Source organism: Roseixanthobacter glucoisosaccharinicivorans (assembly GCF_043195095.2).
GTDB lineage: Bacteria > Pseudomonadota > Alphaproteobacteria > Rhizobiales > Xanthobacteraceae > NCEH01.
The window spans coordinates 167,501-397,273 of record NZ_CM195538.1; the positions used below are offsets into that span (position 1 = coordinate 167,501).

The 229,773-nt window shown below is 66.8% G+C and carries 200 protein-coding genes, 1 tRNA gene and 1 other RNA gene (2 of these 202 only partly in view); 106 read left to right on the forward strand and 96 right to left on the reverse strand.

The window, feature by feature from the left end; translation table 11 throughout:
• The 6 genes from V5F78_RS00700 to denD all read left to right on the forward strand — a co-directional run.
• Positions 1-1,304, forward strand: the 3' portion of a protein-coding gene (locus V5F78_RS00700) for a TonB-dependent receptor (protein ID WP_394068533.1). Its footprint begins 958 nt before the window's first position; only the last 1,304 of its 2,262 coding nucleotides appear in the window; its start codon lies beyond the left edge, outside the window; it ends in the stop codon at positions 1,302-1,304.
• A gap of 88 nt (positions 1,305-1,392) precedes the next feature.
• Positions 1,393-2,073: a Fe2+-dependent dioxygenase gene (locus tag V5F78_RS00705; protein WP_394068535.1), complete on the forward strand. Its 681-nt coding sequence runs from the start codon at positions 1,393-1,395 to the stop codon at positions 2,071-2,073.
• 158 nt (positions 2,074-2,231) lie between these two features.
• Entirely contained in the window at positions 2,232-4,058 is a 1,827-nt protein-coding gene (locus V5F78_RS00710) for an IlvD/Edd family dehydratase (protein WP_394068537.1), read from the forward strand.
• 63 nt (positions 4,059-4,121) lie between these two features.
• Positions 4,122-4,832 (forward strand): GNAT family N-acetyltransferase, encoded by a 711-nt coding sequence (locus tag V5F78_RS00715; RefSeq protein WP_394068539.1) that lies wholly within the window; start codon positions 4,122-4,124, stop codon positions 4,830-4,832.
• A gap of 73 nt (positions 4,833-4,905) precedes the next feature.
• Complete coding sequence (locus V5F78_RS00720) at positions 4,906-5,649, forward strand: SDR family oxidoreductase (RefSeq protein WP_394068541.1); 744 nt, start codon at positions 4,906-4,908, stop codon at positions 5,647-5,649.
• A 46-nt stretch (positions 5,650-5,695) separates the two neighbouring features.
• Positions 5,696-6,673 carry a D-erythronate dehydrogenase gene (gene denD, locus V5F78_RS00725; protein WP_394068542.1) on the forward strand — a complete coding sequence of 326 codons (978 nt, stop codon included), beginning with the start codon at positions 5,696-5,698 and terminating at the stop codon, positions 6,671-6,673.
• 66 nt (positions 6,674-6,739) lie between these two features.
• On the opposite strand, the gene V5F78_RS00730 is transcribed toward denD, so the two are convergent.
• Positions 6,740-7,195, reverse strand: coding sequence for an arsenate-mycothiol transferase ArsC (locus V5F78_RS00730; protein ID WP_394068543.1), 456 nt, complete (start codon positions 7,193-7,195; stop codon positions 6,740-6,742).
• Positions 7,196-7,445: 250 nt separating this feature from the next.
• Between V5F78_RS00730 and V5F78_RS00735 the strand changes: the two genes are divergently transcribed.
• Positions 7,446-8,723 (forward strand): hypothetical protein, encoded by a 1,278-nt coding sequence (locus tag V5F78_RS00735; RefSeq protein WP_394068545.1) that lies wholly within the window; start codon positions 7,446-7,448, stop codon positions 8,721-8,723.
• Between the two features lie 285 nt (positions 8,724-9,008).
• Here the strand turns inward: V5F78_RS00735 and V5F78_RS00740 are convergent, their stop codons facing one another.
• The 5 genes from V5F78_RS00740 to V5F78_RS00760 all read right to left on the reverse strand — a co-directional run bounded on the left by V5F78_RS00740 (position 9,009) and on the right by V5F78_RS00760 (position 13,623).
• Positions 9,009-9,794, reverse strand: a complete 786-nt coding sequence (locus V5F78_RS00740; protein WP_394041763.1) for a succinate dehydrogenase iron-sulfur subunit — start codon at positions 9,792-9,794, stop codon at positions 9,009-9,011.
• Positions 9,795-9,865: 71 nt separating this feature from the next.
• Positions 9,866-11,704, reverse strand: coding sequence for a succinate dehydrogenase flavoprotein subunit (gene sdhA, locus V5F78_RS00745; RefSeq protein WP_394068546.1), 1,839 nt, complete (start codon positions 11,702-11,704; stop codon positions 9,866-9,868).
• A 1-nt stretch (position 11,705) separates the two neighbouring features.
• Positions 11,706-12,107, reverse strand: coding sequence for a succinate dehydrogenase, hydrophobic membrane anchor protein (gene sdhD / locus V5F78_RS00750; RefSeq protein WP_394068548.1), 402 nt, complete (start codon positions 12,105-12,107; stop codon positions 11,706-11,708).
• 12 nt (positions 12,108-12,119) lie between these two features.
• Positions 12,120-12,521: a succinate dehydrogenase, cytochrome b556 subunit gene (gene sdhC / locus V5F78_RS00755; RefSeq protein ID WP_394068550.1), complete on the reverse strand. Its 402-nt coding sequence runs from the start codon at positions 12,519-12,521 to the stop codon at positions 12,120-12,122.
• 418 nt (positions 12,522-12,939) lie between these two features.
• Positions 12,940-13,623: an OmpW/AlkL family protein gene (locus V5F78_RS00760; RefSeq protein ID WP_394068552.1), complete on the reverse strand. Its 684-nt coding sequence runs from the start codon at positions 13,621-13,623 to the stop codon at positions 12,940-12,942.
• A 431-nt stretch (positions 13,624-14,054) separates the two neighbouring features.
• Here V5F78_RS00760 and V5F78_RS00765 point away from each other — a divergent pair, with 431 nt between their 5' ends.
• Positions 14,055-15,125 carry a CE1 family esterase gene (locus V5F78_RS00765; protein WP_394068554.1) on the forward strand — a complete coding sequence of 357 codons (1,071 nt, stop codon included), beginning with the start codon at positions 14,055-14,057 and terminating at the stop codon, positions 15,123-15,125.
• A gap of 130 nt (positions 15,126-15,255) precedes the next feature.
• Here V5F78_RS00765 and oxlT read toward each other — a convergent pair whose 3' ends face one another.
• The gene (gene oxlT / locus V5F78_RS00770) at positions 15,256-16,563 is read right to left on the reverse strand and encodes an oxalate/formate MFS antiporter (RefSeq protein WP_394068556.1); all 1,308 of its coding nucleotides are present in this window, start codon (positions 16,561-16,563) and stop codon (positions 15,256-15,258) included.
• Between the two features lie 899 nt (positions 16,564-17,462).
• The gene (locus tag V5F78_RS00775) at positions 17,463-18,512 is read right to left on the reverse strand and encodes a MaoC family dehydratase (protein WP_394068557.1); all 1,050 of its coding nucleotides are present in this window, start codon (positions 18,510-18,512) and stop codon (positions 17,463-17,465) included.
• A gap of 196 nt (positions 18,513-18,708) precedes the next feature.
• On the opposite strand from V5F78_RS00775, the gene V5F78_RS00780 reads away from it, so the two are divergent.
• Entirely contained in the window at positions 18,709-19,629 is a 921-nt protein-coding gene (locus V5F78_RS00780; protein ID WP_394068559.1) for a cation diffusion facilitator family transporter, read from the forward strand.
• Positions 19,630-19,812: 183 nt separating this feature from the next.
• On the opposite strand, the gene V5F78_RS00785 is transcribed toward V5F78_RS00780, so the two are convergent.
• From V5F78_RS00785 to V5F78_RS00810, 6 genes are all read right to left on the reverse strand, one after another.
• Positions 19,813-20,385, reverse strand: a complete 573-nt coding sequence (locus V5F78_RS00785; protein WP_394068561.1) for a UbiX family flavin prenyltransferase — start codon at positions 20,383-20,385, stop codon at positions 19,813-19,815.
• Positions 20,385-20,951 carry a TIGR02444 family protein gene (locus tag V5F78_RS00790; protein ID WP_394068563.1) on the reverse strand — a complete coding sequence of 189 codons (567 nt, stop codon included), beginning with the start codon at positions 20,949-20,951 and terminating at the stop codon, positions 20,385-20,387. The genes V5F78_RS00785 and V5F78_RS00790 overlap by 1 nt, the downstream gene beginning before the upstream one ends.
• A 10-nt stretch (positions 20,952-20,961) precedes the next feature.
• Positions 20,962-21,744 carry an ABC transporter permease gene (locus V5F78_RS00795; protein ID WP_394068565.1) on the reverse strand — a complete coding sequence of 261 codons (783 nt, stop codon included), beginning with the start codon at positions 21,742-21,744 and terminating at the stop codon, positions 20,962-20,964.
• Complete coding sequence (locus tag V5F78_RS00800; RefSeq protein WP_394068567.1) at positions 21,741-22,526, reverse strand: ABC transporter ATP-binding protein; 786 nt, start codon at positions 22,524-22,526, stop codon at positions 21,741-21,743. The genes V5F78_RS00795 and V5F78_RS00800 overlap by 4 nt, the downstream gene beginning before the upstream one ends.
• Positions 22,527-22,560: 34 nt before the next feature.
• A complete protein-coding gene (locus V5F78_RS00805; protein ID WP_394068569.1) occupies positions 22,561-23,970 on the reverse strand; it encodes a UbiD family decarboxylase in 1,410 nt (469 codons plus the stop codon).
• A gap of 285 nt (positions 23,971-24,255) precedes the next feature.
• Positions 24,256-24,732, reverse strand: coding sequence for a MarR family winged helix-turn-helix transcriptional regulator (locus V5F78_RS00810; RefSeq protein ID WP_394068571.1), 477 nt, complete (start codon positions 24,730-24,732; stop codon positions 24,256-24,258).
• Positions 24,733-25,069: 337 nt separating this feature from the next.
• Here V5F78_RS00810 and V5F78_RS00815 point away from each other — a divergent pair, with 337 nt between their 5' ends.
• From V5F78_RS00815 to rpsA, 3 genes are all read left to right on the forward strand, one after another.
• On the forward strand, positions 25,070-25,855 hold the full coding sequence (locus V5F78_RS00815; protein WP_509276461.1) for a thermonuclease family protein: 786 nt from the start codon (positions 25,070-25,072) through the stop codon (positions 25,853-25,855).
• Positions 25,856-25,908: 53 nt separating this feature from the next.
• On the forward strand, positions 25,909-27,396 hold the full coding sequence (locus tag V5F78_RS00820; protein ID WP_394069065.1) for a M48 family metalloprotease: 1,488 nt from the start codon (positions 25,909-25,911) through the stop codon (positions 27,394-27,396).
• 369 nt (positions 27,397-27,765) lie between these two features.
• Entirely contained in the window at positions 27,766-29,466 is a 1,701-nt protein-coding gene (rpsA, locus tag V5F78_RS00825) for a 30S ribosomal protein S1 (protein WP_394068575.1), read from the forward strand.
• 145 nt (positions 29,467-29,611) lie between these two features.
• Here rpsA and V5F78_RS00830 read toward each other — a convergent pair whose 3' ends face one another.
• Entirely contained in the window at positions 29,612-30,364 is a 753-nt protein-coding gene (locus V5F78_RS00830) for a carbonic anhydrase (protein ID WP_394068577.1), read from the reverse strand.
• A gap of 261 nt (positions 30,365-30,625) precedes the next feature.
• On the opposite strand from V5F78_RS00830, the gene sppA reads away from it, so the two are divergent.
• The 3 genes from sppA to V5F78_RS00845 all read left to right on the forward strand — a co-directional run bounded on the left by sppA (position 30,626) and on the right by V5F78_RS00845 (position 32,334).
• Positions 30,626-31,597, forward strand: coding sequence for a signal peptide peptidase SppA (gene sppA / locus V5F78_RS00835; RefSeq protein ID WP_394068579.1), 972 nt, complete (start codon positions 30,626-30,628; stop codon positions 31,595-31,597).
• Between the two features lie 123 nt (positions 31,598-31,720).
• A complete protein-coding gene (gene ihfB / locus V5F78_RS00840) occupies positions 31,721-32,005 on the forward strand; it encodes an integration host factor subunit beta (RefSeq protein WP_348846829.1) in 285 nt (94 codons plus the stop codon).
• Between the two features lie 8 nt (positions 32,006-32,013).
• Complete coding sequence (locus V5F78_RS00845; RefSeq protein ID WP_394068581.1) at positions 32,014-32,334, forward strand: lipopolysaccharide assembly protein LapA domain-containing protein; 321 nt, start codon at positions 32,014-32,016, stop codon at positions 32,332-32,334.
• A gap of 64 nt (positions 32,335-32,398) precedes the next feature.
• On the opposite strand, the gene cysW is transcribed toward V5F78_RS00845, so the two are convergent.
• From cysW to V5F78_RS00860, 3 genes are read right to left on the reverse strand one after another with little or no spacing between them, the layout of a single operon-like run.
• Positions 32,399-33,271: a sulfate ABC transporter permease subunit CysW gene (gene cysW, locus V5F78_RS00850; RefSeq protein WP_394068583.1), complete on the reverse strand. Its 873-nt coding sequence runs from the start codon at positions 33,269-33,271 to the stop codon at positions 32,399-32,401.
• A 3-nt stretch (positions 33,272-33,274) separates the two neighbouring features.
• Entirely contained in the window at positions 33,275-34,096 is an 822-nt protein-coding gene (gene cysT, locus V5F78_RS00855) for a sulfate ABC transporter permease subunit CysT (RefSeq protein ID WP_394068585.1), read from the reverse strand.
• A 50-nt stretch (positions 34,097-34,146) separates the two neighbouring features.
• Complete coding sequence (locus V5F78_RS00860; RefSeq protein WP_394068587.1) at positions 34,147-34,470, reverse strand: hypothetical protein; 324 nt, start codon at positions 34,468-34,470, stop codon at positions 34,147-34,149.
• A 244-nt stretch (positions 34,471-34,714) separates the two neighbouring features.
• On the opposite strand from V5F78_RS00860, the gene V5F78_RS00865 reads away from it, so the two are divergent.
• On the forward strand, positions 34,715-35,749 hold the full coding sequence (locus V5F78_RS00865) for an aspartate-semialdehyde dehydrogenase (protein WP_394068589.1): 1,035 nt from the start codon (positions 34,715-34,717) through the stop codon (positions 35,747-35,749).
• A 75-nt stretch (positions 35,750-35,824) separates the two neighbouring features.
• On the opposite strand, the gene scpC is transcribed toward V5F78_RS00865, so the two are convergent.
• Together scpC and V5F78_RS00875 are read right to left on the reverse strand one after the other, a co-directional pair.
• Positions 35,825-37,336 (reverse strand): succinyl-CoA:acetate CoA-transferase ScpC, encoded by a 1,512-nt coding sequence (gene scpC, locus V5F78_RS00870; protein WP_394068591.1) that lies wholly within the window; start codon positions 37,334-37,336, stop codon positions 35,825-35,827.
• Between the two features lie 137 nt (positions 37,337-37,473).
• Complete coding sequence (locus V5F78_RS00875) at positions 37,474-38,307, reverse strand: DUF429 domain-containing protein (RefSeq protein ID WP_394068593.1); 834 nt, start codon at positions 38,305-38,307, stop codon at positions 37,474-37,476.
• A 57-nt stretch (positions 38,308-38,364) separates the two neighbouring features.
• On the opposite strand from V5F78_RS00875, the gene V5F78_RS00880 reads away from it, so the two are divergent.
• The 4 genes from V5F78_RS00880 (at position 38,365) to V5F78_RS00895 (ending at position 44,418) form a co-directional block, all read left to right on the forward strand.
• On the forward strand, positions 38,365-39,243 hold the full coding sequence (locus tag V5F78_RS00880; protein ID WP_394068595.1) for an HpcH/HpaI aldolase/citrate lyase family protein: 879 nt from the start codon (positions 38,365-38,367) through the stop codon (positions 39,241-39,243).
• A 5-nt stretch (positions 39,244-39,248) separates the two neighbouring features.
• Positions 39,249-39,929 carry a DJ-1/PfpI family protein gene (locus tag V5F78_RS00885; RefSeq protein ID WP_394068596.1) on the forward strand — a complete coding sequence of 227 codons (681 nt, stop codon included), beginning with the start codon at positions 39,249-39,251 and terminating at the stop codon, positions 39,927-39,929.
• A gap of 13 nt (positions 39,930-39,942) precedes the next feature.
• A complete protein-coding gene (locus V5F78_RS00890; protein WP_394068598.1) occupies positions 39,943-40,146 on the forward strand; it encodes a DUF1737 domain-containing protein in 204 nt (67 codons plus the stop codon).
• A gap of 666 nt (positions 40,147-40,812) precedes the next feature.
• Positions 40,813-44,418, forward strand: a complete 3,606-nt coding sequence (locus V5F78_RS00895; RefSeq protein WP_394068600.1) for an autotransporter domain-containing protein — start codon at positions 40,813-40,815, stop codon at positions 44,416-44,418.
• A 289-nt stretch (positions 44,419-44,707) separates the two neighbouring features.
• On the opposite strand, the gene V5F78_RS00900 is transcribed toward V5F78_RS00895, so the two are convergent.
• The 4 genes from V5F78_RS00900 to V5F78_RS00915 form a co-directional block, all read right to left on the reverse strand.
• The gene (locus V5F78_RS00900; RefSeq protein ID WP_394068602.1) at positions 44,708-45,532 is read right to left on the reverse strand and encodes an exodeoxyribonuclease III; all 825 of its coding nucleotides are present in this window, start codon (positions 45,530-45,532) and stop codon (positions 44,708-44,710) included.
• Between the two features lie 100 nt (positions 45,533-45,632).
• The gene (locus V5F78_RS00905) at positions 45,633-46,637 is read right to left on the reverse strand and encodes an outer-membrane lipoprotein carrier protein LolA (RefSeq protein ID WP_394068604.1); all 1,005 of its coding nucleotides are present in this window, start codon (positions 46,635-46,637) and stop codon (positions 45,633-45,635) included.
• A gap of 71 nt (positions 46,638-46,708) precedes the next feature.
• The gene (locus V5F78_RS00910; protein WP_394068606.1) at positions 46,709-49,288 is read right to left on the reverse strand and encodes a DNA translocase FtsK; all 2,580 of its coding nucleotides are present in this window, start codon (positions 49,286-49,288) and stop codon (positions 46,709-46,711) included.
• A 14-nt stretch (positions 49,289-49,302) separates the two neighbouring features.
• Positions 49,303-50,493 carry an aminotransferase class I/II-fold pyridoxal phosphate-dependent enzyme gene (locus tag V5F78_RS00915; protein WP_394068608.1) on the reverse strand — a complete coding sequence of 397 codons (1,191 nt, stop codon included), beginning with the start codon at positions 50,491-50,493 and terminating at the stop codon, positions 49,303-49,305.
• Between the two features lie 231 nt (positions 50,494-50,724).
• Between V5F78_RS00915 and V5F78_RS00920 the strand changes: the two genes are divergently transcribed.
• Positions 50,725-51,990, forward strand: coding sequence for a serine hydrolase domain-containing protein (locus V5F78_RS00920; RefSeq protein ID WP_394068610.1), 1,266 nt, complete (start codon positions 50,725-50,727; stop codon positions 51,988-51,990).
• Between the two features lie 39 nt (positions 51,991-52,029).
• Here V5F78_RS00920 and V5F78_RS00925 read toward each other — a convergent pair whose 3' ends face one another.
• Positions 52,030-52,995, reverse strand: a complete 966-nt coding sequence (locus V5F78_RS00925) for a bifunctional riboflavin kinase/FAD synthetase (protein WP_394068612.1) — start codon at positions 52,993-52,995, stop codon at positions 52,030-52,032.
• A 134-nt stretch (positions 52,996-53,129) separates the two neighbouring features.
• Positions 53,130-54,020, reverse strand: coding sequence for a TIGR01459 family HAD-type hydrolase (locus tag V5F78_RS00930; protein WP_394068614.1), 891 nt, complete (start codon positions 54,018-54,020; stop codon positions 53,130-53,132).
• Between the two features lie 187 nt (positions 54,021-54,207).
• Between V5F78_RS00930 and V5F78_RS00935 the strand changes: the two genes are divergently transcribed.
• Positions 54,208-54,624 carry an Ohr family peroxiredoxin gene (locus V5F78_RS00935; RefSeq protein ID WP_394068616.1) on the forward strand — a complete coding sequence of 139 codons (417 nt, stop codon included), beginning with the start codon at positions 54,208-54,210 and terminating at the stop codon, positions 54,622-54,624.
• Between the two features lie 183 nt (positions 54,625-54,807).
• On the opposite strand, the gene murD is transcribed toward V5F78_RS00935, so the two are convergent.
• The 8 genes from murD to V5F78_RS00975 form a co-directional block, all read right to left on the reverse strand.
• Positions 54,808-56,211, reverse strand: coding sequence for a UDP-N-acetylmuramoyl-L-alanine--D-glutamate ligase (gene murD / locus V5F78_RS00940; protein WP_394068618.1), 1,404 nt, complete (start codon positions 56,209-56,211; stop codon positions 54,808-54,810).
• 106 nt (positions 56,212-56,317) lie between these two features.
• Positions 56,318-57,400 carry a phospho-N-acetylmuramoyl-pentapeptide-transferase gene (mraY, locus tag V5F78_RS00945; protein WP_394068620.1) on the reverse strand — a complete coding sequence of 361 codons (1,083 nt, stop codon included), beginning with the start codon at positions 57,398-57,400 and terminating at the stop codon, positions 56,318-56,320.
• Positions 57,401-57,404: 4 nt separating this feature from the next.
• Positions 57,405-58,838, reverse strand: coding sequence for a UDP-N-acetylmuramoylalanyl-D-glutamyl-2,6-diaminopimelate--D-alanyl-D-alanine ligase (locus V5F78_RS00950; protein WP_394068622.1), 1,434 nt, complete (start codon positions 58,836-58,838; stop codon positions 57,405-57,407).
• A complete protein-coding gene (locus V5F78_RS00955) occupies positions 58,835-60,328 on the reverse strand; it encodes a UDP-N-acetylmuramoyl-L-alanyl-D-glutamate--2,6-diaminopimelate ligase (protein WP_394068624.1) in 1,494 nt (497 codons plus the stop codon). Before V5F78_RS00955 ends, V5F78_RS00950 begins: the two co-directional genes overlap by 4 nt.
• 40 nt (positions 60,329-60,368) lie before the next feature.
• Positions 60,369-62,312, reverse strand: a complete 1,944-nt coding sequence (locus V5F78_RS00960; RefSeq protein WP_394068626.1) for a peptidoglycan D,D-transpeptidase FtsI family protein — start codon at positions 62,310-62,312, stop codon at positions 60,369-60,371.
• A 12-nt stretch (positions 62,313-62,324) separates the two neighbouring features.
• Entirely contained in the window at positions 62,325-63,020 is a 696-nt protein-coding gene (gene ftsL / locus V5F78_RS00965) for a cell division protein FtsL (protein WP_394068628.1), read from the reverse strand.
• Positions 63,020-64,060 carry a 16S rRNA (cytosine(1402)-N(4))-methyltransferase RsmH gene (gene rsmH, locus V5F78_RS00970; protein WP_394068630.1) on the reverse strand — a complete coding sequence of 347 codons (1,041 nt, stop codon included), beginning with the start codon at positions 64,058-64,060 and terminating at the stop codon, positions 63,020-63,022. The genes ftsL and rsmH overlap by 1 nt, the downstream gene beginning before the upstream one ends.
• A complete protein-coding gene (locus V5F78_RS00975; protein WP_394068631.1) occupies positions 64,057-64,530 on the reverse strand; it encodes a division/cell wall cluster transcriptional repressor MraZ in 474 nt (157 codons plus the stop codon). The genes rsmH and V5F78_RS00975 overlap by 4 nt, the downstream gene beginning before the upstream one ends.
• Before the next feature lie 297 nt (positions 64,531-64,827).
• On the opposite strand from V5F78_RS00975, the gene V5F78_RS00980 reads away from it, so the two are divergent.
• The 3 genes from V5F78_RS00980 to rnpB all read left to right on the forward strand — a co-directional run bounded on the left by V5F78_RS00980 (position 64,828) and on the right by rnpB (position 67,010).
• Positions 64,828-65,544, forward strand: a complete 717-nt coding sequence (locus V5F78_RS00980; protein WP_394068632.1) for a TerB family tellurite resistance protein — start codon at positions 64,828-64,830, stop codon at positions 65,542-65,544.
• Positions 65,545-65,740: 196 nt separating this feature from the next.
• Complete coding sequence (locus tag V5F78_RS00985) at positions 65,741-66,517, forward strand: N-acetylmuramoyl-L-alanine amidase (protein ID WP_394068633.1); 777 nt, start codon at positions 65,741-65,743, stop codon at positions 66,515-66,517.
• Positions 66,518-66,636: 119 nt separating this feature from the next.
• An RNA gene (gene rnpB / locus V5F78_RS00990) (RNase P RNA component class A) lies at positions 66,637-67,010 on the forward strand.
• A gap of 34 nt (positions 67,011-67,044) precedes the next feature.
• Here the strand turns inward: rnpB and V5F78_RS00995 are convergent.
• On the reverse strand, positions 67,045-68,043 hold the full coding sequence (locus tag V5F78_RS00995; RefSeq protein WP_394068634.1) for a GlxA family transcriptional regulator: 999 nt from the start codon (positions 68,041-68,043) through the stop codon (positions 67,045-67,047).
• Between the two features lie 100 nt (positions 68,044-68,143).
• Here V5F78_RS00995 and V5F78_RS01000 point away from each other — a divergent pair, with 100 nt between their 5' ends.
• Positions 68,144-68,959 carry an SDR family NAD(P)-dependent oxidoreductase gene (locus tag V5F78_RS01000; protein ID WP_394068636.1) on the forward strand — a complete coding sequence of 272 codons (816 nt, stop codon included), beginning with the start codon at positions 68,144-68,146 and terminating at the stop codon, positions 68,957-68,959.
• Positions 68,960-69,064: 105 nt separating this feature from the next.
• On the opposite strand, the gene V5F78_RS01005 is transcribed toward V5F78_RS01000, so the two are convergent.
• Positions 69,065-70,912, reverse strand: coding sequence for a c-type cytochrome (locus V5F78_RS01005; RefSeq protein ID WP_394068637.1), 1,848 nt, complete (start codon positions 70,910-70,912; stop codon positions 69,065-69,067).
• A gap of 302 nt (positions 70,913-71,214) precedes the next feature.
• Between V5F78_RS01005 and ligA the strand changes: the two genes are divergently transcribed.
• Positions 71,215-73,461, forward strand: a complete 2,247-nt coding sequence (ligA, locus tag V5F78_RS01010) for an NAD-dependent DNA ligase LigA (RefSeq protein ID WP_394068639.1) — start codon at positions 71,215-71,217, stop codon at positions 73,459-73,461.
• A 72-nt stretch (positions 73,462-73,533) separates the two neighbouring features.
• Here ligA and V5F78_RS01015 read toward each other — a convergent pair whose 3' ends face one another.
• From V5F78_RS01015 to V5F78_RS01025, 3 genes are all read right to left on the reverse strand, one after another.
• Positions 73,534-74,133 carry a hypothetical protein gene (locus V5F78_RS01015; protein ID WP_394068641.1) on the reverse strand — a complete coding sequence of 200 codons (600 nt, stop codon included), beginning with the start codon at positions 74,131-74,133 and terminating at the stop codon, positions 73,534-73,536.
• Between the two features lie 134 nt (positions 74,134-74,267).
• Entirely contained in the window at positions 74,268-74,876 is a 609-nt protein-coding gene (gene recR / locus V5F78_RS01020; RefSeq protein ID WP_394068643.1) for a recombination mediator RecR, read from the reverse strand.
• A 91-nt stretch (positions 74,877-74,967) separates the two neighbouring features.
• Positions 74,968-75,534 carry a MarR family winged helix-turn-helix transcriptional regulator gene (locus V5F78_RS01025; protein WP_394068645.1) on the reverse strand — a complete coding sequence of 189 codons (567 nt, stop codon included), beginning with the start codon at positions 75,532-75,534 and terminating at the stop codon, positions 74,968-74,970.
• Between the two features lie 65 nt (positions 75,535-75,599).
• Between V5F78_RS01025 and V5F78_RS01030 the strand changes: the two genes are divergently transcribed.
• Entirely contained in the window at positions 75,600-76,082 is a 483-nt protein-coding gene (locus V5F78_RS01030; RefSeq protein WP_394068647.1) for a carboxymuconolactone decarboxylase family protein, read from the forward strand.
• Positions 76,083-76,107: 25 nt separating this feature from the next.
• On the opposite strand, the gene V5F78_RS01035 is transcribed toward V5F78_RS01030, so the two are convergent.
• Both V5F78_RS01035 and V5F78_RS01040 read right to left on the reverse strand, forming a co-directional pair.
• Positions 76,108-76,446, reverse strand: coding sequence for an ArsR/SmtB family transcription factor (locus V5F78_RS01035; protein WP_394068649.1), 339 nt, complete (start codon positions 76,444-76,446; stop codon positions 76,108-76,110).
• On the reverse strand, positions 76,433-76,879 hold the full coding sequence (locus V5F78_RS01040; RefSeq protein WP_394068651.1) for an SRPBCC family protein: 447 nt from the start codon (positions 76,877-76,879) through the stop codon (positions 76,433-76,435). Before V5F78_RS01040 ends, V5F78_RS01035 begins: the two co-directional genes overlap by 14 nt.
• A gap of 220 nt (positions 76,880-77,099) precedes the next feature.
• On the opposite strand from V5F78_RS01040, the gene V5F78_RS01045 reads away from it, so the two are divergent.
• Complete coding sequence (locus V5F78_RS01045) at positions 77,100-78,275, forward strand: HPP family protein (RefSeq protein ID WP_394068652.1); 1,176 nt, start codon at positions 77,100-77,102, stop codon at positions 78,273-78,275.
• A 29-nt stretch (positions 78,276-78,304) separates the two neighbouring features.
• Here the strand turns inward: V5F78_RS01045 and V5F78_RS01050 are convergent, their stop codons facing one another.
• Positions 78,305-79,240: a LysR family transcriptional regulator gene (locus V5F78_RS01050; protein WP_394068654.1), complete on the reverse strand. Its 936-nt coding sequence runs from the start codon at positions 79,238-79,240 to the stop codon at positions 78,305-78,307.
• 170 nt (positions 79,241-79,410) lie between these two features.
• Between V5F78_RS01050 and V5F78_RS01055 the strand changes: the two genes are divergently transcribed.
• The 6 genes from V5F78_RS01055 (at position 79,411) to V5F78_RS01080 (ending at position 87,474) form a co-directional block, all read left to right on the forward strand.
• Positions 79,411-80,907: an FAD-linked oxidase C-terminal domain-containing protein gene (locus V5F78_RS01055; RefSeq protein WP_394068656.1), complete on the forward strand. Its 1,497-nt coding sequence runs from the start codon at positions 79,411-79,413 to the stop codon at positions 80,905-80,907.
• Positions 80,908-80,932: 25 nt separating this feature from the next.
• Positions 80,933-82,141 carry a glycolate oxidase subunit GlcE gene (gene glcE, locus V5F78_RS01060; RefSeq protein WP_394068658.1) on the forward strand — a complete coding sequence of 403 codons (1,209 nt, stop codon included), beginning with the start codon at positions 80,933-80,935 and terminating at the stop codon, positions 82,139-82,141.
• Positions 82,142-82,423: 282 nt separating this feature from the next.
• Positions 82,424-83,755: a glycolate oxidase subunit GlcF gene (glcF, locus tag V5F78_RS01065; protein ID WP_394068660.1), complete on the forward strand. Its 1,332-nt coding sequence runs from the start codon at positions 82,424-82,426 to the stop codon at positions 83,753-83,755.
• A gap of 153 nt (positions 83,756-83,908) precedes the next feature.
• Positions 83,909-84,547: a thiamine phosphate synthase gene (gene thiE, locus V5F78_RS01070; protein WP_394068662.1), complete on the forward strand. Its 639-nt coding sequence runs from the start codon at positions 83,909-83,911 to the stop codon at positions 84,545-84,547.
• 92 nt (positions 84,548-84,639) lie between these two features.
• Positions 84,640-86,238 (forward strand): malate synthase A, encoded by a 1,599-nt coding sequence (aceB, locus tag V5F78_RS01075; RefSeq protein ID WP_394068664.1) that lies wholly within the window; start codon positions 84,640-84,642, stop codon positions 86,236-86,238.
• Between the two features lie 381 nt (positions 86,239-86,619).
• Positions 86,620-87,474 carry a DUF2076 domain-containing protein gene (locus V5F78_RS01080; protein ID WP_394068666.1) on the forward strand — a complete coding sequence of 285 codons (855 nt, stop codon included), beginning with the start codon at positions 86,620-86,622 and terminating at the stop codon, positions 87,472-87,474.
• Between the two features lie 77 nt (positions 87,475-87,551).
• Here the strand turns inward: V5F78_RS01080 and pdeM are convergent, their stop codons facing one another.
• The 3 genes from pdeM to V5F78_RS01095 all read right to left on the reverse strand — a co-directional run bounded on the left by pdeM (position 87,552) and on the right by V5F78_RS01095 (position 91,402).
• Entirely contained in the window at positions 87,552-88,253 is a 702-nt protein-coding gene (pdeM, locus tag V5F78_RS01085) for a ligase-associated DNA damage response endonuclease PdeM (RefSeq protein WP_394068668.1), read from the reverse strand.
• Positions 88,254-88,324: 71 nt separating this feature from the next.
• Complete coding sequence (locus V5F78_RS01090) at positions 88,325-88,651, reverse strand: hypothetical protein (protein ID WP_394068670.1); 327 nt, start codon at positions 88,649-88,651, stop codon at positions 88,325-88,327.
• Positions 88,652-88,732: 81 nt separating this feature from the next.
• Positions 88,733-91,402, reverse strand: coding sequence for a ligase-associated DNA damage response DEXH box helicase (locus V5F78_RS01095; protein ID WP_394068672.1), 2,670 nt, complete (start codon positions 91,400-91,402; stop codon positions 88,733-88,735).
• A gap of 138 nt (positions 91,403-91,540) precedes the next feature.
• On the opposite strand from V5F78_RS01095, the gene ftsW reads away from it, so the two are divergent.
• From ftsW to recN, 13 genes are all read left to right on the forward strand, one after another.
• Positions 91,541-92,710, forward strand: coding sequence for a putative lipid II flippase FtsW (gene ftsW / locus V5F78_RS01100; RefSeq protein WP_394068674.1), 1,170 nt, complete (start codon positions 91,541-91,543; stop codon positions 92,708-92,710).
• Positions 92,707-93,837 carry an undecaprenyldiphospho-muramoylpentapeptide beta-N-acetylglucosaminyltransferase gene (murG, locus tag V5F78_RS01105; RefSeq protein WP_394068676.1) on the forward strand — a complete coding sequence of 377 codons (1,131 nt, stop codon included), beginning with the start codon at positions 92,707-92,709 and terminating at the stop codon, positions 93,835-93,837. Before ftsW ends, murG begins: the two co-directional genes overlap by 4 nt.
• Entirely contained in the window at positions 93,834-95,249 is a 1,416-nt protein-coding gene (gene murC / locus V5F78_RS01110; RefSeq protein ID WP_394068678.1) for a UDP-N-acetylmuramate--L-alanine ligase, read from the forward strand. Before murG ends, murC begins: the two co-directional genes overlap by 4 nt.
• A 77-nt stretch (positions 95,250-95,326) precedes the next feature.
• On the forward strand, positions 95,327-96,214 hold the full coding sequence (locus tag V5F78_RS01115; RefSeq protein WP_394068679.1) for a cation diffusion facilitator family transporter: 888 nt from the start codon (positions 95,327-95,329) through the stop codon (positions 96,212-96,214).
• A 49-nt stretch (positions 96,215-96,263) separates the two neighbouring features.
• Positions 96,264-96,563 (forward strand): hypothetical protein, encoded by a 300-nt coding sequence (locus V5F78_RS01120; RefSeq protein ID WP_394041838.1) that lies wholly within the window; start codon positions 96,264-96,266, stop codon positions 96,561-96,563.
• A 51-nt stretch (positions 96,564-96,614) separates the two neighbouring features.
• A complete protein-coding gene (gene murB / locus V5F78_RS01125) occupies positions 96,615-97,550 on the forward strand; it encodes a UDP-N-acetylmuramate dehydrogenase (RefSeq protein ID WP_394068680.1) in 936 nt (311 codons plus the stop codon).
• Positions 97,551-97,618: 68 nt separating this feature from the next.
• A complete protein-coding gene (locus V5F78_RS01130) occupies positions 97,619-98,539 on the forward strand; it encodes a D-alanine--D-alanine ligase (RefSeq protein WP_394068682.1) in 921 nt (306 codons plus the stop codon).
• Positions 98,540-98,619: 80 nt separating this feature from the next.
• Positions 98,620-99,498, forward strand: coding sequence for a cell division protein FtsQ/DivIB (locus V5F78_RS01135; RefSeq protein ID WP_394068684.1), 879 nt, complete (start codon positions 98,620-98,622; stop codon positions 99,496-99,498).
• A gap of 32 nt (positions 99,499-99,530) precedes the next feature.
• The gene (ftsA, locus tag V5F78_RS01140) at positions 99,531-100,820 is read left to right on the forward strand and encodes a cell division protein FtsA (protein WP_394069067.1); all 1,290 of its coding nucleotides are present in this window, start codon (positions 99,531-99,533) and stop codon (positions 100,818-100,820) included.
• 87 nt (positions 100,821-100,907) lie between these two features.
• A complete protein-coding gene (ftsZ, locus tag V5F78_RS01145) occupies positions 100,908-102,602 on the forward strand; it encodes a cell division protein FtsZ (protein WP_394068685.1) in 1,695 nt (564 codons plus the stop codon).
• A gap of 297 nt (positions 102,603-102,899) precedes the next feature.
• Positions 102,900-103,841, forward strand: a complete 942-nt coding sequence (lpxC, locus tag V5F78_RS01150) for a UDP-3-O-acyl-N-acetylglucosamine deacetylase (protein WP_394068686.1) — start codon at positions 102,900-102,902, stop codon at positions 103,839-103,841.
• 332 nt (positions 103,842-104,173) lie between these two features.
• On the forward strand, positions 104,174-105,022 hold the full coding sequence (locus V5F78_RS01155) for an outer membrane protein assembly factor BamD (RefSeq protein WP_394068688.1): 849 nt from the start codon (positions 104,174-104,176) through the stop codon (positions 105,020-105,022).
• A 5-nt stretch (positions 105,023-105,027) separates the two neighbouring features.
• Entirely contained in the window at positions 105,028-106,713 is a 1,686-nt protein-coding gene (gene recN / locus V5F78_RS01160; protein WP_394068690.1) for a DNA repair protein RecN, read from the forward strand.
• A gap of 28 nt (positions 106,714-106,741) precedes the next feature.
• Here recN and arfB read toward each other — a convergent pair whose 3' ends face one another.
• A complete protein-coding gene (arfB, locus tag V5F78_RS01165; protein ID WP_394041846.1) occupies positions 106,742-107,164 on the reverse strand; it encodes an alternative ribosome rescue aminoacyl-tRNA hydrolase ArfB in 423 nt (140 codons plus the stop codon).
• A gap of 184 nt (positions 107,165-107,348) precedes the next feature.
• Positions 107,349-108,416, reverse strand: coding sequence for a l-ornithine N(alpha)-acyltransferase (olsB, locus tag V5F78_RS01170; RefSeq protein ID WP_394068692.1), 1,068 nt, complete (start codon positions 108,414-108,416; stop codon positions 107,349-107,351).
• Between the two features lie 267 nt (positions 108,417-108,683).
• On the opposite strand from olsB, the gene V5F78_RS01175 reads away from it, so the two are divergent.
• Complete coding sequence (locus V5F78_RS01175) at positions 108,684-109,292, forward strand: hypothetical protein (RefSeq protein WP_394068694.1); 609 nt, start codon at positions 108,684-108,686, stop codon at positions 109,290-109,292.
• 113 nt (positions 109,293-109,405) lie between these two features.
• Here the strand turns inward: V5F78_RS01175 and V5F78_RS01180 are convergent, their stop codons facing one another.
• On the reverse strand, positions 109,406-110,938 hold the full coding sequence (locus tag V5F78_RS01180; protein ID WP_394068695.1) for a YifB family Mg chelatase-like AAA ATPase: 1,533 nt from the start codon (positions 110,936-110,938) through the stop codon (positions 109,406-109,408).
• 169 nt (positions 110,939-111,107) lie between these two features.
• Here V5F78_RS01180 and V5F78_RS01185 point away from each other — a divergent pair, with 169 nt between their 5' ends.
• Together V5F78_RS01185 and V5F78_RS01190 are read left to right on the forward strand one after the other, a co-directional pair.
• Complete coding sequence (locus tag V5F78_RS01185; RefSeq protein WP_394068696.1) at positions 111,108-111,287, forward strand: hypothetical protein; 180 nt, start codon at positions 111,108-111,110, stop codon at positions 111,285-111,287.
• Between the two features lie 327 nt (positions 111,288-111,614).
• The gene (locus tag V5F78_RS01190) at positions 111,615-112,397 is read left to right on the forward strand and encodes a class I SAM-dependent methyltransferase (protein WP_394068698.1); all 783 of its coding nucleotides are present in this window, start codon (positions 111,615-111,617) and stop codon (positions 112,395-112,397) included.
• A 3-nt stretch (positions 112,398-112,400) separates the two neighbouring features.
• Here V5F78_RS01190 and V5F78_RS01195 read toward each other — a convergent pair whose 3' ends face one another.
• A complete protein-coding gene (locus V5F78_RS01195) occupies positions 112,401-112,715 on the reverse strand; it encodes a polyhydroxyalkanoic acid system family protein (protein WP_394068699.1) in 315 nt (104 codons plus the stop codon).
• A gap of 34 nt (positions 112,716-112,749) precedes the next feature.
• Positions 112,750-113,694, reverse strand: a complete 945-nt coding sequence (gshB, locus tag V5F78_RS01200; protein ID WP_394068701.1) for a glutathione synthase — start codon at positions 113,692-113,694, stop codon at positions 112,750-112,752.
• Between the two features lie 150 nt (positions 113,695-113,844).
• Here gshB and V5F78_RS01205 point away from each other — a divergent pair, with 150 nt between their 5' ends.
• The gene (locus tag V5F78_RS01205; RefSeq protein WP_394068703.1) at positions 113,845-114,786 is read left to right on the forward strand and encodes an alpha/beta fold hydrolase; all 942 of its coding nucleotides are present in this window, start codon (positions 113,845-113,847) and stop codon (positions 114,784-114,786) included.
• A gap of 40 nt (positions 114,787-114,826) precedes the next feature.
• Here the strand turns inward: V5F78_RS01205 and V5F78_RS01210 are convergent, their stop codons facing one another.
• The 4 genes from V5F78_RS01210 to V5F78_RS01225 all read right to left on the reverse strand — a co-directional run bounded on the left by V5F78_RS01210 (position 114,827) and on the right by V5F78_RS01225 (position 119,190).
• Positions 114,827-115,246: a YraN family protein gene (locus V5F78_RS01210; protein WP_394068704.1), complete on the reverse strand. Its 420-nt coding sequence runs from the start codon at positions 115,244-115,246 to the stop codon at positions 114,827-114,829.
• Positions 115,243-116,169, reverse strand: coding sequence for a 16S rRNA (cytidine(1402)-2'-O)-methyltransferase (gene rsmI, locus V5F78_RS01215; RefSeq protein WP_394068706.1), 927 nt, complete (start codon positions 116,167-116,169; stop codon positions 115,243-115,245). The genes V5F78_RS01210 and rsmI overlap by 4 nt, the downstream gene beginning before the upstream one ends.
• Before the next feature lie 409 nt (positions 116,170-116,578).
• Positions 116,579-117,481, reverse strand: a complete 903-nt coding sequence (locus V5F78_RS01220) for an amidohydrolase family protein (protein WP_394068707.1) — start codon at positions 117,479-117,481, stop codon at positions 116,579-116,581.
• On the reverse strand, positions 117,478-119,190 hold the full coding sequence (locus V5F78_RS01225) for an IlvD/Edd family dehydratase (RefSeq protein ID WP_394068708.1): 1,713 nt from the start codon (positions 119,188-119,190) through the stop codon (positions 117,478-117,480). Before V5F78_RS01225 ends, V5F78_RS01220 begins: the two co-directional genes overlap by 4 nt.
• Before the next feature lie 232 nt (positions 119,191-119,422).
• Between V5F78_RS01225 and V5F78_RS01230 the strand changes: the two genes are divergently transcribed.
• The 9 genes from V5F78_RS01230 to V5F78_RS01270 all read left to right on the forward strand — a co-directional run bounded on the left by V5F78_RS01230 (position 119,423) and on the right by V5F78_RS01270 (position 127,566).
• Entirely contained in the window at positions 119,423-120,664 is a 1,242-nt protein-coding gene (locus V5F78_RS01230) for an ABC transporter substrate-binding protein (RefSeq protein ID WP_394068709.1), read from the forward strand.
• A 24-nt stretch (positions 120,665-120,688) separates the two neighbouring features.
• Entirely contained in the window at positions 120,689-121,627 is a 939-nt protein-coding gene (locus V5F78_RS01235) for a carbohydrate ABC transporter permease (protein WP_394068711.1), read from the forward strand.
• A gap of 3 nt (positions 121,628-121,630) precedes the next feature.
• Positions 121,631-122,500 carry a carbohydrate ABC transporter permease gene (locus V5F78_RS01240; protein ID WP_394068713.1) on the forward strand — a complete coding sequence of 290 codons (870 nt, stop codon included), beginning with the start codon at positions 121,631-121,633 and terminating at the stop codon, positions 122,498-122,500.
• A 12-nt stretch (positions 122,501-122,512) separates the two neighbouring features.
• Positions 122,513-123,664: an ABC transporter ATP-binding protein gene (locus V5F78_RS01245; protein ID WP_394068715.1), complete on the forward strand. Its 1,152-nt coding sequence runs from the start codon at positions 122,513-122,515 to the stop codon at positions 123,662-123,664.
• A complete protein-coding gene (locus V5F78_RS01250) occupies positions 123,661-124,674 on the forward strand; it encodes a Gfo/Idh/MocA family protein (RefSeq protein WP_394068717.1) in 1,014 nt (337 codons plus the stop codon). The genes V5F78_RS01245 and V5F78_RS01250 overlap by 4 nt, the downstream gene beginning before the upstream one ends.
• Before the next feature lie 26 nt (positions 124,675-124,700).
• Positions 124,701-125,381, forward strand: coding sequence for a GntR family transcriptional regulator (locus V5F78_RS01255; RefSeq protein ID WP_394068719.1), 681 nt, complete (start codon positions 124,701-124,703; stop codon positions 125,379-125,381).
• A gap of 37 nt (positions 125,382-125,418) precedes the next feature.
• The gene (locus V5F78_RS01260) at positions 125,419-126,207 is read left to right on the forward strand and encodes an SDR family oxidoreductase (protein ID WP_394068721.1); all 789 of its coding nucleotides are present in this window, start codon (positions 125,419-125,421) and stop codon (positions 126,205-126,207) included.
• Between the two features lie 9 nt (positions 126,208-126,216).
• Positions 126,217-127,146 carry a dihydrodipicolinate synthase family protein gene (locus tag V5F78_RS01265; protein WP_394068722.1) on the forward strand — a complete coding sequence of 310 codons (930 nt, stop codon included), beginning with the start codon at positions 126,217-126,219 and terminating at the stop codon, positions 127,144-127,146.
• A 343-nt stretch (positions 127,147-127,489) separates the two neighbouring features.
• Positions 127,490-127,566: transfer RNA gene (locus V5F78_RS01270), tRNA-Arg, on the forward strand.
• Between the two features lie 114 nt (positions 127,567-127,680).
• On the opposite strand, the gene V5F78_RS01275 is transcribed toward V5F78_RS01270, so the two are convergent.
• Positions 127,681-127,989 carry a hypothetical protein gene (locus V5F78_RS01275; protein ID WP_394068724.1) on the reverse strand — a complete coding sequence of 103 codons (309 nt, stop codon included), beginning with the start codon at positions 127,987-127,989 and terminating at the stop codon, positions 127,681-127,683.
• Between the two features lie 365 nt (positions 127,990-128,354).
• Positions 128,355-130,571 (reverse strand): heavy metal translocating P-type ATPase, encoded by a 2,217-nt coding sequence (locus V5F78_RS01280; protein WP_394068726.1) that lies wholly within the window; start codon positions 130,569-130,571, stop codon positions 128,355-128,357.
• 64 nt (positions 130,572-130,635) lie between these two features.
• Between V5F78_RS01280 and V5F78_RS01285 the strand changes: the two genes are divergently transcribed.
• The 6 genes from V5F78_RS01285 to V5F78_RS01310 all read left to right on the forward strand — a co-directional run bounded on the left by V5F78_RS01285 (position 130,636) and on the right by V5F78_RS01310 (position 137,501).
• On the forward strand, positions 130,636-131,085 hold the full coding sequence (locus V5F78_RS01285; protein WP_394068728.1) for a MerR family transcriptional regulator: 450 nt from the start codon (positions 130,636-130,638) through the stop codon (positions 131,083-131,085).
• A gap of 78 nt (positions 131,086-131,163) precedes the next feature.
• Positions 131,164-131,562, forward strand: a complete 399-nt coding sequence (locus V5F78_RS01290; protein WP_394068730.1) for a hypothetical protein — start codon at positions 131,164-131,166, stop codon at positions 131,560-131,562.
• A gap of 65 nt (positions 131,563-131,627) precedes the next feature.
• Entirely contained in the window at positions 131,628-132,899 is a 1,272-nt protein-coding gene (locus tag V5F78_RS01295) for a TolC family protein (RefSeq protein WP_394068732.1), read from the forward strand.
• Entirely contained in the window at positions 132,896-133,864 is a 969-nt protein-coding gene (ihpB, locus tag V5F78_RS01300) for a divalent metal ion exporter adaptor subunit IhpB (RefSeq protein WP_394068734.1), read from the forward strand. Before V5F78_RS01295 ends, ihpB begins: the two co-directional genes overlap by 4 nt.
• A 30-nt stretch (positions 133,865-133,894) precedes the next feature.
• Positions 133,895-137,104, forward strand: coding sequence for an efflux RND transporter permease subunit (locus V5F78_RS01305; protein WP_394068736.1), 3,210 nt, complete (start codon positions 133,895-133,897; stop codon positions 137,102-137,104).
• Positions 137,105-137,123: 19 nt separating this feature from the next.
• Positions 137,124-137,501: a hypothetical protein gene (locus tag V5F78_RS01310; protein ID WP_394068738.1), complete on the forward strand. Its 378-nt coding sequence runs from the start codon at positions 137,124-137,126 to the stop codon at positions 137,499-137,501.
• 878 nt (positions 137,502-138,379) lie between these two features.
• On the opposite strand, the gene V5F78_RS01315 is transcribed toward V5F78_RS01310, so the two are convergent.
• Positions 138,380-139,246, reverse strand: a complete 867-nt coding sequence (locus tag V5F78_RS01315) for an aldo/keto reductase family oxidoreductase (protein ID WP_394068739.1) — start codon at positions 139,244-139,246, stop codon at positions 138,380-138,382.
• 94 nt (positions 139,247-139,340) lie between these two features.
• Between V5F78_RS01315 and V5F78_RS01320 the strand changes: the two genes are divergently transcribed.
• Positions 139,341-140,246, forward strand: coding sequence for a LysR family transcriptional regulator (locus tag V5F78_RS01320; RefSeq protein ID WP_394068741.1), 906 nt, complete (start codon positions 139,341-139,343; stop codon positions 140,244-140,246).
• A 129-nt stretch (positions 140,247-140,375) separates the two neighbouring features.
• Here V5F78_RS01320 and V5F78_RS01325 read toward each other — a convergent pair whose 3' ends face one another.
• Entirely contained in the window at positions 140,376-142,208 is a 1,833-nt protein-coding gene (locus V5F78_RS01325; protein ID WP_394068743.1) for a M3 family oligoendopeptidase, read from the reverse strand.
• Positions 142,209-142,392: 184 nt separating this feature from the next.
• On the opposite strand from V5F78_RS01325, the gene V5F78_RS01330 reads away from it, so the two are divergent.
• The 3 genes from V5F78_RS01330 (at position 142,393) to mepK (ending at position 147,318) form a co-directional block, all read left to right on the forward strand.
• A complete protein-coding gene (locus V5F78_RS01330; RefSeq protein ID WP_394068744.1) occupies positions 142,393-143,094 on the forward strand; it encodes a response regulator in 702 nt (233 codons plus the stop codon).
• Between the two features lie 111 nt (positions 143,095-143,205).
• Positions 143,206-145,587 carry a L,D-transpeptidase family protein gene (locus V5F78_RS01335; protein ID WP_394068745.1) on the forward strand — a complete coding sequence of 794 codons (2,382 nt, stop codon included), beginning with the start codon at positions 143,206-143,208 and terminating at the stop codon, positions 145,585-145,587.
• A gap of 336 nt (positions 145,588-145,923) precedes the next feature.
• Positions 145,924-147,318: a peptidoglycan L,D-endopeptidase MepK gene (gene mepK / locus V5F78_RS01340; protein WP_394068747.1), complete on the forward strand. Its 1,395-nt coding sequence runs from the start codon at positions 145,924-145,926 to the stop codon at positions 147,316-147,318.
• Positions 147,319-147,373: 55 nt separating this feature from the next.
• Here the strand turns inward: mepK and V5F78_RS01345 are convergent, their stop codons facing one another.
• The 21 genes from V5F78_RS01345 to npdG form a co-directional block, all read right to left on the reverse strand.
• Positions 147,374-148,120 carry a GntR family transcriptional regulator gene (locus V5F78_RS01345; RefSeq protein ID WP_394068749.1) on the reverse strand — a complete coding sequence of 249 codons (747 nt, stop codon included), beginning with the start codon at positions 148,118-148,120 and terminating at the stop codon, positions 147,374-147,376.
• 7 nt (positions 148,121-148,127) lie between these two features.
• Complete coding sequence (locus tag V5F78_RS01350) at positions 148,128-150,254, reverse strand: acetate--CoA ligase family protein (protein WP_394068751.1); 2,127 nt, start codon at positions 150,252-150,254, stop codon at positions 148,128-148,130.
• Positions 150,254-151,039: an enoyl-CoA hydratase/isomerase family protein gene (locus V5F78_RS01355; protein WP_394068753.1), complete on the reverse strand. Its 786-nt coding sequence runs from the start codon at positions 151,037-151,039 to the stop codon at positions 150,254-150,256. Before V5F78_RS01355 ends, V5F78_RS01350 begins: the two co-directional genes overlap by 1 nt.
• 33 nt (positions 151,040-151,072) lie before the next feature.
• Positions 151,073-151,867, reverse strand: coding sequence for an ABC transporter permease (locus V5F78_RS01360; protein ID WP_394068755.1), 795 nt, complete (start codon positions 151,865-151,867; stop codon positions 151,073-151,075).
• A 21-nt stretch (positions 151,868-151,888) separates the two neighbouring features.
• Complete coding sequence (locus V5F78_RS01365) at positions 151,889-152,668, reverse strand: ABC transporter ATP-binding protein (RefSeq protein WP_394068756.1); 780 nt, start codon at positions 152,666-152,668, stop codon at positions 151,889-151,891.
• The gene (locus tag V5F78_RS01370; RefSeq protein WP_394068758.1) at positions 152,665-153,726 is read right to left on the reverse strand and encodes an ABC transporter substrate-binding protein; all 1,062 of its coding nucleotides are present in this window, start codon (positions 153,724-153,726) and stop codon (positions 152,665-152,667) included. The genes V5F78_RS01365 and V5F78_RS01370 overlap by 4 nt, the downstream gene beginning before the upstream one ends.
• A 349-nt stretch (positions 153,727-154,075) precedes the next feature.
• Positions 154,076-154,792 (reverse strand): ABC transporter ATP-binding protein, encoded by a 717-nt coding sequence (locus tag V5F78_RS01375; RefSeq protein ID WP_394068759.1) that lies wholly within the window; start codon positions 154,790-154,792, stop codon positions 154,076-154,078.
• Entirely contained in the window at positions 154,785-155,576 is a 792-nt protein-coding gene (locus tag V5F78_RS01380) for an ABC transporter ATP-binding protein (protein ID WP_394068761.1), read from the reverse strand. The genes V5F78_RS01375 and V5F78_RS01380 overlap by 8 nt, the downstream gene beginning before the upstream one ends.
• Positions 155,573-156,601, reverse strand: a complete 1,029-nt coding sequence (locus tag V5F78_RS01385) for a branched-chain amino acid ABC transporter permease (RefSeq protein WP_394068762.1) — start codon at positions 156,599-156,601, stop codon at positions 155,573-155,575. The genes V5F78_RS01380 and V5F78_RS01385 overlap by 4 nt, the downstream gene beginning before the upstream one ends.
• A complete protein-coding gene (locus V5F78_RS01390; RefSeq protein WP_394068763.1) occupies positions 156,598-157,470 on the reverse strand; it encodes a branched-chain amino acid ABC transporter permease in 873 nt (290 codons plus the stop codon). The genes V5F78_RS01385 and V5F78_RS01390 overlap by 4 nt, the downstream gene beginning before the upstream one ends.
• Positions 157,471-157,838: 368 nt before the next feature.
• A complete protein-coding gene (locus V5F78_RS01395; RefSeq protein WP_394068765.1) occupies positions 157,839-159,053 on the reverse strand; it encodes a diaminopropionate ammonia-lyase in 1,215 nt (404 codons plus the stop codon).
• Between the two features lie 279 nt (positions 159,054-159,332).
• Positions 159,333-160,607, reverse strand: a complete 1,275-nt coding sequence (locus V5F78_RS01400) for an ArgE/DapE family deacylase (RefSeq protein WP_394068767.1) — start codon at positions 160,605-160,607, stop codon at positions 159,333-159,335.
• 99 nt (positions 160,608-160,706) lie between these two features.
• A complete protein-coding gene (locus V5F78_RS01405) occupies positions 160,707-161,663 on the reverse strand; it encodes an LLM class flavin-dependent oxidoreductase (protein WP_394014138.1) in 957 nt (318 codons plus the stop codon).
• A gap of 82 nt (positions 161,664-161,745) precedes the next feature.
• The gene (locus V5F78_RS01410) at positions 161,746-162,516 is read right to left on the reverse strand and encodes a CoA-transferase subunit beta (protein ID WP_394068769.1); all 771 of its coding nucleotides are present in this window, start codon (positions 162,514-162,516) and stop codon (positions 161,746-161,748) included.
• A complete protein-coding gene (locus V5F78_RS01415; protein ID WP_394068771.1) occupies positions 162,509-163,474 on the reverse strand; it encodes a CoA transferase subunit A in 966 nt (321 codons plus the stop codon). Before V5F78_RS01415 ends, V5F78_RS01410 begins: the two co-directional genes overlap by 8 nt.
• A gap of 37 nt (positions 163,475-163,511) precedes the next feature.
• A complete protein-coding gene (locus tag V5F78_RS01420) occupies positions 163,512-165,011 on the reverse strand; it encodes a pyridoxal-phosphate dependent enzyme (protein WP_394068772.1) in 1,500 nt (499 codons plus the stop codon).
• A 130-nt stretch (positions 165,012-165,141) separates the two neighbouring features.
• Complete coding sequence (cofH, locus tag V5F78_RS01425; protein ID WP_394068774.1) at positions 165,142-167,547, reverse strand: 5-amino-6-(D-ribitylamino)uracil--L-tyrosine 4-hydroxyphenyl transferase CofH; 2,406 nt, start codon at positions 167,545-167,547, stop codon at positions 165,142-165,144.
• On the reverse strand, positions 167,544-168,257 hold the full coding sequence (cofC, locus tag V5F78_RS01430) for a 2-phospho-L-lactate guanylyltransferase (protein WP_394068776.1): 714 nt from the start codon (positions 168,255-168,257) through the stop codon (positions 167,544-167,546). The genes cofH and cofC overlap by 4 nt, the downstream gene beginning before the upstream one ends.
• A complete protein-coding gene (gene cofD / locus V5F78_RS01435) occupies positions 168,254-169,258 on the reverse strand; it encodes a 2-phospho-L-lactate transferase (RefSeq protein ID WP_394068778.1) in 1,005 nt (334 codons plus the stop codon). The genes cofC and cofD overlap by 4 nt, the downstream gene beginning before the upstream one ends.
• A complete protein-coding gene (gene cofE, locus V5F78_RS01440; RefSeq protein WP_394068779.1) occupies positions 169,255-170,022 on the reverse strand; it encodes a coenzyme F420-0:L-glutamate ligase in 768 nt (255 codons plus the stop codon). Before cofE ends, cofD begins: the two co-directional genes overlap by 4 nt.
• 4 nt (positions 170,023-170,026) lie before the next feature.
• Positions 170,027-170,692 carry an NADPH-dependent F420 reductase gene (gene npdG / locus V5F78_RS01445; RefSeq protein ID WP_394068781.1) on the reverse strand — a complete coding sequence of 222 codons (666 nt, stop codon included), beginning with the start codon at positions 170,690-170,692 and terminating at the stop codon, positions 170,027-170,029.
• 475 nt (positions 170,693-171,167) lie between these two features.
• Between npdG and V5F78_RS01450 the strand changes: the two genes are divergently transcribed.
• The 4 genes from V5F78_RS01450 (at position 171,168) to V5F78_RS01465 (ending at position 176,891) form a co-directional block, all read left to right on the forward strand.
• Positions 171,168-172,331, forward strand: a complete 1,164-nt coding sequence (locus V5F78_RS01450) for an ABC transporter substrate-binding protein (protein WP_394068783.1) — start codon at positions 171,168-171,170, stop codon at positions 172,329-172,331.
• Positions 172,332-172,516: 185 nt separating this feature from the next.
• The gene (locus V5F78_RS01455) at positions 172,517-174,868 is read left to right on the forward strand and encodes a xanthine dehydrogenase family protein molybdopterin-binding subunit (protein WP_394068784.1); all 2,352 of its coding nucleotides are present in this window, start codon (positions 172,517-172,519) and stop codon (positions 174,866-174,868) included.
• The gene (locus V5F78_RS01460; RefSeq protein WP_394068785.1) at positions 174,865-175,683 is read left to right on the forward strand and encodes an FAD binding domain-containing protein; all 819 of its coding nucleotides are present in this window, start codon (positions 174,865-174,867) and stop codon (positions 175,681-175,683) included. Before V5F78_RS01455 ends, V5F78_RS01460 begins: the two co-directional genes overlap by 4 nt.
• Positions 175,680-176,891 carry a xanthine dehydrogenase family Fe-S subunit gene (locus V5F78_RS01465; RefSeq protein ID WP_394068787.1) on the forward strand — a complete coding sequence of 404 codons (1,212 nt, stop codon included), beginning with the start codon at positions 175,680-175,682 and terminating at the stop codon, positions 176,889-176,891. The genes V5F78_RS01460 and V5F78_RS01465 overlap by 4 nt, the downstream gene beginning before the upstream one ends.
• A 47-nt stretch (positions 176,892-176,938) precedes the next feature.
• On the opposite strand, the gene V5F78_RS01470 is transcribed toward V5F78_RS01465, so the two are convergent.
• The gene (locus tag V5F78_RS01470; protein ID WP_394068789.1) at positions 176,939-177,430 is read right to left on the reverse strand and encodes an Lrp/AsnC family transcriptional regulator; all 492 of its coding nucleotides are present in this window, start codon (positions 177,428-177,430) and stop codon (positions 176,939-176,941) included.
• Between the two features lie 432 nt (positions 177,431-177,862).
• Between V5F78_RS01470 and V5F78_RS01475 the strand changes: the two genes are divergently transcribed.
• Positions 177,863-178,573 (forward strand): GntR family transcriptional regulator, encoded by a 711-nt coding sequence (locus V5F78_RS01475; RefSeq protein WP_394068791.1) that lies wholly within the window; start codon positions 177,863-177,865, stop codon positions 178,571-178,573.
• Positions 178,574-178,701: 128 nt separating this feature from the next.
• Here V5F78_RS01475 and V5F78_RS01480 read toward each other — a convergent pair whose 3' ends face one another.
• Entirely contained in the window at positions 178,702-178,965 is a 264-nt protein-coding gene (locus tag V5F78_RS01480; protein WP_348844337.1) for a DUF2312 domain-containing protein, read from the reverse strand.
• 133 nt (positions 178,966-179,098) lie between these two features.
• Positions 179,099-179,443 carry a DUF1244 domain-containing protein gene (locus V5F78_RS01485; protein WP_394068792.1) on the reverse strand — a complete coding sequence of 115 codons (345 nt, stop codon included), beginning with the start codon at positions 179,441-179,443 and terminating at the stop codon, positions 179,099-179,101.
• Positions 179,444-179,515: 72 nt separating this feature from the next.
• Between V5F78_RS01485 and V5F78_RS01490 the strand changes: the two genes are divergently transcribed.
• The 3 genes from V5F78_RS01490 (at position 179,516) to V5F78_RS01500 (ending at position 182,651) form a co-directional block, all read left to right on the forward strand.
• Positions 179,516-180,403: a DMT family transporter gene (locus V5F78_RS01490; protein WP_394068794.1), complete on the forward strand. Its 888-nt coding sequence runs from the start codon at positions 179,516-179,518 to the stop codon at positions 180,401-180,403.
• A 104-nt stretch (positions 180,404-180,507) separates the two neighbouring features.
• Complete coding sequence (locus V5F78_RS01495; RefSeq protein ID WP_394068796.1) at positions 180,508-181,056, forward strand: DUF1036 domain-containing protein; 549 nt, start codon at positions 180,508-180,510, stop codon at positions 181,054-181,056.
• 110 nt (positions 181,057-181,166) lie between these two features.
• The gene (locus tag V5F78_RS01500; RefSeq protein ID WP_394068798.1) at positions 181,167-182,651 is read left to right on the forward strand and encodes an FAD-dependent monooxygenase; all 1,485 of its coding nucleotides are present in this window, start codon (positions 181,167-181,169) and stop codon (positions 182,649-182,651) included.
• A 526-nt stretch (positions 182,652-183,177) separates the two neighbouring features.
• Here the strand turns inward: V5F78_RS01500 and V5F78_RS01505 are convergent.
• The 4 genes from V5F78_RS01505 to V5F78_RS01520 form a co-directional block, all read right to left on the reverse strand.
• Entirely contained in the window at positions 183,178-183,900 is a 723-nt protein-coding gene (locus V5F78_RS01505; protein ID WP_509276488.1) for a tetratricopeptide repeat protein, read from the reverse strand.
• A gap of 141 nt (positions 183,901-184,041) precedes the next feature.
• Positions 184,042-184,167, reverse strand: coding sequence for a type B 50S ribosomal protein L36 (ykgO, locus tag V5F78_RS01510; protein ID WP_012114086.1), 126 nt, complete (start codon positions 184,165-184,167; stop codon positions 184,042-184,044).
• A 169-nt stretch (positions 184,168-184,336) separates the two neighbouring features.
• Complete coding sequence (locus V5F78_RS01515) at positions 184,337-185,041, reverse strand: DsbA family protein (protein ID WP_394068802.1); 705 nt, start codon at positions 185,039-185,041, stop codon at positions 184,337-184,339.
• A gap of 89 nt (positions 185,042-185,130) precedes the next feature.
• Positions 185,131-185,649 (reverse strand): DUF721 domain-containing protein, encoded by a 519-nt coding sequence (locus V5F78_RS01520; protein WP_394068804.1) that lies wholly within the window; start codon positions 185,647-185,649, stop codon positions 185,131-185,133.
• A gap of 102 nt (positions 185,650-185,751) precedes the next feature.
• Here V5F78_RS01520 and mutY point away from each other — a divergent pair, with 102 nt between their 5' ends.
• The 3 genes from mutY (at position 185,752) to V5F78_RS01535 (ending at position 189,478) form a co-directional block, all read left to right on the forward strand.
• Entirely contained in the window at positions 185,752-186,972 is a 1,221-nt protein-coding gene (mutY, locus tag V5F78_RS01525; protein ID WP_394068806.1) for an A/G-specific adenine glycosylase, read from the forward strand.
• Positions 186,973-187,197: 225 nt separating this feature from the next.
• Positions 187,198-188,208, forward strand: a complete 1,011-nt coding sequence (locus V5F78_RS01530; protein ID WP_394068808.1) for an NUDIX hydrolase — start codon at positions 187,198-187,200, stop codon at positions 188,206-188,208.
• 97 nt (positions 188,209-188,305) lie between these two features.
• Positions 188,306-189,478 (forward strand): site-specific DNA-methyltransferase, encoded by a 1,173-nt coding sequence (locus V5F78_RS01535; protein WP_394068810.1) that lies wholly within the window; start codon positions 188,306-188,308, stop codon positions 189,476-189,478.
• Between the two features lie 73 nt (positions 189,479-189,551).
• Here the strand turns inward: V5F78_RS01535 and fabG are convergent, their stop codons facing one another.
• Positions 189,552-190,334 (reverse strand): 3-oxoacyl-ACP reductase FabG, encoded by a 783-nt coding sequence (fabG, locus tag V5F78_RS01540; protein WP_394068812.1) that lies wholly within the window; start codon positions 190,332-190,334, stop codon positions 189,552-189,554.
• Between the two features lie 324 nt (positions 190,335-190,658).
• Positions 190,659-192,356: a hypothetical protein gene (locus V5F78_RS01545; protein ID WP_394068814.1), complete on the reverse strand. Its 1,698-nt coding sequence runs from the start codon at positions 192,354-192,356 to the stop codon at positions 190,659-190,661.
• Positions 192,357-192,723: 367 nt separating this feature from the next.
• Here V5F78_RS01545 and V5F78_RS01550 point away from each other — a divergent pair, with 367 nt between their 5' ends.
• The 9 genes from V5F78_RS01550 (at position 192,724) to V5F78_RS01590 (ending at position 202,786) form a co-directional block, all read left to right on the forward strand.
• Positions 192,724-193,872: an ABC transporter substrate-binding protein gene (locus tag V5F78_RS01550; RefSeq protein ID WP_394068816.1), complete on the forward strand. Its 1,149-nt coding sequence runs from the start codon at positions 192,724-192,726 to the stop codon at positions 193,870-193,872.
• A gap of 250 nt (positions 193,873-194,122) precedes the next feature.
• Positions 194,123-195,211, forward strand: coding sequence for an ABC transporter ATP-binding protein (locus V5F78_RS01555; RefSeq protein ID WP_394068818.1), 1,089 nt, complete (start codon positions 194,123-194,125; stop codon positions 195,209-195,211).
• Positions 195,212-195,214: 3 nt separating this feature from the next.
• Complete coding sequence (locus V5F78_RS01560; RefSeq protein ID WP_394068820.1) at positions 195,215-196,141, forward strand: ABC transporter permease; 927 nt, start codon at positions 195,215-195,217, stop codon at positions 196,139-196,141.
• A gap of 3 nt (positions 196,142-196,144) precedes the next feature.
• Positions 196,145-196,945 (forward strand): ABC transporter permease, encoded by an 801-nt coding sequence (locus tag V5F78_RS01565; RefSeq protein WP_394068822.1) that lies wholly within the window; start codon positions 196,145-196,147, stop codon positions 196,943-196,945.
• A complete protein-coding gene (locus tag V5F78_RS01570; RefSeq protein ID WP_394068824.1) occupies positions 196,942-197,760 on the forward strand; it encodes a DeoR/GlpR family DNA-binding transcription regulator in 819 nt (272 codons plus the stop codon). Before V5F78_RS01565 ends, V5F78_RS01570 begins: the two co-directional genes overlap by 4 nt.
• Before the next feature lie 10 nt (positions 197,761-197,770).
• Positions 197,771-198,670, forward strand: coding sequence for a proline iminopeptidase-family hydrolase (locus V5F78_RS01575; protein ID WP_394068826.1), 900 nt, complete (start codon positions 197,771-197,773; stop codon positions 198,668-198,670).
• Positions 198,667-199,383 carry a cysteine hydrolase family protein gene (locus V5F78_RS01580; protein ID WP_394068828.1) on the forward strand — a complete coding sequence of 239 codons (717 nt, stop codon included), beginning with the start codon at positions 198,667-198,669 and terminating at the stop codon, positions 199,381-199,383. Before V5F78_RS01575 ends, V5F78_RS01580 begins: the two co-directional genes overlap by 4 nt.
• Positions 199,384-200,418: 1,035 nt before the next feature.
• On the forward strand, positions 200,419-201,408 hold the full coding sequence (locus tag V5F78_RS01585) for a phosphotransferase enzyme family protein (RefSeq protein WP_394068830.1): 990 nt from the start codon (positions 200,419-200,421) through the stop codon (positions 201,406-201,408).
• Positions 201,409-201,457: 49 nt separating this feature from the next.
• Positions 201,458-202,786, forward strand: coding sequence for an aspartate aminotransferase family protein (locus V5F78_RS01590; protein WP_394068831.1), 1,329 nt, complete (start codon positions 201,458-201,460; stop codon positions 202,784-202,786).
• A gap of 41 nt (positions 202,787-202,827) precedes the next feature.
• On the opposite strand, the gene V5F78_RS01595 is transcribed toward V5F78_RS01590, so the two are convergent.
• On the reverse strand, positions 202,828-203,862 hold the full coding sequence (locus V5F78_RS01595) for an acyltransferase family protein (protein WP_394068833.1): 1,035 nt from the start codon (positions 203,860-203,862) through the stop codon (positions 202,828-202,830).
• Between the two features lie 235 nt (positions 203,863-204,097).
• On the opposite strand from V5F78_RS01595, the gene V5F78_RS01600 reads away from it, so the two are divergent.
• From V5F78_RS01600 to nadC, 5 genes are all read left to right on the forward strand, one after another.
• On the forward strand, positions 204,098-205,501 hold the full coding sequence (locus V5F78_RS01600) for an exopolysaccharide biosynthesis polyprenyl glycosylphosphotransferase (protein WP_394068835.1): 1,404 nt from the start codon (positions 204,098-204,100) through the stop codon (positions 205,499-205,501).
• A complete protein-coding gene (locus tag V5F78_RS01605) occupies positions 205,435-206,493 on the forward strand; it encodes a glycosyl hydrolase family 18 protein (protein WP_394068837.1) in 1,059 nt (352 codons plus the stop codon). The genes V5F78_RS01600 and V5F78_RS01605 overlap by 67 nt, the downstream gene beginning before the upstream one ends.
• Positions 206,494-206,720: 227 nt before the next feature.
• The gene (gene nadA, locus V5F78_RS01610; RefSeq protein WP_394068839.1) at positions 206,721-207,752 is read left to right on the forward strand and encodes a quinolinate synthase NadA; all 1,032 of its coding nucleotides are present in this window, start codon (positions 206,721-206,723) and stop codon (positions 207,750-207,752) included.
• A gap of 5 nt (positions 207,753-207,757) precedes the next feature.
• Entirely contained in the window at positions 207,758-209,314 is a 1,557-nt protein-coding gene (locus tag V5F78_RS01615; protein ID WP_394068841.1) for an L-aspartate oxidase, read from the forward strand.
• Positions 209,314-210,207, forward strand: coding sequence for a carboxylating nicotinate-nucleotide diphosphorylase (gene nadC / locus V5F78_RS01620; protein WP_394068843.1), 894 nt, complete (start codon positions 209,314-209,316; stop codon positions 210,205-210,207). Before V5F78_RS01615 ends, nadC begins: the two co-directional genes overlap by 1 nt.
• Positions 210,208-210,363: 156 nt before the next feature.
• On the opposite strand, the gene V5F78_RS01625 is transcribed toward nadC, so the two are convergent.
• The 6 genes from V5F78_RS01625 to V5F78_RS01650 form a co-directional block, all read right to left on the reverse strand.
• Complete coding sequence (locus V5F78_RS01625; protein WP_394068845.1) at positions 210,364-211,212, reverse strand: FkbM family methyltransferase; 849 nt, start codon at positions 211,210-211,212, stop codon at positions 210,364-210,366.
• Positions 211,181-212,596 (reverse strand): hypothetical protein, encoded by a 1,416-nt coding sequence (locus V5F78_RS01630; protein ID WP_394068847.1) that lies wholly within the window; start codon positions 212,594-212,596, stop codon positions 211,181-211,183. The genes V5F78_RS01625 and V5F78_RS01630 overlap by 32 nt, the downstream gene beginning before the upstream one ends.
• Complete coding sequence (locus tag V5F78_RS01635) at positions 212,593-213,417, reverse strand: WecB/TagA/CpsF family glycosyltransferase (protein WP_394068849.1); 825 nt, start codon at positions 213,415-213,417, stop codon at positions 212,593-212,595. The genes V5F78_RS01630 and V5F78_RS01635 overlap by 4 nt, the downstream gene beginning before the upstream one ends.
• Before the next feature lie 77 nt (positions 213,418-213,494).
• The gene (locus V5F78_RS01640) at positions 213,495-214,352 is read right to left on the reverse strand and encodes a polysaccharide biosynthesis/export family protein (RefSeq protein ID WP_394068851.1); all 858 of its coding nucleotides are present in this window, start codon (positions 214,350-214,352) and stop codon (positions 213,495-213,497) included.
• Between the two features lie 165 nt (positions 214,353-214,517).
• A complete protein-coding gene (locus tag V5F78_RS01645) occupies positions 214,518-216,650 on the reverse strand; it encodes an exopolysaccharide transport family protein (RefSeq protein ID WP_394068853.1) in 2,133 nt (710 codons plus the stop codon).
• 203 nt (positions 216,651-216,853) lie between these two features.
• Positions 216,854-218,149 carry a lipopolysaccharide biosynthesis protein gene (locus V5F78_RS01650; protein WP_394068854.1) on the reverse strand — a complete coding sequence of 432 codons (1,296 nt, stop codon included), beginning with the start codon at positions 218,147-218,149 and terminating at the stop codon, positions 216,854-216,856.
• A gap of 104 nt (positions 218,150-218,253) precedes the next feature.
• Here V5F78_RS01650 and V5F78_RS01655 point away from each other — a divergent pair, with 104 nt between their 5' ends.
• From V5F78_RS01655 to V5F78_RS01700, 10 genes are all read left to right on the forward strand, one after another.
• Positions 218,254-218,739, forward strand: a complete 486-nt coding sequence (locus tag V5F78_RS01655) for a hypothetical protein (protein WP_394068856.1) — start codon at positions 218,254-218,256, stop codon at positions 218,737-218,739.
• Positions 218,740-218,810: 71 nt separating this feature from the next.
• Positions 218,811-219,701 (forward strand): FkbM family methyltransferase, encoded by an 891-nt coding sequence (locus tag V5F78_RS01660; protein WP_394068857.1) that lies wholly within the window; start codon positions 218,811-218,813, stop codon positions 219,699-219,701.
• 127 nt (positions 219,702-219,828) lie between these two features.
• Entirely contained in the window at positions 219,829-220,497 is a 669-nt protein-coding gene (locus V5F78_RS01665) for an invasion associated locus B family protein (RefSeq protein WP_394068859.1), read from the forward strand.
• Positions 220,498-220,626: 129 nt separating this feature from the next.
• The gene (locus tag V5F78_RS01670; RefSeq protein ID WP_394068861.1) at positions 220,627-221,238 is read left to right on the forward strand and encodes a TetR/AcrR family transcriptional regulator; all 612 of its coding nucleotides are present in this window, start codon (positions 220,627-220,629) and stop codon (positions 221,236-221,238) included.
• Positions 221,239-221,340: 102 nt separating this feature from the next.
• Positions 221,341-222,432, forward strand: a complete 1,092-nt coding sequence (locus V5F78_RS01675) for an efflux RND transporter periplasmic adaptor subunit (protein ID WP_394068863.1) — start codon at positions 221,341-221,343, stop codon at positions 222,430-222,432.
• A 10-nt stretch (positions 222,433-222,442) separates the two neighbouring features.
• Positions 222,443-225,562, forward strand: coding sequence for an efflux RND transporter permease subunit (locus V5F78_RS01680; protein WP_394068865.1), 3,120 nt, complete (start codon positions 222,443-222,445; stop codon positions 225,560-225,562).
• 85 nt (positions 225,563-225,647) lie between these two features.
• Positions 225,648-226,793, forward strand: a complete 1,146-nt coding sequence (locus V5F78_RS01685; RefSeq protein ID WP_394068867.1) for a hypothetical protein — start codon at positions 225,648-225,650, stop codon at positions 226,791-226,793.
• Positions 226,790-227,461, forward strand: a complete 672-nt coding sequence (locus V5F78_RS01690; protein ID WP_394068869.1) for a hypothetical protein — start codon at positions 226,790-226,792, stop codon at positions 227,459-227,461. Before V5F78_RS01685 ends, V5F78_RS01690 begins: the two co-directional genes overlap by 4 nt.
• Before the next feature lie 135 nt (positions 227,462-227,596).
• Positions 227,597-228,268, forward strand: coding sequence for a hypothetical protein (locus tag V5F78_RS01695; RefSeq protein WP_394068871.1), 672 nt, complete (start codon positions 227,597-227,599; stop codon positions 228,266-228,268).
• Positions 228,269-228,402: 134 nt separating this feature from the next.
• Positions 228,403-229,071 (forward strand): hypothetical protein, encoded by a 669-nt coding sequence (locus tag V5F78_RS01700; RefSeq protein WP_394068873.1) that lies wholly within the window; start codon positions 228,403-228,405, stop codon positions 229,069-229,071.
• A gap of 87 nt (positions 229,072-229,158) precedes the next feature.
• Here V5F78_RS01700 and V5F78_RS01705 read toward each other — a convergent pair whose 3' ends face one another.
• A protein-coding gene (locus V5F78_RS01705) for an autotransporter domain-containing protein (protein ID WP_394068875.1) crosses the window boundary here: on the reverse strand, positions 229,159-229,773 show its final stretch. Its footprint extends 2,592 nt past the window's final position; 615 of the gene's 3,207 nt are visible here — the last part of the coding sequence; the start codon falls outside the window, past its right edge — the gene reads right to left on this strand; it ends in the stop codon at positions 229,159-229,161.

Sequence of the window (229,773 nt, forward strand, 5' to 3'; positions counted from 1 at the left end):
ACGATTGGGTCACGCTGAGCAACGGCACGCGCTACACCTCGAACGATCGCATGGCGCGGGTGACGGCGCCCCGCACCCTTGGCACGGCGACCAATATGGCGTTCGCGAGCCCCTTGCCCGCGCAATATTATAATTATCCGGTTTCTCTCATGACCATCGGTCGGCAGAGGTTCCAGACCACGACCGACAACACCAATCTCACCAATATCACCGACATGGTGGCCAAGTTTAACACCGGGACGTTCGAGCATACGTTGAACGCCGGTCTTGAGATCGCGCATGAGACGCGCTCGCAGGTCCGGTATAATTTGTGCAGTCAGTCGGTTGTTGCCTGCCGCACCAGCCTTGCCTTCCCGAGTGATATTTCGGCGACCGGCGGTGTGGGCGGCTACACGAGCTTTACGCCCACCAGCAACAACACCGACATGACCAACGTCGCCCTCTATGCCGGCGATCAGATCAAGATCAATAAATATTGGCAGGTCATGGCCACCGGCCGATGGGACAATGCCAACACCGAATATGACGCGATCACCGCCACCGGCCCCTCGGCCCTGCAGAATTCGGAGAGCATGTTCAACTATCGCGTCGGCGCCATCTTCAGCCCAGTCGAGACCGTAAACATCTATTTGACCTATGGCACGTCCTCCAATCCCTCCTCGGAATATGGCGTGCTCGACTCGGGCACGGTCACCCTCGCGCCGGAAACCAACACGACGCTGGAAGCCGGCGTGAAGGCACAGGTTCTCGACGGCCGGGTGATCCTCACGGCCTCGGCCTTCCAGACCATGAAGACCAACACGCGCGTGCCCACCGATCCCACCTCCGCCCTCCCGCCCACGGTGCTCGGCGGCGAACAGGAAGTGCAGGGCTTCTCGCTCAGTGCCGGCGGGGCGATCACCGACAAGTGGAACCTCACCGCGAGCTACACTTATCTCCAGTCCGAGATCCTCAGCGTCGGCCCTGGCTCACTGGCGAACCAGACGCAGGTGGGCAAGCAGCTGCCCAACACGCCGCCGAACTCCTTCTCCATGTGGACCAGCTACAACATCACGCCGCAATTCATTGTGGGTGGCGGCGCGACCTATAATGACGACACCTTCGCGAATACCACAAATACGGTCTATGTGCCGTCCTATTGGGCCTTCGATGCCATGGCGAGCTACCAGTTCACCAAGAACTTCCAGCTCCAGCTGAACGTCTACAACATCACCGACGAGCTGTATTACGCGCAATATTATGGCGGCCACGCGGTGCCGGCCGCCGGCCGCTATGCGGCACTCACGGCGCGGGCGACCTTCTGACCTCAGGTCTCGCCTTCGCGACACCCGCACCGCCCGGTGACCTCCGGCGGTGCGGGTCTTTTATTGCCGCCGCTCGAGGATGCCGGCCATGATGATCCACATTCCCAATGTTCTTTCGCCCGACCAGGTGGCCCGGTGCCGGGCGGTGATGGGCGAAGCCGCGTGGGCAGACGGACGCGCCACCGCCGGCTTCCAGTCGAGCGCGGTGAAGCGCAATCTGCAATTGCCGGACGCCAGCCGCGAGGCGGCTGAGCTGGGCGCCATGGTGCAGGCGGCGCTGGAGCGTTCGCCTTTGTTCATGTCGGCGGTCCTGCCCAAGCAGATCATGCCGCCCATGTTCAACCGCTATGATGCGGGCATGACCTTCGGCTCCCATGTGGACAATGCCATCCGCGCGGTCCGTGGCACCGGCATGGCCATGCGGACGGACGTTTCCACCACGCTCTTCCTCTCCGATCCGGACGAATATGACGGCGGCGAGCTGGTGGTGGAGGATACCTATGGCGCCCATGAGGTGAAGCTGCCGGCGGGCGACGCCATCATCTATCCCGCGACCTCCCTGCATCATGTCACGCCCATCACCCGCGGCTCGCGCATGGGCTCGTTCTTCTGGACGCAAAGCCTGATCCGCGATGTCGGCCATCGCGCGCTGCTGTTCGACATGGACATGGCAATCATCCGCCTGAACCAGGATCATCCCGGCCATCCCTCGGCGGTGCAGCTCACCGGCGTCTATCACAACCTCCTGCGCCAATGGGCGGAGGTGTGACGCGCCCGGTCCGGCCGCGCAGAAGCGCGCGCCGGGAGCATCGGAACCTCTCCAAACTGCGTTGATTTCGAGAGAGAGGGGGCGCATATATCGAAAAATCAAATCGTTTGAAATTCCGGCCGGCGGTCCGTGCCGCGCCGGAGGGACGGGAGACGTCGATGTCGGGAAACGAAACAAGGTCGGGAGATCAACCCGAGTTGCATGGTCGCAAGCTGCGGTCCCAATTGTGGTTCGACAATCCCGACAATCCCGGCATGACGGCGCTTTATCTGGAGCGCTATCTCAATTTCGGCCTCACCCGCGCCGAGCTTCAATCCGGCAAGCCGATCATCGGCATCGCCCAGACCGGTTCCGATCTCTCCCCCTGCAATCGCCACCATATCGAGCTGGCCAAGCGGGTGCGCGAGGGCATCGCCGCCATGGGCGGCATTCCGTTCGAATTCCCGGTTCATCCGATCCAGGAAACCGGCAAGCGGCCCACCGCCGCGCTGGACCGCAACCTCGCCTATCTCGGCCTGGTTGAGATTCTCTACGGCTATCCGCTGGATGGCGTGGTGCTCACCACCGGCTGCGACAAGACCACGCCGGCCTGCATCATGGCGGCGGCGACCGTGGATATTCCCGCCATCGTCCTGTCCGGCGGGCCGATGCTGAACGGCTGGTGGAACGGCGAGCGCACCGGTTCCGGCACCGTGGTGTGGAAGGCCCGCGCCCAGCATGCGACCGGCGAGATCGACTACGACACCTTCATGGACATCGTCGCCTCCTCGGCGCCGTCGGTCGGCCATTGCAACACCATGGGCACCGCCTCCACCATGAACGGGCTCGCCGAGGCGCTCGGCATGTCGCTGCCCGGCTGCGCCGCCATTCCCGCGCCGTACCGCGAGCGCGGGCAGATCGCCTATGAGACTGGCAAGCGCATCGTGGACATGGTGTGGGAGGATCTGCGCCCCTCCGCCATCCTCACCCGCGAGGCGTTCGAGAACGCCATTCGCGTCAATTCCGCCATCGGCGGCTCCACCAATGCGCCGATCCACCTCAACGCCATCGCGCGCCATGTGGGCGTGAAGCTGGACGTGGACGATTGGCAGAGCGTCGGCCACAAGATTCCGCTGCTGGTGAACATGCAGCCGGCGGGCGAGTTTCTGGGCGAGGAATTCCACCGCGCGGGCGGCATCCCCGCCGTGGTGGCGGAACTGATCGCCAAGGGCAAGATCCACGAAGGCGCGCTCACCGTGAACGGGCGCACCATGGGCGAGAATTGCAAGGGCAAGTTCTCCTGGGACCGCAGCGTGATCTATGCCTATGACGCGCCGCTGAAGGAGGATGCCGGATTCATCGTGCTGCGCGGCAATCTGTTCGACAATGCGATCATGAAGACCAGCGTGATCTCGGACGAGTTCCGCGCCCGCTTCCTCTCCAACAATGACGATCCCGAGGCGTTCGAGGGGCCGGCCGTGGTGTTCGAGGGGCCGGAGGATTACCACCACCGCATCGACGACCCCACGCTCGGAATCGACGAGCACACCTTGCTGTTCATCCGCGGCACGGGCCCGCTGGGCTATCCGGGCGGCGCGGAAGTGGTGAACATGCAGCCGCCGGCTGCCCTCATCAAGAAGGGCGTCTCGGCCTTGCCCTGCATCGGCGACGGGCGCCAGTCCGGGACCTCGGGCTCGCCCTCCATCCTCAATGCCAGCCCGGAAGCGGCGGCGGGCGGCGGGCTGTCGATCCTGCGCACCGGCGACCGGGTGCGCATCGACCTCAACAAGGGCACGGCGGACATCCTGCTGCCGGATGCCGAGCTTGCCGAGCGTCGCGCAGAGCTGGAGGCCAAGGGCGGCTTCCCGATTCCCGCGAGCCAGACCCCCTGGCAGGAAATCCAGCGCAGCATGGTGGCCCAGTTCGACGAGGGCATGGTGTTGAAGCCGGCGGTGAAATATCAACGGGTCGCCCAGACCATGGGCGTTCCGCGCGATAATCACTAGGCGCCCCACCTAGCGCCCCACCTGGCGCCCCCACTCGGCGTCCCACCTCACGAGGCGTCCGCTATGACAGAGACCGGTATCGCCGAGGGCCAGCCCCTCGGCGCGATCATGGAAGGCGGCCCGGCGGCCCGCCCGGCCCGGGTGCCGCTTCTCGGCCACCTCGTCCATGTGGTGCCGTTCGATCCGGCCGCCCATGCGGATGCCCTCTATGCCGCCTCCCACGGCGTGGGCGATGCGGCGCTATGGACCTATCTGATATCGGAGCTTCAGCCCGACCCGCTGGCGTTCCGTGCTGCCTATGAGGCATCGGCGCAGCGGGACGATCCCCTGCTGTTCGCCATTCTCGACGCCGCGACCGGCAAGGCCATCGGCCATGCCTCCTACATGCGCATCGAGCCCGCGCACCGGGCGATCGAGGTGGGCAACGTGCTGTTCACCCGCACGCTCCAGCGCTCCCCCAAGGCGAGCGAGGCCATGTATCTCATGGCGCGCCACGTGTTCGAGGATCTCGGCTATCGCCGCTACGAATGGAAATGCGACGCGCTGAATGCGCCCTCGCGCCGGGCGGCGCTGCGGTTCGGCTTCACGTTCGAGGGCATCTTCCGCCAGCACATGATCGTCAAGGGCCGCAGCCGCGATACCGCCTGGTTCGCCATGCTGGCTGAGGATTGGCCGCGCGCCAAGGCGGCCTTCGAGGCGTGGCTGGCGCCTGAGAATTTTGGCCCCGACGGGCAGCAGAAACGCCGGCTGGAGGATATTCGCGCCGGCCTCTGACCCCGCGCGTGCGCGCCGGGTCCAAAAGGATCGGCCGAGGGTCAAACCAAGAATCAAGCCAAGAGGAAATGCCATGAGTGGACGTTTGGACGGCAAGACCTGCCTCGTGACGGCGGCGGGGCAGGGCATCGGGCGGGCGATCGCCGAGGCCTTCGCCTGCGAGGGCGCGCGCGTGATCGCCACCGATCTCGATGCCGCGAAGGTTGCCGATTTTCGCGGCGAGCATCGCACGCTGAACGTGCTGAGCACGTCGGACGTGGACACGCTCGCGGCCGAGGTCGGCCCCATCGACGTGCTCGCCAATTGCGCCGGCTATGTGCACCAGGGCTCGATTCTGGAAACCAGCGAAAAGGACTGGGATTTCTCCTTCGACCTCAACGTGAAGTCGATGCATCGCACGCTCAAGGCGTTCCTGCCGGGCATGCTGGCCAATGGCGGCGGCTCGGTGATCAATATTTCTTCCGCCGCATCCTCCATTCGCGGCGTGCCGAATCGCTATGCCTATGGCGCCACCAAGGCGGCGGTGATCGGGCTGACCAAGTCGATCGCGGCGGACTTCATCACGCGCGGCATTCGCGCCAATGCCATCTGCCCCGGCACCATCCAGTCGCCTTCGCTGAACGAGCGCATCGCCGCCGTCTCCGCCGCCACCGGGCGCAGCCTCGAGGATGTGCGGGCGGATTTCGTCGGCCGCCAGCCCATGGGCCGGCTCGGCACGGCGGAAGAGATCGGTGCGCTGGCGCTCTATCTCGCCAGCGACGAAAGCGCCTTCACCACCGGGCAGATCCACATTATCGACGGCGGCTGGGCGCTTTAGGCCGGCGGTCCGCCCGCACGGCGGGCGCAGCTTCAGGAGTTTCATCATGCGTATTCTGGTAATTGGTGGCGCCGGCATGGTCGGGCGCAAGCTCATCGAGCGCCTCGCGCGCGACGGCGCGCTCGGCGGCACGCCCATCAGCCATGTGACCGCCCAGGACGTGGTCGCCCCCACCCCCATTTCCGCGCCGTTCCCCATCGAGGCGCGGGTGGGCGATCTCGCCGTGCCCGGCGAGGCGGCGGCCCTGGTGGCCGAGCGGCCGGACGTGATCTTCCATCTCGCCGCCATCGTCTCGGGCGAGGCGGAAGCGGATTTCGAGAAGGGCTATCGCATCAATTTCGACGGCAGCCGCGCCTTGTTCGAGGCGGTGCGCGCGATCGAAAGCTATACGCCGCGCCTGGTCTTCACCTCGTCCATCGCGGTGTTCGGCGCCCCGTTCCCGGAAGCCATCGCCGACGATTTCTTCCTCACCCCGCTCACCTCCTACGGCACGCAGAAGGCCATGGGCGAGCTGCTGCTGGCGGATTATTCGCGGCGCGGCTTTTTCGACGGCGTCGGCATCCGCCTGCCCACCATTTGCGTGCGGCCGGGCAAGCCCAACAAGGCGGCCTCGGGCTTCTTCTCCGGCATCATCCGCGAGCCGCTGTCCGGGCAGGAAGCGATCTTGCCGGTGTCGGAGGAGGTGCGGCATTGGCACGCCTCGCCGCGCTCCGCCGTGGGCTTCCTGCTGCATGCCGCAACGCTCGACACCGCGCCGCTGGGCGCGCGCCGCAGCCTGACCATGCCCGGCCTTTCGGTGACGGTGGGCGAGCAGATCGCCGCGCTGCGCCGGGTGGCCGGCGATCGGGCGGCATCGCTCATCCGCCGCGTGCCGGATCCGGTGATCGAGCAGATCGTCGCGGGATGGCCGCGCAATTTCGATCCCGCGCGGGCGCTCTCCCTCGGCTTCAAGGCGGAATCCTCGTTCGACGAGATCATCCGCATCCATATCGAGGACGAGCTGGGCGGCCAGATCGCCGCCTGACGGCGCCATCCTGACGCCCCGGTCCTGACGCCATCGTCCCAAGACCCCTTGAGCGGTCGCCTGGGTTCAGGCGGCCGCCGCGAGGGTGCCGGCGCCGAGCGCGCCGATGGCGGCCCTCAGCTGCGGCAGAAGGCGACGATAGGCGAGCCGGCGCTCGTGCATGTCGCCGAGCTGCGAGACATCCTCCATCTGCCAGCGATGGTGAAGGGAGTGCTGCGGCCGCAGTGCGCTGCGCGCGACGCGGGCATGGGCGCCGGGAATAAGCGAGATCACCGCGTCGATATGCGGCGCGCCGGGCAAGGTGAAGACCTCCAGCGGCTTGCAGGACAGGCCGTCCGCCGGCACGCCTTCCGCATGCAGGCATTCCACCGCCGCCATGTCCACGCTGGCGTGCGGCGACAGGCCGGCACTGAAGGCCCGCAAATGCGGCTGGGTGTGGTTCGAGATCGCCTCGGCCAGCAGGCTGAGGCCGGCATTGTCGCGGCAGACGAACAGGATCGAAGGTTTCGGCGCCAGGGCCATTCTTATTCTCCGTGCAACACGTCCGGGCCCCTCCCCACCCCGAATCGCAGGTCCCACAACCTTAGATAGGTTCTTCGACAGGCCGGTGACGGCCCCGATGCGCACGCGCAAAGCCCGGAAATGCCTGGTTTCTGCGGGCGCGAGCGGCGGCGTTAACCAAATCGAAGGAAACACCAGCGATGCATCGCTTAGGCCGGAAGGAGCACGATTCTGTGAGTGTCCGGGCCTGCCGGCTGATTCGGAGGCTGAAATGGCGAAGAGCGAAGTGACGGGCGCGGAAGTGAGCAAGATCGCTGCCAGGGCCCTGCGCGATCCCGCGAGCGTGACCTCCGAGGAGATCAAGGCGCTGGCCGCATCCGTGCTGACGCAGACCCCGGACAAGAAGGCGGCCAAACCCGCCGCTGCCCCCAAGGCCCCGGCCGCGAAATCCGCGCCCGCCTCAACCACGCCGTCTCCCGCCAAGGCGCGCACCGGCAAGCCCGCTGCCGCCGCCAAGCCGGCGGTTGCGAAAGAAGTGCCTGCCAAGGCGAAGCCCGCAAAGAGCGCGACCACGACCGCCGCGCCCGCCAAGAGCGCGGCCAAGGAGGCCCCCGCTGCCCCCAAGGCGCCGGCATCCAACGCGCCGGCATCCAAGGCCAAGGGCGCATCCACCAAGGGCGCACCCTCCAAGCCTGCGGACTCCAAGCCCGTCGCAGCCGTGCCCGTCGCGGCGAAGCCGGCCAAAACCGCCCCCGCCAAAACCGCTGCTGCCAAGGTGAGCCCGGTGAAGGCGAGCCCGGCGAAGGCGGCTCCGGCGGAAACGCCCGCATCCTCGGCCAAGCCTTCAGCCAAGGCGGTCTCCACCAAGGCTGCAGCCACCAAAGCGCCCGCAAAGGCTCCGGCGGCGAAGGCAAAGGCGACGAAGCCTGCCGCTGCTGCCGCGCCGGCCGCCGAGGCCCCGGTTGTTGAAGCGCAGACCGCGCCCGCTCCGGTGACGCCCGCCAAGGCCCCGCTTTCCAAGCCCCCGCTCGCCAAGGGCAAGGCCGCGACCCCCAAAACCGAGACCCCCAAGACCACGACTCCGAAGGCCTCCAAGGCGAAGGCAGCCGCCCCCGAAGCCGCCGCGCCCGAATCGGCTGCGCCCAAACCCGCGGCTCGCAAGCCCGCCGCGCCGAAGACCGCCGCGCTTGCGAAGGTCAATGGCGCCAAGGTGCCGGCGGCGAAAGCCCCGGCGGCCAAGGCCGCCGCTCCCAAGGCCAGCGCTGCTAAGGCTGCTGCTCCCAAGGCCAAGCCCGCATCCAAGCCCGCGTCCAAGGTTGCGGCGGTGCCCCCGGTTGCTCCCGTCGTGACGGCCGAGCCGGCCCCCGTCACCGCGCCGTCGCCCGCGAAGCCCGCCGTCGCCAAGAAGGCGGCCCCTGCGAAGGCCGCCACTCCCAAGGCTGCCGCTCCCAAGGCTGCCGCTCCCAAGGCTGCCGCTCCCAAAGCTGCCGCTCCGAAGGCTGCGGCCTCCAAGCGCGCCCCGGCCGCGAAGGCGCCCAAGAAGGATTGAGCCCAAGAAGGATTGAGCCGCTTCGGTTGCCTCGGGGAGCCATCCCGCGTGAGCCGGGCGCTTGAGCCCTGCCGCCGGGCAGGCCCTGTGCCCCGTCCGGCAGCACCAGACAAAAAAACGCGCGGCTCGCACCGCGCGTTTTTTATTGAACCCATGGACTGTCGGCGGCGGCTCGGATGCCGGAGTGCGGCGCGGCTTCAGCCTTCGTCCGCCGCATCCCGCCAGCCCGTGTTTCGGCGCAACGAAAGCGCCATCGCGCCCCTTTAACCTGCGCCAGGACCAGAATCAGATCTGGCGTTCCACCATCATCTTCTTGATTTCGGCGATCGCCTTGGCCGGGTTCAGCCCCTTGGGGCAGGCCTGGGCGCAGTTCATGATGGTGTGGCAGCGATACAGGCGGAAGGGATCTTCCAGATTGTCCAGGCGCGAGCCGGTGCGCTCGTCGCGGCTGTCGGAGAGCCAGCGATGGGCCTGGAGCAGGGCCGCCGGGCCGAGATAGCGGTCGCCGTTCCACCAATAGCTCGGGCAGGAGGTGGAGCAGCAGGCGCACAGGATGCACTCATAGAGTCCGTCCAGCCGCTCGCGATCGTCCTTGGACTGGCGCCATTCTTTCTCCGGCGCGGCGGTGTCGGTCTGCAGCCAGGGCTCGATGGAGGCATGCTGCGCGTAGAAGCGGGTGAGATCGGGAACGAGGTCCTTCACCACTTCCATGTGCGGCAGCGGATAGACCTTCACCACGCCCTTCACCAGCACCTCATCCATGCCCTTGGTGCAGGCGAGGGTATTGGTGCCGCCGATATTCATGGCGCACGAGCCGCACACGCCCTCGCGGCAGGAGCGGCGGAAGGTCAGCGTCGGGTCGATCTTGTTCTTGATATAGATCAGGCCGTCGAGGACCATGGGGCCGCAATCCTCGCGATCGACATAAAACGTGTCGAGGCGCGGGTTGCGTCCGTCGTCCGGGTTCCAGCGATAGATGTGGAATTCCGTGACCTTCTTCGCGCTGGCGGGCTTCGGCCACACCTTGCCCTTGGTGATCTGCGAATTCTTTGGAAGGCTGAGCTCAACCATGGGTCATCCTGCTTCACGAGAGCGGCTGCGCCGCCCGTCCGGAACCTCGCGATGAGGGGCGCGGGCGCCCCTCAGTAAACCCGCTTCTTCGGCTCGATATACTGGATGTCGTTCGACAGCGTGTAGGTGTGCACCGGACGGTCGTCCAGGCGCACCTGGCCGCTCGCCGTGTCGAGATAGGCGAGGGTGTGCTTCATCCAATTGTGGTCGTCGCGATCCGGGAAATCCTCGCGCGCATGGGCGCCGCGGCTTTCCTGGCGGTTGGCGGCGCTTTCCATGGTCACGACCGCCTGGGAGATCAGGTTGTCGTATTCCAGGGTTTCCACCAGATCCGAATTCCACACCAGCGACCGGTCGGTCACGCCGATGTCCGACGTCGCGTTGAACACGTCGTGGATCAGCTTGCTGCCTTCGGCGAGAATCTCGCCGGTGCGGAACACCGCGCAATTGTTCTGCATCACCCGCTGCATGCGGCCGCGCAGTTCGGCGGTGGCCGTGGAGCCCTTGGCGTTGCGGAAATGATCGAGGCGGGAGAGCGCGAGGTCGGCGCTGTTGGCCGGCAGCTCGCGCTGCTTCTCGCCGGGGCGCACGGTTTCCGCCGCGCGCAGGGCGGCGGCGCGGCCGAACACCACGAGGTCGATCAGCGAGTTGGAGCCCAGGCGGTTGGCGCCGTGCACGGAGACGCAGGCCGCTTCGCCGATGGCCATCAGGCCCGGCACCACGGTGTCCGGGTCGCCATTGGCCTTGTTGAGCACTTCGCCATGATAGTTCGTGGGAATGCCGCCCATGTTGTAGTGCACGGTCGGAATGATCGGGATCGGCTCGCGCGTCAGGTCCACGCCGGCGAAGATCTTGGCGCTTTCCGAAATGCCGGGCAGGCGCTCGTGGAGGATCGCCGGGTCGAGATGGTCGAGATGCAGGAAGGCGTGGTCCTTGTTCTTGCCGACGCCACGTCCCTCGCGGATCTCCATGGTGATGGAGCGGGACACCACGTCGCGCGAGGCCAGGTCCTTCGCCGAGGGGGCATAGCGCTCCATGAAGCGCTCGCCCTCGGAATTGGTGAGATAGCCGCCTTCGCCGCGCGCGCCCTCGGTGATCAGGCAGCCCGAACCGTAGATGCCGGTCGGATGGAACTGCACGAATTCCATGTCCTGCAGCGGCAGGCCGGCGCGCAGCACCATGGCGTTGCCGTCGCCGGTGCAGGTGTGGGCGGAGGTGGCGGAGAAATAGGCGCGGCCATAGCCGCCGGTGGCGAGCACCGTGGTGTGGCCGCGGAACCGGTGGATGGTGCCGTCATCGAGCTTCAGGGCGATCACGCCGCAGCAGCGGCCGTCCTCGTCCATGATCAGGTCGATGGCGAAGAATTCGATGAAGAATTCTGCCTTGTGCTTCAGCGCCGCGCCATAGAGCGTGTGCAGCATGGCGTGGCCGGTGCGGTCGGCGGCGGCGCAGGTGCGCTGGGCAGTGCCCTTGCCGAAATGCGTGGTCATGCCGCCGAACGGGCGCTGGTAGATCTTGCCGTCCTCGGTGCGGGAGAAGGGCACGCCCCAATGCTCCAGCTCATAGACGGCGGCCGGCGCGTTGCGCACCAGATATTCGATGGCGTCCTGGTCGCCCAGCCAGTCCGACCCCTTGACGGTGTCGTACATGTGCCATTCCCAGCGGTCCTCGCCCATGTTGGAGAGCGAGGCGGCGACGCCGCCCTGGGCCGCCACGGTGTGGGAGCGGGTGGGGAACACCTTGGTGATGCAGGCGGTGCGCAGCCCCGCCTCGGAGCAGCCGACGACCGCCCGCAGGCCGGCGCCGCCGGCGCCCACGACGATCACGTCATAGGTGTGGTCGGTGATGGGATAGGCCGCGCCGTTGATGCCGGGGGCGGCTGAGCCGTTGGTTCCGTTGGTTTCGGCCATGTCAGCCTCCCAGGCTGATCTTGAGCACGGCGAACGCACCGGCAAGGCCGACCGCAACCGTGAAGAAGGTGTTGGCGATGATGCAGAGCACCTTCGCGCCTTCGTTATGGACATAATCCTCGATCACCACCTGCATGCCGATGCGCATGTGGGTGGTCACCGAAAGCAGGGTCAGCAGGATGATGACCGCGATCACCGGGCTGCCGAGGGCGGCGCGCACGGTGGCGTAGCTCTCGCCCGCGAGCGAGATCACGATGCAGATGAAGGCGATCGCCAAAATCAGATTGGCGAGGCCGGTGACCCGCTGGACGAAGAAATGGTCCGTGCCGGAGCGGGCGGAGCCAAGCCCGCGCACGCGGCCGAGCGGCGTGCGCATGGGGGAATGCGCCTTGGGACTGTGCATGATGCTGTCTCCTCAGCCCTTGACCGCAAGTCCGATCGCCCACACCACCAGGGTGAGGACGATGGAGCCCGCGAGCGTCGCCTTGGCGAGCAGCACGCGCTCCTTCGGGCCGAAGCCGATGATGAAATCCCACATGAAGTGGCGCACGCCGCCGAGCGCGTGGTGAATCAGCGCCCAGGTGAAGCCGAGCAGCACGAGCCGCCCGATCCAGGAGCCGGCCACGGCGGCGAAGGTGCCATAGGCATCGGGGGAGCCGGCCGCGGCGAGAAGCCACCAGACCAGCAGGACGGTGCCAAAATACAGCGCACAACCGGTGATGCGGTGCACGATGGACATCATCATCGTGAAGAGCGGTCGGTAGATCTGTAGATGGGGAGAGAGCGGGCGCTCGATACGCAGCGGGCTGTCGGCCATGGGCCTCCTCCGAAAATCGAACGATCAGGTATCTCAATCGTTGGCAGTTCGCAACGATTCCAAAGGAGAGTATGCGCGCCTTTGCCGAAAATGACGCAGCGCAAATATTCCCGAGCGGCGATGTTGGTGCCGGGCCGTTCGCGCGCCCGCGCACACCAATCCGGGCACGCACCATTCGTGAGAACGGGGCGCAGCGGACGAGGCACGATGCTAGTCCGGATCGCCCCGCTTGCGCCAGAGCGCGGGAGCAAAAGAAGGCGCGGTGCGGCGCAAAAAAATATGTGCCTCTCTCCGCCCGCGTCCGCCTGCGCCAGGCCGGGCATAAACCGGCGGGGCATAAAAAAAGCGCGGGACGAATCCCGCGCTCAGGTTCCTGGCTGTACGCCCCGGCCGACGGACGCGGCCGGCGGCACGGTCGTCAGAAGCGGTAGGTTACGCCCGCGCCGATCAGCCAGGGATTGAGATTGGCGGTGCCGGTGAGGGGCAGGGCGCCGGGAGCGGTGGTGATGGTGAAGTCAGGCTCGAGGAACAGCTTCTTCACGTCGATGTTCAAGCCCCAATGCTTGTCGATCATATAGTCGAAGCCGGCCTGGACCGCCCAGCCGAGGGTGTTCTTCACGTCCAGCGAGGCCACGTCCTTGGCGTCCTGGTTGAAGAACATGGTGTAGTTGATGCCCGCGCCCACATAGGGCTTGAACGGGCCGAAATCGGTAAAATGATATTGCAGCATCAGGGTCGGCGGCAGCAGCCACACGCGGCCCACATTGGTGCCGTTCAGCGAGCCCTGGCCGTAGATGTTGTGCGGGGTCACGCCCAGGACGAGTTCGGCCGCGATGTTCTTCGTGAAGAAATAGCTGATGTCCAGTTCCGGCACGACCGAGTTCGAATAGGACAGGTCGGAGAAGGGAACATTGTTCACGTGGCCGCTGTCGTTCGGCAGCACGGCAAGCGCCCGCAGGCGGATCATCCAGGGGCTCTGCTCGACCACCGGAGCCACCGGCGCCTTCACCGGCGTATAAAGGTCCGCCGCATTGGCGCCCGTGGTGACGACCAGAGCCGCCAGACCTGTAAGGGCCGCGCGGCCCCAATTCCCCATACCCATCGTCACAGCCCCTGTTGAGAATCCGTGCGCAGAGCGTTGACCCTCCAGGCGGTCGGCGGATTTGAGCCAGATCAAAAATCCGCGTGGGCGACCAGCGTCGCCATGTTTCCGTGACTTTTAAGCCACAGTTAATGGAGGTTTAATTTTACCTCATGCCGTCGTTGCGGACGCCGACCGGGAAAAATTCGCGCCGACGCCTGGAGCCGTGCGGTCCTTCGGTGTCTAAGGGGGCGGGGCACGGCATGGTGAAGCCGCGTCGCGCGCGAGGCGAGGCCGGCGCGCGGGCGGCAGGGAATGAACGAATGCGGTGTGGTTTCGCGGCGCTGTGGCGGCTTTCGGGTGTTGGCCGGGTTTCAAATCGAATGTCGAACCGAGTCCCGTGTCGGCTCCGGGGCCAGTTCCGGAACCGGCTCCGCGCCCCGGTCTGGGGCGTGGTGCTTCTGGTTGTGTGGGGCCTGCCCGCAGTGGCGCAGAACGCCGTGCGGGAGCGTACCATGCAGGTGGGCGATGAGGCGCGCACCTATCTGCTGTCGCAGCCGGCGGGCGTTTCCGGGCCGCGCCCAACCATCATCGCGCTGCATGGGGCGGCGCAGACCTCCCAGAGTTTCAAGGGCTATTTCGGCTTGGAGCCCACCGCCGCGCGGGAGGGCCTGGTGGTGGCCTATCCGCAGGGCCTCGGCCGGGTGTGGGATGATTCGCGGCCGGCGGCCATGCGCCTGAAGGCGGCGCTACGCCCCGGCGAGGACGTGCCCTTCCTGCTGATGCTGGCGCAATCCCTGGTGGCGGAAGGCATCGCCGATCCCAACCGCATCTATCTGGTGGGCATCTCCAACGGCGGCTTCATGGTGGAGCGCATGGCCTGCGAGCATGCGGAGACCTTCGCCGCCTATGCGGTGATCATGGCCACCGCGCCCGCCAATGTGCGCGAGAGCTGCCGGCCGGCGCGGCCCGTGCCCATCATGTTCATCCACGGCACCGCCGATCCGGTGATCGCCTGGGACGGCTTCTGGACGCCGCTCGGCGCCACGCTCTCGGCGCCGGACAGCGCGGCTCTGTTCGCCAAGGCCAATGGGTGCGGCGACGCGCAGGTCACGCAATTGCCGGACCTCGCGCCGTTCGACGGCACCCGCATCTCGGTGCGCCGCTGGGAGGGGTGCCGCGACAATGCCGAGGTGGCGCTTTACCGGGTGGAGCACGGCGGCCACCAGCCTCCGGCACGGGTGGAGACAACGGGCGAACTGGCCCAGCCGTTTCTCGGCCTGCGCAGCCAGGACATGGATTCCGGCACGGAGATCTGGGCCTTCTTTTCCCGCTTCTCCCTCGCGCCACCGCCCCCGTCGCCTCCGGTTGCCGGCGCGGCTCCCGGAGGGCTGGTGCCTGCGCCCGCCGCTCCGGCGCGTGCCGTGCCGGCGGCCGGCAGCGGGCGCAACATTCCCCTGCCGATGCCCGCTCCGGCGCGCAATTCTCAAGCCGGAAAGCCGCCCGCCGGGCCGGGCCAATAATCCGGAGCGTCTGCGGACATGAAATCTGCGGACATGAAAAAGGCCGGCATGCGCCGGCCTTTCAGATGCGGGGACCGGCCCGGCCGGTCGCGTAGAAAGGGGGGACCGGGCACGCCGGTCCCCGATTGCGTCAGGGCGCGGTGCGCTCGGTGCCGAAGGCCTTGGGCGCCGCATCCACCTTCGTCGCGGTGCGAGCGAAGATGCGCGCGCGCCAGGGCTTGAGGATGAACATGGCCAGGAACGCCGCGGTGAGGTTCAGGCCCACCGAGATGGCGAACACCATCGACCAGCCATAGGCGGCCGCGACGATGCTGGCGGCCGGCACCATGAGCGCGGCGGTGCCCTTGGCGGTGTAGAGCATGCCCGCGTTGGTGGAGGCATACTTGGAGCCGAAGGTGTCGCCGCAGGTGGCGGGGAACAGCGAGTAGATTTCGCCGAACACGCCGAAGAACAGCGCCGAGAAGATCACGAACACATACGGATTGTGGCCGTTATAGACCAGCATCAACAGCGAGCCGGCGGCGATCGTGAAGGCGATGAACATGGTGTTCTCGCGGCCGATGCGGTCCGACACCCAGCCGAAGAACGGACGCCCGAAGCCATCCAGGATGCGGTCGAGCGAGATGGCGAAGGTCAGCGCCGCCATGGTGATGCCGAACAGGCTCACCGGCACGTCCGCGACCTTGAAGTCGTGGGCGATGGGGCCGATTTGCGCCGCCGCCATCAGGCCGCCGGCCGCGACCATCACGAACATGGCGTAGAGCAGCCAGAAGATCGGGCGGCCGAGGGTCTCGCGCGGGGTGTATTCCACCGCGCTCTGAACCACGCGGCTCTTCTTCGGGGCGGGGCCCATGGAGCCGTGCGGATGGCGCAGCAGGAACGACAGCGCCAGCACGATGGCGCCCTGGCCGATGCCGAAATAGAAGAAGGCGGCCTGATAGCCGCTGGACTGGATCATGTGGGCGATCGGCGTGACGGTGATCGCCGCGCCCGCGCCGAAGCCGGCGGCGGTGATGCCGGCCGCGAGGCCGCGATTGTGCGGAAACCACTTCAGCGCATTGCCGACGCAGGTGCCGTACACCGAGCCGGCGCCGATGCCGGCCATGACCGCGCCGGTGTAGAGCATCAGCAGGGAGCTGGCATAGGAATTCATCACCCAGGCGCCGGCGATCATGATGCCGCCGAAGGCCACCACGAGGCGCGGGCCGTAGCGATCCACGAACCAGGCCTCGACCGGCACCAGCCAGGTCTCGGTGAGCACGAAGATGGTGAAGGCGGTCTGGATCGCGGGGCGGCCCCAATGATGCTGGGCCTCGATCGGGTCGACGAACAGCGTCCACCCGTATTGCAGATTGGCGATCATCGCCATGCAGATCACACCGCAGGCGAGCTGAAACCAGCGCTGTGCCCCGACTTTGGATTGTTCGGCTTGAACCATGGCTATCCTCGTTCGTTTCCTCTTGGGCGGCCATTCTGGGTGGCCTTAGGGACCCGTCCGCCCGCACTCTGGGGTTTGGAATTCACCCGCGCGCCGCGCGGTCATCGCTTGATCCTGTCCGACGTGCGGCCCTGCCGATGACGGCTTCCCTTGGCGTCGGTATTTGGCATGCCAGATACGCAGAAGCCGGAGCACAGCAGACGATGCGGCGTCTTGCAAGTCGTGCCGTTACGAAATGTGTATTCAGATCAATAGTTTACCTTAGGTCCGCACGTTGCGGCATGTCCTAGGGTCTTCCCCAGCGGCACCGAGGCGCGCGAACCTTTCGCACAGCAGCATTTGCGGCCGCGCGTATGGGGGCGGGGGTAGGGCGCGTCGTGCGGGGGCGGTAAGGAATTGCCCTAAGGGCACCGGAAAACAGACGACAGCTCTGTGACTTACCCGTCTCGTCGGGGAATGGCGGCCCAGCGCATGGATTTAGCTGCGGCGCACGCGAAGGCGTGGTGCGTTGCACACGGTTCCCTTGAGGGAGGCAATCGGGCGCCTGCGGGCACACAATTGCGCGATCGGCGGCATTGCGCCGCAGCCGCGCAGGGGCAAAACGGGGCCGGGCCGGCCTGCGGCCCTTGGGGAAGGTGGGCGAGGGGGATGCGCCCGGCGGCGCGCCTGGGAGAGCATTGGGCCGAGTCCCGGGCGGCCTCGGCGGGCAGGTTTGCGCAGGACCCACACGCGCAAGAACATCACGGGCAAACCTCCCGCGCAGGCCCAGCCCCGGCAGGACCGCCCGGGCAAGACCCGCCGCGGCAAGACCCGCCGCGGCAAGACCCGCCGGAGCAACACCACCTGCCGGGCAGGGCCACCCGGCGTGGGGCTCCGGCCGCGCGATGTCTGTCGATGTGTTAGCGGGGGATGAGCACCCAATAGTCCAGGTCGAGGATGACGCTCGCGTCGTAATCCTCCCCGTCCTTCAGCGGGAAGTCGGTGCAGGGATTGTCCTTGGTGGCGATGGTGCGCACGCGCAGCGCGCCCACGTCGTCGCGGCCTGAGACTTCCGCCGTGTCGAGAATCTCGCTCCAGGCGAACACGGTCAGGCCCGCGAACAAAGGCGAGACGTGGCGCCCGCCATTGATCGCGGCCACATGGAAGGCATTGGCGAGCCCGTTGAAGGACAGGGCGCGGGCGATCGAGATGACATGCCCGCCATAGATCAGGCGGCGGCCGAAGCGGCCCTGGCCCTCGGTGAACTGGTTGAAATGCACTTTCGCTGTGTTCTGGTAGAGGCGGGTCGCGATCATGTGCTCGGCCTCCTCCACGGTGGAGCCGTCCACATGGTCGATGCGCTCGCCGATCTCATAGTCGGAGAAGCGGTAGGGCGAGCCGGAAAGGTCGTCGCGCCAGCCTTCCAGATCCAGCGGCGGCACGGCATCGCCCAGCGCGTCGGGCGCGAGGGCGGCGGGCAGCACGGGAATCAGCGTCTCCTGCGCCTGGGCGCGCGGATCGCGCTTGCGCACCATCACCCAGCGCACATAGTCCAGCACCTCGACGCCGTCCTGGTTGAAGCCGGTGGAGCGCACATAGACCACGCCGCTCTGCCCGTTGGAATTCTCCCGCAGCCCGATCACCTCGGAAACCGCATGCAGGGTATCGCCGGGATAGACCGGGGCCAGGAACCGCCCGCCCGCATAGCCGAGATTGGCCACAGCATTCAGCGAGATGTCCGGCACGGTCTTGCCGAACACGATGTGGAACACCAGCAGATCGTCCACCGGCGCGCGGGGATAGCCGAGCCCCTGGGCGAAGCTGTCGCCCGATTGCACGGCGAAGCGCGAGCCGTAGAGGGCACTGTAGAGGCTGACATCGCCCACGCTCACCGTCCGCGGCGTCGCGTGGCGGATGATCTGGCCGATGGAAAAATCCTCGAAGAAATTGCCCGAATTGGTCTTGGACATGGGGCCCCCTGGCAAACAGCGCCCTATGTTGCCCAGCGCGGGTTTGCAGCGCAACGCCCCGGACGCGCGAACCGCGCCTGCGCCGGCACTTTCGGGCGTGAATTTTTGGCGACAAGGCGCGCTGGGCCGCCTTGGTGCTTGACGGCTCGCCTGTCGGCGGTCCTCATGCGCCCAGGCCAGCGAAGGGGGGCGTTGCGTGTCGGGATCCAGCAGCCAGAATCTGTCGTTCCAGGCCATGATTTTCGTGGCCTGTCTGTTCCCCTTCTATGTGCTCGCCGCAACCATGACCAATTCGGCGGCGGTGCTCACGGATCTGCTGGCGACCTCCTTCGACCTCACCTCGCTGACCGCGTGCTGGCTGGTGCTGCGGATTGCCCACAAGGGGAACGCCGGGCGCTATGCCTACGGCCTCGGCAAGCTGGAAAACCTCGCCGAACTGATGATCGCGGTGCTCCAGGTGATCTTGGTGATCATCGCCAGCTCGCGCGCCATCATGGGCGTTCTGCATCCCGAGCCGGTGAGCGGCGCCGGCCTCGGCCTTGCCGTCACTTTGGTTGCGGTGGTGGGCAACGGTTATCTCAACCGGAAGGCCGCACGGCAGGCGCGGGAGAGCAAGTCTCCGGTGCTGGCGGCCCAGGCGCGGGTGCACCTGGTCTCGGCCTGCTCCAGCGGCTCGGTGTTCATCGTCACCGTGATCACCTCGGTGTTCGATGAAATCGCCTGGGTGGCCTATCTGGACCCTGCGGCATCCTTCGTCGTGATCGCCTTTATGCTCTACAACATCTTCGAGATGCTGACGAATTCGCTCGGCTCCCTGCTCGACCAGGCGATCGGCGAGGCCGGGCAACTGCGCATCCTGAAGGCGCTGACCTCCCATTTCGACGATTTCGAGGAACTCGGCGACATCCGCACCCGCTCCCACGGCGGCAAGATGATGGTGGAGCTGCATCTCGGCTTCGACCCGGCCTGGACGGTGGCGCAGGCGCGCGACGCGGTGGCCGAGCTGTCCAATTCGGTGCGAGCGGAATTCGCCAAGGTGGGCGACGACGTGGACGTCGCCATCGTGCTGCTGCCGCCCACCCCCCGCACCTTCTCCGCCGCCATGGGCGCCGTCTAGGACGCGCGTGCCGCCGCGCGGTCGGTTTCCCGAATAGGTGCCGAATCCGGGCGAATTGGCACCTTCAAACGCCGAACCACCGCGGAGACGCGCCACGAAACCCCTGTTCGTCTGCGCTAAGCCATTGTTTCACGTGAAACATTTCTGCAGGCACTGGGCGGCGGCCGTGGAATTTCGGACCTGCTAATCCACGTCCTTGCCGTTCCAGCGCTTGGCCAGGGGCGAAGCGATGCCGAACAGATCCAGGGCGCGCGAAACCGTCTGGTTCACGATGTCATCCACCGATGTCGGCCGGTGATAGAAGGCCGGGACGGGGGGCATGATGATGGCGCCGTTGCGCGTCGCCTGCGCCATCAGGTCGATATGGCCGGCATGGAGCGGGGTTTCGCGCAGCAGCAGCACCACCCGCCGCCGCTCCTTAAGGCACACGTCGGCGGCGCGCACCACCAGTTCCTCGTTGAAGCAATTGGCGATGCCGCTCAAGGTCTTGATGGAGCAGGGCGCGACCAGCATGCCGTCGGTGACGAACGAGCCGGAGGAGAGGTTCGCGCCGATGTCCTTGGGATTGTGCACATGGTCGGCGAGCGCCTTCACCTCCTCCACCGAGGTGTCGGTCTCCGCCAGCAGGGTGCGCATGCCAGAGGGCGTGAGGATGAGGTGGGTTTCCACATCCGCGATCTGGCGCAGAATCTGGAGCGCGCGCACCCCATAGATGGCACCGGAAGCCCCGGTCAGGGCAATGATCAGGCGGCGCATCAAAGGGTCTCGCTTGAGAGGCTGTGCGGGGCGGAGGGCGTTACCGGATTGGGGTCCTGGGGCGCGAAGCAGGCGGACAGAATGAGGGCGATGTCCGTGCGTTCCGGCCCATCCGCACCGCGACCGGCCGTGAGCGCGACCACCTCCAGCATCGCCGCCCGGGCCAGGGGCTCCGGCGCGGCGGGCGAGGGGCCGGTGTCGAGGGTGTGGGCGAAGGCCTCAAGCTCTTCAAGTTCAATGAGTTCGGCCCCGATCTCGACGCCCTGAACGGTGCCGCGCAGCGCTCCCGTCTGCGCGGTGGGCGCCGGGTGAGGCCCGGTCTTCAGGCGGCGGCGCACCGCACGCAGCGGCAGCACGATCTCGCGATGCCACGCCTCCACCCGCTCCTGCGCCGCGGCGGCGGTCTGCGGGGAAAGCTCCCGCCGCAGGCAGGCGCCGAACCAGGCCGCGAACAGCAGCAGGTTCACGTTCAGCGCCGTTTTCTCCTGCAATCTCAGGCACGCCGGGGCGACACCCGCGCGGCCGTACAGATCCAGCGCGAACGCCTTGAGGGATTGATCGGACATGCGCATCGCCTCAGCCGCCGCCCGGGGTTGTGGAGGCGACGTCGCGCACCGACCAGGAGGTGAAGCGCCGCTCCCACACATCGAACAGGGCATACATGCCGATGCCGAGGCCGCCCACCACCACCAGCGCAGCGAACACCAGCGGCATGTTGAAATTGGAGCTGGCCACCAGCATCACATTGCCAATTCCCGTATTGCCGCCAATGATTTCCGCGATCACCGAGCCGACGAAGGACAAGGTGATGGCGATCTTCAGCGAGGCGAAGAAATAGGGCAGGGCGCGGGGAATGCCGATCTTCACGATCATGTCCCGCCGCGATCCGCCGAGCGAGCGCATCAACTCGGTCAGTTCCGGTTCGATGGTGGAGAAGGCGAGCGCCACATTCGCCACCACCGGGAAGAACGACAGCATGAAGGCGGTGATCACCGCCGGGACGAAGCCGAGCCCGAACCAGATCACCAGGATCGGCACCAGGGCCGCCTTGGGCACGCTGTTGAAGGCGACGATCACGGGATAGACCGCGCAATAGGCGAGGCGCGAGGAGCCGACCACGATCCCGAGCGCGAGCCCGAATACCACCGCGATGCCAAAGCCGATCACCGTGGTCGTGAGGGTCGACAACCCGTTGGTCATGAGCGGATAGCGATACTGGTAGAGCGCTTGGATCGTTTCGCCCGGCGTCGGAAGGATATAGGCCTTCACGTCGAACACCACGATCACCAGCCACCAGAGCAACACCAGGACGAGGGTCGTCACCCACGGGGCGATCCGTTCGAGGGTCTTGGAGCTCATGGGGTTTTCCCCTCGCTGATGGCCTGGCGCAGCCCGTGGACGATATCCACGAACCCCGGTTCGAACGTGGTTTCGAGCGTGCGGGGCCGCGCGATCTCCACGCTCCGGTTCTTGATCAGCCGCCCCGGACGCGAGGACATCACGTGCACCGTCTGCGCCAGGTAGACCGCCTCGCGCAATTCGTGCGTGACCAGCACGATGGTGCATTTGCGGAACAGCCACAGATCCTGGAGCACCGACCAAAGGTCTTCGCGCGTGAACGTATCGAGCGCCGCGAACGGCTCGTCCAGCAGCAGGATCGAGGGCTCATGGATCAGCGCGCGGCACAATTGGGCGCGCTGCTGCATGCCGCCGGAAAGCTGCCAGGGCATGCGATCCGCGAACCCCGTAAGCCCTACCTTTTCCAGCAGGGCATCCACCTTGGCGCGGTTCTTTTCGCGATCCTGCTTCAGCGTGCGGCGATGGGGCTCGACGATCTCCAACGGCAACATGATGTTGTCGCGGATGGTCCGCCATGGCAGCAGGGTGGCGTTCTGAAATGCCATGCCGACGGTCTTGAGCGGCTCGGTGACCTCGCGCCCGGAGACGCGCACCTGCCCCGCGCTCGGCTTCACGAGCCCCGCGATCAACTTGAGCAAGGTGGACTTGCCACACCCGCTCGGCCCCACCAGGGCAACGAATTCGCCGAGTTCGATATCGAGGCTGGCACCGGAAACCGCCAGGGTTCCCGAGGCCGAAGACCCGTACCTGAGATCGACGTTCCTGATTTCAATAAAGCTCATCCGACTTCGACCCTCGATTGCCGCGCCCGCACGCCTAGCCCTCGATCTTCACCCCGGCACCTTCCAGAATGGCGCGGGCCCGGGCCCGGTCGGCCTCCGAAATCACGAGTCGCTCTGCAAAATCGCGGCCGGATGGGCGGGTCGCGTCGATGCCCATCTTGGTCAGGGTGAAATTCTCCGGATCGGAACTGGGATCCAGGATCGCCCCCTTGGCGCCGGGAATGAAGAAAATATCCTTCTCGGCCCGCACACGGGTGGCAATGGCCCAGAAGACATCATTCATGTCGAAGATATCGACGTCGTCATCCACCACGATAACGTACTTCGTGTAGAGTTCCGTGCCGAGGGTCGCCATGATGGCCATCTGCGCCTCGCCCTCCGCGGTCTTCTTCATAGAAATGATCGCGAGGAAGGCGCCGCAGGTGGAATGCGGCACATGCACCGCCTGCACGTTCGGCAGGTTGCGCTTGAGGGCGTTGAGGATCTCGCCTTCCCGCGTGACGCAGGAAATCAGGATGTGGTCCTTCGCCATGCCGGAGGTCACGCTATGGAACATCGCATCGCGACGCATGCGAATGCGGTGCGCGACGAAGACGTTCTGCGTCGAGCGATAGGAGGCATAGCCGGTGAACTCGCCGAACGGCCCTTCCGGCTCGTGAACATTGGCGAGGATCTCGCCTTCGATGATCATCTCCGCGCCGGCCGGCACATCGAGGTCGCCGACGCCGCACTTCGCAAGACGATACGGCTCGCCGAACAGGCCGCCGATGATCTCGAACTTCCGCACATGGGGCGGATAGGCGTAGGTCATCGAGCCCATATAGTGCAGCGGGTGAATGCCGATCGTGATGGCGACCGGGAGATTCTGTCCCATTTCTTCCGCGCGGCGATGAAATTCATACATGCGCCGGCGTGAATGCAGGGAAACGCCGAGCCGGTTCTTGCCGCGCAGCATCAGGCGGTGGAAGCCGGTGGTGTCGATCCCGGTCTTGGGATCGCGCGCCGTGAGCTGGCCCGCCGTGATATAGGGCGCCGCATCCACCGAGAATTGCAGGGGAATCGGAAGCTTGGTGAGGTCGATGTCGTCGCCCTCGATCACCACTTCGTTCCAGGGGGCGTTATCGACAATCTCGCAGGGGAGATAATTCTGGCACCGCTCGCGGAACGCCATCGGCAGTTCAGAGGCCGAAACGCCGAGGCAAGCGGCAAGCAGCTTGCGGTTCGCGGCAATATTCGTGACGCAAGGCATGCCCTTGCCGCCCAAATCCTCGAACACCACCACCGGGCTGCGACCCGCCCGCTCAAGCTCGAACACCACCGCCGTCGATTCAAGGTCGAGATCCACACGGTCCTTGATCCGCAGGATTTCATCCGGGAATTGACGTTCCACCATGTTCAGGAAGCCGCGAAGGCCCTGCTTGTCCAAAATATCCAAGCTCTGCACAGAACAACCCTTTCTTGGCGGAATATTCGTTTTCTTATCGACGTGCCGACGCGGGCTCGGGCCTTTGCGCGATGTCTTCGATTTCAGCGGCCCACGGATGGAATGCGGCTTCGTTCTCTTGAGGCGGGCGCCCGATCGAAACACGACGTCGCGGCGTCGCGCGCCGTTCTCGATAGTCAGTAGGCTGACGACTTGAGCGCGACATGTCGCCCTTCGTCATCGGTATTTCATCAGTGTGCTGACGAACTCGGAGCGCGTCAATGCGATTTTTTAGGCGAAAGCTGCCTACAAAGTGCGCAGAAGCGCGCGGCCCTCATCATTGTTGGATTCCACCAGCAATGTCAGCTGGCGGATGAACTGCGTCCGCTCTTCCAGCGGCAGCGGCGCGATCAGGCGGCTGTGCGCCTTTTCGAGCGCGGCCTGCATCTCGCCGACCATGATTTCCCCCTGCTCGGTCAGGAAGGCGCGGCGGATGCGCCGGTCGTCCTCGGTCGCCTCGCGCTTGATAAGACCGCGCTTCTCCAGCCGGGCGAGCACGTTCGAGGTGGTGGTGCGGTCCACCCCGATCTCCGCCGCGAGCGTGGCCTGGTCGAGTCCGGGCTGGATCAGCAGCACCTGCATCACGCTCGATTGAACCGGCGTGGTGCCGAACCGCTCGCATTCCTGAAGATAGATCGCGACATAGATCTGATGCAGCCGCCGGATCAAGAAGCCGGGCCGTTTGAAGAGCCCCTCGGCCATCCGCTTTGCACGTTCCGACACGCTTTCCCGCCCCTTTGGCTGCGCATGCCGGAGCATGCAGCGAATCCGCGGACCCAATATGTAGCGAAGGGAACCACCTTCCCCGGCCAAAATCCAGCGGGGGCCGCCGCCGGCGGGGAAACGCTCGGTAAGAAAGGGTGAAGCCTTGTGGGTGCTGCTCCGCTTGGAGCATCCGGCACGGGAGGGTACACTTAAACGCGTCTATTGGAACGGTTCCAAATCAGATCGAGGATCACAAGCCCTGAGATACGGATCGCAGCGGTCGGTTCTGGCGGCAATCCTGGTGGTGCTCAGCGCAGCGTCCGCCCATGCTGACGGCTGCCCGAAGCTCAAGGCCATGACCCCTCCGGCGCTGGAAAGCGCCGATGCTGCGCCGGCCGCGGGCCGCTCGCAGGTCGGGGGCGCTAGTTCCGCAGATGAAGGCGGGCAGACCACCTGGCAGGTGGTGACGGGCGTGCGCGACGGCGCGCTGGTGCTTTCGGGCGGAGAGATGCTGGTCCCGAGGGGCGTGGTGCTGCCCACGCGCCTCAATCCCGAGGCTGAAATTCCCGCGCTGGCGGAGGCTGCCACCCGCGCCGTGCTCCTTGGCCGGACGCTTCAACTGGCGCCGGGGGAACGGGACCGCCACGGCCGCCAGATCGCCGATGCCCTGCTTCTTACGCCGCAAGGCGCGGTTCCCCTGTCCCGGGCGCTCCTCGCCGCCGGCGCGGCTTATGCCGATCCGGTGGCTGTGCCGGCGTGCGCGGACGACTTGCGGGCGGCCGAGCACGAGGCGAGGGCGACCGGTGTCGGCCTGTGGGCATCGCCCGCCGCGCGCCTCGATGCCGCCAATATCGCCGCCGTCGCCGACCATGTCGGGCTGTTCACCGTGGTGGGCGGACGGGTGCGGGCCGCCAACGAGGCGCGGGGCTTGCTGTATCTCAATTTCGGCCCCCGCTGGCGGGAGGATGTGACGGCCACGCTTCCGGCATCCCGCGCTGCCAGAATGTCGCGTCCCGGCCTCGCTCCCGCCATTTTGCCCGGCACTTTTGTGGACGTGCGCGGGGTGGTTAACCAAGAGGGCGGGCCCATGCTCGCCCTGCGGACGGCGGCTGCGCTGGAGATTGAGGAGCAGGTGCGGTGAGAGGGGTTCGCGGGCCGAGGCCGGAGGAAGCCGGGGTCATCCCCGGGGCGCGCGTGCTGCGCGCGATCCTGCTTGCCCTCGGCCTCTCCCTTCTGTTGACCGCCTGCGCCGGCGTTGATGTGGATCGGTTCAGTTCGCCGGTCGCCGAGGGCGGCGCCCGCAGCCAGCTGCCGGAGATGACCCCCGCCCAGAAGCGCGAGCACGAGCGTCTGGTCGCGAGCTATGGCGGCGCCTATGACGACCCGGAGCTGAAGGCGCTGATCCAGCAGGTGGTGGAACGCCTGGTTGCGGCGTCCGAGCGGCCGGACCTGCGCTATCGCGTCACTGTGCTGAATTCCCCCGCCATCAATGCCTTCGCCTTGCCGGACGGCTCGCTCTACGTGACGCGCGGCCTGCTGGCGCTCGCCAACGATACGTCCGAACTGTCGTCGGTTCTGTCGCATGAGATGGCCCATGTCATCGCGCGCCACGCTTCGATCCGCGAGGATCAGACCAAGCAGGCGGTGCTGGTCAGCCGCGTCATCTCCGACGTGGTGAACGATCCCGATCTCGGCGCCCTCGCCATGGCCAAGAGTCGCATGTCGCTGGCCAGCTTCTCGCGCGGCCAGGAGCTGGAGGCAGACGCCATCGGGGTGGGCATCTCGGCCCGCGCGGGCTTCGATCCGTTCGGCGCCTCGCGCTTCCTCACCGACATGGGCAAGCAGGCCAGCCTGCGCAGCGCCGGCGGCGGGCTTGGCGGCCTGTCTTCCGGCACCACGCCGGAGATGGACTTCCTCTCCACCCATCCCGCGACGCCCGAGCGCATTTCGATCGCCAACGCCAATGCCCGGCAATATGCCACCCCCAATGGCAGCGGTGCATCGGGCGCCAGCCCCGGCGAGCGCGACAAGGCCGCCTATCTCGGCGCCATCGACGGCATGGTCTATGGCGACGACCCGAAGGAAGGCTTCGTGCGCGGGCGCAAGTTCTTCCATCCCAAGCTCGGCTTCACCTTCGTGGCGCCGGAAGGTTTCTCGCTGGAGAACACCTCCCAGGCGGTGCTCGGCGCCACCGCGTCCGGCTCGGAGGCGCTGCGCCTCGACGCGGTGCGGGTGAACGGCGACCAGTCGCTCGGCCAATATCTCTCCTCGGGCTGGATCGAAGGGGTGGAGATCAATTCGGTGGAGACGCTCACGGTCAACGGCTTCATGGCGGCGACCGCGATCGCGCGTGGCGAGCAATGGTCGTTCCGCATGTTCGCCATCCGCTTCGGCTCGGACGTGTATCGCCTGATCTTCGCGGCGCGGAACCTGACGCCCGAGCTGGACAAGCAGTTCCGTGACGCCGCCGACACCTTCCGCCGCGTGGCGACCGACGAGGCGGAGACCGTGAAGCCGCTGCGCATCCGCGTGGTGTCGGTCGGCCTTGGCGATAATGTGGACAAGATGGCGGCGCGCATGCAGGTGCCCGACCGGCCCCTGGAACGCTTCCTGATCCTCAACGGGCTCGATAAGGACGCCAAGCTGCGTTACGGCGACAAGGTAAAGATCGTCGCCGATTGAGCGCGCGCCAAGGGCCGACCTTGCGCCGCAACACGCATGAATTCGGCGCGATTGTGGCCGAACGCCCAAGGAAGCCTTGCAAAATGGGCGTTTCTGCACTAGGTAAGCCGCGTCCGAGACAGTGACCTTCATGCGAGGGCCGTTCGGGCGGGCCGGGGGCGCGGGATACGCTGCCCTCGAAATGTCGGAGGCAGCCCGCCTTGGCTTTCGCTCGGTGCCTGACCTTGCACACCTCAACCTGCTTCGTATCGAGCGGCCTTTGCGCCGGCCCATCGGCTTTGCCGGTGGCGGTTCGGGTGTCTCCCGGACCATCCGCACGATACGGGCGTCCATATCAAAGACGCCGGCGCGAGACAGTTCGGAGACTAGATGTCGTTCGCAGAAACCACGCGTGAAGATTTTGCCTCGTTGCTCGACGAGAGCTTCGGCCGCGCCGATTTGCAGGAAGGCGCCGTCGTCAAGGGCATTGTGGTCGCCATCGAGAAGGATCTGGCGATCATCGATATCGGCCTGAAGACGGAAGGCCGCGTTGCCCTTCGTGAATTCGCCGGCCCCGGCCGGGATGTCCCCATCGCCGTGGGCGATGAGGTTGAGGTGTATCTCGAGCGGGTCGAGAACGCCATGGGCGAAGCCGTTCTCTCGCGCGACAAGGCGCGCCGCGAAGAGAGCTGGGTCAAGCTCGAAAAGGCCTTCACGGCCAATGAGAAGGTCACGGGCGTGATCTTCAACCAGGTCAAGGGCGGCTTCACCGTCGATCTCGACGGCGCCGTGGCCTTCCTGCCCCGCTCGCAGGTCGATATCCGCCCGATCCGCGACGTCGGCCCGCTGATGCACAACCAGCAGCCGTTCCAGATCCTCAAGATGGATCGCCGCCGCGGCAATATCGTCGTGTCCCGCCGCACCGTGCTGGAAGAGACCCGCGCCGAGCAGCGCCACGAACTGGTCCAGAACCTCGAAGAGGGTCAGGCCATCGACGGCGTGGTGAAGAACATCACCGACTACGGCGCGTTCGTTGACCTCGGCGGCATCGACGGCCTGCTGCACGTCACCGACATCGCGTGGCGCCGCGTGAACCACCCCACCGAAGTGCTGAACATCGGCCAGACGGTGAAGGTGAAGATCATCAAGATCAATCACGAGACCCACCGCATCTCGCTCGGCATGAAGCAGCTCCTCGGCGATCCGTGGGAGGGCATCGAGGCCAAGTATCCGGTGGACGCCCGCTTCAAGGGTCGCGTCACCAACATCACCGACTACGGCGCGTTCGTGGAACTGGAGCCGGGCATCGAAGGCCTGATCCACGTTTCCGAAATGTCGTGGACGAAGAAGAACGTCCACCCCGGCAAGATCGTCTCCACTTCGCAGGAAGTCGAAGTGCAGGTGCTCGAGGTGGATCCCGCCAAGCGCCGCATCTCGCTCGGCCTGAAGCAGACGCTTCAGAATCCGTGGGAAGCGTTCGGCGAGAAGTATGCCCCCGGCGCGGTGGTCGAAGGCGAAGTCAAGAACAAGACCGAGTTCGGCCTGTTCCTCGGCCTCGACGGCGATGTGGACGGCATGGTCCATCTCTCCGACCTCGACTGGAACCGTCCCGGCGAGCAGGTGATCGACGAATTCCGCAAGGGCGACGTGGTCAAGGCCATCGTGCTCGACGTGGACGTCGAGAAGGAGCGCATCTCGCTCGGCATCAAGCAGCTCGCGGGCGATCCGTTCGCCGAAGCCGGCGATGTCAAGAAGGGCGCCATCGTCACCTGCGAAGTCACGGACGTGAAGGACGGCGGCATCGAGGTGAAGCTCACCGGCACCGACCTGACCGCCTTCATCAAGCGCTCCGAACTGGCGCGCGAGCGCAACGACCAGCGCCCCGAGCGCTTCTCGGTCGGCGAGAAGATGGACGCCCGCGTCACCCTGTTCGACCGCAAGGCGCGCAAGGTGCAGGTCTCCGTCAAGGCGCTGGAGATCGCCGAGGAGAAGGAAGCCGTGGCCCAGTACGGGTCGCAGGATTCCGGCGCCTCGCTGGGCGACATCCTGGGCGCGGCCCTGCGCCAGCGCGCGGACGACGCCAAGGAGTGATCGGTCGCCTTCGGGCACCCGCTCCACGAAAAGAGAAAGGCCGGCTTCGCGCCGGCCTTTTTTATTGGTGACGCCGGATCGGGGAATTGCCCCGCTGGCACGGATGAGCGGGCAGCCACTTCGCCCGCGCCCGGCAGGCCGCGGATCAGTTCAGCCGCAGGATGAAGCGGCGATTCACCGCCTGGAGCGGACGCGCATTCATCTGGAAGATCGCGCGGAACGCGTCGATGTCGGCCTGAGCGACTTCGATCGGCGTGGCGAAGACGTTCCAATCCACCACTTCCGCGCAGGGCGGCGTGGTGAGCGAGCCTTCATAGCGATACAGCGCCCGCGTGCTCGGCAGGAAAGCGCTGATATCCATGGCATCCTTCAGCAGGGCCCCACCCTCGGTCTTGGGTGCCGCTGCCATGACGGTCGCGAAGGCGTCGTTCTTCTTGCCCGCCTTCATGAAGACGCCGATCACCGCGAGGCCGCCGGTGGGAGCGGCATGAACGAAATGCGCTTCCATGGCGGTGCGCTCGCCGCCGAGCGCGTGCTCGCTCGGGGCATGGAAATGAAACTGCCGGAGCTCGTACGAGGTCTTGCCGAGGGTGACGCTGCTGGACGCAGCGGTGGCGTCGGCCTGGATGGTGTGGCCGTTATTGGTGACCTTGAACATCTGTGGCTTCCAGTCGGGAACCACCGGATGCAGCTCGGTCGCCACGCTGGCGTCGAGGTCGATGGGCGATTGCTGGGAGCCGACCTGGCAGGTTTTGAAATCACCCGCCAACTGCCCCCACTCGCTCGGTCCGCCATGGCCTTCATAGGTCCAGTGGACGGTGGAATCGGCAAGGGCCGCCTGCGCGCAGAGCGGACATGCGGCCAGGCCCTTAAGAAAACTGCGACGCGTGAAAGACATTTTGTTTATGCCCCCATTAAGCGCTTCTGCAGGCAGAAGCTTAGCTAGGGTTGCAGACGCATGCCACGCTTAAGCTGCGATCCCCGCCAAAATGGAACAGATCCCTGGGCACAGCGCGGCCGACGCCGGAAGAGGCCGAAAACCTTGCTGATGCAGGAGATGTCTCGCCGACCGAATGGCGGGTTGCCAAAGGCCGCGCGCACGCTTAACTCACGGGGCCGGGGGCTAACTCACGGGGCCGGGGGCGGCAGGAGAAGCGCGATGTCGCTGGACGTGGACCAGATCGTCGATCGCCGCAGGTTGCGGCACAAGCTCACGTTCTGGCGGACCCTGGCGGTGCTGGCCCTGGTTCTGGCCATCGGCGGCGCCACCTATTACGCGGTCGGCCGTAGCGATCTGGCCTCCTCGCCCCATGTGGCGCGCATCATCATCGGCGGCATCATCCGCAACGACCGCGACCGCGTCGAGCTGATCGACCGGGTCGCGAAATCCCGCGCTTCGGCGGTGATCCTCTCCATCGACAGCCCCGGCGGCACGGTCACCGGATCCGAGCAATTGTTCGATGCCCTGCGCCGCCTCGCCGAGAAGAAGCCGGTGGTGGCGGTGGTCGAAGGCATGGCGGCCTCCGGCGCCTATATCGCCGCCATGGGGGCGGACCATATCGTCGCCCGGCGCAATGCCCTGGTCGGCTCCATCGGCGTGATCTTCCAATTCCCCAATGTCACGGATCTGCTGAAGAACGTCGGGGTGAAGATGGAGGATATCAAATCCTCCCCCCTGAAGGCCGCGCCCAACGGCTATGAGCCCACCAGCCCGGAGGCGCGCGCCGCCATCAACGCGCTGGTGGTGGACAGCTATGATTGGTTCAAGGGCCTGGTGGCCGAACGCCGCTCGCTCTCCGATGCCAAGCTCGCGGCTGTCACCGACGGGCGGGTGTTCACCGGCCACCAGGGCCTGGAATTGCAATTGGTGGATGAATTGGGCGACGAACGCACCGCGCGCGCTTGGCTGAGCCGCGAGAAGGGGGTTCCAGAAAGCCTGCGCACCCGCACCTGGTCCAGCAAGGGCGTGGGCGACGAGTTCGGATGGCTGCGCGGCAGCGCGTCCTGGCTGCTCTCGGCGGTGGGTCTGCAAGAGGCGGCGCAGCTTGTGTCGCAGATCGCCCGGGGTGCCCTGGAACGCACTCAGCTTGACGGGTTATTGGCCCTCTGGCACCCTCAGATCGGGTCGTGAAGCCACAGGCAGATCGCCATATCCAAATCCGCCGCGCCCGCAACCTGGGGACGCGTGAACGAGCCGGCGCCCGATTTGGGTTGCGGGCGACCATGGATAGGTCCCGAAGGAAGCTGAGCGGTCATGATTAAGTCCGAGCTGGTCCAGAAGATCGCCGAGGCGAACCCGCACCTTTACCAGCGGGACGTGGAAAACATCGTCAACGCCATCCTGGAGCAGATCGTCTCCGCCCTCGCGCGCGGCGACCGGGTGGAATTGCGCGGCTTCGGTGCCTTCTCCGTCAAGAAGCGCGATGCCCGCACCGGGCGTAACCCGCGCACCGGCAAGCAGGTGGACGTGGACGAGAAGATCGTCCCCTATTTCAAAACCGGCAAGGAGATGCGCGAGCGTCTCAATATCGAGGGATGATTCGGTTCGTGCGACGCTTTCTTTCCCTTCTCATCGGCCTGCCGGTGTGCATCGTGGTGGTCGCCCTGGCGGTTGCCAACCGCAAGATGGTCACGGTCTCCCTGGATCCGTTCAGCCCCGATTCCACCACCCTGGCCGTGACGCTGCCGCTGTTCGCGCTGATTTTCGCGACCTTGATCGCGGGTGTGGTGATCGGCGGCGCGGTGACGTGGCTCGGCCAGCGTCGTTTCCGCAAGGAAGCGCGTCGCGCCCGCAAGATCCTGCCGCCCGAGCCCCCGCGCTCCGCCTCCGGCGCGCCGGCGCTGCCCGCGCCTATCCGCAACGCCTGATCCTCGCGGGGCCGCCGCATTCCGCAAATCCGAGCCGGGATGGTTCGGCCCGAGAATGGGTTGTTCAGTGGCCGACGCCGCGCGGCACCTCAAGCCGGGCGCGCTCGGAATCCAGCCGCTCGATCACCAGCTTCGCCACCAGCGTGAACAGCGCAACTCCCACCAGCACGGTGGCGGCGGCGAAGGCGGCGGCCACCTGGCTGTCCTGGTAGAGAAGCTCGATCTGTAACGGCAAGGTGGAGGTCTGGCCCCGGATATTGCCGGACACGATCGACACCGCGCCGAATTCGCCCATCACCCGCGCATTGCACAAGGTGGCGCCATACAGCAGCGCGAAGCGCACGTTCGGCAGCGTCACGGTGCGCAGGATGCGCCAGCCCGAGGCGCCCAGCGTCACCGCCGCCTCTTCCTCTTCCCGGCCCTGGGCCATCATCAGCGGCACGATCTCGCGCGCCACGAACGGCGCCGTGACGAACAGGCTGGCGAGGATGATCGCGGGAATGGCGAACATGATCTTGATGTCATGTGCCTGCAGAAACGGCCCCAGCAGCCCCTGCGCGCCATAGACGAACAGATAGGCGACGCCGGCCACGATGGGCGAGATGGAAAACGGCAATTCGATTACCGCCAGCAGGAGGCCGCGGCCGGGGAAGGCGAATTTCGCCACGGTCCAGGCGGCGGCGATGCCGAAGGCCACGTTCACCGGCACGCACACCAGCGCCGCGAACAGCGTGAGCCCCATGGCGTGCAGCGTATCGGGCCGCACCAGGCTTTCGGCGAACGTTGCCCAGCCGCGCCCGAAGGCTTCCGAGAAGATCGAGGCGAGCGGCGCCAGCAGCACGAACACCGTGACCGCCATCACCAGCGCGACCAGGATGGTGCGGGTGAGGCGGCCGTCGCCGACCCGGCGGCGTGGCGGGGACGCGCTGTCGCTCACGGCTCAATCCTCCCGGATGGCGCGGCGCTGGTGCCACGCCTGGATGAGATTGACGCTCACCAGCAGCAGGAAGGCGAGGCCCAGCATGGTGGCGGCGATGGCCGCGGCGGCCGGGTAGTCGTATTCCTCGATCCGGATGAAGGCGAGCAGCGCCACGATCTCGGTGCGGAACGGCTGGTTGCCGGCGATGAACACCACGGCACCGAATTCGCCCAGCGAGCGCGCGAACGCCAGCGAGCAGCCGGCGAGGAAGGCCGGGAAGATGGCCGGCAGAATCACGGTCCAGAACACCCGCAGGTCGGAAGCGCCGAGCGTGGTCGCGGCCTCTTCCACGTCGGCGGCGAGGTCTTCCAGCACCGGCTGCACGGTGCGCACCACGAAGGGCAGGCTGGTGAAAGCCATGGCGCAGGCGATGCCGGCCGGCGCATAGGCCACCTGTATGCCCCAATTCGCCAGCGGGGCGCCGAACCAGCCGTTCTTGGCGAACAGGGCCGTCAGCGCGAGGCCGGCGACCGCCGTCGGCAGGGCGAACGGCACGTCCACCAGGGCATCGAGCCAGCGTTTGCCGGGAAACTCATAGCGCACCAGCACCCAGGCAAGCGCGAGGCCATAGACCGCGTTGAAGGCGGTGGCAGCGGCGGCGGTGGTGAAGGTGACTTGGAACGAGGCCAGCGTGCGCGGCGAGGTCATGATTGCAATATAGCGCGAAAATCCCACGTCGCCCGCCTTCAGCAGCAAGGCGGCGATGGGCAGGAGGACAATCAGGCCGAGATAGGTGAGCGTGATGCCGAGCGACAGACGGAAGCCCGGGATGACGCTGAACATGAAAGCTCTTTCTTATCCTGCACGCGCCCGCCGGGCGGGCGCGCCGCAACTCAATAGCCCGGCAGGTAGAAGCGATCCGGCAGCGGATAGCGCCCGGGGACAATGCTCGCCTGGCCCGCGCCATAGGTCGGGTAATTATATTCCGCCGGCAAGGCATAATCGAGATACGACTTGGAGCCCGGCTTCACCACCGTGCCCGCATCCAGCGGCGAGCGCTTGGTGATGACGATCTTGGTGCGGGGCTTCGAGACCTTGGTGGTGGTCTGCTTGGTGGTCGTCGTCGTGGTCGTGCTCGAGGCGGTCTGGGCCTCGGCCATGCCGACGGACGCGAACGTCAACGCAGCGGCGATGGTGAGAAGCGGCGCGAAACGCATAGGACCCTCCAGCACGACACATGAGCCGTTCCGATTCCGGTTACGGCACGAACGCATTGTAAGCAAGGAAACCCTGCCGGTCGAGGTCGGTTCCTTTACTGAGGACGCGATCGCGTGACCCGCCGGCAACACCCCGGCCCGAGCGCCGCCCCGCCCCCTCACGCCCTCTCCATTGCGCAAAGGCGCGCGAGAGCTTAAATCACGGGCCTCCGGCATGTGAGACCGGCAACTTCAAGGGAAGATCATGGGTTACAAGGTCGCCGTCGCCGGCGCCACAGGCAATGTGGGCCGGGAGATCCTTTCGATCCTCGACGAGCGGGGCTTCCCCGCGGACGAGGTGGTTGCGCTTGCGTCGCGCCGGTCCATGGGGACCGAGGTCTCGTTCGGCGACAAAACCCTGAAAGTGAAGGATCTCGCCACCTACGACTTCTCCGACACCGACATCTGCCTGATGTCGGCGGGCGGAGCCGTGTCGAAGGAATTCTCGCCGAAGATCGGCGCCGCGGGCTGTGTCGTCATCGACAATTCCTCGCAATGGCGCACCGATCCCGACGTGCCGCTGATCGTTCCGGAAGTGAATGCCGACGCCATCGTCGGCTTCAAGAAGAAGAACATCATCGCCAATCCCAATTGCTCGACCGCGCAATTGGTGGTGGCGCTGAAGCCGCTTCATGATGCCGCGACGATCACCCGCGTGGTGGTTTCCACCTACCAATCCGTCTCCGGCGCCGGCAAGGACGCCATGGACGAATTGTTCGCCCAGACCCGGGCGATCTTTGTCTCCGATCCGGTCGAGCCGAAGATCTTCCCGAAGCGCATCGCCTTCAACCTGATCCCCCAGATCGACGTGTTCATGGAGGACGGGTACACGAAGGAAGAATGGAAGATGGTGGTCGAGACCAAGAAGATCCTCGATCCCAAGATCAAGCTCACCGCCACCTGCGTGCGGGTGCCGGTGTTCATCTCCCATTCCGAATCGGTGAACGTGGAATTCGAGAAGCCGCTCTCCGCCGAGGAGGCGCGCAAGATCCTGCGCAATGCGCCGGGCATCCTGCTGCTCGATACCCGCGAGCCGGGCGGCTATGCCACCCCCCACGAGGCGGCGGGCGAGGACGCGACCTATATCTCGCGCCTGCGCGACGACCCGACCGTGGACAATGGCATCGCCTTCTGGTGCGTCTCCGACAATCTGCGCAAGGGCGCGGCACTGAACGCGGTGCAGATCGCCGAAGTGCTCATCAACCGCAAGCTGATCACCTCGCGCCGCAAGGCGGCGTGAGGCTCAGTTTCTAAAACACGCAACGCTCGAACGGCCCTCCTCGGAGGGCCGTTTTCGTTTCGGGGTGCCGTGCGCTCAGGCGATCTTGCGTGCGGTCTCCGCCAGCATGGAGCCGGTCTCGCGCGCCCGCACGTGCCAGGAGAGCGCCTCCTCGATGAGATGCGGGGTATGCCCGCCGCGGGCGAGTGCGCGTTCGAAATAATCGGCGATCTGGTCGCGATAGAGCGGGTGCACGCAATTGGCGATGATCAGCCGCGCCCGCTCGCGCGGCGCCAGTTCGCGCAGATCGGCAAGGCCGATGTCGGTCACCACCACGTCCACGTCGTGCTCGGTATGGTCAACATGGGACACGAACGGCACGATGGAGGAGAGCGCGCCTGCCTTGGCGATGGATTTCGTCACGAACACCGAGAGATAGGCGTTGCGCGCGAAATCCCCCGAGCCGCCGATGCCGTTCATCATCATCGTGCCGCCCACATGGGTGGAATTGATGTTGCCGTAGAGGTCGAACTCCAGCGCCGTGTTGATGGCGATGATGCCGAGCCGCCGGATGATCTCGGGATGGTTGGAGATTTCCTGCGGCCGCAGGATCAGGCGCGGCTTGTAGCGGGCGATCTGCGGCATCACCGCATCGTATTTCGTCTTGGACAAGGTGATGGAGGAGCCGGAGGCGAAGTTCAGCTTGCCGGCGTCGAACAGGTCGAAGGTGGAATCCTGCAGCACCTCCGAATACATGGTGAGGTCGTGGAACGGGCTCTCGATGAAGCCGTGCATCACCGCGTTGGCGATCGTGCCGATGCCGGCCTGCAACGGCTGGAGCCGGTTGGTGAGCCGCCCGCGCGCCACCTCGTGCTTCAGGAATTCCATCAGATGGCCGGCGATGGCGGCGGTCTCCGGGTCCGGCGGCAGGACGGTGGAGGCGGAATCCAGCTTTTTCGTTACCACGATGGCGACGATCTTTTCCGGCGGAATGGCGATGAAGGGCAGGCCCACCCGGCTTTCCGGCGACACCACGGGAATGGGCTCGCGGAACGGCCGGCGGGTCGGGATATAGATGTCGTGCAACCCCTCCAGCTCCATCGGCTGGGAGAGGTTGATTTCGATGATGACCTTTTCGGCCAGGATCGCGAAGGTGGCCGAATTGCCGACCGAGGTGGTGGGGATGATGCCGCCCTGGGCGGTGATCGCCACCGCCTCCACCACCGCGACATCAATCGGGCCGAGCTGGTGGGTGCGCAGGTGCTCCACCGTCTCGGACAAATGCTGGTCGACGAACATCACCTCGCCGGAATTGATCGCCTTGCGCAGCGCCGGGTCGGCCTGGAACGGAATGCGGCGCGAGAGCACGTGGGCTTCGGCCAATTGCTTGTCGAGATCGTTGCCCAGCGAGGCACCGGTGACGAGGGTGATCTTGAACGGCTCGCGCTTCGCCCGCTCCGCCAGCGCCATGGGCACGGCCTTGGCTTCGCCGGCGCGGGTGAAGCCGCTCATCCCCACCATCATGCCGTCCTTGATGTGGGATGCGGCCTCTTCCGCCGAGACCACCTTTTCGAGCAGGGAGGCGAGGCGGATCCGGTCGTGCGGCATGGACGGGCTTTCTGCTGATCCTGAGGACGAGGCAAGAAACACCTTTGCCATGGGCTCGGAAACCTAGGTATTCCCCGATGGTCGCACCTTTCGGCCCCCGCCCGCAGGGCTGCTCTGCACCGCGCGAGGAGCTTTGGTCAGGCGCGGATCGCGATCGGCAGGCCGAACGCGTCATGGTCCGGCGGATCGGGAAAGCTGAGCGCGGTCCCTTGGGCCACCCGCCATGCGGTCCAGGCGCAGGCGCTGGCGTCGATGAGATCGTCAAGCCCCACCCGCAGCATGCGCGCGGTGGAGGCGGTCAGCGCCTCGGTCGGCAGTCCGGCGTCCGCGAGCAAACCGATGCGCAGCGCGAGGCCCGGCGCATAGGGCGCGCTCTTCACCTTCTTCGGCTCGGCGAGCGCATGGCCCTGCATGACCTGGAAACTCACTTCCGGGTGGCATTCCACCAGCCGCGCCCGCAGCTCCGGCCGTGCGCGCAGCAGGCGGTCGGCTTCGGCGATCTTGGGGAAGATGTGGAAGCATTGCTTGGAGACCGCGCGCGGCGGGTCCGAGGTCGCACGCGCGGCGGTGCAGGCGGCGGCATAGAGCGCGCCTTCCCCCTGGCCGCCGCCCGCGCCTTCGCCGATGCCGGCGGCGACCGCGGCCCGCGAGGGCACGGAAAATACGCTCGACTGCCGCATCCCCAAAAGCGGCCGCACGAGGCGTTCCGGCGCGCGCCCGCCGGCCCCGACCCGCTCCGGCAGGCCGATGGGAATGTCGATGGCGGCGCAAGCGAAGGCCGGTTCGCCGGAAAAGCTCTCCTCCAGCCGGCCGATCCGGGACAATTCGAGCGTCGCGTGCCCGTCCCAGATCGCGCGCACCCAGCCGCCGGGGCAGCCGTCGAAGCCGGCATAGTGCTGTGGCGGGGAAAGCGGCGGCTGGGTCTGCATCGTCATCCGGGGCCGGCGAAGGATCAGCTTTGACGTTGGCATGCGCCCGCATCCCCGGCTAGGTTGCAGAGCACAATTCCTGAGGGGGAGAGAGCCACTATGAGCATCCGTCCGCGCCGCAGCGTGCTGTACATGCCCGGTTCCAACGCGCGCGCCCTGGAAAAGGCCCGCACCCTGCCGGCCGATGCGGTGATCCTGGACCTTGAGGACGCGGTCGCCCCCGATGCCAAGGCGGAGGCCCGCGCGCGGGTGGTGGACAGTGTGAAGGCTGGCGGCTTCGGCCATCGCGAGGTGGTGATCCGCGTCAACGGGCTCGATACGCCCTGGGGCGCCGACGATCTCACCGCCGCCGCCGGTGCCGCGCCCGATGCCATCCTGCTGCCCAAGGTGCAGGACCCCGAGCAGCTCCAGGTCGTGGGCGCACGCCTGAAGGCGCTCGGCGTGCCGGATGAGACCCGCGTGTGGGCGATGATCGAGACCCCGCTGGCCATCTTCGCCCTCAAGGAGATTGCCGAGGCCGCGCGCGACCCGCTGACCCGGCTCGACGTGTTCGTGCTCGGCACCAACGATCTCGCCAAGGAAACCCGCGCCGCCCTCGTGCCCGGCCGCGCGCCCATGTACGGCTGGCTGATGATGGCGGTCGCCGCCGCCCATGCCTATGGCATCGACGTGCTGGACGGGGTGTGGAACCAGTTTCAGGATATGGACGGCTTCCTGGCCGAATGCGCCCAGGGCTTCGAGATGGGCATGGACGGCAAGACGCTGATCCACCCCACCCAGATCGAGCCCTGCAACACCGCCTTCAGCCCGCCGGAGGCGGAAGTCGCTCGCGCCCGCGCCATCATCGGCGTGTTCGATTTGCCGGAGAACGCCGGAAAGGGCGTGGTGACGCTGGACGGGCGCATGGTGGAGCGCATGCACGCCGACATCGCGCGCCGCACGGTGGCGCTCGCCGACGCCATCGCCGGGCGCGCCTGACCGCCATGGCCCTCACCCTCACCATGCTGGCCTATCCCGGCATGACCCAGCTCGATCTCACCGCGCCGTTCGAGGTGTTCGCCCGCCTGCCGGACGCAAAGGTGCAGATCGCCTGGAAGAAGACCAAGCCGGTGGTCGACGCCGCCGGCCTCTCCATCGTGCCCACGGTCAAATTCTCCAAGGCGGCGCCCGCCGACGTGCTGTTCGTGCCCGGCGGCCCGGGCCAGCTGGAGCTGATGGAGGATGAGGATGTGCTCGACTTCCTCTATGCCCAGGCCAAGGGCGCGCGCTACATCACCTCGGTGTGCACCGGCTCGCTGGTGCTCGCCGCCGCCGGGCTGCTGCGCGGCTATCGCGCCACGTGCCATTGGCTTTCGCTGGATCAATTGGCGCTGCTGGGCGCCATTCCGGTGGCCGAGCGAGTGGTGATCGACCGCAATCGCATCACCGGGGCGGGCGTCACCTCTGGCCTCGATTTCGCCTTGCGGCTCGCCCAGGAGATCGCCGGCGAGGAAGAAGCGCGGCGCATCCGCCTCGCCATCGAATATGATCCCCAGCCGCCCTTCCCGCCCATGCGCGAAGAGGACCCCCACCTGGTCGAGGAGGTGCGCGCCCGCACCGCCGCGTTCCAGCGCCGCCGCGAAGAGGTGGCGGAAAAGGTGGGCCGGCGGCTCAACACGCCCTGAACCGGATGCTCCCATGAAGCTCTATCGCTATCTCACCGGCCCCGACGATGTCTCCTTCTGCAAGCGCGTGAGCGCGGCGCTCAACAAGGGCTGGCAATTGCACGGCGCGCCGACGCTGACCTTCGATCCGGTGAAGGCGCGGGTGATCTGCGGCCAGGCGATCGTCAAGGAAGTGCCGGGCGACTGGTCCGACGACGTGGTGCTCTCGGACCATTGAGCGGCGCCGCGCGGCGCGGCCTTCTCCTCATCCATCCCTGGTCGGGTCGAGGCCTTCGGGTCGAGCCGCGGGCGCCGGCCCGCAGCCGGCAGTCGCCGTGCCGCGCGCCTGGCTTGCGCCGCTTCCGCCTTTTGTCCCTCATTTTCTGCCACCGGTGGACCGCTTCGGTGCGGGCGTCGCGGCTCTCGCGCCGCAGCAGGCCGGAGGTGCGACGTCCGACCTTTCTGGTTGTGCTCGAGCTCGGCGTGTCGCCGCGCGTCCCCGCGCGCACCGCGAAAATCGCCCGATTCGAAGCGCCGCACCGGCGCACCTCCTTCCCCAGCGTCCCTTGGCGCGCGCATTTTCCCCACGCCGATCGTGAAATTAAACGCAGTTCCGGCCGGACCAACCGAGGCAGGCCGAGGGCAATGATTTGCAAAGGTTAATCATTGTTGACTCCGGCCGACAAAATTTCGTCATATGACAATTCGGAGACTGGCTCTCTGGCGCGAGGGCAGCACGTGACGGTGTGGCCCTGACAAAAAAAACCAAGCCCGGCGACGGGCCGCGGGGAGTTCGGGGATGGTGCTGGGAAAGATCGCGAACGGGGTGTGTGCGCCTCGTCGTCGGATGCGCGCGGAAGTTGTATTTAGCCGGCGAGAATGCGGGCGGACGGTGAGGAGCGGATTGCTTGGGTCCTCGGCCCTGGGCTCGGTTTTGATCGTGGGCGGCCTCGCGCTCGCCAGCTCGCTCAGCCTGCCGACGCCGGCGCTTGCCGATTCCCCCTGCACCACGACCGGCACGACGACCGTGACCGTGTGCAACTCGACCTTCGCCTCGGTCTCCATGGTGCCCGGCACCGGCTCGCTCACCGTTACCGACCTGACCACGGTCGGTGTGGCCTATGCCTCGCCGGTGACGACCGGCACCTATGATCAGACCGTGCTGCTCACCGGGAACACGGTGATCAACAATCCGACCTACAGCGGGTTGATCATGCAGTTCGGGACGGATTCGATGGCGCAGGTCATCCCCGTCACCGTCAATGCCAATGTCACGGTGGATGCCGGCGTCAGCGTCACCTCGCATGACGGCTTCGGCGCGGTGTGGGTGCGCAACGATTACGGCGGATCCGTTACCATCAACAATGCCGGCACGCTGTCCAGCTCCTGGACCTCCACGACCTATCCCCCGGCGGCCGCGCTCGATGGCACGACCAACCTGGGAGCCGTGACGATCACCAACAGCGGCTCGGTCACCTCGCTCAACGGCCGCGGCATCTATGCGGACGGCAATTATCGTGGTCCGACCGACGGTGTCAGGGAGACCGTCTCGGTCACCAACACCGCAGCCGGCAACGTCATCTCGCTCGGCGCGGCCATCCGCGTGATCGACTATTTCGGCCTGGCCAAAATCACCAACGACGGCACGGTCAACTCGACGCTGCAACAAGGCCTGGTCGCTTGGTCGGCGAACGGCGATTCGCTGATCCAAACCTCCGGCAGCGTGACCTCCGGCAACGACAATGCGGTCTTCGCCATGTCGGAGATCGGTTCCTCGACCGTGGTCAACAGCGGCACGGTGATCGCCACCGGCGATCCGACGCTCGACGCCGCGCATTCCGCGCTCATCCCGATTCAGGGGATGAACGGCCTGCGCGCCGCGGCCTACACCTCGGGCGATGTCAGCATCACCAATACCGCCACCGGCAATGTGACGTCGAACCGGGATGCCGGCATTCGGGCCGAGACCCCCACGGGCGACGCGACCGTCATCAATGACGGCATCATCACCGGCGTCCAGGGCATCGTGGTCAATAGCGGCGCCGGGACCGGCGTCACCGAGGCGACGGTGTCCACCATCGCCGGCACGGCCCGGGTGACCAATACCGGCACGGTCAATGCCAGCGACCTCGCGGTGCTGATGGACGCCACGACCAATATACTTGTGAATAGCGGGAGCCTTTCGACCACCGGCGCGATCGCGGTTCAGACCGGCAACGGGAACGCGACGGTCACCACGAGCGGTACGATCTCCGCCGGTTCGCCGTCCGGAACCGCGATCAGCTTCGGCTCGGGCAGCAACCGCCTGATACTCGCCGACACCGCCACGCTGGTCGGCAAGGTGGTCAACGCCAGCACCGGCAACACGCTGGAGCTGAACGGCAGCGCCTCCGGCACGCTCGATCTCGCCAGCGTCAGCGACACCGGCGCCTTCCAGGGCTTCTCCACCCTCGTCAAGTCGGGCACCGGCACCTGGAGCCTGGTGGGCAGCGGCGGCAGCCTCACGGGCCCGTTCGCCGTCAATGGCGGCATGCTGCAGATCGGCAATGGCGGCACCACCGGCACCATTGCCAATGACATCGTGGTGGCAGGCGGCGCTGCCGTGGCCTTCAACCGCGCCGACCAAGTCACCTATTCCAATGTGATCTCCGGCGCGGGCGCCCTCATCAAGAACGGCACCGGCACGCTGATCCTGACGGGCGAGAATACCTATACCGGCGGCACCCTCATCAACCAGGGCACGCTCCAGATCGGCGATGGCGGCACGGCGGGCTCGATCCTCGGCGATATCATCAATAATGCCGCCCTGGTCTTCAACCGGTCCGGCACCTACGATTTCCCAGGGTCCATCTCCGGCTCCGGCTCCGTGACGATCATCGGCGGCACGGTGAACTTCACCGGAGCAGGCGGGTTCAACGGCTCCATTTCGGTGCAGGGCTCCGACTTCATCCTGGCGCCCGGCGCGGTCTCCGCCTCGCCCTTCCTCGTGGGCGATGGCGGCACTATCGGCGGCACGGGCACCATCGGCGGCCTCACGGTGCAGTCGGGCGGCACGGTCTCTCCCGGCTATTCCCCCGGCACGCTGGCGGTCAACGGCAACGTCGCCTTCGCCGCCGGCTCCACCTATGTGGTCGATGTCACCGCGACCGCGCATGACCTGATCATCGCGAGCGGCACCGCAACGCTCACCGGCGGTACGGTGCAGGTGGTGGCGCAGAGCGGCTATGCGACGCCGCTGGCGACTTACACCATCCTCACCGCGCTCAGCGGCGTGAATGGCCAGTTCGCCACCGTGAATTCAAACTACGCCTTCCTGACGCCGCTCCTGAGCTACGACACCAACAATGTGTATCTGACGCTGGCGCGCAACGACGTCACCTTCGCGAGCTTCGCCGCCACCCCGAACCAGTTCAACACCGCCAATGCCGCCCAGTCGCTCGGCTTGGGCAACATGGTGTTCGACGCGGTGCTTCAATTGTCGGCCGGCGCCGTGCCTTCGGCCCTCAACGCATTGTCCGGCGAGATTTATTCCTCGACGCAGAGCGTGATCCAGCAGCAATCGGTCTATCTGCGCGATGCGGTCACCGGCCGGCTGCGCCAGTCGGTGATGGCGCCGGGCGTCGAGCCTCTGGCTTATGCCACCAAGGCCGCGGGACCGGCGACCGCCCAGCTTTCCGCCAGCCTCACGCCCACGCTGTGGGCCCAGGGCTATGGCGGATGGGGCAACACTTTCTCCGACGGCAATGCCGCGAGCATCTCCAACTCCATCGGCGGCTTCCTCATCGGTGCCGACGTGGCGGTGGCCTCCAATGCGCGCGCCGGCATCTTCGGCGGCTTCAGCCAGTCGCAGTTCGACGTGGATTCGCGGTCGTCCTCCGGCTCCATGGACAATTACGACCTCGGCCTTTACGGCGCCGCCCAGTTCGGGGCCGTGGCCGTGCGCGGCGGGCTCTCCTACACGTGGCATGATGTTTCGGTGGATCGCACCGTGGCCTTCCCCGGCATGTACCAGGGGCTCAGCTCCGGCTACACCGTGGGCACCACCCAGGTGTTCGGCGAACTCGGCTATGAGGTCGCCATGGGCGCCTATGCGTTCGAGCCGTTCGTGGCCGGCGCCTATGTGGCGAGCGGCGGGGGCTCCTTCAGCGAGAGCGGGGGCCTGGCAGGCCTGCGCGGAAACGTCGCCGCGTTCGATACCTTCTACACCACGCTCGGCGTGCGGGCCGCGACCTCGATCCAGGTGATGGGGCACACCCTGACCCCGAACGCGACCCTCGGTTGGCAGCATGCGTTCGGCGACACGGACCCGACCTCGACCATGCTGTTCCAGGGCGGGGCATCGCCGTTCCAGGTGTCGGGCGTCCCGATCGCGCAGGATGCGCTGATGCTTGGCGCCGGGCTCTCCTACCAGATCTCCAACGTGGCGGCGCTGTCGGTGAACTATACCGGCCAGCTTGCCACCAATGCCGCGCAGAACGCCTTCACCGCGCAGTTCTCATTGCAGTTCTGAGGGGGAAGGCCGGAACCGATCAGGTTGAAACAGCCTGATCGGTCACTCCGTCTAAACGCGGACGGACCGACGTTCCGCGGCGTGATGCATCGCCGGAGACCTGACGGCAGGTGCGCGCGATTGTCTTTCTTTGCCATTGTCCTGACAGGGCGTGTCCTGCCCATCCCGCCGGCCGGCCCGCGCGCGTCTTGAAACGCCTGCGCCAGCGGTGCCGCGTGCGTGCATGGGACAGGCCCGTGCATGACGATGCCCCGCCGCAACGGCGTCGCGCCGGGAAAGGCGGCCTCTCCTAGATGTCGAACGTCACCGCCACCGGCACGTGATCGGAGGGGCGCTCCCAGCTTCGTGCCTCGCGCAGCACGGTCATGGCGCTGGCGTGCGGGGCAAGGCCGGGGCTGGTCCACACATGATCGAGCCTCCGGCCGCGATCGTTCACCGTCCAGTCGGGCGAGCGATAGCTCCACCAGGTGAACAGCTTCTCCTGCGGCGGCACGAAGCGGCGCATCACGTCCACCCAGGGTCCGGAGGCCTGAAGCGCGTTGAGCCGGTCCACCTCAACCGGGGTATGGCTCACCACGCCGAGCAATTGCTTGTGGCCCCACACGTCGGTTTCCAGCGGCGCGATGTTGAGGTCACCCACCAGCACCGCGTGGCCATCGCGCGCATTCACCTGCTGGGGCAGGCGCTCCCAGGCGGTGAGCTCGTCGAGAAACGCGAGCTTGTGGGCGAATTTCTCGTTCAGCTCCGGGTCGGGAATATCCCCGCCCGCCGGCACGTAGAAATTATGCACGGTTACCGGCGCGGACAGCCCGGCCGAGGCGCCGAGCGTCACCGCGATGTGGCGGGCATCGCCCTTGGCGCAGAATTCCTGCCGCTCGATGGCCTCGAACGGCCGGCGCGAAAGGGTCGCAACCCCGTGCCAGCCCTTCTGCCCGTTGAGCGCGATATGGGGAAAGCCCAGGTCCCGCACCGCCGCCAGCGGAAACTTGTCGTCCTGGCACTTGGTTTCCTGCAAGCACAGGACGTCGGGATTCAGGCGCTCCACCATGGCCTTCACGAGGTCGAGGCGGATGCGGATGGAATTGATGTTCCAGGTGCAGACGGTGAGGGACACGGAGGACTCGACGCTCTGTCGGCGGGAGCGCGAGACCTAGACCCTCGGCGCATGCGCTGGCAAGGGCGCAAGGGCAGGGGGAACGCCTGCCGCCGGCGCCTTATTGCAGCATGCGTTCGAAATTGATCACGAACAGCTTGGGGTCGGGCCGGCGGGTGTAGTCGAGCTTATAGAGCGCGACCGAGGTGTCATAGCCCTGCGGATCGGTGACGATCCATTGCTTGAGGCTGTAGTTCTTGGCGTCGAACAGGATCAGCAGGCGATAGGTGCCGATCATGGGGATGGTCTCTTCCATCACCACGCTGATGTAGAGGTCGTCCTGGTAGACCCCCTTCACATGCGGGTCACGGGCAAGGTCCGTGCGCTCGGAGAGCAGGAAGCGCAGCGGCGTCTGCGACAGCGGGGTGATGTCCTGCGTGTTCAGCTTGCGGTCGCGCACCGCCACCGACTGGCCGTTGGCGATCAGCTCGATGGGCACCGGCGCGTCATATTCGAAGCGCACGCGGCCGGGCTTCTGCATGTAGAAATCGCCGGTCTTGCGCGTGCCGTCGGGGTCCACCTGCACGAACGTGCCGGTGAGGGTCTGCACCGAATTCCAATAGGCGCTGATCTTGTCGGCGGTGGCGGGATCGGCGCTGTCGAGATTGGTCTGGGAGGGCGCGGCAACCGGCCCCTGGGGGGCGCGCGGGCCATTGGCGCGGGCGCTCTGGTTGGGGGCGAGCTGAAGCGGCGCACCGGGGGCGGCATTGGCGCTTGCCGGGCGCTGCTGCGGCAGCGGCACGTTGACCGGCGCGGCGGAAGCCTGCGGCGCCGCTTGCGGTGCGAGGCTCTGGGGCGCGGCGGGCGCGCTCGGCTTGGGCACCGCCACCTGGGGCGCGAAAATCTGCGAGGGGCTGGGCTGGGAGGCCGTGCCCGGCACCGTGCCGCCGGGCCGCAGCACTTCGCCGGGTGGCAGCAGCACGCCTTGCGCGGCCGCGCCGCCGCTCTGCCCAACGCCGGCGAGGGCCGCGACGCCGAGGGCGAGGAGGAAGGCGAAAGGCGAAGGCCGGCGATGGGGCATCAGGGGGTCTCGATGGGCGCGCGGGGCGTGTGGACGAATCTTCACGGTCACACTCCCCCTTAAATCTTGCCTATGGCGAACCTGTGGCCCGGCGGCAACCCAAAATCCGGCCACCGCTATTCGGCGGCCTCGTCGGAGAGCAGGATTTCGCGCTTGCCGGCGTGGTTGGGTGTGCCGACCACGCCTTCCTTCTCCATGCGCTCCACCAGGGACGCCGCCCTGTTATAGCCGATCTGAAGCCGGCGCTGGATATAGGAGGTGGAGCATTTCTTGTCGCGGAGCACCACCGCGACCGCCTGGGAATAGAGGTCCTGCCCCTCTTCCCCGAACGACCCCTTGTCGAACACCGCGCCGTCCTCGCCATCCGCCCCATCCTCGGCGAGGTCGGCGGTCACAGCTTCGAGATAATCGGGCGCGGCCTGGGCCTTGAGGTGCTTCACCACGCGCTCGACCTCGTCGTCGGAGACGAACGGGCCGTGCACGCGGCTGATGCGGCCGCCGCCGGCCATGTAGAGCATGTCGCCCTGGCCGAGCAGCTGCTCGGCGCCCATCTCGCCGAGGATCGTGCGGCTGTCGATCTTGCTGGTGACCTGGAACGAGATCCGGGTCGGGAAATTCGCCTTGATGGTGCCGGTGATGACATCCACCGAGGGGCGCTGGGTGGCCATCACCAGATGGATGCCGGCGGCGCGGGCCATCTGGGCGAGGCGCTGGATCGCGCCCTCGATCTCCTTGCCGGCGGTCAGCATCAGGTCCGCCATCTCGTCGACGATCACAACGATGTAGGGCAGCGGCCCCAGCTCCATCTCCTCGCGCTCGTAGATGGCTTCGCCGGTCTCATGGTCGAAGCCGGTCTGTACCGTGCGGGCGAGGCTCTCGCCCTTCTTCTCGGCCTCGGCGACGCGGGCGTTGAAGCCGTCGATGTTGCGCACGCCGAGCTTGGACATCTTCTTGTAGCGGTCCTCCATCTCGCGCACCGCCCATTTGAGCGCGATCACCGCCTTCTTCGGGTCGGTCACCACCGGGGCGAGCAGATGGGGGATGCCGTCATAGACGGAGAGTTCCAGCATCTTGGGATCGACCATGATCAGCCGGCACTGTTCCGGCTTCAGCCGGTAGAGCAGCGAGAGGATCATGGTGTTGATGGCCACCGACTTGCCGGAGCCGGTGGTTCCCGCCACCAGCAGATGCGGCATGCGGGCGAGATCGACGATCACCGGCTCGCCGCCGATGGTCTTGCCCAGCGCGATCGCGAGCTTCTGCCCGCTGTCGCCGAAATCCTTGGTGGAGAGAAGCTCGCGCAGCAGCACCTTCTCGCGCTTGGCGTTGGGCAGCTCGATGCCGATCGCGTTGCGCCCCGGCACCACGGCGACGCGGGCGGAAATCGCGCTCATGGAGCGGGCGATGTCGTCGGCAAGCCCGATCACGCGGGAGGACTTGATGCCCGGCGCTGGCTCCAGCTCATAGAGCGTCACGACGGGACCCGGCCGCACCTGGCCGATTTCGCCGCGCACGCCGAAATCATCCAGCGTGCCTTCCAGCAGCTTGGCGGTATCCGCCAGGGCCTCCTCGCTCATGGTCGGCCCCTTGGACGGGGGCGGGGCGCCCAGCAATTGCAGGTCGGGCAGGCGATAGGCATGGGGGCGCCGCCCCTCCGCCCGGCCTTCGCGCGCGCTTTGGCGGGCCCGGGCCGCGGCGGCGCGTCCGCTCGCCGCCGCGCGCGGCGCGGGTTCGGCGACATCCATGTCCGTCTCTTCGTCGCGCGCATCGGCGCGGCGCACGCCACCGAGGGGGGGCGCCTCATGGGCGGGGCCGGCGGTGAGGCGCGGTTCCACGCGGCCCTGGTCGTCGACCGCGCGCCGCTCGGAGGCAAACACCTCGCGGGCGAAGGCGCCGATGGCCGCCGCGCGGACCGGCGCCGATTTGCCCCCGGTGGGCTTGAGGCCCGTCGCGCGGCCGCGGCGGCGCGCGAACAGGCGCGCCTTGGCGGAGAGGAAGGTATGGGTGAGCGCGCCCAGCGAGATCAGCCGGTGGTCGGTATCGTCGAAATCCTCGTCCGCCTCGTCGGCCTCCTCGGCCTCGACGGCCCGGCGCTTCGGCGCGCCGCCCCGGCAGGCGAACGCGAGCCCGGCGAAGCCGCCGACCGCCCCCACGCCGCCCACCAGGACCGCGTCGAGACCACCGGACCAGCCGCCGTGAAACACCGAGACCAGGCGCGGAAACAGATCACCGATCACCCCACCAAGGCCGGTCGGCACCGGCCAGGCGCCGAACGTGGGCAGGGCGCTGAGTAGGGCGCTCATCCCGAGCACGCCGAGGGTGAGCGCACCGGCGCGCAATTGCTCGCCCCGCAGCGGGCGGTAGGTCAGCAGCCGCCAGCCCCAATAGGCGAGCGGCAGCAGCAGGAACAGGCTGGCGAGCCCGAGGCCCTGCATCAGCAGGTCGGCGACGATGGCGCCGGGGCGGCCGAGCAAATTCTTCACCTCGGCGCCGCTGGCATTGGAGAGGCTCGGGTCGCTCGCGCTCCAGGTCACCATGGAGACGAGCGCGAACAGGCTGGCCGACAGCAGCGCCGCGCCGCAGATCTGGCTGGAGCGCCGGCGCACCGCGCCGCGCACGCTTTCGGGAATGAGATCCATGCCGAGCCCATGGCGCAGGGCCATGGCGGGGGCGGGACGACGGCGAGCCTGTGCCATGCGCGGAAGCTCCCTTACCCTAGCCCGGCGAGCAGGCGCGACAGCACCTCCTCGCACGTGGCGAGATCCTGCACCAAGGCGACCCGCAGATAGGGATCGCCAGCATTGACGCCCCTCGCGTCGGGGCGGGCGAGATAGCCGCCCGGCACGACGCGAAGGCCTTGTTCTTTCCACAGCCGCAGCGTCGCGGCTTCTCCGCCGCCCGCCGCCGAGGCGTCGAGCCACAGGAAGAAGCCGCCGCCGGGCCGCTCATAGCCGAAGCGGTCGCCGAGCATCCGGTCGGCGAGGTCGAATTTCTGCACATAGAGCGCGCGGGAGGCTTCCACATGGGCCTCGTCTCCATAGGCGGCGATGCCCACCGCCTGGAGCGGCTCGGGCACCTGGGGGGCGGCGACCCAGCGAAACGCGAGGAACGCCTTCTGGAAATCCGCATCCCCGGCGCAGAAGCCGCAGCGCAGGCCCGGCAGGGACGAGCGCTTGGAGAGCGAGTTGAACGCGACCACGCCGGAGAAATCGGTGCCGCACACTTCCAGGATGCCGGTCGGCTTTTCCGCGCCGAGATAGATTTCCGAATAGCATTCGTCGGAAAACAGATAGGTGCCGTGGGCGCGGGTGATGGCGAGCAGCCGCTCCAGATAGGCGCGCGAGGCGATGGCGCCCTGCGGATTGGCGGGCGAGGCGATGAACACCGCCACCGCGCGCGCCATCAGGTCGGCGTCGAGGGCGTCGAGATCCGGCAGCCAGCCGCTTTCGCGGGTGGTGGGCAAGGGAATGGCCTCGCAGCCGGCGGCCTCGGCGCCCGCCGCATAGGCGGCATAGAAGGGATTGGGCAGCAGCATCACCGGCCGCCCGCCGCGATCCCCGGTGAGGCGCCGCGCGACGATGGCAGCGGAGACGAGGCCCTCGCGCGAGCCGTTCAACACCAGCACTTCGCGGTCCGCATCCACCGGGCGGGCGAGATCATAGCGCCTGCCTAGCCATTGGGCGGCGGCGGCGCGGAACGCCGGGGTGCCTTCCGCGCGCGGATAGCGGCCGAAGCCGGGCAGGGCGCCGGACAGCACCGGGCCGACGAAATCCGGCATGGTATGCTGCGGCTCGCCCACCGCCGCGCTCAGGGGCGCGCGGCCGGGCTCCGTGCCAGCCAGCAGCTCGGCGAGGCGGATGAAGGGGGAGCGGCGATCCTGGGGAGCGGAGGGAGCGGGCACGGTTCGGGGTATCGTCTCGCACGATGGGGGTCACGGCGAGAATGCCGAAACTCGGTTAAGAACCGCCTAAGCATCGCCGGCTCCTATCGACACACCCTTTCCGTAACGGCATTCTGCGCCGCGTCGCGGAGCATCGGACGCCCCAAGCGCCGCCGTGGCCGGACCGAGGGTTCAGGAACGCCAATTCCGCCTTCGATCTGAAACGATTAAAACCATCGGGAGAAACCATCCATGGCAGGGAGCATCATGCGTCCCCTTGCGCCGGCATTGCTCGCGCTCAGCCTGTTCCACGCGCCGGCGGCCCAGGCCGACGACCTCAGCTTTTCCCAGGAGGCGCTGAAGCGCATCCCCGTGGCCATGCAGCGGGAGATCGAAAAGGGCACCTTCCCCGGCGCGGTCACTTTGATCGCCCATGACGGCAAGATCGTGCATTTCGAGGCGCACGGCTTCCTCGACGCCGCCAAGACCAAGCCCATGACCAAGGATGCGGTGTTCCGCGCCTTCTCCATGACCAAGCCGTTCGTCTCGGTGGCGGCGATGATGCTGGTGGAGCGCGGCCAGCTGAGCCTGCGCGACCCCGTGGGGCAATATATTCCCGAGATGAAGGCGATGAATGTCATCGCCGAGAAGAAGGACGAGAGCGGCAAGAGCGTGCGCGAGGTGGTGGCGGCGAAGAACCCCATCACCATCCAGGACCTGCTGCGCCACACCTCGGGCCTCACCTATTCCGGCAGCGCGCCGTTCCCGGAGGTGAAGGAGGCTTATGAGAAGGCCGACATCGAGAGCCGCAATTCGGACCTCTCCCCGGAAGCCTTCGTGAGCGGCCTCGCCAAGATCCCGCTCGCCTATGAGCCGGGCACGCGGTTCGAATACGGCCTCTCCGTGGACGTGCTCGGCGTGGTGGTGGAGCGCGTGAGCGGCAAACGGCTCGACGTGTTCCTCGACGAGAACCTGTTCAAGCCGCTGAAGATGAAGGACACCTCGTTCCAGCTCACGCCCGCCCAGGCGCCCCGCCTCGCCGACGCGCTCGATACCGACCCGCAGAAGGAGGCGGGCTGGAAATGGGTGCGGGTGGACCAGGACCCCGGCAAGCGCTACCGGCTCGGCGGGGCCGGCACCGTCACCACGGCGGAGGATTATTTCCGCTTCTCCCAAATGATGCTGAACGGCGGGGTGCTGGAGGGCGTGCGCATCCTCTCGCCCAAGACCGTGGACTTCATGCTGTCCGACCATCTGATCGGGCTCGGCGGCTCCACGGCGGCGAGCACCGGGCCGGGCTACGGCTTCGGGCTGGGCTTTGCGATTCGCCGCTATGAAGGCTTCGCGGTGGCGCCCGGCTCGGTGGGCGATGCCATGTGGGCGGGCGCTGGCGGCACCTCCTTCACCATCGACCCGAAGGAAGAAATCATCGGCGTGTTCATGTCCGCCGCGCCAACCCCGCGCGTCGCCACCCGCATGCTGTTCAAGAATTTGCTCTACGGCGCGACCGTGGATTGATCGTGCCGCCGGCCGGGGGCGCGCCCGGCCGGTTTCCCCTCACACCGGCCAGACCTGCGGGCGGGCGAGCACGAGGCGGGCGGCGGCGCTGTCCTTGTTCATCTGGACGATCAGCGCGTCGATATCGTCGAACTTCAGTTCCGGCCGCAGATAGCCGTGGAACGCTACATCCAGTTCGCGGCCGTAGAGATCGCCGGAAAAGTCGAACAGGTGCACTTCCAGCAGCGGCCGGCCATTGTCGAACGTGGGGCGCCGGCCATAGCTCGCCACCCCGTCCACCACTTGCCCGTCGAAGCGCGCGCGCACCGCATAGATGCCGAAGGCGAGCTGCGTGCCTTCCGGCATGGCGAGATTGGCGGTGGGAAAACCGAGGTCGCGGCCGCGCTTGTCGCCGTGGATGACGGTGGCGCGCACGCTCCAGGGCCGGCCCAGCATATGGCCCGCATGGCCCACCTGCCCGGCGGCCAGCGCGTTGCGGATGGCGCTGGAGGAAATGGGGTCGCCCTCGTCCAGGGCCGGCTCCACCACCTCCACCGGAAAGCCGTGGCGCGCGCCGGCCTCGCGCAAAAAGGCGGGCGAGCCGGCGCGGGCGCGGCCGAAATGGAAATCGAAGCCCACCACCACGCCCGACACGCCGAACCGCCGCACCAGGATTTCGTCGACGAAATCCTCCGCCGTCACCCGCGCCAGCGCCGCGTCGAACGGCAGCACGATGGCGCCGGAAAGCCCGGTGCGCGCGAGGCAATCCAGCTTCTGCTGGCCGGGGGTGAGGCGGAACAGGTTCGCGTCGGGCTGGAAGAAGCTGCGCGGGTGCGGCTCGAATGTCAGCGCGGCCGCCGGCCGGCCGAGCCCTTGCGCCATATGCAGCGCCGCCGCGATCACCGCGCGATGGCCACGATGCACGCCGTCGAAATTGCCGATGGCGAGAACCGGTCGTGCGATCCGCGCGGGAATCGGCGCGATGCCCTGGACGACGGGAAAGGAAGGCTCGGAAGGATCGGACATCGGCAGGGGCGGCCGGCACAATGGAGGGGAGGCAACCCTTCGCGCGCGGACCCGCCAGCGTCAAGCACGGGATTTTGCGGAAAGGGGGCGCCGGGAGTCCCGGCGCCGGGCTCACACCCGCGCGGCTGCTCTCCTCACCACGCTAGGCGAGGCATGACGCCGCGCGGGTGGGCGTGATCGGAAAACAGATTGGCCAGCGCCTCGGCATCGGGCTCGCTGCCGTTTTCCCCGTGCAATTCCTCGGCGTGGATGCCGCTCGAGATGAACAGGCTGTCGAAGCCGGCCGCCGTGGCGCCGATAATGTCGGTGCGCAGCGCATCGCCGATGGCGAGCACCCGTTCGGGCCGGACCGGGACACCGCCGAGCGCGGCCGCGCGGCGCAGGGCCACGTCATAGATCGGCTTGTGCGGCTTGCCGCAATAGATCGCCCGCCCGCCGATCTCCTCATAAAGCTGCGCCAGCGCGCCGGCGCAATAGACCAAAGTCTCGCCGCGCTCCACCACCAGGTCGGGATTGGCGCACACGAACAACAGGTCGCGCGCCTGCATGGCGGCGAGCCGCTCGGCATAATCCTGCGGCGTTTCCACATCGTCGTTCAGCAGGCCGGTGCAGACCACGAGGTCGGCCGCCTCCAGGCTGGTCGGCACCACCTCGAGCCCGTCGAACGTGCCGAGGTCACGCGGCGGGCCGAGATGGAACAGCTTCACCCCTGGCCGCGCCGCCAGCACGTCGCGCGTGACGTCGCCGGAGGTGACGATGCCGTCATAAGCGGTGCGCGGCACGCCGAACCCGTCCAGCATGGCGATGACGAAGGCATTCGGACGCGGGGCGTTGGAGACCATCAGCACGCGGGCGCCACCCGCGCGGGCCCGCTCCAGAGCCGCGCCGGCGGCGGGAAACGCGGCGATGCCGTTATGCATCACACCCCACACGTCGCACAGAATCAGGTCGTAATCGGCGACGATCTCCGAAAGGCCGGAAACCAAACGGGGGGCGACGAGCTTATCCTTGGCGCCATTGATCATGGCCTGTCTCCTTGCTGGCTTGCGGCAGGCGGGTCGGCCAGGGAGGTGCCACGACGGCGGCAGCGCCACAAGGAAAACCGTCCCGCAGTGCGGGAAACGCCCGTGCGTCATACGCATTTCGGCCCTGCGGCAAACGCGGACGCCCGCATCGCGCCGCCGGCCCCTGTTCGTTCATCGGAGAAAACCCATGTCTTTTGAAACCCTCTTCACCGCCACCGCCGTGTCCCACGGCGGCCGTCGCGGCCATAGCGAAACCACCGACGGCTCGGTGAAGGCCGACCTCGCCATGCCCAAGGACGGCATGCTGGACCCCGGCAAGACCACGCCGGAGCATCTGTTCGCCGCCGGCTATGCCGCCTGTTTCGGCGGCGCGCTCGAAGCCGTCTCCAAGGCCAAGGGCGTGGATGCGAGCGGCGCGGAAGTCACCATCGCCGTGAGCTTCGGCAAAGTGGAAGGCGGCTTCGGCCTCGCCGCCCGGATCACAGGCACGGTGCCCGGCAAGAGCGCGACCGAGGTGCTCGACCTGCTGGAGGCGGCGCACAAGGTGTGCCCCTATTCGAAGGCCGTGCGCGGAAACATCGAGGTGGAACTCGCCGCCGCCTGATCCATGCGAGGGGCGCGGCGCCTGTGCGCCGCGTCCGTCGCGCCGCCCGCGGGGGCGCAGTCATCTATGGCGCGAGGTTCGGGCGAAATCGCAGTTTCATCCGCCGCGGAGCCGCGGAGAAGCCGCACGAAACCGCTGTTCGTCTGCGCCAAGCCCTTGTTTCACGTGAAACATTCGGGCGCTTCACCCTTTGGCGACAATACCTGGCAAGGCGTGGACTAGGGCGCGAAAAGCGTCGCCGCGCACCTCGAAATTGGGATATTGGTCGAAACTGGCGCAGGCCGGAGACAGCAGCACCACCGCGTCCTCCAGCCCCGAGGCCGCCGCATCCCGCGCCGCCGCAGCCACCGCCGAAGCGAGCGTCCCGACCTCGTCATGCGGCACTTTTTCGCCCAGCGTCGCGGCGAAGGCGGGGGCTGCCTCGCCGATCAGATAGGCCTTGCGCACCCGGTTGAAGAAGGGCGCCAGCGGTTCGATACCGCCCGCCTTGGCCTTGCCGCCGGCGATCCAGAACACGTTGTTGAAGCTCAGCAATGCCCGCTCGGTGGCGTCGGCATTGGTGGCCTTGCTGTCGTTGACGAACAGCACGTTTGCCAGCTGCCCCACCTCTTCCATGCGATGGGCCAAGCCGGGAAACCGCCGCATGCCGATGGCGATCACCTCCGGCGCGAGGCCGATGGCGCGGGCGCAGGCATAGGCCGCCGCCGCATTCTGCGCATTGTGCGCGCCGCGCAGCGCGCCGATGCCGGCGAGCGAAAGGCGATGACGCTCCACGCCGCCTTCGCTCCAGACGATGTCGGCGCCGTCGCGCCAGATGCCGTCGGAAAGCGGCCGCTCCACCGAGATACGCACCACATGGATGCCGGCCCGCTCGGCCCGGTCCGCCATGGCGGCAGAGAAGTCATCATCCACGCCGACCACGGCGGTGCCGCCCTTTTCCACTCCGGCGATCAGCCGTTCCTTGACCGCTGCGTAATGCGCCAGGCTCCCGTGGCGGTCCAGATGGTCGGGGGTCAGGTTCAGGTGCACCCCAACGGAGGGATCAAGGGTGGGGGCGAGGTCGATCTGGTAGGAGGAGCATTCCACCACATGCACCCGCGCGACCCCCTTGGGCGGGGCGAGCGAGAGGATGGCGGTGCCGATATTGCCGCCCATCTGCACGTCGCGCCCGCCCACCGCCAGCAGATGGGCGATGAGGGCCGTGGTGGTGGATTTTCCATTGGTGCCGGTGATCGCGACGAACGGGGAATGGCGCGCAATGGCGCGCCGCTCGCGGCAGAACAACTCGATGTCGCCGATCACCTCCACGCCGGCCGCCTTGGCCAGTGCGACCGACCAATGGGGCGCGGGATGGGTCAGCGGCACGCCGGGGGAGAGCACCAGGGCCGCAAGTCCGGACCAGTCGACCGCATGTAGGTCCTGCACCGGTACGCCGTTGGCGACCGCCTTGTCGCGCCCCGCCGCGCCGTCGTCCCAGGCGATGACGCGGGCACCGCCCTCCATCAGCGCGCGCGCGGTGGCGAGGCCGGAGCCGCCGAGCCCGAACACGGCGACGCTGCGGTCCTTGAAGCAGGTAACGGGAATCATGGAAGGGCAACCTGACGAAAACGTGACGCCAGCACTAGACCCGGCCAGCCTCGGAGGGAAGCCGCCGAGATGACGCGCCGGCTTCCCGGCGCGCCTTGGATGCGCCTCAGCGCAGCTTCAGCGTTGCGAGCCCGAGCAGCGCGAGCACGACGGCGACGATCCAGAACCGGATCACGACCTGGGATTCGGTCCAGCCCAATTGCTCGAAATGATGGTGGATGGGCGCCATGCGGAACACCCGTTTGCCGGTGAGGCGAAACGAAATCACCTGCACGATCACCGAGATCGCCTCCAGCACGAACAGCCCGCCGATCACCGCCAGCACGATTTCGTGCTTGGTCGCCACCGCCACCGTGCCGAGCAGCCCCCCGAGCGCCAGCGAACCGGTATCGCCCATGAAGATCTGAGCGGGCGGCGCGTTGAACCACAGGAAGCCCAGCCCCGCCCCGATGATCGCCCCGCAGATCACCGCCAATTCGCCGACGCCGGCGACATAATGGATCTGCAGATAATCCGCGAACAGGACGTTGCCCGAGAGATAGGCAATGACGCCGAACGAGCCGGCGGCGATCATCACCGGCACGATGGCAAGGCCGTCGAGCCCGTCGGTGAGGTTTACCGCATTGCCAGCGGCGACGATCACGAAGCCGCCGAACAGCACGAAGAACCAGCCGAGATCCAGCAGCAGGTCCTTGAAGAAGGGGAAGGCGACCGAGGTGGAAAGCCCCGATTTTCCAGCGTGCACGATGGCGACCACCGCCAGCCCGCCGATCAGCGCCTCGGCAGCGAGCCGCGCCTTGCCGGAAAAGCCGGCGTGGGTCTGCTTGGTGACCTTGAGATAATCGTCATAAAAGCCGATCACCCCGAACCCCGCCGTCACGGCCAGCACCGCCCAGACATAGGGATTGGAGAGGTTCGCCCACAGCAGCACGGCGACCATCAGGCCGGAGAGGATCATCAGCCCGCCCATGGTGGGCGTGCCCTTCTTGAGCAGGTGGGATTGCGGCCCGTCGGAACGGATCGGCTGCCCCTTGCCCTGCTTCAGGCGCAAGGTGGAGATGATGGACGGCCCGAACAGGAACACGAACAGCAGCGCCGTCACGATCGCCCCGCCGGTGCGGAAGGTGATGTAGCGGAAGACGTTCAGGCCGGGGAAGACATCGTGTAGCTGCGAGAGCCATTGAAGCATTTAACTATCCTTCGAGCAGCGCCTCGTCGGGCGTGCGGAAGCGTTCGGCCAGGGATTTCACCAGCGGCCCCATGCGGCTGCCGTTGGATCCCTTGACCATCAACGTGTCGCCGGAGCGGATGGCGGAAGACAGGAGCTTGGTCAAGGCCTCGGCGCTCGGCGCATAGCCGCCCCGCATATTCGAGGGGAGCGCGCCCCACAATTCGTGCATCAGCGGCCCGGAGGCGAAGACGAGGTCGATCCCGGCCGCCCGCAAGGGCGCTGCCAGCTCGCGGTGATGTCGCGGGCCGTCGGTGCCGAGTTCCAGCATGTCCCCGAGCACGGCGATGCGCCGGCCGCGCGGGCCAACCGGGGTGCGGCTCAGCACGTCGATGGCGGCGCGCATGGAGGCGGGATTGGCGTTGTAGCTTTCGTCCAGCAAGGTCGCGGTGCCGCCGGCGATCGCCAGCTCGATGGGCACGCCGCGCCCCGGCGGCGGCTTCAGGGCGGAGAGGGCGAGCGCGGCCAGAGCAAGGTCCGCGCCCAGCAGCTTCACCGCCGCGAGCACGGCGAGGACGTTCTGAATGATGTGCCGGCCGGGCGTGCCCACCTTCAGCGTCAGCCGTGTGCCCAGCACGTCGGCCACCAGGGTGGAGCAGCCCGCCTTCAGGCACATGTCCACCAGGCGCACATCGGCGTCTTGATCGGCGCCGAAGGTCACGATGCGGCCGACCCCCTTGGCCTGCGCGGCCGCCTTCAGGCGGGCGAACTGGGGATTGTCGATATTCAGCACCACGGCGCCGCCGGGCTCCAGCCCGTCGAAGATCTCCGCCTTGGCATCGGCGATTTCCTCGATGCCGGAGAATTGGGCGATGTGCACCGGCTCGACCGTGGTGATGATCGCCACCTGCGGGCGCACCAGGCGCACCAGCGGCGTGATCTCGCCGGGATGGTTCATGCCGATCTCGAACACGCCGTAGCGCGCCTCGCGCGGCAGGCGGGCGAGCGAGAGCGGGACGCCCCAATGATTATTGTAGGAGGCGGCAGACGCGTGGGTGGGCCCATCCGCGGAGAGTGCGAGGCGCAGCGCTTCCTTGGTGGTGGTCTTGCCCACCGAGCCGGTGACCGCGGCAATGTGGGCCTGGGAGCGGGCGCGGGCCGCCACGGCGGTGGCGCGCAATGCCTCCAGCACGTCGTCCACCAGCAGCAGCGGCGCGTCTGCTGCGAAGCCATCGGCCTTGTCGCGCGCGACCACGGCGAGGGCGGCGCCATTCTCCAGCGCCCGGCCCACATAGGCATGGCCGTCGCTATTGTCGCCGGTGATGGCGAAGAACGCATCGCCGGGGGCAAGGGTGCGCGTGTCGATGGACAGGCCGGTCACGCCCGTGGGGGAACCGCGCACGGCGCCGCCGGTGGCCGCAACCAGTTCGTCCAGGCTGTACAGCTGCGACACGCTCATGCGCCCATCTCCCCCATTGCGGCGAGCACCGCCCCCTTGTCCGAGAACGGAAGGGTTCGATCGCCCACGATCTGGCCGGTTTCGTGACCCTTGCCCGCGACAACCAGAGCATCCCCAGGTTGAAGCATCGTGACCGCGGCACGGATCGCTTCCGCGCGATCGCCGATGTCCACAGCATCGGGCGCGGCGGCGCGGATCTCCGCGCGGATGGCGGCCGGCTCCTCGCTGCGGGGATTGTCGTCAGTGATAATGACGATATCGGCCTTTTCCGCAGCGATGGCCCCCATCAGCGGGCGTTTGCCCCGGTCGCGATCGCCGCCGCAGCCGAATACCACGATCAAACGCCCCGTCACCGCCGGGCGCAGGGTGTCGAGCACGGTCGCCAGCGCCTCGGGCTTGTGGGCATAGTCCACGAACACCGGCCGCGCGGTATCCGCACCCACCCGCTCCAGCCGGCCGGGAACCCCGGTGAGGACGGTGAGCGCGTCGAGCGCCTCGTCCGGCGGCACGCCGCAGGCCCAGGCGAGACCGGCGGCAAGCAAGGCATTGTCGGCCTGGAACCGCCCCATCAGCGGCACCACGACCTCGTCGCCGCCGTTGAAGACGATGCGCTGCGACACCCCTTCCGCGATGATGGAGCGGACGTCGAAATCGCCGCCGGGGCCGATGGAGAGCAGCGGCAGGCCTCGCGTGCGTGCCCAGGCCAAGGTGGTGCGCCCATAGGGCGCCTCGAGCCCCGCCACCGCCGGCGCCCCATCGGGCAGAAGCTCGGTGAACAGGCGCAGCTTGGCGTGGTAATAGGCCTCCACGCTCGGATGATAGTCGAGATGGTCGCGGCCGAGATTGGTGAACCCGCCGGCGGCCAGTTGCACCCCATCCAGCCGGCGCTGATCGAGCCCGTGGGAGGAGGCCTCCAGCGCCATGTGGGTGACGCCCTGTCGCGCCAGGCGATCCAGGGTTTGGTGCAGTTCCACCGGGTCGGGCGAGGTGAGCCCGCCATAAGTCGCGCTGCCGGGCGCGATGAGCCCGAGCGTGCCGAGATAAGCGGCCTTGAAGCCGAGATGCTCCCACACCTGACGCAGGAAATAGGCGACCGAGGTCTTGCCCGCCGTACCCGTAACTGCCGCGATCGTGCCCGGCGCGCGCGGGTGGATGCGGGCCGCCGCCAGCGCGAGTGAGCGCCGCACGTCGAGCGAAAAGGCAAGGCTCGCCGTGCCTGTGGCCGGCATCTCGCCCTGCGGCTCCATGAGGACCGCCGCCGCCCCCCGGGCGAGCGCATCGGTGATAAAGCGCCCGCCATCCACCTTGGTGCCGGGAATGGCGACGAACAGGAAGCCGGGCTGCACCTTGCGGCTATCGGCGGTGAGGCCGGTCAGCGGCACCTGCATGCGTCCCGCGACGATCCGTGCGTGCCCTGACAGGACCTGCGCAAGGTCGAAGGACCCGGTGGGAGATGTCAGCTCCGCCGGGGCGGACGCGGGGTCGCTCATGCCGTCCTGTCTCTCCTCGCCCGCGGCGCGCGGGGCCGGGTCACTGCCGGTCGGCCACCTTCTGGCGCGCCATGCCCAGCATCTGGTCCGCGGTCGGCAAGTTCTGGCGCGGCATCACGCCCAGCATGGGGGCGATGCGCTCCACGATCTTGCCTGCCGTGGGCGCCGCGTTCCAGCCGGAGGTGGCATAGCCATGGGTCTCCGGCAAAGGCTGCGGCTCGTCGATCATCACCAGAACCAGATATTGCGGCTTATCCATGGGGAAGACGGCGGTAAAGGAGGTGAGCAGCTTGTTCTTCGCATAGCGGCCGTTCACCACCTTCTCCGCGGTCCCGGTCTTGCCGCCGACATAATAGCCCGGCACCTCGGCCTTGGTCGCAGTGCCCTTCTCCGCATTGAGGCGCAGCAGGTAGCGCATCTTGTCGGAGGTCTCCGGCTTCATCACCCGCACCGCCACCTTCTGGGCCTCCTCCTGGGAGCGCTTGAGAAAGGTGGGAGGGATGAGATAGCCGCCGTTCATCATGGAATTCACCGCCATGACCGCCTGCAGCGGGGCGACGGCGATGCCGTGGCCGAACGCGATGGTGGCGGAGTTCAGCTCGCCCCAGCGCTTGGGCACGATGGGTTCGGCGCTTTCCGGCAGCTCCGTGCGCAGGCGATCGAGCTGGCCCATTTTCCGCAAGAACGCCTTGTGGGCGTCGACGCCGAGCGAGAGAACCATCTTCGCCGTGCCGACGTTGGAGGAGACGAGGAAGATCTCGGGCACCGAGAGCACGCGGTTTTCCGCATGATAATCGTGGATGGCGAATCGCCCGAAATGCATGGCGCCGCGCGCATCGAAGGTTGAATTCAGCCCGATCTTGCCACTGTCGAGCGCCATGGCGAACGAGAGCGCCTTGAAGGTGGAGCCCATCTCGAACACGCCCGTGGTGAGGCGGTTGAGATAGGCGTTGTCCCTCGGATCGCCACCGATGTTCGGGTCGAAGTCCGGCAGCGAGACCATCGAGATGATCTCTCCGGTGCGTACGTCGGTGACCACGCCCATCGCCGCCTTGGCCTTGAACTTGTCCTTGGCGCGCATCAGCTCGTCCCGCATGGCGTGCTGGACCCGCACGTCCACGGACAGTCTCACCGGCTCTTGTTGCCGGTCGGTGGCGAAGCCCGCGAGGTGAAGTTCGGCGAGGCCGCGGCCATCGATGTATTTTTCCAGGCCGGCGATGCCCTGGTTGTCCACATTCACGGCGCCGATCACATGGGAGAGGGTCGGGCCGTCGGGATAGATCCGGCGATTCTCGCGCACGAAGCCGATCCCGGGCAGGCCGAGCCGATAAATCGCGCGCTGCTGGGCCGGGGTGATCTCGCGCTTCAGCCAGGCGAAACCCTTGCCGGAGTTCAGCCGCGCCCGCGCATCGGCGACATCCAGGTCGGGCAGCACCTTCAGCAAGCCCTCAAGCGCCTCGTCGGGATCAATCAGGCGCTTGGGCTCGGCGAACAGGGACGGCGACTTGACGTCGATGGCGACGATATCGCCATTGCGGTCGATGATGTCCGGCCGCGCCGACGCGACCGCTTCCGACCCGCCGCCGCGCGTGCCCTGCGGATCGGAGGTGATGGCCATGAACACCAGCCGGCCGGCGATCACCATGAACACCAAAGAGAAGGCCGCCACCAGCAATTGCAGGCGTGCGCGGGTCACGGTCTGCGCGTCCACCCGGTCGAGGCCGAACAGGGCCCGCACGGTGCCGCGCGCGAAGGCGAAGCAGAACCGCACCGTGCCGACGACGAAACGCACGAGACCGATGCCGGTGCCGAAAATGATCCGCGCCACGCGATGGCTGATGCGGCACTGGAGATTGAAGAAGAACAGGAAGATCCCGCCCAGGACCCGGCGCAGCAGGCGGCCGACGAAGGCGCCGACGGCGCGCACCGGCGCGGGGACCTTCGACAGGTCGATGCGGTTCAGCAGTTCGGTGGGCGCGACCATGGGGCGGCCTCCTCAGCGATTGGCCGGGAGCGAACCCGGTGGAAGCATGGGGGCGAGGGCGTTTTCTGCCGGCGCGGCCGGACGCGGCGGCGCATAGGAGGGCGAAGCATAGGTCGGGGACGCGTAGGAAGGGGCCGGCGCCACCGGCTTCGGGGCCCAGAACGGTAAGTTCGGGGCGCTTTGCTGGCGCGGGGCGGCCGATGCCACGGGCGCCACCGGCTTCGCGCGCACGGGCGCATTGGCCGGGCGGAGGGCGGAGCTTGAGGGCAGGACGGCCGCGCCGCCCCCCGTGGGCAGGGCGTTGGCGGACGAGGCGGCGCTGGGCGCCGCCGGTTCCGCCTTCGCGGCGGCAGGCTTGCCGACCGAAGACGTGGTCAGCGGCGCATCCACCAGGGCTTCGAGCATGCCGCCGATGGAATCCGAATTGGTGGCGGGCTTCTCCGGCAGATCATCGAGCGTCGAGATCGCATCCACCGTCAGCGGCTGCAGGTCGAGATGGCGCTGCACCAGCCCCTGCACATAGAGCGGCGAGGTGCGGCGCGCCCATTCCGCGCGCATGACGGCGATGGCGTCGCGCTCCTTGCGAATGGCCTGACGCAGATGGGCCAGGCGCTCCGCCTCCGCCATCGAGGCGTATTTCACCTGATAGACCACCCCGGCGGTCGCGAGCAAAGCCAGGACCATGACGAGGTTGGCGACGCGAAACATCAAGTCCGTCTCCGACCACGGCGTTGAGAAAGCTCGGCAGGGAGCACCCCTGCGAGATCGCCCTCCTCATGCGCCGGGGCCTGCGTGCGTTCGGCGGCGCGAAGCTTCGCGGACCTGGCACGCGGATTTTCTGCCACTTCGTCGGGGTCGGGCTCCACCATCCCCCTGGACAGGAGGCGGAAGGAGGGGGCCGGCCCCTCCGCTTGCGGCAGATGGCGCGAGGCGGACGGTGCCTTGCTCCGGTGTGACAGAAAAGTCTTAACGATCCTGTCCTCAAGGGAATGAAACGTCACCACCACCAGCCGCCCGCCCGGCTTCAGCGCCCGCTCGGCGGCGGCGAGCGCGGTGGCGAGCTCGTCCAACTCCTCGTTCACGGCGATGCGCAGGGCCTGGAAGGTGCGGGTCGCCGGATGCATCTCGCCGGGCTTGGCCCACACCACCTTGGAAACGATGTCGGCGAGCTGGGACGTGCGGATGATGGGCGCTTCCGCCCGCGCCTTTACGATCGCCTTGGCGATCTGGCGCGAGAGCCGCTCCTCGCCGAGCGTCCAGATGACGTGCGCGAGATCGGCTTCCGGCAAGGTGGCGACCAGGTCGGCGGCGGACGGCCCATCCGATCCCATGCGCATGTCGAGCGGCCCGTCGCGGCGGAAGGAGAAGCCCCGGTCCGCCTCGTCCAGCTGCATGGAGGAGACGCCGATATCCAGCACCACTCCGTCGAGCGGCGCGAAACCCATGGTCTGCGCCAGCACGTCGAGCTGGGAGAAGCGATCCTCCACCAGGACCAGCCGGCCCTCGGCTTCCAGCACCAGCCCGGCGCCGCCCGCGATGGCGGTGCGATCGCGGTCGATTGCCATCACCCGGCAATCGGCCGTCTGGAGGATGGCGCGGGTGTAACCTCCCGCGCCGAAGGTGCCGTCGACATAAGTGCCGGCATCCTTCGGCGCGAGGTGCGCGAGAACTTGAGGCAGCATCACAGGAAGATGACGGGCCGGTCCGCCTGCGGCGTCGGTGGGCCCGACCCCGCGGCCCGTTTTCATCCCAGATTGCTCCCTTCGTTCTCCGCTCTGGAACCGAGCGCGCGCCGAAGCTGACGCACCTTCTCCGTGGCCTCCGCGAGATGGGTGCGAAAACGCTCCGGTTCCCAGATTCGAAATTTGTGCCCGAGCCCCACGAACGCCACCGTATCGGTGATGGAGGCGTGGGCTTTCAGGGTTTCGGTCAGCATGACCCGGCCTTCCGGGTCGATCTTCAAGGTCTCGCTGGTGCCGTAGAGCGCGGCCGCCAGCTCCTCGCGCGCTTCCGAATAGGGTGGAAAGCGCGCAATCAGCGTGTCGATCTCCGCCAGCAGGCGGTTGCCGCCGGCATCGAGCGCCGGCTCGGCCAGGCTCGGATGGCAATAGAGAAATTCCGCCCCGTCCTTGGCCAGCACCGCGCGATAGGGCGCCGGGATGGAAACCCGCCCCTTTGCGTCCAGGCGCATGGTGTAGGTGGACACGAAGCGGTCCATGGCGCCCGTGACCCTTTCCGCGCTCGATCCCAAACCCCGACACGGCCCCGCCGAATGATCCGGCGTGAACGGAGATGGCGCGCGAAGCGCCGAACCATTCATATGGGTGTTTATGGGGTATCATGGGATCTAATGGGCCGTCAACGAATCCGCATGGGACAGACACAGGCATTTACGCCCCGTACACCTTAAGAAACGTTGAAACGGGCGCGGGCGCGGGCTACCGCAGGCGGGCAGCGCGGCGCACGCCTGCGTATTGCCGGCCTGTCGGGCGCTGTGGGACACGAGGGCAGAAGAGTGGCGGTATTGGAGCATGTGGGCCTTATCGGCGGCGCGGGCGTGGGCCTCGCGCTCGGCGGTCCCCTTGGCGCGCTGGTAGGGGCGCTCGCCGGCCATGCGGTGGATCGCTTTCTTGCCCCCGCGCCGCGCCCCGCAGCCTTCTCGGTGGGGCTGATCGCGCTGTCCGCCAAGATGGCGAAGGCTGATGGCGTGGTGGTACCCGCCGAGGTCGCCGCCTTCCGCGAGGTGTTCGCCATTCCCGACGAGGAACTGGAAGGCGTGGCGCGGGTGTTTAACCTCGCCAAGCAGGACACCGCCGCCTTTGAATCCTATGCCCGCCAGATCGGCACCTTGTTCGCCGACGAGCCGGACACCCGCGAGGATCTGCTGGACGCGCTCTTCCACGTCGCGAAGGCGGACCATGCCCTCCACGAGGACGAACTCGCATTCCTCGCCGAAGTGGCGCGGTTGCTGGGTTTTGAAGGCGTCGCCTATGAACGCATCGAAGCCCGCCACGTGCGCCGGCCGGGCGATCCCTATGCGGTGCTCGATCTTGCCGCCGACGCCACCGATGCCGAGGTGAAGGGTCGCTGGCGCGCTTTGGTGGGCGAGCATCATCCCGACCGCCTCGCCGCGCGCGGCCTGCCGCCTGCCGCCATCAAGCTTGCCAACGACCGGGTCGCCGCGCTCAACGGGGCCTATGACCGGATCGCGAAGATGCGGGGGCTGAAGTGAGAAAGGCGCCTCGGGCGGCGTGCCCCCTCCCAGCCCTCCCCCGCAAGCGGGAGAGGGCTCAGCCGGCGCGTGGCATCTCTGCCGATGCCCAATTCGTGGCGGCTCCCTCTCCCGCTTGCGGGGGAGGATTGGGGAGGGGGAAAGGGATGCGGCCGCAGAATCCTGGCGCCGCCTCCCCGCGGCGAGCATCCCGTCCATGAGCGAAACCGCACTGCCATTTCCGCCCGACAGCGGTCTCGTCGGCGCGCTCGCCCCCTCGCCCAACCACGGCGAACGCAAAGCCCCCATCGACATGGTGCTTTTGCACTATACCGGCATGGAGAGCGCGGAAGCGGCCATCGCCCTGCTGCGGTCTCCCGCCGCGGAGGTGTCCTGCCATTATGTGGTGCTGGAGGACGGGATCATCGTGCAGATGGTGCCGGAGGCGCTGCGGGCCTGGCATGCCGGGCTCTCGTCCTGGGAAGGCATCACGGACACGAATTCGCGCTCCATCGGCATCGAGATCGTCAATCGGGGTCACGGCCTCGGCTACCCGGATTTTCCTGAGGTGCAGGTCACCGCGGTGGGCGCGCTCGTCGCCGACATCGTGGCCCGCCACGCCATCCGCGCCGACCGGGTGCTCGCCCATTCCGACGTGGCGCCGATGCGCAAGGACGACCCCGGCGAGAAATTCCCGTGGGAGGTGCTGCACCACGCCGGCATCGGCCATTATGTGCACGAGGCGGCCGTCCGGGGCGGGCGCTTCTTCATGATCGGCGACGGTGGCGAGCCGGTTGCAGCCCTCCAGGCCATGCTGGCGCTGTACGGCTACGGCATCGCCGTCACCGGCGTATTCGACGAGGAGACGCGCGCCGTCGTCACCGCCTTCCAGCGCCATTTTCGCCGCTCCAAGGTGGACGGCGTGGCGGATGCTTCCACGATCATGACCTTGCGCGACCTGATCCAGACCCGTCCGGGCGATGCGCAAGCGTGAGCGCTTGGGCCGGTCTTCATCCACAGCCGGGATCTGCGCGACCCAATTAACACCGGTCCGCTTTATGCTGAACCGCCTACGCCCTTGACGTGCGCCGCCCGAACGCCCATTCAGGCCCACCAGCCGGCCGGGCGGCCGCGTCACCTTCGGGTGCCGAGGAAAGTCCGGGCTCCACGGAGACACGGTGCCGGATAACGTCCGGCGGGGGCGACCCTAGGGAAAGTGCCACAGAAATCAAACCACCCGCGCGTGCGCGGGCCAGGGTGAAACGGTGGGGTAAGAGCCCACCGCGCGACCGGCAACGGAAGCGGCACGGTAAACCCCACCGGGAGCAAAGTCGAATAGGGACGGCATCCTATTAGGAAAGCCCTGTCTTCGGGCCGCCGTCCGGGTTGACTGCTAGAGGCGTCGAGCAATCGGCGTCCCAGATGAATGGTCGCCACGCGGGCGCAAGCCCGCCGTACAGAACCCGGCTTACAGGCCGGCTGGTATTTCCTCGCCTTCGGCCGAACGCAGGGCGCCGGGCCTCAGGCCGTCGCCAGTGCGTCCATATCGTAATCCGCGCCCATATCGCCACGCGCGTTGCTGTCGCCGCGCGCGGCGCGGGCAGCGCGCCGAATGGTCTGGGGCGGCTGGCCGAACGCGCGCAGGAACGCACGGCGCATGCGGTCGCGATCCGCAAAGCCAGTCTGGCGAGCCACCTCGTCGATGGAATGGACGGTGTCCTCCATGAGCTGGCGGGCGGCCTCGAGGCGCAGATGCTCCACCGCCTTCGCCGGCGATTGCCGCGTCTCCGCCTGGAAGGCCCGGCTGAACTGGCGCGGGCTGAGGTTTGCGACCTCGGCCAGATCTTCCACGCTCAGCCGGCTGTCGAGATGGGCACGCGCATAGGTGAGCGCCTTCTGGATGCGGTCGGATTTCGGCTCCAGCTCCAGCAGGGTGGAGAATTGCGACTGCCCACCAGCGCGCCGGTGATACAGGACCAGCTTGCGCGCCACCGCGCGGGCGAGGGCGGCGCCGCACTCCTCCTCGATGAAGGCGAGCGCGAGGTCGAGGCCCGCCGTCATGCCGGCCGAGGTCCAGATCGGGCCGTCCTCGACGAAGATCCGGTCCTCCTCCACCTTGATCTTGGGAAAGCGGGCCTGCATCTCGCGGGCCTGGAACCAATGGGTGGTGGCGCGCCGGCCGTCCAGCAGGCCCGCTTCGGCCAGCACCATCGCCCCGGTGCAGATGGAGGCGATGCGCCGGCAGCGCCCGGCCACGGCGCGCACCAGCGCCACCTGTTCGGCGGGCGCGTCCCCCTGCATCGTTCCGGCAACGATGAGCAGATCGAGCGCTCGATCCGCGAACGCCTCGGTCTCGACCGCGAAACCCGCGGACGCGCGCACCGGACCGCCGGCGCCTGAAAGCATCCGCATGTCGTAGCGCGGTTCGCCCGCCTGGATATTCGCCAGTTCAAACGCCGTCGCCACCGCAAGCGCGATCGGCGAGAAGCCGGGATAAAGAAGGAAGCCAATGCTGATCATGCGCGATGTCCTGATTTGCCGTTTATATGACATTTGAGACGCGGACGATCAAGCCTAGCTTGCCTCCATCGCGGCAGGGCTTGCCGCATGGAGACACAAGATGAGCGGATATGACACGAAGGGCACGGCCCTGATCACCGGCGCGTCCACGGGCATCGGCGCGCTCTACGCGGACCGGCTGGCGCGGCGCGGGTTCGACCTGATCCTGGTGGCGCGCAACACGGAGCGCCTGAACGCGGTGGCGGCAAAGCTGACCCAGGAGACCGGCCGCGCGGTTTCGGTCATCACCGCCGACCTCGGCGCGGCGAGGGGTCTGGCGCAGGTGGAACAGGTGCTGCGCGACGATCCGGCCATCACCCTGTTGGTCAATAATGCCGGCTTCGGCGGCGTGGCGCCCCTGCTTCAGTCGGACGTGGACCGGATGGAAGCGATGATCGACCTCAATATCACGGCGCTCACCCGCCTCACCTATGCGGCGGTGCCCGGCTTTGTGGCACGCGGGCGCGGCGCCATCATCAACATCTCGTCCATCGTCGCCATCGCGCCTGAGGTTCTGAACGGCGTCTATGGGGCCTCGAAAGCCTATGTGCTGGCGCTGACGCAGTCCCTGCAGCACGAGCTGGCGGACAAGGGCGTGCGCATTCAGGCGGTGTTGCCCGGCGCGACCGCCACCGAATTCTGGGATGCCGCGGGCGGGCATATTTCCATTGTGCCGGAAAGCTGGGTGATGCGCGCCGAGGACATGGTGGACGCCGCTCTGGTCGGCTTCGACCAGGGCGAGGTGGTGACTATTCCGCCGCTCCAGGATGGCGGCGAGTGGACCGCCTATGAGGCGTCCCGCCAGGCGCTGGCAAAGCAGCTCATGCACGCGACGCCCGGCCCGCGCTATGGCATCGCGCCCTCCCGGGCCGCCTGACCGCACTCTATTGGGCGCGCAGCCAGGACCGTGTGTCTTCCCCCGCACGCGGGGGAAGACAGGGACTATGACCGTTGCGCGCGTGCGAAACGCGCGCGGTCCCGCTCATTTGGCCGAGGCTTTCACCGTCGGTGCGCTGAGTTGCAGGGTCTGCACCACCTGCTGACCGAAGCCGGTGAGCAGATTGTATTGCTCCGCGACGCTGTTGCCCGTCTGGGCGACCACCAGCGGGCAGTAGGCGGAGATCAGCGCATTCGCCACGTCCGAGAGGCGGGCCTTGGGGTTTTGCTGCGCCAAGGTGGTGGCCAGCTGCGCCACGGCGGCTCCCGCGAGCGGCGGGGTCGGCTTGCCGACCAGGCTTACGGCCTTGTCCGCCAGGTCCTTCGGCACCAGCTTGCCGTCAATGGCCGGGCAGGTGAGCTTGGCGGCAATGGATGTGGGCTGGCGAACCACCAGAGACGTACCAACCGGCGTTGCCCAGACGATCGCGACGTCGGGCATGGGTACGGCCGCGACCGCGGGCGAGACATCCGCCGCGACCTGAAGCGTGAAGCGACGCAGCTCCGCGCTCTTCTGCCAATCGGGAAGGCTGCTGGCAGCGACCACCGGACAATAAGCGGCGGTCAGCGCATCCACCACCGTATCGGGCGTGGCGCCGGAATCGGCGGCGGAATAAGCGGCGGTGAGGACGTGGATCTGCCGGTTGCCGCCCTGCATCATCTGAGTGATGGCGGCGACCGCCTTGGGGTCCGGCCCGGTCGAGTCCGGCCCGCCGCCCACCTTGGGGCAATCGAAGGCGGAGGCCTGCTGGGTGCCATAGTCCGGCACGTGCGCGGTGGCGCGCCAGGCGGCGACCATGGCCGGGGTCGCGCTCGGATCGGCCTTGTTGCCCCACGAAGTGCGCACGTAATTCACCAGATCCGCCACCTGCTGGTCGCTGAGCCGGCCGGCGAACGAGGGCATGGGCCCGTAGGTGCCGCCGGTGGGCAGGCCGCCGAGGATCGCCATGATCACGTTATAGGGCTCGCTCGCCACGACCGCCGGATTGCCGGCGAGCGGGGGGATGATGTCGGTGGAGCCGGTGCCCTTGGACATGTGGCAGGGCGCGCAATTGTCCACATAGCTCTTGGCGGCGCGCTGGAACACGTCGGCCGGCAGAGGCGAGGCGGCCTGCGGCGCGGGAACGTCGCTCGGCGGCGGCGCGTCCATCAGATAGGTGACGAGGGCGGTCAGGTCGGCGGGCGTGAGGAAGCCGAGGCTGTCGTGCACCACTTCCGCCATCGGCCCGAACACCGAGGTCTTGCCGGTGGAGGAGCCGCTCTTCAGGAAAGTGGTCAGCTTGTCGGCGGTCCACCCTGAGGCCTTCAGCCCGGCGGTGGAAATATCCGGCGCCCAATAGCCGTCGACCTCGGTGCCGAGGAAATTCTGCTTCTGCTTTACCGCGCCCATCAGATTGCGCGGGGTGTGGCAGTCGGCGCAATGGGCCAGCGTCTGGGCGAGATAGGCGCCGCGATTCCAGGCCTCGCTCTTGCCGGCGGTGGGCTTGAAATAGCCGGGTTCGAAGAACAGTTCGCGCCAGGCCAGCAGGCCGAGGCGGACATTGAACGGAAAGTTGAGTTGGTTTTCCTTGCGCGGCTCGGCGATCGGAGGAATGCGCCGGACAAATGCCCAGAGCGCTTTCAGGTCGTTTTCCTCGATGCCGGTATAAGCATCGAACGGCATGGCGGGATAAAGATAGGCGCCGTCGGCGCGAATGCCGTCGTGCAGCGCGGCCTTGAACTGCTCATAGGTCCAATTGCCGATGCCATAGGTAGGATCGGACGTGATGTTCACCGAGAACATGGTGCCGAACGGGGTGTTGAACGGCAAATTGCCGGCGAACGGCTTTTTCGGGTCGCCGGAATGGCAGGGCATGCAATCGCCGGCCTTGGCGAGATAAGCGCCCCTGTCCACCAGCGCCGAATCATCGGCCTTCGTCTGCGCCCATGCGGCACCTGAATATGCTGCCGTTGCGGCACAGACAGCCCACAGAGCCGCTTTGCGAAGCCTACGCATGAACCCGCCCCCTTTTTTGAATGTCCCATCCCTACATTGGACATCTTACATTTTAGAGACGGGAAGACAGCCCCCTCGCGCTCAGTTGCCGCAAGCGCGGGGTTGGGCGAAAAGAGCGGGAGATCGGCGCGCCGCGCCGTATTCCTTCGCCCCGCCCGTTTGCCCGGCCCTGCGAGGCCAGCAGCGAGAAGAAACGTCGCATGCCGCGCTCAAAGTCCGCCTCCGACCGCCCGCTCCGCGACCAGATCGTGGAAAGCCTGACGCCCGATGACGCCGCGGCCGAGCATGCGCGGCTCGCGGAGGAGATCGCCGCCCACGACGCGCGCTATTACCAGGAGGATGCGCCGAGCGTTACGGATGCGGAATACGACGCCCTGCGCCGCCGCTACGAGGCCATCGAGGCCCGCTTCCCGGACCTGCGCGGCACCGACAGCCTCTCGGAAAAGGTGGGCGCCGCGCCGGCGTCCAAATTTGCGAAGATCTTCCACACCGTGCCCATGCTCTCGCTGGGCAATGCCTTTTCCGACGACGAGGTGGTGGAGTTCGTCGCGCGTGTGCGGCGGTTCCTGAATCTGCCTGCGGGGGAGGAGCTGAATTTCACTGCGGAACCGAAGATCGACGGCCTCTCCTGCTCGCTGCGCTATGAGCGCGGCCATCTCGTCTCAGCCGCCACGCGCGGCGACGGCAGCCAGGGCGAGGACGTGACCGCGAATGTGCGGACCATCACGCAAATCCCCCATATGCTGAAAGGCGAAGGGGTGCCCGAGCTGATCGACGTGCGCGGCGAGGTCTATATGGACAAGGGCGATTTCCTCGCCCTGAACGCGCGCCAGGAACAGGCGGGCAAGCCTTTGTTCGCCAATCCGCGCAATGCCGCCGCCGGCTCCTTGCGCCAGCTTGATTCCGCGATCACCGCCGCCCGCCCGCTGCGCTTCTTCGCCTATGCCTGGGGCGAGGCCTCCAGCCTGCCCGCCGACACGCAGCTCGGCGTGGTGCATGCGTTCGCGCGCTGGGGACTGCCCACCAACCCGCTGACCATTCTCGCCGACGACGCGGCCGGCCTGCTGGCGCATTTCCGCAAGATCGGAGAAGAGCGCGCGCAGCTGGGCTATGACATCGACGGCGTGGTCTACAAGGTGGATCGCCTGGATCTGCAACGCCGGCTGGGCTTTGTCTCGCGCTCGCCGCGCTGGGCGCTGGCCCACAAATTCCCGGCCGAGCAGGCGACCACAGTTCTGGAAGACATCGAGATCCAGGTCGGCCGCACCGGCGCGCTGACCCCGGTGGCGAAGCTCACTCCGGTCACGGTGGGCGGCGTGGTGGTCTCCAACGCCACGCTGCACAACGAGGATTATATCCGCGGCATCGGCGGCGACGGCGAGCCGATCCGCGGCGGCGTAGAGATCCACGTCGGCGACACGGTGGTCGTCCAGCGCGCCGGTGACGTGATCCCGCAAGTGGTCTCCGTGGTGCTGGAGAAGCGGCCGGAGGGGACGAAGGCCTATGAGTTTCCGCACCATTGCCCGGTCTGCGGCAGCCTTGCCGTGCGCGAGGTGGATCCGAAGACCGGCAAGCAGGATGCCGTGCGCCGCTGCACCGGCGGCCTGATCTGCCCGGCCCAGGCGGTGGAGCGGCTGCGCCATTTCGTGTCCCGCAACGCGTTCGACATCGAGGGCCTGGGGGAGAAGCAGGCGCATGCCTTCTACGAATGGAAGATGATCGCCGAGCCGGCCGACATCTTCCGCCTGAAGACGCGCAACGAACAATCCCTGACCCGGCTGGAGAATCGCGAGGGCTGGGGCAAGACCTCGGCGCAAAAGCTGTTCGCCGCCATCGAGGAGCGGCGCACCATAGCTCTCGATCGCTTCATCTTTGCGCTGGGCATCCGCCATGTGGGCGAAACCAATGCCAAGCGCCTCGCCCGCCATTACGGCGCCATGGAGGCCCTGCGGGACGCCGCCCTGGCTGCGGAAATGCCCGAGGAGATGGAGGAGGCCGCCGCGCCCGCTCCGGAGCAGGAGGAGCCGAGCCCGGCGAAAGCCCGCCGCCGCAAGCCGCAGGGCAACGAATCCTGGGCGGAAATGATCAATATCGACGGCATCGGCGCGGTGGTTGCCGAGGCGGTGGTGGACTTCTTCCGCGAGCCGCACAACCAAAAGGTCGTCGACACGCTGCTGAAGGAGGTCACGCCCCAGCCGCTTGAAGCGGTTGCCACCGGCTCGCCGGTTTCAGGCAAGACCGTCGTCTTCACCGGATCGCTGGAGAAGATGACGCGCGAGGAAGCAAAGGCCATGGCCGAGCGGCTCGGCGCGAAGGTCGCGGGCTCGGTTTCCGCCAAGACCGACATCCTGGTGGCGGGGCCCGGTGCGGGATCGAAGCTGGAGAAGGCCCGCGCGCTCGGTGTCCAGGTGATCACCGAGGATGAGTGGTTCGATCTGGTGGGGTGAACAGCGGCCCCATGCTCTCTGGGGCGGGACGGGGTGGAGCGGGCTCCGCCCCGTCCGTGTGTCGCCCGGCGATCAGTTCTTGGACGGCGGAGGCGCGGCCACAAGGAAGGTATACGTCTTCGAATCCGAGGCGGATCCGGAAGGCCCCACACTGATGGTCCAAATCACGAGATTGGCGTTGAGCGAGCCCGATTTCGTAGCCGTAATCTGGGACGAGCATGAGACGCTGCCTTCTCCGCCTTCAACGGCATCCATGAACAGCGCTTTGTTTTTGCTCAGGCATTCAAAGATGCCGACGCCTTCCCTGATGATGTTCTTCTTGTTGCAATTGATGAGGTTGGACGGATTTATATTGTAGGATATTCCATCGACTGAAACTTTGTCCAATTGTTCGCGACTCAAATTCCCTCCCCCACCGACGGGCACAACCCACGGAAATTTAAAATCAAACCCGCCAGACTGGGAATTGGTCGAACTTTCAGAGAATGAGATTTTTACCTTCATCTTATTGCCGGGAAGAGATGCAACGTGAGGTATCGACTTGGCGAAGCTCCCCGCCTCGCACTTTATCGTGTTGCTCAACGTTTCGCCGTTGATCTCTTTCAGTTGCGACGCATCCGCCGGATTACTGAGCAGAGCTATCCCCAGAACCAAAATGCCGAAGCCCTTCATGGCATCCCCCACCATCCGCGCGGATTAATGCGGATTGCGGGCTCTAGAATACACAATCATGGCCTGTATGAAAGGCTTAAGCCAGGGCGTGGGAGGACGCTGACGTGGGAGGAGCCCGAGCGCCCGGAGGGGGCTTACCCGACGCTGGTCCGCGCCCGCATGGCGGCGGAGAGGGTGCCTTCGTCGAGATAGGCGAGATCCCCGCCCACCGGCACGCCATGGGCGAGGCGCGTCACCTTCACCGGCAGGTCGCGCAACAGGTCGGTGATGTAATGGGCGGTGGTCTGACCATCCACGGTGGCGCCGAGCGCCAGGATCACTTCCTTGAAGCCCTCGGCCTCCACCCGGCCGATCAGCTTGGCGATGGAGAGATCCTCCGGCCCCACCCCGTCGAGCGGCGAGAGCACGCCGCCGAGCACATGATATTTGGCGTGGATGGCCGAGGCCCGTTCCAGTGCCCACAGATCGGAGACGTCGGCGACCACCACCAGCACGGTCGGGTCGCGCTCATGGTCCGCGCACACGGTGCAGGGATCGCGCACGTCGAGGTTTCCGCACACCCGGCATTGGACGATCTTGCCCAGGGCGTCCTGCATGGCGAGCGTGAGCGGGGCCAGCAGGGTTTCGCGCTTCTGGATCAGCTGCAAAGCGGCCCGGCGGGCGGAACGCGGGCCGAGCCCCGGCAGGCGGGCGAGCAGCTGGATCAGGCGTTCAATCTCGGGGCCGGCGACGGCGCGGGGCATGGCGGGCTTTCTCGACGCGAACTTCAGAGCGTCATGTAGCCCCGCCATCGGCTTTCCGCCAAGGGCGCCGAGGTGCCTAAGGGTGCGCCCGTCACGCCAGCGGCGCGATCTCGCCCTCGGCGGCGAACTCGGTGGCGACCCGCACCAGCCAGCGCCGCACCACGCTTTCCTCCTCGGGGGAAAGGCCGGCGGCCATGCGCGCTTCGAGCGGCGCGGTGCGCGCCCGGCACTGGACCAGCAGCGCCTCGCCCGCCGGCGTGACATTGAGGCTGATGGCGCGCCCGGCGGCGGGCGGGGTCCGCGTCAGGGCGCCGTCGCGCTCCAGGTTGCGGACGATCACGGTGAGCGTCTGCGGCGTGAGCAGCGCCAGCCGCGCGATCTGCGCCGCCGGCTGGCCGGGATAGGCCCTCACCAAAGTGAGGACGAGGAATTGCGGCGCCGTCAGGCCGAGATCCGCCAGCGCCTCCTGCAGAGCATGGCTGGAGGCCGCATTCGCCTGGCGCAGGAGATAGCCGAGATAGCCGTCCACGCCGCGCTTCCGCTCTCCCGGGCGCGGCAGATCTCCCGCGCGCGGCGGATCATTTGCGTGCGGCAGATCGCTTTTGCGCAGTGGATCACCCGCGCCTGGCGCGTCCGAAGAGGCGCTCTTGCTCTTCATATCAGACCTCTTATATACACGCCGATATCAGTCCTCTGATATGCACGATGGAGCTTGAGACGTCCATGTCCGATACGACCGCCCCTCACGTCCGCATCTCGCCCGCCAAAGCCTATGGCCTCGCCAAGCCGGTGTTCGCCGCGCTCGCCGACCTCAGCGCCGCCGTGAAGGCGAGCGGGCTCGAAAATTCCCTGCTGGAATTGGTGAAGCTGCGGGCCTCGCAGATCAATGGCTGCGCCTATTGCGTGCAGATGCATGCCACCGACGCCCGCAAGGAGGGCGAGAGCGAGGACCGCCTGCAATTGCTCGCCGTGTGGCAGGAGGCGCCGGTCTTCACCCCGCGCGAGCGTGCGGCGCTGGCCTGGACCGAGGCCCTCACCCGCCTTTCGGCCGGCCCGGCAGGCGAGGCGCTTTATGCCGAGGTGAGCGCGCACTTCTCGGAGGCCGAGATCGTCAACCTCACCGCCGCGGTCGGATTGATCAATATGTACAACCGTTTCGGCGCGCCGCTGCACTATCCCCCGGCGGTGGCGAAGACCGCCGCCTGAGCGGCGGGCTCACCGCTGGACGTCGTCACCGCTCGACGAACGCGCTGAGCCGCGCCAGCGCGTCGTCCCATTGGCGGGTGACGGCATCGAGATAGGCGCGCGCGGCATCCACGGCATCGGGGCGGAAGGCGAACCGGCTTTCCCGCCCCACCCGCATGCTACGCACAAGGCCCGCCTCCTCCAGCACCCGCAGATGCTTCGTCACCGCTTGCCGCGTCAGAGCCGTGCCGGCGGAAAGGCCCGCGATGGAGGCTTCCTGCCCGTCGCTGAGCCGGGTCAAGAGGGCAAGGCGCGTGTGATCGCCGAGGGCGGCGAACACCGGCACGGGGTCCCGCCCGGCGGCGGAAGGGCTAGCGCTCGACATAGGCTTGGATATTGCCCATTTGCGCGGCCCAGCCTCGGTCGTTCATGCGCAGGGCGTCGGGCATGCGGTGGGGCGGCAGGGCGTCGAAGCCGGTCTCGGTGACGGTCAGGCGGGTTCCCCCTTCGATGGGGACGAGGCGAAACTCCACCAGCGTTGGCGTCTCGCCCGAATAATCCACTCCGGCCTCGATGGCATAGGGATGCCAGGTGAAGGAGAACAGGTGCGGCGGTTCCATCTGCTGCACGGTGGCATTCCATGTCACATGCTCATAGCCGGGAACCGTCATCTGCCCCGTGGAGCGGGCGCCGGGCACGAACGGCCCGTCCAGCTTCACGCGAAACCAGCTACCGAACGCCTCATGGTCGGTGAGCGCGTGCCACACTTTTTCGACGGGCGCCTTGAGATCAACGGTCTTCTCGATGGAATTGGACATTGGCAACCTCCGGGTTGCCTGATCATCTCAAAACGATCCGAATGCGCAACTGAAAAGTTGCTCTTTTTGCAGGGGCGGCACCTCGAACCTTGTCCGGTCAAAAATACTGCATGCCAGAGATTGCCTGGCTCGCGATCAAATTGCTAAAACTTTGGGCATTTCGGCCCGCACGGCCGTTCCCGCCCGCGCCGCACCTGTCGGCCCATCCAGGATGGCGCCCATGTTGCCGATCATCGCCTTCCTCAAGCGCCTTCTCCCGGCGCTGACCCCTGTCAGCAATGTGGAGCGCCTGCGCGCCGCCTGCGGGGCCGGGCTCGGGCTGTTCCTTACCGGCTTCATCACCCAGCTCGCGCTCGGGCCGGTGGACAATCTGGCGCTGCTGATCGCCCCCATGGGGGCCTCGTCCGTGCTGCTGTTCGCCGTGCCGTCGAGCCCGCTGGCCCAGCCCTGGTCGATCCTCGGCGGCAATCTGGTGGCGGCGCTGGTGGGCGTGACCGCCGGCATCCTCATTCCTCATCCTTATCTCGCGGCCGGCGTGGCGGGCGGCGTCGCCATCGGCCTGATGCTGGTGCTGCGCTGCCTGCATCCGCCGAGCGGCGCGGTGGCGCTCACCGCCGTGCTCGGCGGCCCGGCGATCCATGCGCTCGGCTATCAGTTCGTGCTCTGGCCGGTGGGGATCAATTCGCTGCTGCTGCTCGGCTGCGCGCTCGCCTACAACAACCTCACCGGCCGCCGTTATCCCCAGCTGGCCCCGGTCGCGGCGCCGACTGGCGATCCACGCGCCAAAGACCGCGTGGGCTTTTCCGCCGCCGACCTCGACGCGGTGCTGAAGCAATATGGCGAGGTGATGGATATCGACCGCAACGCCCTGGAGGTGATCCTGCGGCAGGCCCAGACCCGCGGCTATCTGCGCCGCACGGGGGAGATCACCTGCGGCGACATCATGACCCGCAATGTCCTCGCGGTGGCGCCGGAAACCCCGCTGCGCGAGGCTTTGGACCTGCTGCGCGGCCACCACATCAAGGCCTTGCCGGTGACCGACGAGAAGGCGCACGTGGTGGGCATCGTCACCCAGACCGATCTGCTCGACAAAGCCGACTGGGGCCGCAACGGCCCGCATATCGGCCTCGCCCGGCGCCTGAAAGAGGGCCTCAATGCCGGACGCGCGCCGGACGCCAGCGTCGCCGACATCATGACCGCGCCGGTCAAATCGGCGCGGCCCGACACGCCGATCGCCAATCTCATTCCCATGATGCTGGATGCCGGCCTGCACCATCTGCCGGTGATGGACGCCCATCTCCAGCTCGTGGGCATCGTCACCCAGACCGATCTGATCGCCGCCTTGTTCTACGGCAATCTCGCCGGCCGTCTCGCGCCGAGCCGCACGGCGGGCTGAGGCGCGGGGCGCGTCGTTCGCGGTGCCGCTCAGGCCACGGGCGCGGGCGCGAGCACCTGTTCCAGCCCCTCGTCCCACGGCGGCACGGACCCGTAGAGCGCGGCCAGATGGTCGATGAACACGCGCACCTTCTGCGGCAGGAAGCGCCGGCTCGGATAGACCGCGAACACCCCGACGCGATGGGAGGCGTGGAAATCGCGCAGCACCACCTGAAGCGCGCCGCTGCGCAATTCCGGCCCCACGTCCCAGGTGGAACGCAGCGCGATGCCCACACCGGCCAGCACCGCCTCGCGCACCACCTCGTTGGAATTGGTGCGCAAAGGCGAATAAACGCGCTGGATCACCGGCCCGTCCGGCCCTTCCAGCCGCCAGGGGTCCTGCCCATGGGTGGCGAGCAAGGTGTGGTCGGCAAGATCGGCAAAGCTTTCCGGCACGCCGGCGCTTTCGAGATAGGCGGGGCTCGCGCACAGCACCCGGTGCACCGGCGCCAGGCGGCGGGCGACCAGGCTGGAATCGTTCAGGTCGGCGATGCGCACCGCGATGTCGAAGCCATCCCCGACGATGTCCACGAACGCGTCGGAGAGTTCAAGATCAATGGTCAGGTCGGGATTGGCGGACAGCAGCGGCCCGAGATGGGGCGCGATATGCATGCGGCCGAACGAGGTGGGCGCCGACACCCGCAGCAGCCCGCGCGCCTCGGTGGAGCGGCGCGACAATTGGGTTTCCGCTTCCTCGATCGAGGCGAGGATCGCCACCACACGTTCGTAGAAGCCTTGCCCCGCCTCGGTCAGGGTCACCTTGCGGGTGGTGCGCTGGAACAGGCGCGCGCCCAGCCGATCCTCCAGCCGCTGCACCCGTTTGGAGACCACCGGCGGGGAGAGCCCCAATTCGCGCCCGGCGGCGGAGAGGCTGCCCGCGGTGACGATGCGGGCGAAGATCTCCAGATCCCCGAGATTGCCGATCATGGGCCGGGATTCGGCCGTGGGGCGGCGGGCCTGGCCCGGGCGGCTGGGAGGGCGGCGAATTGTTTCCATTGCTGGTTTCATTTTAGCCGCAACGGAAATAATCCGCGACCGCTTTTCACTGCAAACCGATTATAGTGGTAAAAAAAGGAAACGGTTCAAGGGATGCCGCAATGACGAGCCTCAGGCTTCCGGCAGCGGACGAGACGACCCTCGCCAATCGCGAGAAGATCATCGCCGATCTGCGCACCATCGTGCCCGGCGAAGGCGTGATCGCGCATGAAAAGGAAATGCGCCCCTACGAATCCGACGGGGTGACCGCCTATAAGAATTTGCCGCTCGTGGTGGTGCTGCCCAGCACCACCGAGCAGGTGGCGCGTGTGCTGAAATATTGCCACGACAACAATGTCCGCGTGGTGCCGCGCGGGGCTGGCACGTCGCTCTCCGGCGGCGCCTTGCCGCTCCAGGACGGCGTGCTGCTCGCCATGGGCAAGTTCAACAAGGTGCTGGACATCGACTTCGCCAATCGCTGCGCCGTGGTGCAGCCGGGGGTGACCAATCTCGGCATCACCCGCGCGGTGGAGCACGAGGGCTTCTATTACGCGCCGGACCCCTCCTCGCAGATCGCCTGCACCATCGGCGGCAATGTGGGCGAGAATTCCGGCGGCGTGCATTGCCTCAAATACGGGCTCACCACCAACAATGTGCTGGGCGTGGAGCTGGTGCTCATCACCGGCGAGATTGTGCGCCTCGGCGGCAAGCATCTCGATCCCGGCGCGCTGGACCTCCTTGGCGTCATCGTCGGCTCCGAGGGGCTGCTGGGCGTCGTCACCGAGGTCACGGTGCGCCTGCTGAAGAAGCCGGATACGGCGCGCGCCGTGCTGGTGGGCTTTCCCACCTCGGAGGATGCGGGCGAGTGCGTGGCGCGCATCATCAGCGCCGGCATCATTCCCGGCGGCATCGAGATGATGGACCGCGACGCCATCGCCGCCGCGGAAGCCTTCGTGAACGTGGGCTATCCGCTGGATGTGGAAGCCCTGCTGATCGTCGAGCTGGACGGGCCGGAGGCGGAGTGTGCGCATCTGCTGGAGGAGGTCGCCGCCATCGCCAAGGGCTGCAACGCCTCCACCCTGCGCGTCTCGCAAACCGAGGATGAGCGGCTCGGCTTCTGGGCGGGGCGCAAGGCCGCGTTCCCGGCGGTGGGGCGGCTCTCGCCGGACTATCTGTGCATGGACGGCACCATTCCGCGCCGGCAATTGCCGCTCGTGCTCTCGCGCATGCGGGAGATGTCGGCGCAATACGGCCTGCGGGTGGCGAACGTATTCCATGCCGGCGACGGCAATCTCCACCCGCTCATTCTCTATGATGCGAACAAGCCGGGCGAATTGGACGCGGCGGAATCCTTCGGGTCCGACATCCTGCGCCTGTGCGTGGAAGTGGGCGGCGTGCTCACCGGCGAGCATGGCGTGGGCGTGGAAAAGCGCGATCTCATGCCGACCATGTTCAACGCGGTGGACCTCGCCCACCAGCAGCGCCTGAAATGCGCCTTCGACGACCAGAACCTGCTCAATCCCGGAAAGGTGTTCCCCACGCTCCAGCGCTGCGCCGAGCTCGGCCGCATGCATGTGAGCGGGGGGCAGGTGCCGTTTCCCGACATTCCCCGTTTCTGAGCGGCCGTCACGGCCAGGAATCCGCATGTCCGATATCGTGAAAGTCCAGGACGAGGCGCAGATCGCCGAGGCGGTGCTTGCGGCGCTTGGCGCGAACAAGACGCTGGAGGTGGTCGGCCATGGCTCCAAGCGCGGCCTCGGCCGGGCGAGCCAGACCGACCGCACGCTCGATGTGTCCGCCGTGCGGGGCGTCACCCTCTACGAGCCGGGGGAATTGGTGCTCTCCGCCCGCGCCGGCACGCCGGTGGCGCAGATCGAGACCATGCTGGCCGAGAATGGGCAGATGATGGCGTTCGAGCCCATCGACTACGGCCCGCTGCTCGGCGGCCCCGCCGGGGCGGGAAGCATCGGCGGCGTGTTCGCGTGCAATCTCTCCGGTCCCCGCCGGATCAGCCACGGCGCGGCGCGCGACCATGCGCTGGGCGCACGCGCGGTCTCCGGGCGTGGCGAGGTGTTCAAATCCGGCGGCCGGGTGGTGAAGAACGTCACCGGCTACGACCTGCCGCGCCTGCTCGCCGGCTCCTACGGCACGCTCGGCGTGCTCAGCGAAGTGACGCTGAAGGTCATTCCGCGCCCGCCGACACAGGAAACTTTGATCGTGTTCGGCCTCGACGCGGATTCGAGCGCGCGCGCCATGAGCGCCGCTATGGGCTCCTCCTGCGAGGTTTCGGCGGCGGCCGCCGTGCCGGCCGCTTTGGCCTCGCGCCTGCCGCAGCTCGAAACCGATCGTTCGGTGGTGGCCCTGCGCCTGGAAGGGTTCGAACCCTCGGTGAAGGCGCGGCGCGCCATGCTGATCCGGGTGCTGATGCCGTTCGGCGGGGTCGAAGTGTTGGAGGCGGAGGCCTCTGCCGCGCTCTGGGCGGGCGTGCGCGACGTGCAGCCGTTCACGCAGACGCGGGATCGGGCGGTGTGGCGCATTTCCACAACGCCCATGGCCGGGCCGCATCTTGCCGCCGAGCTCGCGACAGCGCTGAACGCCGAGGCGTTCTGCGATTGGGCGGGCGGGCTGGTCTGGGTGCAGATGCCCGACGCGCTGCCGCAGGCGGAGGCCGTGCGCGCGCGCCTCGCGCCCCATGGCGGCCACGCGACCCTGGTGCGGGCCGATGCGGCGCAGCGCGCGGGCGCGGTGTTCCAGCCGCTCGAAACCGCCCACGCGGCCCTGAGCCAGCGGGTGAAGGCGAGCTTCGATCCCAAGGGCCTGCTCAACCCCGGCCGCATGTATGCGGGGGCATGAGATGGGTGCGCGCATTCAGTGCGAGGGGGATCTCATTTTCGCAGCTTCGGGGCCTGCGACGCGATACCCCCCTCCCAACCCTCCCCCGCAAGGGGGGAGGGCTTTGGTTCGGGATTGCGGGAGACGGCCGATGGCTGAGAACAACACGCTCCCTCCCCCCTTGCGGGGGAGGGCAGGGGGGGGGGTGCCCCGTCCCGCAGGAGGGAGGGGGGTGCCCCTTCCCGCACCGAGGGCGATGTCCCGTCCCGCAGAACCACATTCCGCCGCTAAGGCCAAGCACCCATGCAAACCAATTTCTCCCTCGCGCAGCTGGCCGATCCGCACATCGTGGAAGCGGACAAGATCCTGCGGGCGTGCGTCCATTGCGGCTTCTGCACCGCCACCTGCCCGACCTATGCCCTGCTGGGCGACGAGCTCGACAGCCCGCGCGGGCGCATCTATCTTATCAAGGACATGCTGGAGAACGCGCGGCCGGCGAGCGAGGAGGTGGTCAAGCATGTGGACCGCTGCCTCTCCTGCCTCTCCTGCATGACCACCTGCCCCTCGGGCGTGCATTACATGCACTTGGTGGATCATGCCCGCGACCATATCGAGCAGACCTACAAGCGCCCATTTTTCGACCGGCTGAACCGCGCTTTGCTGGCGGCGGTGCTGCCCTATCGCAACCGCTTCCGCCTGGCTTTGCTCGGCGCGGCCATCGCCAAGCCGCTGGCGCCCGTGTTTCATGCCATCAAGCCGCTGCGGCCGCTGGCGGCCATGCTGCGCCTCGCCCCCGGCCTGCCGCACGGGCCGGCGCACAGCACCATGCCCGGCGTGTTCCCGGCGCAGGGGCCGCGTCACAAGCGCGTGGCGCTGCTCGGCGGCTGCGCCCAGCCGGTGCTGCGCCCGGAGATCGACGAAGCGGCCATGCGCCTGCTCAACCGCTTCGGGGTCGAGGTGGTGCGCACGAAGGGCGAGGGCTGCTGCGGCTCGCTGGTGCATCACATGGGCCGCGAAGAGCAGGCGCTCGCGCTCGCCCGCGCCAATGTGGATGCCTGGACCGCCGAGATCGAGGGCGAGGGGCTGGATGCCATCCTGATGACCGTGTCCGGCTGCGGCACCACCATCAAGGATTATGGCTACATGCTGCGGCTCGACCCCGTTTATGCGGAGAAGGCGGCGAAGGTCTCGGCGCTGGCCATGGACATTTCCCAGTTCGCCGCGACGCTCCATCTGCCGGCCGCCATGGCGCCCATGGAACACCGCGTGGCTTATCATGCCGCCTGCTCGCTCCAGCACGGGCAGAAAATCAAGGGGCCGCCGGTGCAGATGCTGCGCCATGTCGGCTTCGATGTGGCCGAGCCGTTCGAAAGCCACATCTGCTGCGGCTCGGCGGGCACCTACAACATGCTCCAGAGCGAGCTGGCCGGGCAGTTGCGCGACCGCAAGGTCGCCCATCTGGAGAAGCTGGCGCCGCAGATCATCGCCACCGGCAATATCGGCTGCATGACGCAGATCGGCAGCGGCACCGATATTCCGGTGGTGCATACGGTGGAATTGCTGGACTGGGCGACCGGCGGCCCGGTGCCGGGGCCGCTGGCACGGGCGGGCCTCGGGGCGGCGCGGGCGGCCTGAACCGCGCCTCGCGCGCCACTCTTGCCGTCCCAGCGAAGCACTCTTGCCCCACCGGCGCTTAGACTTCCGTATCGCCCGGCATATGTGCGCACGGCGCGATGGGTTAAACCCATGGCGCCGGCGCGCACGCCGTGCCCCGCAGAGAGAGACCTCATGTCGCCCATGTTCGACCTCTCCCTTTACCTGGTCACCGATCCCGCCCAGACCGCCGCGCGCGGGCTGCTGGCAACCGTCGAACAGGCGGTGCGAGGGGGTGTCACCATCGTGCAATTGCGCGACCCGCACGCCAAGGGCCGGGCCCTGGTGGAGCAGGCGCGCGCGCTGAAGGCGCTGCTGTCGCCCCACGGCATTCCCCTCATCATCAACGACCGGGTCGACGTGGCGCTCGCCGCCAATGCCGACGGCGTGCATCTCGGCCAGGATGATATCGACCCCGCCGCCGCACGCGCCGTGCTCGGGGCGGGGCGCATCCTTGGCCTCTCGGTGGGTTCGCCAGAGGAGCTCGCCGCGTCCGATCTCTCGGGGGTGGATTATGTCGGCGTGGGTCCGGTGAACGCCACCGGCACCAAGGGCGATGCGGGCGGCGCCATCGGGATTGCCGGTCTTGCGGCCTTGCGCGCCCGGATCACTCTGCCCCTGGTGGGCATCGGCGGCATTGATGCGGCAAACGCGGGCGCCGTGATCGCGGCGGGGGCGGACGGCGTCGCCGTGGTCTCCGCTTTGTGTAAGGCCGATGATGTCGCCGCCGCCGCGCGCGCGCTGACGGCGATCATCGCCGCCGCGCGGGCCTGAGACTTTTCCCGCCGGACCGCGCTTCAGGCGCGCCGGCGGCGTTCCCGTTCCGGGACAGCTGTTTTGTTTCGTTCCCATAGGAGACCGACATCATGTCGACCCCCACTTTGCCTACCGGCCTTGTCATCACCGGCGCGCTCGGCCCGCGCTATGAGGAGATCCTCACCCCCGAGGCGCTCGCCTTCGTCGCCGAGCTGCAGCGCAATTTCAACGCGACGCGCCTGTCCCTGCTGGAGGCCCGCACGGCCCGGCAGGCCCGTTTCGATGCCGGCGAATTGCCGGATTTCCTCCCCGAGACCGAAGGCGTGCGCGCCGCCGACTGGCGCATCGCGCCGCTGCCGCAGGACCTGTTGGACCGGCGCGTCGAGATCACCGGGCCGGTGGACCGCAAGATGATCGTCAATGCGCTGAATTCCGGCGCCAAGGTGTTCATGGCGGATTTCGAGGATGCCTCCTCACCCTTCTGGTCCAACATGATCGAGGGCCAGATCAATCTGAAGGATCGCTGGGCCGGCGCCATCGACTTCCACGACCCGTCCAACGGCAAGGACTATAAGCTCGGCGGGACCCCGGCGGTGCTGATCATCCGCCCGCGCGGCTGGCATCTGCCGGAGGCCCATGTGGAGGTGGACGGCGCGCCGGTCTCCGGCGCCCTGTTCGATTTCGGCCTCTATGCCTTCCACAATGCCAAGGCGGCGCTGGCGCAGGGCTCCGGCCCCTATTTCTATCTCCCCAAGACCGAAAGCCATCTCGAAGCGCGGCTGTGGAACGAGGTATTCTCGTTCGCCGAGGCGCGCATCGGCCTGCCGGCCAATTGCATCAAGGCCACGGTGCTGATCGAGACCCTGCCGGCGGTGTTCGAGATGGACGAGATCCTCTACGAGCTGCGCGACCATGTGGCCGGGCTGAACATTGGCCGCTGGGACTACATCTTCTCCTTCATCAAGCGGCTCGGGAAGAATGCCCGCTTCCTGACCCCCGACCGGGGCCGCATGGTGATGAGCGAGGCCTTCCTCAAAGCCTATGGCGCGCTGCTGGTGAAGACCTGCCATCGGCGCGGCGCGTTCGCCATGGGCGGCATGGCGGCGCAGATTCCGGTGAAGGGCGATGCCGCCGCCAACACCGCCGCCTTCGCCAAGGTGCAGGCGGACAAGGAGCGCGAGGCCGGCGAGGGCTGCGACGGCACGTGGGTCGCCCATCCCGATCTGGTGAAGGTGGCGCAGGAGGTGTTCGACCGCCTGATGCCCACGCCCAACCAGCTCCAGCGCATGCGGCAGGACGTGAGCGTTGCCCGCGACGACCTGCTGGTGATGCACCAGGGCGCGCGCACCGAAGCCGGGCTGCGGGAGAATATCCGCGTCGGCGTACAATATATCGAAGCCTGGCTGCGGGGACGCGGGGCGGTGCCGCTCTACAACCTGATGGAGGATGCCGCGACCGCCGAAATCAGCCGCGCGCAGATCTGGCAATGGATCTACCTCGGCGCAACGCTGGAGGACGGCCGCACGGTGACGGGCGATCTGTTCACCGCGCTGCTGGACGATGAAATGGCCAAGCTGCGCGAAACCCTCGGTCCCGACGTCTATGACAAGGGGCGTTTCCCCGAGGCGATCAAGCTGTTCTCGGACATGACCCTGGCGCCGCAGTTCGAGGAATTCCTCACTTTGCCGGCCTATAAGCTGATCGCCTGAGGGGGTGCGCCGGCCGCCCTTTGCCATAGGATCGATCGGCATTTAGGGCCTGACGCCCTTGCAGCAGAGCTGCGTCATGCACGGGCTTGTCCCGTGCATCCACGCGGCACCGCTGGCATCGACTATTCAAGGCCTGCGCAGGCGGCCCAACGTGGATGGCCGGGGCAAGCCCGGCCATGACGACCGGTGAAAGAAAGACAATCGCGCGCACCCGACGTCAGGCGCCGCGACGCTGCACCTCGCCGCTGAATGTCGATTGGTCCTAGCGCGGGGGCGGCTGGCTCGACCTTACGTAAGGTTACAAAAAATTCATGGGCGACGGCCCTTCTTCCGCCGCCTGGTCCGCCTCATATGCAAGTCGGTCAACAACCGGAGGCGGAGATGACTCCCGAGGAACGTGCGCTTATTGACGGCCTGTTCGATCGCATGCGCGGCCTGGAGGGCCAGCCGCGCGATCGCGAGGCTGAAGCGCTGATCGCCCAGCGTCTGGCCGAACTGCCCCATGCGACCTATGCCCTGGCGCAGACCGTGCTGGTGCAGGAGCATGCGCTGACCCAGGCCTCCGCCCGCATCCAGGAGCTGGAGCAGCAGGTCCGCGAGGCCGCAGCTCCCCCGCAGCAGGAAAGCACCAGCTTCCTCGGCGGCCTGTTCGGCGGCGGCCGCACCTCGGTGCCCACCGCAGGCGCGCGTCCCGCCGCCGGGGCGCCTCCCTCCGCATTCCCCTCCGCCCCCATGGGCCTGCCCCCGCAGGTGAATGGCGCGGGGCAGCCCAATTCCGGGGCGTGGGGCCAACAGAATACCGCCCAGCAGGGCTATGGCCAGCCGGGCGGCTATCCCCCGCAGGGTGGCTATCCCCAGCAAGGTGGTCCTTGGGGCGGCCAGCAGCGCGGCTTCGGCGGCGGTGGTGGTGGCTTCGGCGGCGGCGGCTTCCTTCAGGGCGCGCTTGCGACCGCGGCGGGCGTTGCCGGTGGCGCGCTTCTGTTCGACGGGATCAAGGGCCTGATGTCCGGTGGCACCGGTCCCGTCGCCCAGCAGGCGGCGGCGCTCGAAACGCCGAAGGAAACCCCGGCGGCTGATAGCGGCAACCTCGGCACGGAGGCGCAGACCGCCCTTGGCGGCGATCCGGGCGCCTCCCAGGACGGAAGCTGGGACACCGCCGACGCGCAGGATGCCGGCTATGACACCGGCGACGACGGTGGCTGGAGCGACGGCGGCTCGGACGATTCCTGGGCCTGACCGTTCGCGCAACGACGCTTCTCAAGACCCCGCGGCGCTGCCGCGGGGTTTTTTATGGCCGTGAGGTTTTATCGCCCTCAATCACCCAGGCAGGCGTGCGCCGCGATGCGATAGGTACGCGCCGCGCCCAGCATGTGGGCCTCGTAGCGCTCGCCGAACAGGCTCGACACCGCCGGGTGGCGCACGTTCAGCCCGCCGGCGAGGCTGCCCAGGGCGGGCAGCACCATGCGCATGCCGTCGGTGGCGAAGCAGCGCCGGCGGATCGAGCGTCCGCGCTGCACCAGCCGGGCGACCGGATGCAGATGCCCCGCCACTTCCCCCGCCACCGTGCCGGGCAGCGGCTCGTGGCGGAAGGTGAGCGGGCCGATGCGGATCTCGCGCGCCCACTCCCCTTCAAGCAGGGCATTGGGCTCGGGATCATGATTGCCGGCGATCCAGATGAAGCTACGCCCCCGCTGGAGCGCCGCGAGGCGCTCTCGGGTGTGCGGCGCGATGCGCTCCTGCGCCCAGCGGTCATGCAGCGTGTCGCCGAGCGCGAGGATAAGGGCGGGCGCCCAGCGGTCGACCAGGGCTTCCAGCCGGGCGAGCGTGTCCGCGCTGTCGTAGGGCGGCAGCATCTGGCCGCGCCGGGCGAAGGCGGAGGCCTTTTCCAGATGCAAATCCGCCACCGCCAGCACCCGGCGTTCCGGCCAGGCGAGCGCGCCACAGGGATCCAGCACCATGTCCGCGCCGGCGAGGCCGACGAACGAAGGGGGAACAGAATCAGCGCGCGCGAGCATGCTGCGATATTGCCGATCGCGCGCGCGGGGGCAAGCGGGGCGCGGCGCACCCACGCCAATGGCATCCGGCGCTATTTCTTCCCCAGCGCGCTGCGCTTCACCTGACGCACCGCAGCAAGCTGCCCCTCCAGCACGCGGATCGCGTCCTGTTCGCTGTCGCTGAGATTGTCCAGGGGCACATGCTTCAGCAGGATTTCCAGCACGTCGCCGATGCGGCCGAGTTGGCGGCCATAGCTGCCGACCTCGTCGAGGATCGCCTGCTCCACTTCCGGGTGCGGGGTCAGGCCGAGATCTATGTTGAACAGGCCGAACTGTGCGTTCCGCAGATCGAATGACCACGGGTTGATCTGCTGCCACAATTCCTTCGGCGCCAGCGAGACCTTGAATGCATTTGCCATGTCGCCCTCCCTCCGACGATCAGGCTAGGTCCGCGCCACCCGGTTGACTAGCGTTAAAGTTGTGCAGATGGTGCCGCGCGATCACCCCATCGCCTCGCGCACCAGATCCTCCTCCGCCTCCGCCAACAGCGCCTCGGAGGCGTCCCCGCCCACGCTCTCGCGGCCGATCTCCAGCAACACCGGCACCGACAGGGGAGAGACATGATCCAGCGGCTGGTGCGCGATGCGGCCCTTGATGCGGGCGAGCATGTCGCCCAGCCGGCGCACGTCCAGGAGGCCGGTGGCGGCATCGGCGCGCGCGGCGCGCAACAGGATATGGTCCGGTTGGTGGCGGCGTAGCACGTCGTAAATCAGGTCGGTGGAGAAGGTGACCTGCCGGCCGGTCTTCTCCTTGCCGGGGAAGCGCCGCTCGATCAGCCCGGCGATGACTGCGCAATAGCGGAACGTGCGCTTCATGAGGGCGCTTTCGGCAAGCCAGGCTTCCAGGTCGTCGCCCAGCATGTCCTGGTCGAACAGATCGTCCAGCGAAAGACGGCCCTGCTTCACCGCGAGGCTCATGTCGGACACCGCATAGACGGCGAGCGCGTAATCATTGGCGACGAAGCCGAGCGGATTGAGCCCCGCACGCTCCAGGCGGCGGGTCAGCAGCATGCCGAGCGTCTGGTGGGCCAGCCGCCCCTCGAACGGATAGGCGACGAGATAATGCCGCCCGCGATTCTCGAACGTCTCCACCAGCAGGTCGAACCGCCCCGGCAGGCGCGAGCGCTGGCGTTGCAGGTTCAGCCAGTCGCGCACCTGGGCGGGCAGCGTCTTCCAGCGCGCGGGCGCGGCGAGCAATGCCCGCACGCCCGCGGCAAGGAAGGTGGAGAGCGGAAACTTGCCCCCGGCATAGGCCGGCACGCGCGGCGAGGTGGCGGTGGAGCGCGAGACATAGACCTCGTCCTCCACCATGGCCTCGTAGCGCAGGATCTCGCCGGCGAACACGAAGGTGTCGCCCGGGACCATGGTCTCGACGAAATATTCCTCCACCTCGCCCAGCATCCGCCCGCCGAACCGCACCCGCCCGGCGAGCCCGGTCTTGGAGGCGCCGCGCGCCGAGACCAGGCGCACTTTGAGCATGGTGGCTTCCACGATGGTGCCGACATTCATGCGATAGGTCTGCGCGATCATGGGGTTGGAGACGCGCCAGAGGCCGTCCTTGGTCTTGCGGATCTTGGCGAAGCGCTCGTAGGCGCGCAGCGCGTAGCCGCCGGTGGCGACGAAATCCACCGTCGCGTCGAAATCCTCCCGCGGGAGCGCGCGATAGGGCGCGGCGGAGCGCACCTCGTCATAAAGCGCGTCGGCGGAAAACGGCGCCGCGCAAGCCATGCCGAGAATATGCTGGGCCAGCACGTCGAGCGCGCCGGTGCGCTCGGGCGGCGTGTCCTGTCCGCCCGCCTTCACCGCCTCCAGGGCCGCGCGGCATTCCAGCACCTCGAAGCGGTTGGCCGGCACGAGAACGGCCTTGGAGGGCTCGTCCAGCCGATGGTTGGCGCGGCCGATGCGCTGCATGAGCCGCGAGGAGCCCTTTGGCGCGCCGATATTCACCACTTGGTCCACATCGCCCCAGTCGATGCCGAGATCGAGCGAGGAGGTGCACACCACGCCCTTCAATTTTCCCGCCGCCATGGCCGCTTCCACCCGCCGGCGCTGCTCCACGTCGAGCGAGCCGTGATGGAGCGCGATCGGCAGGTTGAGGTCGTTCATGCGCCAGAGTTCCTGGAACAGGAATTCCGCCTGCCAGCGGGTATTGACGAACACCAGCGTGGTCTTGTGCGCGGCGATGAGGCCATAGACCTCCGGCAGGGCATGGAGCGCGGTGTGGCTCGCCCAGGGCATGACCGCGAGGCTCTCCAGCATGGAGAGGTCGGGCGCCGCGCCGCCCTGGGCGATCACGAGGTCGGCAAGGGCCTCCCCCGCGCCCGCCTCCTCGGCGTCGGGGGCGCCCGGATGCTGGCCCACGAGGTAGCGGCGCAGATCGTCCGGCTCGGCCACGGTGGCGGAAAGGCCGACGCCCTGGAGCCCCGGCGCGATGCTCCGCAGCCGCGCAAGGCCGAGCGCGAGCAGGTCGCCCCGCTTGGAGGTGACCAGGGCGTGCAATTCGTCCAGCACCACCCGCTTCAGGCCGGAGAAGAGATATTCCGCGTCCTTCGAGGCGAGCAGCAAGGCGATCTGCTCCGGCGTGGTGAGCAGGATGTCCGGCGGATCGCGGCGCTGGCGCTGGCGGCGCGAGGCGGGGGTATCGCCGGTGCGGGTCTCCACGCGGATCGGCAGGCCCATCTCGGCGATGGGCGTTTCCAGATTGCGGGCGATATCCACCGCCAGCGCCTTCAGCGGGGAGATATAAAGCGTGTGCAGCGGCGATTGGCGTGGCGGCGGGACGCGACCGGCGCGGGGCGGGGCGGGCGTGCCGTCAGCCGTCTCCGCCTTTTTCGCCGCCTTGGCCCGCGCGCGCGCGTCGGTGCTGCGCGCTTCGCTCAGTTCCACCAGCGTGGGCAGGAAGCCCGCCAGGGTTTTGCCGGCGCCGGTGGGCGCGATCAGCAGGGTGGAGCGGCCCGCCCGCGCCGAGGCAAGCAGATCCAGCTGATGCGCGCGCGGCTCCCAGCCCCGGGTCGCGAACCAGTCTTGAAACAGCTTCGGCAGCGCGTGGGCGCGCCTGTGGGCGAGGGTCGACACGCAGGGAAGATAAGGCGCGTTCTCCCTTTGTGCCATGGGTTGGCGGGTATTGGCGGCAAAAGGCTGGGACGGTGCGCCGCGGCAATTCCGATGCGGCGTTGCCGGCGATTAATCGCGCGTCAACCAAGCTGTCGCATGGTGGCGACACCGTTCCCGCCCCCGGAGTCCCGCCTCATGATGTCGCGCGCCGACCGCACCGTGCTCAGCGAATGGTGGTGGACGGTGGACCGCCTGCTGCTCGGCACGCTGTTCACCCTCATCATCATCGGCATTGTGCTGTGCCTCGCCGCCAGCCCGCCGGTCGCGGCGCGCCTGGGCATTGCCGATCCGTTTCATTTCGTGAACCGACAGGTCCTCTTCCTGATTCCGGCGATCGCCGTGATGCTGTTCACCTCCTTCCTGTCGCCGCGCACCATCCGGCGGGTGTGCATCGTGGTGTTTCTGATCTGCCTGGTGCTGCTGTTCGCGACCCTGGTGATCGGGCCCGAGGTGAAGGGCGCCCGGCGCTGGCTGAACATCGGCCCGATCACGGTTCAGCCGTCCGAATTCCTCAAGCCGGCGTTCGTGGTGCTGGCCGCCTGGCTGTTTTCCGAAAGCAGCAAGCGGCCCGAGATGCCGGCCCAGCTGCTCGCGATCGGGCTTCTTTGCAGCGTGATGCTGCCCTTGGTGCTGCAACCCGATTTCGGCCAGACCATGCTGGTGGTGATGGTGTGGGGCGCGCTGTTCTTCCTCGCCGGCCTGCGCTGGATCTGGATGGTGGGGCTCATCGGCTTCGGCGTCGGCGGGGCCGTGCTCGCCTATCATGTCGTGCCCCACGTGCAGAAGCGCATCGACCGCTTCCTCGATCCCGCCTCCGGCGACACCTATCAGATCGATACCGCGCTCGAGAGCTTCCGCCATGGCGGCTGGTTCGGCCAGGGGCCGGGCGAGGGCACGGTGAAACGCATCCTGCCGGACGGCCACACGGATTTCGTGTTCGCGGTGGCGGCGGAGGAGTTCGGCATCATCCTGTGCCTGATCCTGCTGTCCCTGTTCGCCTTCGTGATCCTGCGCAGCCTCACCCGCGCGCTCGACGAGCAAGACCCGTTCGCCCGCTTCGCCGCCACCGGGCTGGCGCTGCTGTTCGGGCTCCAGGCCTCCATCAACATGGCGGTGAACGTGCATCTGATGCCCGCCAAGGGCATGACGCTGCCGTTCATTTCCTATGGCGGGTCCTCGCTGATCTCGCTCGCCTTCGGCATGGGCATGCTGCTCGCCCTCTCCCGGCGACGACCGGGCGCGGCCGCGTTGGCGGCGCTCAGCGAACCGGTCGCGGAACCGCAGGGGCATCAGGCGACGGTATGAGCAAACCATTGATCCTGTTGGCTGCCGGGGGAACCGGCGGCCATTTGTTTCCCGCCGAAGCGCTCGCCCATGTGCTGCGGCGGCGGGGATATGATGTCGATCTTGTCACCGACAGCCGGGCCGCGCGCTATGCCGGCCATTTTCCGGCGCGGGAGGTGCACGTCCTGCCGGCCGACACGGTGCGCAGCCGCTCCCCGGTGGCTTTGGCGAAAACCGTCATCACCCTGCTGCGGGGCCTGCTCAGCGGGCTGGTGCTGATGCGGCGGCTGAAGCCGGCCGTGGTGGTGGGCTTCGGCGGCTATCCGACCTTGCCGCCCGTGCTTTCGGCGACCTTTTCCGGCATCCCGAGCCTCATTCATGAGGCAAACGGCGTGCTCGGGCGGGCGAACCGCCTGCTGGCGGCGCGGGTGAGCGCAATCGCCACCGGATTTCCCGATATTCTGGCCCGCGAGGCGGAGCTGGCGCGCAAGGCGGTGTTCACCGGCAATCCCCTGCGCCCCTCGGTGCGGGAGGCTGCGGGCACGAAGTTCGACGCGCCGGAGGTAAGCAGCCCGCTGCGCCTGCTGGTGTTCGGCGGCAGCCAGGGCGCGCGCGTGATGGCGGACGTGGTGCCGCAGGCGGTGGCGCGGCTGAACGGCGATCTGCGCGCCCGTCTGTCGATCGTGCAGCAGGCCCGCGAAGAGGATCTCGACCGGGTGCGCAAGGCCTATCTCGACGTGCGCGTCCAGGCGGACGTCGCGCCCTTCTTCGATGATCTGCCGGCGCGCATGGCGGGCGCCCATCTGGTGATTGCCCGCTCGGGCGCGTCCACGGTGGCGGAACTTGCGGCCATCGGGCGCCCCGCCATCCTCGTGCCGCTGCCGAATGCGCTGGACCAGGACCAGGCGGCCAACGCCAGATCCCTGGAACAGATCGGTGCCGCCCAGGTGATGGCGCAGACGACATTCACGCCCGAACGGCTCGCCACGGCGCTTTCCACCTTCGGCGCCGACCCGCGCGCATTGACGAACATGGCGCAAGCGGCCAGAAGCGCCGGCAGGCTCGACGCCGCCGAACATCTGGCCGACGTGGTCGTGCACCTGGCAGGGGGGGCGCCCATCGCCACCTATCGAGGACACCAAGAATGAAGCTTCCGCAGGCGCTCGGCTCCATCCACTTCATCGGCATCGGCGGCATCGGCATGAGCGGCATCGCCGAGGTGCTGCACAATCTGGGCTATCAGGTGCAGGGCTCGGATGTGGCGGAGAACGCCAATGTGAAGCGCCTGCGCGACGAGGGCATCAAGGTCGAGGTCGGCCATCGCGCCGAAAATGTGGACCATGCCGACGTGGTGGTGGTCTCCTCCGCCATCAAGCGCGACAACCCCGAATTGCAGGCCGCGCGCGCCAAGCGCCTGCCGGTGGTGCGGCGCGCGGAGATGCTCGCCGAGCTGATGCGGCTGAAGAGCTGCGTCGCCATCGCCGGCACCCATGGCAAGACCACCACCACCTCTTTGGTCGCGACCCTGCTGGACGCGGGCGCCATGGACCCCACCGTGATCAACGGTGGCATCATCAATGCCTATGGCACCAACGCCCGCCTCGGCGCCGGCGAATGGATGGTGGTGGAAGCCGACGAAAGCGACGGCACCTTCCTGAAGCTGCCGGCGGAAGTCGCCATCGTCACCAATATCGACCCCGAGCACCTCGATCATTTCAAGACCTTCGACAAGGTGCAGGAGGCGTTCAAGGCGTTCGTGGAAAATGTGCCGTTCTACGGCTTCGCGGTCATGTGCATCGACCATCCGGTGGTGCAGGCGCTGGTCGGCCGCATCGAGGACCGGCGCATCATCACCTATGGCGAGAACCCGCAGGCCGACGTGCGGCTGGTGAATGTGGATCTCAAGGGCGGCGTGACGAAGTTCGACGTCCTGTTCCGCGACCGCAGCGGCGAGACCCGGAACCGTATCGAGGGCTTCCGCCTGCCCATGCCGGGCCGCCACAATGCGCTGAACGCCACCGCCGCGATCGCCGTGGCGCGCGAACTGGGGGTGCCGGACGCGCGCATCCTGGAGGCGATTTCCCAATTCGGCGGCGTGAAGCGGCGCTTCACGCGGACCGGTGAATGGAACGGCGTCGCCATATTCGATGATTACGGCCACCACCCGGTGGAAATCGCCGCGGTGCTGCGCGCGGCGCGCGCCGCGAGCGAGGGACAGGTAATCGCGGTGGTGCAACCGCACCGCTATTCCCGCCTCGCTTCCCTGTTCGACGATTTTTCCACCTGTTTCAACGACGCCGACCATGTGATCGTCGCGCCGGTCTATGCGGCGGGCGAAACCCCGATCGCCGGGGCGGACCGGGACCATCTGGTGCAGGGGCTGCGCGCCCACGGCCATCGCAGCGTCACCGCGCTGGAAGGTCCCGAAGCGTTGGCGGGCATCGTCAAGGGCCTCGCCAGGCCCGGCGACTATGTGATCTGCCTTGGAGCCGGCACAATCACGCAATGGGCCTATGCACTGCCCGGCGAGCTGGAAGCCCTCGCGCCGGGGGGTGGCTGAGCCGCAGGCGTTGCGCTGAGCGGTAGGACCGGATAGGCAAGCGGCGTTCACGCCCCACCGCCCGTCCGGAGACGAAGATGAACCGCACGCTCTGGATCGCGGTCGGCAGCGTATTTCTCGGCATCGTGGTGCTGGCGCTCAAGAGCGCGGCCTATTGGGTGACCGGCTCGATCGCTTTGCTGTCCGATGCCCTGGAAAGCATCATCAACGTTGCGGCGGCGCTCGCCGCTTTGGTGGCACTGAAGATCAGTGCCCGCCCGGCAGACGACAATCATCCCTTCGGGCATCACAAGGCGGAATATATCTCCGCCGTGCTTGAAGGGGTGCTGATCGTGGTCGCGGCGGGCTCGATCCTGCGGGAGGCCTATTTCGGCTTCCTCGACCCGCGCTTTCCCGAACAGCCGCTGAACGGCATGCTGCTGAACGGCGGCGCGACCATCCTCAACGCCATCTGGTGCGTGGTGCTGCTGCGCTTCGGCCGGGCCCTGCGCTCGCCCGCCCTGGTGGCGGACGGCAAGCATCTGATGAGCGATGTCGTCACCTCGGTGGGGGTCCTGGCGGGCTTCGTGCTGGTGCCGATCACCGGCTGGCCGGTGCTGGACCCGCTGCTGGCGGCCATCGTTGCGCTCAACATCCTGTGGACCGGCTGGGGTTTGATGAAGGAATCGGTCGGTGGGCTCATGGATGCCGCCCCGCCGCCGGACGTTGTGGCCGCCATTCGCGAATTGGTCTCCACCCACGCCGACGGTGCCCTTGAGGCGCACGACCTGCGCACCCGCCATGCCGGCCGCATCACCTTCGTGGAATTCCACCTCGTCGTGCCCGGCGACATGACGGTGGCTGCCGCCCACGACATTTGCGACCGCATCGAGCGCGCGTTCGCCGAGGACATGGACCACGCCATCGTCACCATCCATGTGGAGCCCGAGGGCGAGGCGAAGCATCGCGGGGTGGTGGTGCTCTAGCTTGTCGAATATGATGGGCTTCTCGGAGTCATATTAGTTCGAGGCAGTCATGAAATTATATCGAATAACTAACAGTATTATTTGGAGGCATGAGGCTTCTTCGCTCGATTATAGTGCAAGCAGCTATCTCCCTGTTCCATCAAATGAAGATGATGTTGTGTATAATCATTTTATGGATTTTGGCGAAGGTGAAAAGGCGGGTAGTTTTAGGGTCGAGCTGAAGTGGGAGGATGTTGAGATCATCATCCGGATGTTTAGCGAAAAAAATCACCCGCAGGCGATGCTCGTTCAGCGTGCGCGCCGTCTCGCTGCTGCAGTTGATGAGTTTTCGACCCATACTGGAGGCTAACTGTTTTTGCCGCCGGTTGGCTTTCGCGCCGCGCCGTTCTAAACGCTCCCCATGTCCGCGACCTCGCTTTTTCCCGATCTCGTGCCCGAGCTGACCGCGCGCCTGCCGCAGCTGCGCGGCCGCCTCTCGGCCAATGCGTCGCTTGCCGACCTCACCTGGTTCCGGGTGGGCGGGCCGGCACAGGTGCTGTTCGTGCCGGCGGACGAGGCGGACCTCGCCTATGCGCGCGCCCATCTGCCGGCGGATATTCCGGTCACCGTCATCGGGCTGGGCTCCAACCTGATCGTGCGCGACGGCGGTGTGCCGGGCGTTGTGATCCGGCTCGGCAAGGGGTTCGGCGCGCTGAGCGTGGAGGGGACGCGGGTTCTCGCAGGCGCCGGCGTGCCCGACGTGAAGGTGGCGCGCGCGGCGGCCGATGCGGGATTGAAGGGCCTCGCCTTCCTGCGCGGCATTCCCGGCGCGGTGGGCGGCGTGCTGCGCATGAACGGCGGCGCCTATGGCGGCGAGACCAAGGATGCGCTCGTCTCCTGCCGGGCGGTGGACCGCACCGGCGCGATCCACATCCTCACCAACGCGGACATGGGCTTCACCTATCGCCACAGCGCGGCGCCGGAGGATTTCATCTTCACCCAGGCGGTGTTTGAAGGCACGCCGGGCGACGCGGCCGAAATCGCCGCCGAGATGGACCGCATCACCTCTTCCCGCGAGGCGACCCAGCCCATCAAGAGCCGCACCGGTGGCTCCACCTTCAAGAATCCACCCGGCGCCAAGGCCTGGCAATTGGTGGATGCCGCCGGCTGCCGGGGGCTGGTGGTGGGGCGGGCGCAGGTTTCGCAGATGCATACGAATTTCCTGATCAATCTCGGCGGTGCCACCGCGGCCGAGATCGAGGCGCTCGGCGAGGAGGTGCGCCGGCGGGTGCTGGAGACCTCCGGCGTGACGCTGGAGTGGGAGATCAAGCGCATCGGCATTCCCGCGCCGCTTTAGGGAATTGCAAACGCTGTGCAGCTTTAGATGACAGGCCCGTCGCCGGGCAGGGCCGAGGGACAGGCAAGATGAGCAAACACGTCGCAGTGCTGATGGGCGGGTGGTCGGCCGAGCGGGAGGTCTCCTTGCGGTCGGGCGAAGCGTGCGCCCTGGTGCTGGAGGCCGCCGGCTATCGCGTGACGCGGGTGGATGTGAAGCGCGACGTGGCCGAGGTTCTGGCCCGTCTCAACCCCGATGTCGCCCTGAACGTGCTGCACGGCTGCCCCGGCGAGGACGGCACCATGCAGGGGATTCTGGAAATCCTGCGCATTCCCTATTCCCATTCCGGCGTGCTCGCCTCGGCGCTCGCCATGGACAAGGCGCAAGCGAAGATCGTGATGGCGGCGGCCGGCGTGCCGGTGCCGTTCGGCCGGGTAGTCAGCCGGGCGGAGGCCGCGCGCGCCCATGTGATGGCGCCGCCTTATGTGCTGAAGCCGGTGGCGGAGGGATCGAGCGTCGGCGTGTTCATCGTGCGCGAGGACCAGGCCCATCCCCCGCAGGAACTGACCCGGCCCGACTGGCCCCACGGCGAAAACCTGCTGGCGGAGCGGTTCATTCCCGGTCTCGAGCTGACCTGCGCCGTCATCCGCGACGCGGCCACCGACGTGATCGAGATCGAATCCACCCAGGCTTTTTACGATTACGAATCCAAATATGCACCGGGCGGCTCAAGGCACATTCTTCCGGCCCGTATTTTACCCGAAATTTACCAACAGGCGCGGATATTTACGCTCGCGGCACACAAGGCACTCGGGTGCCGGGGCGTCTCGCGTGCTGACTTCCGATACGACGAAAATGCCGGCGAAGGCGCCGGCCTGATCTGTCTGGAGGTCAACACGCAACCCGGCATGACAGAGACCTCCCTGGTGCCCGAACTGGCAGCCCACGCGGGCATATCGTTCGGCGAGCTTGTGACATGGATGGTGGAGGACGCGTCGCTGGATCGGTAAGGGAGCGCCCGCAGGGGCAGCGCCCGGGCACGAACCCGCCTGTTTCGTCCGCCGGCCGCAAGCCGGTGCGGCCCCAGCCGATGCGCGAGCCCCCGCCGCCCAGCCGCATCGCTTTGTTCCTGCGCCGCATGACGGTGCGCCTCGGGGCCTCGCGATTCGGCCGGCGCGGCGCCGCTTTGCTCAGCCTCGCAGTGATCGGCGGCTTCACCGCCTATGGCGTGGTACTCGGCGGCCATGTGGAGGAAGCCCACGAATTTGTCGTCGACATGGGCGATGCCGCGGCCAACATCGCCGGCTTCAAGATCGCCCAGGTCAATCTCTCCGGCCAGAATCACGTCACGCCATCCGAAATCCTGGCGGCGGCCGGCATCAAGCCGACCACCTCGATCCTGTTCGTGAATGCGGATGAAACCCGCGCGCGGCTGGAATCCATGCCCTGGATCGCCAGTGCCAGCGTGCGCAAGCTCTATCCCGACCGCGTCGACATCCATGTGGTGGAGCGCGAGGCCTATGCGCTCTGGCAGATGAACGGCCAGATCAGCGTCATCGCCAAGGACGGCACCCCGATCGCTCCTTATTCCGACGATCCGCGCTATGTGAATCTGCCGATCGTGGTGGGCGAGGGGGCGCAGGAGCGCGTGGGCGAGATCGTCGATGCGCTCGCCCGCGTCCCCGCGGTGCGCGATCAGGTGCGCGCCGCCATCCTGGTGGCCGAGCGCCGCTGGACGCTGAAGCTGCGCAACGGCATCGACGTGCGCCTGCCCGAAGGCCCGGTGGACGACGCGCTGCTCCAACTCGCCGACCTCGACCGCGACAAGAAACTGCTCACCCGCGACATCACCATCGTCGACCTGCGCCTGCCCGACCGGGTGGTCGTGCGCCTGTCCGACGCTGCCGCCGATGCCCGCGCCCAGATGCTGAAGGCCCGCGCGAAGGCCAAGAAAGGAGGCGCCGCGTGAGACATCGGCTCGCACAAGGTTTCGCCCCGAAGATGCGTCCCATGCCGCCCAAGAAGAGCGGCATCATCGCGGTGCTCGATATCGGCACCAGCAAGATCGTCTGCGCCATCGCGCGTCTCAAGCCGCGCGGCGCATCCGACGTGCTGCGCCGGCGCACCCATTCCATCGACGTGCTGGGCATCGGCCATACCCGCGCCCATGGGGTGAAGGGCGGCGTGATCGTCGACATGGCGCGGGCCGAGTTGGCGATTCGCCAGGCCGTCGACATGGCGGAGCGCGCCTCCGGCGTGCAGATCGCCTCGGTGATTCTCGGCGTCTCGGGCGCGCGCCTGTCGTCCCAGCATTACGAGGCGGCGGTGCGCCTCACCGCGCCGGCGGTGGAGGAATTCGACATCCGCCGCGTGCTGGAGGCCGCCTCCACCTATGCCGTGGGCGATGGCCGGGCGGTGATGCACGCCTTGCCCGTGGGCTATTCGCTGGACGGCCGGCGCGGCATCGGCGAGCCGTGCGGCATGCTCGGGCGCGAGCTCGGCGTCGACATGCACGTGGTGACGGGCGACCTCACCTCGCTGAAGAATCTGGTGCTGTGCGTCGAGCGCTGCCACCTCGGCATCGAGGCCATGGTCGCGGCGCCCTATGCGGCGGCGCTCTCCTCGCTCACCGACGACGAGATGGAACTCGGCGTGACGCTCATCGACATGGGGGCGGGCACCACCACCTTCTCGATCGTGTCCGGCGGGCACTGCGTCTATGTGGACGGCATCGCGGTCGGCGGCCAGCACATCACCAACGATGTCGCGCGCGGCCTGCCCGCGCGGCTTGCCGACGCGGAGCGCCTGAAGGCGCTGCATGGCGCGGTGGTGGCGGTATCCTCCGACGATCACGACATGCTCTCGATCCCCGCTTTGTCGGGCGACGAGCGCGATCATCCCCATTCGGTGCCGAAATCGCGGCTGGTGACCATCGTCAAGCCGCGCGCCGAAGAAATTGTCGAACTGTTGCGCGATCGCCTCAAGGCCTCCGGGCACGGGGGCGACGCGGGCCGCCGGCTGGTGCTGACCGGCGGCGCGGCGCAATTGCAGGGCCTGCCGGACCTCATGGCGCGGGTGATCGGCCCGCAGGTGAGAATCGGCCGCCCGCTTGGGGTTTCACGCCTTCCCGAGGCCGCGCGCGGCGCGGCTTTCGCGGTGGCGGCAGGGCTTCTGGTCTATCCCCAGGTGGCGGGCCTCGAACATTTCGAACCTCGTCGCCGACAGGCGGCCGGCGCGGAGGGCGGCACATATTTTGGCCGCGTCGGGCGCTGGTTGAGGGACGGCTTTTAGAGATGGTTAACGGTATTCCCCTTAACAAAGGGGAGAGCCACGGATTCGGACGGCGTGCCGGCGCCCAGGGCGCGATGGAGTGGGAACATGACGATCAACCTTCAGATGCCTGACATTCGGGAGTTGCGGCCGCGAATCACCGTGTTCGGCTGCGGTGGCGCCGGTGGCAACGCCGTCAACAACATGATCACCGCCGGCCTCACCGGCGTTGAGTTCGTGGTCGCCAATACGGATGCGCAGGCGCTGTCGCTTTCCAAGGCCGAGCGCCTGGTGCAGATGGGCGTCGCCGTCACCGAGGGCCTCGGGGCAGGCTCGCAGCCGGAAGTCGGCCGCGCCGCCGCCGAAGAAGTCCTGGACGAGATTCGCGACCATCTGTCCGGCTCGCACATGGTGTTCATCACCGCCGGCATGGGCGGCGGTACCGGCACCGGCGCCGCTCCGGTCGTGGCCCGCGCCGCCCGCGAGCTTGGCATCCTCACGGTGGGCGTGGTGACCAAGCCCTTCCACTTCGAGGGTCAGCGCCGCATGCGCGTCGCCGAGCACGGCATCAACGAATTGCAGAAGACGGTCGACACGCTGATCGTCATCCCGAACCAGAACCTGTTCCGGGTCGCCAACGAGAAGACCACCTTCGCCGACGCCTTCGCGATGGCCGACCAGGTGCTCTATTCCGGCGTTGCCTGCATCACCGACCTGATGGTGAAGGAAGGCCTCATCAACCTCGACTTCGCCGACGTGCGCGCCGTGATGCGCGACATGGGCAAGGCGATGATGGGCACCGGCGAAGCCTCCGGCGACAAGCGCGCCATCCAGGCCGCCGAAGCCGCGATCGCCAATCCGCTGCTGGACGAGACCTCCATGCGCGGCGCCGGCGGCCTGCTGATCTCCATCACCGGCGGCAACGACATGACGCTGTTCGAGGTGGACGAAGCCGCGACCCGTATCCGCGAGGAAGTGGATCCGGACGCCAACATCATCCTCGGCGCCACGTTCGATCAGTCCCTGGACGGCATCATCCGCGTGTCGGTGGTGGCCACCGGCATCGACCCGGCCGTGATTCCCGAGCAGATCCAGTATCGCGGCGAAGCCACGCCCGACCTGCAGGGCCGCAAGATGTCCAACGCCGGCCGCGCGGCCGTGGAGCACGCCCGCGAGGCCCAGATCCGCAGCGCTGTCGCGGCGATCTCCGCCGAAGACCTGATGGCGCTCGACAATGCCGTGTCGGCTCATCCCGCCCCGCAGGCGCCGCAGCCGGCGCCGCAGCGTTCGGTTGCCATTGACGAAGTGACGATCCGCGCCGCTGCGCCGAAGCCCTCCTTCTATTCCGAGCCCGAGCCGGCGCCCGCGCCTGCCCCGGTGGAGGATGAGGAATTCGCGCCCTACATCCCGCCGCAGGCTCAGCGTCCCCGTGCGCCGCGCATGCCCCGCGTGGATGAACTGCCGATGCCCGCGCAGAACCAGATCCGCGCCCAGCGCGGCGAGCCGGCTGCCGAGCAGAAGCGCATGACCCTGCTCCAGCGCCTGGCGCATGTGGGCATGGGCCGTCGTGAAGACGAGCCCGAGGCGGCGCCCGCGCGTCGCGAACAGCCGAGCATGCGGGCTCCGGATCCGCGCGCGGCGCAGCAGAAGCCCGCCGCCCGTCCCGGCGAGCCGGTCTCGGAATTCGCCAAGCGTCCGCCGGCGCGGCCGGTGGCGGAGGTTCCAAGCCGCCATGCACCGCAGCATGGGCACGAGGAAGATCAGCTGGAGATTCCCGCCTTCCTGCGCCGCCAAGCGAACTGATTCGCCGGCCCTCAATGACACAGACTTTGCGCCAGAGAGATCCTCTCTGGCGTAAGTATTTGATAACCAAGAATTTTTTTGTGACGATCTTGGTAACAGGCGGTAAGCAAGCGTGATTTGGCGCAGCGCAACGAGCCCGCTAGGTTGACCCTCGAAGCTTGCTTAACGCCGCCGGCGCGGAATGGATCCACACACGATCCATCAAATTCGGAACCGGCGGCGGAATTAGGCAGGCGAGGTGAAACATTAGAGGCGGAAATGCGGCGGCCTTGGGCCGTGACGGTTTCCGGGGTCCATATGGCTTCCGAGATGCAGACCACCCTCGCTGGCGAAATCGCTCTTTCGGGCGTTGGCGTTCACGGGGGCATCGAAGCCTCTCTTACCCTGAAGCCCGCACCCGCAGACACCGGCATCGTCTTCGTCCGCACCTTCGCCGACCAGGCCCCCCGCAAGATGGCGGTTTCCCGCCAGTCGGTGCAGGCCACCGACCTCGCCACCGTCCTCGGCGACAAGAGCGGCGCCCTCGTTTCCACGGTGGAGCATGTGCTCTCCGCCCTGTCCGGCCTCGGCGTCGACAATGCGCAGGTGGAAGTGACTGGCCCGGAAGTTCCGATTCTCGACGGCAGCGCCGGCCCGGTGGTTGCCGCCATCGACGAAGTCGGCATCGCCGTGCTCCCCGCCCGCCGCAAATATCTCAAGGTGCTCAAGCCCATCCGCGTCGAGAACGGCGCCTCCTTCGGTGAGCTTCTGCCCTATGACGCCGGCTTCCGCCTGGAAGTGGAGATCGAGTTCGATCATTGCGGCATCGGCCGCCAGCGCTTCGCAGGCAACCTCACCCCGAACGTGTTCCGCCGCGAACTGGCCCACGCCCGCACCTTCGGCTTCCTGAAGGATGTGGAGCGCCTGCGCTCTGCCGGCTATGCCCGCGGCGCCTCGCTGGAAAACACCGTCTGCCTCGGCGAAGCCGGCATCCTCAACCCCGAGGGCCTGCGCTTCACGGACGAGTTCGTGCGCCACAAGGCGCTGGACGCGGTGGGCGATCTGGCGCTCGCCGGCCTGCCCCTGATGGCCCGCTATCGGTCCTTCCGCGGCGGCCACAAGCTGAATTTCAACGTGGTGGATGCCTTGCTGGCAGATCGCACGGCCTTCGCCGTGGTGGATGCCCCGGTTCGCGGCCGGCGCGAAGGTGCGGAACTCGCGGTTGGCGCCCCCGTCCTCGCCTACGCTCCGGAGCGCTGAGGCGCTAGGCTTGGGCGGTCGCGCGCGGCGGTGGTGCCGCGCCCTTCACTCCTTGTACATTTTACCAGCCAGCGTTCGGCGCGGCATGCGGGCGCGGCACGTTTTGCCGGCGTCCGGCGCCTTCGCATCCCGGCTCCCTTACGCCCCGTGCACCCGCCGCCGGCTTGACGTGCGCGCCCCCGCCCTTAAAAACCCTAGCGAACCGGGTCGCGGAAACGCATTTGACGTCGCTTCGCCCGCGCCCGCCACATTGCCGACTGAAAGCGCCTTTAGCCGCGTAGTCTGCGGCGTTCTGCACGGAGGCCGACGGCTTGGGATGGAACCTTCACGTGATGCGCCTTTTCACTGACGCCGCTGTCCTGCGCGCCCGGGCGGCCAGCCTGCTCGCGGTCCTCTGTCTCGCCACCGGCCTTGCCGGCTGCGCCAGCACCAAGGACGATGTCATTCCGCCCGACGAGCCGGCAGAGAAGATCTACAACGAGGGCCTCACCCTGATGCGCAAGGGTGACTATACCGCGGCCGCCAAGCGATTCGAGGATCTCGACCGCACCCATCCCTATTCGGAATGGGCCCGCAAGGCGCTGCTGATGGACACCTATGTCTATTACGAGGCCGGCAAATATGACGAGGCCATCGCGGCGGGCAAGCGCTACATAGCGCTGCATCCGGGCTCCGACGATGCCGCCTACGCCAGCTATCTCGTCGCCTCCGCGTATTTCGACAACATCCCCGACATCACCCGCGACCAGAAGGCGACGCGCCAGGCGCTCGATGCCCTGGACGATGTGATTCGCAAATATCCGAACACGGAATATGCCGCCTCCGCCAAGAAGAAGGTGGAAGTGGCGCGCGACCAGCTGGCCGGCAAGGAAATGATGATCGGCCGCTATTATCTGGAAAATCGCAATTACACCGGCGCCATCAACCGCTTCAAGGTGGTGGTCACGCAATACCAGACCACCCGGCAGGTGGAAGAGGCTCTGTTCCGCCTCACCGAAGCCTATATGGCGCTCGGCATCACGTCCGAGGCGCAGACCGCCGCCGCCGTGCTCGGCTATAATTTTCCCGATAGCCAGTGGTACAAGGACGCCTATAAGCTGGTTCAATCGAGCGGCAACCTGCCGGTCGAAAACAAGGGGTCCTGGATCAGCCAGGCCTTCAAGAAGCTCGGTCTCGGCTAGGATCCATGCTCTCCTCTCTCTCGATCCGGGACATCGTTCTGATCGAGAAGCTCGATCTGGCGCTCGCGGACGGCCTCACCGTCCTCACCGGCGAGACGGGCGCGGGAAAATCCATCCTGCTGGACGCATTGTCCCTGGCGCTCGGCGGCCGGGGCGATGGCGGCTTGGTGCGCCACGGCGAAGCGAAGGGGCAGGTGACTGCGGTCTTCGATCTGCCGCTCGCCCACCCCGCCCGCGCCATCCTCGCTGCCGCCGACATTGCGGACGAGGGCGAGGTGATCGTTCGCCGCATCCAGATGGCCGACGGACGCACGCGCGCCACCATCAATGAACAGCCGGTGAGCGTGCAGACCCTGCGCGCGCTCGGCGCCCGGCTGGTCGAACTCCACGGCCAGCACGATGATCGCGCCCTGGTGGACCCCACCACCCACCGCACCCTGCTGGATGCCTTTGGCGGCCTTTCCGCCAAGACCGAGGCGGTGGCCCGCCTCTGGCGTGCCTGGCGCGCCGCCCTCTCGGAGGCCGGCGCCGAGCGCGCCCGCCTGGAGGAAGCGCAGAAAGAGGCCGATTTCATCCGCCACGCGGTGGACGAACTCACCGCGCTCGGTCCCGAGGTGGGGGAAGAGGTCATGCTCGCCCAGCGCCGCACCAGCATGATGCGCTCGGAGAAGATCGCCGGCGACCTTTCCGAGGCGCTGGAAGCGGTGGGCGGCAGCGGCTCGCCCGTGCCCTCGCTCTCCGCCGCGGTGCGGCGCCTGGAACGCCGCGCGGGCGAATCGCAGAGTCTGGTCCGGCCGGCGGTGGAGGCCATCGACCTCGCCCTCGACGCGCTGGAGACCGCCCGTTCGCACCTGGAAACCGCGCTCCGCGATGCCGCCTTCGATCCGCGCGACCTCGAAAGGGTGGAGGAGCGGCTGTTTGCCTTGCGCGCGGCCGCCCGCAAATATGGCGGCGCGATCGACGACCTGCCAAAGGTCGCCGCGCGATTCGCAGCCCAGCTGGACGCCTTGAACCGCAGCGCCACCACGCTCGCCGCGCTGGAAGCCAAGGTCGCCGAGGCGGAGGAGGCGTATCGCGCCGCCGCCGCCGCGCTTTCCGCCGATCGCAAGGCCGCCGGCGCCAAGCTGGATGCGGCCGTTGATGCCGAATTGCCACCGCTCAAGCTGGAGCGCGCCCATTTCACCGCCCGCATCGACAGCGATCCCCGCTCGCCCGGCGCGGAAGGCTATGACCGGGTGGAATTCTGGGTGCGCACCAATCCCGGCACAAGGCCCGGCCCCATGATGAAGGTGGCCTCGGGCGGCGAACTCGCGCGCTTCCTGCTGGCGCTGAAAGTGGTGCTGGCGGATCGCGGCTCGGCGCCCACCCTGATTTTCGATGAAATCGACACCGGCGTGGGCGGCGCGGTCGCCGATGCCATCGGCCACCGCCTCTCGCGCCTGGCGGGGCAGGTGCAGGTGATCTGCGTGACCCATGCGCCCCAGGTGGCGGCGCGGGCGGGCCAGCATCTGCTGATCTCCAAGGCCTCCGTCGGTACGGGAAAGGACGCGCCCGTCACCACGCGCGTCGCGCCGCTCGATGCACCGAGCCGCAAGGAAGAGATCGCTCGCATGCTGGCCGGCGCCAGCATCACACCGGAAGCCCGCGCGGCGGCGGAACAGCTTCTCCAGGCGGCCACCGTCTCGGCTTGAGGGCCGGCCGCGCATTCCTCGCGGCCCTTCAGTCCGCCTGTGGCTTGTTCTGGCGCAGGGTCTTCACCACGCCGCGCCGCTCCTTCGCCTCCAAGCGCCGTTCCTTCGAGCCGAGGGTTGGGCGCGTGGGCCGGCGGATCGGGGCGACATAGGTCGCCTCGCGAATCATCTCCACCAGGCGTTCGAGCGCATCGGCGCGGTTGCGCTCCTGGGTGCGGTGGCGCTGCGCCTGGATGATGACGACGCCGTCCTGCGTCATGCGCTTGCCGGCGATGCGGATGAGGCGATGCTTCACCCCATCGGGCAGGTTCGGCGAGGCGAAGGCGTTGAAGCGCAACTGTACCGCGCTCGACACCTTGTTGACATTCTGCCCGCCGGGACCCGATGCGCGCACGAAGGCGAGTTCGATCTCATCCTCGGAAATGGCGATGCGGGGGGTGATCTCGATCATGGCTAAGCCCGGACGCGCGGAACGCTGCACGGCTCCGACAGCCGGCCGGCAGGCCCCAGCTATGGCAGAAAGCCGCGCCGCGCGACAGCTGTGCGCGGATTCGCCCCGCCGGTCCATGCGGATGCCGCGCCGGTGCGCCCAACAGGGGATGCAGGTCGCGCCGGTGTGTCCGGCGCGGCCGGGCTCAGATGGCGTGGCGGTTCGCGGTCGGGCCGAAATGCTCAACATAGCGGGCGCTGATGATGGAGCGCGGCAGCACCACGAGCACGTCGGTGGTGCCGAACTGGTGGTCCACCACCGCGCCGTCGCCGACGAAGCCGCCGAGGCGCAGATAGCCCTTTACCAAAGGCGGCAGGGCATGCAGCGCCGCCTTCATGTTGATCTCATCCTTGGGGATGCGATCCATCGGCACATAGCGCTTGTCGAGCGCGCGGGCGCGCCATTCCTCCGGCGCCAACGCATTGTGATGCAGGAACGAGAGCTGGAGCGCCAGCGCCTCGGGGTCGGTGCCCTCCAGGCTCGCGCAGCCGATCATCACGTCGATATTGTTGCGCAGGATATAGGCCCACACCCCGTGCCACAGCAGCTCCACCGTGCGCTTGTTGCGGTACGGCTTGAGCACGCAGGACCGCCCCAGCTCCAGGAACTTGAGGCCGGGATGCGCGGCGACGATGCGGTTCACGTCGAACTCGCCCTGGGTGTAGAAGCCGCCATGGCGGTCCGCCACATCCTGCTTCAGGAGGCGATAGGTGCCTACGACCTTGGGCTTGCGCCGGCCCAGCACCATCTTTCCGGCTTCGTAATCCAGCACCAGCATGTGGTCGCAAATGGAGTCGAACGCATCCACGTCGCGCCGGGCGAGCCGCGCCGCGGCGTCGGGCACGGCGGACATTTCCTCGTAGAAGACCTTATAGCGCAGGCGCTGGGCGCGGCGCACGTCGCGCGCGGTGCGGGCGAGCCGCACTTCCAGCGGCCCGAGGCGGCCGAGCACCACCGGCTCGCCGAACGGCACGGCCTCGCGGTGGCGGATGCCGGAATAGGCGCGGAAATCGGAGACCAGCTTCTGCGGGCCGTTCAGCGCCGGCTTGCCGTCCGCGCGCAGCACGGGGGGCGCAAACAGGGGCGCGCCGAACTTGGCGCCGGGAAATTTGGCGAAGCCTTCCTTGGCCACGTCAATGCCGCGGCCCACCAGAGCCGGCCAGCTGAAGGGCTGCGGGTCGAGACTGGTACCGGACGGATCTTGGCGTTTCATGCAACGACCCCCTCCTCGGGCCGCCGCTGGACACGGCGGTTCTATGGGATGCCGCGCGCCGTCCCAGACGAGCTCGAAACCGGGCGCGCGCATCGTGCGCGTTCATCCCGCGTGACCATCACATTCACCATAGTTTTCCTACGGCTATGTGACAATGGCCGATTGTGACACCCCGGTCCTGTCATATGACGGTGGTGGCGCATTGCGGGCGCGGGGGGCGCATGCTAGCGCGGGATGCCGTAGGGCAATCGGGATTCGGGGGGCATCATGTCTAAAGTTCGGTTTCTGTCGCGCGCGGCCGGCGGCGCGCTGGCGCTCAGCATGGCGTTTTCGGGCTTGGCCCAGGCCCAGACCCTGCCCACCCCCGCCGCCGTGACCGTCATCACCGTGCCCGGTGTCGGCGCCATGAACGTGCTGAGCTATCAGGCGCGCTTCGTTTCCGCCGATCCGGCCACCCGCCGTGTGGTGCTCGAGACGCCGAACGGCAAGCGCTGGTCTGTGATCGCCCCGCCGCTGCTGGGCGACGTGATGCAGCTCGCCAACAGCCGCAAGCTGTTGATCCGCGTGCTGCCCGGCCTGGTCACCGCGCTCGGCAAGGCCCATCAGGGCACGCCCGGCGTTGCGGTATCCGAAGTGGTGCTGAAGGACGGGCTTCCGGGCTGGCCGGAGGATTACGGCTTCCGGGAGATCACCATCACCTCCATCCTGGTCAATATCGACAAGACCAACGGCACCATCAGCTTCGAAGGGCTGGACGGCGTGGTGCGCACCGTCAAGGCGGCCAACCCCCAGGTGCTGGCCGATCTGCAGAAGGTGGAACTGGGCGACCTGTGCCAGATCACCTATTATGAAGGCCTTGCCATCAACGCCATGTAGCATCGCCGCGCTGCCCTGCGCCGGGCAATGGTCTGCGAGGCAATGGTCTGCGAGGCAATGGCCGGCGAAGAAGTAACCGGCGAAGGCAGAAGTGAAACACAAGCGGCGGCGGTTCAGGCCGCCGCCTGCGCGCGGTCGGCCAGGGCGCGATAGGCCAGCGCCTCCGCGAGATGCCGGCGGCCAAGGCTTTCCGCCCCGTCGAGATCGGCGAGGGTGCGGGCCACCTTGAGCACCCGGTGGTAGCCGCGCGCTGAGAGGTTCATGGCGCTGGTGGCATCGCGCAGCAAAGCGAGCCCGCCGGCATCTGGCGCGGCCACCACCTCCAGAAGCGGGCCGGAGGCCTGGGCATTGGTGCGGATGTCCGGCCGGTCCAGCGCGGCGTAACGCTCGACTTGAAGGGCGCGCGCGGCGGCGACCCGTGACGCCACCTCCCGCGAGCCCTCCGCCGGGGCGGGCAGCACGAGATCGGCAGCGGTCACGGCCGGCACATCCAGATACAGGTCGATGCGGTCGAGGAACGGGCCGGAGAGGCGCGCCTGGTAATCCTCCTTGCAGCGCGGCCCGCGCTTGCAGGTGAAGCCGGGCTCGCCCGCATGGCCGCAGCGGCACGGGTTCATGGCGGCAATCAATTGGAACCGCGCCGGATAGGTCACGCGGTGATTGGCGCGGGCGATCAGCACGTCGCCTGTTTCGAGCGGCTGGCGCAGGGAATCCAGCACTTGGGGCGAGAATTCCGGCAATTCGTCCAGGAACAGCACGCCATGATGGGCGAGCGAGACCTCGCCCGGCTTTGCCTTGGCCCCGCCGCCCACCATTGCCGCCATGCTGGCGGAATGGTGCGGAGCGCGGAACGGGCGGCGGTCCACCAGGGCGCCGTCCTGGATCGCCCCCGCCACCGACGCGACCATGGAGACGTCCAGCATCTCGGCCGGCGAGAGCGGCGGCAGGATGGAGGGCAGGCGCTGGGCGAGCATGGATTTGCCGGCGCCGGGCGGGCCCACATACAGCAGATTGTGACCGCCGGCGGCCGCCACCTCCAGCGCGCGCTTGGCGGTTTCCTGGCCCTTCACGTCCCTGAGGTCGAGGTTCGACCCTGCGGGCGGGCGCAGGCGCGGATCCGGCCGGGCGAGGATCTGCCGGCCCGTGACATGGTTCGCCAGTTGGATCAGCGAGATGGGGGCGAGAATCTCCATGTCGGGGCTGGCCCAGGCGGCTTCCGCGCCGCAGGCGCCGGGACAGATGAGCCCGTGGCCGCGCGCATTGGCGCCGATCGCCGCCGGCAGCACGCCCGCGACGGCGGCGATGGAGCCGTCCAGCCCAAGTTCGCCCACCACAGTGAAGCCGGCGAGCGCATCGCCGGGAATGGCGCCGATCGCCGCCATCAGCCCCAGCGCGATGGGCAGATCATAATGGGAGCCTTCCTTCGGCAGGTCGGCGGGGGCGAGATTGATGGTGATGCGCCGCGCGGGCAGGGCGAGCCCGGAGGCGATCAGGGCGGCGCGCACGCGCTCCTTGGCTTCCGTCACCGCCTTGTCGGGCAGGCCGACGATGGTGAAGGCCGGCAGGCCCGGCGCCACATGCACCTGCACATCCACCGGCCGTGCGTCCACGCCCTCGAACGCCACGGTCGCCACACGCTGGATCACGCTTCAGCCCCCCGGCTTGCCAGTGCCACCCAAGGTAGTGGAGGCCGCCCGCAGGCACAAGAACATATTGGGAACATGCGCCCTTATGCGCCCTTTATGGTAGGGCCGCAGGTTCCCAATCGCGCCCTTACGGCCTGCGGCGCCATAAAGGCGGCCGTGAGGACCGATCATGACCCACTCTTATTATTTCTCCCCCGCCACCTCCCCCTTTCCGCGCGCTCGCCCGCTGCCGCCGCAGCCGGCCTGGGGCCGCAGCCGGCCCGGCCCGCTCGCCCGCATGGCGCTGAAGGCGGCCTGCCTCGTGCCGCTGCTGGTATTGGCCTTCGCGTTCCACGCCCTGTTGGGGTGAACGCCGGCCGTTGCGATCATTATCCTGCCGGACCGGAGGTCGATCCATGACCCATATTCAGCCCATCTCCCCGGCCGCCGCTCGCGGCGGAAAGCCACGGGCGGGCGCGCCATCCCCACGCCTCGGCTGGGCCGAGTGGGGCAGCCTCGGCGGCACGGAGCATGTCCTTCCGTTTGGTCGCAGACCGTTGCGGAGCGCAACTCCGGTCTGCGTCCGCGGCCTGTTGGTTGCATTTGCTCTGGTCTGCATCATTGCTATGGTGCGATGAGGGACATGCGCACGCCGCGTTCCTTCCGCGATCCCTCGCGCAACCAAAAGCCTTGCCCCATGACCATGACCGACCTGAAAGACGGCGACCACGAGCGCCTCGTCTCCGCCCAGTTCAGCCCCCAGGCCGCCGCCTATGTCGCGAGTGCGGTCCACGCCAAAGGCGCGGATCTCGATGCCCTTGCGCAGATGATGGCGGGCCGCGGCGCGGCGCGGGTGCTGGATCTTGGGTGCGGCGGCGGCCATGTGAGCTTCACCGTGGCGCCCCACGTGGCGCAGGTGTTGGCCTATGACCTGTCGGACCGCATGCTGGAGGCGGTTGCGGGCGAGGCGCAGCGGCGCGGCCTTTCCAATATCGAGACCGCCTGGGGCGTGGCGGAGGAATTGCCGTTCCCCGACGCCACTTTCGATTTCGTGGTCTCGCGCTTCAGTGCCCACCATTGGCGCGATCTCTCGGCGGGGCTCGCGCAGGCGCGCCGGGTGCTGAAGCCGAACGGGCGGGCCATCTTCATGGACGTGGTGGCGCCGCCGAGCGATGTGCTGGATACGTTCCTGCAGACCATCGAGCTTCTGCGCGATCCCTCCCACGCCCGTGACTTCGCGGTCAGCGAATGGGTGGAGCGCGCGCAGGCGGCGGGGCTGGCGTGCCAGTCGATCACCGAAGGGCGGCTGCGGATGGAGTTCTCGTCCTGGGTCGCCCGCATCAACACGCCCGACCTGCATGTGGCGGCGATCCGTTCGCTTGAAGAACTGGCCACGCGCGATGTGCGTGCCCATTTCGAGATCGAGGCCGACGGCAGCTTCACCTTCGATACGGCCACGCTTCTGTTCGCGCCGGTCTGAATTCTATTTCTTCTGGCCCAGCATCAGGTTGCCCTGCTTCTGGATCAGCGCCTTGGCCTTTTCCGCCATCAGGTGCAGCAGCCAGGGCAATTCCACGGAGAGATGGACGGCGGTGTCGGCCACGTCCAGCGTGCCGTGGGCCGTTTGGCCGAGCACGCCGACGCGGAATTGCAGGTGGGAATCGGTCCAGGTCTCTTCCATCACCTGCAATTTGTCGCCGAACTTCGCCCGCACGCTGGTCAGCCCGCCCTGGAGGCGGCGGGTCGCCTCCGCCTTGCCGAGCTTGTGGGGAATGGAGACGGTCAAGGGCTGGGGCATGGCGGCACCTCGGCTAAGTGGATGGCGAGGGCGCTCAGGCGCCCCGCTTTTCCTCGATCTTGTCCCAGATCTGCGCGGCGATATCGGGGCCGCCGAGCCGCTTGATGGCCCGAAGCCCGGTGGGGGAGGTGACGTTGATCTCGGTCAGATTGCCGTCGATCACGTCGATGCCCACGAACAGCAGGCCGCGCGCGCGCAGTTCCGGGCCGATGCGCTTGCAGATTTCCTGCTCGCGGTCGGTGAGGTCGGTGGGCTTTGCCGCGCCGCCGCGCACCATGTTGGACCGCAGATCCCCCTCGCTCGGCACCCGGTTCACCGCGCCGGCGGCTTCCCCATCCACCAGGATGATGCGCTTGTCGCCGTGCTTCACCTCGGGCAGGAAGCGCTGGATCACCCAGGGTTCGCGGAAGGTGACGGCGAAGAAATCATAGAGCGAGCCGAAGTTCAGGTCGTCGGCGGTGAGGCGGAAAACCGCGCCGCCGCCATGGCCATAGAGCGGCTTCATCACCACGTCGCCGAACTCGGCCCGGAAGGCCTTGATCTCGTCGAGGTCGCGGGTGATCAGGGTGGGCGGCATCAGGTCCGGAAAATCGGTGACGAAGATTTTCTCCGGCGCGTTGCGCACCTGGGCCGGGTCGTTCACCACCAGTGTCTTGGGGTGGATGCGCTCCAGCATATGGGTGGAGGTCACATAGGCCATATCGAACGGCGGGTCCTGGCGCAGCAGCACCACGTCGTAATCGGTCAGCGGCACGCGCCGCTTCTCGCCCAGGGTGAAATGCTTGCCCGCCTCGTCGGCGACGGTGAGCGGCTCGACGGTGGCGAACACCTTGCCGTCGCGCATGGCGAGTTGGTCGGGGGTGTAATGCACCAGCGCGTGGCCGCGCTTCTGGGCTTCGAGCAGAAGCGCGAATGTGGAATCGCCAGCAATATTGATGCGGGCGATATGGTCCATCTGGACCGCGACCTGAAGGGCCATGGAAATCTCCGGCGGGGCGCCCGGCAAAGGCGTGTCGAGCCTTATCTATAGGCGCACCCGCCTTGCCGCCAGACCGGCGCGGTGCCACTCTTGACCCGGACGCGGATTTTCCGCACCCGTGCGCCCGTTGCGGTGGGCGAGGGGGACAGGATGATCCGGCGAACGGGCGCGGCGCTGGCCGCCTTATGCATGCTTCTTTCGAGCGGCCCGGTGTTCGCTCAGGGTGCGCCGGAACCCGCAGCTCCGTTCCAGGCGGAGCCCGTCTTCCAGCCGCGTATCGAGCGGGTGAAGGTCGGCGAGATCGAGATGGGCTATTATGCCCGCGGGAATGGCGCGCCCCTGGTGATGATCATGGGCCTCGGCGCCACCATGGCCGATTGGGACCCCGCTTTGCTGGAAGCGCTTTCCCACGACCGCACGCTGATCGTCATCGACAATCGCGGCTGCGGCTTCTCCTCGGACACGGCGCAGAACCACACCAGCATCGCGCAGATGGCGGATGATGCCGCCGGGCTGGTGACGGCCCTCGGCTATGACAAGGTGGATGTGCTCGGCTATTCCATGGGCGCGATGATCGCGAGCCAGATGGCGATCCGCCATCCGGAGATCCTGCGCTCGCTGGTGCTGCTGGCGCCGAGCCCGGGCGGCAGCCACGAGGTGCCGCCCCCGACGGGGGTGCTGGAGGCGATCGCCCACCACACGCTCGCGCTGCCGCAGGTGCTGGCGCTGTTTTTCCCCGAGGACCCGGCCGGCCAGGAAGCTGGCCGCGCTTTGGTTCTGCGCGCGGTCGCCGGCCGCAAGGCCGGGACGATCCCGGCGGCGCCGGCCTGTTCGGAGGAGACCGGCACGCGCCAACTGGAGGCGCTGCGCCAGTTCTCCGCCTCCGATGCCAATTATGACGCGCTGCCCGCCATTGCCGCGCCGACCCTGGTGATGGGCGGGCGCGCGGACAAGGTCTTGCCGCCCGCCAATGCGCAGGCGGTGGCGCAGCGCATCCCCTTTGCTTGGAGTGCTTATTTCGAGGGCGGCCACCTGTTCTGGGCACAGAGCCGCGCCCCGGTGATCGCGACCTTGCGGGCTTTCCTGCAATAAGGCCTCGCGCCCTCAAGCGCCCCCTGTCACGCGCGCCCCGTTACGCGTCGGCGTCGAACGCGCCCGGCAGGTGCTCCGCCGCGCCGTCGAGGCCCAGCAGGATCGCGTCGAACCGCATGTCGAGGCCCCCGAGCGTGGGGTTGGCGGCAAGATAAGCCTCTGCGGCGGCAGCGATGCGGCGTCTTTGGCGCGGCAGGACCGCGTGCGCGGCCTGGGCGAGATCCGCCCGCAGCTTCACTTCGCAGAACACCAGCAGGCTCGCGGTGCGGGCCACGATGTCGAGTTCGCCGGCGCCGGTGCGCACCCGGCGGGCGAGGATCGCAAAGCCCTGCGCTTCCAGCAGCGCGGCGGCGCGATCTTCGGCGGCGAGGCCGCGCGCGTGGGCCGCCTGCTTCCTGCGGCGGGCGGGGGTATCCGCCGGCGGCGCCTTCGCTCGCTTGATCTTGATCGGTTCGGTCATGCCTCGTCGGGCGCTTCATCCGCCGTTCCGCCGGCCTGGGAGAGAGCGAGGGCGCGGGCATAGACCTCGCGCTTGTGCCGGCCCGTGAGGGCGGCGACCGCGGCCACCGCGTCCTTCAGCGAATGCTCCGCCAGCGCACGGGCAAGCGCAGCATCCACGTCGTCATCCTGCGCCGCCTGCTCCACCGGTGGACCCACCACCAGCACGATCTCGCCCTTGGGGTCGCGCTCGCCGGCATATTGGGCCGCCAGCTCGGGCAGCGGCCCGCGCCGCACTTCCTCGAACGCCTTGGTGAGTTCCCGGCACACGGCGGCGCGGCGCGGACCCAGAATCTCGGCGAGATCGGCGAGGCTTTCGGCGAGGCGCGGGCCGGTCTCGTACAGCACCAGGGTCGAGGGAATGCGCGAGAGTTCGGTGATGCGGTTGCGCCGCTGGCCGGGCTTGGGCGGCAAAAACCCGTCGAACAGGAAGCGGTCTGTCGGCAGGCCGGCCGCCACCAAGGCCGCGAGGAGCGCGGAGGCGCCGGGCAGGGGGAAAATGCGATGTCCGGCCTCGGCGACCTCCACCACCAGCTTGTATCCGGGATCGGAAATCAGCGGCGTTCCGGCGTCCGACACCAGCGCCAGCGCCTGCCCCCCGGCAAGCCGCGCCAGCAGTTTCGGGCGCATGGAGGCGCCGTTATGGTCGTGATAGGAAATCAGCGGCACGTCGATGCCGTAGCGGTCCGTGAGGCGGCGCGTCATGCGCGTGTCCTCGCAGGCGATGACGTCCGCGCCGGCGAGTGTTTCCAGCGCACGCACCGTGATGTCGCCGAGATTGCCGATGGGGGTCGCCACCACATGCAGGCCGGGCGCGAGGCGCGCCGCGGGCAGGGTGGTGCCGGCAAGGGTGAAGGAGCGGGGGCGTTCGGCGGGAAGAGTCATGGCTCCACTTTAACCCAGCCGGGCCGCCGGTTGAAATTCGCTCCGCGCACGGCGGGCGGGAAAACGCCGGAGATCAGGCCCCGGTCCTTAGGACCGATCGACATTCAGCGGCGCGGTGCCTGACGCCGGGGGGCCCGCGATTGTCTTTCTACCGGCCATCCACGCCGGGCCGAACAAGCCGGAACGGCGCGCAAAGGCCGGGCCGAGGGGGAAATGTTTCACGTGAAACATACACTTAGCGCAGACGAACAGCGGTTTCGTAGCACGCCTCGCAGGCTGTTCCGTGGACCAAACCGCCGTTTCGGGCGAGGTTCGCCGCAGATGAATCCGCATTCCGGCGATCCCGGCGAGACGGCCGGGGCGGGGCTTCGGAACCGCGAGCGAGCGGTCGATACCGCCGCGCTGCCGATCAGGCCCAATAGAGGCGGGCGGGGTTGTCCACCAGCACCTGCTGGCGCAGGGCGTCGGTGGGCAGCCAGCGGCCGGCGAGATCCACCAGGTCGGACGTGTCGGGCATGGCGTCCCAGAGTTCGGAATGGGGCCAGTCGCTGGCCCAGAGCAGGCGGTCGGGCCGGGCGGCGACGAGGGCTTCCACCAGGGGCTGCAGATCGTCGAAGGGCGCACCGAGGCGGCTGGCGCGATAGGGGGCGGAGAGCTTCAGCCACAGAGGTCCGCTCTCCAGCAGGCGCAGCAGATTTCGGAACGGCGCGCTCGACGGGCCGAGCCGCGGGTCCGGCAGGCCGAAATGGTCCACCACCAGGGGCACCGGCACGGCAGCGAACAGATCGTCCAGCTCGGCCAAGCGCTCCAGCGAGGTCTGCAGCTGGATGTGCCAGCCCAAGGGGGCGATGCGGGCGGCGAGCCGGGGCACGTCCTCCAGCTTCAGGCCGCCGGGATTGCGGGCATTGACGCGCACGCCACGCACGCCCTGCGCATGCAGGGCCGCAAGCTCGGCCTCCTCGGTTTCCGGCGAAACCACCACCACCGCCCGGAAACGCTCCGGCGCGCGGGCCATGGCATCCAGCTGGGCGCGGTTGTCGGTGCCGTACACGCTCGGCTGGATCAGCACCGCACGGGCGATGCCCGTGTGCGCCATCATCGCGAGATAATCGTCCAGCGTGCAGAGCTGCGGCGTGTAATTGCGCGCCTCCGCCAGCGGATAGTCGGCCCTTGGGCCGAAAATGTGCATGTGGCAGTCGCAGGTGCCTTCGGGCAACGCGAAGTCGGGCGCCCGTGTCGGCGCGCGCGGCGGCAGGCAGAGCGGGGCGTAGGCCGGCTCCGCCCCCGTCCCCGCCCCCTCCGTCGGGCTCATGCGCCGCCGACCCCGCCGCGCCGAAGGAAGTCGAAGTCGCAGCCTTCGTCGGCCTGCAGCACGCTGTCGACGAACAGACGCGCATAGCCGCGCTCTGGCAGGGCGGCGGCGGGCTCCAGGGCGAGGGCGGCGCGCCGGGTTTCCATTTCGGCTTCATCCACCAGAAGGTCGATGCGCCGGCCCTGCACATCCAGGCGAATGCTGTCGCCGGTCTTCACCAGGCCGAGGGGGCCGCCGGCGGCGGATTCCGGCGTCATGTGCAGCACGATGGTGCCGAAGGCCGTGCCGCTCATGCGCGCATCGGAAATGCGCACCATGTCCTTCACGCCCTGGCGGGCGAGCTTTTTCGGGATCGGCAAATAGCCCGCTTCCGGCATGCCCGGCGCGCCCTTGGGGCCGGTGTTGCGCAGCACCAGCACATCCTGCGGCGTCACGTCGAGGTCGGGATCGTCCACGCGCGCGGCCATGTCCTCCACCGATTCGAACACGACGGCCCGGCCGGTGTGCTGGAGCAGGGCCGCGCTCGCCGCCGCCTGCTTGATGATGGCGCCGCCGGGGGCGAGATTGCCGTAGAGCACCGCCATGGAGCCCTCGGCCTTGATGGGATTGTCGCGCGAGCGGATCACATCCTGCCCCGGCACCTCCTCGGCGCGCGCCACCACGTCGCGCAGCGTGCCGCCGGTGAGGGTGGGGGCGTCGAGATCGATCAAATCGCCCAATTGCTTCAACAGCTTGGGCAGGCCGCCGGCGTGATGGAAATGCTCCATGTAGTGCGCGCCGGAGGGCTTGAGATCCACCAGCACCGGCACCGTGCGGCCCAACTCGTCGAGCGTGTCGAGGTCGAAGCCGTATTTGGTGCGGTTGGCGATGGCGGTGAGATGGATGATGCCGTTGGTGGACCCGCCGATGGCCTGGAGCACCACGGCGGCGTTGCGGAACGCCGTGGGGGTGAGCAGCTCGCTCGGGCGCGGGCCGCCGGTCACCGCCATCTGGGCCGCCACGCGGCCGCTCTCCTCGGCGAGGCGGATGCGCTCGGCGTGCGGGGCGGGAATGGTCGCGCTCATGGGCAGCGACAGGCCCATGGCCTCGGTAATGCAGGCCATGGTGGAGGCCGTGCCCATCACCATGCAGGTGCCGACCGAGGGGGCGAGGCGGGAATTGACGGTTTCGATCTCCACCGCGTCGATCTCGCCGGCGCGATGGGCGCTCCACAGGCGGCGGCAATCGGTGCAGGCGCCGAGCACCTCGCCCTTGTGATGGCCGACCACCATGGGGCCGACCGGGACCACCACGGTGGGCAGGTCCACGCTCACCGCGCCCATGATCTGGGCCGGCAAGGTCTTGTCGCAGCCGCCGATCACCACCACCGCGTCCATGGGCTGGGCGCGGATCATCTCTTCCGTGTCCATGGCCATGAGATTGCGCAGGAACATGGAGGTGGGGTGCGCGAAGCTCTCGTGAATCGAGATGGTGGGGAACACCATGGGCATGCCGCCCGCAAGCATGACGCCGCGTTTTACCGCTTCCACCAGCGCCGGCACGTTGCCGTGGCAGGGATTGTAGTCGCTATAGGTGTTGGTGATGCCGATGATCGGACGGTCGAGGGCATCGTCCGAATAGCCCATCGCCTTGATGAAGGCCTTGCGCAGGAACAGCGCAAATCCCTCGTCCCCATAGCTCGTCAATCCCTTGCGCAGCCCCTTGGCCATGCTCGTTCTCCCGTTGGCCGATCGTCGCGCCGACCCGACGGCACCCTATCCAGGGCTTCCATATTGTCAATAATTTTAGGCGCATAAGCGATTGATTGAAGAATCATGCGTGATAACGCCAATTATTATTGACAATCTTGCGTCGGGCAGTCCAACTTCCCGGCAAAACAAGCCTAGGGAGGACATGCTTATGAGATGGGGTCGGTTTGGATGTGCGGTCGCGGCTGCGGCCTTGAGCATCGGATGCATGGGCCCGGCGCTGGCGGAGCCCGCGCAGGTCAATATGTGGAGCAATTGGCCCGATGAGCCGGCCAAGAAGGATTGGGTCTCCGCCCGCGTCAAGGAATTCGAGGCCGCCAATCCGCAGTGCACGGTGAAGCTGAGCTTCATTCCCAAGGCGGATATCTATACGCAGGCCAAGTCTGCGGTGCGCACCGGGCAGGCGCCCGACATCTTCTATCTTGAGCCGGACCAGCCGGAATTCCTCGCCGGCGGCTTCCTGGAGCCGCTCGACAGCTATATCGACCTCGCCGGCCTCGAAGACTGGGCCAAGCCCGCCTGGACCGCCAAGGGCAAGGTCTACGGCCTCCCGGTCGAGGCCTATACGGTCGAGCTCTATTACAACAAGGATCTGGTGAAGAAGGTCGGCGTCGACGTGCCGGCCAATTTCCAGCTCACCCAGGCCCAGTTCGCCGATCTGGTGAAGAAGGGTGTCGCCGCCGGCATCACCCCGATCTCGCAGGGCGTGGGCGATCGCCCGTTCCCGGGTGGCCTGCTGCTGTATGAAGCGCTGCTGCGCAAGCTTGGCCCCGAGGATTACGGCAAGCTGCTGGACGGCACGCTCTCCTACAAGGATCCGCGCGTCATCGAAGTGATGGACTGGGTGAAGGGCCTGGTGGATGCCGGCGCCTATCCCAAGAGCTTCTCCACCCTGAAGCTCGGCGAATCCCACTTCTATTTCTACAACACCCCCGGCGCGCTCACCTTCCCCGACCCGAGCTGGTTCACCGGCCGCGCGTTCGCCCCGCCGGAGAGCGGCGGCATGCCGGCGAACTTCCCGCTCGGCATCATGCAGTTCCCTGCCATGGACGGCGGCAAGTGCCCCGAGTGCAAGACGCTCGCCGTCGCCGGCAGCTTCGTGATGTATTCCAAGAGTAAGAACAAGGACTGCGCCGGCGCCTTGCTGAAGTCCATGGCCACCCGTGACAACGGCACCAAGTGGATGGAGCAGGTTTCGCTTCAGACGGGTCTTGCCTCCGACCCCAGCAAGATCAAGAGCGCGCACGCGGATTATTTCGCCGAGCTGAACGCGCGCAACAAGGGTGTGAAGTATTTCTTCGGCACCCCGCTGTTCCATTATCGCGCCAAGTGCGCGGAGACCTATACGCAGGTGATGAACAACGCCTTCCCGGCCGGCCTCATCAGCGTGCAGGACGCCGCCGACAAGATGAACGCCGCCTGCTTCAAAGGGTGAGGGTGCATGTCCCAGGACGCGACGATGACTTCCACCGCGGCCCGGCCGGACGACGTCAAGTCGCCCGGCTCGGTGGCGGACCCGCGGCGGACCTCATGGCCCGTGCTCGTGATCTTCCTGGTGCCGGCGCTGGCCATTTACGTGGGGCTGACGGCCTATCCGGCCTTCCGTACCATCTATGACAGCTTCTTCACCATCGAGGGCCTCGACGCGACCTTCGTCGGCCTCGAGAATTACCGCGCGCTGATGTCGGACGAGACCTTCTGGGTCGCCGTGCGCAACACCTTCGTGTGGTCGTTCATCGCTCCCGTCCTGGACGTGTCCACCGGGCTGCTGCTGGCGCTGGCGCTCTATGCCGGCGTCCCGTTCGCCCGGTTCCTGCGCGTGGCGTGGTTCACGCCCGTGCTCCTGTCCTATGTGGTCGTCGCGATCCTGTGGATGTGGATCTACAATTACGACTGGGGCATCCTCAACGAGCTGCTGCGCGCGGTGGGCCTCGGCGCGCTCGCCGAATCCTGGCTCGGCGATCCCAATCTCGCGCTCGGCGCGCTGATCGTGACCCATGCCTGGAAATGGGCCGGGTTCAACATGGTGGTGTGCCTCGCCGCCATCCATTCGCTGCCCGGCGAGGTGCTGGAGGCGGCCGAGCTCGACAATTGCGGCTGGGGCGCCAAGCTGCGGCACGTGATCGTGCCGATGCTGCGGCCGACGCTGCTGAACCTCTATATCCTCGCCTTCATCGGCAAGATGAAGATCTTCGATCTGGTCTGGATCATGACCGGCGGCGGCCCGCTCTGGGCCACCGAGACCGTCTCGACCTATGTCTACAAGCGGGCGTTCAACTGGAACACGTTCGATCTCGGCTATCCCTCCGCCATCGCGACGGTGTGGTTCGGCGTGGTGTGCGCCGCCGTGGTCATCCTGAACCGGGTGCTCGCCTCCAAGGACCGGCTGGAATACTGACCCATGGCCCTCTTTTCCATGCTCGGCGCCCGCGACCCCGGCGCCACCCCCTTGCCGCGCCTGTTCGCGCGCGGCGGCCTCGCCTTGGTGATCGCCGCCTATACGATCTACACGCTCGGCCCGTTCCTGTGGCTCGCCTCCATGTCGGTGCGCACCACCGGCGAGATCAGCCTCGACCATTACGCCTGGCCGAGCCCGTTCCATTGGGAACAGTTCCGCATCGCCTGGGTGGATTCCAATTTCGCCACCTATTTCTGGAATTCCACTTTGGTCGTGGTCGGCGCCGTGGCGGTGGTGACTTTGGTTGGCGCGGCGGCGGCCCACGCGCTGGCGCGCTATCGCTTCAAGGGCAATCGCCTGATCTATGCGGTGCTGTTCTCCTCCATCATCTTCCCGCCGCAGATCACCTTGATTTCGCTCTACCAAATCCTGGTGGACTATAATCTCTACAACAGCCTGCTCGGGCTCACCCTGGTCTATATCTCGCTTCAGCTTCCCTTGACTGTGTATCTGCTGGAGAGCTTCTTCGCCCGCATCCCGCAGGACCTGTTCGATGCCGCGAAGATGGACGGCTATGGCGACATCGAGATCTTCCGCCGCATCGTCCTGCCCATCGGCATGCCGGCGATCGCGACCACGCTGATCTTGAACTTCATCCAGCTCTGGAACGAATTCCTGTTCGCGGTGGTGCTCATCACCGACCCGGACAAGCGCACGCTGCCGATCGGCATCCGCGCCTTCATGGGCGATCATTTCCAGGACATCGGCATGATCGCCGCGGGCGTCATGATCTCGGTGGTCCCGGTCATCCTCGCCTACATCTTCTTCTCGGAAAAACTCATCCGCGGCATGACTGCCGGCGCGGTCAAGTAGAGGTTAAGCGCAATGTCGGTCGTCATTCTCGACAAGCTCTGCAAGCGCTACGGCTCCAGCCAGTATGCCGTGGACCATGTGGACCTGCACATTCGCGACGGCGAGTTCATGGTTCTGCTCGGGCCTTCGGGCTGCGGCAAGTCCACCACCCTGCGCATGGTCGCGGGCCTTGAGACCATCAGCGAGGGCACCTTGTCCATCGACGGGCGGGTGGTGAACAATGTCGCCGCGAAGGATCGCGACATCGCCATGGTGTTCCAGTCCTACGCGCTCTATCCGCACATGACCGTGGGCGAAAACCTCGCCTTCGGCCTGCGCCGCCGCAATGTGAACGCGGCGGAGATCGAGCGGCGCGTGAAGGAAGCCGCCGACATCCTCGGCCTCGGCGCGCTCTTGGCGCGCAAGCCCAGCGCGCTCTCCGGCGGCCAGCGCCAGCGCGTGGCGCTCGGCCGCGCCATGGTGCGCGAGCCCATGGTGTTCCTGTTCGACGAGCCGCTGTCGAACCTCGACGCGGCGCTGCGCGTGAACACCCGCAACGAATTGATCAAGCAGCATCACCGCCTCGGCTCCACCATGATCTATGTGACCCACGATCAGGTGGAAGCCATGACCATGGGCACGCGCATCTGCGTGATGAACGGCGGCAAGGTGGCGCAGATCGGCGCGCCGCTGGAGGTCTATTGGGAGCCCGCCGACACCTTCGTCGCCCGCTTCCTGGGCTCTCCGCCCATGAATCTGTTCACCGCGCCCCTGCGCCGCAGCGCGGATGGCTTCCTGCTCGAGGAGGGGCCCTTCCACGCGCCTCTGGTCCGCTGGAGCGCGGCGGTGCTCGCCTCCTATGCCGACCGCAAGATCACGTTCGGCGTGCGCGCGGAAGACCTGCATCTCGACCCCGCCGCGGCGGGGGAGGGGCTGCGCGGCCGCATTCGCGGGAAGGCGTTCGCCATCGAGCCTTTGGGCGCGGAGACATTGGTGGTGCTGGAAACCCCGTTCGGCGAATGCACCGCGCGCCTACCGCGCCACGTGATGGTGCGCCCCGGCGACGAGGTGGACCTCGCCTTCGCCGCCAGCGCCGTCTATCTGTTCGATGCCGAGACCGGCCGGGCGATCCCCGGCGAGCGCGCCTCGCAGGGCGCGCTTTCCGCGGCGCGTGGCCTGCAATGAGCCGCGAGCTTCGCATCGGCCTGATCGGCGCCGGCTGGGTCACGCAGCATCACATGGTGGGCTGGCGCGAACTGGCCGGGCGGGCACGCGTGGTGGCCATTGCCGATCCCTCGCCTGAGCGGGCGGGCGAGCGGGCCGCGCAGTTCGATATTCCCGCCGTCTTCGCCAGCGCGGAGGCGATGCTGGACGGCGCGGAGCTGGACGCGGTGGATATCGCGGCGCCGCGCGCGGTCCATGCCGAATTGGTGCGCCTCGTCGCGGCGCGCGGTCTGCCGATCCTGTGCCAGAAGCCGCTTGCCCCGACGCTCGCGGAAGCCGAGCAATTGGTGGCGGACGTGGCCGGCTCCGTGCGCCTGATGGTGCATGAGAACTGGCGCTTCCGCGCCTATTATCGCGACGCCGCCCAATGGCTGCGGGACGGGCGCATCGGCAAGGTGAAGGCCGCCCGCCTCACGCTCGCCACCAGCGGCACGGTGCCCGACGCCGAGGGCCAGTATCCCGCCTTGGTGCGCCAGCCCTTCATGCGCCACGAAAAGCGCATGCTGGTGGCGGAAGTGCTGATCCATCATCTCGACACGCTGCGCATGCTGCTCGGCCCGCTGAAGGTGGAGGCCGCCGCCTTGACCCGCACCTGCCCGGTGCTGGCGGGCGAGGACGGCGCGGTGATCCAGCTTGGCACCCCTGACGGTACGGGCGTCGGCGTGTTCGCAAGCTTTGCCGTCCACGGCGCCCCGCCGGCCCAATCCGACTGGGTGGAGATTCTGGGCGAGACCGGCACCATCCGCCTCGCCGGCGATACCCTGTCCTGCTTCGGGGAAAATCCCGCCACGCAGGTCTATGATCTGCCGGCCTGCTACCGGGACTCCTACAGCGCCACCATCGCGCATTTCATCGCTGGGCTCGAAACCGGTGCGCCGTTCGAGACCGCGCCTGAGGACAATCTTGAAACCTTGCGCCTGGTGGAGGATTGCTATCGCCTGTCCGGCTTTGAACGGGACATGCGGGGATGATGGAAAGCTCGACACCTGAAGGAACGATGCCCGCCGGCCGCGATGCCAGCCAGGCGGAAATCGTTCGCGAGATCGAGGAGGACATCATTTTCGGCCGTTTCTCTCCAGGCTCGCGCCTGGTGGAGGACACGCTGATGGCGCGCTATGGCGCGAGCCGGCATTTCATCCGCCAGGCGCTCGTGCAGCTGGAACGCACCGGCATCGTGCGGCGGGAAAAGAATGTGGGCGCGACCGTGTGCTCCTATTCCGCACAGGAAGTGCAGCAGATCTACGAAGTGCGCGAGATGCTCACCCGCCAGGCCGCGCTCATGATCGCCCTGCCGGCGCCCCAGGACTTGATCGACAGGCTGAGCGCGATCCAGGCCGATTATGCCCGCTTCGCGGCGCAGGGCGATCTGCGCGGGATCCACGAAACCAACGACGCGTTCCACATCGCTTTGTTCTCGGCGTGCGGCAACCCGTATCTGGTGCGTTCGCTCCAGGATTACATGGGCCTGACGCTGCCGATGCGCGCCAAGAACCTCGCCGACAGGGAAGGGCTTGAAGTCTCCCGCCGGCAGCACGAGACCATGATCGAGCTTCTGCGCGGGCGCGATTCCTGGGCGCTGGCGCAATTGTGCGTGGAACACATGCATCCCAGCAAAGCGGATTATCTCAAACGCGTGGCCGCCGGCGCCCAGCCCGCGCGCCTCGGCATCGCCGGCTAACCCCTTTCCCGTTCAACGGGCGATAAAAGGACATTCCATGGATCTCGGACTGAAGGATAAAACCGCCCTGGTGCTCGGCGCCGGCGGCGGCCTCGGCAGCGCCATCGCGGCCACCCTCGCCCGCGAAGGGGCGAAAGTGGCCCTCGGCGATATTGATGCGGGCGCGCTGGAGCGTGTTGCGGCCACCATCAAGGACGCCGGCGGCACGGCCCTCGCCCTGCCGGCCTGGGATCTCGCCGATCTCTCCCTGATCGAAACCCAGATCGCCGCCATCGAGGCGCAGTTCGGTTCCGTGGACATTCTGGTGAACAACACCGGCGGTCCCCCGCCCACCCCGGCCGCCGGCCAGGACCCGGCGCTGTGGAGCAAGAGCTTCCAGCAGATGGTGCTCTCCGTCATCGCCCTCACCGACCGGGTCCTGCCCGGCATGAAGGCGAAGAAGTGGGGCCGCATCGTCACCTCCACCTCCTCGGGCGTGGTGGCGCCGATCCCCAATCTCGGCATTTCCAACGCACTGCGCCTCTCGCTGGTGGGCTGGTCCAAGACGCTCGCCCGCGAAGTGGCGCGCGACGGCATCACCGCGAACATCGTGCTGCCTGGCCGCATCGCCACCGACCGCATCAAGTTCCTGGACGAGCAGAAGGCCAAGCGCGAAGGCAAGAGCGTGGAGCAGGTCTCGACCGAGAGCACCGGCACCATTCCCATGGGCCGCTACGGCGAGCCACAGGAATACGGCAATGTGGTCGCCTTCCTCGCCTCCGCGCCCGCCTCCTATCTCACCGGCTCCGTCATCCGCGTGGATGGCGGGCTGATCGCCTCCATCTGAGTAATCGCCATGCTTCTGGACGCAACGGCCTCCGGCCTGTTCCCCATCGCCCCGACCCCCTTCCACCCCGACGGCCGCGTTGACGAGGGCTCGGTCAACACGCTGATCGAGCGCTATCTCGCCGCCGGCGCGACCGGCGTTACGGTGCTCGGCATCATGGGCGAGGCGCCCAAGCTGGAGCCGGAGGAATCGCTCGCGATCACCTCGCGCTTCATCGACGGCTTCGGCAAGCTGCCGGTGATCGTCGGCGTCTCCGCGCCGGGCTTCGCCGCCATGCGCTCGCTCGCCCGCCAGGTGATGGAGAAGGGTGCCGCCGGCGTGATGATCGCCCCGCCGCCGGCCCTGCGCACCGACGACCAGATCACCGGCTATTACCGCCAGGCGGTGGAAGCCGTCGGCACCGACGTGCCGTTCGTGATCCAGGATTATCCGCTCACGCTGACGGTGCAGATGACGCCCAAGGTGATCCGACAGATCGTCGAGGAGAACCCCTCCTGCGTGATGCTGAAGCATGAGGACTGGCCGGGCCTGGAGAAGATCTCCACCCTGCGCAAGTTCCAGGCGGAAGGCTCCATGCGGCCGATCTCCATCCTCACCGGCAACGGCGCGCTGTTCCTGGATTTCGAGATGGAGCGCGGCGCGGACGGGGCGATGACCGGCTACGCCTTCCCCGAAATGCTGGGCGACGTGGTGCGCCTGCAGAAGGAAGGCAAGCGGGACGAGGCGCACGATCTGTTCGACGCCCATCTGCCGCTGGTGCGCTATGAACAGCAGCAGGGCGTGGGCCTTGCGACCCGCAAATATGTGATGATGAAGCGCGGCTTCATCGCCTCCGACGCCCAGCGCAAGCCGGGCGCGGCCCTGACGGATGCGGCGCGCGCCGAGATCGACTATCTGCTCGCGCGCCTCGGCCGCCACGATCCGCGGGCGCGGATCTAAGCGTTGTCTTTCCACGCGCGCTGATCTGAGCGTCGTCTTTTCCGGGAAACGCTCCAGGGCCGATCGACGGTCCTGGCCTGACGCGGGTGCGGGAGACAATCGTCATGCACGGGCTTGTCCCGTGCATCCATGCGGCGCCGCCGGCGTTGGCTTTTCAAGCCTCGCGCGGTGGGCGCCGCGCGGATGGCCGAGATAAGCCCGGCCAAGACGCACAAAACGACGGTCGGTCAGAGAAAGACAGTCGCGCGTCCTCGTCGGGCCGCGCGCGGCGCCGTGTTGGGGATGTGGACCCCGCATCCCCCGTCTTCCAACGCGCCAGCCCTTGCGTTAGAACAGCCGTGGGCTCCCGGTAGCTCAGCAGGATAGAGCACAGGTTTCCTAAACCTGGGGTCAGGGGTTCGAATCCCTTCCGGGAGGCCAAACGCACGCTTCAGAGCGTCGCTTAAGGTTTCAACTCGCCCGCGTCGGGGGCTATCCGCCCGCCTTATCCCGTCGTGCGGGGCAAGCGCTCTCCCGACGCGCGCACCATCCTCTTCAGCATGCAACGCCCCAGGTGCCACGTAGGGTGCGCGAAATCCCGCCTTGGCCGATCAAGAGTTGCGCCGGGCCGGTGCTGCTGTCGCTGGCGGGATTGTGCGTGATGCGCCCCGTGCGTCTAAGCTTCAAACTGATCCCATCGCAAACTGCGGCGTCCCTCGCATCCATGAACGCGTCGGCATTCGCGATGTGGCAGACATGAAGTCCCGAAAGCGTGCGGAACATCAGCTCCCCGTCGATCAGCTGGACGTAATCCTTGGGGGAGACGCTAAACATAAACATGCAGCCGCTCTGCTTCGAGCTCATCTCGTCCTCCTCGGAAAGCGGCGCCAAATTTATCGCGTCTTGCGACGGAGGCGGGCGCGAAGTGCTTTGAGGCTGGGCGGTCTCCCCCGCAAGAGCCCCACGCCCCACAGGGAGCGCGACCGTAGAAACCGACGAAACAAGCACGGCAAGGGCTGCGAGAACGCGCAATCCATTCATGAACGCGGCTCCTGAGAGGTGAGGCGGCTTAATACAGCAGTCAGACGCTCAATTGTCACAGCAGGTTTGAATCCGAATTTCAACCTGCCGATGTGCGCTCTTGACCCTTGGCGACTTCGGCCAAGTCCGGTTTCAGGCAGTTAGCGAGCTTGTTTCCTCCCCCTCAAAAGCATCGGGCCTTTAACATCTCACTCGCGCGCTGGAGCATAAGCCAGAAGGCGCAAGGCATTCATTGTCACGAGGACGGTGGCGCCCGTATCGGCCAGTATGGCGGGCCACAGACCGGTGATCCCGATCACCGTTGTCACAAGGAATACTGCCTTCAGTCCGAGCGCGAGGGTGATGTTCTGGCGGATGTTGCCCATGGTGCGTTTCGAGAGGTCCACCATGGCCGCGACGTCCATGACCCGTCCGTGCAGGACGGCTGCGTCGGCGGTCTCCAGCGCGACGTCTGTGCCTCCGCCCATGGCGATGCCCACGTCCGCGGCGGCAAGCGCGGGGGCGTCATTGATGCCGTCGCCGATCTTCGCCACCACCAGGCCTTGCGCCCTCAGCTCTCCGACGATGCGCTGCTTGTCTTCGGGCAGGAGTTCGGCCCTGACCTCGATGCCGAGCTGCCTGCCGATGGCCTCCGCCGTGCGACGATTGTCGCCCGTGAGCATGATGGTGCGGATACCCGTGTCGGTCAGCGCCTTGAGGCCGCGCAGGGCGTCGGGGCGCGGCTCGTCGCGCATGGCGACCGCTCCCGCGACGATCCCATCCACAACCAAAACAGACACCGTCTTGCCCGCGTCGTTCAGCGCGGCGATCCGCGATGTCGCCTCCAGGGGAAGTGGACCCTGCGCGCTCGCGGCCTTCGGCGAGCCGAGGAACACGCGGCTTCCCTCGACGGTGGCTGTAATACCCTTGCCGCCGAGCGCCTTCCCTTCGGTGGCCTGGGATAGCTCGATGCCATCCGCCTCCGCCCGCTCGAGGATGGCCCTGGCGAGGGGATGGCTGGACCCGGTCTCCAGGGTGGCGGCGAGCCGTAGAATCTCACGCTCCGGACGGTCGAAGCCGATCACCTCCGTGACGCTCGGCCTGCCCTCGGTGAGGGTTCCGGTCTTGTCGAAGCAGGCAGCCGTGACCTTTCCGAGCCCCTCCAGGACCGCGCCGCCCTTCATCAGCAGACCGCGGCGCGCCCCCACCGCCAACCCGGCCGCGATGGCGGCGGGCGTCGAGATGACCAGGGCGCAGGGGCAGCCGATCAGAAGGATGGCGAGGCCCTTGTAGATCCAGTCGTCCCAGACGCCACCGAACAAGAGGGGAGGCACTATCGCGATCAAGGCGGCGACCACCAGCACGCCCGGCGTGTAGTAGCGGGAGAAACGATCAATGAAACGCTCGGTCGGTGCCTTGGATTCCTGGGCCTCCTCCACCAGCTTCACGACACGGGCGATGGTGTTGTCTTCGGCCGCAGCGGTGACGCGAAGGCGCAATGCGGCGTCGCCGTTTACAGTGCCCGCGAACACGGCGGCATCAATGCCTTTGCGCACCGGCGTGCTCTCTCCCGTCACCGGCGCTTCGTCAATTGGGCTCTCGCCCGAGACGATGACGCCATCCGCCGGGATGCGGTCGCCCGGGCGCACCAGGATCAGGTCGCCGACGGCGAGATCCTCCGCGGGAACCTCGACGGTGCGACCCTGGCGTTCCAGGAGCGCCGTCTTGGGCACGAGCTGGGTGAGCGACTGGATGCTGGCGCGCGCACGGCCCGCCGCCACGCCCTCCAGGAGTTCGCCAACCAGGAACAGGAACACGACGGCTGCCGCTTCCTCCGCCGCCCCGATGACCACGGCGCCTACGGCCGCAATGGTCATGAGCATCTCGATGGTGAACGGCACGCCATTGACGGCCGCCATGACGGCGCGCCGGGCGATCGGCACCAGGCCGATCAGCATGGCGGCGATGAACACCCAGGCATCAATGGAGGGCACGAGGTTTCCGACGATGAACGCTGCGGCTAGCGCCAGTCCGCTCAGGATCGTCAGGCGCGCCTTGGCTGATCGCCACCATGGCCCGTCGACCGCCCCATGGTCGTGGCCATGAAGCTCCGAGGCTTCCTCTTGGCGGTGGGGATGGTCGTGATGATCGCAGGAGCCTTGCGTCCCATCGGCTCGCACCGAAGGGAGGCTCGACGCCGATCCCTCGATCCGCGAGATCTCGTAGCCGAGGCTCGTCACGCGCTTGCGGAGCGCGTCCAGGTCACTGTCGGACCCGTGCGTGACAATCATGGTCCCCGCGGTGACGGAAATGGAGACATGCTCCACGCCGGAGACGCGCCGTGCGGCACTGTCGATCTTCGCGGCGCAGGAGGCGCAGTCCATGCCGGACACCCGGAAACGGCTCTGCATCGACGGCGCGTTCATGGCGGACCCTTTCGCTTGATGTCGGCCGACGCTACATGCTCTAGCGACTAGAGGAGCAAGCGATATGTTTCAGGGCGTCTCGATCAGCGGGGCTGCGAAGGCGAGCGGAGTGAAGATTCCGACCATTCGTTTCTACGAGCAGATTGGTCTTCTTCCGCCCTTGCCGCGGACCGAGGGAAACAGGCGGTTCTACGGTCCGGGGGACCTGCAGCGCCTGACCTTCATCCGGCATGCCCGCGAGCTCGGATTCGAGATCGACGCCATCCGCACCCTGCTCGCCTTGCAGGATCAGCCGAACCAGTCCTGCGAAACGGCGGATGAGATCGCCCGCGCGCGCCTCACCGATGTGAAGCAGAGGATCGCCAGCCTCACCGCCCTGCGCAAAGAGCTTGAGCGGATGGTCACCGGCTGCGCCCGCGGGAAGGTCACAGAGTGCCGCGTGATCGAGATCCTGGCCGACCACGGCGAATGCCGGCATCACATCCATGACGCAGAAGCCATTGGAAATGGGTGAGTATTTCGTCGGATCGGAGGATCGGCGCGCTCACATGTCAAAGTGACGCGTAACGGTCTCGTCGCTTGACACCGTCCAATGCTTCGGGTCTTCCTTTGCGGCATGGTCCGCATCTTCGCACATGCCCTGCGCGCGATTCCCCGTCTGGCGATCCGCCGGATGGTGGCTGTCGCCGTGACGCTCTGCCTGCTGCTCGGCGCCTTTGCCGAGACGGTGGTTGCGCATCACGTCGATGATGTCGATGCCCGCGTCGCGATGAGCGAGGGAGCACTCGACCGGGGTGCCGAGAAGAAGCTTCCGGACCACGGGCCGTCCTTGCCCGCCGCCGACCATGATTGCCACGGCTGCTCCGCCGTGGTGCTCGATGCCCCCCAGGAGATCGTGGTCGCCCACGTCCCGACGGTTCTCGAGATCCTGTCCGAGACCCTCGTCGAGGGGCGTGTTCCCGGCGCCGAACTGCGTCCTCCCCGCGCCTGATCCTTCCGCACGTCGCGCGCTGACGCCCGTCGTCAGCCAATGCAGACCCATGCCCGGAATGGATCATGTCTTCTCATGCCCTCGCGCTCGCGCTTGGGGCAGCGATCACGCTGCTTCATGCGCCGCAGACGCTCGCCGCGTCCCCGCGCCCAATCACCTTGTCCCAGGCCCTGGCAAGTGCCCTTGCCGCCAATCCGAGGCTGACCGCCACCGAGCGTGACATTGGCATGGCGCGGGGGCGGAGCATTCAGGCGGCGGCCTTGCCAAATCCGAGCCTGTCCCTCGAAGTGGAGAACGCTTTCGGCACGAATTCCTACCAAGGGCTCGATCTTGCCGAGACGACGCTCCAGGTCAGCCAGCTTGTGGAGCTTGGCGGAAAGCGTGAAGCGCGGATCGCAGCCGCGAATGCGGTGGTGGGCACCGCCCGCTGGGAAAGCGAAGCGCTGCGCCTTCAGGTCCTCGCGGAGACGGCCGCCGCGTTCGTCACCGTCCTGAGCGCGCAACGGCGCCTGGATGTTCTCCAAACGCAGGTCGGCGCCATCGAACGTCTCGCGCCGCTCCTTGAGAACCGCATCCAGGCTGGCGCATCTTCGCCGGCGGAGATTTCGCGCGCCAGGGTCGCCGTCGATCTCGCCAAGGTCGAGAGGGACCGCGCCAAGGCCGCCCTTTCGACGTCTCGCCGGGACCTCGCTCTTCTCATGGGGTTGTCCGAGGCGAAGTTTGGACCCGTGACGGGCAACCTCGCCAAGGTCACCGCGCCTCCGCCGCTCCAGCGCATCCTCAAGGCATCCCAGGAGAACCCTCAGCTCACGCGCTTCACGGCCCTCAAGGCGCAGCGGAGCGCGGAACTCAGCGGCGCGCGGGCAAAGGCCATACCCGACGTGACCGTGGGCGTCGGCTATCGCCATTATAACCAGACCGTGGACAGCGGCATGGTGTTCTCCTTGTCGGTCCCGCTGCCGCTGTTCGACCAGAACCAGGGCGGGATCATCGAGGCAAGCGAATCCCTTCGGAAGGCGGAGGCCGAGGAGGCCGTCGTCCGCAGCGCCCTGATCTCACAGATCGGGCGCGCCCACGATACTCTGAAGGCCTCCTACGACGAGATAGCGATTCTCCGCTCTGGGACGATCCCACAGGCGCGCACCGCATTTCAGGGCATCGAGAGCGGCTATTCCGAGGGCCGCTACACGCTTCTCGAACTTCTGGATGCCCAGTCGGCGCTAACCGACACCACGCTGCGCGAACTCGATGCCCTCGTCGCCTATCACACGGCCCTCGCCGCCCTCGAGGGGCTGACGGGCCGCCCCGTGACGTTCGCAAAAGGAAAATCCAAATGAGCCGCGCGGCGCGACGCGACATGGCGCTGCTTCTGCTCGGCCTCGTGGCCGGGGCGGGCACGTTCTATGCCTTGCAGGATCGACCTGCCCCCATCACCTCCACGCAGGCCGCCGAGGGGGCGCATGGAGAAGAGGAAGGCCATGCGGAAGGAGCGGTCGCGCTTGACGACGCGAAGCTTGCGGCGGCGGGCATTGGCCTCGAAACCGCCGGGCCGGAGAAGCTGCGTCAGAAACTCCGCCTGAACGGGCTGATTCAGCCGAACCAGGAGGCCGTCGTCCAGGTCGCGCCGCGCTTTCCCGGCATCGTCCGGGAAATCCGCAAGCGCCTGGGGGACAAGGTCAATAAAGGGGATGTCCTTGCCGTCATCGAGAGCAACCAGAGCCTCACGACCTACGATCTGAAGTCCCCCATCTCAGGCACCGTGGTGGATCGTGCCGTGGCGTTGGGAGAATATGTCTCCGAGCAGAAGCCCGCCTTCATCGTCGCCGACCTCTCCACCCTGTCGGTGGACCTCTCCGTCTACCGGAAGGACTTCGCGAAGGTCCGCGTTGGCGATCCCGTGCAGATCGACCCCGAAGACGGTGGTGCGCCGATCCAGGGCCGGGTCATCTACGTCTCGCCGATCGGTGCCGCGGACACGCAGAGCGCGTTGGCGCGCGTGGCCATTCCCAACGATGGAATGCGGTTGCGGCCGGGCCTGTTCGCCGTTGGCACCATCGTGCTGGCGGAGACCGCGGTTGAAATCGCGGTTCGCCTGAGCGCCCTCCAGACTCTCGAGGGCCGCACCATTGTTTTCGTGCGAAACGGCGATGCCTTCGAACCCCGCGACGTGGAGCTGGGCGAGCGCGACGGCGAACGGGCCGAAGTTCTGTTCGGCCTGATGCCCGGGGACACCTATGCGGCGAACAACAGCTTCGTGATCAAGGCCGAGCTCGCCAAGGGGAGCGCCAGCCATGAGCACTGAGGCCCGTCCCTTCCGCGCGGAGGGGGTGCGATGATCGACGCCATCCTCGCCTTCTCGATCCGCCAACGCTGGCTGGTGGTGCTGGCCTGCCTGGGCGTGGCGGCCCTCGGCGCCTGGAACTTCACGCGCTTGCCGATCGATGCGGTGCCGGACATCACCAATGTCCAGGTGCAGATCAACACCTCCGCGCCCGGCTTCTCGCCGCTGGAGACGGAGCAGCGCATCACCTTCCCGGTCGAGACCGCCATGGGTGGCCTGCCGGGGCTGGACTACACCCGCTCCCTGTCGCGCTACGGCCTGAGCCAGGTAACGGTCGTGTTCCGCGACGGGACCGACATCTATTTCGCCCGCCAACTCGTGAATGAGCGCATCCAGCAGGCCAAGGACCAGCTTCCGCCGGGCGTCGCGACCGCCATGGGGCCCGTGTCCACGGGCCTTGGCGAGATCTACATGTACACGGTGGAGGCCAAGGCCGGGGCGAAGAAGCCGTCCGGCGAGCCCTATAGCCCCACCGACCTGCGCACCATCCAGGACTGGATCATCAAGCCCCAGCTCCGCACCGTGCCCGGCGTGGTCGAGGTGAACACCATCGGCGGCTACGAGCGCGAGTTCCACGTCCTGCCCAACCCGGCGCGGCTCATGGCCTACCGCATCTCGTTCCGAGACGTGATGACCGCGCTCGCGGCCAATAACGCCAACGTGGGCGCAGGCTATATCGAGCGGAACGGCGAGCAGTATCTCGTCCGCACGCCCGGACAGGTGGCCGATGCGGACGAGATCCGGGAGATTGTCATCGGCAGCCATTCCGGTACGCCGATCCGTATCGGCGACGTCGCCGAGGTGCGCGAGGGCAAGGAGCTGCGCACCGGCGCGGCGACGCTGAACGGGGAGGAGGTGGTGCTCGGCACCACCATGCTGCTCATCGGCGAGAACAGCCGCACGGTGGCCCAGCGCGTCGAGACGCGGCTGGAAGAAATTTCCGGCTCGCTGCCCGACGGCGTCATCGCCCGCGCCGTCTACGACCGCTCCCACCTCGTGGAAGCCACCATCGCCACGGTGGAGAAGAACCTCGTCGAAGGCGCGCTGTTCGTCATCGCCGTGCTGTTCGTGCTGCTGGGGAATATCCGCGCGGCGCTGGTGACGGCCTGCGTGATCCCGCTCGCCATGCTCTTCACCATCACCGGCATGGTGGAGAACAAGGTCAGCGCCAACCTGATGAGCCTCGGGGCCATCGACTTCGGCATCATCATCGACGGCGCCGTCATCATCGTTGAGAATTGTCTGCGCCTGCTTGCGGAAGAACAGCATAAGAGGGGCCGCCTCCTGACGCGGGCAGAGCGGTTCGAGACGATCTTCGCGGGTTCGAAGGAAGTCATCCGGCCGAGCCTGTTCGGCACCATGATCATCGCCGTGGTGTACTTGCCCGTCCTCACGCTCACGGGCGTTGAAGGCAAGATGTTCACCCCCATGGCGGTGACCGTGCTGATGGCGCTGCTCGGCGCCGCACTGTTCTCGATGACGTTTGTGCCCGCCGCCATCGCGCTGTTCGTGACCGGCAAGGTGTCCGAGCACGAGAACTTCATCATGCGGGGCGCCCGGCGCCTCTACACGCCGTTGCTGGACGCCTGCATCACCTATCGCGGCGGGGTGGCCGTGGCGGCCGCCGCCCTGGTGATCGCGAGTGGCTTCGCGGCCTCGCGCATGGGTGGGGAGTTCATCCCCAGCCTCGACGAGGGCGACGCCGCCATCCAGGCGCTCCGGGTGCCCGGCACCAGCCTGACACAGTCCCTCGAAATGCAAGAGGCCCTCGAAAAGCGCCTGCTGAAGGTGCCGGAGGTGAAGGAGATCTTCGCCCGCGTCGGCATGGCCGAGATCGCCACCGATGCGATGCCGCCATCCATCTCCGACGGCTACATCATGCTGAAGCCCCGCTCGGAATGGCCCAACCCATCGAAGCCGAAGACCGAACTGATGGAGGACATCGAAAAGGCGGCCGAGGAGGTGGCGGGGAGCAATTACGAACTCTCCCAGCCCATCCAGCTTCGCTTCAACGAATTGATCTCCGGCATCCGCAGCGACGTGGGCGTGAAGATCTTCGGCGACGATCTCGATACCCTGCTCCAGGTGGCCGGCCAGGTGCAAGCGGTGCTCCAGAAGGTGCCCGGCGCGGCGGACGTGAAGACCGAGCAGGTCTCGGGCCTGCCCATGCTCACGGTTGGCCTCAACCGGGCGGCCATGGCGCGCTACGGCGTCTCCGTCGCCGATGTGCAGGAACTGATCGAGATCGCGGTGGGCGGCAAGGAGGCGGGTGTCCTGTTCGAGGGGGACCGGCGCTTTAACATCGTGGTGCGCCTGCCGGAGGAATTGCGCACCGACATCGAGGCATTGCGCGCCCTGCCAATCCCGCTGCCGCCGGCGAATGATGAGGACCGGCCCGTTCGCGCGATCTGGGGTACGGCTGCGACCTCCCAGATCCGCTATGTGCCGCTCTCGTCCATCGCCACCCTCACGGTGTCGCCCGGCCCAAACCAGATCAGCCGCGAGAACGGCAAGCGGCGGATCGTGGTGAGCGCCAACGTGCGCGACCGGGACCTCGGCTCGTTCGTCGCCGATGCCCAGAAGAAGGTCGCCGCGACGGTGAAGCTTCCGGAGGGCTATTGGGTCGGCTGGGGCGGCCAGTTCGAGCAACTCGTCTCCGCCACTCAGCGCCTCGCCATCGTGGTGCCCATCGCGCTGGCGCTGATCTTCCTGCTGCTGTTCATGAGCTTTGGATCCATGGGCGATGCCCTGCTGGTGTTCTCGGGCGTGCCGCTGGCACTCACCGGGGGCGTGGCGGCGCTGCTGCTGCGGGATATCCCCCTCTCGATCAGCGCGGGCATAGGTTTCATCGCCTTGTCCGGCGTGGCGGTGCTGAACGGGCTCGTCATCATCGCTTTCATCCAGCGCCTGCGGGCCGAGGGGAAGGTTATCCTCACCGCCGTCCGCGAGGGCGCCCTGACGCGCCTGCGGCCGGTGTTGATGACCGCGCTCGTCGCCTCCCTCGGCTTCGTGCCCATGGCGCTGGCGACGGGGCCGGGCGCGGAGGTGCAGCGGCCGCTCGCCACCGTGGTCATCGGCGGCATCATCTCCTCCACCATGCTCACCTTGCTGGTCCTGCCCGCGCTCTACGTCCTGTTCCGGCGCGAGAGTGAACAGCCAGAACCTCTTTCGACGGCGGCTGCCGAGATCACCTCCCCCTAGAAAATCCAAGGAGACACGCATGATGAAAGCCATTTTGATCGCTGCCGCGGTGCTACTGTCAGGTCCCGCTTTGGCGCAGCACGCCCATAACAACGAGAAGGGCCCCAATGGCGGTCCCATGGAGGACCTCGCCGGTATCCATGCGGAGTTGCTGGTGTCCGGCCAAGTCTTGACGGTCAACGTCTTCGACGAGGCCGGAAAACCCGTCGACACGGCTGGCTATACCGGCTCCGCGATGATCGTCTCCGGCAGCGATCGCAAGACCCTTCCGCTCGCCGCCTCCGGCAACGCCCTCACCGGCCAGGCCGCGGCTCCCATTGCGAACGGTGCAGTCGTCACCCTCGTCATCAGGACCGCCGCTGGAAAGTCCGGCCACGCAAAGTTTTCCGCGCCCTGAAGACACAAGGCGAAGGAGAGCCATGTCTTTCGGGATGGGAAGCTCGGTCTAAGTCATCCATCGACGGGAAAGTAGATTCAGATATCGGCCCGACCGCCGTTCATCTTTCGGAGGCTTTTCCCTGCGCCATCGAGCGCGCATCCGGTCGGCCGCGGCGGGGCTGAAAATAGCGCGATCCCATAATCTTTTGCCGGCGCTTCACTGCCGTCCTCACCGCCTCGGGATCAGTCAGAAGCGAAGTGCGCGCAGACGAAACGTCTTCGAGATTCACTGCCAACACTTATCCGTAATAGGAGAATCGACATGAAATTCACAATAATTATCGGATTTTGCCTCGTAATTGCGAGTGGATCACTTGCGCAAACTGTAGACACTGAGCATTCAAGCGCAAAAGAACATGGAATGTATTGTGAAAAGAAGATATCGACCTGCGTCGACATGTATAAATGGTATCGGCAACATGAACTCACTCACTGCCGCATTCAATACAATCAGTGCATGCAGGTCTGGAAAAAAGTTGAGGGGAATCGCGAGGAGAGTGCGCGCCATGGCATCATGGGACTCTAGGACAGATCGACATTCAGCGGCGCGGTGCCGCGTCGCGAAGCCTGACGTCTGGTGCGCGCGGTCTGGCGTGCGCCACTGTCTTTCTTTCACCCCTCGTCATGGCCGGGCGCGTCCCGGCCGTCCACGCCGGGCCGAACGTGCAGGCCTTGAAGGGCCGGTGCCAGCGGTGCCGCGTGGATGCACGGGACACGCCCGTGCATGACGATCTCACCTGAACAGCGTCAAGCCATGCATGGAAATCGCTCCTAGGCCCATCCCTTGAATGCGTGCCAGTCCGAGCGCACCGATGGAGCTTGTCCCCTCGCGGGCGATCAGGAAGCTGCCGGTCCGCCGATCGTGTCCAGCACGTTCATGGCGGAGTCGGGGATATCGAGGCGGGCCGCCGCGAGGTTCTCAGCGAGGTGGGCGGTCGAGGCGGTGCCTGGAATGAGAAGGATGTTTGGCGAACGGCGCAGCAACCAGGCCAGGGCGACCTGCATGGAACTGGCGCCGAGCTCAGTCGCGACCCGCGTCAAGGCCTGGGATTGAAGCGGCGCGAAGCCGCCCAACGGGAAGAAGGGCACGTAGGCGACGCCCTCGGCGGCCAATTGGTCGATGAAGAGATCGTCGCTTCTATGGGCCAGGTTGTATTGGTTCTGTACGCCCACGATTGGCACGATGGCGGCGCCCTGCGCATATTGCGTCGGTGTGACGTTGCTAAGGCCGATGTGTCTGATCAAGCCTTTCTGCTGAAGCTCGGCGAGCGCCGTCAGGGGGGCTTCGATCGACCCTTCGGCCGGACCATGGACATCGAACATGACGCGCAGGTTGACCACATCCAGCACGTCCACGCCCAGGTTCTTCAGATTGTCGCGCACTGCAGTCGCCAGGGCTTGGGGCGAGAAAGCCGGCAGCCACTCGGCGTTCGGTCCGCGAACGGCGCCGACCTTGGTCACGATGAGCAGATCCGACGGGTAGGGATGCAACGCCTCCCGGATCAGCTGGTTGGTGATGTGCGGGCCGTAGAAGTCGCTGGTGTCGATGTGATTGACACCCGCGTCGCGCGCGGCGCGCAGAACCGCGACGGCCTCCTCGCGATCCTTGGGAGGCCCAAAAACTCCGGGGCCGGCCAGTTGCATGGCGCCATAGCCCAGGCGGTTCACGGTGCGGCCGGCGAAGGAATAGGTCGGGGTTGTCACGGGGCGTTCTCCTTGAGGACGCTCGATATCTAGAGCTTGTCACAGTGAGCGATAATCGCCCACAATCAGAACGCCCTGTACGAGATACCGAACAATGGCTCACGATCTGGCGGATCTGCACGCCTTCATCGCCGTTGCGCGTGCGCGGGGGTTCCGCAACGCGGCCCGGATCGAGGGCGCGAGCGCGTCCGCCCTCAGTGATGCGGTCAGACGCCTCGAAGAGCAACTTGGCGCGCGCCTCCTGCATCGGACGACACGCAGCATCAGCCTGACTGAAGTGGGCGCCCGGCTGCTGGCCCGGCTGGAGCCGGCCCTCAGTGAAGTGGATGCGGCCTTGTCTGGGGTCGGGCGGTTCGGCGACGTGCCCGCCGGAACCTTGCGGCTGAACGTGCCGGTGAGCGCCGCGCGTCTTGTCTTGCCTGATCTCGTGCCGGCCTTCCTGGCGGCCTATCCGCAAATCCGGCTGGAGATCACGGCGGAGGATGATTTCGTGGACGTGCTGGCCGCGGGAGCCGACGCGGGCATCCGCTATGACGAGCGGCTTGAGCAGGACATGATCGCGGTGCCAATCGGCCCGCGTATCCAGCGCTTCGCATGCGCCGCCGCGCCCGCCTACCTGGACGCTCGAACGCGGCCCCGCCATCCCAGTGACCTGCTGCACCATGCCTGCCTTCGCGGACGCTTTTCAAGCGGCGTGACCCCGGCCTGGGAGTTCGAGCGGGACGCGGAGACCGTGATGATCGAGGGCGACGGCCCGTTGCTCGTCAGCATTGGCCCGGCGACAGATCTTGCGGTCGAGGCCGCGATCTCGGGGGTGGGGATCATTTATCTCTTCGAAGCCTGGCTCGCGCCATTCCTGAAAAGCGGTGCGCTGGAGCCGGTTCTTGCGGACTGGTGGCCGAGTTTCCCCGGGCCTTTTCTCTATTATTCGGGTCGACGGCTTGTGCCCCCGCCGCTTCGCGCATTCATCGACTTCATTCGGGCGCGACAGTCATCGTGAGGCAAAAACGAGCGCCGCCGCACGCCTGCTTCCGCGCTGGAAGCGCGCTTTGGCGGTAAGGCAAGGGCGCCGGTCGGTGGGTGGCGCGGACGCGGAGGTCCGCACCACCGGTGCCTTGGCCGAGATGGCTCAGGCGGCTTCCATCTGCTCCAGCTCGGTAATCATGCTCTCGATCAGCGAAAGGCCGGTCTGCCAGAAGGCCGGATCGCGGGCGTCGAGGCCGAATGGGGCCAGAAGCTCGGCATGGTGCTTCGTGCCGCCGGCGGAGAGCATGGCCAGATAGCGCTCGGCAAACCCGTCGGCGGCCTTCTCATACACCGCATAGAGCGAGTTCACGAGGCAATCGCCGAAAGCATAGGCATAGACGTAGAAGGGCGAATGGATGAAGTGCGGAATATAAGTCCAGAACGTCTCGTATCCGGCGCTGAGATGGATCGCCGGGCCGAGGCTCTCGCTCTGGACCTGCATCCAGATCTCGCCGATCCGCTCGGCGGTCAGTTCGCCCTGGCGCCGCTCGGTGTGGACGTGTCGCTCGAAGGTGTAGAAGGCGGTCTGGCGGACCACCGTATTGATCATGTCCTCCACCTTCTGGGCCAGCATCACCTTGCGCGCCTGGGGCGTTTCGGCCTGGGCGAGCAGGCGGCGGAAGGTGAGCATCTCGCCGAACACGGAGGCGGTTTCGGCCAGCGTCAGCGGGGTCGGCGCCATCAGCGCGCCTTGCCGTCCGGCGAGAACCTGGTGCACGCCGTGGCCCAGTTCGTGGGCGAGCGTCATCACGTCGCGCGGCTTGCCCTGGTAGTTCAGCAGCACATAAGGGTGCGCGGACGGCACCGTCGGGTGGGCAAAGGCGCCCGGCGACTTGCCGGGGCGCACCGGCGCGTCGATCCAGTTCTTGTCGAAGAAGGTGCCGGCAATCTCGGCCATTTTGGGCGAGAAGGTGCGGTAGGCGCCGAGCACGGTCTCGCGCGCCTCGCCCCAGCCGATGTCGCGGGTGGCGACCTTGGGCAGCGGTGCGTTGCGATCCCAGAATTCCAGCGCGTCCTTGCCGAACCATTTAGCCTTCAAGGCATAATAACGATGGGAGAGGCGCGGATAGCTGGCCCCGATGGCCGCTACCATGGCGTCCACCACTTCGTTCTCCACCCGGTTCGCCAGATGGCGCGAGGCGGCGACATCGGTGAAGCCGCGCCAGCGGTCGGAGATTTCCTTGTCCTTGGCCAGCGTGTTGGTGATGAGGGTGAACAGGCGCACGTTCTTGCCGAACGTGTCGGCGAGCGCGAGGCCGGCTGCCTTGCGCACGCTCTCCTGCGGATCCTGCATCAGGTTCAGCGTCGGCTCGATGGCCAATTCCTGTCCGTTCACCTGGAAGCGCAGCGCCGACATGGTCTCGTCGAACAGCCGGCTCCAGGCGCCGCGCGAGGGGTTCGACTTCTCGTGGAACAGCTGCTCGATGCGGTCTTCCAGCTGATAGGGCTTGTCGGCCCGCAGATCCTCGAGCCACGGCCGGTAATGGCCAAGGGCCGCCACGGCCATCGCCGCTTCCAGCGTGGCATCGTCCAGGCGGTTCATCTCGAGCGTGAAGAACAGCAGATGGGTGGAGACGTCGGTGAGGCGCTCCTGGATGTCGCCGTAGAATTTCGCGCGCGCGGGGTCGGAGGTGTCGCCGGCATAGACCAGGCTGCCGTAGGAAGCGATGCGGCCGAGCAGGTCGTCGATCGCCTCATAGCGCTTCACGGCTTCGGCGAGCTTCTCACCGCCGTCCGGCAGGGACAGCAGATCGGCGAGCTTGCCCTTATAGGCATCCTCGAACGCCTTGCATTCGACATCGGCCTTTTCCAGGTCCGCCTTCAGTTCCGGCGCGTCCATGGCGGAATAGAGGTCGGTGAGGTTCCATTCGGGCAGAGCCTCGGTGCCGGCAGCGGCCGCGGTGGCTTCGGATGCGAATGTCACGGAACCGGGCATGAGACCTCCAGAAAAGGGAAAAGGGCCGAACATTCTATTGCTCCGCCCGTCATAGCGCGCGGGGCCTGCCCCCTCAACGGCGGCGTGGGCGGATTGATCCCGGCCGGCGCCGCGTGTGGGCTAAGGTTACATCTGTCTTAACCATCTTGGCCGAAGCTTGGCGAATCAGCCGCATCGGATTGCCATGACCGCTCGCATCCTCTTGGTGGAAGACGATCTTCTCGAACGCCGCCGGCTCGAATCGAGCCTTGCCCATCTCGGCTACGCCTGCACGAGCGTCGGCGACGGCGATGCCGCGCTGGCGCGGCTGGCCGTGGAGGCGTTCGATTGTGTGCTGCTCGACCTGGTGCTGCCGGGGCTCGACGGGCTGGGCGTGCTCGGCGTGCTGCGGGCGCGCGGGTGCCCGGTGCCGGTGGTGGCCTGCGTCACGCCGTCCGGCCTCGATGCGGTGGCTTCGGCGATCCGCCTCGGCGCGCGCGATTTCGTGGTGAAGCCGGTGGGCGCCTTGCGCCTTCAGGTGGCGATCGCCAATGCCATGGCGCTCGCCGGCCTGGTGCGCGCGGAAGCGCAGGCGCGTGCGGAGGCACAGGCGGGCGAGCGACACAATGTCGTGACACTCGCCCCGGCGCCGGACCTTGAGAAGGCTGCGGACGCTGCGGAAGAGGCGGTGCCCCGGATGTCGCTGATTGACCCCCAGGGCCATGTGCGCGCCCTGGTCCAGATCGAGGAAGACGCGATCCGGGCGGCTGTCACCCTTTATGGCGGGCGGATGAGCGAGGTTGCGCGGCGGCTGGGAATCGGCCGTTCGACCCTTTATCGCCGTCTCAACGCGCTCGGCCTGGCTGTGGCGGAACCATACCGTCCGCTGGCGGTTGCCGCCGAATAGCAAACGTGGAAAAAGCCGTCACGCCAGCGCTTGTGAGTTGATGCGCGGCGGCTCTCGGGCAAGCTTGCGGTACGAGGAAGCTTGGCGTCGGCAAGGGATTTGGAGAGGCCTATGGCCCGTCAGGACAAGAAGGCATTTGCCACCGCCGCCATCCTCGCTTGCGCGCTGATCGCGGGCGCGCCCGCCGGCATCGCGGAAAGCCCGGTGATGGGCGATGCCGGCATGGGCACGGCCACCGGCCCGGCCGCGGCGCCGCCCGTCCCTCCGGCGGGAGATTCCGCGCCCAGTCACCTTCACGGACAGGCGCCCGCACCCGGCGACGCGAGCCCGGAACCGCGCGAGGCCCCGCGCGCCGCCGAAACCGCGCCGCAGCAGCCCTCCCAGGCAAGCGCCATCGCTTCGCCCGGCACGTCCGGCGGTGTGGAGCGGGTGCTGGAGGCCATTCGCCCGGCGCCCGCGCAATCCGCGGCGCCCTCGCAGGCCCCGGCTCCCACGCAAGCTGCAACTTCGCCCGATCCGGCTTCGCCCGATGTCAGCACGCCCGTTTCCAGCGCATCTTCTTCCGCGCCGCAGCCGGCCGAGGAAGATCCACAGGCCGCCATTGATCGCATGGCGCAGCCCGCCAATGCGGAGCTGACCGCGCCGCCCGCCGCTCTCGCGCCGCCGCCCCGCGCCGCCGCCCTGCCGCCGGCCCAGCCCGAGGCCGCCGCTTCCTCCCCGTCCGCCTCTTCGTCGTCAGCCGGCGCGCCCGAAACGTCGCCCGCGCCAGCCGCCCCTTCGGTCGCCGCCGTCCCCCCCAGCCCGCCGGTGGACACCACGCCGGCCCAGGCTGCGGCGCCGGCCGCTTCGACTCCGGCTCCCTCAGCGCCCACCCGCACGGCCGCGCCTGCCGCTCCCTCCACTCCCACCACCCCTGCGCCTGCCGCCGTTGCCGCAGACCCGCTCGCGCCCATCGCCGAGCAGATCGCGAAGCTGCTGTCGGTGCCCGGCGCCGACGCGCTGGTCGGCTCGGCCAAGGAACAGGAAGCGCTGCTCTCTTTCTACACGGCGCGGATGGATGCGCCGGTGTTCGTCGATGCGTCGGGCTTCAACGCACGCGGCAAGGCCGTGCTCGCCCGCTTGGCCGCCGCCGCCGAGGATGGGCTGGAGCCGAGCGACTATGCCCGCCCGCGCCTGTCCCCGGGCGCCGATCCGCTGGCGCTGGCCCGTGCCGAGCTCAAGCTTGCCGCCTCGGCTTTGCTCTACGCGCGGCACGCCGAGGCGGGACGGTTCGATCCGAGCCGTATTTCGGACCTGATCGCGGCGACCCGCACCTTCCCGGATCCGCATGAGGTCCTGGCCAATCTCAGCACCGCGTCGGACGCGAGCGCGGCGCTTGAAGCCTATAATCCGCCGCAGGAAGGCTATCGCGCCCTCAAGGCGCAGCTTGTCTCCAGCCGTACGGCTCCCGTCGCCGCGCCGATCGTCCGCATTCCCCCGGGGCCGACCTTGCGGCCTGGTGATGTGGATGCCCGCGTTCCGGCGCTGCGGGCACGCCTCGGCGTGCGTGGCGGCGCCAATGACCGGCTCTATGATGCCGATCTGGCGGATGCGGTGAAGATGTTCCAGGCCAGCAGCGGCCTCGAGCCAGACGGTGTCATCGGCGCTGGAACCCTTTCCGCCTTCAATCTCGCGGCCGCGGCCCGCAGCGTGGACCGCACCGCCGACATCATCGCCAATATGGAGCGCTGGCGCTGGCTGCCGCGCGACCTCGGCGCGACGCGGGTGATGGTCAACATTCCCGAGTTCACGGTCCGCATCTATGACAATAACCGCGAGGTCCATGAGACCCGCGTGGTGGTCGGCAAGCCGGAAACCCCGACGCCGCTGCTGAGCCACGACATGGAATATGTCGTGCTCAATCCCTATTGGAACATCCCGCCGAGCATCGCCCGCAAGGAGATGCTGCCCAAGCTCCAGGCTGATCCCTATTTCCTCGCCCGCCAGGGCATGGAAGTGGTGCGCAACGGCCGGGTGGTGGACCCCGGCACAGTGAATTGGAATGCCGGTCTCGGCGGCTATTCCTTCCGCCAGCCCCCCGGCGAGCGCAACGCGCTCGGCCGCATCAAGTTCATGTTCCCGAACAACCAGTCGGTCTATCTGCACGACACGCCCTCCAAGGCGTTGTTCGCGCGGGACAAGCGGGCCTTCTCCCACGGCTGCATCCGCGTCCAGGAACCGCTGAAGTTCGGCGAGGTGATCTTCAATCTCGGCCTCGGCTCGACCGAATGGACCGACACCAAGATCGGCAAGATGCTCGGCGGGGCTGAGCGCTACGTCAATCTGAAGCACCATATTCCGGTGCACCTGGTGTATTTCACCGCCTTCGTCGAAAACGGACGCCTGCAAATGCGCGAAGACGTCTATGGCCTCAACGAAAAGGTCAAAGCCCAGCTTGGCCTTTCTGGTGGCCAAACCATGGCGGCGGGCCGGCCCCAGTCGGCGGCGCGCTGATCACGGCCAAGTTCCTGATTGTGGCTCGCTTCAAGCTTGCATGTGGCATCTTTGCCACATGGAACCAGCACGTTTTTGCCATACTCGCCCATTAGTCACGCTGCTGTGACCTTGCGGACGGGCAGATAAACCCGGCAAGCTTGGGGTGGGGGCGAGGGGCGTCAACGTGCCCTTAACCGAACCCGATAAGACTCTGTTGAGCTTCGCGCCGCGCGACCAACCGGTTGCGCGACTGAGATGAATCTGAGCCTCGGGTTCAAGCCTTTGCAAACACCATATCGTTCCGTATCCCAGACCGTCTCCCGCGCCTTCAGGGCGAAGGGGGTGCGCTCTCTGGTGATTGCTGTCGCCCTCGTCGCCGGCGGCACCACGTCTCTCCAGAATGCGGTCGCCAATGGCGACACCCGCACCATCTATATCGAGAACATGCATACGGGCGAGAAGGGCGCGTTCACCTTCAAGAAAGAGGGCCGCTATGATCCCGAGGTGCTCAAGAAGCTGAACTGGATCCTGCGCGACTGGCGCAAGGAAGAGCCCATCGACATGGACCCCCATCTGTTCGACCTGATCTGGGAGGTCTATCGCGACGTGGATGCCAAGGAGAGCATCCATGTGGTGTGCGGCTATCGTTCGCCCGCCACCAATGCCATGCTCCGCGCACGCAGCAAGGGCGTGGCGCAGCAGAGCCAGCACACCCGCGGCAAGGCGATGGATTTCTATATTCCCGGCGTCAATCTCGCAGACCTGCGCGCCGCCGGCCTGCGGCTGCAACGCGGCGGCGTCGGCTTTTATCCCACCTCCGGCTCGCCGTTCGTGCACATGGACACCGGCGGCGTGCGCATGTGGCCGCGCATGACCCACGACCAGCTGGTGAAGGTGTTCCCGGATGGGAAGACCGTGCATATCCCCGCCGATGGCAAGCCGCTCGCCAATTACAATGCGGCGGTAGCCGAGCTTGAGGCGCGCGGCGACAAGGCCGATACGCAGGTTGCTTCCAACGAGTCCGGGAAAGGCATCAAGAATTTCTTCGCCTCGCTGTTCGGCAAGAAGGGCGGCGACGACGACGAGGGTGCGGACGAGGCCCCCGCGCGCACCCGGGTTGCCACCGCGAAGACATCTCCGGTCAGCGACACCGAAGCCGAGACGCCCGCCGCGTCCGCGAGCCGCGTCGCGCTCGCTGCCGCGCCGGTTCCGGCCGCGCGGCCGGCTGAAATCGCCGCCGCGCTCGCAACGGCACAGCAGACCGCTCAGGCCACCATGGCGCCGCTGCCGCTCAAGCGGCCAAATGCGCCTGTCCAGCATCCCCCGGTGCAGACCGCCGCGCTCGGGCCGGTGCCGCTGCCCGCAGTCATCACCCGCGGCACCGAGGCGCCGCCGCCGTCCGTGCTCGGCTATGCCTCGGCCAGCGATCCCATGGGGGGCATGCCGCAGAATCTCGTGATGACCTCGGGGCCCCAGCCCAGGATTCGGGAAAAGAGCAAGGCGGCGGAAATTCCCTTCGGCCGGATGTTCCTGGCCCCGACCCTGACCGCGGAACCCTATCTGCGGGCCCCCGAAATGCGGGTCTTCACGGCTTTCCTCACCGCGCCGCGCGAAGTGGTGGCGATGGGCTTTTCCTATGACGCGACCGGCGGGCTTTCCACCCAGCGCTTTTCCGGCCCCGCCATCGCCTCGCTGCCCACCTATATGTTCGCCTCCGCGAACGTGCGCCTGACGCAGCGCCTGCCCTGAGGCCGGTGCCGCGCGCCCGCCCCGGAAAGGGGCTGGCGTGTCGGCGGCGGTCGCTTCAGCCGGCGGCGCGGGCGCGCCGGCGCGCGGGCTCGGCCTTTTCCTTCGCCGGAGCAGGGGTCTCGGCCTCGGCTTCGGGCGTACCGGCGGGCAGGTTGCGGAATTTTGCCGTGCGCAGGATATGGGTGCGCATCACATCGGCAGCCCGTGCCGCATCACGCGATTCCAGCGCGGCCAGCAGGTCACGGATTTCCCCAAGCGCGCTGGTCGGGCGCGGCGAGCCGACGCTGGTGCGTTGGATCCAATGCACCTTGTCCAGCAGGTTCACCAGGATGCCGTTGATCAGCCCGTTTCCGGCGGCGCTATAGATGGCGCGGTGGGTTTGCAGGTCGAGCGCGAAATATTCCTCCACCTGACCTAAAGCGATCTCCGTGCCGAATGCCTCGAAGGCGCGCCGCAGCCTGGCGAGTTCCTCCTGGGACATGCGCTCCGCCGCAAGGCCCGCCACCGCCGGCTCCAGGATCAGGCGCAGTTCGAACACCTCGTTCATCTCGGCGTCGGTGAGGCCCTTCACATAGGTGCCGCTCTGCGGCGATACCGCGATCCATCCCTCACCCTGGAGGCGGGCGAGGGCGGTGCGGATGGGCGAGCGCCCGACCCCGAGTTCCGCCGCCAGCCGCACCTCGCTCAGCTTCTCGCCCGGCGCGAACCGGCGATCCATGATGCGCGATTTGATCTCGCGGTAAGATGCGGCGGCCCGTCCAATATCAGCGGCAGCAAAGGGGTCTTCGGTCATCGGACGCATTGAGCTTTCAATCGGGACGGGCAGGTTTTGGTATAATCACGCAATCGAGGGCACTGCAACCCGAGCCGGCTGCGAATACAGCCAGAGGATTGATCTCAACCTCGGAAACCTCCGCAGAAAAATCTGCGAGAAAAGTCGAAAGCGCACTGATGATCTGCGCGACCGCCATTTTGTCTGCCGGTTGCTTTCCGCGCCATCCATCCAGCAGGCGCGACACTTGCGTGGTGCCGAGCGCGTCCAGGGCCTGCTCCGGTGTGATCGGCGCGAGGCGGACGGCAACATCCTTGTAGAGTTCCACTTCCACGCCCCCCGCGCCCATCACGATCAGTGGCCCGAAATCGGGATCGACGCGCCCGCCGATGAAGAGCTCTGCGATGGGGGAGGCCTGTTCCTGCACCAAAAGGCCGAGCACCGCCCCGGTTTTCACGGCCCCCGCCGCCTCCAGCATGCGCGTGGCGGCGCTGTGGACATCCTCGGGCGTCTTCAGTCCCACCTTGACCAGGCCGGCATCGGATTTGTGGACAAGGTTCTCCACCAGGCCCTTCAGCACCACGGGATAGCCGAGCGAGTCTGCGGCCTCTACCGCTTCCGCGGCGGTCGCCACCTGGAGTTCGCGCGGGCCGGCAATGCCATAGGCCGCCAGCACGTCCTTCGCCTCGCGTTCGGTGGCAAGGCGATTCGCCGGAACAGCGCTCATGCGCGCCCGGGCGAGCGGGGCGTGGGCGGAAAGCCCTTCGGCACGATCGGGAGCCTGCGTTGCCGCCCAGCGGCCGTAACGCGAGAGCGCCATCATCCCGGCACGGGTGCCGCGCAGATAGGGCACGCCGAGCGCTGTGGAGGCGGCGTTCAGCTCCACATGCGGCTGGTCGGAAAGATTGGATAGCGCCACCAAGGGCTTGCCGCTGTCCTGCGCGCCCGCGGCGACCGATTTCAGAAGCGCGGAATAGCGCGCCGCTTGCTGCGCGCCGAGCCCGAACGGGGCATCCTGCAACAGCACCAGCAGCCCCACGTCGTCCTGGCTGGTGATGGCCCGCGCGCAGCCGCGCGCCACTTCGGGATCGTACAAGCCGGCCCAGGTGAGATCGAGCGGATTGCCGATATGGGCATAGTCCGGCAGCAGGCGGGTCAATTCCTCCCCCGTGGAGGGGGCGATGGGGGCAAATTCGAAGCCCACCTCCTCCGCCATGTCGAGTGCGAGCGCGATTTCCCCGCCGGACAGCGAGAGCGCCGCCGCCTTGCGCCCGGTCGGCAGCTGAACGAGCTGCGAGACCAGCAAAGCGGTCTCGATCAATTCATCGAGCGAAAACACCTGGATCGCGCCGGCATCCGCGAGCGCGGCGTCGCAGGCTTCGACGCTGCCAGCGACCGCGCCGGTATGGGCCTTCACCGCTTCCTGCCCCTTGGCCGAGCGGCCGCTCTTCAGCACGATGACCGGCTTGCCCTTCGCCCGCGCGCGCCGCAGTGCCGCGATGAAATGCTGGGGCTTCTTGATCTGCTCGGCGAACACCACGATGGTCGTCACCGCCGGATCGTCCAGGAAGGACTCGATATAATCGGCGGCGGTGGTTACGGCCTCGTTGCCGGACGTCACCACATAGCTGAACCCGAGGCCGCGTGCGGAATTCAGCAACGCGATGCCCACCGAGCCGCTCTGAAGCACCGCCGCGATGCCGCCGCGCGCGATGCTGTCCGGCAGCGAGGTGCCGAACAGCGCTGTCTTGCCTGCGAAATTCAGCAGCCCCAGGCAGTTGGGACCGCACACCGCAAGGTCGTGCGTTCGCGCGATTTCGACCAGCTCCGCCTGCGCGGCGACGCCGTCCGGCCCGGTTTCTCCGAACCCGCTGGAGAGGATGACGAGGGCGCCCGCGCCCTTCGCCACCGCCTCGCGCGCCACGCCGGCTACGGCGTCCGCCCCCACGGCCACGAACACCGCATCCACGGTGCCGGGGATATCGGCAAGGCTGGCATAGGCCTTCTGGCCGAGCAGTTCCGCCCGGCGCGGGTTCACCAGATGAACCTTGCCTTCAAATCCCACATGCTGAAGGGCGTTCCAGGCGTTCAGCCCCGGCCCCACCTTGTCGGACGCGCCGACAATGGCGATGGAGCGGGGCCGCAGCAGGCTCTCGATACCCATCAAATCCTCGCAAAAACCGGCTCGCGCTTCTCGGTGAAGGCTTTGGGGCCTTCATGGGCGTCCGGATGGGAGAACACCTGCTGGCAGATCTCTTCCTCAAACTGCGCCATGGCGCTCCAGCCCTCGCGCATGTTGAAGGCGATCGCCTCGCGGGTGGCGCGGATGGCATTCGGGGAGGCCTTGGAGATGCGCCGCGCGATGGCCGTGGCTTCTTCCATCAGCTTTTCACGCGGCACCACCTTGGTGATGAGCCCGAGGTCCTGCGCGGTCTTGGCGTCGAAATTCTCGCCGATCAGCAGGATGTCGAGCGCGCGATTGCGGCCGACCAGGCGGGGCAGGCGGGTGAGGCCCATGCCCCAGCTCGGCACCATGCCGATATAGGCGTCGCCCGCGCGGAAGACGGCGTTGTCCGCCGCGATGCGAATGTCGCACACCCAGCCGATGGCGGTGCCGCCGCCGATGCAATAGCCATGGATGGCGCTGACCACCGGCACGAAATAGCCCTCCAGCCGGTTCAGCGTGCGGCGGCCGAGCTCGCGGAACGCCTTGGCGGCTTCCGGCCCGCCGAAATCGCGTTCCTGCCTGAGGTCGCCGCCGGCGCTGAAGGCTTTTTCGCCCGTGCCGGTGAGGATGACGCAGCGCGCCTCGCCTTCGGCTTCCACGGTGTCCAGCGCCGCGATCAGGGCTTCCAGCACGGCGGAGGAGAGCGCGTTCACGGGCGGATTGTTGAGGGTGAGCGTCACGACATGGCCGTCGCGCGCGATCTTCACGAGAGGATCGCTCATGGACTTTCTCCAATCTTGTTTTCTATTTAAGACTCAATGGTCGTTGGCCTGGAGACCTTTGGGCTTGCCCCAGAAGACCAGGCGCACATGGAAGAAGCGCACCATGGCGTGCAGCGCGATGCCGAGCAGCGCCAGCACCACCAGCACCGCGAACATGCCCGACACATCCATGTTGTAGTTGAGCTGCATCAGCAGATTGCCGAGGCCCCGGTCGGCGCCGATGAATTCACCCACCAGCGCGCCGGTGATGGAAAAGACGATGGCGACGTTCAGCCCCGCGAAGATGAAGGGCAGTGAATTGGGGAACACCACCATGTGGAATTCCTGCCAGCGCGAGGCGACCAGCGAGCGCATCAGGTCGATCTTCTCAGCCTCGATGGTCGAGAAGCCGATGATGGCGTTGATGAGCACCGGGAAGAAGGAAATGATCGCGGCGATGGCAATCTTGGACTCGATCCCGATGCCCACCCACACAACGATGAGCGGCGCGAGCGCCACCTTCGGCAGGGCCTGGAAGCCGACGAGATAGGGCATCAGCGCCCGCTCGATCAGCTCGGAGCGGGTGACGAGGAAGGCGCAGGCCACTGCCGTGGCGGAGCCGATGAGAAAGCCGGCGAGTGCCTCGAACAAGGTGACGAGGGTCGCCCCCACCAGCAGGCCGCGATCGAAGATGATCCACAGCGCACGCAGCACGGAGGATGGCGGCGGGATGAGCAGCGCCGACACGCCGAACAGGCGGGGCAACGCCTCCCACAGGCCGAAGATGATGATGCCCGCGACCAGAGGCGGGCCGTAGCGATGCAGGATCTGCTTGAGGCGCGAATTCATGGCGTTTGCTTTCCGGTGCGCTCAATGCGGGTCCGAAGCGAAGTATTCGCGCAGCCGGTCGGCAAGCTTCACGAATACCGGATCGACGCGGGTGCGGCTGCTGCGCGGGCGCGGCAAGGGCACGTCCACCACGTCGATGATCGAGCCGGGGCGGGGCGAGAACACCGCCACCTTGTCGGCGAGGAGAAGCGCCTCCTCGATGGAATGGGTGACCAGCACCACCGTCTTCGCGCTCGCCTGCCAGATGCGCAGCAGTTCGAGATTCATGGATTCCCGCGTCAGCGCATCGAGGGCGCCGAAGGGCTCGTCCATCAACAGCACGTCGGGATCGTGCATCAGCGAGCGGGCGATGGCGGCGCGCTGGCGCATGCCGCCGGACAATTCGTCCGGATAGCGGTCCATGAACTTCTCGAGGCCGACGAGCTGAAGCAGATCCTTGGCGCGGGCCTCTGCTTGCTTGCGGTTCAGCTTCAACACTTCGGCCGGCACCAGCACGTTTTTCAGGATCGTGCGCCAGGGCAGCAGCACCGGGGTCTGGAACACCAGGCCGGTGTCGCGGCGCGGGCCGGTGATGGTTGTGCCGCGAATGGCCAAGGTGCCGGAAGAGGCTTTTTCCAGCCCTGCGATCATGCGCAGCAACGTGCTTTTGCCGCAGCCCGAGGGGCCGATGATGCAGATGAATTGCTTGTCGTCGATGTCGAGCGAGGTGGCCCGCAACGCCTCGATCACTTCGTTGGATCGGGACCGGAAGGTCTTGCTGACCTCCCGGATCTCGATCGCCGGCGCGGCGTGCCCGCTCATTTGTAGTCCTTCGCCTGGGCGATGATCGCCTTCTTGTCGAACGCGTTGTAATATTCGACGAACTTATTGGTATAATAGGTGCTCACGTCGGGCTTCGACTTGATAAGGCCGGCGTTGTAGAAGAAATCTTCCGTCTGCAGCCATTCTTCGCGGGTGAAGGCGCCAAAGCGGGGATCCGTGCGGCCGTCCACCTTATACTTGGCGAGGCGGGCCTGAAGAATGTGGATTGCTTCCTTCAGCGCCTGGTCTTCGGGAATATTGGTGGGCTTGGAGGCGGGATACTTCTGCCAGTGGATGCGCACCGCCGCTTCCGGATTCGCGAGCGTGAACTGGGTGCCCATGGCGATGCCGCGGCCCATCTTCTCGGCGACGGTCGGATTGGCGTTTACGTAATCCTCGTTGCCGAGCAGCATCAGGCTCAGCAGCTTGGAGGTTTCCGGCGTCTCGAAATGGCGGAAGGAATAGCCGTAATTCTCAAGCTGGGCATAGCTCCAGTCCCACAAGGCGAGCGCGTCCACGCGGTTGGCCTTGATGGCGGCGGCAGCCTGGGCGCCGAGGCCGATGGGCAGCCATTTCACATCCTTCTCGGGATCGAAGCCGATGGAGCGCAGCATCGCCTTGGCCACCGGCACCGCGCCGCTCGACAGGCTGACCACGCCGATGGTCTTGTCCTTCAAGTCTTTCAGCTGGGTGATGCCGCTGTCCTTGAGAACCGCGATGGTATAAATCGGCTCGCGCACATGGTTATAGACCGCGATGATCTTCGCGCCGTCTTGCCGACCGAAGAGCAAGGCTTCTGGGCTCGCCATGGTGAATTCGGCGGTGCCGGCGATCACCAATTGAGCGGCGGCGGTGGACCCGCTGAAGGGCGAAACCTCCACGTCGAGCCCTTGCGATTTCCAGAAGCCCAGCGTCTCGGGCACCGACGAGTGCGGCGCCTCGGCCACCGTCGGGCTGGGCGAGGTGAGCAGATAGCGCACCTTGGTCTGGGCGGAGGCAGGCAGACAGGAGGCGACGAGCAAAAGGCCCGCAGCAAGACGTGCGTGAAGCAATGACATTGGTGCTACCTCTGGATGCGTTCTTCGACGCTGGTTTAGACTAGAAAACTAGTCATCTAGATTTGTGTCAAGGCGCTATTTTCACCTCGCCTGCATGTTTCTCAGGCGGCGCCCGTCAAATCGGGGCGGCGCGCGTGGCGCATGGGCCTGAGATAGCGCGGTCCGTTTCCAAACGAGACAGAATTAAATATCTGAATATAAACACTTATTTGTACTTGAAACAAAAAAGAGGAGGCGATTGGTATCGCCTCCTCCGAGAAAAACAGGACCTCTTGCGCAGGCCCGGCGCGGCGCGCCCGCCTGCATTTTGATCAGGGCGCGACGCCGCCCCGGCGATGTGTCGGCGTGGCTAATGCGACAAGCCTCCGCCCAGATAGGCTTCATGCACATGCGGGTCCTCGATCAGCGCCTTGCCCGTGCCTTCGAGCGCCATTGTGCCGGTCTCCAGCAGATAGGCATAGTCGCACATTTCCAGCGCGGCATACGCGTTTTGCTCGACCATCAGCACCGTGGTGCCCGCGGCGCGGATGGTCTGGATGATCTCGAACACCTGCTCGACGATATTGGGCGCGAGCCCGAGGGAGGGCTCATCGAACAAGATCAGCTTCGGCCGCGACATCATTGCACGGCCGATGGCCAGCATCTGCTGCTCGCCGCCCGAGAGCGTGCCGGCGATCTGGCGCCGACGCTCGGCAAGGCGGGGAAACTGCTCGAAGATGTGCGCCATGTCGGCGGCGATCCCCTTGCCGTCGGAGCGCAGGAAGCAGCCCATCTCCAGGTTCTCGGCGACGCTCATCTGGCCGAACACCCGCCGGCCTTCCGGGCAGTGAGCGATGCCCTTGCCGAGAATGCGCGCCGGTGAGGCGCGGGTGATGTCCTCGCCGTCGAACAGGATCTGCCCGCCGGCCGCCGGAACGAGGCCGGAGATGGAGCGCAGCGTGGTGCTCTTGCCCGCGCCATTGGCTCCCACCAGCGCGACCATCTGGCCGCGTTCCACCTTCAGGGAAATGCCCTTGAGGGCCGTGACCTTGCCATAGCGGCAGACGAGGTTGCGGATCTCAAGCATGCTTCACCCCTTGGCCGAGATAGGCCCGGATCACTTCGGGATCGCTCTGAATCTTGCTGGGCGGGCCCTCGGCGATGATGCGGCCGTGGTTGAGCACGACGATGCGGTCGGAAATGCCCATCACCATGGGCATGTCGTGTTCCACCAGCAGGATGGTGACGCCGCGCGCGCGGATCTTCTGGAGGATCTTGATGAAGTTGGCGGTCTCGGTGGCATTCATGCCGGAAACCGGCTCGTCCAGCAGCAGGGCCGAGGGATTGGCCGCCAGCGCGAGGGCGACGCCGAGCAGGCGCTGGTCGCCATAGGGCAGGCTGCCGCCGAGTTCGTTCGCCTGATGATCTATGCCGACGACGCGCAGGATCTCCCACGCCTCCTCGCGCAGCTTGTCTTCCTCGCGCTTCTCCTTCGGCAGGCCCAGCAGGGTGCCGAACAGGCTGGCGCGGTTGCGCCGGTGCAGGCCGATCAGGGCATTCTCGAACACCGTATTCTTGTCGAATACGCTGGTGCGCTGGAACGTCCGCACCAGTCCGAGATTTGTGACCTGATGCGGTTTGAGGCCATTGAGCGAGGTGCCGCGAAACGTCACCTGCCCCTTGGTGGGTCGCAAGAACCCGGTGATGACGTTGAACGCGGTGGTCTTGCCGGCCCCGTTGGGGCCGATGAGGCTGACCAGTTCGCCCTCGCGCACGTCGAAATTCATGTCGGCGATGGCGACGAGCCCGCCGAAATGCACCGCCACATGCTCGATGGAGAGAGCGATCTTGGCTTTCGCGAAAGCGTTCATGCCTGCTCTCCCTTCTCGGTCAGGGCAAGCGATTGAGGGGCGGCGGGAGGGCGCGAGAACCAGCGTTCGATCGCCGGCACGATGCCCTGCGGCAGGATGAAGACGATCAGGATCATCAACACGCCATAGAGGATCCACTGAACCTCCGGCCCCACGTATTCGCGCAGAAGCACCGGCGCGATGCCGAAGATGAGGCCGCCCACCAGCGGGCCGGCCAGTGTGCCCTTGCCGCCGGTGATCACCATGATCACCATGGTCACCGTGTTGAGGAACATGAAGATCATGGGATCTATGATCTGAAGATAATGGGCATACAGCCCGCCGGCCGCGCCCGCCATGGCCGCCGAGATGATCGCCGCGAGCACGAGGTAGCGCGTCACGTCGATGCCGACCGACATGGCCAGCGATTCATTCTCGCGCAGCGCGATCATTGCGCGCCCATAGGGCGAGTTCACGATCCGCTTGATGATGATGTAGCCGAGCGTGATGAAGAACAGCACGACGTAATAATTCTGCCACTTGGCCCAGAGCGTCACGTAGCCGGTGAAGTCGGAGCCGAGGGTCAGCGGCGGAATGCCGGGCAAGGCGAGCGGGCCGTTGGTGAGTTCAACCCAATTGAGCGCGACGAGGCGTGTCACCTCGGCGAAGCTCACCGTGACGATCACGAAATAGGCGCCGCGCACGCGGAACGACAGCCGCCCGATGATGTAGCCGCACAGCCCCGCGATAATGGTGCCGAGCAGGAGGCCGACCACCGCCGGCCATTGCCCATGCACGAAGGTATGGCCGAACAGCGTGACCTCGAAGCCGAGCGTGGTCAGCGCGCTGACATAGGCGCCGATGCCGAAGAAGGCGACGTGGCCGAGGCTCAATTGCCCGGTATAGCCCAGCAGCAGGTTGAGGCTGAGCGCCGCCAGGATGAAGATGCCCGAGACCACCAGCGTATGCAGGAAATACTGGTCCTTCAGCCACAGCGGAACGCAGGCGAAGAAGAGAATGACGAGATAAGGAAGAAGGCGTCTCATCCGATACGCTCCACGCGCGCGAACAGGCCGGTGGGCCGGAACAGAAGAACCAGGATGATGATGATGAAACCCATGGCGTCGCGATAGCCCGACGAGATGTAGCCGGCGCCCAATTCCTCGACGAACGCGAGGATGAACCCGCCGATCGTGGCCCCCGAGATGCTGCCCAACCCGCCGAGAATAACGATGGCGAAGGCTTTCAGCGATGCGAGGTCGCCCATGGTCGGCGTCACCACGAACACCGGGCCGAGCAGAGCGCCCGCCGCCGCGGCGAGGCTCGATCCGAGTGCGAAGGTCATGGTGTAGACGAGGTTGATGTTCACCCCCATCAGCGCCGCCGTGCTGCTGTCCTGGAAGGTGGCGCGCATGGCCTTGCCGAGCTTCGTGCGGTTGATCAGCGCATAGGTCGCCGCGATCAGCGCCAGGGCGAGGCCCAGCACCAGCAGGCGCAGCCAGGAGAGTGAGACCGGGCCGATCACCAGCGGCTCTGTGGGCAGCGGCGAGGGAATGGACTTCGCAACACTGCCCCAGGTGAGCGTTTCGACATTCTGCAGGACGATCCATGCGCCGATCATGAGCAGCATGGTGGTGTCGATGTCGGCGGTGCGCTTGGGCCGCAGAAGGATGAGTTCGATGAGGGCGCCGAGCACCAGCCCGGCGAAGATTGCAAAGCCGATGGCCAGGAAGAAGTTCAGGCCCAGCATGTTTGCCACGAAATACATCATGTAGGCGCCGAGGGCGTAGAGTTCACCATGGGTGAAGTTTACGACGCGCATGATGCCGAAGATCAGGGTCAGCCCAATGCCGAGCAGGGCATAGGTGCCGCCCATGATCAGGGCATTGGCGACATGTTGCAGCAACTGGTCCATGAGCGCTCCTATTGGGGGCTCCGCCGCACGACGCATGGGCGCGTGCAAGACGACGCACGGCGCGGGCGGAACCCATTGAACGGGAGAAGCTGAGGGAGGAGGAGGACCGACCCGCCGTCAATTTCCCACTGAAGGTGCCCGGCGTCCTTGGCTGCGAAGCAGCGGCGCCGGTTGTTGTTCTACCTTCAACGAAAGGCCTCGGTCCGCACCGGTTATCTGTCGAATAGCCCCGGGGCGAAGAGAAAGCCTCGCAGAAAGTTCGTTTTTCGCACGTTCCCTTTCGGGGATACTAAAACGTATTATTATTAGCACAATAATACGAGTGGCAGCGGGGATTTCAAGTCCCGCAGCGGTACGCACACGCAATTCTACGCTGAAGCCTGCGTTGCGCCAGATGCGCGGGCGATCCCTGCAGGCGGAGCGCCGACAATGGCGGCGTAGCGGCCGGCGTCCGTGGCGCCTTCGGTGTTGATGACGAAGATGCGCGCGGTTTCATCAAGGCCGAGCAGGGTGCGCATGTGTTCGCTGTTCGCCACGCGGATGAGGCCGGCGAGGCCCGCCCCGCCGCTTTCGCCCGAGACGATCGCCGGATCTCCCGGCAGGGGACGGGCGAGACGGCGCATCACGTCTTCCGCATCCGCCTCGTCCACGGTCATGAAGGCATCGGCGGCGCGCGACAGGATGCGCCAGGCCACCAGCGAGGGCTCGTAGCATTCAAGCATCGCCATGATGGTGGGCGTTCCTGCCTCGATCTTCAACGACTGGCCGGCCTTGGCGCTTTCGAACAGGCAGGCGGCGCGGGCCGGCTCCACCACGATGAAGCGCGGACGCGCCTCTCCATAAATCACGGCCAGATGTCCGGCGACAGCGGCCGCGAGCCCGCCGACGCCAGCCTGCATGAACACATGGGTCGGCTTTTCCGGCATAGCGGCCAGCGCTTCGCGGATCATCGCGGTATAGCCCTGCATGACGAGGCCGGGAATGCGCTCGTAGCCCGGCCAGGAGGTGTCGGAGACGACGATCCAGCCTTCGGCGGCACATTTGCGCGCGGCTTCCTCCACCGCGTCGTCATAGGTGCCCGGCACATGGATCATGCGTGCGCCGAAATCGGCGATGGCCGCCACCCGGTCGGGGCTGACGCCCGAATGCACGAAGATCGCCGCCGTCGCGCCCACCAATTGCGCGCCCGCCGCGACCGAGCGGCCGTGGTTGCCGTCCGTGGCGCAGCCCACCGTCATGGTCTGCGCGATCGCGCGAATGTCCGGGGTGAGCAGTTCGGAAATATCCACGGCGCGGCCCAGGCGCCGGCTCGCTTCCTCCAGCACCAGGCGGATCACCGCATAGGAGCCGCCCAACGCCTTGAAGCTGCCGAGCCCGAGGCGCGTGCTCTCGTCCTTCACCGCGATGGAGGCGACCTTCAGTTCGCGGGCGAGGGCGGGCAGGTCATGAAGCTTGGTCGGCACATGCTCGGGTCGATGGGAGAGGAAGCGCTCCACCTCGTCCGCCGCCGCGATCGACAGGCAGTCGGCATCTCGCGTGTCCAGCGGAAGGTTGTGATCGGGAAGTGCATTGGGAATAAGCATGCCGCGTCCTTGTGCTCTCCACGCAACGTTAGTGTGTGGCGAGAGGGCGCAGGGCTCTAATTTGCCATCGCAAATGCAATGTTTTTGCGTTTGCCGCAGGGGAAGAAGCGTTTTCGCTTATGGGAATGCCGCCGTCCGCCCGAGCGCGCGCGTCGGGCGGACGGCGGCGGTTTCAAGGGGCGTGGAAGGCTTAGGGGAGACGCAGGTCGCTCCCAAAAAGAAAACGGCCGGTCCTTTCGAACCGGCCGCCGAATTTCGGGCTGGAGGAAGCTTATCGCTTCACTTCTTCTCCACGCCGCACCAATCGTAAATGCTCAGCGCCATCACCTTGATGGCGGTGATGTAATCCTCGATCGACACATATTCGTCGTTCGAGTGCATCACGGCCGTGGAGCCGGGGCCGAAGATCACGGTCGGCGTATCGGCATAGAGGTTCAGGAAGCGGGTATCCGCCGCGCCCTGGCGACCGGAGATGATCGGCTGGTGGCCGGAAATCTCGGTGTAGGTCTTGCTGACGATGTCCACGATGGGATGGTCGCGGGGGATTTCGGAGGCCTGCGCGTCATAGCCCACGAAGCGCACCACCGGGGGATGATCCTTCATCCACGGGTCGCGGGCGGCATGCTCGGCGATCTTCTTCACCAGGCTCTGCTTGACGCCCTCGTGGTCCTCGCCCGGCACGGTGCCGATCGAACCCTTGAGCAGGCAGGTGGCGGGGAAGGCGCTCGGATAATTGCCGGCCTGGAAGCTGCCGACGATGCAGGGCAGGGAATCCAGCGCATTGGGATAGAGCGGATGGGTGACGGTGGCGACGCGCTCGTCCTCCAGTTCCTGCACCGCGGCGGCGATCTTGTTGCCGAGCGTGATGCCGGAAATGCCCTTGTAGCGCTGCTGGATGCCGGCCGGCTTGCCGTTGATCTCGATCTCGAACCAGATGCGGCCGATGCAGGCCGGCTGCACATGCAGGTCGCTGGTCTCGCCGGAGATCCCGGCGTCCGCCTTATAGCCACGGATCACGGTATCGAGCGTGCCGTGGCCGCTGACTTCCTCGTCGATCACGACATTGATGTACACGTCGCCCTTGGGCTGGAGGCCGAGTTCCTTCATGAACTCCACCGCCATGATGTGGCTGGCGACGCCGCTCTTCATGTCCGCCGAGCCGCGCCCGTAGATGCGCCCGTCCCGGATCAAGCCGGACCAGGGATTGTCGCTCCAGCCTTCGCCGTTGCCCACGGGGATCACATCGGTATGGCCGTTCAGCAGCAGCGAGCGCCCGCCGCCGGCGCCCTTGAAGGTGGCGACGATGTTCGGGCGGTTTTCATAGCCGCGATCGACCGGGCGATAGCCGGGATGCTTCTTCAGCTCTTCCCAGTCGGTTTCCCACATGTCGACGTCAAGGCCGATATTGGTCATGTAGTCGTTGAGGAAGGCCTGGATCGCGGCTTCATCACCGGTCACGCTCGGGATGGTGATCATCTTCTGCAAGAACGCGATCGCCTTGTCGCGGTTGGCGTCGATCGTGTCCAGAAGGGCCTGACGGTTGGGGTCGCTCATTGCTCTGTCTCCGGAAGGTCTCGTTGCGCCGGCTCGCGGCGATGTCCCACTGCAAAAGAAAATGCCCCCGGGACCGGCCCGGGGGCTTGAGGCACCGCCTCAGAGGGCCTTGAGGCGGGGAATGATTTCCTTGGCGATCACCTCGACCTGGTCGGGGCGATACTTGTAGGGAACGAAGATGATCTTTTGCACACCGGCGTCGATCTGCTCCTGAAGCTGGGCGACGCATTCGTCCACATTGCCCATGATGGCGCTCTCGCGGGTGCAGTCGCTATAGGCCGGGAAATCCCATTCCTTGTTCAGCCAATCCATCATTTCGTCCTGCACGGCAGCCTTGGAATCGCCGACCATGATGGGAAGCTGGGAGGCATTGAGCAGGGTGTCGGGATCCTTGCCGCCTTCTTCGGCGAAGTTGCGCAGCTTGACCCAGGACTTCTTGAAGTCTTCGGGGCGGTAGAAATAGGTCAGCCAGCCGTCGCCGACGGTGGCGGCGCGCTGCAACACCTTGTCCACATAGCCGCCGATGAGGATCGGCATGCGGGGCTGCTGATAGGGCTTGGGATACATGACCGCGGCGGAGATCTTATGGAACATGTACTCGCCATCCACCTTATCCTCGGTGAACAGGCGGTTCAGGATCTCCAGATTTTCATCCATGATCTTGCCGCGCTTTTCGAACGGGATGCCCATGGCATCGAATTCGCGCTTGTACCAGCCGGACGCCATGCCCATCACCATGCGGCCCTTGGAGAGCTGATCCATGCTGGAGAGCTGCTTGGCGAGGGCCACCGCATTGCGCAGCGGCAGAACCAGGATGCCGGTGCCAAGCTTGATGCGGGTGGTGCGCGCGGCGATCGCGGTCAGCACGGTCAAGGAATCAATGATGGGGAAGTTCGGCTCGACGCCGAGCAGCATGTGATCCCACACCCAGATGGAATCGTAGCCGAGCTCTTCGCACTTCACGCCGTACTCGACGAGGCCGGGCGCATCCGGCATTTCCGGATAGGCGGTGAAATTCCGCGAGGCGATCCCGAAGGTCTTGGACAGGATGGTCATTCTTGTTCCTCCATTGGCCCTGGAGCGCTTTCGAACGAACCGGATACCAGTTCGCGAAGAAAACGCGTTGACTTGGGTTAGGTCAGGCGGTGAACAGGCGCTCGGGATCGAGCATCCGCAGGGTCGACAATTCGTGTTCGGTCGGCGGCTCGGTGACCGCGCTCTGGGCATCGAACACCAGGTCGAAGCCGGTATTATCCTGCACTTCCTCGCGGCTGACGCCGGGGTTGAGCGCGAGCACCTTCATGCGCCGCTCGGCATCGTCGAAGCCGAACACCGCAAGCTCGGTGATGACACGGAACATGCCGCCCGCCGGCAGGCCGCTTTCGGCGCGCGAGGTGCCGCCGCGGATGAAGCCGGGGCTGGTGATGAAGTCCACCTGCTCCACGAACCGCCGCTTCTCGTGCTTCATGGCGACGATCATGTTGGTAAGGGAGGAGATGTCGTTGCCGCCGCCGGTGCCGGGCAGGCGGGTCTTGGGGTGGGCGGGATCGCCGATGAACGACGAGTTCAGATTGCCGAACTGGTCGATCTGCGCGCCGCCCATGAAGCCGATGTCCACATAGCCGCGCTGCAGAAGCAGCAGCACATCCGTGGAGCCGAGCACCATGTTGGCGCGCTTGGTGCAGCGCTGGTCGTTGGTGGAGGGCGGCAGCTTGCCGGGTTCCACGAACGCACCCACGACGCCGCCCTCGAACAGGATGGTCAGGCCAGGGCAGCGCAGGCGCTGGGCCAGCGTCGCGGCGAGCAGGGGAATGCCGACGCCGGCGAACACCACTTGCCCATCCTTGAGCTGGCGGGCGCTGAGGATGGCGAGAATTTCGGTCGCCGTGTAGCGATGCGCCTCAGTCATTGTAGATGCTCCGTCCGCGCTGGCTGGCTTCCAGGATTTCTTCAAGGCCGATGAGCGAGAGGTATTCGTTCCAGGAGGCGGGGCCGTAGACGTATTTTTCCAAATATTCGCGCATGCCCTCGACGGGCGCCTTGTTCACCTGCGCCACATATTCGGACATGTGCTTCATCATCGGCTCGTACAGGCCGTAGCATTCGTGCGGGGCCGAGCCGTAGGGCACTTCCACCACCGCATCGACGCAGAAGAACGGGATCTTCGTCTGGTCGGGCGCGCGGCGGATCTGGTCGTTGGAGACGATGCGCTCGGTGGTCAGGATCACCCGCTTCGCCGCCATGGCGAGGTCGATGTCCATGAATTGCAGCCCGTCCATCTGCGCATTGCCATAGGCATCGCAGCGCTGGACATGGATCAGCGCCACGTCCGGGTTCAGGGCGGGCACCAGCAGCAGCTTTTCGCCGGTGAACGGGCAGTCCATCTCCTTCGCCTCGGGGCGGATGCGCAGCACGTCGGACCCGAGCATGGAGCGGATGGGCAAGAAGGGCACGCCCATGCCGCCGGCGCGGAACCGCATGCCGACAGCCATGTGGCTCCATTCCTCGTAGTTGGCGCTCCCGTTCTCCACATGGTGACGCATCACCTTGGAAAGGCCCCACAGGATGCCTTGGGCGAACCAGCTGGTGATGATGTGGTCGCAGATGCCGGAGCCGAACAGCAGATCGCCGTCGGTGGAGATGATGCTGCGCGAGCAGGTGAGGCCCTTCTTGCGGGCGCGCATGAGCTGCCAGATCATCGCCATGGGCGTGCGCGACATGGTGGAGCCGCCGAGGCCCACGCTCGCACCATCCGGCACGAAGGAGGCGGCCTCCTCCAGCGTCACCACCTTCTCGCGCAGGCTCTTGTCCCGCTGCGAGAGGTCTTGGCGCAATTGCGCATAGGGCGTCACGCCTGATGCCGTCACCTTCGTCTCCTTTTTGTCCCTGGAAGCTTTTGCTTTGCTAGGAGGCGCTTACTTCCGCATTGAACTCTTCGATCAGCCGGTCGTAGACCGGGAGCTGCGCGGCAAGGCCATCCCAGAAGGATTGATGCTTGCGGCGTTCGAAATCCTCGAAGGCGATGCCCTGCTGCTCCACCCAGGTGTAATAGCCGAGGTTGAAGATGCGCCGCCGGTCGCTTTCGCGCAGTTCCAGCATGTCGGCGGTGGAGGCCGCCTCGATGGCGAAGGCGAAGCTTTCGGCCGCGTCCACGGCGTCGAAGCTGCCGCCATAATGCTTGGCGAGATAAGAGGCGCGCTCGGTCTCATAGAGGCCGGCGCCGTCGGTGGCGATGGTCACCACCACATCGTCCGCGCCGTAGCGCATGTATTTGGCAAGCTTGATGGCGGCGACGATGTTGGCGAGGCCGGAAATGCCAACATTGTCGAACGCGGCGATCAGCGCCGGGTCGATCTTCTTGCGGTCGGCAAGATAGGCGCGGCCCGCCTCGGTGCCGAACAGCAGGTTCAGCCGGTCGCTCGCCCGATCCGAGACGGCGATGACGAAATCCGTGTTCATCACATTGTGGATCAGCGGGATATGCTTATCGCCGATGCCCTGGATATTGTGCTCGCCATAGCCGTTTTCCAGCAGGGTCGGGCATTCCAGCGCCTCCACCGCCGCGATGCGCGTGCCGTAGAGGGCCTTGAGGTGATCGCCTGCGGCGATGGTGCCCGCCGAGCCGGTTGCGGAGACGAAGGCGGCGAGGCGGCTCCCCGGCGCGCCGGCCTTCAGGCTCTCGAACACGCTGGCGCAGGCGGCGCCGGTGGCGGCGCGGTGGACCATATAGTTCGAATAGGCTGAGAACTGATTCAGGATGACGTTGCTCTCATCCTTCTGCATTTCATTGCAAGCGTCGTAGATTTCCTTGACGTTGCTTTCCGTGCCCGGCGTGCGCACGATGTGGGCGGGGTCGGAGACCCACTTCTCCAGCCAGTCGAAGCGTTCCTGGCTCATGCCGGCCGGCAGCACGGCGACGCCGGCGCAGCCGATGATGCGCGACACCGCGATGCCGCCCCGGCAATAATTGCCCGTGGAAGGCCACACCGCCTTATGGTGGGAGAGATCGAACGCGCCGGTGACGAGCTGCGTCACGAGGCCCGCATAGGCCGGCAGCACCTTGTGTGCGCCGATCAGCGGGAAGCGCGCACCTAGCAGCACCACGATCGGCGCGGCGACGCCGGTGAGGGCGCTGGGCAGCACGATATGATCGGGAACCGAAACCGTGCCGCGCCCGTCGGCGGCATTGTTCCAGTGGATGCGCCACAGATTGGCGCCGTCGGGCGCGTTGCGGTCCAGGTTCGCCAACGTGGCGACGCGCGCGGCGGGAATGGTCGAGGGATCGGCCAATTGGCCGAAGGTCGGCAGGCTCAGGCCTGCGTCCCGCATGTGCCGGATCGCGGCCTGCCGCTGCTCAGCATTGACGATGCCCGGAGCCGATCCGGGTACGTGCGCTGCACTCATCTCAAGACAACTCCCCCGCCGAAACGGATCTGGCGACCTAAGGTCATATTATCATACTATTATTAGTACAATACGCTTGGGGAATGGCAAATCTTTTTTGCTGCGAAACCGGCGTCCAGGCGCGTTTTTCTTAGGCTTGGGCGGCCATCTGCAAGGCGGTGGGGGCATTCACGTTGCGGGCGCGCTCGCCATGCAGCGCGGGCGCGTCGTCATAGAGCGTGGTGCGCATGCGCGGCGCCCGTCCGGCAGAGCGGATGATCATCTCCATCGAACGGGGCGTCATCTCCTGCCCGTGGCTCGCGCCGGCGGACCGGGAGATGGTTTCGTCCATCAGCGTGCCGCCGAGGTCGTTCACTCCGGCCGCGAGGGCGAGCTTCACGCCCTCCGGTCCGAGCTTCACCCAGGAGGCCTGGATATTGGTGATGTGCGGATGCAGCGCGAGCCGGGCGACCGCATGCATCAGCAGCGATTCCCGCAGGGTCGGCCCCTTGCGGGATCGCCCCTTCAGATAGATTGGCGCTTCCATGTGGACGAACGGGAGCGGCACGAACTCGGTGAAGCCGCCGGTCTCCATCTGCAGATCGCGCACGCGGATGAGATGGCGCGCCCAATGCTCATAGCGCTCGATATGGCCATACATGATGGTGGCGGTTGAGCGCAGGCCGAGCGAATGGGCGGCGCGCATCACGTCGAGCCATTCCTGGGTGTTGATCTTGTCGGCGCACAGATGGGCGCGCACCTCGTCGTCGAGGATCTCCGCCGCCGTGCCGGGTAAGGTGGAAAGCCCCGCCTCCTTCAGCGCCGCGAGGAAATCCGGGATCGGAACGCCCAGGGTCTTGGCCCCCTGGCTCACCTCCAAGGGCGAGAAGGCGTGCATGTGCATCTGCGGCACCGCATCCTTCACCACCTTGCACAGATCCAGGTATTTCTGGCCGGTATAGGAAGGGTGGATGCCGCCCTGCATGCACACTTCGGTGGCGCCGCGCGCCCAGGCCTCTCGCACCCGGTCCGCCACTTCCTCCATCTCGAGGTCATAGGGGCGGCCGCGCAGATTCTCGCTCAGCTTGCCCTTGGAGAAGGCGCAGAACTGGCATTTGAAATAGCAGATGTTGGTATAATTGATGTTGCGCGTGACGACATAGCTTACCGTGTCGCCGTTCACCTTTCGGCGCAGGTCGTCGGCGGCGCGGCACACGGCGGTGAATTCCTCGTCCCGCGCGCGGAACAGGCGCACGATCTCGGCTTCCTCGAGCGCGATGCCCGCAACCGCCCGGTCAAGAATGCGGGTGAGCGCGCCGTCGGTGCTGGCGGGGGCGGACGGCTTGAGCAGCGCGCCTTCCTTCGCCGGGAGGCGGTCGGTGGAGCCGGGGCACCAGTCGTCGGCGCGCGGCCAACCGTCGCCGTCGATCAGGTCGAGCAGCTTGGTGCGCAGCCCCTCGTCCACCCAGCGACGGGAATGAGCGGCGAAGGCGGGATAGATGGCGAGCCGTTCGGTGAGGACCTTGCCGGCGGCTTTCGTGGCCGATTCCAGCACCCGCAGATGCGGCCAGGGCGCTTCCGGATTCACATGGTCCGGCGTGACGGGCGAAACGCCGCCCCAGTCATTGATGCCCGCGGCCACCAGCTTGCTGAGCGCGCCGGGGCTGAGATTGGGCGGCGCTTGGATGTTCATCTCCGGTTCGAACAGCAGGCGCGCCATGGCGATGGTCCACACATGCTCGTCGAGCGAGGGCGCCTCAACATGGGCCATGCGGGTGCCAGGCTTGGGGCGGAAATTCTGGACGATGATTTCCTGAATATGCCCATAGGTGTCGTTGAGATCGCGCAGCGCCAGCAGCGCCTCGATGCGCTCGGCCCGCGTCTCGCCGATACCGATCAGGATGCCGCTGGTGAATGGCACGCCCTGTTCGCCGGCGATGCGCATGGTCTCAAGCCGTGCCGCCGGAATCTTGTCGGGCGAGCCGTGGTGTGCCGCGCCCTTGGCGAGGAGGCGCTCGGAGGTGCTCTCCAGCATGATGCCCTGGGAGATGGACACCCGCCGCAGCGCCGCCACGTCCTCGGCGGTCAGCAGGCCAGGGTTCACATGGGGCAGCAGCCCGGTTTCGCGGAACACCAATTCCGCCATCTCGGCGAGATAGGAGAGGGTGGTCGCGTGCCCGAGTTCGGCCAGCGCGTCGCGGGCGAACTGGTAGCGCAATTCCGGCTTGTCGCCGAGCGTGAACAGCGCCTCCTTGCAGCCCGCCTTCTGGCCGGCGCGGGCGATCGCCAGCACTTCCTCACGGGAGAGAAAGGCGCGCTCGCCCTTTCGCGGCGCGTGGGCGAAGGTGCAGTAGTGGCAGACGTCGCGGCACAATTGGGTGAGCGGAATGAACACCTTGCGCGAATAGGAGACGTAATGGCCGTGGGCCGCGTCGCGCCGCTGCGCCGCCGCTTCGAGCAGCGGAGACAGATCGCTCATGCCCACCAGAGCGAAGGCCTGTTCGGGGGTGAGGCGGGCGCCGACGGAAAGGTCGGCGAGAACGGAGGGCGCGATCATAGGGGCAAGGGCTCCTCAAGCGGCGAGGGCAGGGGCTGAGCCGCACCGGGGCGGGCTCGCACAGGAAATGGCGCGGGCATCAGCGCGGCGGGCAGGGCAGCCAGGTCCGCGCTCACGTCGATATCGTGCCCGAGGCCGGGCAGATGCAGCACGCAGGGCGCGCTGCCGGTGGCCTGCGCGCTTTCCAGGTGGCGGGCGAAGCTGGAGGGCCCGAAGCTCGGCGCCATCAGGGCGGGCGGGCGCGCCGCGAGCAGATTGGTGCCGCCGTCCCGGGTTGCCGGCACCAGCACCACGCTTGCGCGGGCGAGGGCGTCCATCACCGCATCCATTTCCGCCCGCGTGATGCCGGGTACATCGCCGGGTACCACGATCACTCCGCCCTTGCCGGCACGGTCGAGCGCGGCCATCCCGGCGCGCACGGCGGCATTGGTGCCCTCCTCCACCGCGTCGGGCAGCACATGGGCGCCGAACGCGCGGGCGAGCGTCATCGCCTCCGGATCGCTGGTGACGACGAGGATGCCGGCAAGCCCCCGGCATCCGGCGAGCACGCCGAGCACGTGCCGCAGCATGGCCTTGGCGAGCGATGCGCGCTCGGTCGGGGAAAGCTCGGGCGCAAGGCGACGCTTGGCGAGTGCGAAGCGCTTCACCGGCACCAGCGCCCACAGATCGGCGCGGAGCGGAAAATCGCTTGCCGGAACATGCTTGTTCATGGGCCCACCGCCTCCCGTTCGGCATGGATGACCGCGCCGGCGCTGGCCAGCGCATCGGCGAAGCGCAGCACGTCTCGTGCCAGGCGCGCGCTGTCGTCGGCGGTTTTCATCAAGGTGGGTACGGCGGCGACCGGCGTCGAGATGCGGGCGCGCTCGTCGCCGTCGGCCGTGTCGATCACGAGGCCGTCGATCAGCGTGTCGTAATGGGCGGCGATGGCGGCCGAGGTGGCGGGGACCTTCAGCTCCGCCATGATCTTGGCGGTCGGCCCCTTGATCGCCTGCCCACCGATGATGGGCGAGACCGCCACCACAGGCGCCCGCACGGCCGCAAGCGCCGCGCGCAGGCCGGGAATGGCGAGGATGGGATCAATGCTGAGATAGGGATTGGACGGGCAGATCACCACGGCGCGCAGGTCCGGGGCGGCGAGCGCGGCCAGCACTTCGGACGTGGGCTGGGCGACGCCTGCCCCCTCGAAGGTGAAGCCGGTCACGGCGGGCGCGCAGCGGCGTTCGACGAAATAGCGCTGGAACGGCAACGTGCCCTCGTCCGTATGCACCAGCGTGCGCACCGGCGCGTCGCTCATGGGCAGGAGGCGGGCAGCGATGCCGAGCCGGGCGCACAGCGACAAGGTGACCTGTGTGAGGCTCTCGCCGCCCCGCAGCCGTCGCGTGCGCTCCACATGCAGCGCGAGGTCGCGGTCGCCCAGCTGGAACCAGGTCTCCGCGCCCATTTCACCCAGCGCCGCCATGAAGTTCCAGCTCTCGTCGGCACGCCCCCAGCCGCGCACCTCGTCGCTGAGCCCGCTCAATTTGTAGAGCACGCTGTCGAGGTCGGGGGAAATGGCAAGCCCGAGATGCTCGAAATCATCGCCTGTATTCACCACCAGCGAGACACGCGCGCCGAATTCCCGTTCCAGGCCGAGGGCAAGCTTTGCGCCCCCGACGCCGCCGCATAGGGCGACGATGGAACCGGAGCGGGGCGGGGGGAGGGAAGCATTCATCGGAACATGTCGCGTTCGCGGGGGCGGATGAGGGCGGCGGCGGACTGTTCGGGCGCGGCGCGCCGATAGCCACGCACCAGGACGGCGGGCAGGCCCTCGTCGCCCTGGCCCATGAGCAGGGAGGCGGCGGAGGCGAGTTCGTCCGCCACCGCGATTTCCGTTACGCGCATGGCGCGACCGAACAGGTCCGGGGCGCCGACCATGTCCACCAGGGACGGCACGCCGGCCGCGCCGATCGCGACGCCGACAATGCCGTTGCGCCAGGGACGGCCGAAACTGTCATTGATGACGATGCCCGCCGCCACGCCGAAGCGCGCGTCGAGCCGGGCCTTCAAGGCGGCGGCGGAGCCGTCGGGATCGCGTGGCAGCAGCAGCACGCGCGGGCCGTCCTGATGGTCGATGTTCGATTCGTCCACGCCGGCATTGGCCATGACGAAGCCGAGCCTGTGGGCGACCACCAGAACATGCGGCCCCTCGCGCACGACCTGTGTGGATTCGCCGAGAACCACCTCCACATGGCGCGGGTCCTTGCGCAGGCGGGCGGCGATCTCGACGGCGCGGGGCGAGGGCACCACGTCGGCAAGGGCCAGGTAGCAGCCCTCTGCCTTGGAAACGATCTTCTGCGCCACCACCAGGATGTCGCCATCCTCAAGGCCGAGCCCGCTCGCCTCCAGCGCCGCGCCAAGCAGGCCGGCAAGGTCGTCGCCGGGCTCCACCAGGGGGAGCCCCGGCACGGCGTGCAGGGAAAGCGCGGGCGCGGCCATGCGGTCAGCCGACGGCGGGAATGTCGAGGCCGGTGATGCGGATGCCCGCGCCCGGCACCTTGTAGCGGCGGTTGATGCCGATCAGCACCGAGGTCAACGCCTCGGCGGCGGCGGAATTGGCGAGCACACCGCCGTCGATGCCGCGCGTCGCAACCACGCCGGCAAGCGCGATCACCTGATCGCGGGCGTCCTTGTCATTGCCGAACACCAGCACGTCGCAATCGGCCTTGCCGCCGCCGTGCAGCTTGGTTGCCCCCACATTGTGGAAGGCGGACACCACGCGCACGCCCTCGCCCAGCAGGCCCTGGGCGATCTGCGCCGCCGAACCTTCCGCCGGCAATTGAACGGTGGAAACCTTGGGCGGCACCAGGGGCACGGCGGCATCCACCACGATCTTGCCCTGTACCGCCTCGCGCACGTCCAGCAACGTGGATTCGTGGCTCGCGAACGGCACCGCGAGGACGATGATATCACCGGCGCGCGCGGCGCCCACATTGTCGTCACCGCGCGCCGAGGCGCCGAGAGCGGCTGCGGCTTCTGCGGCCTTTTCGGCGCTGCGCGAGCCGATCACCACCTCATAGCCGGCGGCCGCCCAGGACTTGGCGAGGCCGGAACCGAGATCGCCCGTTCCCCCGAGGATGGCAATGATGGGCTTGGCGTCGCCGGGCATGGGCAGTATTCCTGATTTTGATGTTGAATCAAACCGTTGGCGGATTCGTGTAAGACGTTTCTGCCGGCAAATTCGATCTCGATACGGCAAATGGTGCTATAAACAGAATGATAAGACAACTCAATTCTTCAATCGCCTTTTCAGCCCCGCTGACAGGGCGCGCGAAGGCCGGAAAATCCAGAGCCGGCGCCATTTTTACGGCCCATGGTCTTGACGCTGCGGAGCCCGGTACAATGGATGCGGCAAAAAAATGCTGCGCCCCGCCGAGCGATTTCGCAAGAGAGCCTTGACAGGAGGAGTTTTCCTATCTGATGGTATATAGAATGATTGACGCCCGGAGTTGATTTCGGAAAGTCTCCGCTCCGCTCGCGCGTCATTCACGCGCGTTATATGGGCCTTTCGCGCATGTTCATCGCAGCAAGATGATGCCATTGCTTCAACAACGAAAAATAACCCCCTTCAGAGGATAGGTGAGATGGTGAAGCTAAAATTCGGATTTCTGACATCTGCCGCCTGCGCATTGGGATTGTCCGTGGCATTCGCCTTGCCCGCGGCGGCGCAGGACATTTCCATCGGCGTGAACATGCCGTTGACCGGGGCCTTTGCCGCCTCCGGCAATTTCGTCGCCGACGGCGCCAAGCTCGCCGCCGAGGAGATCAATGCCAAGGGCGGCGTGCTCGGCAAGAAGCTCAACCTCATCATCGAGGACAATAAGAGCAATCCCACCGAAGCCGCCGCAGTCGCCGAGAAGCTGATCGTTCGCGACAAGGTGCCGGTGATGCTCGGCGCCTGGGGCTCCAGCCTCACCCTCGCCGTCATGCCCAAGCTGATGCAGTATAACGTGCCGATGGTGGTGGAGACCTCCTCCTCTTCCAAGATCACGGTCCAGGGCAATCCCTACGTATTCCGCATTTCCGCCCCCTCGTCGCTGGAAGCGCAGAATTTCGCCAAGGTGATCGACGGCTTCAAGATCAAGAAGGCCGACTTCCTGGTGGTGAACAACGACTGGGGCCGCGGCACCGCCAGCGACTTCTCGGCCATGTTCAAGGACAAGGGCATCCAGGTCGGCGCGGTCGAGACCATGGACCAGGGCGCGCAGGATCTCAGCGCCCAGCTCGCCAAGATCAAGGCGTCGGACAGCGATACCCTCATCGTCACCACCGCCGTCGAGCAGCTGACCCTGGTGCTGAAGCAGGCCCAGGCGCTTGGCCTCAACAAGCAGATCATCACCACCGGCGGATCGCAGAGCCCCGACCAACTCGCCGAACAGGCCGGCACCGCCGCCAACGGCACCTATCACCTGCTGTTCTTCACCCCCTGGTCGCCTGAAGCGACGCCCTATCCGGAGCGCGCCAAGGCGTTCGTGGAAGCCTGGAAGAAGAAGGGCTATCCCGTGGCCGGCCTTACCGAGAGCTTCCGGGGCTATGACGGCATCAATGTGATCGCCGCCGCCATCACCAAGGCCGGCGCCGCCGATCCGGCCAAGATCACCGAAGCCTTGTGGAAGGTGGAAGTGCCCGGCCTCAACGGCAAGATCGTGTTCGCCAAGGCTGGCCCCGAGGGACGTGAGAGCGGCCAGAGCAGCCCGGCCACCTATGTCGTGAAGATCGTCAACGGCAAGGTTGAAGTGGTCCATTGATCCGGAAGGGGTGAGATTGACCCCCCATCCCTTTCGGGGGCGGGGCATCGGCGGGCCAGCGCCTGACACCGTCGATGCCCCGTCTTGGCTGCCGCGCCCCGGCTTCCCGGTGGCGTTTCAAAAGCGCGGCCTCCGCCCATGATGGCGCATGCCGCGAATTTTCAAGAGCGACCGGGGAATAAGGGATGACGAAGCAGGGTGTCGGGGCGCGTCTCCCGCGTAAGGAGGATGATCGCTTCCTGCGCGGCCGCGGTCAGTTCGTGGCCGATATCCGCCTGCCGGGGTTGAAGGACGTTGCGTTCGTGCGCAGCCCGCTCGCCCACGCCCGCGTCCATGGCGTGCACATTCCCGAGGACTGCCGTGGCCGGGCCTTCAACGCCACGGATCTGGCGGGGGTAAAGCCGATCCGCGCCGTCACCACCCTGCCGGGCTTCAAGGTGTCCGAACAATGGCCGCTCGCCACCGACAAGGTGCGCCAGGTGGGTGAGCTGCTCGCCGTGTGCGTCGGCGACACCCGCGCCCAGGCCGAGGACATCGCCGCCGCCATCGAGCTGGATCTGGAGGAACTCCCCGCCGTCCACGACATGGTGAAGGCCCGAGATCCCGACAGCGCGCTCGTGCACGAGCATTGGGGCGACAATGTCTTTCTCGAAAGCTTCATGGAAGTGGACATCGAGAAGGCCTTCGATGCCCCCATCAAGATCACCCGCACCCTCTCCACCGCGCGCCAGAGCATGGCGCCCATGGAAGGACGCGGGACGGTGGCGCACTGGGATCATCGCAAGGAACAGCTGGTTCTCCACACCGGCAGCCAGATGCCCCATATCGTGCGCAACGGCCTTGCCGAATGCCTGGGGCTGAACCAGGAGCAGATCCGCATCATCTCCCCCGACGTGGGCGGCGGCTTCGGCTACAAGGGCATCCTGCTGCCGGAAGACATCTGCCTCGGCTGGCTCGCAATGCGCCTCGGCCATCCCGTGCGCTGGATCGAGGATCGGCGCGAGAGCCTGACCGCCGGTGCCAACTGCCGCGAGCATCATTATTCCATCACCGCCTATGCGGATCGCGACGGGACGCTGCGCGGCATCGACTGCGAGGCCATCGTCGATTCCGGCGCCTATTCCTCTTATCCCTTCTCGGCGTGCCTGGAGGCCGCGCAGGTGGTGAGCATCCTGCCCGGCCCCTACGATTTCCCGTCCTATCGCTGCCGCACCTGGTCGGTCGCCACCAACAAATGCCCGATCCTGCCCTATCGCGGCGTGGCGCGCACCGGCGTGTGCTTCGCGCTCGAACTGGTTCTGGACGCCATCGCCCGCGAGATCGGCATGGAGCCGCACGAATTGCGGCTGAAGAACCTCGTGCGGCCGGAGCAGATGCCGTTCGACAACATCACCAAGAAGCATTTCGACAGCGGCGATTATCCCCAGGCGCTGAATCGTGCCATCGCCATGGCGCGGCTTGACGACGTGCGCGCGCGCCAGGCGAAGGGCGAGGCGGATGGCCGGCTGATCGGCATCGGCCATTCCATCTATTGCGAGCAGGGCGCCCACGGCACCTCGGTCTATTCCGGCTGGGGCATTCCCATGGTGCCGGGTCACGAGCAGGCAACCGCCCGCATGACGCCCGACGGCGGCCTGGAATTGCGCGTGGGCGTGCATTCCCACGGCCAGAGCATGGAAACCACCTTCGCCCAGGTCGCGCACGAAGTGCTCGGCATAGATACCGCGCGCATCAAGCTGGTGCACGGCGACACCGAATACACGCCCTATTCCACCGGAAGCTGGGGCTCGCGCTCCATGGTGATGGCGGGCGGAGCGGTGGCCACCGCCTGCAAGGAAGTGGCGGCGCTGGCGGCGCGCATCGGCGCCCATCTGCTTCAGGCCGATCCGGCCGAGGTGGTCATCAAGGATGGGTTCGCGGTCGCCCCTTCGGGCTCGGTGAGCCTTCAGGAGATCGCCCACACCTGGTATCGCCGCCCGCAGGACCTGCCCGCCGGGATCGACCCCCACGGCCTTGAATCCACCATCGGCTACAAGCCGGTGCGCGACACCGGCACCTTCTCCTATGCCGCCCATGTGGTCCTGGTCGCCGTGGATCCCGAACTCGGCGACATCGAGATCCTCGACTATGTGATCGTCGAGGACGGCGGCAAGCTGGTGAACCCCATGGTGGTGGACGGCCAGATCTATGGCGGCCTCGCCCAAGGCATCGGCACCGCGCTTTACGAGGAAATGCAGTTCGACGCCTCGGGGCAGCCGCTCGCCTCCACCTTCGCGGATTACCTCCTGCCCGGTCCCACCGAAGTCCCCGAGCCCCGGCTCGATCATATGGAATTCCTCGCCCCCTATACGGAATTCGGGGTGAAGGGCATCGGCGAGGGCGGCGCCATTGCGCCGCCGGCCGCCATCGGCAATGCGGTGAACGATGCGCTGAAGGGCATCGGCGCCGAACTGCTGCATTCGCCCATCACGCCGCGCCGCGTCCTGGAAGCCATCGAGGCGGCCAAACGCGCCCAACTCGCCGGGAGCGTGGCATGAAGCCCGTCCGTTTCGATTACGAGCGCCCGGTCGAGATCGGCGCCGCCCTGGCCCTGATGCAGGACGAGGGGCGGGTGGTGAAGATCATCGCCGGCGGCCAGTCGCTCGGCCCCATGCTCAACATGCGCCTCGTTCAGCCGGAATTGCTGGTGGATATCACCGCCATCCCCGCCCTGAAGCGCATCGAGGACAATGCGGACCACATCGTCGTCGGGGCCTGCGTGACCCATGCCGATTTCGAGGATCGCCGCGTGCCGGACGTCACCGCCGGCGCACTGCCGGGTGTGGCACGCGGCATTGCCTATCGTGCGGTGCGCAACCGCGGCACGGTGGGCGGCAGCCTGACCCACGCCGACCCTTCCGCCGACTGGATTTCCATCCTGTCCGCCGTGGGCGCGCGGGTGATTCTGCGCGCGCCCTCCGGTGTGCGCGAGTTGGCGGTGGAGGACTACATGCTCGGCGCGCTCGCCGCCGATCTCAATCCCGGTGAATTGCTGGAGGCGGTGCGCATTCCCAAATGCAGCGCCTCGGCCCGATGGGGCTATTTCAAGAGCTGCCGCAAGACCGGCGAGTTCGCCCACGCCATCGGTGCGGTGCTGGTGGACCCAGACCGTGGCGTGTTCCGCGCGGTGATGGGTGCGACCGAGACGCGGCCCATCCTCGTGACCGACCGCGCGGCGCTGTTCACCGAAACAGGCTTCTCCACGGGCGCGGCGGAAGCGGTGGCGCAGGCCGCCGGCATGGGCGATGTGCTGGATCGCCGGACACACGCGGTGGCGCTGCGCCGCGCATTCGAGCAGGCGGACGCGGCATGAGCATGGTTTCCCTCACCGTCAATTCCCGCCCCCTGCGCGCGGAGGTGGAGCCGCGCACGAACCTCGCCGATTTCCTGCGCGATTCGCATGATCTCACCGGCACGCACCTGGGGTGCGAACACGGCGTGTGCGGCGCTTGCACCGTCATCGTGGACGGCGAGCCGGTGCGCTCCTGCATCACCTATGCAGTGGCGTGCGAGAATGCGCAGGTCACCACCATCGAAGGGCTCAACGACGACGAGCTGGCAAGCGAATTGCGGGCCGCCTTCACGCGCGAACACGGCCTGCAATGCGGATATTGCACGCCGGGCATGATCGTTTCCGCCCGCGACGTGGTACTGCGTATGCCCGACGCCAGCGAGCATGAGATCCGCGTCGCCATGAGCGGAAACCTGTGCCGCTGCACCGGCTATGTGGGCATCGTGCGGGCGATCCGCACGGTGATCGCGGAGCGCAGGGCGCGTGGCGCGGCGCCCCGGGCCGACGTGCGCACCGCCCTCGGGCCGGTCGGCTCAGGCCATGCGGGCGCCTTCGCCGGCGGCACGGACAACGCCGCCGATAGCTCGCCCGCCCGGATCGCGCCGGCCGTTCCGCGCGCGGCCAGTTCGCGTGAATCTGCCAAGCTCGATGCCGACTTCGTTCCCCAGACCAGCTTTCCGCAAAGCTTCGTCGTCGCCCATCCTGTGGACGTGGTGTGGGATTTCTTCGGCCGCGTGGACGAGGTGGCCGCCTGCCTGCCGGGCGCGTCGCTCGTGGGCACGCCGACGCCCGAGCATGTGGAAGGGCAGATCCGCGTGAAGGTCGGGCCCATGGTGGCAGAATTCCAAGGCGTGGCGGACATCTCGCGCGACGATGCCCGGCATGCCGGGCGCATTTCCGGCAGCGGGCGTGACACACGCAGCAATTCGGCGACGCGTGGGCTCATCGGCTACACGCTGACGCCGGTCGAGGATGGCCGGGCGACCCGGGTGGACGTGAGCATCGGCTATACGCTGACCGGCATGCTGGCCCAGTTCGGCCGCTCCGGCCTTGTTCAGGATATCGCCGGGCGGCTGGTGTCGGCGTTCGTGCAAAACCTGGAAGCGCGGCTCGGCCAGGGCGAGGGTGCACCGGCGGCGCCCGTGGTGACAGAGCTTAACGCCGGCTCGCTAGTGTATTCGGTGATCCTGTCGCGGCTGAAAGAGCTATGGCGCAGAATAGCAGGATAAGACGGGACCGGCGGCGGGGCGCAGATGCCGCCAAGATCCTTGCCGCCTCACCGTTCCAGCGGCACGGTGAGCCCGGTCTTGACCCGGTCCATCACAACAAGCGTGCGAAATCGCTTGATATTGCTGTTCTCGAAGAACAGGCGGCGGGTGAGATCTTCATAATCCGCCATGGTCGGGACGGTGACGATCAGCACGAAGTCTGCGTCGCCAGTGACATAATAACATTGCTGCACTTCCGGGCAGCGGACGAAATTGGCCTTGGCGGCGTCCACGAGATCAATGCGTTCGCTTTCCACCACGACCTCCACCACCAGCGTGAGCGGCTGGCCGACGCGGGCGGGGTTGAGGATGGTGACATCGCCTTCAATCACACCGGTTTCGCGCATCCGCTTGATGCGCCGCTGCACGGCGGCCGCCGAGAGGTTCACACGCTCCCCAATGGTGCGCTGGGGCGTGGTGTTGTCCCGTTGAAGAATAGTAAGTATGGCGAGGTCGAAGGCATCCAGATCTGCGCGCTGGTTGGACAGAGAAGAGGCCATGACACACCAAATCGTTTGAACTTCTGATATTCTAAGAATTTATATTATTATTGTCTATCATTTGTTGTATATTTTCTTTAAAAACGAAATAATATATCAGATATACATAAAATAATAATAGTTTTATCGAGTTTGAGTATTAAAGACGAAAGGTCTTTGATAATTAGCGGCGGTGTTGCTGTGCAACTGGCTGTGCCTTAATCCTGCGCGCGTTCTGGTATGGCGTGCGCCTCGGTAATTCTATGCCCAGCGCGACAAGATGGGCTAATATGCACAAGTCGCAGGCACTCCCCTATTCACCTTTGCGCGTCGTGGGGCTAAACTGCAATCTCAGGCGTGAAGTGGAGACGGTTTCTGCTCGAACGCCGCCGAGTCTGATGGTCCTTTATGCAAACAAAGTCCAAACTATCGGCAGCCTACGATCGAAGCCGCGTGCCGCTCTACATCCAGGTCGCATCGGTGCTCCGGCAGCGGATCCAGGCGGGGCATTGGGCCATCGGCGACAAGATTTCCACCCTGGAAGAATTGGAAGAGGAGTTCCAGGTCGCGCGCGTCACCGTGCGCCAGGCTGTGGAAATGCTGCGGGATGAAGGCCTTGTCAGCGCGCGCCAGGGGCGGGGCACGTTCGTCTCCAGCGTGGTGCCCGACCGCCATTGGCTGAAGCTGGAGACCACCTGGGCGAGTTTGATCGCGTCGGTGAAGGAAAATGTGCCGAGGCCCATCACCTTGACCGAAAACGTGCCGCCGCCGCTCCTGAAGCCGGAGGATGGCGAGCTTGCGTCCGAATACGTCTCGTTGAAAAGTCTTCAATTTCGTGACGACCAGCCTTATTCCATCGTCAACCTTCTGCTCGCGCGCCATGTCTTCGAGATGGACCGCGATATCTTTCTCACGGGCCCGGCCTTGCCCGCGCTTGCCGGTCTGAAGAAGGTCAAGGTGAAGGACGCCCATCAGACGCTGATCATCGGCAGCGCCGATCCGACGGTCGCGGATCTCATGAAGATTCCGCTCGGCGCGGCGACGGTCGAGAGCCATTGCGTGGTGGTGGATGCGAAGAATATCGCCATCTATGTGGCCGATATCGTTTATCGCAGCGATTGCATCAAGTTGCAGATCGACCTGCTGCGATCCGAACGCGGATAAGCCAGCGTTCGCCGTCAAGCCGCCGGGCCGGCACCGCCTGGGCGTGGCCTGAAACGGCGCGCCCTTGACCGGGACGCGCCCGGTCATGCGCCAAGGTTTGCGGCGCGTCATCCCGCGCCTGCTGGGCCTCAGGAGAAAATGCCGAGTGCCTGCATGTAGAGGTCGACGATCGCTTCGTGTTCCTTGCGCTCGTCCACGTCTTCCTTGCGAATCTTCAGGATGGCGCGCAGCGCCTTCACGTCGAAGCCATTGGCCTTGGCTTCGGCAAATACGTCCTTGATATCGTCGGCGATCGCCTTCTTTTCTTCCTCAAGGCGCTCGACGCGCTCGATGAAGGATTTCAGCTGTTCCTTGGCGAAGCCCGCCGGGGCGTCCGATACGTCTTCCGACACGTGGTGCAACCTCACAAACAATCAAACGGGCGAATAGGGCGCCGATCAGGGGCAAGATACAGCACGCGGCTGGGCGCCGCCGTCAAGCCGCTGTCCCCGCAATCCCCCCTATCCCCTGCTGCACGCGGCCGGTTCAATGGCCATCGTGCGGCGGCTTGAACGCCGCGGCCTGCTCTGGCGTCGCCTCGCTCTGATAACGGCTTTTCCATTCCTCGTAAGGCATGCCATAGACCGCCTCGCGGCTCTGCGCCTTGTCGACCGGCAGGCCTTCGGCCTCGGCGGCGTCCAGATACCAGTTGGAGAGGCAATTGCGGCAGAAGCCGGCGAGGTTCATGAGCGCGATGTTCTGCACGTCCGTACGTTCGCGCAGGTGGGCGACGAGCCGACGGAACGCCGCCGCTTCAAGCCGCTCGCGGTCCTGCTCGGAAAGCGCGCCGGAGCCATCCAGCGGCGTGGGGTCGGAAAGTTGGGTGCTCATGGCGTGTGGTCCCTTTGTCGGCTTCATGTGGCGCGTGCGCGCGCCGGGTGCAAGGGTCGCAAGGGCGATGCCGTGAATCCGGGGCCAGGCGCCGTCGCATCGCCCCTGCAGCTTGCGCTCGGCATCGCCGCCCTCGCCGGCGGCGCCTTCGCGATGGGCGCGTCGGTGCTGTTCGTGCGGCTTGCGGACGTGGGGCCGTTCGCCAGCGCCTTCTGGCGCACCGCCCTGGCGCTGCCGGTTCTGCTCGTGTGGGCGCTGGCGGCCGAGGGGCGGCGGGCCCTGGTGCCGGATCGCGCGGCGCTGGTGGCGGGGGTTTTCTTCGCCGGCGACCTGTTTTTCTGGCATCTGGCGATTCTCGGAACCAGCGTCGCCAATGCCGCCGTGCTCGCCACCACCTCGCCGGTATGGGTGGCGCTGTTCGCCTGGCTGGTAATGCGCGCCGCCATCACCCGCGCCACGCTTGCCGGGCTCGTGCTGTGCCTTGCGGGGGCGGGCGCGCTGATCGGGCGCAGCTTCCATCTGGAGCCGGCGCATCTGCTGGGCGATGCGGCGGGGCTGGTGACGGCGGTCTTCTTCGCCGCCTATTTCCTGGCGATCGGCAAGGCCCGGCGCACCCGAGGGGCCGGGGCGGTGACGCTGATTTCCACGGCCGCCACGACACTTATCCTGCTCGTCGTGGCTTTGGTGGCCGAGCCGACCTTATGGCCCGCGAGCGCTTCGGGGGCCGCCGCCCTGCTGGGGCTTGCCTTGGTGAGCCAGGTGGGCGGGCAGGGGTTGATGGCGGTGGGGCTTTCCGTGGTGCCCCCGATCTATGGGGCGCTGGTGTTCTTCCTGGAAGTGGTGTCGGCGGCAGCCTTGGGCTGGCTGGTGCTGGGGGAGGCGCTGGGCGTGCTTCAGGGGGTGGGCATGGGGCTTGTTCTGCTCGGCCTGTGGGTCGCAAGGCCGGGCCGGCCGGGATGATCTGCCTCGCTTCTGCCCCGATCGCGCCCGAAAAGACGGGACGATGCCTCCTGCATGCATCGTCCATTGACGCCCGTGCCGTACCAAGGCTAACAGCCGAGCCCATGTTGTTTTCCCACCCGTTCGTTCCGAATGGATCTTCCGCCCTCTGGCGCGGCCTGCGCGCGCTGGCGCTTCTCGCCGTGCTCGCGGCGGGTGCCCTGACGGCGAGCGCGGCCCCCGCGGCCGCCGACTTCCGCCTGTGCAACCGCACCTCCAGCCGGGTCGGGGTGGCCATCGGCTATAAGGAAAACGAGGTCTGGACCACGGAGGGGTGGTGGAACGTCGCGGCCAACAGCTGCGAGACCTTGCTGCGCGGCGACCTCGTGGCGCGCTTTTATTATCTCTATGCCGTGGATTACGACCAGGGCGGGGAATGGGCGGGCAAGGCCTTCATGTGCACCCGCGACAAGGAATTCACCATTCGCGGGGTGGAGGATTGCCTGGCGCGCGGCTTCGACCGGGCGGGCTTCCTGGAGGTGGACACCAAGGAGCAGCGCGGCTGGACCGTGCAATTGACCGAGGCCAACCAATCCAGCCGGGTGCTGCCCGGCGTCGCGCCGCCCGGCAATGCGCCGATGCCCATGCCGAACCCCGCGAGCCGCGGGAAATAGCATCCAGAATGGCGGCTATCGCGCCTTTCCCCCTGAGGCTGTGATATTTCCAGAATGCCGCGCCATCCTGCGGCACCACGGGCAAAAACGCCCGGGTCAGGGAGGGGCACATGGCTGGGACGGGGCGTGTTCTCATCGCGGGCGCGGGGCCGGTTGGCCTGACCCTGGCGGGCGAGCTGGCGCGATATGGCGTCGGCGTGCGGATCGTCGACACATCCGCCGCGCGCACCGACAAATCCAAGGCGCTCGTGCTGTGGAGCCGCTCGCTGGAGCTGCTGGCCCGCACCGGCCGGGCGCAGGACTTCGTCGCCGCCGGCATGGAAGTCTATGGCGCCCGCATCTCCAACGGCCGCACGCTGATCGCCGAGATTGATTTCGACGCGGCGGAGAGCCTGTTTCCCGCCGCCGTCATGATCCCCCAGAGCGAGACCGAGCGGCTGCTGGAAACCCATCTGGAATCGCTCGGAGTCAAGGTGGAGCGCACCACCGGGCTCACCGGCTTTGCGCTTGTGGGCGACGGCGTGCACGCCACCTTGCGCGACGCCTCCGGCCGGGAGGAGCAGGTGGAAGCGGATTGGCTGGTGGGCTGTGACGGCGCCCATTCCACGGTGCGTCACACCCTCGGCATGGACTTTGCGGGCAGCACCCAGCCCAGCGACTGGGTTCTCGCGGATGTGCATCTCGAAGGGCTGACCCCCGACAAGCTGGACATCTATTGGCATTCCGACGGCATCCTCGCCTTCTTCCCCATCACCGGCGGACGCTATCGCATGGTGGCCGATCTTGGCCCGGCGCAGAGCGAGGCACATCGGCCGGATCCGACGCTGGCCGAGGTGCAGGCCTTGGTGGATGCGCGCGGCCCGGGCGGCATCCGCATGCATGATCCCTTCTGGCTGGCGAATTTCCGCATCAACGAGCGCAAGGTGAAGGACTACAGCCTCGGCCGCGCGTTCCTGGCGGGCGATGCCGCGCACATTCACAGCCCGGCGGGCGGGCAGGGCATGAACACGGGCATGCAGGACGCCTTCAATCTCGCCTGGAAGCTTGCCCTCGTGGTGCGGGGGCGTGCCAGGCCTGCCTTGCTCGACAGCTATTCGGTGGAGCGCAGCGCCGTTGGTGACCTGGTGCTGCACAATGCGACCCGCATGACCGACCTCGCGGTGATGCGCAATCCGCTCGCCCAGGCGGTGCGCAATTTCGCCGCCCATGTGGTGCTCGGCCTGTCGCAGGTGCAGCGCCGTGCTTCGCACAGCCTGACCGAGCTGGAAATCGCCTATCCGCACAGTCCCTTGTCGGTCACGGCGCCGCACGCACCCCATGGCGGGGATCTGCCGAAGGCGGGCGAGCGCTGGCCGCAGCTCGATGCCAGCCTGCCGCCGATCGGCGCCGGAGATACCCCCCGCTTCGCCCTGATCGCACACGGCGCCGCGGCGCGCGACCTTGCGGCCGGGTTCGGTGGATTGGTCGAAACCCGTGAGCCGCCCGCAGGTTATGACGGGCTCTGGGTGGTGCGGCCGGACGGCTATGTGGGCCTCGTGGCGGGCGCGACGGATCTTTCCGCCGCCGAGGCCTATCTCGCCGCACTCCTGGCCTGAGGGCTTTGGGGATGTGGAAGTGGTCGCCGCGTTCTAAAAATGTTTCACGTGAAACAATGGGTTAGCGCAGACGAATCGCACGGAGAAGGCACTTGGGGGCACTTTTCCGTGCCTTCTTCGCGGACCAAACCGCGATTTCGGGCGAACGTTCCGCGCGAATGAATCCGCGCCGCCTCGGATGTCCGGAATGGCCGTTCGGCGCGCCGAGAATTGCACCTTTCGCTTGCAAGCTGCCCGGAGACGGAAACGAGGCGCCCCATCAACGTTTAGCGGAGGATCGACATTTCTGGCCCGATGCCAGTGCAAGGTGACATCGTCTGCAGCAGAGCATCGTCATGCACGGGGCTTGTCCCGTGCATCCACGCGGCACCCCTGGCGCCGGCTTTTCAGGGATGGCGCCGTCGGCCCGGCGTGGGTGGCCGGGACAGGCCCGGCCATGACGATCGGGGGCGACGAGCGAAAGATGCAGAAAGAGGGCGCGCACTCCCTGTGGGGCGCTGCCACTTCACTGAATGTCGATCCGCTCCTAAATATCCCGCCCTTCCACCTTGATCTTCAGCTCGGTCTCGATGTCCTTGGCGGCGGTGAGGTGGGGGTTGACGGCGAGGGCGCGGCGGGCAGCTTCCAGGGCATGGGTGTCGTCGCCGACCTCGCGCATGATCAGCGACAGGCCGAGCAGCATGGAATAATGGCGCGGCTCGCGGGTCAGAACCTCGCCCACGTCCACGAGGGCCGAGGCGTAATCGTCCTGGAGATAATAGATCGTGGCGCGCCGGCTGCGGGCGGCGAGGAAATCGGGATAGGCGTCGATCACCGAGCCGAGCAATTCCAGCGCCAGATCGTATTCCTTGGCCTGGGTGGCCGCCTCGGCGCGCGACATCAGCAGGTCCGCGCTGGGGCTGCCCGATTGGGCGAACATGGCCTCGATTCGGCTGCCGAGGGCCGAGGCGGTGTCATCGTCCGGCGCGAGGCGCAGGGCCTCGAACATGGCGTCCAGCTGAACCCGCCGGTCGCGCGGCAGCTTGGGTCGGGCTGGGGTGGCCTCCGCCGCGCCGGCATCGGGCCGGCCTGCATCGGAGCGGGATTTCGGCGCCGCGCCGGCCGAGGGCTTTTCGCCGGTGGTCTGGGCGTGGGCGGCATAGGCGCCGCAGAGCGCCAAAGCGAGCGCGCAGGCCAGCGCCATCACCAGCGCACGCCGCCCGGCGGCGGTGGCGCGCGCGGCGGACGCCACGGACGGATGGGAACCCACGGACGGATGCTTGGACATCATCATCCGCAAAGTGTGAGGCGAGGCGCATAAAGCGTCAACCGCCCCACCCCTTTCGGGGGGAGCGGCGCGATCAACTCATCTCGATGACGAGAGCCCCGCTCGCAAGGAGCGGGGAAACGCTCAGCCCTGGCGGGCCTTGTAGCGCTTCTGGGTCTTGTTGATGATGTAGACGCGGCCCTTGCGGCGCACGAGACGGTTGTCCCGGTGACGGCCGAGGAGCGACTTGAGAGAGTTGCGGATCTTCATAACCTACTGCCTTCGGCCGACCGCGGCGCGGCTTCACCGCGCGGCTCGTCGACACAATGTATTGGATCGAGCCGGTTCGATAAGGGGCGCGCGCCGCAATGTCAACGGCGCGCGCTGTGGATGACGTGCGATTGCCGCCCGGCGGAGCGCTCCGCCGGCGGCCGGTGCCTCACTTGCCGGCGAGCAGGGGCGCCAGTTCCTTGTCGAGCTGCTCGGGGGTCATGGCGCCCGACACCTTCTTGCCATTGATGAAGAAGGTGGGGGTGGAATCGACGCCGAGTTCCTTATTGCCATATTGCGTGCCGGCCTGGATCTTCTCCGCCAGCTCCTTGTCGCTCAGGCATTTCTCGAAATCGGTTTCGCTCATGCCCGCCTGCTTGGCGACGCGCATCAGCCCCTCGGCCGGATTATTGCCGAACGCCCAGCTGCGCTGGGTTTCGAACAGCGAGGAGACCATGGGGAAATATTTGTCGCTCGGCATGCAGCGCGCCAGCATGAAGGCGGCGGTGGCGACCGGATCGAACGGGAATTCCCGCAGGATGTAACGCACCTTGCCGGTGTCGATGTATTTTTCCTTCAAGGTCGGGAAGGTGCCGGTGTGGAACGCCGCGCAATGGCTGCAGGTGAGCGAGGCATATTCGATGATGGTGATGGGCGCGTCCGCCTTGCCCATGGACTGCTCGGGCAGCGGGGTGGCGGCCGGGGCGTTCAGCTTGAGCGGGTCCACGGTCTGGCCCTGGGCCGGGGACTGCGCGAGCGCGCCTTCCGACAAGCCCGGCAGCATCCCGGACAGCTGGAGCAGGGGGCCGGCGAGCGCGACGCTCAGGGCGAACTGACCCACGCCCAGCAGGAAACGGCGACGATGAAGCGACATGGAAATCTCCGGGAAAGGGCCTTCGCGTTCTAGGGAGCGCGCTAGCATGGCGAGGATAGGGCGCCAATCCCTTCGTGCCCTCGGGACGATCAAGATTTCCGGCGCTCGCGGCGCACCAGGGCGCCGAGCCGGGCCAAGGAGGCGCCCAGCGCCTCGTCCTCGAACCGGCCGAGCGTGCCGCGCACTTGCGCCAGCGCTTCCGGCGCCGGCTCAATGCGCGGCGGCGGGCCTTGATGGCGCTGCGGCACCGGGCCCTGGCGCAGCACCAGCCGGCCGACGCAGCGCCAGCCGAAATAGGCGTTGATGCGGTCGATCACCACAGGCGCGGCATATTGCAGCTCGATGGCATAGGCGCCTTCCACCCGCACCACCAAAGTCGCCGGCTCGCTGGCCTGACGGGCATCCTGGCGCGGCCACTGCAATTTCACCGGCGTCGAGCGCGGGGCGAGCGCGGGGCCGACGATCTCGTCCCAATGGGTCACGATCTCCACCGCCGAAAAGCCCGCCTTGCCGCACAGGTCGGCAATGGAAGGCCCCACGAGGTCGGCGAGGGGACGGGCGGCGGGCCGCCGCTTCCAGGGGGATTTGATGGGGCTCTCTTCCGTCATGGCTGCGGCAGGTGCGGCGCGCTGGGGACCGTCAGGTGGAAGGCGCGCGTGCCGGGCGTTCGCCCCCTTGCGGGCGGCGCGCGGCCCCGGCACGGTGGCGCCATGGACGATGCCACCCTATCAGCCCCGCGCGCGCGCAAGAAGGCCGCTGCGCCGGCCGCCCCCGCGAAAGTGAAGGCCGCCGCGCCGGCCGCCCCCGCGAAAGTGAAGGCCGCCGTGCCGGCCGCCCCCGCGAAAGTGACCCGCGAAAAGGCGACGGGCGAAAAGGCGACGGGGGCGATCGCCGTCGCCCTGCTGGCCTGGTACGACCGCCACCGGCGCCGGCTGCCCTGGCGCGCGGAAGGCGGGCGGCTGGGCGAGCCCTATCACGTGTTTCTCTCCGAAATCATGCTCCAGCAGACCACGGTGAAGGCGGTGGGGCCTTATTTCTCCGCCTTCCTGGCGCGCTGGCCGCGTGTGGCGGATCTTGCGGCGGCGCCGCTGGAAGAGGTCCTCTCCGCCTGGGCGGGGCTCGGCTATTATGCCCGCGCGCGCAATCTGCACGCCTGCGCCAAGGCGGTGGTGGAACGCCACGGCGGCGAATTTCCCGCCGACGAGACCGCGCTGCTCGCTCTACCCGGCATCGGCCCCTATACGGCGGCGGCCATCGCCGCGATCGCGTTCGATCTCCCGGCAAGCCCGGTGGATGGCAATATCGAGCGTGTGGTCAGCCGGCTTTATGCCGTGGATGAGCCCTTGCCGAAATCCAAGCCGCGCATCAAGGCGCTCGCCGCCGCGCTGACGCCGCACGACCGGCCGGGCGATTTCGCGCAAGCCATGATGGATCTCGGCGCCACCATCTGCACCCCGCGTTCCCCGGCCTGCGTGCTGTGCCCGCTCAGCGCGCCCTGCCTCGGCCGGGCGGCGGGCGATCCCGCGCGCTATCCCGTGAAAGCGGCGAAGGGCGAGAAGCCGGCGCGGGCCGGCATCGCCTTTCTCGCCGTGCGCGCCGATGGCGCGGTGCTGCTGCGCACCCGGCCGGAAAAGGGCCTGCTCGCGCAGATGACCGAGGTGCCCTCCACCCCGTGGACCGCCGGCGTGCCTTCGGCTGGCGATCATGCGCCGCTTTCCGCCGGGGCCAAGGGCTGGCGCGCCTTGCCGGGGCGGGTGAGCCATGTGTTCACCCATTTCGCCCTGGAGCTGGAGGTGTGGCGCGCCGATCTGCCCGCAGCCACCGTCGCGCCCGCCGGCCATCGCTGGGTGCAGCCGGTGGATTTCGCTCGCGAGGCGCTGCCGAGCGTGATGCGCAAGGTGCTGGCGCACGCGCGCATACCGGGGGCGTGAGGATCAATCCGGGGCAACCTCCCTCGCGCGTCCCGGCCAAGCGCAATGCCGGCTGCGCCGGCTTTTCCCCAGGGGCCCGGCTCGGCGCTCCGGCACGGCCGTCGCTGGGCGGGGACACGGGGCGCATCACCGCCGTCTCCGCGCCCACCCCCGCCGAAATCCGCATTGCCGCCGGCGCGCGTTCGCGCCATAGGATCGCTCAGGGCAATCTCCATGGCGGTGGGCATGCGCGATGACCGACCCCGCTTTCCCTCGCGCCCCGTGGCGGGAGGGGGAAGCGATGCGCCGGCTGAATTCAGCATTGATCTGAGCGCCGCCGTGGTTGCGGTGACGGCGGAGGAGCCGCGCGTGCTCGCGCTGCGCGTCGGCGACCGGCCGGCGCTCCCCTCCGGCCCGCTGGAGGAGCACCACCGCACGCTCGAAGGCGGCCTGCGCAGCTGGGTGGAGCGGCAGACCCACCAGCAGCTCAATTATATCGAGCAGCTCTACACCTTCGGCGATCTCGACCGGCACGACGGCGGGGCGGCGCGCGCGCTCTCGGTGGCTTATCTCGCTTTGGTGCGCGAGGCGCGCCCGGCGGGCGAGATGGCGGCCGCCTGGCTCGGCTGGTACGCCTGCTTCCCCTGGGAGGATTGGCGCGGCGGCCGCCCGGGCGTGCTCGATCGCATCGGCGCGGGCCTGGAAGCCTGGGCGTGCGCCGCGCCCGACGCGCGAACCGCCGAGGTGCGCCGTCGCCGCCGCGTGCTCGCCTTCGGCCAGGAAGGGGCGGAAGAGACCTCCTGGAACGACGAGCGCGTGCTGGAGCGCTACGAATTGCTCTATGAAGCCGGCCTGGTCGCGGAAGCCGCAGCAGAGGACGGGGCGCCGGCCGCGCCCGAGGCGCTTCCCGGCCAGCCGCTGCTCGGCCAGCCCATGGCGCTCGACCATCGGCGCATCCTCGCCACCGCCATCAGCCGCCTGCGCGGCAAGATCAAGTATCGCCCCGTGGTGTTCGAGCTGATGCCGCCCGCCTTCACCCTGCTGCAATTGCAGAAGGCGGTGGAGGCGCTCTCCGGCATGCTGCTGCACAAGCAGAATTTCCGCCGCCTGGTAGAAAGCCAGGGCCTGGTGGAGGAAACCGGAGAGACCACCAGCGGCACCGGCGGGCGCCCGGCGCGCCTCGTGCGGTTCCGCCGCGACGTGCTGCTGGAGCGACCGGCCCCCGGCGTGCGGCCGCAGGGCGCCCGGCGCGGATAGTCGCGCGATCCGGGCGAAAAAACCCTCCTGCTTTACCTGCCCTTAAGTCCGCGCCGCGACACTGCCCCCATCGTAAGCGTTGCGTATGGGTTGCGTCATGAATGTGGTGCGTAAAGGGGCGCCCCGAGGGGCGCCCCGTCTGTCCCGGGCGGCCCTCGCGGCAGTGCCGGATCTGGAACTGGACCGGGTGCTGGTCGGGGATTGCATCGCGGCCATGAACGCTTTGCCGGCCAATAGCGTCGATCTCGTCTTCGCAGACCCGCCTTATAATCTCCAGCTCCAGGGCGAGCTGAAGCGCCCCGACGAAAGCCGCGTGGACGCGGTGAACGATGAGTGGGACCAGTTCGAAAGCTTCGCCGCCTATGACGCCTTCACCAAGGCCTGGCTCGCGGCCGCGCGGCGGGTGCTCAAGCCGTCCGGCACGCTGTGGGTGATCGGCTCCTACCACAACATTTTCCGCGTCGGCGCGACGATGCAGGATCTCGGCTTCTGGATCCTCAACGACGTGATCTGGCGCAAGACCAATCCCATGCCGAATTTCCGCGGCCGCCGCTTCACCAATGCCCATGAGACGCTGATCTGGGCCGCGCGCGATGCCGACGCCCGCAATTACGTGTTCAATTACGAGGCGCTGAAGGGCGGCAACGAGGATACGCAGGTGCGGTCCGACTGGCTGTTTCCCCTGTGCACCGGCCATGAGCGGCTGAAGGACGAGAACGGCCGCAAGACCCACCCCACCCAGAAGCCGGAAGCCCTGCTGGCGCGCATCCTGCTCTCCGCCTCGCGGCCCGGCGATGTGGTGCTGGACCCGTTCCTCGGCTCGGGCACCTCGGCGGCGGTGGCCAAGCGGCTGGGACGGCACTATCTCGGCATCGAGCGCGACACCACTTACGCGGCGGCGGCGGAAAAGCGCATCGCCGGCGTGACGCCGTTGCCGGACTCCGCGCTTGCCGCCCCGCCCAGCGCGCGCGAGGCCCCGCGTGTCGCCTTCTCGGCCCTGGTGGAGCGCGGGCTGGTGACGCCCGGTGTGGAACTCACCGATTCCAAGGGCAATGTGCGCGCCGTCGTGCGGGCGGACGGCACCATCGCCCTCACCGGCCTGGCCGGAGCGCCGACCGTGGGCTCGATCCACCGCATGGGCGCGCTCGCCCAGGGGGCGGAAGCCTGCAACGGCTGGACCTTCTGGCATGTGGAGCAGGAAGGGCGGCGCCATCCCATCGACGTGCTGCGCGCCCGCCTGCGCGCCGAAATGGGCATACGCTCGGAATAGCCGCCCGCCTCGACGCCCCGCGAAATGTTACGAAAGACAGTCGGCCCCGGTTCGCCCGGGGCCGTTTTGCGTTTCACACCGGCCCGCCCATCTCCTCCAGCGCGCCGAGGGATTCGGGCAGGATCTGCCCGCCATCCACCACCATGCCCTGGCCGGTGATGTAGCCGGCCTCTTCGGACGCGAAGAACAAGGCGGCATTGGCGATGTCGTCCACGCTGCCGAGCCGCTTGAAGGGAATGGAAGATTCCATTTTCGCGATATAGTCCGGCCCGAGCCCGTCGAGGCCCTCGGTGCGGATGTTGCCGGGCATCACCGCATTCATTGTGATGCCGAAGGGCGCAAGCTCGATGGACGCGGTGCGCATGAAGCCCAGCTGCGCCGCCTTGGAGGCGCCGTAGTGCGCCCAGCCGGGATAGCCGGTGATCGGCCCGGTGATGGAGGAGGTGAGCACGATGCGCCCCCATTTCTTGGCCTTCATCTGCGGCAGCACGGCTGACACCGAAAGGAACGTGCCCTTCATATTGGTGTCCATGACGAGGTCGAAATCCTCCCCCGTCATCACGTCCAGCTTGGCGGCGGGGAAGATGCCGGCATTGGCGCACAAAACGTCGATGCTGCCATAGCGCTCCAGCGCGGCGGCGGCGAAGGCGCGGCAGTCCTCCGCCTTGGTGACATCGGCGGCGAAGGCCGAGGCATGGGCGCCGATTTCCTGTGCGACCGATGTGGCTTCTTCCAACTTCCGCGACACCACAAGCACATTCAGCCCGGCCGCGCCGAAGCGTTTCGCGATGCCGCGCCCGATGCCCTTGCTGGCACCGGTGACGATGACGGTACGCCCTGCGAGCGCTTTGAACATGCGCTTCTCCTCATGATCTGAAAGGTTTTTCAACGCGACGGGTGCGGGAAGACGCGCGCGCGGCGGGCGCTTCGTCCCGCTATGCGAAACGCAGAATGCGGTGCAAAAAACCTGTTGTAAAGCCCACGAGTCGGAGCTTCCTATCCAACATAGTTCAACAGAAAGTCCAACATCTCTCGATCCTCCACACCCGCAAATGGAACGCCCGCGCCGGTGCGGAGGACCCCGGACAAGACGGGGCTCTTTTATGCGCTAGCGGCATCTTGCATGGCTTCGCCGGGGCCGGTGCGCGCGGCGGGAGATGCGCCGCTGTTCTGTCGCCTTTTATGCCGGGCCGCCCGGGGCGCTGATCGCGGCTGGGCCCTGCCACCGCGCCGCACGGATCCGCGCCACGAGGGCCGCGATCAACCCCAGCGAGAATGCGATGATTTCAGGTTCCACAGCGATGCGGAAACGCATGTTCTCGGTCAGTTCCACGGCGTTGAAGAAGAGCGCGCCGTAGGTCACCACCGCCAGCAGCAAAACCAGCTTTCCATCGAATATGCCGGGGCGCTTGCGCCACCGGAGCGTGAGATCCGCGATAAAAGCCAGCGGCGTTACAAAGTGCAAAATGAAAAAGAAGAACGTGTCGAACGCAAGCAGGCGGATCGACGGCAGGGAAATTGGCTCCGGGATCTTGATTTGGAACGTCCCTTCATTGACCCAGGCGGTCTGCGGTCGCCAGTCGAACGTCAGGTCCGCGATGCTGGCCAGACGAGGCTCCAGAAACAGGGGGCCGACGAACATTCTCCCATAATTCAAAATCGGCTCCCAATATATGCGGTAGGATCGCAAGAATTTATCCAACAAAAACGGGCCTAAGAGGCCAAAATTGGCTTTGACCGCTTTCAGATATTCCACCGACAGCATTTGAACCGCGATGGAATTGACCGCTCGGTTGGTGCCGCGCAGCTCCGCGTCGATCTGGGCCTGCTTTTGACGCACGTCGTCGGGGACAAAAGACATCACGGCGGGCGGCACCCATTCGACCACGCCTTTTTCCTGCATGAGCCGGACGAACCAGTCTGCGCTCGGGCTGCCGGGCTTGGCCACGGCGTCGATGAAGCGCTTTGCATCCGCCTCGGTCTGGAACAGCCCATGCATCACGCTGATGCCGCCCCATGAGGACGCGGTGGGGCTGAAATAACCGTACACGGCATAGGTTTTCAGCGCCCATCCGCCTTGCAGCACGATCACCGGGAGGAGGAAAACCAGCATGGCGCGCAGGCCGCGGTTCCAGGCCAGGACGAAGGCGATGGGCACGGAAATAAACGACAGGGACGACCGTGTCAGTATGGCGAGCGCCGTGCTCAGACCGGCCAAAAGGATGAACTTGCGGACGGTGCGGTCGGGCGCCGGTGCGTCGAAGGCGATGCAGAGGAAATAGCTCGCCAGCAAGGTCAGGAACATGCCCAGCGTTTCATAAAAAAGCTGGCCGAACGAATAGGCTTCGATCACCAGCAGGTCCGTGGAGCATGCGAACACAAGCGCCATGCCGGCGCTCACGAGCAAGCCGCACCCGAGCCGCGCCAGAAGGAGAAAGAGCACCACCCCGCTCGCACTGCCGATCGCCGTCTGGAGAACGTAGAGCCAGCGCGCGACGCTGACCGGCCACTCCGCCAGATTCACGATCACGCCAAAGATGAGCTGCGGAATCGGAGGTGTTTGCTGGAGATACCAAAGCGTCTTGAGGAATTCGAACCTGAATCCATCACGGCGGAGAATTTGCATCGTCAACCGGGACTGGTTGACCTCGGCGGATTGGTCGAGCGCATCGCCAATGGTGAGGCCGAGATAAAGACGTTGCAGCACGACCACAACCACGATGGCCACCGCGCATGCGAGGCGCGGATGGGCGCGCAAGCCGGCGATGGCGCGGGCGGCAAGAAGGGCAAGAGGAGCAACAGGCGAGTGTCTCCCGTCCCCCGCGTCTGCGCCGCGGCGGGCTTGAGCGGCGCGGGGGTCACGCTTCTGGCCAGTCATCCTGAACATTTGCTCCGGCAGAAACGCGTTCAAGGTGCAGGGCGCACGCGCCACCGCGGACACCTGCCCGCGTGCGCGGGGGCAGCGCGGCACTTTAATAACACCGATGGATGGGAAGGCGGAAAGCGGCGGAGCACCGCATCATGCCGCAGTGCGAAACGAGGAAAGCGGTGCAAAAAAACTGTTGTAAAGCCCACGAGTCGGAGCTTAACATCCAACATAGTCCAACAGAAAGTCCAACATTCCTTCGGCGCCGCGACCTGCTCTCCGACCCTTCGGACGGGACCGGCGGCGCTGTGCCGGAGGAACTGGGGGGTGAAGATTGGACACGAAATCAGAACCACCAGACCATTCCAGAGGATCGACAATGACCATTTCCAGACGGTCTGTGCTCAAGGGCATGGCGGCCGGCGGCCTTGCGATGGCGGGCGGCCCGTTCGCCATGACCGGCTCCGCCTTCGCGGCGCGCGAGAAGGAGCTGAACATCCTGTGCTGGGAGGGCTATAATTCCGCCCAGGTGCTGGATCCGTTCCGCAAGAAAACCGGCGCCACGGTGAAGGCGGAGAGCCTCACCAATGATCCCACCATGATCAACCGCCTGCGCGCGGGCGAAATCAATGTGTGGGACCTGATCAACGTCAACAATCCCTGGGCCCGCAAGGTCATGTATCCGGAGAAGCTGATCAAGCCGCTCCCGAAGGACGAGTTCGAGCCGTTCTTCGCCAAGATGCTGCCCATGTTCAAATGGCCTTACAAATGGGCCATGAGCGACGACGGCAAGGAATTGCTCGGCTCCTGCCAGCGGTTTGGGCCCTATTCCTTCGTGGTGAACACCAAGAAGATCGACCGCAAGACCGCCGAGAGCACCGGCTGGGACCTGTTCAACGATCCCAAGCTCTCGGGCAAGTACGGCATCCTGGAATCCGACGATTGGAACGTGTTCAACATCTTCCTGGTCGCCGGCATCGACCCGTTCAAGGTCCACACGCCGGAGGAACTGGCCAAGTTCGAGGACACCGCGAAGAAGGTGTTCAAGGGCGCCAAGCTCATCGGCGACATCGCCGCCATGAACCAGGCGCTGGTGTCCGGTGAAATCGACCTGCACCTCACCGGCGGCACCTATTCGGTCTCGCCCGCCCGCGCCGACGGTTATCCCGAGCTGCGCGGCATCACCCCGCTCAAGGGTCCGCTGCCGGGCGGCAAGGGCGGCGTCTCGTGGATCGAGGTGACCTCCACGGTCAATAATCCCAACCCCACCCCGCTGGCGGTGGAGTTCCTGAAATATGTGCAGGCGCCGGAAGTGGCCCACACGGTGGCGTTCGCGGAAGGCACGTTCAACCCGGTCGCCCAGATGGGCAATCCGGACTGCTTCAAGCTGTTCAGCAAGAAGGAGCTGGAAGCCATCCAGTGGGACAGCCTGGACGAGGAGATGGATCGTTCCGTCGAGTACGACATCGTGCCCGATTACGACAAGGCGCTCGATCTCATGAACGCCGCCAAGCGCGTGCGGGGGTAGGGCTCCGGTTTCGCTTCCCCGTTTTCCCCTCCCCCTATCGTGGCGTTCCCCCTCCCTAACCCTCCCCCGCACGCGGGAGAGGGGACAGGTGGGAAGGGGACGGGGTGGTGGGAAAGGGAATGGCTCCCTCAAAAAGCACCGATGCGCTCCCTCTCCCGCTTGCGGGGGAGGGGTGGGGAGGGGGCCGTAGGGCGCATGAGCCCCCGCCCGACTTTCACCCGCCTTGCCTTTTCGCCTGTCGAGACCCGTGATGACCCAAGAAGCCGCGCCGAAACTGCCCATCCTGCAACTGGTCGGGGTGCGCAAGACCTTCAATGATTTCGTCGCCGTCGAGAAGATCGACCTCGATGTGATCGAAGGAGAATTCCTCACCATCGTCGGCCCCTCGGGCTCGGGCAAGACCACGCTGCTGCGCATGCTCGCGGGCATGGACCAGCCGAGCGAGGGCAACATCACGCTGCACGGCGAGCGCATCAACGAGGTGCCGCCCAACAAGCGGCCGACTTGCCTCGTGTTCCAGTCGTTGGCCCTGTTTCCCCACAAGAGCGTGGGCGACAACATCGAATTCCCGCTGAAGGTGCGCGGCGTCGACGCCAAGGCGCGCAAGGCCCGCGCGCTGGAGCTGATGCGCGTGGTACGCCTGCCGGAAAGCTATTATTCCAAGAATGTCATGAAGTGCTCGGGCGGCGAGCGCCAGCGCGTCGCGCTCGCCCGTGCGCTCGCCTATGACCCGGAAGTGCTGTTCTTCGATGAGCCGCTCTCCGCCATCGACTACAAGCTGAAGAAGGTGCTGGAGAAGGAATTGAAGGATCTCCACAAGGAGACCGGCAAGACCTTCATCTACATCACCCATTCGCTGGAAGAGGCGATGGTGATGTCGGACCGCATCGGCGTCATGCGCGCCGGAAGGCTGGTGCAGGTGGGCACGCCGGAACAGATCTATAATCATCCCGTGGACCGCTTCGTCTCCGAATTCGTCGGCGAGGTGAACGTCATCGAGGTGAAGAAGGGCGAGGACGGCGCGCCCTGGCGCGGGGTCGACGTGCCCGGCGCCTTCCATGTGCGCGCGCCCGAGGAGGATGCCGAGGCGGACCACGCCTTCGTGGTCATCCGCCCGGAATATCTGCGCTTCCTTGGCGCCGGAGACAGCGCCCAGAACAGCCTGAAGGGCACGGTCTATAACGAATATTCGCTCGGCTCGCGGATCCAGTACCAGGTGCGCGTGGGCGAGAAGGTGATGTTGGTGGAGCTGTCGCGCTCCAAGGCCCTGCCGATCGCGGCGGACCGCAGCGTGACGGTGGGCTGGGATGCCGCCGACGCCATCACGGTGCGGGCCTGAGCCATGGCGCACACCACCCTTTCCCATCCCGCGGCCCCGGTCGCGCTTGAGGCGGCGCCCGCAGCGCCCACCCGGCGCGACGCGCTGCTCTCGCTCGGCGCGCGGTGCGCGCTGCCGGTGATCGTGCTGCTGGCCGTGGGCTTCGTGGCGCCGCTGATCGCCATCTTCGCCTATTCCTTCGCCAAGCCCCGCACGTTCGAAGTGTTCCGCTCCTTCACGCTCGTGAATTACGCGGAGATCTTCAATATCGACAACACGGTGTGGCTGTCCTTCTTGTGGTCTTTGGGCTTTGCCTTCGCCACTTGCGCGCTGCTGGCGGTGATCGCCTATCCCATCGCCTATGGCCTCAACCGCGTGTTCGGGAAGTGGTCGTCGCTGGTGTCGATCCTGTTCGTGTTCCCGCTGTTCGTGTCGGAGAATGTGCGGCTCTATGGCTGGGTGCTGTTCTTCATCAAGAACGGCGTGCTCGACGGCACGCTGAAAATGCTGGGTTTCGAGGGCGGGCCGCAGATCCTGTATCAGCCGCCCATGATCCTCGCCGGCATGCTCTATGTGTATCTGCCCTTCATGCTGTTTCCCATGACACTGGGCCTTGCCATGGTGCCGCGCGACCTGATCGACGCGGCGCGCGATCTCGGCGCCAACCGCTGGCAGATCTGGCGCGAGGTGGAAGTGCCGCTGGCCATGCCGGGCATTCTCATCGGCATGCTGCTGACCTTCGTGCTCGGCATCGGCGCGGTGGCGGAGGCGAAGATTCTCGGCGGGCAGTCGGTGATCGTGATTTCCCACGACATCGAGATCGCCTTCACCTATTCGCAGAACTGGCCGCTCGGCTCGGCGCTGGCGGTGGTGGTGACGGTGTTCATCGGCGCGCTCACGCTCGCGGTGTTCTCGCGCCTCGATCTCGACCGCCTGCTGGGGAGGCGCTGAACCATGGAACAGGAAAAGGCCCGCACGCGCCTCTTCATCTGGCTCTGGACCGCCTTCGTCGTGGTCCTGCTGTATCTGCCGATCTTCTGTGGGGCGCTGGCGAGCGTCTCCAAGGGGCGCTATTTCGCCTTCCCGATCCGCGCCTTCACCTCCGAATGGTGGGAGAAGACGGTGGATTCCATCGAGATCGGCATGATCGTGCACACCTCGCTGCTGGTGGCGGCGCTGGTGACATTGCTCTCGGTGGTGGTTGCCTTCTTCGGCGCGCTCGCCTTCGCGCGCTATGATTGGAAGGGCCGGCGGCTGTTCCAGAAGATCGTCATTTTGCCGATCTTCTTTCCCCAGCCGGTGCTCGGCCTGGCGCTGCTGCTGTGGTTCAGCGCGGCGGGCATCCAGACCTCGTGGCTTACCGCCGTGTTCGCCCATCTGGTGTGGATCGTGCCGGTGGTCACCTTGGTGATCGCGATCCAGGTCTACAGCTTCGATCCCTCGCTGGAGGAAGCGGCCTTCGATCTCGGCGCCACCCGCTGGCAGGTGATGCGCGAAGTTACCCTTCCGATCCTGTGGCCCGGCATCTGGTCCGGCGCGCTGTTCGCCTTCCTGCTCTCCTGGGGCAATTTCCCGCTCTCGCTCTATACCGCCGGGGCGGATTCCACGGTGCCGAAATGGCTCTATTCCAAGATGGTGGCGGGCTATACGCCCATGGTGCCGGCGCTTGGAACCATGAGCACGCTCGGCGCCGCCAGCGCGCTGCTGCTGGGCGGGCTGGTGCTGTGGCTGCTGCGGCGGCGGGCTGTGGCATGAGCACCGCCGGCGATGGCGCGCCGCCCGTGGCGGACAAGGCCAAACTCTCCAAGAAGGATCGCCATGCGCGCATCCTCGCCGAAATGCGCACCAGCTCCACCCTGCGGGTGTCGGAACTGGCGGCGGAGCTGGACGTCTCCACCGAGACCATCCGGCGCGACCTGTACGAACTCGGCGAGCGCGGGCTCATCAACCGCACCTATGGCGGGGCGGTGCGCCCGCTCGGCACCGAGCCGTCGGTGGCCGAGCGCCACCGCATGCTGGTGGAGGAGCGCGAGGCGATCGCCGCCGCGACCGTGAAATTCCTGCGCCCGAACGAGGTGGTGGCCATCGGCGCCGGGGCGACCACCACGCACGTCGCGCGCCGCATGGCGGCGGAGTGCCGGGACATCACCGTCATCACCCATTCCTTTTCGGTGGCGACGGTGCTGGCGCCGAACCCCACCATCGCCGTGCTCATGTGCCCCGGCCGCTATGACGGGCGCGAGGGCATGATCGTGGGGGCGGAGACCATCGAGTTCCTGCAATCCTACAACGCCAATTGGGCGATCCTCGGCGCCACCGGCATCACCGCCGAGGGTTTCTCGGACGCCGAGGCGGCGGCCGCCTCCGTCTACAAGGCGATGATGCACCGGGCGGTGCAGACCATCGCTGTCGCCGACCATTCCAAATTCGACCAGCAGGCGCTCGCCATCTGGGGACGCTGGGCGGATGTGGGCCGGCTGATCACCGACGTCGCCCCGAGCGGCGCCATCGCCCGCGCCCTCCAGCGGGCCCGTGTCGAAGTCACCGTCGCCCGCAAGCGCGGCGCCTGAGGAACATCCCATGTGGCAGGAAAAAGCCCCCGATCGGCGGATCGACCTCGAGATCCAGGGCCATCGCATCGTCGCCTATGAATTCGGCACCGGCGATGAGGTGGTGCTGCTGCTGAACGGCGGCCCGGGCCTGCCGTGCGACTACATGCGCGAGGCGCATTCCTTTCTCGCGACCCACGGTTTCCGCGTGGTGGCGTTCGATCAATTGGGCTGCGGCGCCTCCGACCGGCCAACCGATCCCGCGCTCTGGTCCATCACTCGCTATGTGGAAGAGGTGGAGGCGGTGCGCCAGGCGCTGGGCCTCGGGCGGGTGCATCTCGCCGGCCATTCCTGGGGCGGCTGGCTCGCCATCGAATATGCGCTCACCTATCCCGATGCGGTGAAGAGCCTGTTGCTGGAGAACACCGCCGCAGACCTGCCGCATCTCATGAGCGAATTGCACCGCCTGCGCGATGCGCTCGGGCCGGAGACCTCCGCCATGCTGGCCCGGCATGAGGCGGACGGCACGCTCGCTCATCCCGAATATCAGGGCGCCATCACGGTGCTGAACTATCGCCACGTGTGCCGGCTGATGGAATGGCCCGCTCCGGTGATGCGCTCGCTCGCCGATTGGAACATGGCGCCCTACGAGGCCATGCAGGGGCCGAACGAATTCCTCTATATCGGCAATCTGAAGGACTGGTCGCGCCTCGCCGACCTGCCGCAGATCAGTGTTCCGGTGCTGATCCTGGTGGGGGCGCACGATGAGCAGACCCCGGCCTGCGCCGCCCTCATGAAGGCACAGCTGCCCCAGGCCGAGCTGCACGAATTTGCCCACTCCAGCCACATGCCCGCCTATGAGGAGGCTGAGGCGCACGGCGCCGTGCTGCTCTCCTTCCTCCAGCGCGTGGCGCAAGGGGTGTCGGCATGAGCAAGCCGCACTGGAAGCAGCGCAACCGCTCGCTCTATTACGCCAATGCGCCCGCGCCGGACGATCCGGAGCTCGATCCCGCCACCACGGCGCTGCTCGTGATCGACGTGCAGAACACCTATCTGGAACGGCCGGCGCGCGCGGCTCTCACCGGCGCGGAGCTTGCCCATTACGAGGCCTGGACGCCGTTCCATGATCGCATGCACGCCCAGGTGATCCCCGGCATCGCCGAGGCGCTCAAGCTGTTTCGTGGCAGGGGCATGGAGGTGCTGTTCGCGCGCATCGCCTGCCAGACCCAGGACGGGCGCGAGCGCTCGCTGAGCCAGAAGAAGCCCGGCTTCAACAATCTGCTGCTGCCGAAGGATGAGCACGCCTCCCAGATCGTGCCGGAGCTTGCGCCGGTGGGGGACGAGATCGTCGTCACCAAGACCACCGACAGCGCGCTGACCGGCACCAATCTGCGGCTGGTCCTGCACAATCTCGGAATCCGCACGGTCGTCTGCGTCGGCATCTTCACCGACCAGTGCGTCTCCTCCACCGTGCGCAGCCTCGCCGATGAGAGCTTCGATGTGGTGGTGCTGGAGGATCTGTGCGCCGCCGCGAGCCTGGACCTGCACGCGCAGGAACTGGCGATCCTCAACATGATCTATTGCAACGTGATGGAGCTTTCCGAGTTCGCGGCCCTGCTGGCGGCGCAGGAGACGGTGCGATGAGCGGGTTGAGCTTTCGTGTCCCGGCCCAGCGACGGCCCAGCCGGAGCGCCGAGCCGGGACCCAGCGCAAGAAGTCTGCGCAGCAGCCCCATGCGCTGCGCGCTTTTGGGATCGAAGCGCCTGCGGCGGCCCTATGCGCTGGGTCCCGGCTCGCGTTCCACGCCGGCAAGCCGGCGCTGCACTCGGCCGGGACGCGAGTATGTGCGCTCCGGTGTCCCGGCCCAGCGACGGCCCAGCCGGAGCGCCGAGCCGGGACCCAGCACAAGAAGTCTGCGCAGCAGCCGAACGCGCTACGCGCTTTCAGGATCGCAGCGCCTGCGGCGGATTCTTGCGTTGGGTCCCGGCTCGCGTTCCACGCCGGCAAGCCGGCGCTGCACTTGGCCGGGACGCGAGTGTGTGCGCTCCGGTGTCCCGGCCCAGCGACGGCCCAGCCGGAGCGCCGAGCCGGGACCCAGCACAAGAAGTCTGCGCAGCAGCCGAACGCGCTACGCGCTTTCAGGATCGCAGCGCCTGCGGCGGATTCTTGCGTTGGGTCCCGGCTCGCGTTCCACGCCGGCAAGCCGGCGCTGCACTTGGCCGGGACGCGAGTATGTGCGCTCCGGTGTCCCGGCCCAGCGACGGTCTCGCCGGAGCGCCGAGCCGGGACCCAGCACAAGAAGTCTGCGCAGCAGCCCCATGCGCTGCGCGCTTTTGGGATCGAAGCGCCTGCGGCGGATTCTTGTGCTGGGTCCCGGCTCGTGCTCCGCGCCGGTGCACCGGCGCTGCGCTTGGCCGGGACGCGAGGGGCTATCCGCATCGCGCCTCCTGCTGAACTCCTCGGCCTTTCCCCTCCCTAACCCTCCCCCGCAAGCGGGAGAGGGAAACCGAACGGTGCGGGGTGGGGCTGATCATTCTTCATCCATGCCGGCGTGCTCCCTCTCCCGCTTGCGGGGGAGGGCTGGGGAGGGGGAAGGCACCTATGCGAGGCCGCTGGCGCGAAAGGTCGGGGAGGGGGAAGGTCCCGTCACACGCCACCGGACCAGAGGGAGAAACACCAGTGCTCTATGACGGCGGATTCCTGACCCGGCTTGAAGACGGCGTGCGCGGCGCGCTGCCGCGCTGGGACATCGCCCCGCACACCGAACTGAAGCTGCTGACCATTTCGGAGAACGCCACCTTCCGCGCCAGCAACACCGGCACCGGCGGCGATCTCGTGTTCCGCGTCCACCGGCCCGACTACCACACCCGCCGCGAGATCGAATCCGAGCTCGCCTGGATCGAGGCCTTGCGCGCCGAGGGCGGCATCCTCACCCCGCGGCCGATCCCGCTGCGCGATGGCGCCCTGATCGCCGATATCGACGATGCGGGCACCACGCGCCATGTGGTGGCGTTCGAATTCCTGCCCGGTAAGGAGCCGGACGAGGGCGACGATCTGGTGGGGTGGTTCGAGAAGCTCGGCGCCATCCATGCCGGGCTGCACGCCCAGGCCCGCGCCTGGACCCGGCCAGAGGGCTTCACCCGCAAGGTGTGGAACTTCCAGTCCATGCTGGGTGATGCCCCATTGTGGGGGGATTGGCGCGCCGGCCTCGGCCTCGCGCCCGATGGCCTTGCGATCCTGGAGAAGACGGCGCTGGTGCTGGAGCGCGAACTGGCCGCCATCGGCACCGATGGGGACAGTTTCGGCCTGGTCCATGCCGACCTGCGGCTCGCCAACCTGCTGGTGGACGGGGACAAGCTGGCGCTGATCGACTTTGACGACTGCGGCTTCTCCTGGTTTCTCTATGATTTTGCCGCCGCCATCTCGTTCATCGAGCACGAGCCTTATGTCCCGGCCCTGATGGAAGCCTGGATCGCCGGCTATCGCACCCGCTTGCCTTTGACGGATGCGCAAGCCGCGCACTTGCCGGTGTTCATCATGCTGCGCCGCATGCTGCTGACCGCCTGGATCGCCTCCCATGCCGAGACGCCGACGGCGCAGGCCATGGGCATTCCCTACACGGACGGCACGGTCGCGCTTGCCGAAGCCTTCCTTTCCGCCCGCGCGTGACGCGTTCCGGCCGCGCGCCGGGACAGCCAAGAGAACCGGAAACAAGCCCATGAAGACCCAGCAGATCCTGTCCCTCAATGCCTTCCAGCCGGGGGAAACCGCAGGGCTTTCGGATGATGTGGCGGTGCTGGTGGAACGCCGCAAGCGCAGCTTCGGCGCCTCCTCCGTGCTATTCTACCAGCAGCCGCTGCATGTGGTCAGCGCGTCCGGCGCGCTGATCCGCACCGCTGATGGGGCTGATTATCTCGACCTCTACAATAATGTGCCCTCGGTGGGCCATTGCCACCCCAAGGTGGTGGAGGCGGTGCAGACGCAGGTGGCGCTGCTGAACTGCCACACGCGCTATCTGTTCGACAATGTGCACGATTATGCCGAGCGGCTGCTGGCGACTTTCCCGGTATCGCTGTCCAATCTCGCGCTGACCTGCACCGGCAGCGAGAGCAACGACCTCGCCCTGCGCATCGTCGCCATGGCCACCGGCGGCACCGGCTTCATCGTCACGCAGACCGCCTATCACGGCAACACCACCGCCGTGACCGAGGTGTCGCCTTCTTCCTACAAAGTGGGCGCGCCGCCCAAGCACGTGCGCACCGTGCCGGCGCCGGATCCGCGCGCGTTTCCCGGCGATCTCGGCGCGGGCTTCGCCCAGGCCGTGCGCGCGGCCATCGCGGCGCTGGAGGCGGACGGCATAAAGTTCGCCGGCCTGCTGGTGGACAGCATCTTTTCCAGCGACGGCGTGTTCGCCGATCCGCCGGGCTTCCTGAAGGCGGCGGTGGACGTGGTTCACGCGGCCGGCGGCCTGTTCATCGCCGACGAGGTGCAGCCCGGCTTCGGACGTACCGGCTCCGGCATGTGGGGCTTCGCCCGCCATGGCGTGGTGCCGGACGTGGTCACCATGGGCAAGCCCATGGGCAACGGCATTCCCATGGGCGGCGTGGTCACCCGGCCGGACCTGCTGAAGGGCTATTGCGACGCCTTCGGCTATTTCAACACCTTCGGCGGCAACCCCGTGGCGGCGGCGGCCGGGCTCGCGGTGCTGGATGTGATCGAGCAGGAGGGGCTGATCGCCCATGCGGCGCAGGTGGGCGGCCATATCACCGAGCGGCTGAACGCGGCGCGCGCGCGCTGCCCGGCGATCGGGGCGGTGCGTGGGGCGGGGCTCTATCTCGGCGTCGACATCGTGGATGGCGAAGACGGTGAGAGCGCCGATGCGGCGGGCGCGACGGCGCTCATCAACGCCTTGCGCGAGAAGCATATCCTGATCGGCGCGGCCGGGCCGCTCGGCCATGTGCTGAAAGTGCGCCCGCCGCTGTGCCTGAGCCTGGAGCAGGCGGACCTGTTCGTGGATGCGGTGGAGGCGATCCTCACGCGCAAATAAGCCGGCGCTTTCTTGAGGGCCGGTCGCTCAGCGCCGGTTGTTCAGGGCAGGCTCGCGGCGACGCGTGCCCGCGGGCGGCGCGTCATCAGGCGCAGCAGCGGGCGCTCGATGGTGAAATGCACCACCACGCCCGCCGCCACCGAGGCGATGATGGCGCCGATCGTGAACACGGCGATGCCTCCCGGCAGATCGGCGGGAATGACCTTGCGCCAAATCTGCCCGGCCGCCGAAAGCGCGATGCCGTGGACGATATAGATCGAATAGGAGGCATCCCCCAGCAGGACGAAGAAGGGATATTTGCGCACCGCCCCGGCCTTCTCCAGCGCCAGCGCGCCGATGACGATCATCGCCGCCGGAAGGCCCCAGAGCAGGAAGCGCATCTGCGGCGTCACCTCATTGATGCCGAGCATCACGGCGAAACCGATCGCGACCAGCGCCCACGCCACGGGACGGGAAAGCGCGCGGCCCTGGAGATACCAGATCCCCACCATGACGCCGAAGATGAATTCGATGATGATGGTGGAGGTGTAGAAGGTCGCCATCACGTTGGGCGAGGGCATCACCGCGCCGAACAGCACCAAGGCCGCGAACAGCGCGATGATGGTGGCGACGCGCATGCGCTCCGGCAGCAGCAGCACGAGGCCCCACACCAGATAGAAGAACATCTCGTAATTCAGCGTCCAGCCCGGAATAACCACCGGCTCGATGGTCGGGAATACCGGATGCTGCGCCGGCAGGAACAGATAGGAGGCGATGATGTGCCACAATTCCGGCCGCCCGCTCTGCACCGCGCTGGGCACGAACAGCATCAGAAACACGAAAAGACTGGTGATGATCCAGTAAAGTGGAACAATACGCACCAAGCGTTTCTGGTAGAACGTCAGCGTGTATCCGGTCCTGTTGGTCGTCGTGACGAGCATCAGGAAGCCGCTGATAATGAAAAAAAGATCAACGCCGCTGGCGAGCGAGGCGGGCCACCACCCGTGATAGTCCATCCGCTCGAGTTGAACGTGAACGTGGAAGCATACAACCATGATGCTCGCGATCGCCCGCAAATATTGAAGCGAGTCAAGCATCCGTTAATGGTCTCCAGCGCATTTAATGTAGATGCTGTATCGAAGGCGGCCGGAATGATCAAGGCGTACGGGGCGGGCGGTCGGGTTTGGCGCAGCGGAGCAATGTGCCGGCAAATCAAATGCCGTTGGATCGTGTGGCGCGAAACTCCGTCTTGACCCCCTTTCGCTTCTTGCGCAGAACCTTCGATGCCCCGGCGGGCATAGCGATTTTTTGAGTTTTTCGGGGTTGGTGGCTATGACGCGTTGGACCCATGGCCTGATTAATCGCCTGGTCGTGCTGTGCGATGTGACGATGATCGTGCTCGCCGCGGCATTGTCCTATTCCGTCTGGCATTTCGCCACCTGGAGCCAGGTGGCCATATTGTGCGCCTTCGGCGCGGCGGTCTTCACGCAGATCCTTCAGCTCGGGCGCGCCTATCGCGTCGAGCATTACAGCCATTCGCTGCGGCAGATCGGCCATCTGATCGTCGGCGGCGTGCCCGCGGCGCTGCTGGTGGCGGTGTTTTATTATGCCCTGGTGCCGATCCATACCACCAACCTGCCGGGCCTGCTGGCCTGGGGGCTAATGACGGGCGTCGCGCTGATTTTCGGCCGGCTGGTGATCGTGCGTCTCGGCATGGCGCAGGCGCGCCGCCACGAGGTTCTGCGCCGGCAGGTGGTGCTGGTGGGGGATGTCGACCGGGCCCGGTCGTTCGCGCTGCGCTGCGCGGAGGAGGACGACGAGAGCCTGTTCGTGTTCCTCGGCATTTTCGACGACAAGGCGCACGACCCGCAGACCGCCGATCTCGCCCACCCCCCGGTGCTCGGCGGCCTGCCGGACTTCCTGAAATTCGTGCAGAATCACCGCGTGGACGTGGTGGCGATCGTCGAGAGCTGGGAAAATCCCCTGAAGATCGGCGCCATCGTGGAGCAATTGCACCGCATCGCCGCCGACGTGCTGGTGGAGCTGGACCCGGACGGCTTCAACCTGCGCTTCGCCCGCGTCACCAGCATTGCCGGGCAGCCGGCGCTCCAGGTGCAGCAGCGCCCGCTGAAGGGTTCGCTCGGCCTGTTGAAGGCGCTGGAGGATTATTCCGTGGCGGTGATCGGGCTGATCCTGGTCTCGCCCATCCTGCTCGGGGCGGCACTCGCCATCAAGCTGGATTCTCCCGGCCCGATCTTCTTCCGCCAGCCGCGCGTCGGCTTGAACAACAAGGTGTTCACGGTCTTCAAGCTGCGCACCATGACCGTCGACCCGAGCGACGACGGCTCGCTCGGCACCACCAAGTTCAACCCGCGCATCACCCGCGTCGGCGGGCTGCTGCGGCGCCTCTCCATCGACGAGCTGCCGCAATTGCTGAACGTTCTCAAGGGCGACATGTCCGTGGTCGGCCCGCGCCCCCATGTGCCGAACATGCAGGTGGCCGAGGATGTTCGCTATGAGGCGATCCGGGAATATGTGGCAAGATATCGAATGAAGCCGGGCATCACCGGCTGGGCGCAGATCAATGGCATGCGCGGCGGCATCAACACCGTGGAAAAGGCCGAGCGCGGCGCGAAGCTCGACCTGTTCTACATAGAAAACTGGTCCATATGGTTCGACATCAGGATCATGCTTCTGACCATCACCAAGGGCATGGCGGGCCGCGACGTCTTCTGAGCCGCCTTGCCCTGGTGCTCGCCGCCTGCGCGGCTCTTCTGCTGACCGGCGGCGCGCCCGCCCGCGCGGCGGAGCCGCACCGGCCGTTCCTCGCCTATCATGCCAGCTGGTACGAGGTGCAGACCTCGGTTGCCGCCGACACCAGCCTTGCCCGCCTGCCGGGCTATATCACCCATGTGGCCCTCTCCTTCGTAAAGCCGGATCTGGTCTATGTCGGCGATCTCGACCTGAAGGGCACGGGCCTGCTCTATCCCTTTTCCGGCGCCGTGCTGAAACAGGCGGTGGCGCTGCTGAAGGCGCGCCATCCGGCGATCAAGGTGCTGATCTCGGTGGGCGGCTGGGGCTATTTCGGCTGGGACAAGCTGGACGCGCCGGCGCTGGCGCGGCTGGTGCGCGATCTCGGCGCGGACGGGGTGGACGTGGATTATGAAACCTCCGATCCGGCCTGCGTCGTGCGGGGCGAGGGCATGGCCTGCCCCGGCGACGCGCGCTCCATCTCGGTGATCGAGCAGGTGCGCGCGGCGCTGCCGCGTCCGTTCGTGGTGTCGGTGGCGGGCTGGAGCGTGGGCGCCTATGGCGCCGGCGATTTCCGCGCCTCCGCGCCGCGCAGCCCGTGGACCGGCTCGATCCTGGCGCTGCTGGCCGCGCCGGTGGCGGCGCAGATCGACCTCGTCTCCATCATGTCCTACGACGCCGGCCCACGCTATCGCCCGCAGGAGGCGTTCCGCGCCTATCGCCGGCTGTGGAAGGGCCCGCTCCTGCTGGGCGTGCAGGTGATGCCGAGCGAGGCCGGCGGGCCGCGCTTCACCGTGGACTACACCCGCCGCATGCTGGATTCCGTGACCGCCGACCCGCGCGCCGGGGCCATGCTCTATGCGGTGCGCCTCACGCCGCCGGGGGTGATTGGCCCCGACAATCCCGACGACCGCTATCTCGCCGCCACCATCTGCATGGCCCTGACGCTGGCCGATTGCTCGGCACCCATGCCGTAAGGCCCCAGCGGCCGCGCGCATATTTTTTTCTATTTCATTGCGCCGCAATTCCAGGGACTTCCCGCATCGCACCCGGTTTAATGGTGCGGCGCTACCGAGAAATCGCGCAATCACTGGATTGACGCCCCTTATGCTCCGTGTAAGCATAAGAGAAAGAAAGCCGGCTTTGCTCCGGCTGTTTTTCGGCTGTTGATATGCTCAAATCGAGCATATGGGGAGACGTTTCCATGCTGGACACCCCGGTTTCGTCGGCGACCGAGTTCGCGCCCGTCGAGGTCCCCGCTTCCGCGGGTGCGATGCCCTTGCCCGATGTGTACGCCAAGGTCTCGCGCCACGTGCCGGCGATGGAATGGGCAGCGCTCGCGGACGATGTCGCGGCCATCCTGCGCCTGAAGAAGGAGCGCAACGCTATCCTGCTGGCGCACAATTACCAGGCGCCGGAAATCTTCCACACGGTGGCTGACATCGTCGGCGACAGCCTGGCTCTGGCGCGCGAGGCGGCCAAGGCCGATGCGGACGTGATCGTGCTCGCGGGCGTGCACTTCATGGCCGAGACCGCGAAGATCCTGAACCCCGACAAGGTGGTGCTCATCCCCGACGAGCGCGCGGGCTGCTCGCTCGCCGACAGCATCACGCCGGAAGATGTACGCGGCCTGCGCGCCCGCTACCCCGGCGTGCCCATCGTCACCTATGTGAACACGTCCGCCGCCGTGAAGGCCGAGTCCGACGTGTGCTGCACCTCCGGCAATGCCAAGAAGATCGTCGAGGGGCTCGGCGTGCCGCGCGTCATCATGATCCCGGACGAATATCTCGCCCGCAACATCGCCGCCCAGACCGATGTGGAGATCATCACCTGGAACGGCCATTGCGAGGTGCACGAGCTGTTCTCGCCCTCCGACATCACCGACATCCGCGACATTTATGCGGACGTGACCGTGATCGCCCATCCCGAATGCCCGCCGGACGTGATCGCGGCCGCCGACTTCGCCGGCTCCACCGCCGAGATGGTGCAATATGTCGCCGACCACCGCCCCGCGCGGGTGGCGCTCGTCACCGAATGCTCGATGGGCGATAACGTGGCGGTGCATTATCCCGAGATCGACTTCGTGAAGCCGTGCAATCTCTGCCCGCACATGAAGCGCATCACGCTGAAGAACATCCGCCGGGCGCTGGAGACCATGTCGCCCCAGGTCCATGTGGACCCCGCCTTGGTGCCCGGCGCCCGCGCGAGCGTCGAGCGCATGCTGGCGATCAAGTGACCGCCATGGCACAGGCCGCCGGGAGCGACGCGGACCGCGTCATCATCGTCGGCGCCGGGGTGGCAGGCATCGCCTGCGCCCTCGCGCTGGCTCCGCTCAAGGTTTTGGTGGTGGCGCCGCAAGGTGTCGCCGCCGTGCCGGCCACCGCCATGGCCCAGGGCGGCATCGCCGCCGCGATCGGCGCAGACGATCATTCCGACCTGCACACCGCCGATACGCTCAAGGCTGGCGCCGGCCTCACCGATCCCGCGGCGGCCGCGCGCGTCACCGGCGCGGCGGCCTCGGTCATCGCCCGCCTCGCGGACTGGGGCGTCGCCTTCGATACCGATGCGGCGGGCGCCATCGCGCTGGGGCTGGAAGCCGCCCACAGCCGCAATCGCATCGTCCATGCGGATGGCGATGCCACCGGCAAGGCGGTGCTCGACGCCCTGATCGCGCGCGCCCGCATCAGCCCGCATATCTCCCGCCGCACGGATCTCAAGGCCATCGACCTGCTGCGCGATGCCGAGGGCCGCGTCACCGGCGTGCGCTGCATGGGCACCAACGGCGCGAGCACGGATCTCGTCGGCCGCGCCGTGGTGCTCGCCACCGGCGGGCTCGGCGGGCTCTATGCCTCCACCACCAATCCGCGCGCCGCGCTTGGCAGCGGGCTGGCGCTCGCCGCGCGGGCGGGAGCGGTGTTGCGCGATATCGAGTTCGTGCAGTTCCACCCCACCGCCATCGCCGCCGCGCGCGATCCCATGCCGCTCGCCACCGAGGCGCTGCGCGGGGAGGGGGCGATCCTGCTCAACGACCAGGGCGAACGCTTCATGGCAGATGTGGCGGGGGCGGAACTCGCCCCGCGCGATGTGGTGGCCCGCGCCATCCATGCGCAGATCGTTGCCGGCCGGCGCGTGACTCTGGACGCGCGCGCCTGCCTCGGCGAGCGCTTCGCCGCGCGCTTTCCCTCGGTGCATGCCTTGTGCCTGGAAAGCGGCATCGACCCGGCGCGCGAGGCGATCCCGGTGCGGCCGGCGGCGCATTACCACATGGGCGGCGTGATGGTGGACGCCCACGGCCGCACCAGCGTGCCCGGCCTCTATGCCTGCGGAGAGGTCGCCTCCACCGGCCTGCACGGTGCGAACCGGCTGGCGAGCAATTCGCTGCTGGAGGCGATCGCCTTCTCCGGCTGGATTTCGCAGGCCATCACCGCCGAGGCCGCGCGCGATGCCGGCGGCGCCACGGCGCCGGTGCGCACGCTGAAGCCGGCGCTCGCGATCGAGGCGCTGCGGCGCATCATGGATCGCCATGTGGGCGTGGTGCGCTCGGCGGCCGGGCTCGGCGAGGCGCTGCACGCGCTCGCCCCCTTTGCGGACCACGACGATGCCGCCTTCGTGGCGAGCCTCGTCGCGCTCGCGGCCCTCAAGCGGGAGGAGAGCCGGGGCGGGCATTTCCGCGCCGATCATCCCGCGCCCGAACCGCACGGCCGCCATAGCCCAATCGACCCCGCGCAGATCGCCGCCGCCCTCGCCCCGTGGCAAGTCCCCTGGCAGGGCGAACCCGCCTTCAAGGAAGCCGTCTGATGTCGCTCGCCGCTCCCGCCGTGCATTTCGCCGCCGAAGCTCCCGAACTCGTGCCCCTGCCGGCCCTGCTCACCGAGGGCGTCGTGCGCGCCGCCTTGCTGGAGGATCTTGGCCGCGCCGGGGACATCACCAGCGAAGCCGTGGTGCCCGCCGATGCGCGCTTCGCCGTGACCATGACCAGCCGGCAAGACGGCGTGGTCGCGGGCCTCGGCCTTGCGGTGCAGGCGTTCCACCTGCTCGATCCGGCGATCCGCGTGGAGATCCTGCAGCCCGACGGCATGCACGTGTCCCCCGGCGAGGCGGTGATGCGCATCGAGGGCTTGGCGCGGCCGATCCTCAGCGCCGAACGGGTGGCGCTGAACTTTGTGTGCCGCCTCTCGGGCATCGCCAGCGCCACGGCCCTTCTCGTGGCGGCGGCGCGCGCCAACGGGCATGCCCGCATCACCTGCACCCGCAAGACCACGCCCGGCCTGCGGGCGCTGGAAAAATATGCGGTGCGGGCCGGCGGGGGGGCGAACCACCGCTTCGGCCTCGACGATGCGGTGCTGATCAAGGACAATCATCTGGTGGCGGCGGGCGGCATCATCCCCGCCATCACCCGCGCCCGCGCCCATGTGGGCCACCTCGTCAAGATCGAGGTGGAGGTGGATACGCTCGCCCAGCTGGAGGAAGCGCTCTCCGTGGGCGTCGATGCCGTGCTGCTGGACAATATGAGCCCGGAAACGCTGCGCACCGCCGTCGACATGGTGGCGGGCCGCGCCATCACAGAAGCCTCGGGCCGCGTGAACGCCCAGACCGTGCCGGCCATTTCGGCGTCCGGCGTCGATCTCATCTCGTGCGGCTGGCTGACCCACAGCGCGCCGATCCTGGACCTCGGGCTGGACGAAGCTTAGGACCGATCGACATTTAGTGGCGACTGTCGTTCACCGGTCGTCATGGCCGGGCGTGTCCTGGCCATCCACGCCGGGCCGAGCGCACCGGCCTTGAAAGGCCGGTGCCGGCGGGGCCCGCGTGGATGCACGGGACACGCCCGTGCATGACGATGCTTCCTAGGCCGCGCGGCCTTGGGGATGGCGCGCCACCACGTTGCAGAATTCAGTCGGCCGGCTGGAGAGCGGGCGCAGCGCGCCGTCGTCCTGGAGGCGGAAGAAGGCATAGCCATGGGCGGCCAGGCCGTTCCAGGATGCCGCCGGATCGCCGCCCGCCTTGAACAGGGTGGGGCAGTTGATCTCGAAGATCACGTCCGGCCGCCAGGTGGAGAGGGTGTGGCTCGCCCCGGCGATCACCATGTTCTCCGCGCCTTCCACATCCATCTTGATGCAGTCCACGCGCGGCAGGTTGAGGTCGTGCATCATCTGGTCGAGCGTGGTGATCACAACCACTTCGCTCTCCACGTCGGTGCCGTCGCTGATCAGCGAGAAGGCCTGCGGGTCGTCGCCAAGGGGATTGTGGTGCAGCACCGCTTCGCCCGGCACATCGGAGAGCGCCTTGCGCACGATGGTCACGTGCGAGAAGCCGTTGAGCGCGATGTTCTTCGCCAGCAGGTCGCCGGCATCCTTGCCCGGCTCCACCGCCACCACGCGGCCCGCATAGGGCGCGACCTTCAGCGTGAACAGGCCGATGTTCGCGCCCACATCGATGAACACGTCGCCCTTGCCGACGAAATTCTGGATGTAGCGCAATTCCGGCTCGATCGCGTCGCGCAGCAGGAAGGCGGAGACCGAGGTGTAGCGGAAGTCGCTCGGCACGGTCAGCTTGGCGCCGCCCGGCACCAAGGTGAACACCGGTTGACGGCCGAGCGGCACGGAGACCGCCCAGGTCAGCGCGCGCGTGAGCACGGTCACGGGCGCGGCCTGGAAGGCCGGCTCACCGAACAGTTTTTTTAGCCGTCGCAGCATGGGTAATCACCATCATCCGTCTACGGGTGGATCTGTCAGCGTCAGGGTCGGCGGGTGCGGGCGGCGTGCTGCCCGGATGTTTGCTCCGGTACCGGTCGAGATAGACGGCGATCGCCATGATGACGCCGAGCTCGCCGGGAGTCAGCACCAGGGAATATACCGCGGAGCTCACCAGGAGGAAGAGAATATAGTCAGCAAGGGCTTGGGCGAACGGCTCGCCGCTGCGCCGCGCGGCTTTGCTCACAGCCACATAGCCCCACAGATACAGAATGACGATGAGCAGCGCACCCACCGCGCCATATTCGAACACCACGCCGACCCAGCCGAGATCGGCGATGAAGAATTGCGCGTTGCCGAAGATTTCCGCGAGCGTGATGGTGCTGAAGCGCGTGGTCGCACCGACGCCGAACAGCCAGTGCCAGACATCCGTGCCCAGGAACTGGGTCGCCAGCGCGAACGAATTCTGCCGCACCGAAAGCGAGCCGCCGAGGGATTCGGCCACATCCCCGTTGGCCTTCATCACCAGCACCGCGACCGCTAGCGGCACCAGTAGGCACAGGCCGCCGATCATCAGCCGGCGCAATTGCCGCGGCGCCGAGGCCACCACGCCGAAGCCGATCACCACCAGGGCGCTGCCGATGGAGGCGCGCTGCTTGAAGATGATGAACATCAGCGCCACGGCGATGCCCACTGCCGCCACCTTCAGCACGTGTGGCCGCTGCATGAAGCTGCGCGTGAGGTAGAACACCAGCAGCATGCCGAAGAACATGGGCATGTAGATGCGATAGCCGCGCTCGGCCTCGAACAGCATCAGCTTCCCCACCGAGGGGTCGCTATTGTACCAGGAGGCCGGCGCCACCAGCCACAACAGCAGCATGATGCCATAGGTGGCATAGCCGAGCGTGAGCACGGCGGTCTTCAGCCGGGACCCGATGGGCGCCATCCACGCCAGCAGCGCCGAGAGGGCGAAATAATAGGTGACCGGCCAGATCTTGATGGTGGTGGTCAGCGCATCGAAGAAGCCGTTGCCCAGCTCGATCATCGAGATGAGGGGCGTGAAGCCGATGGCATAGGCGAGGAACACCAGATAGATCGCCTTGCCCGGCAGCTTCATCCGCGCCATGGCGTAGAGCGTCAGCGGCAGCGCCATCACCGGCCACGCCTTGGAAAGCAGGTAGGTGGGCGGCAATTCGTTGAGATAGTGGAAGCACTGGGCGAACATCGGCAGCACGCCGAGCAGCACCACGAACGTCAGGTTCGGCGAGAGGCGCTCGCCCAGGTCCGGCCGGGAGGAGGGCGCGAAGCGGCCGACCCGCGGAATCGCCACGTGCCGATAGGCGCGCGCGGCCGGTGCGGAAACCGGCGCGGGAGCCGGCGCGCTCATGGCTCGCCGGGGCCCCGCGCGCCCTTGTCTTTGGGGCCAGCCATGCCATAGGCCGCCGGATCGCGCCGGGCATCGGCCACCATCAGCAGCAGCGGCATGGATTCCACGAACACGCGCCGCGCATGGCCCTTGGGGTTCAGCATCAGGCGGTGCAGCCATTCCAGGCCGAACTTGCGATAGAATTCCGGCGCGCGCTGCACGATGCCGGTGACGAAATTGAGCGAGGAGCCGACGCACAGGCCGGTGCCCACCGCCCCGCCGCGCTTTTCCACCATGCGGGCCATGTATTCGGAGGCCGGGGCACCGACCGCGAAGAACACGTAGCGCGCCGGATGGGCCAGCACGAAATCCACGCAGGCCTCCACTTCTTCTGGCTTGTTGATGAAGCCCATGGAGGGGTTGAGCAGGTTCACCGCCTTGAGGCCGAATTGCGCGATCAGGCGGCGGCGCATCTCCTCGCCGCCGCCGATCACGGTGACGCTGTCGCCGGGCGCGATATGGTGCGCGAACAGATAGGCGGTCAGATCGCTGCCGGCGGCATGGGGCAAATCGAGGCCGAACACGCGGCGGGCGAGGGCGCGCGGGGTCTTGCCGTCGAGCAGGCGCAGCCAGGCGTGCTCATAGGCGTCGGCGAAGCGGGCATCCTTCAGCCGGCCGAGCCGCACGAAATGCTGGGCGTTGGGCGTCACCACATAGGCGAAGGGCGCCTCCGCGCCGCGTGCGGCGATGCGCGCTGCCGCCGCCGGAACGTCGAGGCAGGAAATCCGCACGCCGAGATAGGGCACTTCCCGGATCGGCGCCTCGCCGGCCTGTGCTGGCATCGTGTCCACCGTGGTTGGCGCGGCGCGCCGCGCCGCCGAACAGGAACATATCTTACCACGCCGCAGCGCGGAAAGGCTCACGGGATCAGGGTCGAAGCGCCGCTGGATGTAGTGGAATAAGCGCCCAGCGTATAGCTGAAGGTGCGCTGGAACGGCACCACCTTGTTGATGAACTGGTCGATCCACAAATTCAGCTCGGCGATGTCGCTGCGCGGCACATAGAGGATGTCGCCGGCCACCAGCGGCACGTCGGCTTCATCCGATCCGGTCTGGATCATGTCGCGCACATTGATGATCTTGAGCATGGCGCGGTTGGAGGGATCGCGGCGGATCAGCGCCACTTCGCCGAGGCGGGCCTCGTCGGTGAAGCCGCCCGCGAGCAGCACCGCTTCCAGTGACGACACGCGCATCTCGGCGATCTTGTAGAGCCCCGGATGGGCGACGCTGCCGCCCACATAAACCTTGGAAGAGCCGGAATCCTCCAGCGAGACCACGACGCGCTGGTCGGTCAGCTCGCGCCGGGCGGAGACGCGGATGGTCTCCTGGAGGCCGGCGAGCGTCATGCCCTCGACCCGGATCTGGCCGACGGCGCGCAGGCCGATGGTGCCATCGGGGGAGACGACGAGATCCTCGTCCATCTCGCGGGTGATGGAGAATTTGACTTTCAGCTTGTCGCCCGGACCGATGCGATAGGCCGGAATGCCCGGCGTCCAGGGGCGGAAGCCCTCGGGATTGACCTGGGTGAAGCTCAGTTCCTGTCCGGTGAGCAGGGGCGTGCGGCCGGATGTGGTGGTGCAGCCGGCAAGAACGGTGCTGCCCAGAAGCAGGAACAACGGCAGCCGCAGGGCCGCCCACGGCCCGGCATTGCGGCCGCGAGGCGCACCCAGCTCCGGGCTGCGATCGCGACGGGTCGCTTCGCATGCGGGGGAGGGCATCGAGCAAGGCTCCTAGTGGGCGACCCCGTCCAGGACCCTGCGCCGGCCGTCCCCCGCCGCGCCGCGCGGTGCGGGGGGCAGGGGGAGAGGAATGAAGCGGGGTCGCTGAACCGATCAACGTGGTAAAGCAACCCTAAAGCTCCATGGTTAATGAAACGTTTCTTCTCAGGCCCTCCGGTAAATCCACTCCGGCAGGTAGTATCGGCGGCCCATAAATATGAATCCGAGAACAAATCCGCCGTTTTCCGTAACGATAGAACGTAGCCGAAGCGCAGCAGGTTTGCGGGTATGCTCGGCCCGGATCATCAGGACATTGGCATCCACAAGCATATTGAGCCGCTGAATCACGGGAGACCCACCCTGGGCGGTGGAGCAGATCACGATGGCGTCGAACAGGTCTTGCAGTTCCTCCATCATCTGCCGCCCTTCCACCAGCGAAAGCCGCACGCTCAGCAGCGGCGATTCGGCGCTGTCGGTCAGCGACCACAGCAGCGGCACCGGGGTTGCCGACATGGCCAGCCCGCCCTTGACCTCCGCGCCGACCGATTCGAGCGGGAACGGGTCCGCCGAGCACAGGTCCACCAGCAGCGTGCGCAGGCCGCGCTGAAGGCTCATCTCCTCGGCGAGGCGGCGGCACAGCAGCGGCACGTCGTCGTCCCGTTCCGAGGTCAGGAAGTGCATGGTGCGCAGCGGCTTGCCATCCAGCTCCGTGTCGAGCAGCAAGGTCGCGAGCCCGCCGATGGTCTGTTCCGCAGCCGCCGTCGCAAGGGCGTTGCGGCCGTCGGCGAAATCCGCGAGGCAGGGCAGGGCGAGCGCGCGCTCGCCTTCCGTGGGCTGGATGAACACGGTGCGCAGGGCCGAGGCGAGCGCGCCGGCCGCCGCGCCGAACAACAGCCCGCCGAAAATGCCGGCCGCAAGGAACGGCAGCGCCATCGAGCGGCTGGTGACGGCCGCGCTCGCGTCCTGAACCACGCGCACGTTGGAGGCGCGCACCTTGGCGGCGGTCTCCTCGATGGTGGCGGCGACCGCGCGCCGCAGATATTCGCGATACCCATCGCTCAGCGAATCGCGCTGGCGGTTCAGCTCCACGAGCCGGGTCTCGGTGTTGCGCAGCAGGGCCAGGCGTTCCTCCGCGACCTTCTGCTGCTGGTCCAGTTCGTCGGTCTGGCGCGAGAGCGCGTCTTTCTCCACCCGCAGGCTCAACACCATGTTGTTGACATAGCTGATGGCCGGATTGCGCACGTCGCGATTGGTGGAGGCGAGGCGCTGGTCTGGGTCCGACAGGCTCTGGCGGATGGTGGCGATCTTCTTTTCCACCTCGCGCATCTGCGGACTGTTGGGCTGGTATTGCAGTGCGATGCGATCGCGGTCCACCAGCAGGCGCGTCAGGGTGTTGCGGGTATCGTCATTGGCGGTGGCGTCGGTTTTCTCGGCGAAATCGAACACCGTGCTCGGCAGCGCCTTCATCTGCTTCTCGGCCTCGGCGAGCTGCGCGGTGACGGCGGCGCGCCGCTCGGCCACCTGGCGCCGGCGCTGGATCACGCTGTCGACCTGGTTGGCGGCGAGGATTGCGTCCTGCGAGAAATCAATGACCTCGGTCTTGTCCTTCAACGCCTGGATTTCCAGGTCCACGGTGCGCAGGTCGCGCTTGAAGCGCTCCACTTCCACCGAGAGGATCGCCGAGGTGGGATTGTCGAAAATCTTGCGGCGGCGCTCCAGATAGGCCTTCACCAGCGCGTCCGTCACCTCCACGGCCAGTTCCCGGCTGGCATTGGTGAACGAGACCAGGATGATGTTGGAGCCCGACTGCACCGTGGTGCGCATGTTCTTGCGGAAGCGCTCGATCGCCTTGTCCATGGTATTGGCGGGCGTGCCGAAGCTCAGGCGGTCGGTGATGAAGGAGAGGCGGCCGGGCGGGAACAGGTGGTCGAGCCCGATGTCCTCGATGGTGGTGCGGATGACGTCGGCGCTCTCGATGATCTGCACTTCCGATTCCACCGTCTTCAGGCCCTCGATGGAGAGCACGGCGGGGCCGGAATCGGTCACGTTCTGGGAATTGGAAACCTCGCGGTTCACCAGCACCATCAGCAGGCTGGACGCGGTATATTCGGTCTTGGCCGAAAGCGCGGCGAACAGGCCGATGAGAATGGGCAGCAATGCCGTCAGCAGCACCACCCGCACATGATAGAAGGTGGCGATCAGGAAGTCGCGAATGGTGAAGGCGGTCGGCCTGTTGTCGCTCCAGATCATCGGCGGCGCATGTTCCATGTCGCCGGCTTGCGAACCTTGCATCGACATCCCCGGTCCAAGTGAGGCACTGGCTTCTTCTTCGCGCGGCACGTCCTGCGCCGCCGTATCGCCGCCGAAGCGGCGTCCGATCCGCCCGGTTTGCGGGCGCGGCGCACCCTTCAGCTACGACCTCTGGCGCAAGAAAACGACAAATTCCTTAACATTGCGGCATCTGTTCGATCTTCATCAGGATCGCACCGCCATCGCAGGGCTTAAAATGCACGCGGCAGCAGCCGGCGCAGCACCAAAGTGGTGCCGATCGCGCCCTGGGCGATGAAGATCGCGGTGAGCACCGCCGCACCCGTCATGCCGAACAGCGGGATCAGCACCGCGCCCAGCAGGCAGCAGGTGGCGAGCTGGGCGGTGTTGAGCCAGCGCAGCACGCCGCCGTGGCCCGTCATGGCGAGCACGATGTCCTGGCACGGCAGCAGGCAGTTCACCAATTGCCCCACGCCCATGATGACGAGCGCGGTGGAGGCGCTCTCGAAGCCGGGGCCGATGAGGTGCAGCACCTGGGCGGGAAAGATCATCATGGCCGCGATCACCGGAATGCCGCACAGCGCCACCACCGCGCGCACGCGCCGGTTGAGCGTGCGCAGCGCGTCCCATTCCCCGCGCCGGTGCAGCGCCGCGAACGAGGGCGCGGCGATGGTGCCGATGGAGATGATCACCACCCAGATCAGCATGGAAATGCGGTTGGCGACCGAGAAGGCGCCAACATCCGACGCGCTCGCGAACACGCCGAGCACCAGCACGGGAATCGAGTTCAGCGACACCTGCACCACTTCCACCACGCCGAGCGGGAAGGCGGTGCGCCACAACGCGGGCAGCACCTCTTCCGGCGGATCGTCCGGGGAGGGGGTGTGCAGCGGCCCCTTATGGCGCAGGATCAGATAGAGGCCGACCAGGGTGGCGGCGAGGTTCGCCGCGCCCAGCGCCAGCAGCATGCCGTTCAGCGAGGTGATGCCGGCGGCGACGGCGGCCAGGGTCAGCACCGGCCACAGGCCGTTCTGGATGAATTGCGCAGCGACCCCGCGGTTGAGGCCGGAGAGGGCGTGGCCGATGACGATGCACAGCGTCTGCGGCAGGATCACCGCCGCCGAGACGGCGAGCGGCAGGCCGAGATCCGGCTCGCCGAACACATGGGTGGACAGGGGATGGGCGAACAGCACCGTGAGGGCGGTGGCGAGCGCGCCGCCCAAGGTGGCCCAGCCGACACCGGTGAACAGGGCGAGGCGCGCCTGCGCCTCCTTGCCCAGGGCGAGCTCGGCTGCCATGTGGCGGATGATCGCCTTCTCGAACCCGGCCCGCGCGACCGTGGAGATGAGGCCGATCCAGGTGATGCAGAGAAAGAACAGGCCGGCCTCGTGCGCCCCGAGGATGCGCGCCGCGATCATATAGAGGCCGAGCTTGCCCACCAGCTCCATGCCGCGTACCACCAGCGCCGCCGCATAGGCCGAATAGGTCGAGATCAGCTGGGGCGTCAGAAGGCTGCGAAGGGGCTTCATGCTCTTGTCGCGTCCGCGGTTCGGGGATCAAGGTGCGGCGTGTCGGCGCGCGCGGCAGGCTCTATGATGCCGGTGTGCGGGGCCAGAGGGAGATTGTCCAGGCCATGGGAGCCGAACGCCACGCCTTTGCGATTGTGTTTTTCAGCAAAGCCCGATTCAGCAAGGCCCGAACGGCGGCGTTTCGCTTGTGCTGCGCATGGGCGCTGTGCGCCGCCGCCAGGGGCTTCATGCTCGGCGCCATGGCCATCGCTTGGTCGCAGCCGGTCTTCGCGCAATCGAGCAGCAATGTTCCGGGCCAGGGGAGCCTGGACGCCGAGATCGACCCGTTTCCCTATGATCCGCGCCTGGAGATCCGCACGTATTTGCAGAACCATCTGCCGAGCCTCTGGTGGGCCAACGAGCCGGAATACGGTCTCGGTGTGTTTACCGTGACGATTCATGTTCCGGTGAACTGGCGCGGCAATCCCACATCGGCGCTTCAGCAATTGTGCCCGCAGGCGAATAGCACAATTTGGCAGGGCATCAAACGCCTTGAACTCCAGCCCTTTTACAAGAATGCCATGTGGCCGGGCGTGGTCTGCCGGCCCTAACGGCTTTGGTCTCATAATACCTCAATACATGTGGACTTTTACCCAAATGTGGAACGTGGGTAGGAAGCGGCGTGAAATTCTGTAACGTAGTTCAAGGGTTCGTGGGAAGCCGTATCGACCGGGGGGTGTGCGTGCTGTCGGAATTGAAATCGCTCGGCGAGACCCATCTGCCTCACGTTTACGCCAAAGCGTGTGATCTGTTCGACCGCAAGGTAGCGCGCAACCCGCACAATGAGGTCAATCTCCTGCCGTTGCTTGTCAATGCGGGCGAAACGGCCTGCGATATTGGCGCCAACCATGGGCTTTTTACATTTTTTCTGCTGCAGCAGAACGTGCGCGTGCTGGCGTTCGAGCCCAATCCCCGCCTGGTGCGCATCCTGCGCCATCGCTTTCCCGACGCCATCCGGCGCGGCGACCTGCGGCTGTTCGACTGCGCCTTGAGCGATGCGGAAGGGCAGGCCACCCTTCACGTGCCCAAGGGCTTTTCTCCGCTCGCGACGCTGGACGGCGCGCTGGTGACGGCGGATGTGGAGATGGACACGATCGCGGTGCCCTTGCAGCGGCTGGATGCGGTGGTGCGCGAGGAGGTCGCCTTCATCAAGCTGGACGTGGAGGGCCACGAGGCGCGGGTGCTGCTGGGCGCGGACCATCTGCTGCGCGCAACCCTTCCAACCTTGCTGGTGGAGGCGGAGGAACGCCACCGGCCGGGCGCCGTCGCCTCGGTGGACGCGCTTCTCGCACCCATGGGCTATGCCGGCCTGTTCTTCGTGAACGGCGCGCCGCACCCGCTGTCCGCCTTTGACATGCAGCGGCACCAGCGCCGCGCCGCGCTCAATGCCGCCGGCACGAAAGTGCTGCCGGGCCAGACCTATATCAATAATTTCGTGTTCGTCGCCCGTGCCGAGGCGAAGGCGCGGCTGGCGGCGCGCTGGCCGGATCTTGGGCCTGGCTTCGGGCTCTGAGCGCGCGCCGCGGGCCGACGCCGCGCCTGGTACGCGACGGGTATCATTTTGACGGCCGCGCCGGTTGGCATATGCCTGTCACCGCGCTATCAGGTCCAGGCGAAGCCCCTCTCCCAGCGAGATTCTCATGTCGGATCGTGCAGCGCCTCCCGCCTCCCGTCCTTCCACGACCCTCGGCCGGCCGCGCTCAGGATCCGCCAAGCTGCTGGCAGGGCTCGTTTTTCTTGGCCTGACAGGTCAGGCTCTGGCGCAGAGCAGCGCGCCTGCCGGCGCCCCGCCCGCCCAGGCGGCACCGAAGAAGCCGGCGCCCGCCAAGCCCGCCGCGCCGGCGCCCGCCGCCGCTGCCGACGACGCTCCGAGCCGCACCTCCGCCACCTATGAGGATTGGGTGGTGCGCTGTGAACGCCCGGAAGGGGCGACGGCAAAGGTGTGCGAAGTTTCCCAGACGCTGCAAATCGGCGACAAGCAGCAAGGCTTGGTGGCGCAGATCGCGTTCGGTCGCCTGAAGGCGGATACGCCGCTTCTGCTGGTGCTGCAATTGCCGGCCGGGGTGTGGCTGCCGGCCGGCGCCCGCTTCACCTATGACGAGAAGGCCAAGCCGGTCGCCCTGTCCTATAAGTTCTGCATCCGCGCCTGCATCGCCGATATCGAGCTGAGCGCCGCGGACGCTGCCGCCCTCGCCGGCGCGAAGGGCAGCGGGAAGCTGGAGTTCCAGGATCGCTCCCAGACCCCGATCTCGCTTCCGATTTCCTTCAACGGCCTCGCCACCGCTTTGGCGGCCCGCGACAAGATGTAAAAAAACCTCTTTGAATTGAAGGGCCTGCGGCTGAAATCCGCCGCAGGCGCCGCCGCCTTGGAAGGTTTCGATTTTATTTCTGACGATTTATGATATTCGTCAGTTCATGAGACAAGAAGGCGAAGCCCGGTGAGCGTGCGGCAGAAGGAAACGGCGGAGGAAACCCGCGAGCGGATCGCTATCGTGGCGGAAGAATTGTTCCGCCGCATGGGTTTCGCCAAGACCGCGGTGGCGGATATCGCCGCCGAGCTGGATATGTCGGCGGCGAACGTCTACCGCTTCTTTCCCTCCAAGAACGCCATCGTCGAGACCATCTGCAACCGCTGCCTGGCGGAGATGGAGGCGCAGATCTCCGCCGTGGTGCGATCCCCGTTCCCGGCGGCCCAGCGGATCGAGCAGGTGTTCGCGGCCATCCACCAGTATCATCGCGAGAATTTCCTGGCCGATCGGCGCGTCCACGACATGGTCTTGGTGGCGATCGAGCACAATTGGACGGCGATCGCGGCCCATAAGGAGCGCATCCGGCACTATATCGCCGGCCTGCTGCGCGAGGGCATCACCGAGGGCGTATTCGAGCCGCATGATGTCGATCACGTCAGCGCCATCCTGCTCGGCGCCTGTATTCGGTTTTGCCACCCCATCCTTGTGGCGCAAAGTATCGACGAGGATCTCGAGGAACAGTCGCGCGAGACCGTGCGGTTTCTGCTGCGCGCCGTCGAGGTGAACCGCCGGCCCTTGTGAGTGCGTGTTCTGTCAGTCGGGGCGCGTTCGTGCGGCCTTTTTCTGACGAAAGTTGAAAATCGTTAGTGGTGAGTCGTAACTCTTTAGCTTGGAACAGAAGCCATGTTGTCCGCCCGCCACATCCTGGCCGGCGCCGCCCTGCTGGGCAGTGCCTTTCTTCTTTCCGCCTGCGGAGATCCCGCTCCGGCTGAGCAGGCGGGTCCGCCGCCCCGCCCGGTGCAGGTGATGACCGTGACCCTGCGCCCGGTCGAGGCCGACAAGACCTTCGTCGGCGTGGTGCGGCCGCGCTGGGAAATCGACCTCTCCTTCCGGGTTGCCGGCAAGGTGTCGCAGCGCCTCGTGGAAGTCGGACAAAGGGTGAAGGCGGGCGATGTCATCGCGCGGCTCGACCCCGAGGATTTCAAGCTCGAACTCGGCAGCGCCGAAGCGGAACTTGCCGCCGCCCAGGCCAATCTCGCCCAGACCTCCGCCGAGGATGGGCGCTATCGCACGCTTCTCGCGCGTGGCTTTGCCTCCAACGCCGATCTCGATCGCAAATCGGTGGCCAAGGAAGAGGCGGTGGGCCGCCTGGAGCGCGCCAAGCGCGCGCTGGATCTTGCCCGCAACAAGCTCGCCTATTCCGATCTTCTGTCGACCGCCGACGGCGTCGTCTCCTTCACCGCCGCCGAACCGGGCCAGGTCGTGACCGCCGGGCAGACGGTGGCCCGCGTCGCGCGGCTGGACGAGAAGGAAGCGCTTGTGGCGCTGCCGGAAACCGCGCTCGCGGACGCCCGCAGCGCCGATGCCACCGTGACCCTCTGGGCCGCCCCCGATCGCAAGATCAAGGCGCGCCTGCGCGAGCTCTCGCCTCAGCCGGACACCGCGAGCCGCACCTATCCCGCGCGCTTCACCTTGGAGAATGTGGACGACACCGTCGCCCTGGGCATGACCGCCACCGTCCTGCTGCGGCCGGCGGGTACGAAGGAGGTCGCTCGCCTGCCGCTCTCCGCCGTGTTCGATCGCGGCAGCGGACCGCATGTCTATGTGGTCGATCCCAAGACCAAGACGCTGATCGCGCGGCCGGTGGAGGTCTCCGGCTATGCGGCCGATGCGGCATTTGTGTCGCAGGGCGTGTCCGATGGCGATCAAGTGGTGACCATGGGCGCGCAGACGCTGGAGCCGGGGCGGCTCGTGCGCACCGTCGCGGCCAACTGAGGGGGCGGGGATGGAAAGCTTCAATCTCTCGCGCTGGGCCATCACCCATCGCACCCTCACCCTGTTCGCGATCCTCATGCTGGCCGCGGCCGGCACCTTCGCTTATTTCAATCTCGGGCGGGCGGAAGATCCCTCCTTCACCATCAAGGTCATGGTGGTGAATGCCGTGTGGCCGGGCGCCACCTCCACCGAGATGGAGGAGCAGGTCGCCGATCCCATCGAGAAGAAGCTCCAGGCCCTGCCGCATCTCGACCGGGTGGAAAGCTATTCGCGCCCCGGCGTCACCTTCATCCAGATCTATCTCGCCGATTCCACCCAGGCGAAGGATGTGAAGGAGCTCTGGTACCAGGTTCGCAAGAAGGTGGGGGACGTGAAGGCGAACCTGCCCTCCGGCGTGATCGGCCCGTTCTTCGACGATGAATATGGAGACGTCTATTCCGCCCTTTACATGCTCAGCGGCAAGAATGTCGCCCCGGCCGAGCTGAAGCGACAGGCCGAGATCATCCGCCAGGACCTGCTGCGGGTGCAGAATGTGGAAAAGGTGGATCTGGTGGGCGAGCGGCCCGAGCGGATCTATATCGAATTCAGCCACGCGCGCCTTGCCACCCTCGGCATCACGCCCCAGCAGATCTTCGACAGCGTCGCGCGGCAGAATGCGGTGGTCTCCGGCGGTGCCATCGACACCAATGCGGACCGTGTGAACCTGCGCATCACCGGCGCATTCTCCGGCGTGGATGCCATCGCGGCCGTGCCGGTGGCGGCGGGCAATGCCGTGTTCCGCCTGGGCGACGTCGCGACCGTGCGGCGCGGCTATGAGGACCCGCCGAGCTTCCTGGTGCGGCAGAACGGGGATGCCGCCGTGGGCATCGGCGTTTCCATGTCGGCCGGCGCCAACATCCTCACCCTCGGGGAAAACCTCAAGGTCGCCATGGACAAGGCGATCCGCGAATTGCCAGTGGGCATCGACGTGACGCAGGTGGCCGACCAGCCCCACATTGTCGGGGAATCCGTGGGCGAATTCCTCCACACCTTCGCCGAGGCGCTGGTGATCGTGCTGGTGGTCTCCTTCCTCTCGCTCGGCTTTCGCACCGGCATCGTGGTGGCGCTCTCCGTGCCGCTGGTGCTCGCCATCGTGTTCCTGGTGATGTTCTCCTCAGGGATGGACCTGCATCGCATCACCCTCGGCGCGCTCATCATCGCGCTTGGCCTGCTGGTGGACGATGCCATCATCGCCATCGAGATGATGGTGGTGAAGATGGAGGAGGGGCTCGACCGCGCGAGCGCGGCCACCTTCGCCTGGCATTCCACCGCCTTTCCCATGCTCACCGGCACGCTGGTGACGGCGGCAGGTTTCTTGCCGGTGGGCTTTGCGAAATCGAGCGCTGGCGAATATGCCGGCGGCATCTTCTGGATCGTCGGCATCGCGCTGATCGCCTCCTGGTTCGTGGCGGTGATCTTCACGCCCTATCTCGGCTACATGCTGCTGCCCACCTTCAAGGTGCACGCCCATGGCGAGGCGCATGACGGGCGGCTGTATCGCTTGCTGCGCGGGCTGCTGAATTTCTGCCTGCGCCACCGCTTCGCGGTGATCGCCACCACCTTCGCTTTGTTCGCGGTGTCCATCGCCGGGTTCGGGCTGGTGCAGCAGCAATTTTTCCCGACCTCAACGCGGCCGGAGCTGTTCTTGGAAATGCGCCTGCCGGAAGGCACCTCCATCAAGGTGACCGAGGCGACGGCGAAGAAGGCCGAGGCCATGGTGGAGGGCGACCCCGACATTGCCACCGCCACCACCTATGTGGGCCAGGGCACGCCGCGCTTCTGGCTCGGCCTGAACCCGGTTCTGCCCAATCCCAATTTCGCCGAGGTGGTGATCGTCGCGAAGGATATCGAGGCCCGCGAGCGCATCAAGGCGCGGCTGGAAAAGCAGATCGCGGACGGCGCGCTCAGCGAGGCGCGGGTGCGCGTGGATCGCTTCGTATTCGGCCCGCCGGTGGGCTTCCCGGTGAATTTCCGCGTCATCGGGCCGGACCCGCAGAAGGTGCGCGAGATCGCCGAGCAAGTGCGCGTGGTGATGGCGGGCGATCCGGCGCTGATTGATCCGCATCTCAATTGGGGCGAGCGGGTGAAATCCGTGACGCTCCAGGTGGACCAGGACCGGGCGCGCGCGCTCGGCACCACGCCGCGGGATGTCGCCGAGACCTTGCAGACCCTGCTTTCCGGCTACACCGTGACCCAGCACCGCGAAGGCAATCTGCTGATCGACGTGGTGGCGCGTGCGGTGCCGCAGGAGCGGGCGGACCTTCAGGATCTCGCGGGTCTCACGGTGAGCTCGCGCAACGGGGTCGCCGTCCCGCTGGGGCAGGTGGCGCGCATCGTCTATGATTCCGAGGAGCCGATCCTGTGGCGGCGGGACCGCGACCTGGTGCTGACCGTGCGGGCTGACGTGAAGGACGGCATCCAGCCGCCCGATGTCACCACCCGCCTCTTGCCCAAGCTCGCCGCCATCAAGGCGAGCCTGCCGCCCGAATATCGCATCGAGACGGGCGGCGCGATCGAGGAGAGCGTGAAGGCGAACAAGGCGCTGGCGGCGGTGTTCCCGATCATGATCGTGGCCATGCTGACCTTGCTGATGATCCAGCTGCAGAGCTTCTCGCGCCTCGCGTTGGTGCTCTGCACCGCGCCTTTGGGCGTGATCGGCGCCACCTGGGCGCTGCTGGTGGCCAACAAGCCGTTCGGCTTCGTGGCGCTGCTGGGGCTGATCGCGCTCGCCGGCATGATCATGCGCAACACGGTGATCCTGGTGGACCAGATCGACACCGACATCAAGGCCGGCCACGCGCCGGGGCAAGCGGTGGTGGACGCCACCTTGCGCCGCGCGCGCCCGGTGGTGCTGACCGCGCTCGCGGCGGTGCTCGGCATGATCCCGCTCGCCGGGAGCGCTTTCTGGGGGCCCATGGCCATCACCATCATGGGCGGGCTTCTGGTGGCCACCGCTTTGACCCTGCTGGTGGTGCCGGCGCTTTATGCCGCCTTCTTCCGGGTGAAGGTGCTGGCGCCGGAGGCGGGGCATGCCGAACCGCAGGCGCAGGCCGGAGACGGGGCCGGGCATGGGGCGGGAGCGCCCGCGTGATGGGTTCGGACAAATAGGAATAAATTGACAATAGGAATTTGATCCTTTAAACCCATGCGCGAGCATTTGCGCATGGGAGGGGGATATGCCGTCCATTCGAGACGATCATCTGGAGTTGGCGCAGATCGCCAGCGCCCTGGCGGCGTTGAAGTTCGAAGTTCAATTGCTGCGCTACGGCCTCGCCCGGAAGGCGGGCTTCAATTTCGCCGAGCCCCGCATTCCCGCGGGCAATACCGGCGGCGGGCGATGGACCGACGGGGGCGGGTCGGGCGGCCTTGTCTCCGCGCCGCGCACCGTCCCGCGCGTCAGCCACAGCGACGCGCAGGAAAGCGCGACCCGCAGCATTTACCGCGCCGACGGCACATTGGCCGAGCAGGGGTTGGCCAATGCGGATGGCAGCCGCATCGTGTCGCGCTACGCGGCGCCCGGCGACAGCCCGGAATGGGACAGCACGCATCATGTCGAACTGGCGGACGGGGCCGTCGCCACGTTTCGCAACCGCGACAATACGCAGGAGATTTACGACGGCGAGGGCCGGCTTCTCAGCCAGACCATCTGGGCCGAAGCGGGGCCACAGCCCCAGGCGATCGTCCAGCCTGCTTTCCTCCCGCTCGTCGCTACACCTGCTGCAATCGCGACGATAGAACTCGCTCTCACGCTGTACGGAGCCTATGCCACAGGGGCCTTCGGACCCCTTGGCGCCGGCGCGCAGCCGGTTATTGCCTTCACGGCGCGCGAATATGCGCCGGGCCAATCTCCGCAGATGACGCCGTCTTATGTCGGAGCTTTGACCAAGGAGGATGTCGAAAAGGCGTGTCGTCGATTGGGCGAGCTGCAGGATTATGCCGATGATGCGGTGCGAAGCCTCGATCGATCCGACTATGCCAGTGCCGCGACCTATGGAACTGCGGTGCATTCCGAGATAAATCGCAGGATCAGAGCGTTGGGAGATCCAAATTTTGTCTCTGAGTTTTCGCTTTTAAAGACCCGGGATGAGGTCGGACCGCGTTTTCTCTCCGAATTATTAGAGGATCCTGGTTATGGGAAAGAAGGATCGATCCGAATCGACGTACTTGAAAACACCGGCACTGGCACAGTATGCGTATATGATTTCAAGACAGGCCGAAGTGGCTTAACCGCAGCCCGGTCGATCGAAATTGCGAGCGCGGTATCAAGGCACTTTCAAGGCGTTCGAAATATTTTGGTTACACAGGTGAGGCCCAACCAATGACCACTGCACGGGAGGTTAAAAAACTGGTGTCCCCCTTGTTGGCGAAGAACGATGATTTGGTCTTAATAGGCCGTGCCATCGTTTTTAGGCCCGTAAAACATGTCCTGAGGGGCGTCTATATTGACCGGACAAGTAGTGCAGATTTATTTTATGTCGCTCTATCGATTATTTCGCTCTTTTTTAGACAAGATGATTTCACGATGAAGAGGGGCGGGGCTATTTACCCGCCGCATAAAAAGTTATGGCTGCTATCCGATCCCGGCGTCTCGGAGACTCTGTGTCAGCAGATCGAAGACGTGGCATTGCCGAGATTGCGGGCGCTCGGCAGCGATCTCGACTACATTCGAAGTTTGCAGGAAGAAGATCCTTATACGCTCAATCGCGCCGCCGCGACCTATGCTCTCTATCGGATCGCGGAAGGCAATCTCGACGCGGCACGCGATCTCATCGCCACGTCCGAATTCGCTTCTTATGTGTGGCTTCCGCATCTGAAGCGGCTCGGTCTGGATGAGAAGCTGCTGGCCCTCGGCAACAAGCTGTCCCTTGAGGATCGTCTCACCCTCGCAGGCCTGTTGCACGAATGGGAGGCCTATAGCGTGGAAAAGCTCAAGCTCGGCAAGATCTGGGAGCGCACGCCGTTTCCGCTGGAATCTGCTCCGCTCCTTTAGGGCTGTCTGCGTATATGATTTTCAAAACCGGTCAAAGCGGCCTAACCGCAGCGCGGTCGACCGAAATTGCGAACGCCGTGTTTCAACGCTTCCCGGGTACAGAAAATATTATCGTTATACAGTGAGGCCCACCCGATGACGACTCTGAGAGAGGTGAAGCGTCTTGTGTCGCCGTTGCTGGAAAAGAATAAGGATTTAGCCCTGATCGGTCGTGTGATTGTGATAAAGTCGGTTAAGCATGTATTGAAAGGGATATTCTTCAATCGTACAAGTATGGCGAATTGTTTTGAGATGTGGTTGTCGATAATGTTTTTATGTGGAAAATATGATCATTTTACTTTCAAAATTGAAAATCCAATATATCCATCTCGCAGTGGGCTTTGGCTGCTTTCAGATTCCGGAATATCCAAGACGGTCTGCGATCGGATCGAAGAGGTTGCGTTGCCAAAATTGCAGGCTCTGGGCAGCGATCTTGACTATATTCGAAGTCGGCGGGAAAAAAATCCGTCAATCCTCCAGCGCACGGGCGCGGGCTACTTCCTGTATCGAATCGCGGAAGGCAGCCTGGACGAGGCCCGCGATCTCATCACCACGTCCCCTTTCGCAGCACGTATGTGGCTTCCGTCCCTGAAGAACCTCGGCTTGGACGAAAAGCTGCTCGCCCACGGCAATAAACTGCCTCACGCGGATCGTCTCATCCTCGCCAACTTTCTGCACGAACGCGAGGCCTATAGCGTGGAAAAGCTCAAGCTCGGCAAGATCTGGGAGCGCACGCCGTTTCCGCTGGAAACTGCTCCGCTCCTTTAGGGCTGTCTGCGTATATGATTTCAAAACCGGCCGAAGCGGTCTAACCGCAGCGCGGTCGACCGAAATTGCGAACGGCGTGTTTCAACGCTTCCCGGTACAGAAAATATCGTCATTATAGAAGTAAGGCCCACCCAATGACGACTCTGAGAGAGGTGAAGCGTCTTTTATCTCCACTTCTTGATAATAATAAGAATTTAGCACTCGTCGGTCGCGTGGTTGTCATAAGGCCAATTACGCATATATTAAAAGGCATTGTTATTGATCGAACAAGTATGGCTGATTGTTTTCAGGTGTGGTTATCTCAGATGTTGTTATGCGGTAAATATGATTATTTTACTTTCAATTCGGACAATCCTGTTTATCCGCCACGCGGTGGGCTTTGGCTGCTTTCAGATCCCGGAATATCCAAGACGGTCTGCGACCGAATCGAAGAAGTCGCCTTGCCGAGATTGCGGGCGCTCGGCAGCGATCTCGACTACATTCGAAGTCAGCAGGAAGAAGATCCTTATACGCTCAATCGCGCCGCCGCGAGCTACGCCCTTTTCCGGATCGCGGAGGGCAATCTCGACGCGGCGCGCGACCTGATTGCCACGTCCGAATTCGCTTCTTATGTGTGGCTTCCGCACCTGAAGCGCCTCGGCCTGGATGAAAAGCTGCTCGCCCTCGGCAACAAGCTGTCCCGCGAGGATCGTCTCATCCTCGCCAACTTTCTGCACGAACGCGAGGCCTATAGCGTGGAAAAACTCAAGCTCGGCAAGATCTGGGAGCGCACGCCGTTTCCGCTGGAAACCCTGCCGTCCTGACCGCGTTTCGGAAACGGAAAAGCCGGGGGATGCCCCGGCTTCGTCATCTCGTGCGGCATGAAGCAGCCGGCGTTGCGCCGGCCCCTCTCACCAGGTGTATTTGAGGCCGGCGGAGAAGGACTGCGCCGTCACGTCGTCGCTCAGCGAGAGTTCATACTGGCCGAACACCCGCAGATGCTCGCCCTGTTGGGCCGAGAGGCCGGCCGCCAGCACGCCGATGTTCCGCCCAATGCCGGTGGTGTCCACCGTGAAGGGCAGGGCGGGCGCGCTGATGAGGCCGGCGGTGGTGCCCACGTTCGTATCGCCGAAATTGTAGTAGTAACGCGCGCTCAATTCCGGGCTGAGGCTGATGGCCCCGAAGCTGGTGGTGGTGGCGAGGCGCACGCCGACCGAGGGCATCACCAGATCCAGCGAAGCCGAGTCGACGTTCAGGCCCGCCGCGCCCGCATAGCCTTCCGTGAAGGCGCTGCGTGAGAGGTGATACCAGTCGAAGCCGACGCTCGGCTCGGCGGTGAAGGCACCGAGCGCGAACACGCCGCCCGACTTGAGCGAGAAGGTCATGTCATTGCCGTTGGGCGAGGCCGTGGCCACACGCGACAGGGCGCCGAAGGTCAGCGCGCGGTTTGTGGCATAGTCCGAATAGGCATAGCCGAGCGTGCCGTCGAGGAACCAATTGCCCGATTGCAGCGAGCCGTAGAGCGA

Bases quoted from the DNA above. Each gene is read 5' to 3' on its own strand.
- V5F78_RS00795 (WP_394068565.1), bottom strand. From the start codon at position 21,744: ATGAGCTCCAAGACCCTCGAACGGATCGCCCCGTGGGTGACGACCCTC.
- V5F78_RS01535 (WP_394068810.1), top strand. From the start codon at position 188,306: ATGAATGTGGTGCGTAAAGGGGCGCCCCGAGGGGCGCCCCGTCTGTCC.
- V5F78_RS01250 (WP_394068717.1), top strand. From the start codon at position 123,661: ATGAGCCGCGAGCTTCGCATCGGCCTGATCGGCGCCGGCTGGGTCACG.
- V5F78_RS01290 (WP_394068730.1), top strand. From the start codon at position 131,164: ATGCTTCGGGTCTTCCTTTGCGGCATGGTCCGCATCTTCGCACATGCC.
- gshB (WP_394068701.1), bottom strand. From the start codon at position 113,694: ATGGCCCTTCAGGTCGCGGTCCAGATGGACCATATCGCCCGCATCAAT.
- pdeM (WP_394068668.1), bottom strand. From the start codon at position 88,253: ATGCTCGCGCGCGCTGATTCTGTTCCCCCTTCGTTCGTCGGCCTCGCC.
- V5F78_RS01485 (WP_394068792.1), bottom strand. From the start codon at position 179,443: ATGAGCACCCAACTTTCCGACCCCACGCCGCTGGATGGCTCCGGCGCG.
- V5F78_RS01390 (WP_394068763.1), bottom strand. From the start codon at position 157,470: ATGGACCAGTTGCTGCAACATGTCGCCAATGCCCTGATCATGGGCGGC.
- V5F78_RS01260 (WP_394068721.1), top strand. From the start codon at position 125,419: ATGGATCTCGGACTGAAGGATAAAACCGCCCTGGTGCTCGGCGCCGGC.
- V5F78_RS01305 (WP_394068736.1), top strand. From the start codon at position 133,895: ATGATCGACGCCATCCTCGCCTTCTCGATCCGCCAACGCTGGCTGGTG.
- V5F78_RS01470 (WP_394068789.1), bottom strand. From the start codon at position 177,430: ATGGCCTCTTCTCTGTCCAACCAGCGCGCAGATCTGGATGCCTTCGAC.
- V5F78_RS01700 (WP_394068873.1), top strand. From the start codon at position 228,403: ATGACGACTCTGAGAGAGGTGAAGCGTCTTTTATCTCCACTTCTTGAT.
- V5F78_RS01560 (WP_394068820.1), top strand. From the start codon at position 195,215: ATGGCGCACACCACCCTTTCCCATCCCGCGGCCCCGGTCGCGCTTGAG.
- ftsW (WP_394068674.1), top strand. From the start codon at position 91,541: ATGATGTCGCGCGCCGACCGCACCGTGCTCAGCGAATGGTGGTGGACG.
- scpC (WP_394068591.1), bottom strand. From the start codon at position 37,336: ATGCCGCACGACCGGATCCGCCTCGCCTCCCTGCTCGAAAAGGTGGTC.
- V5F78_RS01640 (WP_394068851.1), bottom strand. From the start codon at position 214,352: ATGCCCTCCCCCGCATGCGAAGCGACCCGTCGCGATCGCAGCCCGGAG.
- V5F78_RS01465 (WP_394068787.1), top strand. From the start codon at position 175,680: ATGAGCATGGTTTCCCTCACCGTCAATTCCCGCCCCCTGCGCGCGGAG.
- V5F78_RS01135 (WP_394068684.1), top strand. From the start codon at position 98,620: ATGCGCGAGCCCCCGCCGCCCAGCCGCATCGCTTTGTTCCTGCGCCGC.
- V5F78_RS00760 (WP_394068552.1), bottom strand. From the start codon at position 13,623: ATGGGTATGGGGAATTGGGGCCGCGCGGCCCTTACAGGTCTGGCGGCT.
- murC (WP_394068678.1), top strand. From the start codon at position 93,834: ATGAAGCTTCCGCAGGCGCTCGGCTCCATCCACTTCATCGGCATCGGC.
- V5F78_RS01450 (WP_394068783.1), top strand. From the start codon at position 171,168: ATGGTGAAGCTAAAATTCGGATTTCTGACATCTGCCGCCTGCGCATTG.
- sdhD (WP_394068548.1), bottom strand. From the start codon at position 12,107: ATGCACAGTCCCAAGGCGCATTCCCCCATGCGCACGCCGCTCGGCCGC.
- nadC (WP_394068843.1), top strand. From the start codon at position 209,314: ATGTCGCTCGCCGCTCCCGCCGTGCATTTCGCCGCCGAAGCTCCCGAA.
- V5F78_RS01000 (WP_394068636.1), top strand. From the start codon at position 68,144: ATGAGCGGATATGACACGAAGGGCACGGCCCTGATCACCGGCGCGTCC.
- olsB (WP_394068692.1), bottom strand. From the start codon at position 108,416: ATGAAACGCCAAGATCCGTCCGGTACCAGTCTCGACCCGCAGCCCTTC.
- cofE (WP_394068779.1), bottom strand. From the start codon at position 170,022: ATGGCCGCGCCCGCGCTTTCCCTGCACGCCGTGCCGGGGCTCCCCCTG.
- V5F78_RS00710 (WP_394068537.1), top strand. From the start codon at position 2,232: ATGTCGGGAAACGAAACAAGGTCGGGAGATCAACCCGAGTTGCATGGT.
- V5F78_RS00720 (WP_394068541.1), top strand. From the start codon at position 4,906: ATGAGTGGACGTTTGGACGGCAAGACCTGCCTCGTGACGGCGGCGGGG.
- recN (WP_394068690.1), top strand. From the start codon at position 105,028: ATGCTCTCCTCTCTCTCGATCCGGGACATCGTTCTGATCGAGAAGCTC.
- sdhA (WP_394068546.1), bottom strand. From the start codon at position 11,704: ATGGCCGAAACCAACGGAACCAACGGCTCAGCCGCCCCCGGCATCAAC.
- recR (WP_394068643.1), bottom strand. From the start codon at position 74,876: ATGCCCCGCGCCGTCGCCGGCCCCGAGATTGAACGCCTGATCCAGCTG.
- rpsA (WP_394068575.1), top strand. From the start codon at position 27,766: ATGTCGTTCGCAGAAACCACGCGTGAAGATTTTGCCTCGTTGCTCGAC.
- V5F78_RS01530 (WP_394068808.1), top strand. From the start codon at position 187,198: ATGCGCGATGACCGACCCCGCTTTCCCTCGCGCCCCGTGGCGGGAGGG.
- V5F78_RS01665 (WP_394068859.1), top strand. From the start codon at position 219,829: ATGTCGGATCGTGCAGCGCCTCCCGCCTCCCGTCCTTCCACGACCCTC.
- V5F78_RS00860 (WP_394068587.1), bottom strand. From the start codon at position 34,470: ATGCGTTTCGCGCCGCTTCTCACCATCGCCGCTGCGTTGACGTTCGCG.
- V5F78_RS01625 (WP_394068845.1), bottom strand. From the start codon at position 211,212: ATGCTGCGACGGCTAAAAAAACTGTTCGGTGAGCCGGCCTTCCAGGCC.
- V5F78_RS01245 (WP_394068715.1), top strand. From the start codon at position 122,513: ATGTCGGTCGTCATTCTCGACAAGCTCTGCAAGCGCTACGGCTCCAGC.
- V5F78_RS01120 (WP_394041838.1), top strand. From the start codon at position 96,264: ATGAAATTATATCGAATAACTAACAGTATTATTTGGAGGCATGAGGCT.
- ykgO (WP_012114086.1), bottom strand. From the start codon at position 184,167: ATGAAGATCCGCAACTCTCTCAAGTCGCTCCTCGGCCGTCACCGGGAC.
- V5F78_RS00730 (WP_394068543.1), bottom strand. From the start codon at position 7,195: ATGGCCCTGGCGCCGAAACCTTCGATCCTGTTCGTCTGCCGCGACAAT.
- V5F78_RS01190 (WP_394068698.1), top strand. From the start codon at position 111,615: ATGACCATGACCGACCTGAAAGACGGCGACCACGAGCGCCTCGTCTCC.
- V5F78_RS01360 (WP_394068755.1), bottom strand. From the start codon at position 151,867: ATGAATTCGCGCCTCAAGCAGATCCTGCATCGCTACGGCCCGCCTCTG.
- V5F78_RS01090 (WP_394068670.1), bottom strand. From the start codon at position 88,651: ATGGCAAATGCATTCAAGGTCTCGCTGGCGCCGAAGGAATTGTGGCAG.
- V5F78_RS01280 (WP_394068726.1), bottom strand. From the start codon at position 130,571: ATGAACGCGCCGTCGATGCAGAGCCGTTTCCGGGTGTCCGGCATGGAC.
- V5F78_RS01325 (WP_394068743.1), bottom strand. From the start codon at position 142,208: ATGCCCGGTTCCGTGACATTCGCATCCGAAGCCACCGCGGCCGCTGCC.
- V5F78_RS00705 (WP_394068535.1), top strand. From the start codon at position 1,393: ATGATGATCCACATTCCCAATGTTCTTTCGCCCGACCAGGTGGCCCGG.
- V5F78_RS01605 (WP_394068837.1), top strand. From the start codon at position 205,435: ATGGTTCGACATCAGGATCATGCTTCTGACCATCACCAAGGGCATGGC.
- V5F78_RS01275 (WP_394068724.1), bottom strand. From the start codon at position 127,989: ATGAGCTCGAAGCAGAGCGGCTGCATGTTTATGTTTAGCGTCTCCCCC.
- V5F78_RS01590 (WP_394068831.1), top strand. From the start codon at position 201,458: ATGAAGACCCAGCAGATCCTGTCCCTCAATGCCTTCCAGCCGGGGGAA.
- V5F78_RS01400 (WP_394068767.1), bottom strand. From the start codon at position 160,607: ATGAGCGACCCCAACCGTCAGGCCCTTCTGGACACGATCGACGCCAAC.
- V5F78_RS00890 (WP_394068598.1), top strand. From the start codon at position 39,943: ATGAAGCTCTATCGCTATCTCACCGGCCCCGACGATGTCTCCTTCTGC.
- V5F78_RS00775 (WP_394068557.1), bottom strand. From the start codon at position 18,512: ATGTCCAAGACCAATTCGGGCAATTTCTTCGAGGATTTTTCCATCGGC.
- V5F78_RS01335 (WP_394068745.1), top strand. From the start codon at position 143,206: ATGGCCCGTCAGGACAAGAAGGCATTTGCCACCGCCGCCATCCTCGCT.
- V5F78_RS01055 (WP_394068656.1), top strand. From the start codon at position 79,411: ATGACGAGCCTCAGGCTTCCGGCAGCGGACGAGACGACCCTCGCCAAT.
- V5F78_RS01520 (WP_394068804.1), bottom strand. From the start codon at position 185,649: ATGACGGAAGAGAGCCCCATCAAATCCCCCTGGAAGCGGCGGCCCGCC.
- V5F78_RS01370 (WP_394068758.1), bottom strand. From the start codon at position 153,726: ATGTCATTGCTTCACGCACGTCTTGCTGCGGGCCTTTTGCTCGTCGCC.
- nadA (WP_394068839.1), top strand. From the start codon at position 206,721: ATGCTGGACACCCCGGTTTCGTCGGCGACCGAGTTCGCGCCCGTCGAG.
- V5F78_RS01405 (WP_394014138.1), bottom strand. From the start codon at position 161,663: ATGACCATCCTGTCCAAGACCTTCGGGATCGCCTCGCGGAATTTCACC.
- sdhC (WP_394068550.1), bottom strand. From the start codon at position 12,521: ATGGCCGACAGCCCGCTGCGTATCGAGCGCCCGCTCTCTCCCCATCTA.
- V5F78_RS01295 (WP_394068732.1), top strand. From the start codon at position 131,628: ATGTCTTCTCATGCCCTCGCGCTCGCGCTTGGGGCAGCGATCACGCTG.
- V5F78_RS01545 (WP_394068814.1), bottom strand. From the start codon at position 192,356: ATGACTGGCCAGAAGCGTGACCCCCGCGCCGCTCAAGCCCGCCGCGGC.
- mraY (WP_394068620.1), bottom strand. From the start codon at position 57,400: ATGCTTCAATGGCTCTCGCAGCTACACGATGTCTTCCCCGGCCTGAAC.
- aceB (WP_394068664.1), top strand. From the start codon at position 84,640: ATGTCGACCCCCACTTTGCCTACCGGCCTTGTCATCACCGGCGCGCTC.
- V5F78_RS01050 (WP_394068654.1), bottom strand. From the start codon at position 79,240: ATGATCGGCAATCTCGGGGATCTGGAGATCTTCGCCCGCATCGTCACC.
- V5F78_RS00925 (WP_394068612.1), bottom strand. From the start codon at position 52,995: ATGTCCGATCCTTCCGAGCCTTCCTTTCCCGTCGTCCAGGGCATCGCG.
- V5F78_RS01045 (WP_394068652.1), top strand. From the start codon at position 77,100: ATGTTGCCGATCATCGCCTTCCTCAAGCGCCTTCTCCCGGCGCTGACC.
- V5F78_RS01615 (WP_394068841.1), top strand. From the start codon at position 207,758: ATGGCACAGGCCGCCGGGAGCGACGCGGACCGCGTCATCATCGTCGGC.
- V5F78_RS00985 (WP_394068633.1), top strand. From the start codon at position 65,741: ATGAGCGAAACCGCACTGCCATTTCCGCCCGACAGCGGTCTCGTCGGC.
- V5F78_RS01235 (WP_394068711.1), top strand. From the start codon at position 120,689: ATGACTTCCACCGCGGCCCGGCCGGACGACGTCAAGTCGCCCGGCTCG.
- V5F78_RS01420 (WP_394068772.1), bottom strand. From the start codon at position 165,011: ATGAGTGCAGCGCACGTACCCGGATCGGCTCCGGGCATCGTCAATGCT.
- V5F78_RS01285 (WP_394068728.1), top strand. From the start codon at position 130,636: ATGTTTCAGGGCGTCTCGATCAGCGGGGCTGCGAAGGCGAGCGGAGTG.
- V5F78_RS00995 (WP_394068634.1), bottom strand. From the start codon at position 68,043: ATGATCAGCATTGGCTTCCTTCTTTATCCCGGCTTCTCGCCGATCGCG.
- V5F78_RS01240 (WP_394068713.1), top strand. From the start codon at position 121,631: ATGGCCCTCTTTTCCATGCTCGGCGCCCGCGACCCCGGCGCCACCCCC.
- ihpB (WP_394068734.1), top strand. From the start codon at position 132,896: ATGAGCCGCGCGGCGCGACGCGACATGGCGCTGCTTCTGCTCGGCCTC.
- V5F78_RS01310 (WP_394068738.1), top strand. From the start codon at position 137,124: ATGATGAAAGCCATTTTGATCGCTGCCGCGGTGCTACTGTCAGGTCCC.
- V5F78_RS00740 (WP_394041763.1), bottom strand. From the start codon at position 9,794: ATGGTTGAGCTCAGCCTTCCAAAGAATTCGCAGATCACCAAGGGCAAG.
- rsmI (WP_394068706.1), bottom strand. From the start codon at position 116,169: ATGACTCTTCCCGCCGAACGCCCCCGCTCCTTCACCCTTGCCGGCACC.
- rsmH (WP_394068630.1), bottom strand. From the start codon at position 64,060: ATGAAAACGGGCCGCGGGGTCGGGCCCACCGACGCCGCAGGCGGACCG.
- ftsA (WP_394069067.1), top strand. From the start codon at position 99,531: ATGCGTCCCATGCCGCCCAAGAAGAGCGGCATCATCGCGGTGCTCGAT.
- glcF (WP_394068660.1), top strand. From the start codon at position 82,424: ATGCAAACCAATTTCTCCCTCGCGCAGCTGGCCGATCCGCACATCGTG.
- V5F78_RS01345 (WP_394068749.1), bottom strand. From the start codon at position 148,120: ATGCGTCCGATGACCGAAGACCCCTTTGCTGCCGCTGATATTGGACGG.
- V5F78_RS01680 (WP_394068865.1), top strand. From the start codon at position 222,443: ATGGAAAGCTTCAATCTCTCGCGCTGGGCCATCACCCATCGCACCCTC.
- V5F78_RS01080 (WP_394068666.1), top strand. From the start codon at position 86,620: ATGACTCCCGAGGAACGTGCGCTTATTGACGGCCTGTTCGATCGCATG.
- V5F78_RS01255 (WP_394068719.1), top strand. From the start codon at position 124,701: ATGCCCGCCGGCCGCGATGCCAGCCAGGCGGAAATCGTTCGCGAGATC.
- V5F78_RS00715 (WP_394068539.1), top strand. From the start codon at position 4,122: ATGACAGAGACCGGTATCGCCGAGGGCCAGCCCCTCGGCGCGATCATG.
- V5F78_RS00865 (WP_394068589.1), top strand. From the start codon at position 34,715: ATGGGTTACAAGGTCGCCGTCGCCGGCGCCACAGGCAATGTGGGCCGG.
- npdG (WP_394068781.1), bottom strand. From the start codon at position 170,692: ATGCCCGGCGACGCCAAGCCCATCATTGCCATCCTCGGGGGAACGGGC.
- V5F78_RS01115 (WP_394068679.1), top strand. From the start codon at position 95,327: ATGAACCGCACGCTCTGGATCGCGGTCGGCAGCGTATTTCTCGGCATC.
- V5F78_RS01040 (WP_394068651.1), bottom strand. From the start codon at position 76,879: ATGTCCAATTCCATCGAGAAGACCGTTGATCTCAAGGCGCCCGTCGAA.
- V5F78_RS01685 (WP_394068867.1), top strand. From the start codon at position 225,648: ATGCCGTCCATTCGAGACGATCATCTGGAGTTGGCGCAGATCGCCAGC.
- V5F78_RS00830 (WP_394068577.1), bottom strand. From the start codon at position 30,364: ATGTCTTTCACGCGTCGCAGTTTTCTTAAGGGCCTGGCCGCATGTCCG.
- ligA (WP_394068639.1), top strand. From the start codon at position 71,215: ATGCCGCGCTCAAAGTCCGCCTCCGACCGCCCGCTCCGCGACCAGATC.
- V5F78_RS00790 (WP_394068563.1), bottom strand. From the start codon at position 20,951: ATGTCCGATCAATCCCTCAAGGCGTTCGCGCTGGATCTGTACGGCCGC.
- V5F78_RS01365 (WP_394068756.1), bottom strand. From the start codon at position 152,668: ATGAGCGGGCACGCCGCGCCGGCGATCGAGATCCGGGAGGTCAGCAAG.
- V5F78_RS01265 (WP_394068722.1), top strand. From the start codon at position 126,217: ATGCTTCTGGACGCAACGGCCTCCGGCCTGTTCCCCATCGCCCCGACC.
- V5F78_RS00960 (WP_394068626.1), bottom strand. From the start codon at position 62,312: ATGGTCGCGCCCACCGAACTGCTGAACCGCATCGACCTGTCGAAGGTC.
- V5F78_RS01655 (WP_394068856.1), top strand. From the start codon at position 218,254: ATGGGAGCCGAACGCCACGCCTTTGCGATTGTGTTTTTCAGCAAAGCC.
- V5F78_RS00800 (WP_394068567.1), bottom strand. From the start codon at position 22,526: ATGAGCTTTATTGAAATCAGGAACGTCGATCTCAGGTACGGGTCTTCG.
- ihfB (WP_348846829.1), top strand. From the start codon at position 31,721: ATGATTAAGTCCGAGCTGGTCCAGAAGATCGCCGAGGCGAACCCGCAC.
- V5F78_RS01025 (WP_394068645.1), bottom strand. From the start codon at position 75,534: ATGAAGAGCAAGAGCGCCTCTTCGGACGCGCCAGGCGCGGGTGATCCA.
- V5F78_RS01175 (WP_394068694.1), top strand. From the start codon at position 108,684: ATGTCTAAAGTTCGGTTTCTGTCGCGCGCGGCCGGCGGCGCGCTGGCG.
- oxlT (WP_394068556.1), bottom strand. From the start codon at position 16,563: ATGGTTCAAGCCGAACAATCCAAAGTCGGGGCACAGCGCTGGTTTCAG.
- murG (WP_394068676.1), top strand. From the start codon at position 92,707: ATGAGCAAACCATTGATCCTGTTGGCTGCCGGGGGAACCGGCGGCCAT.
- V5F78_RS01495 (WP_394068796.1), top strand. From the start codon at position 180,508: ATGTTGTTTTCCCACCCGTTCGTTCCGAATGGATCTTCCGCCCTCTGG.
- V5F78_RS01210 (WP_394068704.1), bottom strand. From the start codon at position 115,246: ATGACCGAACCGATCAAGATCAAGCGAGCGAAGGCGCCGCCGGCGGAT.
- V5F78_RS01550 (WP_394068816.1), top strand. From the start codon at position 192,724: ATGACCATTTCCAGACGGTCTGTGCTCAAGGGCATGGCGGCCGGCGGC.
- fabG (WP_394068812.1), bottom strand. From the start codon at position 190,334: ATGTTCAAAGCGCTCGCAGGGCGTACCGTCATCGTCACCGGTGCCAGC.
- V5F78_RS00920 (WP_394068610.1), top strand. From the start codon at position 50,725: ATGGCAGGGAGCATCATGCGTCCCCTTGCGCCGGCATTGCTCGCGCTC.
- V5F78_RS00735 (WP_394068545.1), top strand. From the start codon at position 7,446: ATGGCGAAGAGCGAAGTGACGGGCGCGGAAGTGAGCAAGATCGCTGCC.
- V5F78_RS01500 (WP_394068798.1), top strand. From the start codon at position 181,167: ATGGCTGGGACGGGGCGTGTTCTCATCGCGGGCGCGGGGCCGGTTGGC.
- cofH (WP_394068774.1), bottom strand. From the start codon at position 167,547: ATGATCGCGCCCTCCGTTCTCGCCGACCTTTCCGTCGGCGCCCGCCTC.
- cofD (WP_394068778.1), bottom strand. From the start codon at position 169,258: ATGAATGCTTCCCTCCCCCCGCCCCGCTCCGGTTCCATCGTCGCCCTA.
- V5F78_RS00930 (WP_394068614.1), bottom strand. From the start codon at position 54,020: ATGATCAATGGCGCCAAGGATAAGCTCGTCGCCCCCCGTTTGGTTTCC.
- V5F78_RS01630 (WP_394068847.1), bottom strand. From the start codon at position 212,596: ATGAGCGCGCCGGCTCCCGCGCCGGTTTCCGCACCGGCCGCGCGCGCC.
- V5F78_RS01455 (WP_394068784.1), top strand. From the start codon at position 172,517: ATGACGAAGCAGGGTGTCGGGGCGCGTCTCCCGCGTAAGGAGGATGAT.
- V5F78_RS01330 (WP_394068744.1), top strand. From the start codon at position 142,393: ATGACCGCTCGCATCCTCTTGGTGGAAGACGATCTTCTCGAACGCCGC.
- V5F78_RS01515 (WP_394068802.1), bottom strand. From the start codon at position 185,041: ATGTCGCTTCATCGTCGCCGTTTCCTGCTGGGCGTGGGTCAGTTCGCC.
- V5F78_RS01220 (WP_394068707.1), bottom strand. From the start codon at position 117,481: ATGAGCCCGACGGAGGGGGCGGGGACGGGGGCGGAGCCGGCCTACGCC.
- V5F78_RS01645 (WP_394068853.1), bottom strand. From the start codon at position 216,650: ATGTCGATGCAAGGTTCGCAAGCCGGCGACATGGAACATGCGCCGCCG.
- V5F78_RS01555 (WP_394068818.1), top strand. From the start codon at position 194,123: ATGACCCAAGAAGCCGCGCCGAAACTGCCCATCCTGCAACTGGTCGGG.
- V5F78_RS01410 (WP_394068769.1), bottom strand. From the start codon at position 162,516: ATGACTGAGGCGCATCGCTACACGGCGACCGAAATTCTCGCCATCCTC.
- denD (WP_394068542.1), top strand. From the start codon at position 5,696: ATGCGTATTCTGGTAATTGGTGGCGCCGGCATGGTCGGGCGCAAGCTC.
- V5F78_RS01375 (WP_394068759.1), bottom strand. From the start codon at position 154,792: ATGCTTGAGATCCGCAACCTCGTCTGCCGCTATGGCAAGGTCACGGCC.
- V5F78_RS00935 (WP_394068616.1), top strand. From the start codon at position 54,208: ATGTCTTTTGAAACCCTCTTCACCGCCACCGCCGTGTCCCACGGCGGC.
- V5F78_RS01155 (WP_394068688.1), top strand. From the start codon at position 104,174: ATGCGCCTTTTCACTGACGCCGCTGTCCTGCGCGCCCGGGCGGCCAGC.
- V5F78_RS01225 (WP_394068708.1), bottom strand. From the start codon at position 119,190: ATGGCCAAGGGGCTGCGCAAGGGATTGACGAGCTATGGGGACGAGGGA.
- V5F78_RS01650 (WP_394068854.1), bottom strand. From the start codon at position 218,149: ATGAAGCCCCTTCGCAGCCTTCTGACGCCCCAGCTGATCTCGACCTAT.
- V5F78_RS01350 (WP_394068751.1), bottom strand. From the start codon at position 150,254: ATGGGTATCGAGAGCCTGCTGCGGCCCCGCTCCATCGCCATTGTCGGC.
- V5F78_RS01690 (WP_394068869.1), top strand. From the start codon at position 226,790: ATGACCACTGCACGGGAGGTTAAAAAACTGGTGTCCCCCTTGTTGGCG.
- V5F78_RS01395 (WP_394068765.1), bottom strand. From the start codon at position 159,053: ATGCTTATTCCCAATGCACTTCCCGATCACAACCTTCCGCTGGACACG.
- V5F78_RS01015 (WP_394068641.1), bottom strand. From the start codon at position 74,133: ATGAAGGGCTTCGGCATTTTGGTTCTGGGGATAGCTCTGCTCAGTAAT.
- murB (WP_394068680.1), top strand. From the start codon at position 96,615: ATGTCCGCGACCTCGCTTTTTCCCGATCTCGTGCCCGAGCTGACCGCG.
- V5F78_RS01385 (WP_394068762.1), bottom strand. From the start codon at position 156,601: ATGAGACGCCTTCTTCCTTATCTCGTCATTCTCTTCTTCGCCTGCGTT.
- arfB (WP_394041846.1), bottom strand. From the start codon at position 107,164: ATGATCGAGATCACCCCCCGCATCGCCATTTCCGAGGATGAGATCGAA.
- V5F78_RS01030 (WP_394068647.1), top strand. From the start codon at position 75,600: ATGTCCGATACGACCGCCCCTCACGTCCGCATCTCGCCCGCCAAAGCC.
- sppA (WP_394068579.1), top strand. From the start codon at position 30,626: ATGTCGCTGGACGTGGACCAGATCGTCGATCGCCGCAGGTTGCGGCAC.
- V5F78_RS00880 (WP_394068595.1), top strand. From the start codon at position 38,365: ATGAGCATCCGTCCGCGCCGCAGCGTGCTGTACATGCCCGGTTCCAAC.
- V5F78_RS01380 (WP_394068761.1), bottom strand. From the start codon at position 155,576: ATGAACGCTTTCGCGAAAGCCAAGATCGCTCTCTCCATCGAGCATGTG.
- V5F78_RS01600 (WP_394068835.1), top strand. From the start codon at position 204,098: ATGACGCGTTGGACCCATGGCCTGATTAATCGCCTGGTCGTGCTGTGC.
- V5F78_RS01095 (WP_394068672.1), bottom strand. From the start codon at position 91,402: ATGGCACAAAGGGAGAACGCGCCTTATCTTCCCTGCGTGTCGACCCTC.
- murD (WP_394068618.1), bottom strand. From the start codon at position 56,211: ATGATTCCCGTTACCTGCTTCAAGGACCGCAGCGTCGCCGTGTTCGGG.
- V5F78_RS01565 (WP_394068822.1), top strand. From the start codon at position 196,145: ATGGAACAGGAAAAGGCCCGCACGCGCCTCTTCATCTGGCTCTGGACC.
- V5F78_RS01695 (WP_394068871.1), top strand. From the start codon at position 227,597: ATGACGACTCTGAGAGAGGTGAAGCGTCTTGTGTCGCCGTTGCTGGAA.
- V5F78_RS00885 (WP_394068596.1), top strand. From the start codon at position 39,249: ATGGCCCTCACCCTCACCATGCTGGCCTATCCCGGCATGACCCAGCTC.
- V5F78_RS00975 (WP_394068631.1), bottom strand. From the start codon at position 64,530: ATGGACCGCTTCGTGTCCACCTACACCATGCGCCTGGACGCAAAGGGG.
- cofC (WP_394068776.1), bottom strand. From the start codon at position 168,257: ATGAACAAGCATGTTCCGGCAAGCGATTTTCCGCTCCGCGCCGATCTG.
- V5F78_RS01320 (WP_394068741.1), top strand. From the start codon at position 139,341: ATGGCTCACGATCTGGCGGATCTGCACGCCTTCATCGCCGTTGCGCGT.
- V5F78_RS00910 (WP_394068606.1), bottom strand. From the start codon at position 49,288: ATGGCACAGGCTCGCCGTCGTCCCGCCCCCGCCATGGCCCTGCGCCAT.
- V5F78_RS00950 (WP_394068622.1), bottom strand. From the start codon at position 58,838: ATGAGCGTGTCGCAGCTGTACAGCCTGGACGAACTGGTTGCGGCCACC.
- V5F78_RS01575 (WP_394068826.1), top strand. From the start codon at position 197,771: ATGTGGCAGGAAAAAGCCCCCGATCGGCGGATCGACCTCGAGATCCAG.
- V5F78_RS01035 (WP_394068649.1), bottom strand. From the start codon at position 76,446: ATGTCGAGCGCTAGCCCTTCCGCCGCCGGGCGGGACCCCGTGCCGGTG.
- ftsZ (WP_394068685.1), top strand. From the start codon at position 100,908: ATGACGATCAACCTTCAGATGCCTGACATTCGGGAGTTGCGGCCGCGA.
- V5F78_RS00815 (WP_509276461.1), top strand. From the start codon at position 25,070: ATGACCCCTCCGGCGCTGGAAAGCGCCGATGCTGCGCCGGCCGCGGGC.
- V5F78_RS01580 (WP_394068828.1), top strand. From the start codon at position 198,667: ATGAGCAAGCCGCACTGGAAGCAGCGCAACCGCTCGCTCTATTACGCC.
- V5F78_RS00785 (WP_394068561.1), bottom strand. From the start codon at position 20,385: ATGCGCCGCCTGATCATTGCCCTGACCGGGGCTTCCGGTGCCATCTAT.
- ftsL (WP_394068628.1), bottom strand. From the start codon at position 63,020: ATGTTTCGCGTCGCCAACCTCGTCATGGTCCTGGCTTTGCTCGCGACC.
- V5F78_RS01355 (WP_394068753.1), bottom strand. From the start codon at position 151,039: ATGAGCGATCCTCTCGTGAAGATCGCGCGCGACGGCCATGTCGTGACG.
- thiE (WP_394068662.1), top strand. From the start codon at position 83,909: ATGTCGCCCATGTTCGACCTCTCCCTTTACCTGGTCACCGATCCCGCC.
- V5F78_RS01635 (WP_394068849.1), bottom strand. From the start codon at position 213,417: ATGCCAGCACAGGCCGGCGAGGCGCCGATCCGGGAAGTGCCCTATCTC.
- V5F78_RS01570 (WP_394068824.1), top strand. From the start codon at position 196,942: ATGAGCACCGCCGGCGATGGCGCGCCGCCCGTGGCGGACAAGGCCAAA.
- V5F78_RS00955 (WP_394068624.1), bottom strand. From the start codon at position 60,328: ATGAGCGACCCCGCGTCCGCCCCGGCGGAGCTGACATCTCCCACCGGG.
- V5F78_RS01195 (WP_394068699.1), bottom strand. From the start codon at position 112,715: ATGCCCCAGCCCTTGACCGTCTCCATTCCCCACAAGCTCGGCAAGGCG.
- V5F78_RS01595 (WP_394068833.1), bottom strand. From the start codon at position 203,862: ATGCTTGACTCGCTTCAATATTTGCGGGCGATCGCGAGCATCATGGTT.
- mutY (WP_394068806.1), top strand. From the start codon at position 185,752: ATGGACGATGCCACCCTATCAGCCCCGCGCGCGCGCAAGAAGGCCGCT.
- V5F78_RS01130 (WP_394068682.1), top strand. From the start codon at position 97,619: ATGAGCAAACACGTCGCAGTGCTGATGGGCGGGTGGTCGGCCGAGCGG.
- V5F78_RS01205 (WP_394068703.1), top strand. From the start codon at position 113,845: ATGATCCGGCGAACGGGCGCGGCGCTGGCCGCCTTATGCATGCTTCTT.
- glcE (WP_394068658.1), top strand. From the start codon at position 80,933: ATGTCCGATATCGTGAAAGTCCAGGACGAGGCGCAGATCGCCGAGGCG.
- lpxC (WP_394068686.1), top strand. From the start codon at position 102,900: ATGGCTTCCGAGATGCAGACCACCCTCGCTGGCGAAATCGCTCTTTCG.
- cysT (WP_394068585.1), bottom strand. From the start codon at position 34,096: ATGTTCAGCGTCATCCCGGGCTTCCGTCTGTCGCTCGGCATCACGCTC.
- V5F78_RS01460 (WP_394068785.1), top strand. From the start codon at position 174,865: ATGAAGCCCGTCCGTTTCGATTACGAGCGCCCGGTCGAGATCGGCGCC.
- V5F78_RS01185 (WP_394068696.1), top strand. From the start codon at position 111,108: ATGACCCACTCTTATTATTTCTCCCCCGCCACCTCCCCCTTTCCGCGC.
- V5F78_RS00875 (WP_394068593.1), bottom strand. From the start codon at position 38,307: ATGCCAACGTCAAAGCTGATCCTTCGCCGGCCCCGGATGACGATGCAG.
- V5F78_RS01675 (WP_394068863.1), top strand. From the start codon at position 221,341: ATGTTGTCCGCCCGCCACATCCTGGCCGGCGCCGCCCTGCTGGGCAGT.